This window comes from Pseudoalteromonas sp. Xi13 (genome assembly GCF_003952205.1).
In the GTDB taxonomy this organism is placed as follows: domain Bacteria; phylum Pseudomonadota; class Gammaproteobacteria; order Enterobacterales; family Alteromonadaceae; genus Pseudoalteromonas; species Pseudoalteromonas atlantica.
The window spans coordinates 2,503,426-2,734,111 of sequence record NZ_CP034439.1 but is presented as its reverse complement, the minus strand read 5'-3'; the positions used below and the strand labels follow the sequence as shown (position 1 = coordinate 2,734,111).

General features: G+C 41.2%; 183 protein-coding genes, 5 tRNA genes, 1 other RNA gene and 5 pseudogenes (2 of these 194 running past the window's edge). 137 read left to right on the top strand and 57 right to left on the bottom strand.

Annotation, left to right across the window (positions count from 1 at the left end; all coding sequences use genetic code 11):
* Together EJ103_RS12270 and EJ103_RS12265 are read left to right on the top strand one after the other, a co-directional pair.
* On the top strand, nt 1-149 hold the end of the coding sequence (locus EJ103_RS12270) for a transglutaminase-like cysteine peptidase (protein ID WP_036963734.1). 502 nt of this gene lie to the left of the window's left edge; 149 of the gene's 651 nt are visible here — the last part of the coding sequence; its start codon lies beyond the left edge, outside the window; the stop codon is at nt 147-149.
* The gene (locus EJ103_RS12265; RefSeq protein WP_126007888.1) at nt 149-2,107 is read left to right on the top strand and encodes a LapD/MoxY N-terminal periplasmic domain-containing protein; all 1,959 of its coding nucleotides are present in this window, start codon (nt 149-151) and stop codon (nt 2,105-2,107) included. Before EJ103_RS12270 ends, EJ103_RS12265 begins: the two co-directional genes overlap by 1 nt.
* Before the next feature lie 135 nt (nt 2,108-2,242).
* Here the strand turns inward: EJ103_RS12265 and EJ103_RS12260 are convergent, their stop codons facing one another.
* From EJ103_RS12260 to EJ103_RS12245, 4 genes are read right to left on the bottom strand one after another with little or no spacing between them, the layout of a single operon-like run.
* Nucleotides 2,243-2,830, bottom strand: coding sequence for a response regulator transcription factor (locus EJ103_RS12260; protein ID WP_024033058.1), 588 nt, complete (start codon nt 2,828-2,830; stop codon nt 2,243-2,245).
* Nucleotides 2,831-2,853: 23 nt separating this feature from the next.
* A complete protein-coding gene (locus tag EJ103_RS12255; RefSeq protein ID WP_126007887.1) occupies nt 2,854-4,275 on the bottom strand; it encodes an HlyD family type I secretion periplasmic adaptor subunit in 1,422 nt (473 codons plus the stop codon).
* Entirely contained in the window at nt 4,272-6,410 is a 2,139-nt protein-coding gene (locus tag EJ103_RS12250) for a type I secretion system permease/ATPase (protein WP_024033056.1), read from the bottom strand. Before EJ103_RS12250 ends, EJ103_RS12255 begins: the two co-directional genes overlap by 4 nt.
* A 53-nt stretch (nt 6,411-6,463) precedes the next feature.
* Nucleotides 6,464-8,437: a TolC family outer membrane protein gene (locus tag EJ103_RS12245; RefSeq protein WP_096739239.1), complete on the bottom strand. Its 1,974-nt coding sequence runs from the start codon at nt 8,435-8,437 to the stop codon at nt 6,464-6,466.
* Between the two features lie 224 nt (nt 8,438-8,661).
* On the opposite strand from EJ103_RS12245, the gene EJ103_RS12240 reads away from it, so the two are divergent.
* A complete protein-coding gene (locus EJ103_RS12240) occupies nt 8,662-27,207 on the top strand; it encodes an Ig-like domain-containing protein (protein WP_164521626.1) in 18,546 nt (6,181 codons plus the stop codon).
* Nucleotides 27,208-27,364: 157 nt separating this feature from the next.
* Here the strand turns inward: EJ103_RS12240 and EJ103_RS12235 are convergent, their stop codons facing one another.
* The 3 genes from EJ103_RS12235 to flgA all read right to left on the bottom strand — a co-directional run bounded on the left by EJ103_RS12235 (nt 27,365) and on the right by flgA (nt 28,896).
* The gene (locus EJ103_RS12235) at nt 27,365-27,796 is read right to left on the bottom strand and encodes a flagellar protein FlgN (protein WP_126007883.1); all 432 of its coding nucleotides are present in this window, start codon (nt 27,794-27,796) and stop codon (nt 27,365-27,367) included.
* Nucleotides 27,789-28,112 carry a flagellar biosynthesis anti-sigma factor FlgM gene (flgM, locus tag EJ103_RS12230; protein WP_004588011.1) on the bottom strand — a complete coding sequence of 108 codons (324 nt, stop codon included), beginning with the start codon at nt 28,110-28,112 and terminating at the stop codon, nt 27,789-27,791. The genes EJ103_RS12235 and flgM overlap by 8 nt, the downstream gene beginning before the upstream one ends.
* A 76-nt stretch (nt 28,113-28,188) precedes the next feature.
* Complete coding sequence (gene flgA / locus EJ103_RS12225) at nt 28,189-28,896, bottom strand: flagellar basal body P-ring formation chaperone FlgA (protein WP_126007882.1); 708 nt, start codon at nt 28,894-28,896, stop codon at nt 28,189-28,191.
* A 140-nt stretch (nt 28,897-29,036) separates the two neighbouring features.
* Here flgA and EJ103_RS12220 point away from each other — a divergent pair, with 140 nt between their 5' ends.
* From EJ103_RS12220 to fliD, 17 genes are all read left to right on the top strand, one after another.
* Entirely contained in the window at nt 29,037-29,969 is a 933-nt protein-coding gene (locus tag EJ103_RS12220) for a chemotaxis protein CheV (protein ID WP_004588013.1), read from the top strand.
* A gap of 21 nt (nt 29,970-29,990) precedes the next feature.
* A complete protein-coding gene (locus EJ103_RS12215) occupies nt 29,991-30,821 on the top strand; it encodes a protein-glutamate O-methyltransferase CheR (RefSeq protein WP_126007880.1) in 831 nt (276 codons plus the stop codon).
* Nucleotides 30,822-30,965: 144 nt separating this feature from the next.
* The gene (gene flgB / locus EJ103_RS12210) at nt 30,966-31,373 is read left to right on the top strand and encodes a flagellar basal body rod protein FlgB (RefSeq protein ID WP_029773927.1); all 408 of its coding nucleotides are present in this window, start codon (nt 30,966-30,968) and stop codon (nt 31,371-31,373) included.
* A 5-nt stretch (nt 31,374-31,378) separates the two neighbouring features.
* A complete protein-coding gene (flgC, locus tag EJ103_RS12205) occupies nt 31,379-31,810 on the top strand; it encodes a flagellar basal body rod protein FlgC (protein WP_004588016.1) in 432 nt (143 codons plus the stop codon).
* A gap of 13 nt (nt 31,811-31,823) precedes the next feature.
* Nucleotides 31,824-32,504, top strand: coding sequence for a flagellar hook assembly protein FlgD (locus EJ103_RS12200; protein ID WP_055016786.1), 681 nt, complete (start codon nt 31,824-31,826; stop codon nt 32,502-32,504).
* Nucleotides 32,505-32,563: 59 nt separating this feature from the next.
* On the top strand, nt 32,564-33,934 hold the full coding sequence (flgE, locus tag EJ103_RS12195; protein ID WP_126007878.1) for a flagellar hook protein FlgE: 1,371 nt from the start codon (nt 32,564-32,566) through the stop codon (nt 33,932-33,934).
* Between the two features lie 176 nt (nt 33,935-34,110).
* Nucleotides 34,111-34,854, top strand: a complete 744-nt coding sequence (locus tag EJ103_RS12190; protein ID WP_126007876.1) for a flagellar basal body rod protein FlgF — start codon at nt 34,111-34,113, stop codon at nt 34,852-34,854.
* 21 nt (nt 34,855-34,875) lie between these two features.
* A complete protein-coding gene (gene flgG, locus EJ103_RS12185; RefSeq protein WP_004588020.1) occupies nt 34,876-35,664 on the top strand; it encodes a flagellar basal-body rod protein FlgG in 789 nt (262 codons plus the stop codon).
* Nucleotides 35,665-35,684: 20 nt separating this feature from the next.
* Nucleotides 35,685-36,368: a flagellar basal body L-ring protein FlgH gene (flgH, locus tag EJ103_RS12180; RefSeq protein ID WP_126007875.1), complete on the top strand. Its 684-nt coding sequence runs from the start codon at nt 35,685-35,687 to the stop codon at nt 36,366-36,368.
* A gap of 11 nt (nt 36,369-36,379) precedes the next feature.
* Nucleotides 36,380-37,474, top strand: a complete 1,095-nt coding sequence (locus EJ103_RS12175) for a flagellar basal body P-ring protein FlgI (protein WP_004588022.1) — start codon at nt 36,380-36,382, stop codon at nt 37,472-37,474.
* Between the two features lie 135 nt (nt 37,475-37,609).
* Nucleotides 37,610-38,623, top strand: a complete 1,014-nt coding sequence (gene flgJ / locus EJ103_RS12170; protein WP_126007873.1) for a flagellar assembly peptidoglycan hydrolase FlgJ — start codon at nt 37,610-37,612, stop codon at nt 38,621-38,623.
* A 1-nt stretch (nt 38,624) separates the two neighbouring features.
* Complete coding sequence (flgK, locus tag EJ103_RS12165; RefSeq protein WP_126007871.1) at nt 38,625-40,631, top strand: flagellar hook-associated protein FlgK; 2,007 nt, start codon at nt 38,625-38,627, stop codon at nt 40,629-40,631.
* Nucleotides 40,632-40,633: 2 nt separating this feature from the next.
* Nucleotides 40,634-41,902, top strand: coding sequence for a flagellar hook-associated protein FlgL (gene flgL / locus EJ103_RS12160; RefSeq protein WP_126007870.1), 1,269 nt, complete (start codon nt 40,634-40,636; stop codon nt 41,900-41,902).
* Nucleotides 41,903-42,177: 275 nt separating this feature from the next.
* Nucleotides 42,178-43,668, top strand: coding sequence for a flagellin (locus EJ103_RS12155; RefSeq protein ID WP_126007868.1), 1,491 nt, complete (start codon nt 42,178-42,180; stop codon nt 43,666-43,668).
* 308 nt (nt 43,669-43,976) lie between these two features.
* Nucleotides 43,977-45,470 (top strand): flagellin, encoded by a 1,494-nt coding sequence (locus EJ103_RS20340; RefSeq protein ID WP_206435483.1) that lies wholly within the window; start codon nt 43,977-43,979, stop codon nt 45,468-45,470.
* A 167-nt stretch (nt 45,471-45,637) separates the two neighbouring features.
* On the top strand, nt 45,638-46,072 hold the full coding sequence (locus tag EJ103_RS12145) for a flagellar protein FlaG (protein WP_126007864.1): 435 nt from the start codon (nt 45,638-45,640) through the stop codon (nt 46,070-46,072).
* Nucleotides 46,073-46,128: 56 nt separating this feature from the next.
* Nucleotides 46,129-47,535, top strand: a complete 1,407-nt coding sequence (gene fliD, locus EJ103_RS12140) for a flagellar filament capping protein FliD (protein WP_126007862.1) — start codon at nt 46,129-46,131, stop codon at nt 47,533-47,535.
* A gap of 106 nt (nt 47,536-47,641) precedes the next feature.
* Here the strand turns inward: fliD and EJ103_RS12135 are convergent, their stop codons facing one another.
* Both EJ103_RS12135 and fliS read right to left on the bottom strand, forming a co-directional pair.
* Complete coding sequence (locus EJ103_RS12135) at nt 47,642-47,938, bottom strand: hypothetical protein (protein ID WP_126007860.1); 297 nt, start codon at nt 47,936-47,938, stop codon at nt 47,642-47,644.
* Nucleotides 47,939-47,942: 4 nt separating this feature from the next.
* Nucleotides 47,943-48,344 (bottom strand): flagellar export chaperone FliS, encoded by a 402-nt coding sequence (gene fliS / locus EJ103_RS12130; protein ID WP_024032327.1) that lies wholly within the window; start codon nt 48,342-48,344, stop codon nt 47,943-47,945.
* Nucleotides 48,345-48,711: 367 nt separating this feature from the next.
* On the opposite strand from fliS, the gene EJ103_RS12125 reads away from it, so the two are divergent.
* Complete coding sequence (locus tag EJ103_RS12125; RefSeq protein ID WP_126007858.1) at nt 48,712-50,148, top strand: sigma-54 dependent transcriptional regulator; 1,437 nt, start codon at nt 48,712-48,714, stop codon at nt 50,146-50,148.
* A 130-nt stretch (nt 50,149-50,278) separates the two neighbouring features.
* Here EJ103_RS12125 and EJ103_RS12120 read toward each other — a convergent pair whose 3' ends face one another.
* The gene (locus EJ103_RS12120; RefSeq protein WP_126007856.1) at nt 50,279-50,866 is read right to left on the bottom strand and encodes a DNA-3-methyladenine glycosylase I; all 588 of its coding nucleotides are present in this window, start codon (nt 50,864-50,866) and stop codon (nt 50,279-50,281) included.
* A gap of 132 nt (nt 50,867-50,998) precedes the next feature.
* On the opposite strand from EJ103_RS12120, the gene EJ103_RS12115 reads away from it, so the two are divergent.
* The 31 genes from EJ103_RS12115 (at nt 50,999) to EJ103_RS11965 (ending at nt 81,130) form a co-directional block, all read left to right on the top strand.
* Nucleotides 50,999-52,111: an ATP-binding protein gene (locus EJ103_RS12115; protein ID WP_126007854.1), complete on the top strand. Its 1,113-nt coding sequence runs from the start codon at nt 50,999-51,001 to the stop codon at nt 52,109-52,111.
* The gene (locus EJ103_RS12110; protein WP_126007852.1) at nt 52,108-53,532 is read left to right on the top strand and encodes a sigma-54 dependent transcriptional regulator; all 1,425 of its coding nucleotides are present in this window, start codon (nt 52,108-52,110) and stop codon (nt 53,530-53,532) included. Before EJ103_RS12115 ends, EJ103_RS12110 begins: the two co-directional genes overlap by 4 nt.
* Before the next feature lie 174 nt (nt 53,533-53,706).
* Complete coding sequence (fliE, locus tag EJ103_RS12105) at nt 53,707-54,039, top strand: flagellar hook-basal body complex protein FliE (RefSeq protein WP_004588289.1); 333 nt, start codon at nt 53,707-53,709, stop codon at nt 54,037-54,039.
* A gap of 20 nt (nt 54,040-54,059) precedes the next feature.
* A complete protein-coding gene (gene fliF, locus EJ103_RS12100) occupies nt 54,060-55,775 on the top strand; it encodes a flagellar basal-body MS-ring/collar protein FliF (RefSeq protein WP_004588290.1) in 1,716 nt (571 codons plus the stop codon).
* Complete coding sequence (gene fliG, locus EJ103_RS12095) at nt 55,768-56,808, top strand: flagellar motor switch protein FliG (RefSeq protein ID WP_004588291.1); 1,041 nt, start codon at nt 55,768-55,770, stop codon at nt 56,806-56,808. The genes fliF and fliG overlap by 8 nt, the downstream gene beginning before the upstream one ends.
* 3 nt (nt 56,809-56,811) lie before the next feature.
* The gene (fliH, locus tag EJ103_RS12090; protein WP_004588292.1) at nt 56,812-57,621 is read left to right on the top strand and encodes a flagellar assembly protein FliH; all 810 of its coding nucleotides are present in this window, start codon (nt 56,812-56,814) and stop codon (nt 57,619-57,621) included.
* Between the two features lie 18 nt (nt 57,622-57,639).
* Nucleotides 57,640-58,974 carry a flagellar protein export ATPase FliI gene (gene fliI / locus EJ103_RS12085; protein WP_054982998.1) on the top strand — a complete coding sequence of 445 codons (1,335 nt, stop codon included), beginning with the start codon at nt 57,640-57,642 and terminating at the stop codon, nt 58,972-58,974.
* On the top strand, nt 58,974-59,420 hold the full coding sequence (gene fliJ, locus EJ103_RS12080) for a flagellar export protein FliJ (protein ID WP_126007850.1): 447 nt from the start codon (nt 58,974-58,976) through the stop codon (nt 59,418-59,420). Before fliI ends, fliJ begins: the two co-directional genes overlap by 1 nt.
* Before the next feature lie 89 nt (nt 59,421-59,509).
* Nucleotides 59,510-61,399 carry a flagellar hook-length control protein FliK gene (locus EJ103_RS12075; protein WP_126007847.1) on the top strand — a complete coding sequence of 630 codons (1,890 nt, stop codon included), beginning with the start codon at nt 59,510-59,512 and terminating at the stop codon, nt 61,397-61,399.
* 57 nt (nt 61,400-61,456) lie between these two features.
* On the top strand, nt 61,457-61,990 hold the full coding sequence (gene fliL / locus EJ103_RS12070) for a flagellar basal body-associated protein FliL (RefSeq protein WP_126007846.1): 534 nt from the start codon (nt 61,457-61,459) through the stop codon (nt 61,988-61,990).
* A 9-nt stretch (nt 61,991-61,999) separates the two neighbouring features.
* A complete protein-coding gene (gene fliM / locus EJ103_RS12065) occupies nt 62,000-63,091 on the top strand; it encodes a flagellar motor switch protein FliM (protein ID WP_004588297.1) in 1,092 nt (363 codons plus the stop codon).
* Nucleotides 63,092-63,111: 20 nt separating this feature from the next.
* A complete protein-coding gene (fliN, locus tag EJ103_RS12060; RefSeq protein WP_004588298.1) occupies nt 63,112-63,510 on the top strand; it encodes a flagellar motor switch protein FliN in 399 nt (132 codons plus the stop codon).
* The gene (gene fliO / locus EJ103_RS12055) at nt 63,507-63,890 is read left to right on the top strand and encodes a flagellar biosynthetic protein FliO (protein ID WP_004588299.1); all 384 of its coding nucleotides are present in this window, start codon (nt 63,507-63,509) and stop codon (nt 63,888-63,890) included. The genes fliN and fliO overlap by 4 nt, the downstream gene beginning before the upstream one ends.
* Before the next feature lie 4 nt (nt 63,891-63,894).
* Nucleotides 63,895-64,638 carry a flagellar type III secretion system pore protein FliP gene (fliP, locus tag EJ103_RS12050; RefSeq protein WP_024032315.1) on the top strand — a complete coding sequence of 248 codons (744 nt, stop codon included), beginning with the start codon at nt 63,895-63,897 and terminating at the stop codon, nt 64,636-64,638.
* Between the two features lie 42 nt (nt 64,639-64,680).
* A complete protein-coding gene (gene fliQ, locus EJ103_RS12045) occupies nt 64,681-64,950 on the top strand; it encodes a flagellar biosynthesis protein FliQ (RefSeq protein WP_004588301.1) in 270 nt (89 codons plus the stop codon).
* Nucleotides 64,951-64,952: 2 nt separating this feature from the next.
* On the top strand, nt 64,953-65,732 hold the full coding sequence (gene fliR, locus EJ103_RS12040) for a flagellar biosynthetic protein FliR (protein WP_126007844.1): 780 nt from the start codon (nt 64,953-64,955) through the stop codon (nt 65,730-65,732).
* 8 nt (nt 65,733-65,740) lie between these two features.
* Nucleotides 65,741-66,874 (top strand): flagellar biosynthesis protein FlhB, encoded by a 1,134-nt coding sequence (flhB, locus tag EJ103_RS12035; protein WP_054983002.1) that lies wholly within the window; start codon nt 65,741-65,743, stop codon nt 66,872-66,874.
* Nucleotides 66,875-67,064: 190 nt separating this feature from the next.
* Nucleotides 67,065-69,176, top strand: a complete 2,112-nt coding sequence (flhA, locus tag EJ103_RS12030) for a flagellar biosynthesis protein FlhA (RefSeq protein WP_024032312.1) — start codon at nt 67,065-67,067, stop codon at nt 69,174-69,176.
* Between the two features lie 22 nt (nt 69,177-69,198).
* On the top strand, nt 69,199-70,674 hold the full coding sequence (gene flhF / locus EJ103_RS12025; RefSeq protein ID WP_126007842.1) for a flagellar biosynthesis protein FlhF: 1,476 nt from the start codon (nt 69,199-69,201) through the stop codon (nt 70,672-70,674).
* Nucleotides 70,667-71,527 carry a MinD/ParA family protein gene (locus tag EJ103_RS12020; RefSeq protein WP_054983003.1) on the top strand — a complete coding sequence of 287 codons (861 nt, stop codon included), beginning with the start codon at nt 70,667-70,669 and terminating at the stop codon, nt 71,525-71,527. Before flhF ends, EJ103_RS12020 begins: the two co-directional genes overlap by 8 nt.
* Nucleotides 71,528-71,553: 26 nt before the next feature.
* Entirely contained in the window at nt 71,554-72,264 is a 711-nt protein-coding gene (locus tag EJ103_RS12015) for an RNA polymerase sigma factor FliA (protein WP_024032309.1), read from the top strand.
* 41 nt (nt 72,265-72,305) lie between these two features.
* Nucleotides 72,306-72,689, top strand: a complete 384-nt coding sequence (cheY, locus tag EJ103_RS12010) for a chemotaxis response regulator CheY (protein WP_004588308.1) — start codon at nt 72,306-72,308, stop codon at nt 72,687-72,689.
* A gap of 15 nt (nt 72,690-72,704) precedes the next feature.
* On the top strand, nt 72,705-73,472 hold the full coding sequence (locus EJ103_RS12005; RefSeq protein ID WP_055015934.1) for a protein phosphatase CheZ: 768 nt from the start codon (nt 72,705-72,707) through the stop codon (nt 73,470-73,472).
* Between the two features lie 15 nt (nt 73,473-73,487).
* Nucleotides 73,488-75,695, top strand: coding sequence for a chemotaxis protein CheA (locus tag EJ103_RS12000; RefSeq protein WP_126007840.1), 2,208 nt, complete (start codon nt 73,488-73,490; stop codon nt 75,693-75,695).
* A 51-nt stretch (nt 75,696-75,746) separates the two neighbouring features.
* Nucleotides 75,747-76,892 carry a chemotaxis response regulator protein-glutamate methylesterase gene (locus tag EJ103_RS11995; protein WP_029773813.1) on the top strand — a complete coding sequence of 382 codons (1,146 nt, stop codon included), beginning with the start codon at nt 75,747-75,749 and terminating at the stop codon, nt 76,890-76,892.
* Nucleotides 76,885-77,649 (top strand): flagellar motor protein, encoded by a 765-nt coding sequence (locus EJ103_RS11990; RefSeq protein WP_126007838.1) that lies wholly within the window; start codon nt 76,885-76,887, stop codon nt 77,647-77,649. Before EJ103_RS11995 ends, EJ103_RS11990 begins: the two co-directional genes overlap by 8 nt.
* A 5-nt stretch (nt 77,650-77,654) precedes the next feature.
* Nucleotides 77,655-78,620 (top strand): flagellar motor protein MotB, encoded by a 966-nt coding sequence (locus EJ103_RS11985; RefSeq protein WP_126007836.1) that lies wholly within the window; start codon nt 77,655-77,657, stop codon nt 78,618-78,620.
* A gap of 12 nt (nt 78,621-78,632) precedes the next feature.
* Complete coding sequence (locus EJ103_RS11980; protein WP_126007834.1) at nt 78,633-79,403, top strand: ParA family protein; 771 nt, start codon at nt 78,633-78,635, stop codon at nt 79,401-79,403.
* A 3-nt stretch (nt 79,404-79,406) separates the two neighbouring features.
* Complete coding sequence (locus EJ103_RS11975; protein WP_004588315.1) at nt 79,407-80,189, top strand: chemotaxis protein CheW; 783 nt, start codon at nt 79,407-79,409, stop codon at nt 80,187-80,189.
* Nucleotides 80,190-80,213: 24 nt separating this feature from the next.
* Nucleotides 80,214-80,711 (top strand): chemotaxis protein CheW, encoded by a 498-nt coding sequence (locus EJ103_RS11970; RefSeq protein WP_004588316.1) that lies wholly within the window; start codon nt 80,214-80,216, stop codon nt 80,709-80,711.
* A 17-nt stretch (nt 80,712-80,728) separates the two neighbouring features.
* Nucleotides 80,729-81,130 carry a DUF2802 domain-containing protein gene (locus EJ103_RS11965; protein WP_126007832.1) on the top strand — a complete coding sequence of 134 codons (402 nt, stop codon included), beginning with the start codon at nt 80,729-80,731 and terminating at the stop codon, nt 81,128-81,130.
* An 82-nt stretch (nt 81,131-81,212) separates the two neighbouring features.
* Here EJ103_RS11965 and EJ103_RS11960 read toward each other — a convergent pair whose 3' ends face one another.
* The gene (locus EJ103_RS11960; protein ID WP_004588318.1) at nt 81,213-81,533 is read right to left on the bottom strand and encodes an EscU/YscU/HrcU family type III secretion system export apparatus switch protein; all 321 of its coding nucleotides are present in this window, start codon (nt 81,531-81,533) and stop codon (nt 81,213-81,215) included.
* Nucleotide 81,534: 1 nt separating this feature from the next.
* Nucleotides 81,535-83,847, bottom strand: coding sequence for a flagellar hook-length control protein FliK (locus EJ103_RS11955; protein ID WP_126007830.1), 2,313 nt, complete (start codon nt 83,845-83,847; stop codon nt 81,535-81,537).
* 113 nt (nt 83,848-83,960) lie between these two features.
* On the opposite strand from EJ103_RS11955, the gene ccmA reads away from it, so the two are divergent.
* From ccmA to EJ103_RS11905, 10 genes and pseudogenes are all read left to right on the top strand, one after another.
* Nucleotides 83,961-84,581 (top strand): cytochrome c biogenesis heme-transporting ATPase CcmA, encoded by a 621-nt coding sequence (gene ccmA, locus EJ103_RS11950; protein ID WP_086004334.1) that lies wholly within the window; start codon nt 83,961-83,963, stop codon nt 84,579-84,581.
* A complete protein-coding gene (gene ccmB / locus EJ103_RS11945; protein WP_126007829.1) occupies nt 84,581-85,267 on the top strand; it encodes a heme exporter protein CcmB in 687 nt (228 codons plus the stop codon). Before ccmA ends, ccmB begins: the two co-directional genes overlap by 1 nt.
* A gap of 1 nt (nt 85,268) precedes the next feature.
* Nucleotides 85,269-86,006 (top strand): heme ABC transporter permease, encoded by a 738-nt coding sequence (locus tag EJ103_RS11940; protein WP_004588322.1) that lies wholly within the window; start codon nt 85,269-85,271, stop codon nt 86,004-86,006.
* A gap of 3 nt (nt 86,007-86,009) precedes the next feature.
* A complete protein-coding gene (gene ccmD, locus EJ103_RS11935) occupies nt 86,010-86,213 on the top strand; it encodes a heme exporter protein CcmD (RefSeq protein ID WP_004588323.1) in 204 nt (67 codons plus the stop codon).
* On the top strand, nt 86,210-86,689 hold the full coding sequence (gene ccmE / locus EJ103_RS11930) for a cytochrome c maturation protein CcmE (protein ID WP_126007827.1): 480 nt from the start codon (nt 86,210-86,212) through the stop codon (nt 86,687-86,689). The genes ccmD and ccmE overlap by 4 nt, the downstream gene beginning before the upstream one ends.
* A 1-nt stretch (nt 86,690) precedes the next feature.
* Nucleotides 86,691-88,655 (top strand): heme lyase CcmF/NrfE family subunit, encoded by a 1,965-nt coding sequence (locus EJ103_RS11925; protein ID WP_126007825.1) that lies wholly within the window; start codon nt 86,691-86,693, stop codon nt 88,653-88,655.
* Nucleotides 88,655-89,224, top strand: a complete 570-nt coding sequence (locus tag EJ103_RS11920) for a redoxin family protein (protein WP_029773820.1) — start codon at nt 88,655-88,657, stop codon at nt 89,222-89,224. Before EJ103_RS11925 ends, EJ103_RS11920 begins: the two co-directional genes overlap by 1 nt.
* Nucleotides 89,224-89,685 carry a cytochrome c-type biogenesis protein gene (locus tag EJ103_RS11915; RefSeq protein ID WP_004588327.1) on the top strand — a complete coding sequence of 154 codons (462 nt, stop codon included), beginning with the start codon at nt 89,224-89,226 and terminating at the stop codon, nt 89,683-89,685. The genes EJ103_RS11920 and EJ103_RS11915 overlap by 1 nt, the downstream gene beginning before the upstream one ends.
* Nucleotides 89,685-90,934: pseudogene (ccmI, locus tag EJ103_RS11910) on the top strand (c-type cytochrome biogenesis protein CcmI). Before EJ103_RS11915 ends, ccmI begins: the two are co-directional and overlap by 1 nt.
* 9 nt (nt 90,935-90,943) lie before the next feature.
* Nucleotides 90,944-91,674: pseudogene (locus EJ103_RS11905) on the top strand (VacJ family lipoprotein).
* 78 nt (nt 91,675-91,752) lie between these two features.
* Here the strand turns inward: EJ103_RS11905 and EJ103_RS11900 are convergent.
* Nucleotides 91,753-92,976, bottom strand: coding sequence for an HDOD domain-containing protein (locus EJ103_RS11900; RefSeq protein ID WP_126007824.1), 1,224 nt, complete (start codon nt 92,974-92,976; stop codon nt 91,753-91,755).
* A gap of 346 nt (nt 92,977-93,322) precedes the next feature.
* Here EJ103_RS11900 and putP point away from each other — a divergent pair.
* Nucleotides 93,323-94,785: pseudogene (gene putP / locus EJ103_RS11895) on the top strand (sodium/proline symporter PutP).
* A gap of 253 nt (nt 94,786-95,038) precedes the next feature.
* Here putP and fahA read toward each other — a convergent pair.
* The 10 genes and pseudogenes from fahA to bcsR form a co-directional block, all read right to left on the bottom strand.
* Nucleotides 95,039-96,352: a fumarylacetoacetase gene (gene fahA / locus EJ103_RS11890; RefSeq protein ID WP_126007822.1), complete on the bottom strand. Its 1,314-nt coding sequence runs from the start codon at nt 96,350-96,352 to the stop codon at nt 95,039-95,041.
* Nucleotides 96,353-96,482: 130 nt separating this feature from the next.
* Nucleotides 96,483-97,529 (bottom strand): 4-hydroxyphenylpyruvate dioxygenase, encoded by a 1,047-nt coding sequence (hppD, locus tag EJ103_RS11885; protein ID WP_126007820.1) that lies wholly within the window; start codon nt 97,527-97,529, stop codon nt 96,483-96,485.
* A gap of 308 nt (nt 97,530-97,837) precedes the next feature.
* Nucleotides 97,838-100,584: pseudogene (locus tag EJ103_RS11880) on the bottom strand (metallophosphoesterase).
* Between the two features lie 145 nt (nt 100,585-100,729).
* The gene (locus EJ103_RS11875) at nt 100,730-102,223 is read right to left on the bottom strand and encodes a peptide MFS transporter (protein WP_024032295.1); all 1,494 of its coding nucleotides are present in this window, start codon (nt 102,221-102,223) and stop codon (nt 100,730-100,732) included.
* Between the two features lie 245 nt (nt 102,224-102,468).
* Nucleotides 102,469-106,287, bottom strand: a complete 3,819-nt coding sequence (locus EJ103_RS11870; protein ID WP_126007819.1) for a cellulose synthase subunit BcsC-related outer membrane protein — start codon at nt 106,285-106,287, stop codon at nt 102,469-102,471.
* The gene (gene bcsZ / locus EJ103_RS11865) at nt 106,278-107,405 is read right to left on the bottom strand and encodes a cellulose synthase complex periplasmic endoglucanase BcsZ (protein ID WP_126007817.1); all 1,128 of its coding nucleotides are present in this window, start codon (nt 107,403-107,405) and stop codon (nt 106,278-106,280) included. Before bcsZ ends, EJ103_RS11870 begins: the two co-directional genes overlap by 10 nt.
* A complete protein-coding gene (gene bcsB / locus EJ103_RS11860) occupies nt 107,405-109,651 on the bottom strand; it encodes a cellulose biosynthesis cyclic di-GMP-binding regulatory protein BcsB (protein ID WP_126007815.1) in 2,247 nt (748 codons plus the stop codon). Before bcsB ends, bcsZ begins: the two co-directional genes overlap by 1 nt.
* Nucleotides 109,644-112,313 carry a UDP-forming cellulose synthase catalytic subunit gene (gene bcsA / locus EJ103_RS11855; protein ID WP_126007814.1) on the bottom strand — a complete coding sequence of 890 codons (2,670 nt, stop codon included), beginning with the start codon at nt 112,311-112,313 and terminating at the stop codon, nt 109,644-109,646. Before bcsA ends, bcsB begins: the two co-directional genes overlap by 8 nt.
* Before the next feature lie 2 nt (nt 112,314-112,315).
* Nucleotides 112,316-113,029, bottom strand: coding sequence for a cellulose biosynthesis protein BcsQ (gene bcsQ / locus EJ103_RS11850; protein WP_004588340.1), 714 nt, complete (start codon nt 113,027-113,029; stop codon nt 112,316-112,318).
* A gap of 31 nt (nt 113,030-113,060) precedes the next feature.
* The gene (gene bcsR / locus EJ103_RS11845) at nt 113,061-113,240 is read right to left on the bottom strand and encodes a BcsR/BcsP family cellulose biosynthesis protein (protein ID WP_126007812.1); all 180 of its coding nucleotides are present in this window, start codon (nt 113,238-113,240) and stop codon (nt 113,061-113,063) included.
* Between the two features lie 114 nt (nt 113,241-113,354).
* Here bcsR and bcsE point away from each other — a divergent pair, with 114 nt between their 5' ends.
* From bcsE to tyrR, 3 genes are all read left to right on the top strand, one after another.
* Nucleotides 113,355-114,977, top strand: coding sequence for a cellulose biosynthesis protein BcsE (bcsE, locus tag EJ103_RS11840; protein ID WP_126007810.1), 1,623 nt, complete (start codon nt 113,355-113,357; stop codon nt 114,975-114,977).
* Nucleotides 114,978-115,146: 169 nt separating this feature from the next.
* Nucleotides 115,147-116,727: a cellulose biosynthesis protein BcsG gene (gene bcsG / locus EJ103_RS11835; RefSeq protein WP_024032287.1), complete on the top strand. Its 1,581-nt coding sequence runs from the start codon at nt 115,147-115,149 to the stop codon at nt 116,725-116,727.
* Between the two features lie 209 nt (nt 116,728-116,936).
* A complete protein-coding gene (gene tyrR / locus EJ103_RS11830; RefSeq protein ID WP_004588344.1) occupies nt 116,937-118,493 on the top strand; it encodes a transcriptional regulator TyrR in 1,557 nt (518 codons plus the stop codon).
* Nucleotides 118,494-118,511: 18 nt separating this feature from the next.
* Here the strand turns inward: tyrR and EJ103_RS11825 are convergent, their stop codons facing one another.
* A complete protein-coding gene (locus EJ103_RS11825; RefSeq protein WP_054983023.1) occupies nt 118,512-119,006 on the bottom strand; it encodes a hypothetical protein in 495 nt (164 codons plus the stop codon).
* 103 nt (nt 119,007-119,109) lie between these two features.
* Between EJ103_RS11825 and EJ103_RS11820 the strand changes: the two genes are divergently transcribed.
* Nucleotides 119,110-119,646: a thioesterase family protein gene (locus EJ103_RS11820; protein WP_004588346.1), complete on the top strand. Its 537-nt coding sequence runs from the start codon at nt 119,110-119,112 to the stop codon at nt 119,644-119,646.
* Nucleotides 119,647-119,706: 60 nt separating this feature from the next.
* Here the strand turns inward: EJ103_RS11820 and EJ103_RS11815 are convergent, their stop codons facing one another.
* Nucleotides 119,707-120,360, bottom strand: coding sequence for an OmpW family outer membrane protein (locus EJ103_RS11815; protein WP_126007808.1), 654 nt, complete (start codon nt 120,358-120,360; stop codon nt 119,707-119,709).
* Nucleotides 120,361-120,621: 261 nt separating this feature from the next.
* Between EJ103_RS11815 and dapE the strand changes: the two genes are divergently transcribed.
* Nucleotides 120,622-121,806, top strand: coding sequence for a succinyl-diaminopimelate desuccinylase (dapE, locus tag EJ103_RS11810; RefSeq protein WP_126007806.1), 1,185 nt, complete (start codon nt 120,622-120,624; stop codon nt 121,804-121,806).
* Between the two features lie 316 nt (nt 121,807-122,122).
* On the opposite strand, the gene EJ103_RS11805 is transcribed toward dapE, so the two are convergent.
* Nucleotides 122,123-123,829: a lysophospholipid acyltransferase family protein gene (locus tag EJ103_RS11805; protein WP_029774118.1), complete on the bottom strand. Its 1,707-nt coding sequence runs from the start codon at nt 123,827-123,829 to the stop codon at nt 122,123-122,125.
* A gap of 162 nt (nt 123,830-123,991) precedes the next feature.
* On the opposite strand from EJ103_RS11805, the gene EJ103_RS11800 reads away from it, so the two are divergent.
* Entirely contained in the window at nt 123,992-124,912 is a 921-nt protein-coding gene (locus EJ103_RS11800; RefSeq protein WP_126007805.1) for a glyoxylate/hydroxypyruvate reductase A, read from the top strand.
* 96 nt (nt 124,913-125,008) lie between these two features.
* Complete coding sequence (locus EJ103_RS20160) at nt 125,009-125,149, top strand: hypothetical protein (RefSeq protein WP_164521625.1); 141 nt, start codon at nt 125,009-125,011, stop codon at nt 125,147-125,149.
* 148 nt (nt 125,150-125,297) lie between these two features.
* Here EJ103_RS20160 and smrA read toward each other — a convergent pair whose 3' ends face one another.
* From smrA to EJ103_RS11785, 3 genes are all read right to left on the bottom strand, one after another.
* Nucleotides 125,298-125,879 (bottom strand): DNA endonuclease SmrA, encoded by a 582-nt coding sequence (gene smrA / locus EJ103_RS11795; protein ID WP_024032280.1) that lies wholly within the window; start codon nt 125,877-125,879, stop codon nt 125,298-125,300.
* A gap of 129 nt (nt 125,880-126,008) precedes the next feature.
* On the bottom strand, nt 126,009-126,254 hold the full coding sequence (locus EJ103_RS20235; RefSeq protein WP_083901815.1) for a hypothetical protein: 246 nt from the start codon (nt 126,252-126,254) through the stop codon (nt 126,009-126,011).
* Nucleotides 126,255-126,360: 106 nt separating this feature from the next.
* On the bottom strand, nt 126,361-126,798 hold the full coding sequence (locus EJ103_RS11785) for a hypothetical protein (protein WP_126007803.1): 438 nt from the start codon (nt 126,796-126,798) through the stop codon (nt 126,361-126,363).
* A 102-nt stretch (nt 126,799-126,900) separates the two neighbouring features.
* Here EJ103_RS11785 and EJ103_RS11780 point away from each other — a divergent pair, with 102 nt between their 5' ends.
* Nucleotides 126,901-127,284 (top strand): response regulator, encoded by a 384-nt coding sequence (locus tag EJ103_RS11780; RefSeq protein WP_004588354.1) that lies wholly within the window; start codon nt 126,901-126,903, stop codon nt 127,282-127,284.
* A 111-nt stretch (nt 127,285-127,395) separates the two neighbouring features.
* Here the strand turns inward: EJ103_RS11780 and rpsT are convergent, their stop codons facing one another.
* Entirely contained in the window at nt 127,396-127,656 is a 261-nt protein-coding gene (gene rpsT, locus EJ103_RS11775) for a 30S ribosomal protein S20 (protein ID WP_004588355.1), read from the bottom strand.
* Between the two features lie 252 nt (nt 127,657-127,908).
* Here rpsT and murJ point away from each other — a divergent pair, with 252 nt between their 5' ends.
* From murJ to EJ103_RS11710, 13 genes are all read left to right on the top strand, one after another.
* Nucleotides 127,909-129,489: a murein biosynthesis integral membrane protein MurJ gene (gene murJ, locus EJ103_RS11770; RefSeq protein ID WP_277600522.1), complete on the top strand. Its 1,581-nt coding sequence runs from the start codon at nt 127,909-127,911 to the stop codon at nt 129,487-129,489.
* An 84-nt stretch (nt 129,490-129,573) separates the two neighbouring features.
* Complete coding sequence (ribF, locus tag EJ103_RS11765) at nt 129,574-130,500, top strand: bifunctional riboflavin kinase/FAD synthetase (RefSeq protein ID WP_126007801.1); 927 nt, start codon at nt 129,574-129,576, stop codon at nt 130,498-130,500.
* A gap of 29 nt (nt 130,501-130,529) precedes the next feature.
* The gene (ileS, locus tag EJ103_RS11760; RefSeq protein WP_054983029.1) at nt 130,530-133,358 is read left to right on the top strand and encodes an isoleucine--tRNA ligase; all 2,829 of its coding nucleotides are present in this window, start codon (nt 130,530-130,532) and stop codon (nt 133,356-133,358) included.
* 12 nt (nt 133,359-133,370) lie between these two features.
* On the top strand, nt 133,371-133,871 hold the full coding sequence (gene lspA, locus EJ103_RS11755; protein WP_004588359.1) for a signal peptidase II: 501 nt from the start codon (nt 133,371-133,373) through the stop codon (nt 133,869-133,871).
* Entirely contained in the window at nt 133,868-134,308 is a 441-nt protein-coding gene (gene fkpB, locus EJ103_RS11750) for an FKBP-type peptidyl-prolyl cis-trans isomerase (RefSeq protein WP_126007799.1), read from the top strand. The genes lspA and fkpB overlap by 4 nt, the downstream gene beginning before the upstream one ends.
* Complete coding sequence (gene ispH / locus EJ103_RS11745) at nt 134,308-135,237, top strand: 4-hydroxy-3-methylbut-2-enyl diphosphate reductase (RefSeq protein ID WP_126007797.1); 930 nt, start codon at nt 134,308-134,310, stop codon at nt 135,235-135,237. Before fkpB ends, ispH begins: the two co-directional genes overlap by 1 nt.
* Nucleotides 135,238-135,277: 40 nt before the next feature.
* Nucleotides 135,278-136,312 (top strand): histidine kinase, encoded by a 1,035-nt coding sequence (locus EJ103_RS11740; RefSeq protein WP_126007795.1) that lies wholly within the window; start codon nt 135,278-135,280, stop codon nt 136,310-136,312.
* A complete protein-coding gene (locus EJ103_RS11735; protein ID WP_126007793.1) occupies nt 136,309-137,013 on the top strand; it encodes a LytTR family DNA-binding domain-containing protein in 705 nt (234 codons plus the stop codon). The genes EJ103_RS11740 and EJ103_RS11735 overlap by 4 nt, the downstream gene beginning before the upstream one ends.
* A gap of 263 nt (nt 137,014-137,276) precedes the next feature.
* Nucleotides 137,277-137,837, top strand: a complete 561-nt coding sequence (pilV, locus tag EJ103_RS11730) for a type IV pilus modification protein PilV (RefSeq protein ID WP_064386015.1) — start codon at nt 137,277-137,279, stop codon at nt 137,835-137,837.
* A gap of 1 nt (nt 137,838) precedes the next feature.
* Complete coding sequence (locus EJ103_RS11725; protein WP_126007791.1) at nt 137,839-138,834, top strand: PilW family protein; 996 nt, start codon at nt 137,839-137,841, stop codon at nt 138,832-138,834.
* Nucleotides 138,822-139,325, top strand: a complete 504-nt coding sequence (locus tag EJ103_RS11720) for a pilus assembly protein PilX (protein ID WP_126007789.1) — start codon at nt 138,822-138,824, stop codon at nt 139,323-139,325. Before EJ103_RS11725 ends, EJ103_RS11720 begins: the two co-directional genes overlap by 13 nt.
* Nucleotide 139,326: 1 nt before the next feature.
* Nucleotides 139,327-142,554 carry a PilC/PilY family type IV pilus protein gene (locus tag EJ103_RS11715; RefSeq protein WP_126007787.1) on the top strand — a complete coding sequence of 1,076 codons (3,228 nt, stop codon included), beginning with the start codon at nt 139,327-139,329 and terminating at the stop codon, nt 142,552-142,554.
* Between the two features lie 9 nt (nt 142,555-142,563).
* Nucleotides 142,564-142,986 (top strand): type IV pilin protein, encoded by a 423-nt coding sequence (locus EJ103_RS11710; RefSeq protein ID WP_024032268.1) that lies wholly within the window; start codon nt 142,564-142,566, stop codon nt 142,984-142,986.
* 14 nt (nt 142,987-143,000) lie between these two features.
* Here EJ103_RS11710 and EJ103_RS11705 read toward each other — a convergent pair whose 3' ends face one another.
* A complete protein-coding gene (locus EJ103_RS11705; protein WP_096041389.1) occupies nt 143,001-143,531 on the bottom strand; it encodes a GspH/FimT family pseudopilin in 531 nt (176 codons plus the stop codon).
* A 79-nt stretch (nt 143,532-143,610) separates the two neighbouring features.
* Nucleotides 143,611-144,162, bottom strand: a complete 552-nt coding sequence (locus EJ103_RS11700) for a GspH/FimT family pseudopilin (protein WP_126007785.1) — start codon at nt 144,160-144,162, stop codon at nt 143,611-143,613.
* Between the two features lie 179 nt (nt 144,163-144,341).
* On the opposite strand from EJ103_RS11700, the gene EJ103_RS11695 reads away from it, so the two are divergent.
* On the top strand, nt 144,342-144,680 hold the full coding sequence (locus EJ103_RS11695; RefSeq protein ID WP_004588371.1) for a P-II family nitrogen regulator: 339 nt from the start codon (nt 144,342-144,344) through the stop codon (nt 144,678-144,680).
* 237 nt (nt 144,681-144,917) lie between these two features.
* On the opposite strand, the gene EJ103_RS11690 is transcribed toward EJ103_RS11695, so the two are convergent.
* Complete coding sequence (locus EJ103_RS11690; protein WP_126007783.1) at nt 144,918-145,286, bottom strand: hypothetical protein; 369 nt, start codon at nt 145,284-145,286, stop codon at nt 144,918-144,920.
* A gap of 57 nt (nt 145,287-145,343) precedes the next feature.
* On the opposite strand from EJ103_RS11690, the gene EJ103_RS11685 reads away from it, so the two are divergent.
* Both EJ103_RS11685 and ggt read left to right on the top strand, forming a co-directional pair.
* Nucleotides 145,344-145,880, top strand: a complete 537-nt coding sequence (locus EJ103_RS11685; protein WP_126007782.1) for a GNAT family N-acetyltransferase — start codon at nt 145,344-145,346, stop codon at nt 145,878-145,880.
* Nucleotides 145,881-145,975: 95 nt separating this feature from the next.
* On the top strand, nt 145,976-147,649 hold the full coding sequence (gene ggt, locus EJ103_RS11680) for a gamma-glutamyltransferase (RefSeq protein ID WP_126007780.1): 1,674 nt from the start codon (nt 145,976-145,978) through the stop codon (nt 147,647-147,649).
* A 44-nt stretch (nt 147,650-147,693) separates the two neighbouring features.
* Here ggt and EJ103_RS11675 read toward each other — a convergent pair whose 3' ends face one another.
* The gene (locus EJ103_RS11675) at nt 147,694-148,896 is read right to left on the bottom strand and encodes an aromatic amino acid transport family protein (protein WP_126007778.1); all 1,203 of its coding nucleotides are present in this window, start codon (nt 148,894-148,896) and stop codon (nt 147,694-147,696) included.
* 206 nt (nt 148,897-149,102) lie between these two features.
* On the opposite strand from EJ103_RS11675, the gene EJ103_RS11670 reads away from it, so the two are divergent.
* On the top strand, nt 149,103-149,990 hold the full coding sequence (locus EJ103_RS11670; RefSeq protein WP_126007777.1) for a DMT family transporter: 888 nt from the start codon (nt 149,103-149,105) through the stop codon (nt 149,988-149,990).
* Between the two features lie 13 nt (nt 149,991-150,003).
* Here EJ103_RS11670 and EJ103_RS11665 read toward each other — a convergent pair whose 3' ends face one another.
* A complete protein-coding gene (locus tag EJ103_RS11665) occupies nt 150,004-150,882 on the bottom strand; it encodes an OmpA family protein (protein WP_024032261.1) in 879 nt (292 codons plus the stop codon).
* A 363-nt stretch (nt 150,883-151,245) separates the two neighbouring features.
* On the opposite strand from EJ103_RS11665, the gene rnt reads away from it, so the two are divergent.
* Nucleotides 151,246-151,938, top strand: a complete 693-nt coding sequence (gene rnt / locus EJ103_RS11660; RefSeq protein ID WP_029774102.1) for a ribonuclease T — start codon at nt 151,246-151,248, stop codon at nt 151,936-151,938.
* Here the strand turns inward: rnt and EJ103_RS11655 are convergent.
* On the bottom strand, nt 151,922-153,547 hold the full coding sequence (locus EJ103_RS11655) for a FapA family protein (protein WP_126007775.1): 1,626 nt from the start codon (nt 153,545-153,547) through the stop codon (nt 151,922-151,924). The two genes, rnt and EJ103_RS11655, sit on opposite strands and share 17 nt — an antisense overlap.
* Nucleotides 153,548-153,813: 266 nt before the next feature.
* Here EJ103_RS11655 and ssrA point away from each other — a divergent pair.
* Both ssrA and EJ103_RS11645 read left to right on the top strand, forming a co-directional pair.
* Nucleotides 153,814-154,170: a transfer-messenger RNA gene (gene ssrA / locus EJ103_RS11650) on the top strand.
* 799 nt (nt 154,171-154,969) lie between these two features.
* Nucleotides 154,970-155,761: an HNH endonuclease gene (locus tag EJ103_RS11645; protein ID WP_126007773.1), complete on the top strand. Its 792-nt coding sequence runs from the start codon at nt 154,970-154,972 to the stop codon at nt 155,759-155,761.
* A 218-nt stretch (nt 155,762-155,979) separates the two neighbouring features.
* On the opposite strand, the gene EJ103_RS11640 is transcribed toward EJ103_RS11645, so the two are convergent.
* Entirely contained in the window at nt 155,980-157,131 is a 1,152-nt protein-coding gene (locus EJ103_RS11640; protein ID WP_126007771.1) for a site-specific integrase, read from the bottom strand.
* Nucleotides 157,132-157,962: 831 nt separating this feature from the next.
* Between EJ103_RS11640 and EJ103_RS11630 the strand changes: the two genes are divergently transcribed.
* Together EJ103_RS11630 and EJ103_RS11625 are read left to right on the top strand one after the other, a co-directional pair.
* On the top strand, nt 157,963-158,355 hold the full coding sequence (locus EJ103_RS11630) for a hypothetical protein (RefSeq protein ID WP_126007767.1): 393 nt from the start codon (nt 157,963-157,965) through the stop codon (nt 158,353-158,355).
* 738 nt (nt 158,356-159,093) lie between these two features.
* Nucleotides 159,094-159,327 carry a hypothetical protein gene (locus tag EJ103_RS11625; RefSeq protein ID WP_126007765.1) on the top strand — a complete coding sequence of 78 codons (234 nt, stop codon included), beginning with the start codon at nt 159,094-159,096 and terminating at the stop codon, nt 159,325-159,327.
* Nucleotides 159,328-159,386: 59 nt separating this feature from the next.
* Here the strand turns inward: EJ103_RS11625 and EJ103_RS11620 are convergent, their stop codons facing one another.
* Together EJ103_RS11620 and EJ103_RS11615 are read right to left on the bottom strand one after the other, a co-directional pair.
* Nucleotides 159,387-160,241, bottom strand: a complete 855-nt coding sequence (locus EJ103_RS11620) for a hypothetical protein (RefSeq protein ID WP_126007763.1) — start codon at nt 160,239-160,241, stop codon at nt 159,387-159,389.
* Between the two features lie 61 nt (nt 160,242-160,302).
* Nucleotides 160,303-161,136 (bottom strand): AAA family ATPase, encoded by an 834-nt coding sequence (locus tag EJ103_RS11615; RefSeq protein WP_126007761.1) that lies wholly within the window; start codon nt 161,134-161,136, stop codon nt 160,303-160,305.
* A gap of 953 nt (nt 161,137-162,089) precedes the next feature.
* Here EJ103_RS11615 and EJ103_RS11610 point away from each other — a divergent pair.
* From EJ103_RS11610 to EJ103_RS11565, 9 genes are all read left to right on the top strand, one after another.
* On the top strand, nt 162,090-162,299 hold the full coding sequence (locus tag EJ103_RS11610) for a hypothetical protein (protein WP_126007759.1): 210 nt from the start codon (nt 162,090-162,092) through the stop codon (nt 162,297-162,299).
* Nucleotides 162,300-162,835: 536 nt separating this feature from the next.
* A complete protein-coding gene (locus EJ103_RS11600; protein WP_033016525.1) occupies nt 162,836-163,195 on the top strand; it encodes a hypothetical protein in 360 nt (119 codons plus the stop codon).
* A gap of 31 nt (nt 163,196-163,226) precedes the next feature.
* Complete coding sequence (locus EJ103_RS20155) at nt 163,227-163,970, top strand: hypothetical protein (RefSeq protein ID WP_164521624.1); 744 nt, start codon at nt 163,227-163,229, stop codon at nt 163,968-163,970.
* Between the two features lie 188 nt (nt 163,971-164,158).
* Nucleotides 164,159-166,615, top strand: coding sequence for a DEAD/DEAH box helicase family protein (locus tag EJ103_RS11590; RefSeq protein WP_126007756.1), 2,457 nt, complete (start codon nt 164,159-164,161; stop codon nt 166,613-166,615).
* Nucleotides 166,616-166,732: 117 nt separating this feature from the next.
* Nucleotides 166,733-168,205 carry an N-6 DNA methylase gene (locus tag EJ103_RS11585; RefSeq protein WP_126007754.1) on the top strand — a complete coding sequence of 491 codons (1,473 nt, stop codon included), beginning with the start codon at nt 166,733-166,735 and terminating at the stop codon, nt 168,203-168,205.
* Nucleotides 168,205-169,932 carry a restriction endonuclease subunit S gene (locus tag EJ103_RS11580; protein WP_126007752.1) on the top strand — a complete coding sequence of 576 codons (1,728 nt, stop codon included), beginning with the start codon at nt 168,205-168,207 and terminating at the stop codon, nt 169,930-169,932. Before EJ103_RS11585 ends, EJ103_RS11580 begins: the two co-directional genes overlap by 1 nt.
* A gap of 74 nt (nt 169,933-170,006) precedes the next feature.
* Nucleotides 170,007-171,830: a hypothetical protein gene (locus tag EJ103_RS11575; protein WP_126007750.1), complete on the top strand. Its 1,824-nt coding sequence runs from the start codon at nt 170,007-170,009 to the stop codon at nt 171,828-171,830.
* A 19-nt stretch (nt 171,831-171,849) separates the two neighbouring features.
* Nucleotides 171,850-172,527 carry a DUF4433 domain-containing protein gene (locus EJ103_RS11570; protein WP_126007748.1) on the top strand — a complete coding sequence of 226 codons (678 nt, stop codon included), beginning with the start codon at nt 171,850-171,852 and terminating at the stop codon, nt 172,525-172,527.
* Nucleotides 172,528-172,546: 19 nt separating this feature from the next.
* Nucleotides 172,547-173,581: a macro domain-containing protein gene (locus EJ103_RS11565; protein ID WP_126007746.1), complete on the top strand. Its 1,035-nt coding sequence runs from the start codon at nt 172,547-172,549 to the stop codon at nt 173,579-173,581.
* A 72-nt stretch (nt 173,582-173,653) separates the two neighbouring features.
* Here EJ103_RS11565 and EJ103_RS11560 read toward each other — a convergent pair whose 3' ends face one another.
* On the bottom strand, nt 173,654-174,244 hold the full coding sequence (locus EJ103_RS11560; RefSeq protein ID WP_126007745.1) for a hypothetical protein: 591 nt from the start codon (nt 174,242-174,244) through the stop codon (nt 173,654-173,656).
* Nucleotides 174,241-174,897, bottom strand: a complete 657-nt coding sequence (locus EJ103_RS11555; protein WP_126007743.1) for a hypothetical protein — start codon at nt 174,895-174,897, stop codon at nt 174,241-174,243. Before EJ103_RS11555 ends, EJ103_RS11560 begins: the two co-directional genes overlap by 4 nt.
* Before the next feature lie 237 nt (nt 174,898-175,134).
* Here EJ103_RS11555 and EJ103_RS11550 point away from each other — a divergent pair, with 237 nt between their 5' ends.
* From EJ103_RS11550 to EJ103_RS11520, 7 genes and pseudogenes are all read left to right on the top strand, one after another.
* Entirely contained in the window at nt 175,135-177,153 is a 2,019-nt protein-coding gene (locus EJ103_RS11550) for an ATP-binding protein (protein WP_126007741.1), read from the top strand.
* A gap of 364 nt (nt 177,154-177,517) precedes the next feature.
* Nucleotides 177,518-178,624: a DUF4268 domain-containing protein gene (locus tag EJ103_RS11545; protein ID WP_126007739.1), complete on the top strand. Its 1,107-nt coding sequence runs from the start codon at nt 177,518-177,520 to the stop codon at nt 178,622-178,624.
* A gap of 217 nt (nt 178,625-178,841) precedes the next feature.
* Nucleotides 178,842-179,816 carry a WYL domain-containing protein gene (locus EJ103_RS11540; RefSeq protein WP_126007737.1) on the top strand — a complete coding sequence of 325 codons (975 nt, stop codon included), beginning with the start codon at nt 178,842-178,844 and terminating at the stop codon, nt 179,814-179,816.
* A 73-nt stretch (nt 179,817-179,889) separates the two neighbouring features.
* The gene (locus EJ103_RS11535) at nt 179,890-180,981 is read left to right on the top strand and encodes a cell division protein FtsZ (RefSeq protein ID WP_126007735.1); all 1,092 of its coding nucleotides are present in this window, start codon (nt 179,890-179,892) and stop codon (nt 180,979-180,981) included.
* Between the two features lie 479 nt (nt 180,982-181,460).
* Complete coding sequence (locus EJ103_RS11530) at nt 181,461-182,120, top strand: AHH domain-containing protein (RefSeq protein WP_126007733.1); 660 nt, start codon at nt 181,461-181,463, stop codon at nt 182,118-182,120.
* Nucleotides 182,121-182,125: 5 nt separating this feature from the next.
* On the top strand, nt 182,126-182,695 hold the full coding sequence (locus tag EJ103_RS11525; RefSeq protein WP_126007731.1) for a hypothetical protein: 570 nt from the start codon (nt 182,126-182,128) through the stop codon (nt 182,693-182,695).
* Nucleotides 182,696-182,918: 223 nt separating this feature from the next.
* Nucleotides 182,919-183,265: pseudogene (locus tag EJ103_RS11520) on the top strand (tyrosine-type recombinase/integrase); the annotation flags it as partial.
* Here EJ103_RS11520 and EJ103_RS11515 read toward each other — a convergent pair.
* The 5 genes from EJ103_RS11515 to mnmC all read right to left on the bottom strand — a co-directional run bounded on the left by EJ103_RS11515 (nt 183,262) and on the right by mnmC (nt 189,297).
* On the bottom strand, nt 183,262-184,203 hold the full coding sequence (locus EJ103_RS11515) for a hypothetical protein (protein WP_126007729.1): 942 nt from the start codon (nt 184,201-184,203) through the stop codon (nt 183,262-183,264). The pseudogene EJ103_RS11520 and the gene EJ103_RS11515 overlap by 4 nt on opposite strands.
* A 264-nt stretch (nt 184,204-184,467) precedes the next feature.
* Entirely contained in the window at nt 184,468-185,535 is a 1,068-nt protein-coding gene (locus tag EJ103_RS11510) for a hypothetical protein (RefSeq protein WP_126007727.1), read from the bottom strand.
* Between the two features lie 355 nt (nt 185,536-185,890).
* A complete protein-coding gene (locus EJ103_RS11505) occupies nt 185,891-186,526 on the bottom strand; it encodes an NAD(P)-binding oxidoreductase (RefSeq protein ID WP_054983048.1) in 636 nt (211 codons plus the stop codon).
* A 168-nt stretch (nt 186,527-186,694) separates the two neighbouring features.
* Nucleotides 186,695-187,018 carry a hypothetical protein gene (locus EJ103_RS11500; RefSeq protein WP_029772569.1) on the bottom strand — a complete coding sequence of 108 codons (324 nt, stop codon included), beginning with the start codon at nt 187,016-187,018 and terminating at the stop codon, nt 186,695-186,697.
* A gap of 269 nt (nt 187,019-187,287) precedes the next feature.
* Nucleotides 187,288-189,297: a bifunctional tRNA (5-methylaminomethyl-2-thiouridine)(34)-methyltransferase MnmD/FAD-dependent 5-carboxymethylaminomethyl-2-thiouridine(34) oxidoreductase MnmC gene (gene mnmC, locus EJ103_RS11495; protein ID WP_126007725.1), complete on the bottom strand. Its 2,010-nt coding sequence runs from the start codon at nt 189,295-189,297 to the stop codon at nt 187,288-187,290.
* 181 nt (nt 189,298-189,478) lie between these two features.
* Between mnmC and fabB the strand changes: the two genes are divergently transcribed.
* The 10 genes from fabB to purF all read left to right on the top strand — a co-directional run bounded on the left by fabB (nt 189,479) and on the right by purF (nt 204,047).
* Nucleotides 189,479-190,693: a beta-ketoacyl-ACP synthase I gene (gene fabB, locus EJ103_RS11490; RefSeq protein ID WP_004588393.1), complete on the top strand. Its 1,215-nt coding sequence runs from the start codon at nt 189,479-189,481 to the stop codon at nt 190,691-190,693.
* Between the two features lie 112 nt (nt 190,694-190,805).
* Complete coding sequence (locus EJ103_RS11485; protein WP_126007724.1) at nt 190,806-191,927, top strand: 4-phosphoerythronate dehydrogenase; 1,122 nt, start codon at nt 190,806-190,808, stop codon at nt 191,925-191,927.
* A 45-nt stretch (nt 191,928-191,972) separates the two neighbouring features.
* Entirely contained in the window at nt 191,973-192,989 is a 1,017-nt protein-coding gene (locus EJ103_RS11480; RefSeq protein WP_004588395.1) for an aspartate-semialdehyde dehydrogenase, read from the top strand.
* A gap of 352 nt (nt 192,990-193,341) precedes the next feature.
* Nucleotides 193,342-197,817, top strand: a complete 4,476-nt coding sequence (locus tag EJ103_RS11470; protein WP_126007722.1) for a FimV/HubP family polar landmark protein — start codon at nt 193,342-193,344, stop codon at nt 197,815-197,817.
* 270 nt (nt 197,818-198,087) lie between these two features.
* Nucleotides 198,088-198,882: a tRNA pseudouridine(38-40) synthase TruA gene (truA, locus tag EJ103_RS11465; RefSeq protein ID WP_126007720.1), complete on the top strand. Its 795-nt coding sequence runs from the start codon at nt 198,088-198,090 to the stop codon at nt 198,880-198,882.
* 140 nt (nt 198,883-199,022) lie between these two features.
* Entirely contained in the window at nt 199,023-199,898 is an 876-nt protein-coding gene (gene accD / locus EJ103_RS11460; RefSeq protein WP_024032247.1) for an acetyl-CoA carboxylase, carboxyltransferase subunit beta, read from the top strand.
* Between the two features lie 25 nt (nt 199,899-199,923).
* Nucleotides 199,924-201,189 (top strand): bifunctional tetrahydrofolate synthase/dihydrofolate synthase, encoded by a 1,266-nt coding sequence (gene folC / locus EJ103_RS11455; RefSeq protein WP_126007718.1) that lies wholly within the window; start codon nt 199,924-199,926, stop codon nt 201,187-201,189.
* Nucleotides 201,190-201,200: 11 nt separating this feature from the next.
* On the top strand, nt 201,201-201,836 hold the full coding sequence (locus EJ103_RS11450; RefSeq protein ID WP_126007716.1) for an SPOR domain-containing protein: 636 nt from the start codon (nt 201,201-201,203) through the stop codon (nt 201,834-201,836).
* A gap of 171 nt (nt 201,837-202,007) precedes the next feature.
* Nucleotides 202,008-202,502, top strand: a complete 495-nt coding sequence (locus tag EJ103_RS11445; protein ID WP_004586885.1) for a CvpA family protein — start codon at nt 202,008-202,010, stop codon at nt 202,500-202,502.
* Between the two features lie 18 nt (nt 202,503-202,520).
* Nucleotides 202,521-204,047: an amidophosphoribosyltransferase gene (purF, locus tag EJ103_RS11440; protein WP_004586886.1), complete on the top strand. Its 1,527-nt coding sequence runs from the start codon at nt 202,521-202,523 to the stop codon at nt 204,045-204,047.
* A gap of 99 nt (nt 204,048-204,146) precedes the next feature.
* Here the strand turns inward: purF and EJ103_RS11435 are convergent, their stop codons facing one another.
* A complete protein-coding gene (locus EJ103_RS11435; RefSeq protein WP_004586887.1) occupies nt 204,147-204,746 on the bottom strand; it encodes a Yip1 family protein in 600 nt (199 codons plus the stop codon).
* 215 nt (nt 204,747-204,961) lie between these two features.
* Here EJ103_RS11435 and miaE point away from each other — a divergent pair, with 215 nt between their 5' ends.
* The gene (miaE, locus tag EJ103_RS11430) at nt 204,962-205,732 is read left to right on the top strand and encodes a tRNA isopentenyl-2-thiomethyl-A-37 hydroxylase MiaE (protein WP_004586888.1); all 771 of its coding nucleotides are present in this window, start codon (nt 204,962-204,964) and stop codon (nt 205,730-205,732) included.
* Nucleotides 205,733-205,764: 32 nt separating this feature from the next.
* On the opposite strand, the gene EJ103_RS11425 is transcribed toward miaE, so the two are convergent.
* The 3 genes from EJ103_RS11425 to EJ103_RS11415 form a co-directional block, all read right to left on the bottom strand.
* The gene (locus EJ103_RS11425) at nt 205,765-206,565 is read right to left on the bottom strand and encodes a transporter substrate-binding domain-containing protein (RefSeq protein WP_126007714.1); all 801 of its coding nucleotides are present in this window, start codon (nt 206,563-206,565) and stop codon (nt 205,765-205,767) included.
* Nucleotides 206,566-206,617: 52 nt separating this feature from the next.
* Nucleotides 206,618-207,355 (bottom strand): UDP-2,3-diacylglucosamine diphosphatase, encoded by a 738-nt coding sequence (locus tag EJ103_RS11420; protein ID WP_055253121.1) that lies wholly within the window; start codon nt 207,353-207,355, stop codon nt 206,618-206,620.
* Nucleotides 207,356-207,440: 85 nt separating this feature from the next.
* On the bottom strand, nt 207,441-207,932 hold the full coding sequence (locus EJ103_RS11415; RefSeq protein ID WP_024032242.1) for a peptidylprolyl isomerase: 492 nt from the start codon (nt 207,930-207,932) through the stop codon (nt 207,441-207,443).
* Nucleotides 207,933-208,328: 396 nt separating this feature from the next.
* On the opposite strand from EJ103_RS11415, the gene cysS reads away from it, so the two are divergent.
* Nucleotides 208,329-209,708 (top strand): cysteine--tRNA ligase, encoded by a 1,380-nt coding sequence (gene cysS / locus EJ103_RS11410; RefSeq protein ID WP_096041402.1) that lies wholly within the window; start codon nt 208,329-208,331, stop codon nt 209,706-209,708.
* 72 nt (nt 209,709-209,780) lie between these two features.
* Here cysS and folD read toward each other — a convergent pair whose 3' ends face one another.
* Nucleotides 209,781-210,635: a bifunctional methylenetetrahydrofolate dehydrogenase/methenyltetrahydrofolate cyclohydrolase FolD gene (folD, locus tag EJ103_RS11405; protein ID WP_029772557.1), complete on the bottom strand. Its 855-nt coding sequence runs from the start codon at nt 210,633-210,635 to the stop codon at nt 209,781-209,783.
* Nucleotides 210,636-210,976: 341 nt separating this feature from the next.
* Between folD and EJ103_RS11400 the strand changes: the two genes are divergently transcribed.
* The 11 genes from EJ103_RS11400 (at nt 210,977) to EJ103_RS11350 (ending at nt 220,432) form a co-directional block, all read left to right on the top strand.
* Nucleotides 210,977-211,053, top strand: a tRNA-Pro gene (locus tag EJ103_RS11400).
* A 54-nt stretch (nt 211,054-211,107) separates the two neighbouring features.
* Nucleotides 211,108-211,184: transfer RNA gene (locus EJ103_RS11395), tRNA-Arg, on the top strand.
* Nucleotides 211,185-211,208: 24 nt separating this feature from the next.
* A tRNA-His gene (locus EJ103_RS11390) sits at nt 211,209-211,284 on the top strand.
* A 15-nt stretch (nt 211,285-211,299) separates the two neighbouring features.
* Nucleotides 211,300-211,376 (top strand) — tRNA-Pro (locus EJ103_RS11385).
* 51 nt (nt 211,377-211,427) lie between these two features.
* Nucleotides 211,428-211,504, top strand: a tRNA-Pro gene (locus EJ103_RS11380).
* Nucleotides 211,505-211,859: 355 nt separating this feature from the next.
* Entirely contained in the window at nt 211,860-213,164 is a 1,305-nt protein-coding gene (tig, locus tag EJ103_RS11375; RefSeq protein ID WP_126007712.1) for a trigger factor, read from the top strand.
* Nucleotides 213,165-213,327: 163 nt separating this feature from the next.
* Complete coding sequence (gene clpP, locus EJ103_RS11370; RefSeq protein WP_024033798.1) at nt 213,328-213,945, top strand: ATP-dependent Clp endopeptidase proteolytic subunit ClpP; 618 nt, start codon at nt 213,328-213,330, stop codon at nt 213,943-213,945.
* Between the two features lie 135 nt (nt 213,946-214,080).
* Nucleotides 214,081-215,364 (top strand): ATP-dependent protease ATP-binding subunit ClpX, encoded by a 1,284-nt coding sequence (clpX, locus tag EJ103_RS11365; protein ID WP_004586896.1) that lies wholly within the window; start codon nt 214,081-214,083, stop codon nt 215,362-215,364.
* A 150-nt stretch (nt 215,365-215,514) separates the two neighbouring features.
* Entirely contained in the window at nt 215,515-217,875 is a 2,361-nt protein-coding gene (gene lon / locus EJ103_RS11360) for an endopeptidase La (RefSeq protein WP_004586897.1), read from the top strand.
* Nucleotides 217,876-218,058: 183 nt separating this feature from the next.
* Nucleotides 218,059-218,358, top strand: a complete 300-nt coding sequence (locus EJ103_RS11355; protein WP_286247754.1) for an HU family DNA-binding protein — start codon at nt 218,059-218,061, stop codon at nt 218,356-218,358.
* Between the two features lie 172 nt (nt 218,359-218,530).
* A complete protein-coding gene (locus EJ103_RS11350; RefSeq protein WP_054983058.1) occupies nt 218,531-220,432 on the top strand; it encodes a SurA N-terminal domain-containing protein in 1,902 nt (633 codons plus the stop codon).
* Between the two features lie 112 nt (nt 220,433-220,544).
* Here EJ103_RS11350 and EJ103_RS11345 read toward each other — a convergent pair whose 3' ends face one another.
* Genes EJ103_RS11345 through pspF form a run of 6 tightly spaced genes read right to left on the bottom strand, consistent with a single transcriptional unit; the run spans nt 220,545 to nt 226,900 of the window.
* The gene (locus EJ103_RS11345; RefSeq protein ID WP_004586900.1) at nt 220,545-221,306 is read right to left on the bottom strand and encodes an ATP-binding cassette domain-containing protein; all 762 of its coding nucleotides are present in this window, start codon (nt 221,304-221,306) and stop codon (nt 220,545-220,547) included.
* A complete protein-coding gene (locus EJ103_RS11340) occupies nt 221,306-222,298 on the bottom strand; it encodes an oligopeptide/dipeptide ABC transporter ATP-binding protein (protein WP_004586901.1) in 993 nt (330 codons plus the stop codon). Before EJ103_RS11340 ends, EJ103_RS11345 begins: the two co-directional genes overlap by 1 nt.
* The gene (locus tag EJ103_RS11335) at nt 222,299-223,192 is read right to left on the bottom strand and encodes an ABC transporter permease subunit (protein WP_024033801.1); all 894 of its coding nucleotides are present in this window, start codon (nt 223,190-223,192) and stop codon (nt 222,299-222,301) included.
* Complete coding sequence (locus EJ103_RS11330; RefSeq protein ID WP_126007710.1) at nt 223,179-224,213, bottom strand: ABC transporter permease subunit; 1,035 nt, start codon at nt 224,211-224,213, stop codon at nt 223,179-223,181. Before EJ103_RS11330 ends, EJ103_RS11335 begins: the two co-directional genes overlap by 14 nt.
* Entirely contained in the window at nt 224,213-225,820 is a 1,608-nt protein-coding gene (locus EJ103_RS11325; RefSeq protein WP_126007708.1) for an ABC transporter substrate-binding protein, read from the bottom strand. The genes EJ103_RS11330 and EJ103_RS11325 overlap by 1 nt, the downstream gene beginning before the upstream one ends.
* 15 nt (nt 225,821-225,835) lie before the next feature.
* Nucleotides 225,836-226,900, bottom strand: a complete 1,065-nt coding sequence (pspF, locus tag EJ103_RS11320) for a phage shock protein operon transcriptional activator (RefSeq protein WP_054983061.1) — start codon at nt 226,898-226,900, stop codon at nt 225,836-225,838.
* Nucleotides 226,901-227,086: 186 nt separating this feature from the next.
* On the opposite strand from pspF, the gene pspA reads away from it, so the two are divergent.
* The 5 genes from pspA to EJ103_RS11295 form a co-directional block, all read left to right on the top strand.
* Nucleotides 227,087-227,746 (top strand): phage shock protein PspA, encoded by a 660-nt coding sequence (gene pspA, locus EJ103_RS11315; RefSeq protein WP_004586906.1) that lies wholly within the window; start codon nt 227,087-227,089, stop codon nt 227,744-227,746.
* Between the two features lie 67 nt (nt 227,747-227,813).
* Nucleotides 227,814-228,047, top strand: coding sequence for an envelope stress response membrane protein PspB (gene pspB / locus EJ103_RS11310; protein ID WP_004586907.1), 234 nt, complete (start codon nt 227,814-227,816; stop codon nt 228,045-228,047).
* The gene (pspC, locus tag EJ103_RS11305) at nt 228,044-228,445 is read left to right on the top strand and encodes an envelope stress response membrane protein PspC (protein ID WP_126007707.1); all 402 of its coding nucleotides are present in this window, start codon (nt 228,044-228,046) and stop codon (nt 228,443-228,445) included. The genes pspB and pspC overlap by 4 nt, the downstream gene beginning before the upstream one ends.
* A 57-nt stretch (nt 228,446-228,502) precedes the next feature.
* Nucleotides 228,503-229,927, top strand: coding sequence for a YcjX family protein (locus EJ103_RS11300; RefSeq protein WP_126007705.1), 1,425 nt, complete (start codon nt 228,503-228,505; stop codon nt 229,925-229,927).
* Nucleotides 229,924-230,686 carry the 5' portion of a TIGR01620 family protein gene (locus tag EJ103_RS11295; RefSeq protein ID WP_126007703.1) on the top strand. It continues 266 nt past the right edge of the window, so 763 of the gene's 1,029 nt are visible here — the first part of the coding sequence; it begins with the start codon at nt 229,924-229,926; its stop codon lies beyond the right edge, outside the window. The genes EJ103_RS11300 and EJ103_RS11295 overlap by 4 nt, the downstream gene beginning before the upstream one ends.

The window sequence follows — 230,686 nt, the reverse complement described above, 5'->3', positions numbered from 1 at the left end:
AACGCGTTGATTTAAGCCCGGTATTTAGTTTTAACAGCCAAGGTTTATGGGCAAATAACTCGACCAAAAGTGTAGCCAGCCCGACAGCAAGGCTATCGCGTTGGCGTAAAATTTTGGAGCAGACATCACAAGAAGGGGTTATGTGGTAATGGCGTCATTTTCCTTATTTAAGTTTTTCAAAAAAAGAAAAATCACTCTTAGGCAAGAGCTGTGGATCACCTTGCTGGTGGTGATTTTTGTTGGCTTTATAAGTAGCGTGTTAATTAGTACTAACTCTGCTAGAGACTATTTTTCTACGCAGCTGTATTTAAAAAATGTTGATAATGCTAGCTCTTTGGCGCTGATGATTAGTCAGCTTGAAAAAGACCCTGTAGAGCTTGAGCTGTTAGTATCGGCCACTTTTGATACCGGCCACTACAAACGCATAGAACTGCAAGACCCAAATGGTGAGGTTATTGTAAAGCGCGTATTTACCGACACGTTAGAAAATACCGCACCAGCTTGGTTTAGAGCGGTATATGGGCTTAATGTACAGCCAGGTGTAGGGCAGGTTAACAACGGTTGGCAGCAATTTGGCACCTTATTTGTTGAAAGCCACAGCCAATATGCTGAGCAAGCATTGTGGGAAAGCGCCCTTAAACTGTTTTTTAGCTTTTTAGTGGTGGCCTTTTTTGCCTGTGCCATAAGTGCGTATTTATTACGTAGAATTTTAACGCCACTTGATGATGTGGTGTACCAAGCTAACGCCTTTGGCGATAAGCGCTTTATTAAATCAAAAGTGCCAAAAACCTTTGAGTTTGCACGCCTTGTGCAGTCGATGAATTTATTATCGACACGGTTTAGTCGCATTATAAAAGAAGATAATAAACGCTTAGAGGAGTTGCGTTTTAAAGCCCAGCACGATGAGCTAACAGGGCTTGCCAATCGAGAGTATTTTAGTGCCACATTAGAGGCTCATTTACAAAAAGTGAAAGATCATGCCCATGGTGCTTTGTTTTTATTTAGGGTGGTTAATTTAGATAAAATAAGTGAATCGATTAGCCGTGTAGAAATGGTTAACTTTTTACGCCGTTTTTCTCAGGTGTTAACGCAGTTTTTAGAGTCGAATCAGGCGCACTTTTCAGAAAACTATATTGCGCGTATATCACATACCGACTTTACCGTTTTGTTTAGCGATACTGATGATATTCAGGCGCTTAGCGAGCAAATAACCGCACTGCATAAATCGATTGTTGATGAATACAAAAATATTGATTTGGCCATTGTACACAGTTGTACCTACATAGAGAAAAACGACACCCGCTTTGATTTATTACGCCGTGTAGATGGTTTATTAAAAACAGCAGGTAACAAACCTGGGGTGCAAGCAAAAGTCATTGATAATAAACAAAAGAGTGAAATTTTTGATGACTCAACTGGCTGGCAAAAGGCTATTGAGGATGCACTTGAGCAAAAAACTATACAGTTAAATTGTTTAGAGGTTATGGGTTTTAACGACACCTTGTTGCAGCACCAGCTTAGTTTAAGTTTAGAATTTGGCGGCCAACATTATAAATCAAGCTACTACTATCAATGGGCTAATCGCTTAAACCTATTAGCGCGTTTGGATTGGAGTTTAATCAAGCAAATTGTTAAACAGTACGGTGAAGCGCCGCCAAATGAATTGATTGCTGTAGAGCTTTCGGCGCAAACATTAATGGATGATACCGCGCTTGCCTCGGTATTAACCTATGTGTCTGCCTTTCCTGATTTGGCAAAAAATATATGTTTTGATATACGCGAAAACATTGTCGTAAACGAAAAGGATATATTTAAGGAATTTTGTGAGCAGGTGCGTTGTATGGGCGCTAAAGTGGCACTTAAACGTGTGGGACCTGAATTCACTAAGATTAAGAACATTCAAGAATTTGGCTTAGAAATGCTTAAAATAGACAGCATTTACGCGCATAACATTAGTTACAGCCAAGACAATCAAACCTTCTTACGCGGTGTTTGCACATTAGCACATTCTATTGGAATTAAAGTGGTCGCGCAGGGCGTAACAAGCCAAGACGATATAGATACACTGGTTAATCTAGGTTTTGATGGGGTAATTAAAGAGTCGTAAAGCGACTCTTTAATTAAAAGGGGAGCGGTTTAATAATGGCGGCGAATAGGTAAATGCAATTCAGTATTTAACCTATAAGCCGTTGTTTAGTAAGTTTAACTATAACTGGCGAAGGTTTTATTATTCCAACTCAAGCTAGTTACCTTTAACTGCTAACATAAGTTGTATACGGTCACGCACTTTTAACTTAGTGAAAATTGAGCTCATGTGCTCTTTGATTGTTCGCTCTGTAATATTAAGTGACTCAGCGGCTTGTTTATTGGTCGCCCCTGTTATAACTATATCAACAACTTGGCGCTCGCGTTTAGTTAAGCTTTGAATATCGCACGCTTGGGTGTAATTTATTTGCTGCTGGCTTAGTGCCCCAACAATATTAGATAGCAGCTGCCCAGGTAACCACAGACCGCCTGAGCAAATAGTCTCAAGTACTTGTTGCAATATTACTTTAGATGCAAGTGCCTCTACATAGCCTCTTGCGCCCGCTTGCAGGGCTGCTCTAAGTTCCTCTATTTCTAGATTTGTGGTCATTACAATAACCGGCAAGCGTTTTTGGGCATATTTTTTTACCAGTTCAAGCCATCCCGAAGTGCCCGCCAGAACCCATATAATACTTGATGCATTAATTTGTTTTGGTTCTTTGGTGCATATTACACAACCTGCAAACGCACTTCGCCAGTGGCTCGATTCAAGTTCGGGTTGTGTAATAAATATACTTTGACGCATTAATTTACTCCAATAAATTCAGTTTAGCGTTCTGTCATTGCTTGCGATGTAGCTCTGAGTACGGGTTTAAGTAAATATTCCAAGACGGTTTTTTTACCAGTAATAATATCCACTTGTGTGGTCATTCCTGGAATTATAGTCAACTCTTCTGAAAAGTTATTTTTAGTGGTTTTTAATTGCACTAAATAAAAAGTATTTTCTCTGTCGTCGGTAATTGTATCTGCACTTATATGCAGTACCTCGGCTTCTAGTCCGCCGTATACCGCAAAATCATAGGCGCTAAATTTAATCATGGCGGGCTGCCCAGGGCGTAAAAAGGCAATATCTTTGGGCGGTATTTTTGCCTCAACAATAAGTTGATCGTCTAAAGGGACTATTTCTAAAACGTCACTGCCGGGTTGTAAAATGCCGCCTACGGTATTAACCAATAAACGTTGTACCGTGCCTTTAACCGGTGATTTGATCTCTGTTTGTGTTACTTTGTCGGCAAGCCCTGATTCGGTTTCTTTTATCGACTCTAAACGCAGCAATGCCTCCGAAAGCTCGTTGTTCCAGCGGTTGATCATCGCAAGTTCGACTTCTGTTACTTTGTTTTTAGCTTCGTTGATAGCCGATAAACTGCGGTTAATAACGGCTTTAGTGCGGTTTATTTCGCCGTTTAAATCAACTATTTCACGCTCTAACCTAATGATGTCTATATCAGATACAGCACCGGTTCTTAACAGTGGGCGTGTTACTTGCAGCTCACGATTACTTAGCCTTAGAGCGCTAGTGTGTTGTTGCAAAGCGGCTTTTGCTTCAATGTGATCTTGTCTGCGTTGCTCTAGCTGGCGTTTATGAATTGCCACTTGCTGCTCTAATTCTTGGCGATTACTTAAATATATTGAGCGCTCATGAGCGACCGCCTCGGGTACTTGCTTAACAAGCTCATCAGGAAAAACGAGATCTTCTTTTCTGGTAAGGGCTTGTAACCTTGCTACTTTTGCAGTGAGTGATTGCACTTTAGATTGGTTTTCTCTAAAGCTTGAAATAAACCGAGTAGGATCGATTTTTATTAATACGTCACCTTCTTCAACAATTTGCCCTTCTCGAATGTTTATTTTTTCTACCATACCGCCATCGTAAGATTGCACTAACTGTAATTTATTTGATGGGATAACGCGTCCTTCACCACGGGCAACCTCATCGAGTGGCGCAAAGCCTGCCCAAATTGTAAGCAAAATAAATGCGATGCAAATGAGGTATAACAAAAAACGTGCGCTGGCAGGCTCTTGCTGCATTTTTTCCCATTGCGCATCGACTACCCAATCTTGTGATTCAGGAGGCGAAAGCCAGCCTTTAAATAAGCGATTAAAGATTGAAGGCTTACCTTTTTTACGTGCTTCTATTGCTTTACTTACCGATTCAAAAGAGCGCTGCTCTAGTGGCTTTTTATTGTCACTCATGATGCTTGCTCCACTGTTTGGTTATTCAGTGCGGCAATTACTTTTTGTTTAGGCCCATCGGCAACTATTTTTCCGTTATCGAGCACGATAATGCGATCAACCAACGAAAGTAAAGACGAGCGGTGAGTAACTACGATTAAGGTTTTGTCTTGGGTGGCGGTTTTTAAATTTTGAATAATTTTATTTTCACTATTGTGATCAAGCGATGAGGTAGGCTCATCTAACAGCATAATAGGGGGGTCGTTTATTAGTGCGCGCGCTATACCAATTGCTTGTTTTTGGCCGCCAGATAGCAGGCGACCTTGCTCACCAACTTGTAGGTCAAACCCATCGGGGTGAGAGTTGATTAACTCGAATAACTGACTTTTTTCGCATGCGCTAATTATTTGCTCATCTTTAGCATGCCATGCGCTAATAGTGAGGTTGTCTTTTAAACTACCAAAAAACAACGCTATATTTTGGGGTACGTACCCTATGTTATGACGAAGTTCTGCGGGGTCTATTTGTTGTATATTGTTGTTATCGACCATTACGGAGCCTGCGGTTGGGTCGTAAAGGCCTAAAATAAGTTTTTCGAGGGTGCTTTTACCCGAACCATTGCGCCCCAAAATAGCCACTTTTTCGCCCGCTTTTATTTTAAAGCTAATATTACTAAGCGCATCGGCCGCGTCGTCTTCATACTTAAAGCATACGTCTTTAAATTCTATTTCGCCGTTTAATACGGGGTGGCTTAACCAATGTTTATTTGGCGGGCGCTCAACGTCTTTCTCCATTATTTCGTTAAGCGATTGCATAGCAATAGCAGCATGATGATATTGCGCAAGTACGGCGGCGCATTGCCCAAGCGGCCCCATTGCACGTGATGAAAGTAAGTAAGCGGCTATTAATCCCCCTTGCGTGAGCTCGCCTTCAATAACTAAATGAACACCGATGATCATAATGATCACGCCAACACATTGTTGTATCCACGCTGCGCTATTAGAGATTGAGCTTGAGATTAAGCGACTTTGCGCATTAACCTGAGCAATATAAATAGTTGACTTTTCCCATGTTGATTGGGTTTTGCATTCGCTGTGAAAACTTTTTACATCTTCAATGTTGGTTAAGCTTTCTACAAGTATGGAGTTGCGCATTGAGCTTGCTTTCATGGTTTGCTCTGACAGCGCTTCAAGTTTTCTGTGGGCTGCTATGCCATAACTTAAAAGTATTAGGGCACCTGCGATAATGGGTAGGCTTAGCGGTACACCTATTATTGCAATAACAATTAGGTATATAGCAACAAAGGGTAAATCAACCAGCGCAACCAAGGTTATTGAACTAAAAAAGTTACGTACGGCTTCAAACGATTGTATGTTACTCGCAAATGACCCCGCTGATGAGGGTCTATTTTTAAGCTTCATACCAAGTACGCGCTCCATAATAACCGCAGACACTTTTACATCTATACGACTTGCCGCAAGCTCTACAAAGTAGCTGCGTACTAAGCGCAGTACAAAGTCGGCGGTCAGCGCTATTAAAATACCGATGGCTAAAACCCAGAGGGTTTCTGTTGCATGGTTAGGAACTACGCGGTCATATACATTCATTACAAATAAAGGCATGGCAACAGACAAAACGCCTAATGCAATGGCGGAGATTATGACGTCTTTGTACAGTGCGCGGCATTCTTTTATTACGCCCCAAAACCAGCCGTCTTTAGAGAGCTTTTCAAGCACCGGGGAGCGCTCATCAAACATAAACTCTGGATGAGCATAAATAATTAAACCTGTTGATTTTTCAATTAACTGTTCTAGGTCTTCTTCTACAACAGACTCGGTTAGCTCGGGGTAAGTAACTTGCGCTGTTTGTTTTTGGTTATCAATAGCGGTTACCACGCACGCTTGGTTATTATTTAAAATAATAATGGCGGGTAATAAAGCAGTATTAATTTGATTAAGAGGCTTATTTACAACTTTTGATTTAAAGCCCACACGTTTTGCAGCACGTGCAAATCCTGAAGGCGTTAAGTTTCCATCTGTTAGTGGGAGGCCATTTAATAAGGCCTCCCTTGAAAAATCTTTATCATGAAAGCGGCACAATACTGCAAGGCAATCTACCAGTGCGCCGCCATGATCAAGTACATCATTTAATTCCATATACCATCCAATGTTATGTAAAACATTTTAAATTTATTTGTTTTAAGCACCTCTTAACTATCGGTAATAACCGCCTCAATACGGCGGTTTGCCGCATTAGCACGTACCGAAATTTCATTAACGCGTGGCTGATCAATACCATAACCAAATGATTGAACACGATTAGGCGCTATACCAAATTGCTCAATAAGTAATTGTGCTACGGCAAAGGCGCGTTGCTCTGAAAGTTTACGGTTGTATTTTCTATCGCCATCTAATGAGGCGTGACCTTGGATCTCTACCTTTTTGTCAGGGTTATTTTTTAAAAACTCCGCGAGCTTTTCTACCTCTTGCAAGTACTCTGAGCGCACTTGGCTTGAGTCGGCTGAAAAGGGAATACCTATTTCAACTGAGTCGGTCGCTTGGTCATACAAAGTACACCCAGATAGGTCTACATTTGTTCCCGCTGGGGTGCTTGGGCAGGTGTCTTGCTCGTTTGGTACGCCGTCGTTATCGTCATCTGCAAAACTCGATGCGCTAGGGGTCTCTGGTGGCATTTCTAAATACCTAGGCATTGCTGTAACGCTCATGTAGGCGTTATCTTGCTTGGCTTTTTTTTGTAAAAAAGCTTTGCGTTTAAAGGTGGCAGCTACATCGTAACTTGGGCATATATTTTGTGCGTTATGCACGATTGGGTCATCTGTTAACTCTGTTAATGTTGGGTACTTGTCAGACATAACATTTAGAGCTGGCAATAGTTTACCCATTTCGTTAAGCATAGTTAAAATGGCTGTTTGTCTATCGTATTGAGCAACAATGTACGAGCGGTTAGATTGAAACGCTTCGTTTTCAGCGTCAAGTACATCAAGCAGGGTGCGTTGGCCAATATCAAATTGGTCTCGGTAGGCTATTTTTACTCTGTTTGACGAGTTTTTATAGCTTTCAAGCGTGGGTAGCTTTTGCTCTATATTGTTCACATTATGATAGGCAATTTGTAGGCTTTGACGAATATCAACACAAGCTTGATCGCGTTGATACTTGGCAATATTTACATCTTGGTATGCTTGTTCAAGGTTGGCGCTATCTAGGCCCCCGTTGTACAGGTTATAGGTTATGTCTATACCTACCCGTGCTTCGGTTCTTGTTTCGTTTAAACCTAGCTCGTCTCTGTCTTGTGTGCCGTAACGGGCAGATAAGTCTACGTTTGGATGAAACGCTGCCTTTTGTGCCTGAGCATTGGCTTCTTGCGCCTCTATATTATAAAGCGATGCGTAAAAAGCAGGGCTGTTTTTATAGGCTATATCAAGCGCTTGGTTAATAGAAATGGGCACGTTTTGCTCATCTAATTTGGCTTGTTTTATATCATTAACGGGTAGCTCGCCAACAACTCTTAAATAACGCGCGGTTACATCGTGCAGGTTAGCGTACTCGGTTAGCACATTAGATTGCGCTAGCGATAAGCGCCCGCTAATTTGCTCTAGATCTGCTGCTCGGGCAACACCGGCTCCTACACTTTGTTCAATTTGTTGGTATACAGACTCGTGTTCTTGCAGGTTTTCTTCAGCGAGTGTCACAAGTTCTTTAAATTTTTGCACATCTAAAAATGCAATAGATGCATCTAATGCAGTTTGCTCTGTTTGTGAGAGTAATTCAAAATACCGAATGAGCTGAATACGCTCAAACCTTTCAACGGTGTTAGATGTTCTAAACCCGTCGTAAAGCATTTGAGTAACACTAAGCTCTGCAGTGTTGCGGTTGTATTCGTCTTCTATACCGTAGTTTCGGCGCTCATAACCTGCGCTGGCAGATACATCAACGCTAGGTAAGTAGCCTGAGCGGGCTGCATCTACGCCATAAATTGAGGATTTAAATGTATGCCATGCTTGTTGTACCTCTGGATTATTTTCAATTGCTTTACTGGTGACGTATGTAAGCGGCGCCACAGAGCTGTCATCGGCTTTTACCACGTTAGTTGCGCCAAGCGCACTTAGCGTTAAACCTATAAGCAGCTTTCCTTTTTGCTTTAGTAAAGTATTTTTTGTAATCATTTCTTCCTCTTAGGGTTACTTGGGCTATCAATACCTACCATATGGTTTAGTCAATAAATGCATTTTTCGCAAATAATCGTTTTGGCTAGCATAAAATTTATTATCTACCACTTTTTTATTTTTAATGTTTTTTTAAAAACTGTACTTGAGTACAGTATCTAATGCGTTTTGCTGTTCTACATTTTAATTAATAGTTTTTAATTCTTATGTTTGAGGTAAGTAAAATGGAATCTAATCAATTATTAGTAATAGACTTAAAAGGGTCTGCTGGTGTTGTTTTAGAAGATGGCACAATTAAGCCACTTGAAGTGGGCGATACTATTACTGTGGGCGATTTAGTGGTTACCGCCGATAATTCATCGCTAACAATTGATGTGCAAGGAGAAACACTGTCGATTCCTGCGAATCAAAACGTAAAGATCACCCCTGATTTATTAGCACAAGAAACCCGTGATAACAGCGAAACCACAGTGTTTGACGAAAGCCTAGATGCGGCCATTGCAAGCTTAGAACAAACTGATAATAACGATGGCCAAACGGCGGCTAATTCTGATGTTACTGACTTTTTAGATGCCTTAGAGGGCGATGGTGATATTTTAGATAATTTAGAAGCAACGGCCGCAGGTGGTGCTGGTGGTGCGGGATCTGGTGGAGGAAGCTCATTTGTTCAGCTTACACGTATTGCGGAAGGGGTTAACCCTAATAGCGTTGCTTTTGATTCAAGCTTTGATCCTGATTCTACAGAAGCGCTAAATATTCGCGACACCTCTGATGGGGTAGTTCCTGATGATGGCACTGCATCTATATCATTAAATGAAGTAGGTTTAACTAATTCATCTCAGCCAACAATTAGTGGTACAAGTGAAAACTTAGTGGGTGAAACAGTAAATATTACTGTGACAGATGAAAATGGTAACTCTCAAGTAGTAAGCGCGGTTATTGGCCCAGATGGCACGTTTGAAATTACATTGCCTAACCCGATAGCCGATGGCCCCGTGAGCGTAGTTGTAGAAGCCACCGACCCAGATGGTAATGCGTTTAACGATGCTATTTCTATTGAAATAGATACCACAGCGCCAGTAATTAATATTGACCCTGTTGCAGACTCTGCATCTCAAACAGTAACGGTTACGGGTTCGGTAGCGGGTTTGAATACTGGCGACAACGTCTCTGTAACTCTTACCGATAGCACAGGCACACAACAAACAATTGTTACACAAGTTGATGCACAAGGTAATTGGAGTATTACCACTACATCGCCTTTAGCAGAAGGGGAGTTTAATGTTAACGCAGTAGCAGTTGATGCCGCTGGTAACCAAGCAATTGACCAAGCTGTTGCGAGTATTGATTTAACCGCTCCAGAAATTACAGTTACAGTAGCGGGTGAAACAAATAATGCTACGCCGCCATTAACCGGTACTACAACCGGTGTGCCACAAGGTACTGAAGTAACAATCACAGTAACCGACAGTGCAGGCGAAGTGCAGCTTTTAACTGCCATTACCGGTGAAGATGGTAGTTGGGCTGTTGATGTAGGTGTGGCACTACCAGAAGGTGATTTTACTGTTGATGCGCAGGTGAGTGATAGCGTAGGCAACCAAGCACTTGCAAGTGATGCTGGAGTTATTGACTTAACGGCGCCAATTGTAGAAATTAATGCGATTGCCGATACGCAAGATACAACCCCAATTATTACTGGCTCTGCGCAAGATGTGCCAGCAGGCTCGGTAATTACCGTGGTTATTACCGATATTAATGGGCAAGTTCAAACGCTGTTAACGCAAACAGATGATGATGGCAGCTGGTCTGTAAGTGTTTCTACACCTTTAGCACAAGGTGAGTTTGAAGTTAATGCAACTGTGACCGACACTGCAGGTAATGAAGCACAAGCTGTAGAGCAAGGGTTAGTTGATTTAACTAGCCCTGAGATAACGGTTACGGCCATTGCAGACACTAATGACACTACGCCTACTTTTGTTGGCCGTGTTGAAGGCGCACCAGAGGGCTCTGTAATTACTGTTTTAGTAACCGATAGCGACGGTAATATACAAACCTTAACAACGACACTTGAGGCTGATGGCACGTGGAGTGTTGAATCGCCCAACGCTATTCCTGGCGGAGAGTTTAGCGTTACCGCGACAGTGAGTGACCCGGCGGGTAACGAAGCATCCGCGCAAACAAGTGGTGAAGTTACATTTGCCCCTATTTCTATTCAAATTGACTCTATTGCAGATACAAACGATACCACGCCACTTTTAAGCGGTAATACCGGTAACGTGCCTGCTGGTACCACTATAACCCTAACGATTACCGCAAGTGATGGCAGTACTTTTAATCTTTTAGCGGTCACGCAAGAAGATGGTTCTTGGAGCGCTCAAGTTACAGAGCCTCTGCCTGAAGGGGATTTTACCGTAGTTGCAGCCGTTATAGACGATGCGGGTAATGAGGCACAAGCAAGTACGGTTGGTAATGTAGATTTAACCGTAAGTATTAATTTTATTATTGATACTAACGATACCACTCCAACAATTAGTGGTACTACGCAAGATGTTGACGCAGGTGCGGTTGTTACTGTTACCTTTACAGGCAGCGATGGCGCAACAGAAACTGTGCAAGTAACCACAAATGCTGATGGGTCTTGGTCAATCGAAGCAACCGATGAGTTGGTAGAGGGCCAATTTACGGTGGTTGCAACAGTAACCGATGCTGCTGGCAATACTGCCTCTGCTACTGAAGTCGGGGAAATTGATTTAACTGATCCTGCAATTACTATTAACCCAATTACAGATACAAACGATACAACACCGAGTGTGACAGGTAGCGTAGTAGATGTACCCCAAGGTACTGAGGTTACCTTATTAATAACCGATAGTGACGGTAATCAACAAACTATTACAGCGGTTACTAATGCCGATGGAAGCTATAGCGCCGATATACTTAATGAGCTTAGCGAAGGTGACTTTACAGTTACTGCAAGTGTAAGTGACGAAGCAGGTAATAGCAGTACTGCAACGGTTACTGGCACCATAGATTTAACCGCACCTAGCGTAACTATAGATAATATTGGTGATACAAACGATACAACGCCTACTATAAGCGGCTCTACTCAAGGTTTAGCTGCAGGTAGTGTGGTTACAGTGATTGTGACTGATAATGCTGGCGCTGAGCAGCAATTTGTCACTGCTATAAATGGTGATGGCACATGGAGTATAGATGTCCCACAAGCATTAGCTGAGGGTGAGTTTAGTGTGGTGGCAAATGTAAGTGATAGTGCTGGTAATAGCGCGCAAGACTCACAAACTGGTACTATAGATTTAACCGCTCCAACTATTAGTGTAAATGACTTTACTGACTCTAACGATTCAACACCTGTATTTAGTGGTACCACAACTGATGTAGAGCCAGGTAGCTTGATCACTGTATTAGTAACAGACTCTAATGGTGATTCGCAAACCTTAACGGCAGTTGTTGCAGAAGATGGTTCTTGGCAAGTAGGGGCAACGACTGCAATTGCTGAGGGGGAGTTTACAATAACGGCCACAGCCACTGATGCAGCTGGAAATGAAGCCTCAGCCACAACTACAGGCGTTATAGATACCGCAGCGCCTACAGTAATAATAGATCCGGTGGGTGATACAAACGACACCACACCCACTATTTCAGGGTCTGCAACGGGTGAGCCTGAGGGCACAGTTGTAACGATCACCGTGACGGATGAAGCGGGTAATCCGCAAACCATTACTACCGAAGTGCAAGCCGATGGCACCTTTAGTGTGGATGTACCGAATGAGCTAAGTGAAGGTGAATTTACCGTTGAGGTATCGGTAACCGATAACGCAGGTAATGAAACTACAGCAACGACCACAGGTGAGGTTGATACCGCAGCGCCTACAGTAATAATAGATCCCGTGGGTGATACAAACGACACCACACCCACTATTTCAGGGTCTGCCACGGGCGAGCCAGAGGGCACAGTTGTAACGATCACCGTGACGGATGAAGCGGGTAACTCACAAATCATCACTACTGAAGTGCAAGCCGATGGCACCTTTAGTGTGGATGTACCGAATGAGCTGAGTGAAGGTGAATTTACCGTTGAGGTATCGGTAACCGATAGCGCAGGTAATGAAACCACAGCAACCACCACAGGTGAAGTAGATACCGCAGCGCCCACAGTAGTAATAGATCCCGTGGGTGATACAAACGACACCACCCCCACTATTTCAGGGTCTGCCACGGGCGAGCCAGAGGGCACAGTTGTTACGATCACCGTGACTGATGAAGCGGGTAACCCACAAATCATTACTACCGAAGTGCAAGCCGATGGCACCTTTAGTGTGGATGTACCGAATGAGCTAAGTGAAGGTGAATTTACCGTTGAGGTATCGGTAACCGATAACGCCGGTAATGAAACTACAGCAACGACCACAGGTGAGGTTGATACCGCAGCGCCTACAGTAATAATAGATACCGTGGGTGATACAAACGACACCACACCTACAATTTCAGGCAGTGCAACGGGTGAGCCAGAAGGCACAGCTGTTACGATCACCGTGACGGATGAAGCGGGTAATCTGCAAACAATTACTACCGAAGTACAAGCCGATGGCACCTTTAGTGTGGATGTACCGAATGAGCTAAGTGAAGGTGAATTTACCGTTGAGGTATCGGTAACCGATAACGCAGGTAATGAAACTACAGCAACGACCACTGGTGAGGTTGATACCGCAGCGCCTACAGTAATAATAGATCCCGTGGGTGATACAAACGACACCACACCCACTATTTCAGGGTCTGCGACGGGCGAGCCAGAGGGCACAGTTGTTACGATTACCGTGACTGATGAAGCGGGTAACCCACAAACTATTACCACTGAAGTGCAAGCCGATGGTACCTTTAGTGTGGATGTACCGAATGAATTAAGTGAAGGTGAATTCACCGTTGAGGTATCGGTAACCGATAACGCAGGTAATGAAACCACAGCAACAACCACAGGTGAGGTTGATACAACAGCGCCGGTTGTGACCATAAATGCGCTAGGTGATACAAGTGATACTACACCAACTCTATCAGGTACGGTAAGCGGGGAACCTACAGGCTCAACTGTTACTTTAACTGTAACGGACGCTAATGGTGCAGTGCAAACTATCACTGCACAAGTCATTGCAGATGGAAGTTGGACAGTAGAAGTACCCGTAGCTTTAGCTGAAGGTAGCTATACTGTTGATGCTACTATTAGCGATAACGCTGGCAATGAAGGTACTGCAAGCGCCTCTGGTACTATTGATACAAGTGCGTTAACTATCACTATTGATGTGATTGGTGAAACCAACGATCAAACCCCACAAATAAGCGGTGATACATTTAATGCAGAAGTAGGTTCGTCTGTTGAAGTTCAGATCTCTGACTCTACAGGTGCGACTATTACCTTAACTACGGTTGTTGATGCAAACGGACAGTGGAGTGTTACTCCGCCAGCCGATTTACCTGAGGGAAGTGTATCAATCAGTGCAACAGTGACTGATTTAGGCGGTGGTTCAGCCATAGCAGAACTTGATGCCGTAATTGATATTACGCCGCCAACCATACAAATTAACGATCTAGAAACCAGTAATGATACAACACCAATTATTGCTGGTAATACTACAGGCGTTGTTTCTGGCACTGTAATAAGCTTGACTGTTACAGATTCGCAAGGAGTTGTTCGCTCGTTTAATACGACAACAGATGCACAAGGGAATTGGAGTGTAGAGCTTTCTCAAGAGTTGGCTTCAGGGGATTACACTGTACAGGCAGAGGTTTCTGATGCTGCAGGCAATAGTGCTTTAGATACAGCAACCGGTAATATTGATACTGCGGGGCCAAGTTTAACCGTTGATTTTGATGCTGTAACCAATGATACAACACCGACTATTTCAGGCACGAGTGATGCCGATGTAGGTACAACGATTACTGTAGTGATCACTGATGAAAACGGTGTTGAACAAACACTAACAACCACAGTAGATGCCAATGGAAGTTGGGAAGTAACCCCTCAAACAGACTTGAATGAAGGTGATAACACCATCGAAGTGAGCGTGTCTGATGAAGCAGGAAACACAACAACAGTAACCGATACAATTACTTTAGATACACAAGCACCCACATTAACCATGCAAACCGTGGGTGATGTAAATGACTTAACCCCTACACTGCAAGGCACCAGTAACGAAATTGGCGGCACGGTAACACTCACCGTGACCGACAGTGACGGCGCTGTGCAAACCATTACCACCACCGTTGGTACGGATGGGCATTGGGATACTGAAGTGCCAAGTGCGTTGGCACAAGGTGACTTTACTGTAACGGCCAGTATTACTGATGCCGCAGGCAATGAAAGTACCGCCAACAGCAGTGGCAATGTAGATACTATTACCCCGGTTGTAACCGTGGATGCACTGGGACTTGGTAACGACAGTACTCCACTTATTAGTGGTACTTCAACTGAGCCAGAAGGCACGGTGGTGACGATTGTAATCACCGACAGTAATGGGGATGAAACACCGCTCACCGCCACCGTTGATGTCAACGGCAACTGGCAGGCAATCAGCCCAGAATTACCTGATGGTAGCTACAGTGTACAAGCCAGCATTACGGATGCGGCGGGCAATACAGGAGGCGCTACGCAATCGGGCACCCTTGATAGCCTTGCCCCGACTCTGACACTCGATACTGTAGGCGCTACCAACGACAGCACGCCAACTATTAGTGGTACCACGAATGCACCAGCCGGCACGGTAATTAGCATCAGCGTTAGCGATGGCATTACCACCGAAACCTTTACAGCCACAGTCCAAGCGGGTGGCAGCTGGTCAGCGGATGTACCAAATGCACTGGTTGATGGTGAGCTGACCATTGAAGCCAGTGTGAGCGACAACGCCGGTAACACCACCACGGTTAGTGAAACCGCCACGCTGAACACCACCGCGCCAAGCATTAGCATTAATGCCTTGGTCGATACCAACGACACCACGCCAACCATTAATGGGACAAGCGATGCAGCAGATGGCACCACCATTAGCTTAACGTTTGAAGATAGCGCGGGTAATATTACGACTGTTGATACCACCGTAACCGGTGGCGTGTGGAGCGTTGATGCACCGAGTGAATTAGCTGAAGGCGAATACACAGTGACCGCCGAGGTAGACGATGGTCTGGGTAATATCGGCAGCGCCACAGAAACCGGTATTATTGACACCACTATGCCAGCGATTGAAGTGAATGAGCTAGTTGTTACCAATGATACAACCCCAACGATCACCGGCACCGCGAATGCACCGCAAGGCAGCACCGTAACGGTTGAAATCACCGATAGTAATAATGTGACCCATACGGTTACAACAACCCTAGGAGCTAATGGCACGTGGAGTGTGGCTGCCTCACAAGTAGTTGCTGAAGGCAGTTATACCGTAAGTGCAAGCGTAAGCGATGCAGCGGGTAACACAGCGACCGCCACAGGCGCAGGGGAGGTTGATACCATTGCGCCAACGCTTGATTTAACCAGCCCAGGTTCAAGTAACGATGTTACACCGACCCTAAGCGGCACCAGTGATGCGGTTGAAGGCACCGTGATCACCTTTACGGTTATCGATGATTTAGGGGCAGAGCAAACCTTTACCACTACCGTGGATGCGAGCGGCAACTTTTCAGTGGAAGTACCGACGGCACTTGCAGAAGGGCCTTACAGCATTGAGGCCAGCATTAGCGATGACGCAGGTAACAGCACTGATATCACCGGCAGCGGTAACATTGATACCACCGCGCCAAGTGTGAGTGTGGATGCACCAGCGCTCACCAACGACAGCACACCAATAGTTACGGGCACCAGTGATGCACCAAACAGCACCGTCACGGTAACCTTTACCGATGCAGCCAATGCCGTACAAACGATTGATGTACAAACCGATGCGAATGGTAATTGGAGTGCCACCCCAGCGACTGATTTAGCTGAAGGCAACTACAGTGTTAGCGCCAGCATCACGGATGCAGCGGGTAACACGGGCACAGGGACAGACAGCGGTGAAGTGGATGTAACGCCACCGGCTCTTGCCTTTACGCCAACCTTCGAGCTTGGTTTATTGGTTACCCTAAGTGGTACGTCTGACCTGCCAGCAGGGAGTGAAATCACCATCACCGAGCAACTTATTGGCGGGGGTGTGGGTGTAACTTACACCACCACAACCGATGCCAACGGTAATTGGTCTTTGGTGGGGCTTGATGTATCACTACTGGATGTAGGCTCTGTGATTGCCACAGCCACAGATGCAGCAGGGAACACACGCACAATCAGCTCAGACGACTTTGATAACACACCACCTACGCTCACAGTTGAGGTGGATGCACAAAGCAATAGCAACACGCCTATAATCAGCGGCACAAGTGACGCAGGCGAAGGCGCACAAGTCACGATTGTGGTGACCGACAGTGACGGTAACCCACAAACCATTACCGCCCTTGTTGATGCCAACGGCGAGTGGAGCGCCACCCCAGCGACACCACTCAGTGAAGGTGAAAGCACGATTGAAGTGAGCGTACGCGATAGCGTAGGCAACGAAACTACCGTGAGTGAAACCACGACTATCGACACGCAAGCGCCAACGCTTACGATACAAAATGTAGGCGATATAAACGATTTAACCCCTACATTACAAGGCACCAGTAACGAAATTGGCGGCACGGTAACACTCACCGTGACCGACAGTGATGGCGCTGTGCAAACCATTACCACCACCGTTGGTACGGATGGCCATTGGGATATTGAAGTGCCCAGTGCCCTGGCACAAGGTGACTTTACTGTGACGGCCAGTATTACTGATGCCGCCGGCAATGAGAGCACCGCCAACAGCAGTGGCAATGTAGATACCATTACCCCGGTTGTAACTGTGGATGCACTGGGGCTTGGTAACGACAGTACTCCACTTATTAGTGGTACTTCAACTGAGCCAGAAGGCACAGTTGTAAACATTGTAATCACCGACAGTAATGGCGATGAAACACCGCTCACCGCCACCGTGGATGTCAACGGCAACTGGCAAGCAATCAGTCCAGAATTACCTGATGGCAGCTACAGTGTACAAGCCAGCATTACGGATGCGGCGGGCAATACAGGAGGCGCTACGCAATCGGGCACCCTTGATAGCCTTGCCCCGACACTGACACTCGATACTGTGGGTGCTACCAACGACAGTACGCCAACTATTAGTGGTACCACGAATGCACCAGCCGGCACGGTAATTAGCATCAGCGTCAGCGATGGCATTACCACCGAAACCTTTACAGCCACAGTCCAAGCGGATGGCAGCTGGTCAGCCGATGTACCAAATGCACTGGTTGATGGTGAGCTAACCATTGAAGCCAGTGTGAGTGATAACGCCGGTAACTCTACCACAGTTAGTGAAACAGCCACGCTGAACACCACCGCGCCAAGCATTAGCATTAATACCTTGGTTGATACCAACGACACCACACCAACCATTAATGGGACAAGTGATGCAGCCGATGGCACCACCATTAGCCTAACGTTTGTAGACAGTTCAGGCGCTGAAACCACCACAACCACCACAGTAACCGGTGGCGTGTGGAGCGTTGATGCACCGAGTGAATTAGCACAAGGCGAATATACAGTGACCGCAGAAGTAGACGATGGTCTGGGTAATATTGGCAGCGCGAGCGAAACCGGTGAGATTGATTTAACCCCACCGAGCCTTGTTATTACAGATAGCGGCGTTAGCAACGACACAACACCGACAATCTCCGGCACAAGTGATGCGCCACAAGGCAGTGAAGTGACAATTATTGTGACAGACAATGCCGGTGCACAGCAAACCATTACCGCCACAGTGGGCGCAACTGGCACATGGTCAGTGCCGGTTACAACAGCCCTTGCTGAGGGCAGTTATACCGTAAGTGCAAGCGTAAGCGATGCAGCGGGTAACACAGCGACCGCCACAGGTGCAGGGGAGGTTGATACCATTGCGCCAACGCTTGATTTAACCAGCCCAGGTTCAAGTAACGATGTTACACCGACCCTAAGCGGCACCAGTGATGCGGTTGAAGGCACCGTGATCACCTTTACGGTTATCGATGATTTAGGAGTCGAGCAAACCTTTACCACCACCGTGGATGCGAGCGGCAACTTCTCAGTGGAAGTACCGACGTCACTTGCAGAAGGACCTTACAGCATTGAGGCCAGCATTAGCGATGATGCAGGTAACAGCACTGATATCACCGGCAGCGGTAACATCGATACCACCGCGCCAAGTGTGAGTGTGGATGCACCAGCGCTCACCAACGACAGCTCGCCAACAGTTACGGGCACCAGTGATGCACCAAACAGCACCGTCACGGTAACCTTTACCGATGCAGCCAATGCCGTACAAACTATTGATGTACAAACCGATGCGAATGGTAATTGGAGTGCCACCCCAGCGACTGATTTAGCTGAAGGCAACTACAGTGTTAGCGCGAGCATCACGGATGCAGCGGGTAACACGGGCACAGGGACAGACAGCGGTGAAGTGGATGTAACGCCACCGGCTCTTGCCTTTACGCCAACCTTCGAGCTTGGTTTATTGGTTACCCTAAGTGGTACGTCTGACCTGCCAGCAGGGAGTGAAATCACCATCACCGAGCAACTTATTGGCGGGGGTGTGGGTGTAACTTACACCACCACAACCGATGCCAACGGTAATTGGTCTTTGGTGGGGCTTGATGTATCACTACTGGATGTAGGCTCTGTGATTGCCACAGCCACAGATGCAGCAGGGAACACACGCACAATCAGCTCAGACGACTTTGATAACACACCACCTACGCTCACAGTTGAGGTGGATGCACAAAGCAATAGCAACACGCCTATAATCAGCGGCACAAGTGACGCAGGCGAAGGCGCACAAGTCACGATTGTGGTGACCGACAGTGACGGTAACCCACAAACCATTACCGCCCTTGTTGATGCCAACGGCGAGTGGAGCGCCACCCCAGCGACACCACTCAGTGAAGGTGAAAGCACGATTGAAGTGAGCGTACGCGATAGCGTAGGCAACGAAACTACCGTGAGTGAAACCACGACTATCGACACGCAAGCGCCAACGCTTACGATACAAAATGTAGGCGATATAAACGATTTAACCCCTACATTACAAGGCACCAGTAACGAAATTGGCGGCACGGTAACACTCACCGTGACCGACAGTGATGGCGCTGTGCAAACCATTACCACCACCGTTGGTACGGATGGCCATTGGGATATTGAAGTGCCCAGTGCCCTGGCACAAGGTGACTTTACTGTGACGGCCAGTATTACTGATGCCGCCGGCAATGAGAGCACCGCCAACAGCAGTGGCAATGTAGATACCATTACCCCGGTTGTAACTGTGGATGCACTGGGGCTTGGTAACGACAGTACTCCACTTATTAGTGGTACTTCAACTGAGCCAGAAGGCACAGTTGTAAACATTGTAATCACCGACAGTAATGGCGATGAAACACCGCTCACCGCCACCGTGGATGTCAACGGCAACTGGCAAGCAATCAGTCCAGAATTACCTGATGGCAGCTACAGTGTACAAGCCAGCATTACGGATGCGGCGGGCAATACAGGCGGCGCTACGCAATCGGGCACTCTTGATAGCCTTGCACCGACACTGACACTCGATACTGTGGGTGCCACCAACGACAGCACGCCAACTATTAGTGGTACCACGAATGCACCAGCCGGCACGGTGATTAGCATCAGCGTTAGCGATGGCATTACCACCGAAACCTTCACAGCCACAGTGCAAGCGGGAGGCAGCTGGTCAGCCGATGTACCAAATGCACTGGTTGATGGTGAGCTGACCATTGAAGCCAGCGTGAGCGACAACGCCGGTAACACCACCACAGTTAGTGAAACAGCCACGCTGAACACCACCGCGCCAAGTATTAGCATCAATACCTTGGTTGATACCAACGACACCACACCAACCATTAATGGGACAAGTGATGCAGCCGATGGCACTACCATTAGCTTAACGTTTGAAGACAGTGCAGGTAATATTACGACTGTTGATACGACCGTAACCGGTGGCGTGTGGAGCGTTGCTGCACCGAGTGAATTAGCTGAAGGTGAATACACAGTGACCGCAGAAGTAGACGATGGTCTGGGTAATATCGGCAGCGCGAGCGAAACCGGTGAGATTGATTTAACCCCACCGAGCCTTGTTATTACAGATAGCGGCGTTAGCAACGACACAACACCGACGATCTCCGGCACAAGTGATGCGCCACAAGGCAGTGAAGTGACAATTATTGTGACAGACAATGCCGGTGCACAGCAAACCATTACCGCCACAGTGGGCGCAACTGGCACATGGTCAGTGCCGGTTACAACAGCCCTTGCTGAGGGCAGTTATACCGTAAGTGCAAGCGTAAGCGATGCAGCGGGTAACACAGCGACCGCCACAGGTGCAGGGGAGGTTGATACCATTGCGCCAACGCTTGATTTAACCAGCCCAGGTTCAAGTAACGATGTTACACCGACCCTAAGCGGCACCAGTGATGCGGTTGAAGGCACCGTGATCACCTTTACGGTTATCGATGATTTAGGGGCCCAGCAAACCTTTACCACCACCGTGGATGCGAGCGGCAACTTCTCAGTGGAAGTACCGACGGCACTTGCAGAAGGACCGTACAGTATTGAGGCCAGCATTAGTGATGATGCAGGTAACAGCACTGATATCACCGGCAGCGGTAACATTGATACCACCGCGCCAAGTGTGAGTGTGGATGCACCAGCGCTCACCAACGACAGCACACCAACAGTTACGGGCACCAGTGATGCACCAAACAGCACCGTCACGGTAACCTTTACCGATGCAGCCAATGCCGTACAAACTATTGATGTACAAACCGACGCCAATGGTAATTGGAGTGCCACCCCAGCGACGGATTTAGCTGAAGGCAACTACAGTGTTAGCGCCAGCATTACCGATGCGGCGGGCAACACCGGCACAGGCAGTGATACGGGCGAGGTGGATGTGACCCCACCGACCTTAGAGATCATTCCTTCGTTCTTGTTGGGGAATTTAGTCTCTCTTTCAGGGGATTCTGATTTACCAGAAGGGTCAGTGATCACAATTACCGAGTATCTTGTTGGCGGTGCTGTAGGCGCTACCTACACTGCTACCACGAACGCTGATGGCACATGGGGACTTGCCAACATAACAGTACCTCTGCTTAGTCTTGCGTATGTTACTGCAACTGCAAGTGATGCAGCCGGCAATGTTGCGAGCGTCAACTCACTTAATTTTGATAATGAAGCACCTGCGCTTACTGTTACTGTAGATGCATTATCGAATGATGCAACGCCTGTGATTTCTGGTGTTACTGATATGGTTCAAGGAACCGAGGTAGAACTAACCGTTGTAGATAGTGCAGGTCAAAGCCAGCAGTTTACGGCCATAGTTCAAGCTAATGGAAGTTGGTCTGTTGAAGTGCCAACCGAGTTAGCACAAGGGCAGTACACTGTTACCGCAGAGGTAAGAGACGATGTTGGTAATTTAACCACTGAGCAAGCACAAGGTGAAATAGACAGCATAGCACCTACTCTTAGCGTTAATCCTATCGACACTACAGCAGATACAACGCCAACCCTATCAGGCACCAGTGATGCCATAGGTGCTGATGTAATAATTAGCATTGATGGCCAAACCTTTTTTGCGGTAGTAGATGCTGATGGAAATTGGCAGGTAGAGGTACCAACTGCACTTACCGATGGTAACTATACGGCGCAAATTAATGTTGCTGACGACGCCAATAATATCACTAACACAACAATCGACTTAACAATTGATACTCAGATACCAATAGTCGCATTGGACGACATAACCGTATTTAACACAGATACGCCAGTTATTAGTGGTACATCTGGTGAACCTACTAGCACAAATGTAGATATTGTTATTACAGATAGTAATGGTGATACGCATACGTTAGCTGCTACGGTTGATGCAAATGGTAATTGGCAAACAACAGCGCCTAATTTACCTGAAGGAAATTACAGTGTTGTTGTTAGTATTACCGACGATGCTAATAATACAGGTTCAGCGACTGGAACAGGGCTTGTTGATACTCAAGCACCAACCATTACCATTGACGCATTAGGTACAATTAATAGCAGCACGCCTACTATTTCAGGTACATCTAATGAGGTTGAAGGTACTACAATTAATGTCACAATTACTGATGGTGATAGCACTGATACCTACGCAACGACTGTGGGAGCAGGCGGGGCTTGGAGTGTTGATGTAACCACGCCATTAACTGATGGACAAGTGACAGTTTCAGCAAGCATTACTGATACTGCAGGTAACAGTAGTGAAGCAAATGCTACTGCCACGCTTAATACTAATGCACCTACCATTAATATAAACACTATTGTTGATACAAACGATCAAACACCTACGCTTTCTGGGTCGAGTAGTGCTGCAAATGGTACGCTAGTTACGGTTACAATTACCGATATTAATAATGTCTCGCACACGGTTACAACAACTGTAACTGATAATACATGGAGTGTAGATGCGACAAATATCCTTCCTGAGGGCACGTTTACTGTTTCAGCCAATGTGACTGAAGGTGGCTTAACCAGCAGTGCAACAGATACAGGGCTGATAGATTTAACAGCCCCAGAATTGAATATTACACCGCTACTAACGAGTAATGATACAACGCCTACAATTTCAGGTACAAGTACAGCCCCACAAGGCGCCATAGTCGCTATTTTGATTACAGATAGCTTAGGCGCAGAGCAAACAGTTAATGCCACAGTAGGTGCAAATGGCACATGGTCAGTTGCAGCTCCTTTATCGCTTAGCGAAGGCACATATACTGTTACTGCATCAACAAGTGATACCGCGGGGAACCCTGTAAATACTAGCACTACCGGTGTGGTTGATATAACCGCACCAGTGGTTAGCATTAACGATATTGTAGGTAGTACAGATTTAACACCTAGCGTTTCTGGAAGTGTAACAGGTGCAGCCGTAGGAGATGTGGTTGCTGTGGTATTTACCGACTTCCAAGGAAATGCGCATACTGTCAATACAACGGTGCAAGCCGGTGGAACTTGGTCAGTAGAGGCAAGCAATAGTCTTTCGCAAGGGGCATATTCAGTAGAAGTATTTATTACTGATAATGCCGGAAATACAGGCAGCAATATCACTAACGCTAATATAGATACAATTGCGCCAGAAATTAGTATTGATCAAAGTTCATTAATACTTACCCAAGACAGCACGCCATTAATTAGTGGCACATCAAACGAGCCCAATACAAACGTTTTCGTTACGTTTACTGACTCAGCTGGCGCATCGCATCAAATTACCGTACAAACGGATGCTAATGGGGACTGGCAAGCCGCTGCAGACAACGTATTAGCAGAAGGTGTTTACAGTGTTTCGGCAACGATTACTGATAGCGCAGGAAATACCTCTGTTGATAGTAAAACAGATGGCGAAGTAGATACAGTAGGGCCAGAGCTTACTATTGTGCCTTCGTTCGTATTAGGACAGCTAGTATCTTTATCTGGTACTTCCGATTTAGGTGAAGGTAAAACAGTTACCGTTAATTTAGAATTAGCTGGTGATTTGGCTAACTTAACTTACGATGTAACCACCGATGCCAATGGTGATTGGGAGTTATTAGGCCTAGCGGTTAATATTATTGGCTTATCAGTTGTTGAAGCCTCCGCAACTGATGAAGCGGGTAACACCACCACTATAACGACGGCAGATGTAGATGCTTCAACGCCGTTACTTAATGCGGTGGTTGACTTTGTAGCTGGCGAGGGTGATTTACCAGTAATTAGCGGTACGACCGACCAAGCCCCAGGCACCGAAGTGCTAGTGAGAGTGGTAGATAGCGATAACATAGCACAAGATTTGGTTGCTATAGTGCAGGCAGATAATTCATGGATTGTACAGGTTCCTCAATCACTTGCTGAGGGCGTGTTTACTGTAACTGTAAATGTATTAAGTGAAGTCGGGATCACAGCTACACAGCTGCTAAGCAGTGTAGTAGATACCATCTCGCCAACGCTTAATTTGCAAGTGATTGGTACAACGTCAGATTCTACTCCAATTATTCAAGGGACCAGTGATTTAATTAATGGAGTGGTAGAGATTCAGCTGGACGGAGGCTCAGTACTAACAACAACAGTGAATGCAGCAGGGCTATTTTCACTGGAGGTTGATGCGCTGACTGAAGGGCAGCATGTTGCTAACGTGAGTATCACTGATGATGCCGGCAATGTAGTAACACAAACGCTCGAGTTTGTTGTTGATACGTTAGTGCCTGTGGTAGATATTTTACCGTTGAACATCAGCAATACTGACATTCTAACTATTTCTGGTACTTCAGAGGAGGCTCCGGGCACAGACATTGATGTAACTGTGATAGATAGTAACGGCAACGCAACAGTATTTGATGCTCTTGTTGGTAGCGATGGCACGTGGTCATTAGTAACCACTAGCCTACCTGATGGTATATATAGTGTATTCGCTAGTATTACTGATGCTGCGGGTAATGTAGGCCAGTCTGCTACTGAGCAAGTGACGATTGATACCATACCGCCATCGTTAGAAATAGACGCCTTTGGTGTACTTAATACATTAACGCCTACTATTACTGGCACCAGTGACGAAGAAACCGGTAGCTTAATCACGATTAATATTACCGACTCTACAAACACACTTTATGAAGTTACTACAACAGTATTAGGAGATGGCACGTGGCTTGTTGTTGCACCTTTACTTGCTGAGGGCGATTTAACCGTCGAGGCTATTAGTATTGATAACGCAGGCAATATAGCAACGGTGACGCAAACGGGCGTTGTGAGCACCACTTTACCGAGTCTATTAATTAACCCAATAATAGATACAAGCGATACAACCCCTACTATTAGTGGTACTACCGATGTAATAAACGGTAATGTAGAAGTTGTTATTACAGATAGCAGTGGTAATGTAACAACCTATAACACTCAAGCTATTGCTGGTGTATGGACATTAATTCCGACCACTCCATTAGCTGAAGGTGCATTTACGGTTGATGCGACAGTCGAAAACTTAAACCTTACAAGCTCTACAAGTCTTAATGGCATAGTTGACTTAACTCCGCCTACAATTGAAATTAATGAACTTGCAGTTACGAATAACTCACTGCCAACCATCTCAGGTACAAGTGATGCTCCGGCAGGTACAACCATAAGCGTAGTACTTACTGATGCTAATAGTGATTCGCAAACATTAACTGCGCAAGTGGCAGGTAACGGAACTTGGTCAGTCACAGCTGTTACGCCGCTTAGTGAAGGCAGTTTTAGTGCTACTGCAACAGTGAGTGATGCTGCAGGAAACTCATCAAGCGATACCATGGTTTCAAGTACTGATTACACAGCACCTATTGTATTTATAGACCCTATTGCAGTAGGCCAAGATACCACACCGACTATTACAGGCTCGGTAACCGGAAGTTTTGCTGGAGCTGCAGTTATTGTGATGTTTACTGACGCACTAGGTGAAACACACAATGTTTCAACAACAGTAAACACAGATGGGTCGTGGAGTGTTACAGCTTCGCAGCCTCTTAGTGAAGGGAATTACAGCGTTGATGTAAGCGTACTTGATAATGCAGGTAATATTGGCGAGCAATCAATAAGCAGCATAGTTGATTCAGGCATAGTAATTAACTCCGGTTTAGAATTAACAGCCGATAGCACACCTAAGATCACAGGTACCGCAGGAGCAAACGAAGATATTACCGTAAGCTTTATAGATGAAAGCGGTACTGTGGTAACCAAGGATACAACAGCGGGAGAGACAGGTGTATGGAGCGTATCACCAGACAATGCTTTACTCGATGGAGCATACACTGTAACGGCTACCGCTACTGATGAATCTGGAAATGTTACTTCAAGTGGAAGCTTATCTGGGTTAGTGATTGACTCAACGCCGGTAGACTTCGAAGTGTCTAACTATTACTGGGGCTTACTAGGAATAGGTTTAACTGCAGAAGGCACAGTAGAAGAAGGAAATAGTGTATATGTTGTAGGAGCAAACTTACTTGGCCTTGAGGTGTTAAACCTAAACTTAAATGTGCTAGAAAGCGCTATGGAAATTCAACCTGATGAGAATGGAAATTGGAGTTCATTATTATCAGTTCTTGATTTAGGTTCTTGGTCTGATTATCGCTTTATCACAGTTGATGAAGCCGGTAATTATTTAATTAAGGATATTAATGACAATATTATTGACCAAGGAAACGACCCACAACTTGCTAGCGCAGGAAGCAGTGCAAGTGCCACCGATACAACATTTGGCTTAGAAGGAGCCGCTGAGCCGTTTAGCGAAGAAGCAGCATTAGGCGCTACTATGCCAAATGAAGCAGTAACCAGCGATGCTTTAGGAGAAACGGTTAATTTAAGTAATGTAAGTGCTTTATCGAGTACAGAGCAAACGGTGTCAATGAGCTCTACAGAGCCCCTTAATATCAATGATGTAATTATTGACGAAGACACCGAGCAACTCGTTGCTCTTAATACTTTGATTGACGATGAAGGCTCTGCAATTGCTTATAGCCCAGCACAAAGTGGCGGAAGTACCGATGAAGCTGCGCCAGCAGTTGATGTTCAAAATCAATCAGAGGAAATGATTAAACACTTAATTGAAAATGGTAATAATCAAACAGATATTTAAATCAGTAACCCACTTCAGTTAAATAACTGAAGTGGGTTTCTAAAACTCACTTAATCAAAAGTGTGGTTATTATTTTGTGCTAAGTAGTAAACCTAAAAAAGCCCTTATTGAGACTTCAATAAGGGCTTTTTTAATAAATTAGGATAGATAAAAGCAGTTAAGCTTTTAGGTTACGAACCAGCTTGCTGTCGGTATTAACTACACTACCGCCTTGGTCGTAAGTCATACTGGTTGGGGCGCCAATTAAAATATCTTTTAATTGTTTTACACTTAAGTGTGCTTGGCGGGCAGCATGTGAGTTTACTTTATTTTGTTTTTGGCACTGCGCTAACTGCGCTTTAACTTGCGCTACTCGTTCAGTTACGTCAGGGGCATTTTCATCATTTGCAGCAAAAAGTTTATTCAACTCTTTATCGAGCTGCGTAAGCTTAGTTAAAAAAGACATTTTTTGTTGGGCAAGTTCTTTTAAACCTTCACCTCTACGAGAGGCAATAATACTAAGCTCTTCGTTTAATAACGCATATAATGAATCCAAGCATTTAACTTGTTCATTTAATTTAACGCTAATTAAACTATTGTGATCAGCCATATACGTTAAACTCAAAATCAGCTAAGTTTTTAGTCAGCTTTTCAGCATCAATTTGGTATTTACCTTCGGTAATCGCTTTTTTAAGCTCAGCGACCTTTTCACTATCAAAGCCAGATGATTGCTGTGCTTTATCTTGCAGTGTTTTTAACTGCTGTGCTTGTGGCGTCAGGCTCACTGAATCGCTCGCCGCTTTAGGCGAAGGAGTCTGTGTTGTTTGTGTACTTGCAGCGTTATCTTTTTTGATATCAACTTGTTGCTGTTTAGCGTTTGTAAGCGCATTAGCTTGTTGATTACTGCCATTAACTTGATTAACCATAATAATAAACCTGTATATTACCCAACTTATGCCAAGTTATCGGCATATACATAGGATACTTTAGTATAAATCGAAATTAAATATTTACTTGCACAGACTCTACACCATCTACACGTGCATTCAAAATTTTACCGGATTTTTTATTCTTGATCTGTACTTGCTCACCAAGGGTGCCATCTTCAAGTGCTATCCCCGTAGTTTTTATTCTAAGTCCTTTAATACTCGCATAAATATTAACAGCGTCGCCTTTGCAAACCATACAAATTTGGTTAAGCAAAACCGGCATACCGCTTCTTATATTTCGCTTACTGCGGCTGCCAATAAGCATTAAAGGGTTATCTAAATATTGTACCCTAACAAACTGCGAAGGCTTCATTTGTACGCTTAAATGAGACTTAGTAATAACTTCACCACGGGCTAGATTTGCCGTGGCAACCACAACGGGCGCCATTTTAACTATTCTTACATGGACATATTGAGTCCAGCTTTGCGCATCGTTACATTTTATTTGTACAGTCACCTGGCGTGTAAATGGCGGCTCATTTGGCACGACTAATTCTGGCTCGTTTTCGCATACTCTATCAGGAATGCGGCTATCGAGGGCAAGGGCGGTAATCTCCACATTTTTTTCAAGTGGCACGGTAACTCGCTCTGCAATATGAGAAATTGCTATTTCTTGTAATAAATCTTTACTAAACACTTTTGCATGCAAAGGTGTTGCTAAGCAGAGGCTAGCAAGAAAATAAAAAACACTGTATCTTCTGACTTTTTTTAACAAACTCATAATGTTTCGACTATGCTTATGGTTTCAAACAGGGTATAAATATTTTGCGTCAAAAAGTAGACGCTCCCGCGATGTTATGTAGCTTTATAAACAGAAAGCAATTATCGTTCCGCATTATTTGTTTTCTTTAGGAGATTTGAATGGCAGGCATTTTAGACTCAGTAAACCAACGCACCCAGTTGGTTGGGCAGAACCGCCTAGAATTACTATTATTTAAGCTCAGAGGGCGTCAGCGTTTTGGGATCAATGTATTTAAAGTAAGAGAAGTACTGCAATGTCCTCCTTTAACGAGTATGCCTAAATCAAATGCATACATTCGGGGTGTGGCGCATATTCGTGGTCAAACTATTTCAGTTATCGACTTATCAATGGCCGTAGGCGGCCGACCTATTGAAAATGTTAAAGACAGCTTCATAATAATTGCAGAATACAATCGTTCTGTGCAGGGCTTTTTAGTTGGCGGCGTTGAGCGAATTGTTAACATGAACTGGGAAAAAATAATGCCACCTCCGTCAGGAGCAGGGCGTTACTCTTACTTAACTGCCGTTACCGAGATTGAAAACGAATTGGTCGAAATTCTCGATGTAGAAAAAATCTTAAACGAAATTTGTCCAGTAAATACCGAGGTTAGTGCCGACCTTGCTGCCGATAGTGCAATACAAAAAGATTTAGGCGAGCGCATTGTATTTATTGCCGACGATTCAGCTGTTGCACGTAACCAAGTAAAAAGAGCACTTGAGCCACTTGGCGTGCAAACTGAGCTTGCAAAAAATGGTAAAGAGGCTTTAGTTAGGCTTAAAGAAATAGCCGAGCTTGATTGTAAAAATGATATTACTGAGCGTGTAGGTTTACTTATCTCTGATGTTGAAATGCCTGAAATGGACGGCTATACATTAACAGCAGAAATTAAAGCAGATCCAAAATTAGCGCCTCTACATGTTATTTTACACACTTCTTTGAGTGGGGTGTTTAATCAGGCGATGATCGAAAAAGTAGGCGCGGATGATTTTATAGCAAAATTTAACCCTGATGAATTGGCAACAGCAGTTAAAAAATGGGTTCATTGCGACTAAACAACAATAGGTGTTATTAATTTGAATAATAAAGATTTGCAGCAAAGTGACTACGATCAGTTTCGCTCATTTTTAGAGCAGCAATGTGGTATTGTGCTAGGCGAAAACAAGCAGTATTTAGTAAAAAGTAGGCTTGCGCCGCTTATGGCTCGTTTTAATGTTGAATCTTTATCACAATTAGTGAGTAAAACGCTTGGCCCTCATGAGCGGCAACTTAGAGCCGCTGTAGTTGATGCCATGACCACTAACGAAACCTTGTGGTTTAGGGATCAATACCCATTTGAGCTTTTAAAAAATAAATTGTTTCCAGAGTTTAAAGACGCCCGCCGGCCATTAAAAATTTGGTCAGCGGCCAGCTCTTCAGGCCAAGAACCATACTCTATTGCCATGTCTGTTGCTGAGTTTCAGGCCAAGCAACCGGGCGTGTTGCGTATGGGGGCTCAAATTATTGGTACAGATATTTCTAACACAATGCTCGATATGTGTAAAAACGCTGAATATGATGCGTTGGCATTAGCGCGAGGCCTATCAGCAGAGCGCCGTAAAAAGTACTTTATGGATAGCGGCAACGGCATGGCAAAAGTTATCGACTCAGTTAGAAAACAGGTGAGCTTTAGACATTTAAACTTGCTTGATTCTTACGCCTTAATGGGGAAGTTTGATATTATTTTTTGCCGCAATGTCCTTATATATTTTTCACCAGAGGTTAAAGCAAAAATAATTGGTCAGTTTGCCCAAGCACTAAACCCAAAAGGGTATTTATTTTTAGGTGCGTCGGAGTCGATGACGGGCTTAAGTAACGAGTTTGATATGGTTCGTTGTAACCCTGGAATCATCTACCAAAAAAAATAATCCTATCACTTTGTTATTAAAAAACGACGTTCTTAGCGTCGTTTTTTTATTTAATAACAACCCTCTATAAAAAAATAACGTAACTAAAAACTACTGGCTTATAAATTGCTTTAACTTAAGCAAGTCAATTTTTTGGAGAACGTTATGGCTATCAGTTTTGATAAAGCATTAGGTGTGCACCCGCATGCAATGTTGATCCGCTCACAGCGGGCAGAAGTACTTGCCACAAATATAGCGAATGCTGATACGCCTGGCTATAAAGCAAAAGATATCGACTTTGCCTCAGCATTAAAAGCGGCAAGGTCAACTCAGCAAAGCGGCAATAGCATGGTTACTACCAATGAAAAACACATTGCTGGCGGTACTCGAAGTGTAGGTGGTTCTGAATTATTTCGCACTCCAAATCAAGGAGATACAGGCGATGGTAACTCAGTTGATATACAGGTGGAACGAAACTTGTATACACAGAATGCGATGGAGTATCAGGCAAGCCTGCAATTTTTAAGTAGTAAATTTAAGGGCCTGAATAAAGCGCTCGGTAGTCAAGGGTAATAATTATGAGTTTATATAACGTTTTTGATATTTCAGGTAGTGGTATGAGTGCGCAAAATGTGCGCTTAAATACTACCGCAAGTAATATTTCGAATGCTAATACAATTAGTTCATCCCAAGACAAAACTTACCGAGCACGCCAACCTGTATTTGCTGCAGAGCTGACGAAAGCGTCTGCCTCAGCTAGCAACCCTCAGGGCTCCGCTGTTGGTGTTAAAGTGCTGGGAATTGTTGAGAGTAACAAACCACTACAAATTGAATATAACCCTAATCACCCAAGTGCGGATGAAAATGGCTATATCTATAAACCCAACGTTAATGTTGTTGAGGAGATGGCAAATATGATCTCTGCTTCTCGCTCTTATCAAACAAACGTGCAAGTTGCCGATGCAGCTAAGCAAATGTTAAGCAAAACGCTGTTACTTGGGCAGCGATAACCGAGGGTAGGTTATGAGTAACGATATTAGTACTAGTTCATCTTTTATGGACTCGATAACTTGGCAAGAGACCCAAGTAGCGACATCCACTGAAGAGAGCGATGCCTTAACGCAAGAAGATTTTTTCTCGTTGCTAACTCAGCAGCTATCGTATCAAGACCCGAGTAATCCGGCTGATAACGATCAGATGATTGCGCAAATGACTAATTTTACTATGGCGCAAGGCATCACAGATTTAAACACAAACTTTGAGTCACTTGCCTCGTCAATGACCTCAAACTCTGCCTTACAAGCATCAACGCTGGTTGGTAAGCAAGCGCTTTTAGAATCTAATACGCTTGAGCTTGGCGAAAGCGGAGAGGCAAAAGGGTCTGCGGTTGCTGAAGAAGCCGTTGATAATTTAAAAATTAAAGTCACAGATGCTTCTGGGCAACTGGTTAGAACTATCGATATGGGTTCGCAAGCAGCGGGTGCAGTGCGCTTTAGCTGGGATGGTAATAATGAATCCGGTGAGCGCCTACCAGAGGGTGAATACACTATTACTGCAGAGGGCAGTACCAACGGCGAGTTTTCAAGCTTACCGGTGGCAACATTCAAAAACATTGAAAGCGTTAATATCAACGGCTCTAGTGGCATTATTATTAACACTAAAGAGGGTGCGGTTAGGTTGACAGACGTCGCAGAGATCGCATAACCAATTAAAAAGTATTTCGCCTGCTAGCAGGCTATTAGATCAAAAGTTAGAGGTGAATTATGAGCTTTAATATTGCACTTACAGGCCTAGCAGCCGCACAAAAAGATTTAGACGTGACGGCAAATAACATTGCCAATGTAAATACCACCGGTTTTAAAGAATCGCGTGCTGAATTTGCTGATGTTTACGCTGCATCTGTGTTTAGCGCAGGCAAAACTAAAAATGGAGATGGTGTGCAAACAACCATGGTTGCACAGCAATTTCATCAAGGCTCACTGCAATTTACTAACAACTCGTTAGATTTAGCGATTACTGGCGAAGGGTATTTTGCAATGACCGATGATATTTCGTCGCAAGATTTAACCTATACTCGTGCAGGTGCATTTAAGCTTAATCAAGATAACTTTATGGTTGATGCAAAAGGCAATTATTTACAAGCTTTTCCAGTAGACTCATCTACAGGTGATACCACATCAGTTAGTTTAAGTACTACAAACCCGATTCAAATACCTGATTCATCTGGTTCGCCTCGCGCTACAGAGAACGTATTTTTATCGTTTAACTTAGATGCAACAGCTGATGCAACAGGCCTCGATTTTGACCCTACATCTAACGGTACCTATAACTCGTCAACGTCTACAACAGTTTACGATTCATTGGGTGAACCACATATTCTGCAATACTTTTTTGTAAAAGAAGAAGATGCGGCCTCGGGTGGTACTGATAATAGCTGGGAAGTCTATGCCACACTTGATGGCAAGGTAATAGACGGTACAACTGGTGCAGAGCAAACAACTACGCCATATACACCGATTACTACACTTGGTTTTGATTCTAGCGGTTTACCTGCCACAACGGGCGGTGTAGCAAATACTAACACGACAACATTTGACGAAATTAATTTACCGGCAGGTGCGGGTACTGGTTTATCGTCAATGCTTGATAACGGCGCGACATTTCCAAGCACGGGTATTGAGTTAAACTGGCGCGATGAAAATAACACAGCAGGGCGTATTCCAACTCAGTACTCAAGTGGTTTTGAAGTAAAAGCCCTTGATCAAGATGGCTCTACAGTCGGTCGTTTAGCGGGTATTGATATTGGTACTGACGGTAAAATTGTGGCCTCGTACAGTAATGGTGATTCAACCTACTTAGGCCAAGTGGCTATGGTACGCTTTCCAAACTCACAAGGTTTATCGCAAGTAGGTGATACCAGTTGGAAGCAAAGTATTGACTCTGGTGAGCCAGTAGCCGGTGAAGCAGGCTCGGGTACTTTTGGTAGTATTAACTCATCTGCGCTTGAGCAATCAAATACCAACTTAACAAACGAATTAGTTGATTTGATTACCGCTCAACGCAACTACCAAGCAAACTCTCGAGCGCTTGAAGTTAACTCAACAATTCAGCAAAGTATTTTGCAGATTCGATAAGTTAATCTTATTTTTGGTTAAAATTCTAAGGCTGCATTTTTGCAGCCTTTTTTGTAGCTATGTGGCTAAAATTAGCGGAGCTGAACCGCTCACCACCTTCCTAATATTGCGTCAAATTTAATCTGGCATCTATTTTGCATTTATCAGCTCAGAGATTTTTTATGTGAGTCGATGTTATGGACAAAATGGTCTACATTGCAGCCTCTGGCGCTAAGCAAAGCCTACAAGGGCTTGCACTTAAAGCCAATAATTTGGCAAACGCAAACACCACAGGCTTTAAAGCTGACTTTGCGCAAGCGCGCTCTATGCAAGCATTTGGCGAGGGCTTACCAACTCGCGTGTTTTCAATGCAAGAGCGACCAGGTTCTAACATGACCTCTGGCGGCATAATCGAAACAGGGCGAGATTTAGATATTGCCATGAGCGATAACGCCTGGCTTGCCGTTCAAGATGACTCAGGAAATGAAGCATACACAAAAGTAGGTACGCTGAACATTACTGCTCAAGGCATGTTAGTAACGAGCCACGGTCGTCAAGTTATTGGCGAAGGTGGCCCCGTAATTCTACCTGTTCCTATTGAAAAAATAAGCTTTAGTGAAGATGGTGCCATACAGGTTCGCCCCCAAGGCGCACCAGCCAATTTTTTAGAAGAAGTAGATACGCTACGTGTTGTTGAAGGAAACAGCAGGCAGCTTGAAAAAGGCAACGATGGCTTATTTAGACCAGTACCTGGGCAAGCCGTCGATACTTCTGCAAATGTAAAAGTGTTAAGTGGTGCACTGGAAATGTCTAACGTTAATCCAGTTCACGAAATGGTCGATATGATCAACCACCAACGTCAATTTGAGTTACAAGTAAAACTAATGAAAACAGCTGAAGAGATTGACGAACGTCAAGATCAGTTGATGCGCATAGTTTAACTTTAAAATGAGGGCATACTTATGAATCCTGCATTGTGGATAAGTAAAACAGGGCTAGACGCTCAACAAACTGATATTTCAGTTATTTCAAATAACTTGGCGAATGCCAGTACCGTAGGTTACAAAAAAAGCCGCGCTATTTTTGAAGATTTATTGTATCAAAACATCAACCAGCCTGGCGGGCGCTCATCACAAGATACCGAGCTGCCATCTGGCCTAATGCTAGGTGCGGGTGCAAAAGTGGTTGCTAACCAAAAAGAGTTTACGCAAGGTAATATGCTCACCACTGAAAACTCACTTGATTGGATGATCTCAGGCGAAGGCTTTTTTGAAGTACTGCAACCAGATGGCAATATTGCCTATTCGCGTAATGGGCAATTTACTACCGATGAAGACGGCCGCATTGTTACCTCCGGCGCAGGTTTTGTTGTTCAGCCCGAAATGAATGTACCCGATGATGCGCAATCAATCACTGTTTCTCAAGATGGTGAAGTGTCGGTGCGTGTAGCAGGGCAAGCCGACAACGTAGTAATTGGCCAGCTTACAATTAGTGACTTTATTAATCCATCGGGTCTTGAGCCAATTGGTCAAAACCTTTACACCGAAACCGCTGTTAGTGGTGCGCCTGTACAAGGCAATCCGGGTGTAGAGGGCTTAGGTACTATTATTCAGGGCTCGCTTGAAACATCAAACGTTAATGTAACGGAAGAGTTGGTAAACCTTATCGAAACTCAACGTGTGTACGAAATGAACTCAAAAGTAATCTCGGCCGTTGACGAAATGATGAGCTACATCAATCAACAGTTATAACCGTGCACAAGGGGATAGTTATGCGTAATGTTATTTTATTTGCAGCAGGCAGCTTATTTTTAAGTGGCTGTGTTTCTACGCAAAATAGTGAAGTGGTTCAAGACGACCCCTACTACGCACCCATGTACCCAGAGCCTGTAGCAGAGCCTGTTGTTGCAACGGGTTCGTTGTTTAACACCAATACATTTAATGATTTGTATTCAGACAAAAAAGCACTTAGAACCGGCGATATAATTACCGTTAAGCTTGAAGAGTCAACACAAGCTACAAAAGCCGCTAAAACCGAAACCGATAAAGAAACCGAAGCCAGCCTAGACCCCGTTATTGGGTTAGGTGGATTACCAGTAAATATAGGTGGCGACAGTATTCAGTTTGGCATTGGTAGTGACTCATCATTTACCGGTGACTCTAAATCAAATCAGTCAAACAGCTTAGTGGGCGATATCTCGGTGAATGTTATGCGTGTTTTACCCAATGGTAATTTAGTTATTCGTGGTGAAAAATGGCTAACACTTAACACCGGCGAAGAGTTTATTAGGCTCGAAGGCCTTGTACGTCCGCAAGATGTAAGCGCCGAAAACACGGTTGAGTCGAATAGAATTGCCAATGCCCGAATTCAATATTCAGGTAAAGGACAAACACAAGAAGCGCAAAGCCCAGGGTGGTTAACACGTTTCTTTAGTAGCTCGTTATTTCCGTTTTAGAGGATAGTAGTATGAATAGCATTAAAGCGTTTATTTTGATCATACTGCTAGGCTGGCAATTTTCTGCCAGTGCAGAGCGTATTAAAGATGTATCTATGGTTGAAGGTGTGCGTGCTAACCAACTCGTAGGGTATGGTTTAGTGGTGGGGCTACCTGGTACAGGGGAGCAAAACTCTTACACGCAACAAAGTTTTAGAGGCATGCTAAACAGTTTTGGTATTACGCTGCCTTCAACACAAAGCCCTAAAATTAAAAACGTAGCAGCAGTGGCAGTCCATGCTGAGCTTCCGCCGTTTAGAAAGCCGGGTCAAACAATTGATATTACGGTATCTTCTATTGGCAGTGCAGGCAGTTTACGTGGCGGCACCTTGTTACAAACTTTCTTAAAAGGGGTGGATGGAAACGTATATGCCATAGCACAAGGTAGCCTAATTGTGGGAGGCCTAGGAGCACAAGGGCTAGATGGCAGTAAAGTGGTCATTAACACCCCGACGGTTGGCCGCGTACCTAACGGAGCCACTGTTGAGCGCGAAGTTAAAAGCCCTTTTATGCAAGGCGACTACATTACTTTTAACTTAAACCGCCCTGACTTTACAACGGCAAAACGTTTAGAAGCAACAATTAACAATTTGGTAGGCCCTAATAGTGCACAAGCTATTGACGCTGCCTCAGTACGGGTTATTGCGCCACGTGATGCATCGCAACGAGTGTCTTATTTATCAACGCTTGAAAACCTAGAGTTTAAGCCTGCTGATACCTCAGCCAAGATTATTGTTAATTCACGTACGGGAACGATTGTCATTGGCAAAAATGTGAAGCTACAGCCTGCGGCAATAACCCATGGCGGCCTAACAGTCACAATTGCTGAACAGCAAAATGTAACGCAGCCTAATCCGTTAGCAGAAGGCGAAACTGTTGTTACACAGCAAAGTATTATTGACGTTAATCAAGATGATTCTCGTGCGTTTGTTTTTAACCCCGGCGTTAGCTTAGATGACTTAGTACGTGCAATAAACGAAGTAGGCGCAGCACCTGGCGATTTAATGGCTATTTTAGAAGCGCTTAAAGAAGCGGGTGCAATTAACGGACAGCTTGTTGTTATTTAGTTAGATTTTAGAATATTTACCCTTCCACATAAAGCTTAAGTACTCAAAAGGTACTTAAGCTTTTTACTGTTTACCTTTCTTTGGCTCAATTTTTGCATTTCTTAAAGCATTATTCATTTTTGTGTCAAAAAGCTGATGGAAACAAATCACCTCGATAAGCAAAACTTTTTTGATTTAAGTAATCTTAATACTTTACGTCAAGACGCTTTAAACAGCGGTGATGCATCTACTGATGCGTCTAAAGCGGCGCTAAAAAAAGCAGCGGCACAATTTGAAGCTATTTTTACACAAATGCTTCTAAAAGGGATGCGTAAAGCCAACGAAGCATTTGAAGATGAAGACAGCCCGTTTAACTCTAGCGGCGTAAAATTTTTTGAAGAAATGCACGATCAGCAGCTCTCTTCTGAGCTTTCATCAAATGGGTCTTTGGGTTTGGCTGATTTAATTGTTCAGCAGCTTTCTCCAGAGGCTGAGAACTTTATGCCTGGCTCAGTATTAAGAACTACTAACGACTTTATGAGCGATAAACGCGCAGGCTCTGAGCTGCCGCACGAAAAAGTGCACAGTATAAAGCAAGCAAATAAAGATGACTTAGTAGCCAGCAGTGAAGCAACACAAACTAAAACCACAACACAGCCTACACAGTCGTCATTTAATAATGCTGAAGAGTTTGTGAGTTCCGTGTGGGAGCATGCTAAAACAGCGGCCGAAAAAATTGGTTTAAACCCTGCAGTAATGGTGGCCCAAGCGGCACTTGAGACTGGTTGGGGTAAGCATATTATTAATAAAAGCGACGGGAATAGCTCAAATAACCTGTTCAATATTAAATCAGATAAAAGCTGGGAAGGCGATAAAGCAAGTAAAGTAACGCTTGAATTTGAGCAAGGTACCCCTGTTAAAAAGCAAGCAAGTTTTAGAGCTTACGATTCTATAAAAGAAAGCGTGAACGACTTTGTCGATTTTTTAACGCAAAACCCACGCTACGAAGAAGCATTACAAAAAACAGCACAGCCAAACGAATTTTTAGATTCGCTACAAAAAGCAGGCTATGCAACCGATCCTAATTACGCGAGTAAAATAAAAAAAGTGCTAAATAGCAGTGAGCTTAAAAATATTGCAACAAGCGCGTTTACCCAAGGAGTGAAGTAATATGTCGTTTAGTTTATTAAATATTGCCAGTGCTGGGGTGCGTTCAAGCTCTGAGCTGTTGCAAACGACCAGTAAAAACATCACCAATGTAAATACAGAGGGCTACGTACGTGAGCGAACTGAATTTACCACTATGGTTGATAATCAAGTAGGGCGCGGCGAAACATATAGGCTTTTAAATGAATTTGCCCAGTCGCAATTAAATCGCGATACCTCTAATAAATCATTTTTTGATCAGTTTGTTACTGAGGCAAACCGTGTAGATACCATTTTTTCTGAAGAGTCTAATAATTTATCTACAGGCATTAACTCTTTATTTAACAACGTACAAGAGGCTCTAAATCAGCCTTCTTCATCGGTTGCTCGCTCATTAGTAATGACCGATGCGCAAAGTTTAGTTGATCAAATGGATAGGCTTTCGGGTATCGTGCTTGAGCAACAAGGTATAGTAAATGAGCAGCTTGAGATTTTTTCTGAAGAAGCCAACTCACTTATCCAAAATATAAATACGTTAAACCAAGAAATTGCAGTCGTAAATGGCACAAATAACGCATCAAGCGCAAGCTCTATTTATAACCAGCGCGACTTAGCGATTCGTGAATTATCAGAGCTTGTTGATATAGAAACACTTGACGGCCCTAATGGTGAAAAACTCGTCTTTATGGGGAGCGGTGAATCTTTAGTTATGGAAAACGGTACATTTAACTTGTTTTCACTGTCGGGCGACCCGGATCCTAATTTTAAAGAATTGACGCTTGACGTTAATGGCGGCAAAGCTGTGCCGCTTGAAATAGATGCGAGCAAACTGAAAGGAAAAATTGGCGGCTTATTAGCGTTTAGAGACGACATACTTGTACCGGCACAAAACCAAATAGGCCAAATGGGATTAGCGATTGCTGATGCGTTTAACGAGCAAAATAAACTCGGTATGGATGCTAATGGCGAGCTAGGCGGTGATATATTTAATATACCTACCGTGGGTGGTTATGCGTACCAAGACAATACCGGTAGCGCCAGTTTAACAGCCACGCTTGAAGCAGGTAAAGGCAGTGAGCTACCCGCTAGTGACTTTATTGTCACTTATACCGCTAATGCAAACGAAGTGAGCATTCAACCAATTGATAACAAAGGGGAGCCGATAGGCAGCGCTTCTTTAGCAACGATACCGCCGTCTGGTGTTATAAACTCAGATGACTTTACCACCGGTGAATCGTTTGGTTTGCAAATTGATGTAGCCGGTACTGGTAATACAGGTGATCAGTTTCAAATTAAACTTAACTCTGAGGCGGCAACCAGTATTTCCCTTGCGACAAGCCGCGGTGAAGATTTAGCACTTGCATCGCCTATTCGTACAGCTAACAGCATAGATAATGTAGGTACAGCGACTATTTCAGCCGGAGAAGTAACAAGTGTTACCTCGGGTGGCTTTAACACTACCCCTGGTTTAGCCAATGGCGATATAACGTTAGTTAAAACAGGCACTGCAAACGAATATCAAATTACAGATGCAAATGGCACCACTACGTTTACAGTAACGCCTCCAGCAGAGGGCGTACTGGCTCAGGCTGGCGTACCTTATAGCAACTATGGCTTTGATTTTGACATTGAAGGCACGCCAGCTACCGGAGACACCTTTACCCTTGAATTTAACGAAGGCGGCTTTGACGATAACCGTAATGGTTTAAAACTCGCTGATTTACAAAATGGCGAATTAGTGCGTAAAAATGTAGTGACAACAGCCACTGCCGACAATCACGACACATTTAATCAAGCCTATTCGGGGTTAGTGAGTGATATTGGTGTAGTCACTGGTCAAGCCATTACCAGTGCTAGTGCATTTGATGCGTTAGCAGAGCAATCAGAAGCGTGGTATGAATCGCTCTCGGGTGTAAACCTTGATGAAGAAGCTGCCAATTTACTACGTTTCCAACAATCATATTCGGCATCAGCTCAAGTACTAGCTGCGGCCCAAGAAGTTTTTGACACCTTATTAAGTGCGGCGAGGTAATTATGCGTTTATCAAATAACTTAATGTATCAAAACAACATTAATAAAATACTCGATAACCAACAAAGTGTTGCTAATGCACAAGAGCAAGTAACAACAGGTAAAAAATACTTAACGACCTCAGAAGCGCCTGCTGCTATTTCACAAGGGATGCTGTATTCAAATAAAATACAAACAAATGAGCAATATACTAAAAATATCGACCAATTAACTGGCCGCCTTGAAACTGAAGAAACCATCTTACAAAGTATAAATACCAATATTCAACAAGCTCAAGAGCTAGCTATTCAAGCGGGCAATGGTGTTTATACTCAAGATGATTTAGAGTCAATCGCGGCAGAGCTGAGTGAAATACAAAAAACACTTGTTAATTTAATGAATACCCGCTCAGAAGACGGTAAGTTTATATTTTCAGGCTACCAAGACAGTACCCAACCCTATCAGTTTGACTCTACAGCAGGTGAGTACACCTATAATGGGGATCAAGGCCAGCATGTTATAACTATTGCTGAAGGCGTGAGTATTAAATCAAGCGATAACGGTTTTGATACGTTCGAGAAAAGTGATGCAAGGTTAGATGTTACTGATAATCAAGCTGCTATCCCAGTAACTACGCCTGCAAATAATATTACAGCGGGTACGGTTTACGTCGATGGTCAAACAGAATTCGACCGTTTCCATCAAGAAAATTACAATGCAGATCCAACCGCAGCGGCAACAGTGAACACATATAATGTGGTAATAACACCAGGCGCTACCGCTAACGACCCTGATACTTATGAAATTTTGCGTGACGGCGTGTCGCTAAGCCCTGCACAAGTAGGCGAGATAACGGATGAGCCAATCGATTTTGCAGGCATGAAAATCGAATTTGAAGGCGCAGCACCAGGGCAGCTTGATTTTACCCTCGAAAAGCCGCACAAAGAAAATGTGCTTAATACATTACAATCGCTCATTACGGGGTTAAATGATGGCACACTTGAAAACGATGATTTTCAGCAAGTATTAGCCGATGGTGTAGTACAGCTTCAAAATGCAAGTGAGCAAGTTGTGTATACGCAAGCGAGCTTAGGCGGGCGGATGAATGCGGTTGATAGCGTGAGTGACTCAAATCTTGCGCAAGACATTCAAAACAAAAGTAACCTTTCTGATTTAGTAGAGGTAGACATGGCAGAAGCCATTAGTGAACTCACTAAACAAGAAACCGCACTGCAAGCGTCACAAGCCACGTTTGGCCGTTTAACAAACCTTTCTTTATTTGATTACTTATAAACAGATTATAAGCAGAAATACCTTGCCGCTTTAGTTAGCATAAAGCGGCAAAAACCTCCCTCATTAGCGTGGCAATAATTTGTCACTTTAATACCTAAACATTTAACGCTTCGTTAACTCTATGATGCTTAAAATAAAACTGTTTAAAAACAAAGCTTTAAATATATTTCAAAGTTGGCACAGTAAATGCTTTTCTAATAATTAGAAATTATCGAATAGTGGTTCCTGTTAAAACGTGTTGAACCACACTCTGTTTAAACCTAGGAGATGGTCAAATGGCATTAACAGTAAATACTAATGTGTCGTCATTGAACGCACAGCGAAACTTAACAAAATCTGGCGAAGGCCTAGCAACGTCAATGGAACGTTTATCATCAGGTATGCGTATTAATAGCGCAAAAGATGATGCGGCGGGCTTACAAATTTCAAACCGTTTAACCTCACAAATAAATGGTTTATCAGTGGCTCAACGTAATGCCAACGATGGTATTTCAATGGCGCAAACCGCTGAAGGTGCGATGAGTGAGTCGACCAACATACTTCAACGTATGCGCGAGCTTGCCCTGCAAGCGGCTAATGGTTCAAACTCTGCCGAAGACCGTGAAGCACTACAAAAAGAAGTATCAGCACTTCAGGTTGAGTTAACACGTATTGCAGAAACCACCTCATTCGGTGGTCAACAGTTATTAGATGGTAGTTACGGTAGCAAAGCGTTCCAGGTAGGTGCTAATGCTAACGAAACAATTAACGTATCACTTTCAAGCGTTGCAGCTGAAAAAATTGGCTCAAACCAAGTGAATTTACAAGCAGCTTCCGGTAGTGATGGCTTTGGTCAGGTTTCTGAAATTGGAACTGGTGCTCTTGCTGATAGTGCGACTGTTTACGGTAGTTTTACAATTTCAGGTAGGGTAGATTCGACGGTTAACATAGTCAATGGCTCTACAGCAGAAGAAGCTGCTGCAACTATAAATCAGGTAAGTGGTGCTACAGGTGTAACAGCACAGGCTAGAACCGAAGCTGTTGTCGAAATGGGGGCAACATTAAGTGCAGAGGGTAGTTCAGTAAGTTTTGAATTAAATGGCGAAAAAGTGTCTTTTGTTGCAACGGGTACTATCGCTGGTGATGAACAAGCAATGGCAGAGGCTGTTAATAAGGCAACTGACGAGCACGGAGTTACTGCTACTATAGAGAATGGAGAGCTTTCATTCTCAAACAATAATGGTAAAAGTATAGAAATTGTAGGGTTTGTGGGTGACACAGGTTCAGATATTACTATTACACCACAAGGCTATGATGAAGGTGCGGCCGGTGACGCCCAAACACTAGTTACAGGAGGCCCGGACTCCGCTAGGATTGCTGGCTCAATCCAATTAAATTCATCAGAAACTTTTGCTACAACTGGTACGGTCTTTGTTGATGAAGTAAATACCAAGGTCACGAGTACATTAGAAAATGTAGCTGATATTGATGTTATTACTCAGAAAGCATCACAAGATGCGCTTTCAATCATTGATAATGCCATTGCCAATATTGATGAGCAGCGTGCGGGATTAGGTGCGGTGCAAAACCGTTTTAGCTTTACAATTAACAACCTTGCAAACATTGAAGAAAATGTAACCGCATCGCGTAGCCGTATTCAAGACACCGATTTTGCAACGGAAACAGCAGAGATGACTAAAAACCAAATACTGCAGCAGGCAGGTACATCAATTCTTTCACAGGCAAACCAGGTACCACAGGCTGCTATTAGCTTGTTAGGTGGTTAGTAATAAACGCTATTAATAAAACTTATAAAAAAGCACATCTTGATAGGTGTGCTTTTTTGTTTTTTGTCCATAAATAGCACGCAGTACGTGAATTAAAAACTTTTTAGGGAGAAGTGAATTTATTATTTCCTTTAAAATTAGTTGTTTATATTTATTTTATTAATAACTTTAAAAATAAATCAAAATAACGCTAAAGATAAATTTTCTCCTGCCGTTAACTTAACCAGTACAGAGCTTGAACATACAATTGTGACAGCTCTTGGTTAAATCTAAACAGTCACATTACGAAAGTAATCAGGAGTTTTATTATGATTTCAGTAAATACAAATGTATCTTCACTAAACGCTCAGCGTAACCTTTCTACTTCAGGCTCTGACCTTGCAACGTCAATGGAGCGTTTATCATCAGGTATGCGCATTAACAGCGCAAAAGATGATGCGGCAGGCCTACAAATTTCAAACCGTTTAACATCACAAGTAAATGGTTTAGCAGTAGCACAACGTAACGCTAACGACGGTATCTCAATGGCACAAACCGCTGAAGGTGCAATGAGCGAATCTACAAGCATTTTACAACGTATGCGTGAGCTAGCACTACAATCTGCTAACGGTTCAAACTCAACAGAAGACCGTGAGTCACTACAAAAAGAAGTAAGTGCGCTCCAAACAGAGCTTACACGTATTGCAGAAACAACATCATTTGGTGGGCAACAGCTACTAGATGGTAGCTTTGGTTCTAAGTCTTTTCAAATTGGTGCTAACGCTAACGAGAATATTAATGTTTCATTGTCGAGTGTTGCAGCGAATAAAATAGGCACCAACCAAATTAACTTACAAGGTGATACAGCAGGTTTTGCAGAAGCATTTGCAGGTACTGCGAGCCAAGTTGCAGGTGGTGATTTAGTCATTGATGGCCGAGAATCTGCCTCTGTTGCGATTGCGGCAGGTGCTAGTGCGGCGGATGCAGCAAGTGCTGTAAATAGCTACACAAGCTCTACCGGGGTTACTGCTCAGGCTCGTTCAGAAGCAAAGGTTGATATTACAACAGCTGGCGATGCAGATGAGATTATAAGTTTTGAACTAAACGGTAAAGACTTAGCTTCAGGGGATGAAATAAAAGTTTCATTTGTATCAACAGGCACAGTTGCTGGTGATAAGCAAGCTATGGCTGAAGCTATCAACGCGAAAACTGATGAACACGGTGTAACTGCAAAAATTGAAAACGGAGAACTAACAATTGGCAACGACACGGGTGAAGATATTGTTCTTTCTGCATTAGCAGAAAGTGATGGAACCACTAGCACTGTTGGGATGACGGTTACAGGTAAGTCTTATGACGGAGTAGATGCGACTACAGGTGTGGCTATTGCAGCAGGTGATGATGTTCATGTTTCAGGTTCATTACAGTTAAACTCGTCTGAGGTTTTTACAGCTCAAACGACAGATACTACAATTGCTGCTACTGCTAATACAGAAGTAAGTTCTCTTAAAAGTGTAGATTCTATAGATATTACTGATCAACAGGGGTCACAAGACGCAATAGCTATTATCGATAATGCGATTGCGAATATTGACTCACAGCGTGCAAGTTTAGGTGCGGTTCAAAACCGTTTTGACCACACTATTAGTAACCTTGCGAACATAGAAGAAAACGTATCGGCATCACGTAGCCGTATTCAAGATACAGACTTTGCAACTGAAACAGCAGAGATGACTAAAAACCAAATCTTGCAACAAGCAGGTACGTCAATTTTATCGCAAGCGAATCAGTTACCACAAACAGCACTTAGCTTATTAGGTTAATAAGTTAAACGTTATAGCTTAATGGGTAGCTAGCTAGTACAAAAAGTCAGTATTAGTTTTAAAAAACAAGGAGGTGGCTTTAGCTACCTCCTTTTGTGGTTTAAGGGTATAAATTAAGCTATTGTTAGTCTAATAATTATACAGGTTCGGCAGCTCTAGGAGGCGTTATGAACACCATTACTTCAAACGCAGAAGTTACGATAGCATCAACATCTTTAACTGGTGAAGATAAACAAGTAGGGCAGAGTGGCTCAGTATTGACTCAGCGCGCTGTTGATGACGTAAATAAAACGGATGAACAAAGCCCACAAAACCAGTTAAATAATCAATATGCACAACAAGGAACTGAGACTAATAGTTCGCAAAACCAACAGCTTGCACGTGAGCAGCTTGAAAAAGTGGCGCAGCAATTGCAGGAGTTTATGGGTGAGATGAACCGTACTCTGCAATTTCAAGTTGATGAAGATTCAGGGCGAGATGTAATTAAGATACTTGATAAAACAAGTGGTGATGTAATTAAGCAATACCCTTCGGAAGAAGTATTAAGCTTAGTGTCTAAACTATCTGAGTCTGCAGGTATTTTAATCGACCAAACGGTGTAGCCGCCGTACTGTTGATATATTATTAGTTAAGTTTTTTGGGTTTAAAGAGGTGAAGTATGTCTATTTCGTTTAATGGTTTAGGCTCTGGTTTAGCGGTATCAGATATAGTTGATGCGTTAGTTAATGCTGAGCAGGCTCCAGCTGAGGCTCGTTTAAACACTCAAGAAAGTACACTAACTACTGATATTTCAGCTGTAGGTGCTTTAAAGTCTGCGCTACAGCAAGTGCAAACAGCAATGGAAGAGCTAGGTGACGCTGATAACTATCAAAAACGTAGTACATCAGGAAGTGATACTTTCGTGCAGTTAAGTGCTGATGAAGACGCCCAGCCAGGTGGTTACTCTGTAGAGGTTAATAACCTTGCTACGGAGCATAAAATACTATCAGAAGCATTTGACGCTGACGCTGCAGTGGGTGAAGGTACAATGACATTCAGCTCAGGCGACAACAGCTTTGATATTGAAGTATCAGATACCGCTACTTTAAGTGAAATAAGAGATGCAATTAACGACAGCAGTGATAACGACAGCATAAATGCAACAATAATAACAGATGATACCGGTCAACATTTAGTACTGGCAGCTAAAAATAGCGGACTTGAGAACGAGATTAAAGTAGAGGTAATTGATACTGACGGCAATAACACCGATACTAATGGATTGTCTCGTTTAGCCTTTGATTCTGCTGGTGTTCAAAACGCCTCTGAAATTATTGCTGCAACCGATGCATCAATTACTATCGATGGCTCGCTCACAGTAAGTAGTTCTTCAAATACCTTTACCGATGTAATAGATGGCATCACAATAACGGCAAAAAAAGCACACGCTGAAGATGATGATGTAAGCAATATTACAATTACAGAGAATAATAGTAATATTGAAGCTGGTTTAGCTAGTTTTATTGAAAGCTATAATGAACTTCTGGAGCTGAGTAACAACTTAGGCGCTTCAAGCGAAGATGGCGCTGGTGTAATGGCCGGTGATTCGTTACTACGCGGTGTAATGTCTAAATTGCGAGAGCAGATTACCGACTCTGTAGATTTAGGCAATGGCAACTCATTATCACTTTCGCAATTAGGTGTTGAAGCCGATCGTTATGGAGTATTGACGCTTAATACCGAGACTTTAAATGAAAAAATTGATGAAGATGTCGACTTAGTGCAACAGTTTTTTGTAGGCAGTGACGATGACTTGGGTGGCTTTGCCCAATCGTTTGATGAGTTAATGAGTTTTTATACCGACTCTGACGGCATTATCCAAAATCGTATCGACAGTAAAACAAACCAATTAGAAGATATTGATGAGCAGCGTGAAAGCCTGACAAGTAAAATGGAATCGTTATCGTCTCGATTATATGCTCAATACAACGCCATGGATTTATTGGTAGCGAGCTTAAACTCTACTAGCAGCTATGTACAAGCACAGCTTGAAAATATGCCTGGTGTGGTGAGTAATAATTCTTAATTTTCCATATTAATTATGAACATAAAAAAACCGTTTAAAAACGGTTTTTTTATGTCTAAATATTACCTTTAACATGCTTAGTAAGTTTAAAAGCTGCTAGAGGTAGCTAAACCGATTTATAAGCAGAGATTGCTTTACCTGTTTTTTTTTGCTTAATTATGGCTTCAGATGATTCATTTTTTACAGCATTTGCTTGTTTGCTAATATTGTTGATATTGGCTTGCACAACCATAAGTTGCTCGGCGGTAGGCGGGTTATCGCTTTCGCACCAGCGTTTAAGCTCACTATTTAAAGTATCCATAATAGGAGTGGCGTCATCAGCTTTGTTGCTTTGCACTAATACTTCAATTTTGCTGAGCAATTGATTAATATGCTCAGCTTTGCTTGTTTCCTCTAAAGCCATAAGCTTATACCGCAGGAGTACGCTGATCGACAGGAATGCTATCCCAACCTTCTTTTATTTCTTTAATAATGCCAGCTACTTCAGAAATAATCTCAATGTCATTGTCAACATTTGCTTGCACCAAGCGCCTTTGGCAGTAGTCATAAAGCGCTAATAAATTATTTGATATACTCGGGTCTTGTTCCACTTCTAAATTAAGCGCGTCTTGTAATGCACCCAAGAGTAAAATACAAGCAGAGATGTTTTCGCCTTTTTTTTCTATTTCTTTGCGCTCAATAAACCCTTTAGTAGCAGCTAAGCGGCCAATTATGTTACTAAAAATAAGGTTAATTTGCTCATAGGGTGCCATTTCTGCAATGTTGCTGGCACGCACTTGAGAATATTTTTTTAATGAAACATGAGCCATGGAAAAATCCTAAATAAATATGTGAAATCGTCTATACGAAACAAAAGCAATATTAATGCCAAGCATATTGCGTTTATTTAGTTATCGGCATCGTTGCTTTCAACTTAAGTTAATTATAGTTTATATTTTTGACTAAAGTAATTTTATGCACTAAGTAAAAAACAATGCATGGCATTAGCTTTAAGTATTAAATAACAAAACAACACTTAAGTTTTAATCATTAAGTATTATTGTTTTTAACGTACTGTCTGTTCTGTCTGTTTTTTGGCGTTTATGTCAAAAAACCGCCGCTATTACTTGCATCCATTCAGATCTCGCTTACAATTTAGCTAATATAATAAATTAGTGAAATTATGGCTCGCTAACTATGATCTTGATTTTAGATAATAATAATAACCGTGCAATAGGATTGAATGCATCACTTACCTTTATTGGGGAAGCTGTGAAGTTACTTGACGAAAGTGATTTTGAGCAAGTATCTAGTAAGTATCAACAACAAGAATGCATTGTTATTTTAGGTGCATTGCAAGGCTTAGATCATGAAAGCTTAATTAAGCGTTTTCCAACCCTGCCTTTTTTACTGATTGGTGAAACACTCAAGCCCTTATTAAGTATTGCTAATGTGGTGGGCTTAATTTGTGAGCCGTTTAATCACGAAGTAACCACACAGTTATTACACGACTGCCAACAGTACCAACGTATGTTGCCTGGTAGCCACAAGCAGCATAAACCACACAAAACATTTGATGGTTTAGTTGGCGAAACCGATGCTGTTAAAAACGTACGCTTTTTAATTGAGCAGGTGGCTAAAACCGATGCAAACGTGCTTATTTTAGGTGAGTCGGGTACAGGTAAAGAGGTGGTTGCGCGTAACGTCCATTTATTATCTAAACGCAATACTGGGCCGTTTGTACCAGTAAACTGTGGTGCTATTCCTGGAGAGTTGCTAGAAAGCGAGTTATTCGGCCATGAAAAAGGGGCGTTTACCGGCGCTATTTCTGCACGTAAAGGGCGGTTTGAATTAGCGCAAGGCGGTACGCTGTTTTTAGATGAAATTGGTGATATGCCACTGCAAATGCAAGTTAAGCTACTTCGCGTATTACAAGAGCGTAGCTACGAGCGTGTAGGTGGCACTAAAGCGATTCAAGCAGATGTACGAGTGATTGCAGCTACCCACCGTAACCTTGAGGAAATGATTGAAAAGGGCAGCTTTAGGGAAGATTTATATTACCGTTTAAATGTGTTTCCTATTGAAAACCCGTCTCTTAATGAGCGTGCTGACGACATACCTTTATTACTTAAAGAGTTAATGCGCCGTGTTAATGAGCAAAGCGGTACGTCGGCAAAATTTACGGAGCGCGCGGTTGAGAGCCTCAAAGAACATGCATGGCCTGGTAATATCCGAGAGCTTGCTAATTTAGTGGAACGTATGGTGATTATGTTCCCTGAAAAGGTGGTTGATGTTCCCGATTTACCAAATAAATACCGTTATATTGAGGTAGACGCTTACGAGCCAGAATACCCTGAAGAACTACTTGAAAAAGATGCCTTTAACGATATTTTTAGTACTGGCTTTAGCGATTATGACAACGAGCCAGAACCTGAATTTAACCACGCTGGCTCAGGCGTATTACCAGAAGAGGGCATTGAGCTTAAAGATTATTTAGCCGAACTTGAAATAAGCTTAATTACCCAAGCGTTAGAGCGTTTTGATTACGTTGTTGCTCGCGCTGCAGAAATATTAGGTGTAAGGCGTACAACGCTTGTCGAAAAAATGAAAAAGTACAATCTATCGCGAGATTAGCCAAACGTAGCAAGTGCCGAACCATTATGAATTACCGAGTTTGGCTGTATTAATCTTTTGCTTACAGCTTACAGCTTACAGCTTACAGCTTACAGCTTACAGCTTACAGCTTACAGCTTACAGCTTACAGCTAATAACTTTTAATTATCTCGGCTCTTCTAAAACAATCATTACTATGATCGTTAACCATGCCACAGGCCTGCATATGTGCGTATACCGTTGTAGGGCCCAAAAATTTAAAACCTCGTTTTTTTAAATCTTTTGCAAACGCTTTTGATTCCTCGGTCATTGCAGGGGCGTCTTCAACACTATTTACATTATTAATAATTGGTTTATTGCCCACAAATTGCCATTGGTAATGGCTAAAGCTGCCAAATTCTTTTTGAATCTCAATAAACCGTTGAGCATTATTAACTGTGGCAGTAATTTTTAAGCGATTACGCACTATGCTCTCATCTTGCATTAGTCGCTCAATGTCATCGGCTGTAAAGTTAGCCACTTTTTGCACATTAAAATTAGCAAATGCTTTTTTATAGCCAGCGCGCTTTTTTAAAATAGTGTACCAACTTAAGCCCGCTTGTGCCGATTCTAGCGTGATAAATTCAAATAATTTCGTATCGTCATAAAGGGGCACTCCCCATTCTTCATCATGGTATTTCACGTAATCAGGCTTTGTGGCATCAAGCCATGCACAACGGCATTTATTTTGCTCACTCATTATTATTCCTTTTAGTGTGCGTCATTTTTTTGTTACGCGTTATTGTAAGGTAACTAAATGAAAAATATATAAAATAATATTGGTATAAATTGTGCATTTAGCCCTGTATCTACATCATTAAGAGATTTGATTATGGCCCTTGCAAGTGTACTTAAACCACAGTTTATTACTGCAAAACAGTATAACCCATGTTTACTTCAAGAAGAGTACATTGGCGAATTAAGTGATTTAAGACAGCAAGCAAGTTGGCTGTCGCACTTAGTTGATACCATGCCAGCGGGTGTTGTTGTGCTTGATGGCAAAGGGCTTATTGCAAAAGCCAATCAAATCGCAATTGATATGCTAGGCGAACCGCTAGAAGGGGAGAAGTGGTTTAATATTATTCAACGCTCTTTTCGCCCTCACCAAGATGATGGGCATGAAGTGTCGCTCAAAGATGGTCGTCTTATAAAACTTGATATTACTGCACTTGCGCCAGAGCCAGGACAGTTAATATTAATGACAGATTTAACCGAAACGCGCCGTTTACAAAAGCGCGTTGCCCATATGCAGCGCTTAAGTGCGCTTGGTAAAATGGTGGCATCGCTGGCACACCAAGTGCGCACGCCACTTTCGGCCGCTATGTTATATGCCGCAAATTTAGGCTCAAAAAAACTGCCTGAGTCATCGCGTGATAACTTTCAAACCAAGCTTATGTCGCGTTTAAAAGATTTAGAAACCCAAGTTAACGATATGCTGCTTTTTGCTAAAAGTGGTGAGCAGCAAGTGGTTGAGCAAGTGTCTATGCAGCAGCTTTTAAACGAAGTAAAACTAGGTGCTGATGCAATGGTGGCCTTAAATAACAGTGAACTTGCCGTTGAGCTACCAGAGCCAGATATAGAAATCACCGGTAATAAAACCGCACTGGCCAGCGCTATTCAAAACCTTATTCACAATAGTATTCAAATTATTGGCAGCCAAGCAAAGGTGACATTAAAAGCGCAGCGCGATAGCAGCGAACCTGACACCGTACGTATTAGCGTTTGCGATAATGGCCCTGGGGTAGAGCTGAGCCAAATAGAGAAAATTTTTGAACCGTTTTATACCACAAAAAGCCAAGGTACAGGGCTTGGGCTTGCTGTTGTAAGTTCTGTGGCAAATGCGCATCAAGGACGTGTTGAAGTGGTTAATAATGCCAATGGTGGTGCATGTTTTAGTTTATTGCTGCCCATATGCACGGCCTCAACGCAGGAGAAAACAGCATGAGCAATACTATATTAGTAGTTGAAGATGATGCAGGCTTAAGAGAAGCACTCATAGACACGTTAGAGATGTCGGGTATTGCCTGTGTTGCAGCCGATAGTGCTGAGCAAGCCATGATCCAATTAAAAAAATCTGAGTTTTCATTAGTGGTCAGCGACGTGCAAATGGGCGCGATGAGCGGCCTAGATTTACTTAGAAGCATTAAGCTTAACTACCCAGATCTCCCCGTATTAATGATGACTGCCTATGCAACGATTGATGATGCAGTAGAGGCAATGCGCTTAGGCGCAATTGATTATATGGCTAAACCCTTTGCCCCTGAGGTGCTTTTAAATATGGTTAGTCGCTATTTACCCGAAAAACCTAAAGACACTGATGGCCCAATCGTAGCCGATCCTAGTAGCATTCAACTATTAGAGCTAGCAAGTAAAGTAGCGCGCTCAGATGCAAGCGTTATGGTACTTGGCCCTAGCGGCTCAGGTAAAGAGGTATTAGCGCGATATATTCACGATAAGTCAAACCGATGCGATGCGCCTTTTGTGGCAATAAATTGTGCGGCTATTCCCGAAAATATGCTTGAGGCCACTTTATTTGGCTACGAAAAAGGCGCGTTTACTGGTGCAATACAGGCATGCCCAGGTAAATTTGAGCAAGCCCAGGGCGGCACCATATTACTTGATGAAATAACCGAAATGGATTTAGGGCTTCAAGCTAAGCTATTACGGGTATTGCAAGAGCGTGAAGTTGAGCGTTTAGGTGCCCGTAAAACAATTTCACTCGACGTAAGAGTACTCGCCACCAGTAACCGCGACCTAAAAGAAGCCGTTGCAGATAACCAATTTAGAGAAGACTTATATTATCGCTTAAATGTATTTCCCCTAATGTGGCGACCGCTCTGTGAGCGCCCAGGGGATATAATTGTATTGGCTAAGCATTTAATAGAGCGCCATTTAGTTAAAAGTAAAGAGCCGCTAGCAACGCTTGATAGTGCCGCTGAGCAAAAATTACTAAGCCATGCATGGCCTGGTAATGTACGCGAGCTTGATAATGTAATTCAACGTGCGCTTATTTTGCGAACGGGCAATGTAATTGGCGAACAGGCCATTTTTATTGAAAACTTAATGCAAGCGCCAATTAACAGTACGCCTACACAGGAGATAGCGCCTGAACAAGCGAACACTCCCAGTGGCGCGTATTATGATGACAAAATAACGCCTGCAGAAGCGAGTAGCTCACTGCCTAGTGTTGATACTGGCAGCTATAAAGATGAGCTAAAAGATAAAGAGCATAAAATAATATTAGAGACCCTAGCGCGCTGCCAAGGCAAACGTAAAGATGTTGCACAAACACTTGGGATCAGTCCGCGTACTTTACGTTATAAACTAGCGCAAATGCGCGACTTAGGTATTTCACTTCCCGCTTAAACTTAGCTAGTCCCACCTTAAATAACCCTAAACTAACTTTGCTTAGTTTAGGGTTGTCAAATCTCTGACTCATCTAAATTAAAGTTAACCTGTTGTAATAAAAGGTTTATTTATATGGCACAGTTTGTGCTTTATAACTACTATGAACGTTAACTGCATTTGCCAGAGAAAATTATGAAAATTCAAAACAGCGCGCTATTTCAAGAAATGCAATCAATGGCTTTAGAAGCAGGCCATACAAATCAAATCAATAAGCTACCTACTCAAGCTCAGCCAACATCGTCTGCTCAATTTGGTGACTTACTAAGTGATGCATTAAACACGGTTAATGGCTTACAACAAGATGCCAAACAAAAAGTAGTGGCTGTTGAAATGGGTGATAGAAGTGTATCGCTTGCTGAGGCAATGATTGCCTCACAAAAATCGTCAGTGGCATTTGAGGCTACAGTACAAGTAAGAAATAAACTTGTTGAGTCATACCAAGAAATTATGAACATGCCTGTTTAAGTAGGTAGTGGAGAATTATTGTGGCGCAATCTAATCAATCAACAGATCTTGCTCTTGCTGGTGGCGGTATTGACCAAAGCGAAGATAACGAGCAACAAGAACAAAAGTCGGGCTACTTAAGCGCCTTAAATGGTGTTGATGTGCTTCGCCAAGTTACCCTTATTATTGCGCTGGCTATTTGTTTAGCTATTGCCATATTTGTGATTATTTGGGCACGTCAGCCAGACATGCGTCCGCTGGGTAAAATGCCAACAGAAGAGCTGATCCAAACCCTTGATTTTTTAGATGCACAAAAAATTGACTACGAACTAGACGGCAACGTAATTTCGGTTGATGAAAGCGAGTATCAAAACATTAAATTGCTGATGGCCCGTGAAGGCCTAGAGCAAGGTCCTACTTCAGGCACCGACATCATAATGCAAGATATGGGCTTTGGTGTTAGCCAACGATTAGAGCGTGAACGCTTAAAACACGGCCGCGAACAACAACTTGCCCGCACCATAGAAGAATTAAACAACGTAACACGCGCTAAAGTTTTATTAGCCATTCCAAAAGAAAACGTATTTGCACGTAGAGAGAAAAAGCCATCAGCCACAGTGGTATTGACTCTTAAGCGCGGCAGAATGCTTGATGGCGAAGAAATTGACTCAGTGGTTGATATGATTGCCTCTGCAGTACAAGGGCTTGAGCCTTCACGTGTTACGGTAACAGATCAAAATGGTCGCTTACTTAATTCAGGTTCACAAGATTCATTAGCAGCACGCTCTCGTAAAGAGTACGACATTGAAAGAAAGCGTGAGCAAGAGTATTTAGAGAAAATAGACAGTATTCTTATTCCTGTAGTCGGCTTGGGTAACTACACGGCGCAAGTTGATTTAAACATGGACTTTAGCTCAGTAGAAGAAACACAAAAGCGCTACAATCCAGACTTACCAGCAGTAAGAAGCGAAACCACATTTGAAGAGAACAACATTGGTGGCTTAGCGGTAGGTATTCCTGGGGCACTCACTAATCAACCACCTATGAATTCAACTATTCCAGAAGTGGCAGGTCAAGGTAATGCTGGTACAGCAACGAACCCAAGCCGAGTGCATAAAGAGGCTACACGTAACTTTGAGCTAGACACCACCATTTCGCATAAGCGCCAACAAACAGGGGTTATTCGCAGAATTAGCGTCTCGGTTGCCGTTGATTATGTGCCAAAAGTAGGTGAAAACGGCGAAACAACCATGGCGCCGCGCTCGGTAGAGGCTTTGTCAAATATACGTCGCCTATTACAAGGTGGGGTAGGTTTTGATATGCAACGCGGCGATGCATTAGAGGTGGTAACCGTGCCATTTGTACGCGAAGCAGTTGATTTAGATTTAGAAGTACCGCTGTGGGAGCAGGACTGGTTTATGAAAATCGTCCGCTTAGTACTGGGTGCTTTGGTTATTATTGTGCTTATTATGGCAGTTGTTAAGCCTATGCTTAAACGCTTAATATACCCAGATGATACGCTCGAAGAGTACGATGAAGATGCATTAAGCTCAGGGGTTGATATTGGCGATAGCACGCTAGATATGCTAAATAAAGACTTTGATTCTGCTTCTGTAGGCTTCTCAAGCGATGGTACACTACAGCTGCCAGATTTACATGGCGACGAAGATTTGCTTAAAGCGGTAAGAGCACTTGTAGCGAACGAACCTGAACTATCATCACAAGTAGTGAAAGCGTGGTTAACAGAAGATGACTGATCAAGAACAAAAACAACTCCCGCCAGCGTTTGATGTTGACAAGTTAGATGGCGTAGATAAAGCCGCGATTCTTTTATTGAGCTTATCTGAAGAGGACGCAGCGCAAATACTTAAACACTTAGAGCCTAAGCAAGTGCAAAAAGTGGGTATGGCAATGGCTGCGCTAGATGACTTGTCACAATCTAAAATAAGCGCAGTTCACAATTTATTTATAGAACAAATACAAAGCTTTAGTACAATTGGCTTCCAGTCAGAAGACTTTATTAAAAAGGCGCTTACCGCCGCATTAGGTGAAGATAAAGCAGCTAGTTTAATAGACCAAATTGTAATGGGCTCGGGCGCTAAAGGCTTAGATTCACTTAAATGGATGGACTCAAAGCAAGTTGCCAATATTATTCGTAATGAGCACCCGCAAATTCAAACTATTGTTTTATCGTATTTAGAGCCTGAGCAATCGGCAGAAATCCTAGCGCAATTTCCTGAAAAAGTGCGCCTAGATTTAACTATGCGTATTGCGAACCTTGAAGAAGTGCAACCTGCAGCATTGCAAGAACTTAACGAAATTATGGAAAAACAATTTGCCGGCCAAGCAGGCGCACAAGCCGCTAAAATGGGTGGCTTAAAAGCCGCGGCAGATATAATGAACTACCTAGATACAAATGTAGAAGGGCAGTTGATGGATTCTATTCGTGAACACGATGAAGAAATGTCTCAGCAAATTCAAGATCTTATGTTTGTGTTTGAAAACCTTATGGATGTGGATGACCGCGGTATTCAAGCCATATTGCGTGAAGTACAGCAAGACGTACTAATGAAAGCAATTAAAGGGACTGACGAAGCGCTTAAAGATAAAATTTTGGGTAATATGTCTAAACGTGCTGCCGAAATGCTTGCCGATGACTTAGAAGCAATGGCACCGGTTAGAATAAGTGAAGTAGAAGCTGCCCAAAAAGAAGTGCTTTCAACAGCAAGGCGTCTATCTGACTCGGGTGAGATTCAGTTAGGCGGCGGCGGTGGCGAGGAGTTCCTGTAAGCTATGTCTAAATTAAAAGGTCGCCCTTTACATGCAGATGAAGCTGATGAGCTTTTAAAAAACTGGCCAATACCTGATGTTGCTCCTGATGAGCGTAGTTTTGGCAATCGTTCAACGGCTTTTGGCACACCACTTTCTGATTTGTATAAAAAAGAAGTTGAAGAAGAAGCAGTAGAAGACACTCAGCCGCAAGAGCCTGAACTGCCTTCGTTAACTATGGCTGAGCTTGAGCGCATTAGGCAAGATGCTTATGAGGAAGGCTTAAAGCAAGGGCACGAACAAGGCTACATAGATGGCTTTGAAAAAGGGGTTGGTGAGGGCAAAGAAGCAGGTTACAAAGAAGGCGTAGAGCTTGGTAAAACACAAGGCCAAGAAGACGTTAAGCCGTTAATAGAAGAGCAGTTAACCAGCTTGCGTAGCATAATCAACAACCTCAGCGCTCCGCTTGATAAAGTGGACGAACTGGCAGAAAAGCACTTAGTGCAATTAGCGGTTATGTTGGCAGAAGCTATAACCTATCAAGAAATTAAAACATCGCCCGATGTTATTTTACATACGCTTAAAAAAAGCATAGATGCATTAAATACTGAGCAAGAAAAAGTTCGTGTGCACTTAAACCCAGACGATCTAGAACTGGTAAAGCAAAGCTATGGTGAGCAAACTATTGCAGATAATAATTGGCAACTAATTGCAGAACCCACACTCGAGCGCGGCGGTTGCGAAGTTAAAACGCCACAATCGTCTTTAGATATGACCTTAAAAACCCGTGTCAAAGAAACGTTGGATAGCTTTTTGCATAATAGCGGTATCTAATCTTTTTTGTGGCGTGTTATGGCAGCTCAACGTGCACCTCTAAGCGAACGCTTAAATCAATACCAACAACATATTGCAGCGTTTAAACCTGCTGTAGCGGGTATTTTAACCCGAGTAGTCGGTTTAACCCTTGAGGCGAAAGGGCTACGTGCGCCTGTAGGCAGCCAATGCAAAATAGAAACTATGTCAGGGTTTGTAGATGCTGAGGTGGTGGGCTTTAGTGAGCAAACCCTTTACTTAATGCCTAATGACCACATTTCCGGTGTGTTACCCGGTGCGCGTGTTATTCCACAAGTAAATGATACCGGCTTGCCCGTTGGTATGAGCCTACTGGGCCGTGTTGTAGATGGCTTAGGTCGTCCGCTTGACGGCCTGGGAAAAATTAACGCCGAACACTATTTAAAGTTTGCACAAAACCCCATAAACCCCCTCGCTAGAAGACCAATCAGCCAACCTATGGATGTAGGTGTACGGGCTATTAACTCAGTTATTACTGTAGGGCAAGGCCAGCGTATGGGTTTGTTTGCAGGCTCTGGTGTTGGTAAATCGGTCCTCTTAGGTATGATGACCCGCGGCAGTGAAGCCGATGTTATTGTGGTTGGCCTAGTGGGTGAGCGTGGCCGTGAGGTAAAAGAATTTATTGAAGAGATACTCGGTGTAGAAGGGCGCAAACGCTCTGTTGTGGTAGCTGCTCCTGCTGATGCATCGCCCCTTATGCGCTTAAAAGGCTGTGAAAGCGCGGTGACCATTGCTGAGTACTTTCGTGATCAAGGTTTAAACGTATTGTTATTGCTTGATTCAGTAACCCGTTACGCCATGGCGCAACGCGAAATAGCCCTAGCGGTTGGCGAACCTCCTGCAACAAAAGGGTATCCGCCTTCTGTATTTGCTAAATTACCGGCGCTGGTGGAGCGGGCGGGTAATGGCGGCGAAGGGCAAGGGTCTATCACTGCGTTTTTTACAGTGCTTAGTGAGGGCGATGATATGCAAGACCCAATAGCCGATGCTGCACGTGCTATTTTAGATGGGCATATTGTACTTTCTCGAGATTTAGCCGATAGCGGTCATTATCCCGCGATAGATATCGAAAAATCAATTTCTCGTGTTATGCCGCAAGTGGTGTCTGAGCCTCATATGCAGCAGGCCCGCGTATTAAAACAAGTGTATTCAATGTATCAGCAAAATAAAGATATGATCACCTTAGGTGCGTATCAAAAAGGGGCTGACCAAATGCTTGATCAAGCTATAAATATGATGCCGCGCGTCAATGCGTTTTTACAGCAAGGTATGCGTGATGTAATAAGTTACGACGATGGTTTACACGGCCTAGCCCAATTACTAGGACAAGCATAATGGCAAAAAATAAGCTCGATTTACTGCTTAAGCTCGAAAACGACAAAGAAGAAAATCTGCGCATGAGCTACTTACAAGCCAATCAAAATTTACAATCTAACCAACAAAAGCTGCAAGGGTTAAATAACTTTAGATTAGAATACTCTCAGCAATTACATGTGAAAGGAAAGTCCGGTTTATCAAGCGCGGGCTTTGGCCAGTACCATGCCTTTATAGCAAAAATTGAAGAAGCGATTCGTCAGCAAGCCAGTACGGTAAATACCGCTAAGCAAGTTGTAACACAGCGTAAAGCTTTGTGGTTAAAGCAGCAGGTAAAAGCAAAAGCCGTAGCAAAATTAATTGAAAAACAAAACCTAAAAGCAGCGGCGTTAATGGCAAAGAGTGAGCAAAAAATGCTGGACGAGTTTTCTGCTAATCAATTTTTTCAGCGCCGTAAAAGTTTATAACTTTGGCGCGTTTATTGCTTTGTTGGTAGGTGGTAATTAATTTTGGCAAAGTGCGGTGGCAACTTGCCGCAGTGCTGTGTAGGTGAATTATGGCAATAAACGATATTTCAATGTTGGCAACAGCTGAAAAAGACTCTTTTTTAGCATTTAAAGACAATAACTTACCTGCAGGTAACGAATCTGGTAATGCTTTTTTAAGCCAGCTACAAGATGCAGACAAACCCTTTGTCTTGCCTGCTAATTCTGAGGCTCCTAGCCAAACAGGCTCTTTATTGCCAACAGATGATAAGCAGCTAGCCAATAGCAAAAAACCGACAGCTTCATCAAGTGATGACACGCAAGATACGTTATTATCTGGCGACAGCGTTTTAGCACAAATAAACTCCTCGCAAGTGATTGATGTAAGTGTAAAAACACACGGCAGTAGCGATAATGATTTTAGCGATTTAAGTGCAAAAAAGAGTGATAAAAGTATCAGCTTTTTAGCTTCGCAACTAGGTGAAACTGATGAGGCCGATGCCATAACGACTAAAGCCGATGATACTCTTTTAGCTGATAATAATAGCAACGGCAAAAAAAGCGCGTTTACGAGCGCCGAGCTAGAAGTTAAAGCAGCTAAGCAAAGCACTGGAGAAAATTTAGCCCCTTCTTTAAAAAATGAAGGTAAAGGTGCTGAGAATACAAAAGCGCCAGGCACTGCGTTAAATGCTGAAGGTGCGCTGCCTATAAGCGATGCAGACATAGAGCAATTAGCCAAAGACCTGACTCGTTCATCTACGCAATCAGAGCTTTCAACTACATCTAAAGTACTCAACTCATTAAGCGAAGCGCAACGTGCACAATTAAACGAGCACGTTAAAAGCTCATTTACTGAAACCACGCCAAGTGAAGGTGATGATCGTGCAAGCTCCGTTAAACAATTACTGACAGAATTTGTCGTACAAAACGAAAAAGAGACAAGCACGCGCGGTGAGCTAGTTCAATCTCAGTTAAAAAACTTAAATAGCGATGAAAAGCAGGCGCTACTTAGCCAATTGAAAAGCTATGTGAGTAACGAGCAACCAACAGGTGATACACTCAAAAAAGTAAATGAAACAATAAGCAACTTACAAACTATGCTTGATACGCAGCTTAGTGAGAGCAAAGCGCAAAGTGTGTCGAGCTCTGCAAATATGGCTTTAAATGCGCAGCAAGCCAGTAATGCTGCAATGAATGCGAATACACCGCAAAATAAAGCCATGATTAATGCTGAAGCATCCTCTAGTATTGAGCAAGACGGTGTAAATCCAGAAGAGTTAAACGCCCTAGAGGCCGAGCAGGAAAGCTTACTTAAAGAGCCTAAAAAAAATACTGGTTTATCGCGTGTAGCTCAGGTGTTTACGTTGATAACCGATGGCATTAATAACACGCAGGCACAAATAAATACTCAGTATGACAACGCTCGTTATGAGCAGTCTATTTTAGAGAGCCAAGCTATACAGTCGCAGCAATTACAAAGCAGCACCGCGCAGGTTAAGCAGGTAAATATAGATGCAAGTATGATGCAGGCTATTAATATTGTTAAAAGTGATGCAGCTAAAATGCTTCAAGAGCGTGTATCTTCAATGCTAAGCATTAGCAATAAAGAAGCTGAAATTCGCTTAGATCCGCCAGAAATGGGCAGTATGCAAATTCGTATCAGAAGTGATGCTGAACAAGCACAAATAAATTTTGTAGTGCAAAACCAGCAAGCTAAAGAAGCACTTGAACAATCAATGCCGCGCTTACGTGAAATGTTAGCCGAGCAGGGAATTGATTTAGGTGAAAGTACGATTTCTTACGGGCAATCTGGTAATGAGCAAAGCGATGAAGGCGAGGGGCAATCACAAGGTCAAACGGCTAATAAAAATACACAGCAGGATAAAAATGATGAGCAAGATGGAGCTAACCCACAAAGTTCTCGACAACAAACTTCATCATCAATAGATTACTATGCCTAAGTACTGCTATTATAATAACTAAAACAAGCAAGTACCTTTGCTAAAAAAGGAATCACAATGGCCGAAGAAATAAGTTTAGAAATAGAAGAAACCGGTAAAAGCAAAAAAAAGCTGATCATAATCATAGTGGCAGTACTGCTTGTTGTTGGCGGTGGTGCAGGCTATTTTTTTATGGCGGGCGATGATGCACCCGTTGAAACATTAGATGAAGAAACAACAACTGCAGCGCAAAGCGACTCGGCTACACCTTCAGGCTCTTCAGCCGAAATGGGCAGTGCCTTGTATGTTGCTATGCCAAGACCCTTTGTGTTTAATGTACCTGGGTCAAGCAGAGATAGAATTGTACAAATAAAAGTGCAATTACTTGTGCGTGGCGATGTAAATGAAGAAACCGCTAAAAAGCACATCCCACTGATTGAAGGCACCTTATTAAGCGTGTTTTCAACCACCACAGCTGATGAGCTCAGCACCAGTGCAGGCAAAGAAACATTACGCTTTACTGCGCTTGAAAAAGTGCAAGCTGCGCTAAATGATGTTGAAGGCACTAAAGTAATTGAGCGGGTATTGTTTACCGGCTTTGTGATGCAATAAGGGGCTAGCGTGAGCGATTTATTATCCCAAGACGAAATTGATGCACTCTTACACGGCGTTGATGAAGTCGAAGAGGAAGATATACACGAAGGTGAAGACGGCGAAGGCAGTACATTACAGTATGACTTTTCTTCGCAAGATCGGATCGTGCGTGGTCGCATGCCGACCCTGGAAATTGTTAACGAGCGGTTTGCTCGTCATATGCGAATAAGCTTATTTAACATGATGCGCCGCACCGCAGAGGTGTCGATTAATGGCGTACAAATGATTAAATTTGGCGAATACATTCATACCTTATTTGTACCAACAAGTTTAAATATGGTGCGTTTTAGACCGCTAAAAGGCACTGGCCTTATCACCATGGAAGCACGTTTAGTGTTTATTTTGGTAGATAACTTTTTTGGTGGTGACGGGCGTTACCATGCCAAAATTGAAGGCCGCGAATTTACCCCTACCGAACGTCGAATCGTGCAAATGCTACTAAAAATTATCTTTGAAGATTACAAAGAAGCATGGGCACCGGTTATGGACGTGTCGTTTGAATACCTCGATTCAGAAGTAAACCCAGCAATGGCTAACATTGTGAGCCCTACTGAGGTTGTGGTTATTAGCTCTTTTCATATTGAATTAGATGGCGGTGGCGGCGATTTTCATATTGCTCTGCCGTATTCAATGCTTGAACCCATTAGAGAGCTATTAGATGCGGGTGTACAATCGGATACAGAAGACACCGATTTGCGCTGGAGCAAAGCTTTACGCGATGAAATTATGGACGTTGAGGTTGATATGTCGACTCAACTTCTTGAGGTGGATTTGTCTCTTAAACAAATAATGGAACTCAAAGCGGGCGATATTATACCGGTAGAAATGCCAGAGCATATTACGGTATTTGTTGAGGAGTTACCTACATTTAGAGCTAAAATGGGTCGTTCTCGCGATAACGTTGCGCTACAAATTAGTGAAAAAATTAAACGCCCTGATTCAGTTAAATCTGAGCTGCATGTATTTACCAAAGGCGGCAAGAAAATTGATTCAGATGCAGAATTAGCAGAACTAGAAGATGATTTACACCTTTCTGACGGTGTAGACTTAGACTGGTAATTGATTAAAAGGTTAAAAGTATGAGCGATGATCAAGACACAATGGACGAATGGGCAGCAGCCTTAGCTGAAGCCGAAGGCGGTGATGAGAGCGCCGAAGCGCATGTAGCAGAGCTTGATGAACTAAGTGATGCTAAACATGAACTTAGCGGTGACGAAAAGCGTAAACTCGATACAATTTTAGATATTCCTGTGACCATTTCTATGGAAGTAGGGCGCTCTAAAATAAATATTCGTAACTTACTGCAGCTAAACCAAGGCTCTGTTGTTGAACTAGACCGTGTAGCCGGTGAACCACTGGATGTATTAGTAAATGGTACGCTCATTGCCCATGGCGAAGTGGTTGTAGTGAATGATAAATTTGGTATTCGTTTAACGGATGTTATTAGCCAGGTAGAGCGGATCAAAAAATTACGATGAGCTCCCTTGCTGCTTTAACAAACTCAGTATTTACAAAGGCAGAAACGTTAACACCTACGGCCGACATTTTGTCTATGGTGTTGTCGTTGGTTGCGGTGCTAGTACTGATTGTAGTGCTGGCATTTTTTGTTAAAAAACTTAACCCAAATTTAGCTAATAGCGAAGAATTTAAAGTGGTACGAAGCTTACCGCTTGGCTCTCGAGAGCGCTTAATGGTGGTTGAAATAGATAATGCACAGCATTTATTAGGGGTCACCCCGCACAGTATTAACTACTTACATAAATTAGACACGCCGTTAAGTGAAAAAGAACTGCCAGAACTTGCTAAGCGATTTAGCAAACTACTAAACCCGCAAACGAATCAAAATAAAAAGAATTAACCCTATGATAAAGTGGCTGCTGATTATTTTAGCTGTGTTATTTGTACCTGCTGCAAGCAGTGCAGAGGGCATAGACGCTCTAACCATTACAACCAATGCCGACGGGACGCAAGATTACTCTGTAACCTTGCAAGTACTGGCAATTATGACGGCGCTGAGCTTTATTCCTGCCGCCATAATTATGATGACTTCGTTTACCCGTATTATTGTTGTACTGGCCATTTTGCGCCAAGCCATTGGTTTACAATCAACACCTTCAAACCAAGTTTTATTAGGGATGTCGCTTTTTTTAAGTATTTTTATTATGGCGCCTATTTATCAGCAAGTTAACGAGCGCGCGATAGAACCCTATTTAAATGAACAAGTTACATCGGTACAAGCATTAGAGCTTGCAAAGGAGCCCATGAAGGCCTTTATGCTCTCGCAGGTACGATTAAAAGACTTAGAAACGTTTGCCAAAATAGCAGGTTATGACCAGCTTGACTCGCCAGAGGCCACACCGCTTATTGTGTTAATACCTGCATTTGTGACCAGTGAACTACAAACCGCCTTTATTATTGGTTTTATGTTTTTTATACCGTTTTTAATTGTGGATTTAGTGGTTGCCTCGGTATTAATGGCCATGGGTATGATGATGCTCTCGCCCATGATAGTGTCCTTGCCTTTTAAAATAATGTTATTTGTACTGGTCGATGGCTGGAGCCTAGTAATGGGCACGTTAGCTAAAAGCTTTGGACTAGGTACATAAACCATGTTTTACATTCGCACTTTTAAACATTAGGAGTACAACATGGAACCAGAAATTTTTGTTGATATTCTTAGCGATGCACTGTTTTTAGTTATTAAGCTGGTATCAGCTATTGTGGTACCTGGTTTACTTGTTGGTTTAGTGGTGGCGGTGTTCCAAGCGGCAACCTCAATTAATGAACAAACCCTAAGTTTTTTACCGCGCTTATTAATTACCATTGGGGCACTTATTGTAGGTGGGCATTGGCTTACTCAAGAGCTAATGGACTTTTTTACCCGCCTAGTTTTACTCATTCCTGAAATTGCAGGCTAATTGTGGAATTTCCTTTTTCTGTTGTTATTCAATGGTTAAGTGATTTTTTACTGCCTTTAGTTCGCATCAGCTCTATGATCATGATTATGGCGGGCTTAGGCGCGCAAAACGTACCTACGCGCATTAAAATGGGGTTGGCGGTAGTGGTAACGTTTTTAGTGGTGCCAGCGCTGCCTCCTGCAACATTTACTAATTTATTTTCTTTTGAAATGGTGCTGGTGGTTATTCAGCAAATGTTGATAGGCGTTGCGATAGGGTTTGCTTCTACGCTAATGCTAAATACCTTTGTGCTTGCTGGGCAAATACTGGCAATGCAAACCGGTTTGGGCTTTGCCTCTGTTATAGACCCTTCAAATGGTGCGAGCGTGCCTGCAGTTGGCCAGTTTTACTTAATTTTAGCGACCTTGTTATTTTTTGTTTTTAATGGCCATTTAATGATGATTCAAATGGTGGTGCATAGTTTTTCGGTGTTGCCTATAAACGGCCAGTGGTCGGCTGTTGATCATTACTGGGACATAGTAACGTGGGGCAGCTGGATGTTTACCACTGCATTGGTATTGGCTTTAGCCCCCCTTACGGCCATGCTCATTATTAATATTTCATTTGGTATTATGACCCGCGCAGCACCGCAATTAAACATTTTCTCAATAGGTTTTCCGTTTACATTAGTTGCCGGTTTAATGATTATTTGGGCTACCTTGGGTAATTTTGTAACCCAATTTGAGTTTCAGTGGTTAAAAATGATTGAGCTAATGTGTAGCCTTGTTGGCTGTACGGTGTAGGAGGGGCAATGGCTGAAGATTCAGGACAAGAAAAAACAGAAGAACCCACCTCCAAAAAGCTCGAAGATGCTAAAAAGAAAGGTCAAATAGCACGCTCAAAAGAGCTAGGGACTATGTTTGTACTTATTTTTTCTGCAATTTCGTTGCTGTTGTATGGGCCCGAAATAGGCAAAGGCTTATACAATATTATGGGCAGGATGCTGTCTTTAAATCGCAGTGAAACCTACGACACCACTAAAATGTTTGCGGTGTGGAGTGAGGTGGCCAGTGCGTTGCTGTTTCCTATGGCGATGTTTGTTTTAATTATTGTTATTGCAGCATTTATAGGAAATACCTTACTAGGCGGCTTTAATTTTAGTTGGGAAGCCGCGGCACCTAAACCCAGTAAAATGTCGCCAATGAAGGGCTTTAAACGTATGTTTGGCCCACAAGCAGCGATAGAGCTTGTAAAGTCTATATTAAAGTTTGCGCTGGTGGCTATTTTTGCGGTGTTTTTGATTCAAACTTTTTTTGATGAAATTTTGCATTTAAGTATTGAAAGCGCACCTAGTAATATAATACATGCCCTTGAAATACTCTCGTGGATGTTTTTAGGGTTGTCGTGCACCTTGGTGATTATTGCCGCAATAGATGCGCCTTATCAAAGTTATAACCACAACAAACAACTTAAAATGACCATGCAGGAGATCAAAGACGAGTACAAAAACTCAGAGGGTGATCCGCAAATTAAAGCGCGCATTAGGCAAACACAAAGGCAAATGTCGCAGCGAAGAATGATGCAAGATGTTCCCGATGCCGACGTAATTGTAACCAACCCTACTCACTATTCTGTGGCGCTAAAATACGATACTGAGCGAGCAGGTGCACCGATTGTACTTGCCAAAGGGATAGATGAAATGGCTATGCAAATTCGTAAAATAGCCAAAGGTAACGAAGTACCGATTGTAGAATCTCCTATGCTTACGCGGGCGCTTTATCATACTGCTGAAATAGGCCAACAGATCCCAGATCAGCTATTTACCGCTGTCGCTCAAGTTTTAGCCTATGTATTTCAGCTTAAACGGTTTAAAAAAGGGCGTGGTAAACGACCTATTCCGCTTAAGTCTAAACTGCCCATACCTGATGACTTCAAATACGATTAGAGTGTGTTGAGCTAACCACACTTTATAAATATCAACACGCCGCTGCAAATTCAAACCATAAAGCCCATACGCTCTTGTCTCTCACTTGCTTTAAATTTTGCATCAATACTCAATGAATCTATTGCTGACTCTATACTTGGAATAGTTATTGCAAATTCAGGCTAGTGTCAATTTATTGAATTGTAGAGTTATGGATTTTAAAGCGGTATTACAACAACTTAACAAAGATAAAAAAGAGTATGCCAAAGGTGTTGGCACACCGCTATTAGTACTTGCAGCGCTGGGTATGGTTATTTTACCGCTGCCGCCATTTCTTCTTGATATATTATTTTCATTTAATATTGCCCTTGCCTTAGTTGTTTTACTGGTGACTGTTTACACCATGAAACCCCTCGAATTTGGCATGTTTCCCGCGGTATTGTTAATCGCTACAATTATGCGTTTAGCCCTAAATGTTGCCAGTACACGCGTGGTGCTCCTTGAGGGTCACAACGGGGGCGATGCGGCTGGTAAGGTAATTGAAGCGTTTGGCTCAGTGGTTATTGGCGGAAACTACGCGGTAGGTTTAGTGGTGTTTTTAATTCTGATCATCATAAACTTTGTAGTAATAACCAAAGGTGCTGGGCGTATTTCTGAAGTATCGGCTCGTTTCACGTTAGATGCTATGCCGGGTAAGCAAATGGCGATAGATGCCGACTTAAACGCTGGCTTTATTAGTGCAGAGCAAGCACGTGAGCGCCGCAGTGAAGTAACCCGCGAAGCTGACTTTTACGGCTCTATGGATGGGGCGAGTAAGTTTGTAAAAGGCGATGCCATTGCCGGTATCGTGATATTAATTATTAATATTGTTGGCGGCTTATTTGTGGGCATGATCCAACACGACTTGAGCTTTAGCCGCGCAATGGAAGTATATACTTTACTTACCATTGGTGACGGCCTTGTGGCGCAGCTTCCTTCATTATTACTCTCTATTGGTACTGCTATTGTTGTTACTCGCCAAAACGAATCACATAATATGGGTGAACAATTTAAAGCCCAATTAGGTAACGAAAAATCATTATTTATCGCATCAGGTATTTTAATCATTATGGGGTTAGTTCCGGGTATGCCTCATATTGCTTTTTTAAGTTTAGGCGCACTACTTGGCTACTTAGCTTACTTTACTCAGCAGCAAAAATTAAAAGCCGCTGCTCTAGCAGCCCAAGAGGCTGAAAGTGGTGCCGTTGCCGGTACTGGCGTTGCAAACAAGCAAGAGCAAAAAGAGCTTGGATGGGACGATGTACAACAAATTGACGTTATTGGCTTAGAAGTTGGCTACAGGCTTATTCCGCTTGTTGACCAATCTCAAGGTGGTGAGCTGCTCAACCGAATTAAAGGGGTGCGTAAAAAGCTATCTCAGGAGCTTGGCTTTTTAGTACCGCCTGTACATATTCGCGATAACTTAGAGTTAGACCCTAATGCGTACCGTATTACCATGATGGGGGTTTCAAGTGGTGAAGGCGAACTCAAACATGGCGATGAACTGGCCATCAACCCAGGGCAAGTATTTGGCCCGATTAAAGGGGTTGAAACCAAAGACCCAGCATTTGGCCTAGATGCGGTGTGGATAAAGCCTGATCAAAAAGACGAAGCACAGTCACTAGGTTACACCGTGGTTGACTCAGCCACTGTGGTAGCCACCCATATTAGCCAGTTATTAACTAATAGTGCCGCATTATTACTAGGGCATGAGGAGGTTCAAAACCTGCTTGATATGTTAGCTAAAAGCCATCCACGTTTAGTAGAAGGGTTAGTGCCAGAAGTACTACCACTGACAACCGTTGTAAAAGTACTGCAAAATTTATTAAACGAAGGGGTGGCTATTCGTGATATGCGCTCTATTGTTCAAACCCTTGTAGAGTACGGCCCACGTAGCCAAGATGCCGATGTTTTAACAGCTGCAGTGCGTATTTCGCTGCGCCGTTTAATAGTTCAAGACGCTGTGGGAATGTCATCAGAAATCCCTGTCATAACCTTGGCGCCTGAGTTGGAACAGATGTTGCATCAGTCATTACAAAATGCAGGCGACGAAGGTGCCGGAATAGAACCAAGCCTTGCTGAGCGACTTCAAACATCATTAAACGAAGCGCATCAGAATCAAGAAATGGCCGGAGAACCTTCAATATTGCTAACGTCAGGAATGTTACGCACTGTGTTATCTCGCTTTGTTAAGTACACCATACCGGGTTTAAGGGTGATGTCTTATCAAGAGGTACCAGATGAAAGACAGATCAAGATTGTCAGCTCAGTAGGCCAACAATAAAGATTTTAACAGGGGTTGAACCATGAAGATTAAACGTTTTTTTGCCAAAGATATACGCACCGCACTGAAAGAAGTTAAAGATGAGCTAGGTGTTGATGCCGTTATTATGTCGAACAAAAAACTCGCTAATGGTGTAGAAATTGTTGCCGCAGTAGATTACGACAAAGCAGCCCCTAAAGCCGCAGCACAACCACAGGCAGCGCCTGCTCCGCAAAGAGCCGTGCAACAGCCTACTCATAACTTTGTAAAGCCAGAGCCTAAGCGTGCGCAACCTGAGCCACAAGCAAAAGTAGCTGATAGCTTACAAGCTTTATTAGAGCGTCAGTCGCCACGCCCTCGCTCTCCTGAGCTAGCCTCTATGTTTTCGCAATCAGGTATTGATACGTCTGAGCATTACCAAGAGCCAGCACAGCCACGTACGACAAATATGTTTGCTCGCGAAAATGAAGCGCCAAAACGCATGCAAACCCAAGCAGACAGCCTAGGCTTTGATGATTTAGATCAAGACTTTGACGATTTAGATGCGCCGGTTGCACCACGTAGCCAAACTAATAACAACGAAAGCGCCCAAATGAGCGCGATGCGTGATGAAATGAACGCAATTCGCCAGTTACTAGAACACCAAGTATCGGGTTTAATGCAGCAAGATATGGCACGTCGCGACCCTACACGTGCATGCATGATTGACCGTTTAGTTGGCATGGGAATAGATAAAGACGTTGCAGAGCAAATGGCGTGTTTTATCCCAGATGACGTATCGCGTCAGCAAGGTTGGAAAGCATTATTGCAAATGGTTGAAGATCAAATGCAAACCACCAATAACGAAATTCTTCGCCAAGGGGGTGTGTATGCCCTTGTTGGGCCTACTGGTGTAGGTAAAACAACCACAGTTGCTAAACTTGCCGCATTAGGCGCACAAAAGTATGGCGCCGACAAAGTTGCCCTAATCACAACTGATACATACAGAATTGGTGCGTATGAGCAGCTTGCAACGTATGGTCGTATTATTGGTTGTGGTGTTAAACAAGTAAAAGATGCCAATGAATTAGCTGAAGTTTTATATCATTTACGCAATAAGCGTCTAGTATTAATTGATACAGCGGGTATGAGCCAACGTGATTTACGCCTTACAGAGCAATTAAATACGTTAATGCGCAACCAGCGAGTAGATATACGTAGTTATTTAGTATTAAGTGCCACAGCACAAATAAATGTACTGCAAGAAACCGTAAGACATTTTAAAAAGGTTCAGCTAAGCGGTTGTATTTTCACTAAGTTAGATGAATCATTAAGTTTAGGTGAGATTATTAGTATAGCGATTCAAAATCGTCTTCCAATAGGGTATCTTACTAATGGTCAGCGTGTACCAGAAGATATTCGCGTTGCAAATGCTGAAAAACTAGTAAAAAAAGCTGAGCAATTGTATTTAAAAAGAGCAAAAGCACAACATTCAAGGCACCAAGCAGTGGCGCCAAGCACAGTAGGGATGTATGATTAACACAGTATTAGATCAAGCAAGCGGCCTGCGCAAAATGAGTCAAAACAACAACAACGGCGTAAAAGTTATCGCTGTCACCGGCGGTAAAGGAGGGGTGGGTAAAACCAACGTCTCTTTAAATACTGCTATTGCTTTAGGGCAGCAGGGTAATCGTGTATTAGTATTAGATGCCGATTTAGGCCTAGCTAATTGTGATGTAATGCTAGGACTACGTGTTGAAAAAAACTTATCTCATGTCCTTTCAGGCGAGTGCGAACTTGACGAGATTTTAGTTGAAGGCCCAGGCGGTATTAAAATCGTGCCTGCTACATCAGGCTCGCAAAGTATGGTGGAGCTAACCCCATCTGAGCATGCTGGGTTAATTCGTGCCTTTAGTGAGCTTAATACCGAATTTGATATTTTAATTGTAGATACCGCCGCTGGTATTTCTGACATGGTGCTGAGTTTTTCTCGTGCAGCGCAAGATGTCATGGTGGTGGTGTGTGATGAGCCGACCTCTATTACTGATGCCTACGCGCTTATTAAAGTACTTAGCCGCGAGCATGGCGTTTATAAATTTAAAATTGTTGCAAACATGGTGCGCAGTATGCGCGAGGGCCAAGAGCTTTTTGCAAAGCTCTCTAAAGTAACAGACCGCTTTTTAGATGTGTCTATGGAGCTTGTTGCGACTATTCCATATGATGAAAATATGCGTAAATCTACGCGTAAACAAAAAGTAATTGTCGATCTTTTCCCTAATTCACCAGCAGCAGTCGCGTTTAAAACATTAGCGACAAAAGCAGTAAAATGGCCTATACCTAATCAACCTTCAGGACATTTAGAGTTTTTCATTGAGAAGCTAGTAAACGGCTGATTATGACAACATCGGTGAAAAGAGCTATGGGATATCAATCAACACAAAATTTAAATGTGATTGTTGAAAAGCACGCGTCGCTTGTCAAAAAAGTGGCGTGCCATTTAATAGCTCGTCTTCCTCCTAGCGTTCAGCTTGATGACTTAATCCAATCGGGAATGATTGGCCTTATCGAGGCCTCAAAAAACTTTGACGCCAGTAAAGGGGCAAGCTTTGAAACGTTTGCTGGTATTCGTATTCGCGGCGCTATGCTTGATGAAATGCGCAGAGGGGATTGGGCACCACGTTCGGTACACCGCAAAAGCCGATTAGTAGCCGAAACCATCACAGAATTAGAAAATAGCTTAAATAGAGAACCAAAAGATACTGAAGTAGCTGAAAAACTTGATATTTCGCTAGAAGAATACCATCATATTTTAAATGATGTTAATTCCAGTAAAGTGCTTGGTATAGAAGACCTAGGGGTAGATGAAGATGTTATTAGCCCTGCAGGTCAAGATTTAGCGCTAGACAAACCATTTAATAATGTTAAAAATGAACGGTTTAATAATTCATTGTTAGAGGCAATAAAGTCTTTACCAGAGCGAGATGCAATGGTGCTTTCTTTGTATTACAACGATGAAATGAATTTAAAAGAAATTGGGCATATACTCGATGTAAGTGAATCGCGTGTAAGTCAGATACATGGTCAGGCGATGATTAAGCTCAAAGCAAAAATCAATGACTGGATAAACTAGTAGTAAGTAAATTATAGGTTAAGACCTCACCGGAGGATGTTTTGGATAAAAACATGAAAATTCTTGTTGTTGATGATTTCTCTACAATGAGACGTATTATAAAAAATCTGTTGCGTGACCTAGGGTTCACGAATGTTCAAGAAGCTGACGATGGTTCTACAGCATTACCTATGTTGCAAAATCAGGTTTTTGACTTTGTTGTAACCGATTGGAACATGCCAGGCATGCAGGGTATTGACTTGCTAAGAGCCATTAGAGCTGACGAAAAATTAAAACATATTCCGGTTTTAATGGTGACGGCAGAAGCTAAAAAAGAACAAATAATAGCGGCAGCGCAAGCAGGTGTTAATGGCTATATTGTTAAGCCATTTACTGCTGGTACTTTGAAAACTAAATTAGAAAAAGTGTTTGAACGCTTAGGTTAATGAGAGGAGAGGCTTATGTCAGCACCAGCTGCGCCTCAAATTACTTTAGAACAAGCTCGTCAGCTCGTCGTTTTTTTAGAAAACGGTGAGCAAGATAAAGCAGATCAATTAATTTTAGATACTGCCTCTCAAGAGCAATCGCAGCTTTTTGCTGAAGTAGGTAAGTTAACACGCCAATTACACGAAGCCCTTAAAAGCTTTGAACTTGATACGCGTTTAACCGATTTAACCACTGATGCAATACCGGATGCGAAAAAGCGCTTAAACTATGTCATGGAAATGACAGAAAATGCAGCTAATAAGACAATGGATGCGGTCGAAGCAAGCCTTCCTATTGCGCAGCAGCTAGCAGATGAAATTGCACATATTAAGCCTACTTGGGATAGGCTTATGAACCGCGAAATAGAGCTGGGCGAGTTTAAAACCTTATGCCACAGCATCGACAAGTTTATGAACAGCTCTCATCATAAAACCGATGAGTTGCAAACTTTAATGACCAATGTACTAATGGCGCAGGATTTTCAAGATTTAACCGGCCAGGTTATCCGCCGTGTAATTGAATTAGTCAGAGAAGTAGAAGAAAGTTTAATCCACCTTTTAACAGCATTTGCTGCACAAGATGACAGCATTGTTGAAAGTAAAGAACAACAAGAAACAGAAGAACTGGTTGCCGCACAAACATTAGCAGGTCCTGAAGGCCCTATTATTGATAAAGAGTCGCGAAATGATGTTGTATCTGACCAAGACGAGGTCGATGACCTATTATCAAGTTTGGGCTTCTAAGAGGAGAGTAACTGCATGAGCTTTGAAGTCGATGAAGATATTTTACAAGACTTTCTTGTAGAGGCTGGAGAAATCCTAGAGCTTTTATCTGAACAGTTAGTTGAGCTAGAAAATAACCCAGAAGATACTGAGTTACTAAATGCTATTTTTAGGGGCTTTCATACCGTAAAAGGGGGGGCAGGCTTTTTAGCTATGACTGAGCTTGTTGATGCCTGTCATGGTGCTGAAAACGTATTTGATCTCTTACGCCAAGGGGTTAGAACTGTTAATTCAGAATTAATGGATGTGATTTTACAAGCACTAGATACCATTAATGAAATGTTTGCCACTATTCAAAACCGCGAACAGCCAGACCCAGCAGACCCTCAATTATTAGAAACCCTTCACAAACTTGGTCAACCGCCTACGGATGACGAGCTTACTGAAACAGCCCCCGAAGTTGTTGAACAAGAACCCGCAGCTCCCGTTAGCGCAACAGATGATGAAGACCCATTTGCATTTGATGAACTATTTGATGTGGCAGGTTCAAGCCCTTCAGCAGATAGCACGCAAATTGATGAAATTACAGAAGATGAATTTGAAAGCTTACTCGATGAGCTACACGGCAAAGGGCAAAGCCCAGTGTCGCAACCAAGTGCAGAGCCAGATTCAAGTTCAGATATAACCGATGATGAATTTGACAGTTTATTAGATGAATTACACGGTGTAGGTAGTTTTGGTCCGGTTGCAGGAGATACTTCAAGCAGTGAGCCAGAAGTAAAACACACAGCACCACCAGCGGCTGTTACAAATGATAGCGGTGATGATGAAATCAGCGATGATGAATTTGAAGCATTGCTTGATGAATTGCATGGTAAAGGTGCCGCACCAGAATCAAAAGAAGCTGACACACCTGCACCGCAGCCACCTAAGGCTGCACCTGTAGCACAAACGCCAGCAAAACCTACGCCAGCACCTGCAGTAAAACAAGCTCCGGCGGCAAAAGCCGCTGCGCCTACACCTAAAGTGGCTGAAAAACCAGCGAGTAGCGCTGCACCTAAAAAAGCTACGCCTCCACCTGCTGAAACCACAGTACGTGTTGATACAAAGCGTTTAGATCAAATAATGAATATGGTTGGCGAGTTGGTATTAGTACGAAATAGGTTGGTCAGTTTAGCGACCAATACAGACAGTGAAGCGATGGGTAAGGCGATATCAAATCTTGATGTGGTCACTGCTGATATTCAAGGTGCAGTAATGCAAACGCGAATGCAGCCTATCAAAAAAGTGTTTGGCCGATTCCCTCGCGTAGTACGTGACTTAGCCCGTAGCTTAAATAAAGAAATTGATTTACAGCTTGTAGGTGAAGAAACCGATTTAGATAAAAACTTAGTTGAGGCACTGGCCGATCCGTTGGTGCATTTAGTACGAAACTCAGTTGACCACGGAATTGAAATGCCAGCAGCGCGTGAAGCTGCGGGTAAGCCTAGAACTGGTAACGTTACATTATCGGCTTCGCAAGAAGGCGACCATATTTTGTTAACCATTAAAGATGATGGTGCAGGTATGGATGCGGAAAAACTGAAAAAAATAGCGATCAGTAAAGGCGTTATTGATCATGATCAGGCAAGTCGCTTAACAGATACAGAAGCGTATAACTTAATATTTGCACCAGGCTTTTCGACCAAAGAAGAGATATCTGATATTTCTGGTCGTGGCGTAGGCATGGATGTAGTAAAAACTAAAATTACGCAGCTTAATGGCTCTGTGAGTATACAGTCAGAGTTGGGCGTAGGGACTATTTTAGAGATAAAAGTACCATTAACACTGGCTATTTTACCTACGCTGATGGTTATTGTTGGTGAGCAAACGTTTGCGTTACCACTTGCTGGTGTGAGTGAAATATTCCACTTAGATTTAACCAAAACCAATGTGGTAGATGGTCAGCTTACAATTATTGTCCGTAAAAAAGCGATACCGCTATTTTACTTAGAGCATTGGCTAGTTAAAGGTGCTGATTGTTCTCAGCGAAAAGCGCAAGGTCATGTGGTAATTGTACAAATAGGTACTCAGCAAGTTGGCTTTGTGGTTGATTCATTAATTGGCCAAGAAGAAGTTGTTATTAAGCCTCTTGATGCGTTATTACAAGGTACGCCTGGAATGGCTGGTGCAACAATTACATCTGACGGTGGTATTGCGCTGATTCTGGATGTACCTAATATGCTTAAGCATTACGCAGGATAAAATGTAGGCATACCTGTGTATGCCTACACATAAATTTAATAAGAGAGCGCAATGGCCGTAAAAGTTTTAGTTGTTGACGATTCCAGTTTTTTTCGCCGTCGAGTAAGCGAAATTCTTGAACAAGACAGCGGTATTGAAGTAATAGGTTTTGCTGTTAACGGTAGAGAAGCCGTAGAAAAAACAGCGCAGTTACGTCCAGATATGATCACCATGGATGTAGAAATGCCTGTGCTTGACGGTATTAGCGCAGTAAAAGAAATTATGGCGAGTAACCCAACGCCAATACTTATGTTTTCTTCATTAACCCGCGACGGTGCAACCGCAACTTTAGATGCACTTGATGCCGGAGCTATGGACTTTTTACCGAAAAAGTTTGAAGACATTGCACGAAATAACGAAGATGCAATCAAGTTATTGCAAGCCAAAGTGAAGGAAATTGGTCGCAGGCGTGCCCCACGCCCTGTTAGGCCATTAACATCAAGTAAGACTACTGCTCCACCTGCAAGCAAACTAGCCACAACAAGCTCTTCGCTTAAACAACCTGATAGAAGCTTTCAACGTGCTGCCCCAGTGCAGACAACAACTACACCCAGTATGCCCACGCGTGCCAGCGGTAAACACTATCAAATAGTGGCTATTGGCACTTCAACTGGCGGGCCAGTTGCTTTACAAACCATATTAACCCAATTACCTGCTAACTTTGCACACCCTATTTTGTTAATTCAGCACATGCCGGCGGCATTTACGCCTGCGTTTGCGGCACGTTTAAATAGCCTTTGCAAAATACGCGTTAAAGAAGCGCAACAAGGTGACAGGCTAGAAGCCGGCACAGCCTACTTAGCACCTGGTGGACAGCAAATGATGGTAGAGGGGCGAAGTGGTAACAAAACGTTGCGTGTATTTGAAGATAATAGTGAACGTATAAGCTACAAACCAAGCGTTGATGTGACTTTTGCAAGTGTTGCCAAAAGCTATCAAGGAGATGTACTTGCTATTGTTTTAACCGGCATGGGCGCTGATGGACGTGATGGCGCGCGAATGCTTAAGCAATCTGGCGCAACAATTTGGGCGCAAGATGAAAAAAGCTGTGTGGTATATGGTATGCCTCAAGCCATTGCCAACGCTGGGCTTGCATCTGAGCATTTAGCGTTAAACGACGTAGCAGCAAGAATAAAAAGAGAGACTGGTTGTGGATAAGCTCTCTGTTCTAGGGTTAATCATTGCGCTGGCCGCTATAGCGATTGGTTACTCTTTAGAGGGTGGCGTTGTCACGGCGTTATTTAATGGCCCTGCACTTATTATTGTACTTGGCGGCACCTTAGGGGCTGTTATGTTGCAAACGGCGACAAGCACCTTTAAAAAAACGCTAAGCATGAGCCATTGGGTGTTTTTTTCACCCCAGTACAATATTGAGCAAGCCATAGAGCAAATTAAAACGTGGTCGCATAAAGCTCGCCAGGAAGGGTACTTAGCGCTTGAAAAAGAGGCACTTAGTCACCCAGATCCTTATGCAGCAAAAGGGCTTAGTTTACTAGTAGATGGGTGTTCGGAGCAAAAGCTACGCGACACCTTAGAAATAGATTTAATGCTTGAACGAGACCGCTTACTTGAAGCAAGTAAAGTGTACGAAGCCATGGGCGGATATAGCCCAACTATAGGCATTTTAGGGGCTGTACTTGGTCTTATTCAAGCAATGTCATTTATTACTGACCCTCAAAAGCTAGGTGCAGGGGTCGCCACCGCATTTATTGCAACAATATATGGGGTGGGTTTAGCTAACTTATTATTTTTACCTATGGCCAATAAGCTTAAGCAGCGAGTAGAGCAAAAAATGCTTTACCATGAAATGATGGCCGAAGGGGTGATTGCTATAAGCCTTGGCGAAAGTCCTATAAACATAGAATTAAAGCTTGAAGCTTATCGCACAGAGCGCCCTAATGTCGTGGTAGAGTAACTTTTATGTTACGCCGGCGCTTACGTCAATCAGCTGAAAAAAATCAACATACAGAACGTTGGTTAGTCTCTTATGCTGATTACATGACCATTATGTTTGCCTTTTTTGTGGTTATGTATGCCATTGCCATAAATAAAGAAGAAAGTTTTCAAATCCTCTCAGACTCCCTAGAACAGGTTTTTGACAAATCAGCAAGGCAGCAATCGCAACAAGGTGAGGGCGTGTCAGGCGAAGGGCTACTTACTGACCGTGTTACCCCTGAGCAAGAGTTATTGTACGGTGAGAGCATTCAAAAACAGGAGTCTGGCCCAGAGCTGCTAGATGGACATAGTGATACCAGCAATATAAAACAAAAACATTTAGGTAAACCACTCGATAGTTTGTTAACTAAATTACATTCAGCACTTATTGATGAAATTCGTGATGGAGAAGCAAGTTTAGAGCTCAACCAAGATTGGCTTATTATTGAGCTAAGTTCAGGAATGCTGTTCTCAAGTGGTAGCTCTGTGGCCCATGCGCGAGCTAAGCAAGTCGTAAAAATTGTAAAAGATATTATTGCCCCAGTAGATAACTACATAAGGGTAAGAGGTTACACAGATAACGAAAGTATTCGCAATGAAATGTTTCGCTCTAACTGGGAGTTGTCAGTTGCACGGGCGACCTCTATTTTAGTTGAATTAGAAACGTTAGGAATTAACCCAGCGCGAATGGCAATCGAGGGGTATGGGCAATACTCACCTTTTGCCGATAACGACACCGCAGCGGGTAGAGCAGAGAATCGTAAAGTTGTTATTGCGCTTTCTAAGTATGGCTTAGTACAACAAACCACCGAAAATGAAGCTGAGCCTGATGAGCAAATGCAACAAGCTGCGCCTGAGCCAGAGGTGGAACTTCCCTCTGATGATAACTCTATTAAAATAATTCGTTTACCTCATGGTGGCATCAGAATCACCACGCGCAATGAACAGTAATTAGGACTTAATGTGAAGATTTGGACAGTAGCAAATCAAAAGGGCGGTGTAGGTAAAACCACAACGGCTGTCAGTCTTGCTGGTATTTTGGCCTTGCAAGGTAAACGCGTATTACTCATTGATACCGACCCTCACGCCTCACTAACGTACTATTTTGGTATTGATTCTGAAGATTTAGAAGTCAGTGTGTACGATATTTTTGCCCGCGGCACCTCAATGCAAAGTGAAGAAATACTTCAAGCATTGTGCCCCTCTACCATGGAAAACCTAGATATATTGCCCGCGACGATGGCTATAGCAACCCTTGATAGAAGTATGGGCAATAAAACGGGGATGGGCTTAATTTTAAAAAAAACACTTGCAAAAATTAGTGAACATTACGATTATGCGCTGCTTGATTGCCCGCCCGTTTTAGGTGTTTTAATGGTGAACGCATTAGCCGCCAGCGAACGTATTTTAGTGCCTGTGCAAACTGAATTTTTGGCGCTCAAAGGGCTTGATAGAATGATGCGCACTATGGAATTAATGCAAAGCTCTCAAGCGAAACAGTACCAATATACTATAATCCCTACTATGTATGATAAGCGCACAAAAGCGTCGCTTGAAGCCTACAAAACGTTGCAAAGTACATATAAAGATAAAGTATGGCCAGGGGTGATCCCCGTTGATACAAAGTTTAGAGATGCAAGCCTTGCACAAAAGGTGCCCATAGAGTTTTGTCCACGTTCACGTGGGGTTTACGCTTATAAAGCGTTATTAGATTATTTAATTGGACAAGGTTAATGAATGAGTAAGCAATTATTTGCTAATGAAAAAGTAATGACTCAATACTTAGGGGCGCTATTATGCGAAGACGAACCTGAGGAAAACCTTGAGCCTGTAGCAAAGCTACTTGAGCAAGTACCTAGTGCCTTACAAAACGACGAAGTACTTTTAAAGCCCAAAGCGCAATTAAAAGTAACCGAGCAGCTTTATTCTGAGCAAGTAAAAGAGAGTAATAGCGAGGCTGATGCCACTATTTCGCCACCAGCACCTATTGAGCCTGAGCCAGTAGAGACAGCTGAGGTGCAAACCCAGTTAAGTACAGAACCTGCTCCTTTATTACATAGCCAAGAAGATTACTTTGAAGGTGAATTTCAGGCTCTGTTTTTTGAAGTGGCTGGTTTAACATTGGCTGTTCCTTTGAAAGCGCTTGGAGGAATTCATCAATTAGGTGAAGTAAATCATTTATTTGGTAAGCCAAAATGGTTTAAAGGCGTTATGCTTAATAGAGATGAAAAGCTAAACGTAGTTGATACTGCCCGTTGGGTAATGCCTGAAAAGTACGATGAAAAGTTAGAGGCCTCTCTTAATTATCAGTATTTAATAACCCTAGGCGATAGCAACTGGGGTTTATTGGCCGAAAAGTTAATAAATAACATTACATTGAGTAAAGAAGATGTAAAATGGCGAAAAAACAGTGGCAAACGCCCTTGGCTTGCCGGTGTTATTAAAGAAAAAATGTGTGCTTTAATAGATGTAGATAATTTAAATGCACTATTAGAAAAAGGCTTAGATAGCCGTCAGTAGTAACGACCATAACGGGGTAACAGCATGAGCGAAGATAGACTATTATCAGCGAATAAAAACGCAGATAACAACGATGAAATTTTACAGTGGGTAACGTTTAAGCTTGAAGAAGAAACGTATGGCGTAAACGTAATGCAGGTGCAAGAAATTTTACGTTATACCGAAATTGCCCCAGTACCTGGAGCACCTTCATACGTTATTGGCATTATAAATTTACGTGGTAACGTAGTCACTGTTATTGATACTCGTGCACGCTTTGGTTTGCCTGCTGCAGATGCAACTGATAACTCTCGCATTTTAATTATTGAAGCAGAAGAGCAAGTAATTGGTATTTTAGCTGATAGTGTTTCTGAAGTTGTGTATTTACGCAGCTCTGAAATAGACAGCGCCCCAAATGTTGGTACCGAAGAAAGCGCTAAGTTTATCCAAGGTGTATGTAATCGCGATAACGAATTACTTATTTTAGTCGATTTAAATAAATTACTTAGCGATGACGAATGGGATGAGTTAAGCGATATTTAAGCTTTACCACTAAAATTATGTTGTTACTCAGTATCGCAATAGCAGCGCTAGGGATAGGTTTAATATCGCTGGCGCTTATTATTGCATTAAAAAATAAACAGTCGGCGGAGCTTAATGCGGTATCACAGCAATTAAAAGATACCTCAGAGCAAACACATATATTACGCAGTGAAGTGTCTGAGCTCAGAACAGGGCTTTTAAGTATTGGTAAGCGCGTACTTGAAGTTGAGCAACAAAATCAAGAGTTGATGCAACAACAAGCTGCCCAAAAATATGATGACCCAGACGCAAAAATATATTCTCGTGCTGTTAAAATGGTTGAGCTTGGCGCAGATTTAGATGAGGTGATACGCGAGTGTGAGCTTCCTAGGGCTGAAGCTGAACTATTATTTTCGTTACATAAACAAAAAGACGCCTAGCGTCTTTTTTGCTTTTAACTACACGTAATACCAATGTGCAGTAATACTTAATAAAGGGGGTAGGTATAATTCATCCACCTAGTTAGGCCTTTACATTTAGCTTACCTTGAAAGTCTTGCCAGCCAGGTGGGAACTGCCCACGAAGCACGTACGAAAAAGCAATCAATTCAGCAATAACATAATAAAGCTCTTTAGGTATTTCCTCTCCCAATTCTAAGTGTGAGAGTGTTTTAGCAAGTGCTTCATCTTGGTGGATCATAATGCCTTTTTGTTTCGCTGCTGCGATTATTTCATCGGCCAACTCGCCAAACCCTTTTACACTTACTGCTGGGGTACTTCCTGCTTCATACAACAGGCCAATCGCGGATTTATTATTTGCTGCTAAATTAGAGGTGTCAGTCATGTTAAACTTTAATATTTATAATGGCATGCGATTGATAAAACGCTTGATGACTAACATCTGCGCGTTTTAAGTTTAGCTCGCCTACTTGCAAGCCATGCTGAGCCAACTTAGCCCTGAGGCTATCTAAATGAGGGTGTGCAATTGCACTTACTTCTTGGCTAGAGGCAAGCAGCTGGCAATCGAGCGCTTTGTCCATAAGCTCAGCCACTATTTGTAATTGCCCTTGCTGTGCATAATCAAAATTTAATCTAACAAACCACACGTTTTTTTCGGTTTTATCTACACTGGCTTTTTTATATTGCCCTAAGGTTATCTCTGTTTGTCCCGCTTCAGGCGGAAGTTTCATCGGAAATAAAAACTGTGCTAGCGGGTTTGTGTCGCTTTGTTGGTTTGGCGTAGTTACTTGTACTTGGCTAAGGGTATTTTTAACTTGTAGCAGCTCTGGGGCAAGCTCTTGTATTTGTGTTAGTTGAAGTTGCTCTAATAGTTTTTCCGCGCCATTACCTACTTTAAAAGTAGGTAAAAGCACATTAAGTAGGGCGTCCACGCCTGTGTGGTTATTAAACGTTAGCGAAGTACTTGGTTGGCTTATTATTGGCGCCGCTAAAATAGTAACCGCAAGTTGCTCAAGCCCTTTTGTAAAGCTACTTTGTAGTGTGTCGTTTGGCGTAGTAAGCGGTTGTAAGGTACTTAAAAGCTCTCGTTGTATGGTGGCTGGGTGCACATTAGTACTGGAGACCATTCTATTAAAAGCTTGATTCACTAAACGCGTAAGATCAGGTGTATTTTGTGTAGCTTTACTTGCTATGTCAGTAATTTGGCTACTCAACAATGTCTTAGGGTTGGAAGCACTATTTGGGCGCTCACTCTCTGTTGGCAAATTTAAAAGCGAGGTTAAAAGTTTAGCTTCTGTTGGTTGTAACTGCTGACTTACAGCTGTGTTAAAAAGCGAGTGAGACAAACTGGGTTGATTGGGAGTATTTACCTGTGAAGTTGTGGCATGTAGTGTTTTTAAACTCAGCGGCGCAGAAGCGTTGCCTTGCGTACTTACATTTGTTGGTTGGGCGCTTACTGCTTGGGGCTGGGCTGTATTGTTTGCTGATTGCCATAACGACACACTTGCCTTTAATTGCTGGGTTATTTGCACTAAAGGAGGCAGCTGCGCAAAGTGTTTAGCTAAAGGGCTGTTAGGGGTAAAAGAATGATTAGCAACTTCTGCGGTTATATTTAGCTTGCTTAAATTAGGGTTTGTTAGCGTGTTTATTGGTGTCGGCGTTTTATTTACATCAAGCTTAGCTTGTTGAGCCTGCAAAGGTGGTGTTTTACTCGCAAAGGGTTTGTTTTCAAAGTATTTAACGGCATCGTTAATTCGCGTTTTTAAATCGCTAAAGCTGCTTTGTAACCATGACTTTATAGGGCTTTGTGCACTTAACTGCGGGCTTGTTTTATCAGCGGGGGTACTGACTGCATTTTGCTGCTGTGATAAAACCAAGTCAGTAAAGGGTTTACTAAATGAGTTATTAAGTGCGACCTGCATTTTAGGTAAGTTAGTTTTAATGAGCAACTTATCTGCTTGATTAGTAATATTTACTGCCACGGGCTTGCTAGGCAATTCACTAAGCTGTTTATTGGTTATCGGGGTTGTGAACGAGCCGCTATGCTGAGGGTGCGAAATAATAGCTAATTTAGGCGTTGCTTGTAGTTGCGCGCTGGGCAGTAAGTTAGTTAATAGCTGCGAAATTTTATGCTGGCTGAGAGTTTGAGTATGAACGGTGTCAGCAAAGCGGTTAATAACATTTATTTGTGCGCCTTTATTGGTTGTATTAATAAGTACCTGTAATGGCTGCTCGGTATTTAACAGCTGTGCGGTTTCTTTGTTAATTGCAATACTGGCATTAAGGCTAGGTATCATAAGCTGCGGTGACGGCGAAAGCTGTACATTGACTAGCAAGGGTTTACTTTGTATTTCACTCCCGGTACTAACATAATTTAAAAAACGCTGCAGTTGTGATGCGTTGCTAAGTGTAATATTGGTATTGTTAGGAGTAATATTTAGCTGCTTTCCATCGGCGCTGAGCTGTATGTTAGCACTTGCTATTTTGTCTGTATTTTGAGGGGCATGCGTTATGCCTAAGCGCAGTGTTTGCCAGTGTTTATCTATTAAAACATCGAGAGTAATTGAGCCTTTTGAAAACTGAATATTTTTAGCCGCAAGTACCTGCTCGGGTAATTGTACTAATTCGTGCGAAGTGCTCGGGGCGCTTTGGTTATTAACCAATGAATTAGATAATGTGATTTGCGTTGGATTATTCATTATTTTAAATCAAGTTTTCGCTAATTTTCGTGAATCGATTTTAAAGCAATATTCGTATTACCCTATCATTATGGTAGACTAACGCCTAATTTTTGGCATAGAGAAACGTCATCTTGTTACACATTAAGTCCGTCACCTGCATCAAGCAAGAACGTTGTTTGTTTGCGGATCTTAATTTTAGCCTAAATAGCGGTCAAATCATGCAATTAGCGGGTCCTAACGGGGCTGGCAAAACATCATTATTGCGTATTGTCGCAGGCTTTAGTGTGCCTGATGAAGGCGCTATTTTTTATAACCAGCAAGCTATTACCAAGCATTATGAAGAGTACGCCACAGACCTGCTATTTATAGGCCATAAAACCGGTGTCAATGTGCAGCTCAGCGCACTGGAAAACGTACGCCATTGGTTACACATTAACGGCTATACAAATGAGCCCGACTTATATCCAATTTTAGCTAAGCTTGGCTTAGTGGGCCTTGAAGATGTGCCGGTAAGAATGCTCTCTGCAGGGCAGCAGCGTCGTGTCGCTTTAGTGCGATTATGGTTAAGCGATGCAAAACTATGGGTGCTTGATGAACCCTTTACTGCACTTGATAAAAATGGCGTTGCATTTCTACAACAACGTTTTTCTGAGCACTTAAAAAGTGGTGGCGCTATTTTACTAACAACCCATCAAGATTTAACAACACAGTTTGAAAACCTACAAACGGTGACCTTGGAGTATCGTTACTGATGACTCGTCAACATTCATATTGGCTGCTGTTTAGTGCGGTATTTAGTAAAGATGTAAAGCTTGCGTTTCGCCAGCGTGCTGAAATTATCAATCCTATCTTGTTTTTTCTCATTGTTATTTCTTTATTTCCGTTAGCAATTGGCCCAGAGCCCGGTCTATTAAACAGAATGGCGCCAGGTATTATTTGGGTAGCAGCTTTGCTCTCTACCATGCTTGGACTCGATAAATTATTCAGAGACGACTATAACGATGGCTCGTTGGAGCAGCTAATTGCTTCATCGTACCCGCTATCACTCACCGTGTTGGCTAAAGTCGCGGCGCATTGGGTTGTTACCGGTTTACCATTAGTATTAATGACACCGTTATTTGCTTTATTGCTTAATTTAGAGAGCTCTGCGCTGTTAGCGACCGTATTAACATTATTATTAGGCACGCCATTATTAAGCTTTATTGGTGCAATTGGGGCTGGCCTTACTGTGGGATTACAAAAAGGCGGCATTTTAATGAGCTTATTAGTGTTGCCTTTGTATATTCCTGTTTTAATTTTTGCAACGTCAGCCATTGATACCAGTACTATGTCGCTGGATTATAGCGGGCAGCTTGCCATTCTTGGGGCCATGTTAGTAGTTGCTATTATATGCGCACCCATCGCCATATCGTCAGCATTAAAAGTGAGTGTAAGTTAATATGTGGAAGTGGTTACATCCCTACGCAAAAGCAGAGCGCGCATATCAATTATGTAATACGTTACTGCCTTATTTTGCCGTTGTTACGGTTATAAGTATGCTTGTTGGTTGGATTTGGGGCTTAGGTTTTGCACCGGCTGATTATCAACAAAAAGACAGCTACCGTATTATTTTCATTCATGTTCCATCGGCTATTTTGTCTATGGGCGCATACTCTTCTATGGCTATAGCAGCTATTGTCGCTTTAGTGTGGCAATTACGTAACGCTGAACTTGCTGTGATTGCTATTGCTCCGGTGGGAGCATGTGTTACAGCTATTGCCTTAATTACCGGCGCTGCATGGGGTAAACCTATGTGGGGTGCTTGGTGGGTATGGGATGCACGTTTAACCTCTGAACTTATTTTATTGTTTTTATACTTAGGCGTGTTGTCGCTTTACCATGCCTTTGAAGATAAAAAATCAGCAGGGCGGGCAGCGTCTATTTTAGCCATTGTAGGGGTAATTAATTTACCCGTTATTCACTACTCCGTAGAGTGGTGGAACACCCTACACCAAGGCGCAACAATCACAAAGCTTGATACAAAAGCCATTGACCCAAGTATGTTTTGGCCGCTTATGGTAAATATTTTAGCGTTTGCAGCGTTTGTGGGCACTGTAACGTTAATTCGCCTTAAAAATGAAATATTACAACGTGAAAAGCATCGACCTTGGGTTCGAGCCTTGTTAAGTAAGGGGTAAATTATGCAGTTTGACTCTTTTTCTGATTTTATTGCAATGGGAGGCTACGGGTTTTACGTGTGGCTTTCATTTGGTACATGCGCCTTAATTTTGTTGGGCATTTTATTTAGCTCTTTACGTGATACAAAACGTATTATGGCCTCAGTAGAGCAGCAAGTTGCGCGTGAAGCGCGAATTAAAAAAGCGAAGCAGGAACAAATCTCATGAACCCAAGACGTAAAAAACGCCTATTGGTAATTATTGCAGTACTGTTTGGTATTGGTGCCTCTGTAGGCCTAGTGCTTTATGCACTACAAGAAAACATAAACTTATTTTATACACCAAGCGAGCTAATAGACGGCAAAGGCCCTGATAAAGAAAAACCGCAAATAGGGCAAAAGTTGCGTATTGGCGGTATGGTTGTGCCGGGTTCTGTCGTTCGAAATGAACAAAGTTTACAAGTCAGCTTTAAACTGATTGATACTGGGCCATTGGTAACAATTAAATACCAAGGCATTTTGCCTGACTTATTTCGCGAAGGCCAAGGTATTGTAGCGCAAGGTGTGCTTGTAGAACCAAACGTGATTGAAGCTTTTGAAGTACTGGCTAAGCATGATGAAGAATACATGCCAGCAGAAGTAGCAGAAGCCGTAAAAGGAATTAAACACGAAAAACCAAAATACAACCTAGATAGCGGTAGCTAATATGATCCCAGAACTTGGTTATTTTTCTTTAACGCTTGCTATGGTGCTAAGCGTTTTACTGTGTATTTTTCCGCTATGGGGCGCGCATACCGGTAATCTTCGTTTAATGCGTGCGGCCCCATCTTTAGCCGTTGGGCAGTTTGCTTTTGTACTTCTCTCGTTTGCTGCGCTTATCTATGCCAGCTTAACTGATGACTTTACGGTATCTTATGTGGCGTATCATTCAAGTAGTACGTTGCCTTGGTATTATAAAATCACCTCTACGTGGGGTGGGCACGAAGGCGCTATTTTACTGTGGCTTGTAATGCAAGCAGGGTGGACCGCCGTGGTTGCTATGCGTTCTAAATCGCTACCTTGGGTGTTGCGTGCACGTGTTTTAGGTGTGCTTGGCTTTTTAGGTGTCGGTTTTATGATGTACACACTACTGCTTTCAAGCCCATTTGAACGCTTACTGCCGTATTTCCCTGTTGAAGGGCGTGATTTAAATCCGCTTCTACAAGACCCAGGTATGATCATTCATCCGCCATTACTGTATATGGGATATGTGGGGTTATCGGTTGCGTTTTCATTTGCTATTGCAGCACTTTTAACAGGTAAACTTGATAACACCTGGGCTAAATGGTCTCGCCCATGGACGATGACTGCTTGGGGCTTTTTAAGTTTAGGAATAACCATAGGCAGCTGGTGGGCTTACTCTGAGCTTGGCTGGGGTGGCTGGTGGTTTTGGGATCCGGTAGAAAACGCATCGCTTATGCCCTGGCTAGTCGCTACGGCTTTATTGCACTCTTTGAGCGTGACAGAAAAGCGCGGTGTATTTAAATCGTGGACTGTGCTGCTTGCCATCGCTGCATTTTCCCTAAGCTTATTAGGCACCTTTATTGTTCGCTCAGGCATTATTGTATCGGTGCATGCATTTGCCACTGACCCCGATAGAGGTTTATTCATTCTAGCCTTTTTAGGCATTGTTGTTGGCGGCGGTTTATCGTTGTATGCGCTGCGCGTATCACAAGTTAAAAGCGAAGGCCGTTACAAGTTTGTATCACGCGAAGTGGCCTTATGGCTTAACAACATCTTTTTAGTGGTAGCCACATTAATTGTTCTTTTAGGTACTTTGTTACCTATGGTGCATAAAGAAATGGGCCTAGGCAGTATTTCTATTGGCGAACCGTTCTTTAATAAAATGTTTGCCATTTTATTAGTACCATTTGCCATATTAATGGGAATAGGGCCTTTTCTTCGTTGGAAACAAAACAAGTGGGCTGTACTACAAAATAAAGTATTAATAGGTGTGTTAATAAGTGTTGCTATTACCTGTGCGTGGTTGTTCTCAAGCTACGATGTCGTAAAACCACTTACATTATTAGCAACCACATTAGGTGTATGGGTTGCAGTCTCTACTGCCATAGATTTATACGCCAAGGCGTCGGTTCACGGGACGCTAAAAGAAGGCATTAAACGTTTAGGCATTAGCTACTGGGCTATGGTGCTAGGTCACGTTGGTTTAGCATTTGTTATTGCAGGCGTTACACTTACTTCGGCGTACTCGGTGGAGCGTGATGTTTCTATGAAGCAAGGCGATATTGTCACGCTTAACCAATACGAATACCGATTTGATGGCGTTAAATCAATACGCGGCCCTAACTACAGTGGGCATGCTGGTGTAGTGTCGGTATTCAATAACGATAAGCTAGTGACTGAGTTACATGCAGAAAAACGCAAATACGATATTGGTATGCAATTTATGACCGAAGCGGCAATTGATGCCGGCTTTACTCGCGACCTATATTTAGCGCTCGGTGAGCAATTAAGTAAAGGGGCATGGTCACTGCGTATTTATCACAAACCGTTCGTGCGTTGGATGTGGATAGGCGGTGTACTTATATCGCTTGCAGGGTTTATGATTTTATTCGATAAACGCTACCGTACATCAGCAAGTACACGCAAAAAAGCGTTGGAGAATGCGTAATGAACCGTAAAATTTTAGCTTTAGCACCGTTATTAATATTCATATTTTTATGTGTATTTTTGTATCAAGGTTTGTTTGCCAACCCGCGTGAAATTCAAACCGGACGACTAGGCCAAACGATGCCTGCGTTTAACCTGCCTGATTTAATGCAAGATGATAAGCGCTGGACAGATGAAAGCCTAAAAGGCGAAGTTTATTTACTTAATGTATGGGGGACTTGGTGCCCTACATGTTTAGTTGAACTAGGGTATTTAACTAAGCTACGCGAGCAAGGCGTAAAAATTATTGGTTTGTACTATGTACAAGGGTACGATGCCGATTTTGATGGCCCATTTGATATGCAGGCTTTGCGCACCGATGTGAGCGATATGCTCAGCCGTGCTGGCGACCCATACCAATTTAATATTTTAGACTTGCACCGTACCTTGTCACTTGATTTAGGTGTATCGGGTGCCCCTGAAACATTTTTAGTGGATAAAACGGGTAAAATTTTATTACACCATACAGGGGATCTAAACCCGCGCGTATGGCGTGCTAAATTTGCCCCTGTTATGCAGGAGCTAAATTAATGCGAGTGTTTTTATTAACCCTGAGCTTTTTTATAAGTATGGCAGTGTATGCCGAGCAAGATCGCTACCAGTTTGACAATAACCAACAAGCTGTGCGCTTTGAAGAGTTAACCAAAGAGCTCAGGTGCCCTAAATGTCAAAACCAAAATATTGCAGACTCTGATGCCATTGTTGCAAAAGATTTACGCGACAAGGTACTCGCGTTGGTAAAAGAAGGTAAAACAAAAGACGAAGTAATCGATTACATGATAGACAGATACGGTTATTTTGTTCATTACGATCCGCCTGTAACACCGGCCACATTAGTACTTTGGGTTTTACCTGTACTTATTGTTATTTTGGGTTTTGGTTTTATTGTAATTCGCCAGCGTAAGGCGTCAGTTAAGCAAACCTGGAACAGCGATGATGAAGCAAAACTTGCTAAGTTAATTGCAGAAAATAAACGTCAGGAGCAAAATTAATGATTTTAATGTGGGCGTGTTTTGCTTTACTCACACTAATTGCACTGGCTTTTATTATGTTGCCTTTTTTAAAAAAAGAGCGCGTGCAAACCATTACTCACAATGCTAATGCAGAATTGATCAGCATTTACGAGCAGCGTTTAGTTGAGCTGCAAAACGACTTAGACAATCAACGTATTGATGCGCAAAGCCACAGTGAATCGGTTATTGAGCTAAAACGTCGTTTATTGAACGAGCTTTCACCAGAAAAATCGCTTAATAGCAAAGGTAATAACCGTATTTTTGCTTTAACAGGCGCAGCATTTTTATTAGCCCTCACCGGTGTTTTTTACACCTTTACAGGGAGCCAGCAGCAAATAGCAGCGTGGTATGATGCAATGGATAACCTTGCAGATTATGGCGAGCGTGCGGTAATGCAAAAAGGTGAGCCACTAACTCAAAACGAGTTGCAAGCGTTTGCTTTAGCGCTGCGCACTAAGCTTAGTGAATCAGGCGATGACGAAGTTGCGTGGATGTTGCTTGGACGTGTAGCCATGTCGTTAAACGAATTTGATATGGCGCAGCAATCGTTTGATAAAGCCCTTCGAATGAACCCAGACAACATGCAAGTACTCATTAGCTACAGCCAAGTTTTACTGCTTGAAGGCAGCGAAGAGAACATGACGCGTGCAGCGGGTATGCTATCTAAAGTGCTAAAGGTTGAACCAACAAACCTTGATGCTATTTCTTTATTAGCGCTTATTGCCTATGAGCGCAAGGACTGGCCGCAAGCCAAAGCGGCGTTTGAAGTATTACTGGCAAGCATGGATAAAAGCGATACGCGCTACTCAATGATAGCGCAGCGTATTTCCGATATAGAGCAACAAATGCAAAATGAGGGCTCTGTAATGCCGGTCTCTGCTAATAGTGCTATTAGTGTTACTGTGAGCTTAGCGAATGAGCTTTTCGATAAGCAGCCACAGCAGGGACTTTATTTATTTTTGCCAAGGCTGCTCAAGGCTCTCCTATGCCATTAGCGGTTGTTAAACTAAATGAATACAGCTTTCCGCTAACGGTGCAACTCACTGATGCTAATGCAATGGTTGATGGGTTAAACTTATCAAGTGCTAAAGATATTGTGATCACAGCGCGGATCTCAATCGATGAGTCAGTTATGCCAAGTAGTGGTGAGTTAGAGGGTCACTCTGAGACACTACAACGTGAAAACGTAAGTGACTACCAACTTCAAATTGATACATTAATACCTTAAGGACATTAGATGTTAAAGCATAGTTTTACTTTTTTATGTTTATTGGTGCTAGCCGGATGTGCACAAGTACCAGAAAACAAAGTTGATGAGCGCGACCCGCTACAAAGCATTAACCGTCCATTGTACGACTTTAATATGGATATTCTTGATGCTTATATTTTACGCCCTGTGGCTGTAGGGTATGTAGAAGTGACCCCTGTACCTGTACGCAACGGGATTGTTAACTTTACCGATAATATTAGTGCGCCTGTTGATATGATAAACGCAGGGCTACAAGGTAAAGCGGGCAACGCAGGCGTGAGTTTAGCGCGTTTTTTAGTTAACTCTACGGTAGGTGTATTTGGTATTTTTGATGTTGCAAGTTCACTTGGACTTGAGCTGGTAGATGAAGACTTTGGCCAAACATTGGGCGTGTGGGGCGTTGGCGATGGCGCATATATTATGCTGCCAGCAATGGGGCCGACTACAGCACGTAACTTAACAGGCGATGTAGTTGATAACTTTGTGTTACCAGAAATCGCCTTGACTACGCCTCAAACTATTTTAGTTTTTGCGCTTAAAGCGGTCGAAGCTCGTGCTTCACTTATCCCGCAAGAAGGCCTACTTAATGACTCTCTTGACCCGTATTTATTTGTTAAAGACATATACTTTCAGCGTCAGCTTTATGAGCTATACGACGGCAACCCACCAATCAAGAAGAGCCTGAAGACTTTGATGAAGACTTCTTAGAAAGCCTCTAAATAACAGCTATAAAAAATGCCAGCAATTGCTGGCATTTTTTTATGTGTATTTTGAGCTTAAATAAGCTCTAATGTTTATTATTCTTTAACCATCAGCTGCATTTGCTCATTAACCCAGGTTAAGGCGTCATGGTATGCATTGGCAACTTCTTCGCCTAAATTTAATTGTTTTGCAATTTCGTTGGCGGCTTCCCAATCTGCGTGCTCATAAAACTTAACCAAGTTTAGATACTGAGCAAGCAGGCCTTCGTCATTCAATAGCGCAGCTTTTATCTCTGCAGACAGCGGGAGCTTTTGCATAACGCTTTCCATGGTTTCATCTAAAATAGCGTCCATAAGCGACATCATGCCAGTTAAAAAGGCCATACCGGTATCTTTAAACTGCCCGTGTGAAATAGCAAGTAGTTCGCCAAATCGTGCACGTGTTAGCGAAAGCCTAATTAGCTCAACAGGTTTATCGGCAGAAACTTGCGCTGCAAATAACAAAGATAACAGCTTTTTAATTTCGTTAGCGCCAAGGACGATGAGTGCTTGTTTGATTGTGTTTATTTCGGCTCTGCGCGCAAACGCAGCTGAGTTTGAATAACGCAATAATTTGTATGATAGATTTACGTCACGTTCAAACACATCGGTTATCTTTTTAAGATCCATTTCAACAGATGAGGTTTCGTAAAGCAGCTCTGCTAATGCCATTTCTGATGGCGGCAGTGCTTTACTTTGTACCATTTCAGGCTTTGAAAAAAAGAACCCCTGAAAATATTCAAACCCAAGCTCTAGAGCTAAATTATAGGCTTCATAGGTTTCTACTTTTTCAGCTAAAAGCTTGATGTGTGGATAGGCTTTAATATCGTTAATTATGGTTTTTATTGCACTTTCATCAGTGGTTAAAAAGTCTATTTTTATAATATCGATATATGGGTAAAAATGGCGCCATACTGGTTGGTGAATGTAATCATCAAGCGCTAGGGTGTAGCCTTTTTCTTTTAAATCTTTAACAATAGCCAGTAAGCGCTTACCTGGTTGCACTGTTTCAAGGATTTCTACAACGACCGTCTCTTTCCCTAACATTGTAGGGTAACCTTTAAGTAAGGTTTCTAGAGTAAAGTTAATATAGGCGGGTTTGTTGCCAGTTAAATCTTCTAAGCCAAAATTAAACTGACTCCCTTCGATTAGCTTAGTTGTTGCTTCGTCACCGTCTATGTCTGGAAATACATTATCAACGCCATCACGAAATAATAACTCGTATCCAACAAGCTCCTTTTCGCGGTCTAAAATAGGTTGGCGTGCAGCATAAAAATACATAAATAGTTCCGTACAAAATAATAATTATTAGCAATGGCTATAATATATGGCAAAACGTTCGAAATAGCATTAGGTAATTATTATTGATTTAATGAATTGTTATTAAATATTAGCTATATATGTAAATAAGTTTACCGTATATCGGGTGTTTGAGGGTTAAATAGTCAATGCGACTGTTTTTTGTTCACTTCAGTGTAACAAGTTGGAGTTATCACCTTTAAGCATGGTATAGTCAAGACGGATGGTTTTTACCCCAATAGTGTCTTTATTATAATATTTTAAGAGTCATTATTAGGATTAAAAGCCTGTTTTATACAACTTTGTGGAGGCGAATTTGGAAACAGGAATGATTATTTCACTGGTATTGTATTTTATAGTCATGCTTGGCATTGGACTTTATGCATACAAACAGTCTACAAGTGATGTTTCGGGTTATATGCTAGGTGGACGTAGCTTATCTCCAAGTGTTGCAGCATTCTCTGCTGGCGCATCGGATATGAGCGGTTGGATTTTAATGGGCTTACCTGGCGCTATGTTCGTTACTGGCTTTAGTAGCACATGGATAGCAATAGGCTTGGTTATTGGTGCGTGGTTAAACTACTTTTTAGTTGCGCCTCGTTTGCGTGTTTACACTGAAAAAGCAAACGATTCAATCACAATCCCAGACTACTTCTCTAATCGTTTTAATGATAAATCAAACCTTTTACGTGTAGTTTCTGCGGTAGTAATTATTGTGTTCTTTACGCTTTATACATCATCAGGTGTTGTAGCAGGCGGTAAATTGTTTGAAAGCTCGTTTGGCTTAAGTTACGAAATGGGTTTATACATCACCACTGGTGTTGTTGTTTTATATACCTTATTTGGTGGCTTCTTAGCAGTTAGCTTAACTGACTTTGTGCAAGGCTGTATTATGTTTATTGCCTTGATACTGGTACCGACCGTTGCTTACTCTTTATTAGATCAACCGCTAGAGTCAACACTTCATAGCGTTAACCCGATATGCTTAATTGGATAGGTGCAGGCTCTGCATTAGGGATTATTTCGGCAATGGCATGGGGCTTAGGCTACTTTGGTCAACCTCATATTATTGTACGTTTTATGTCGGTGCGTAGCGTAAAAGATATGCCAACGGCTCGCCGTATTGGTATGACATGGATGATAGTTGCAGCCATTGGTGCTGTGGGTACTGGTTATTTGGTGCCGCGTACACTTACGAAAAAACATTGTTGTTGAAGACCCAGAAACCATTTTCTTAATTCTTTCTGAGTTATTATTCCACCCATTAATTGCTGGTTTTTTAATGGCGGCTATTTTAGCTGCAATCATGAGTACAATTTCTTCGCAGTTACTTGTTAGTTCAAGTTCGTTAACTGAAGATTTTTACAAAACGTTTTTACGCAAAGAAGCAAGCGACACAGAGCTTGTTACTGTAGGGCGTATTAGTGTAGCAGCAGTCGCTTTGTGTGCTATTTACTTAGCGTACGATAGAGATAGCTCAATATTAAGCTTAGTAAGTAATGCATGGCAGGTTTTGGTGCGGCATTTGGCCCACTGGTTTTATTTAGCCTGTACTGGAAACGCATGAACTTTGAAGGTGCACTAGCAGGTATGGTTGTAGGTGCTGGTACGGTTCTGTTTTGGATTTACTCACCATTTATGATTGATGGGCAAAGCTTAAGCAGTTACATGTACGAAATTGTACCAGGCTTTATTTTAGCAAGTATTGCAATTGTCGTTGTAAGCTTAGCGACGAAAGAGCCAACGCAAAATATTACTGCGCTATTTGATGAGGTTGAAAAAGACCTTTAATCAACCCGTACTTTAGATACGAAAAAGCCACCTAGTTTACTAGTGGCTTTATTTTTTGCATGTGTTGCAATGTGTTGTAAGCTTAGCGACGAAAGAGCCAACCAAAATATTACTGCGCTTTTACAGGTAAAAGCCAATCAACCTGGCTTTACACCACGAAAAAGCCACCTAGTTTAACTAGGTGGCTTTTTTATTTGCTATGTGTTGTCCTCAAATGTGTTTGCTTATTTAGGACATATCAATAACCTATAAGTTATTTAGCAGGTAATACTGTGCTTTCTACACTACCAAAGCCAATACGGGCATAGCCTGGCTTTTCACACCAGCCGCGCATAATTACATTATCGCCATCTTCTAAAAAGCTGCGTTGCTCACCATTACTCAGGGTTATTTTTTCTTTACCACCACGAGAAAGCTCTAATAAAGAGCCCGCTTCTTTATGTGTAGGGCCTGACTGCGTGCCAGAGCCGAGCATATCACCTGGCATAAAGTTACAGCCATTTACAGTATGATGGGTCACCATTTGCGCCACAGTCCAATATGAATGTTTGAAGCTTGAGGCAGAGACCTGCTTAGGTTGGTGGTTTTCATCACGCATTTTTTGAGTCTGAATTTTAACATCCATCTGGATATCAAATGCTCCTTGCTCGCGATTAGCGGCAGATTCTAGGTACGGCATTGGCTGTGGATCGTTTTCATCACGTGTCCAGCTAGTTCTAAAAGGTGCAAGTGCTTCAGTGGTGACAATCCAAGGCGATACGGTTGATGCAAAGTTTTTAGCTAAAAACGGGCCTAATGGTTGGTATTCCCATGCTTGTAAATCTCGTGCTGACCAATCATTAAATACACAAAAACCAAATACATGGTTTTCAGCGTTTTCAATGGCGATAGCATCACCCAGCGCATTGCCTTTGCCTAAGTAAATACCAAGCTCTAACTCATAATCTAGGCGCTTACATGGGCCAAATGATGGGGTATCTGCATCGGGCGCTTTAGTTTGCCCTTTAGGGCGGTGAAACGTTTGCCCCGATACATCAATAGATGAAGAGCGACCATGATAGCCAATCGGCACCCATTTATAGTTTGGTAAAAGCGGGTTGTCTGGTCTAAACAAGCTACCAACGGCGGTTGCATGGTAAATTGAGGTATAAAAGTCGGTGTAATCACCAATACGACACGGCAGCGAAAACTCTATATCAGCTTGCGCAATAAGGGTACTTTGCATTTCTTTTTGTTGCTGTGCGCCTTCACGCAATGCTTTTGAAAGCGCTAAGCGCAGTGCTGACCAGTATTGCTTCCCTAAACCCATAAATGTATTTAGTGTTGATTCGCTTGCTGCATCCAGGGCTGTTTTAGCATCACCGGTAAAAATGTTTAAGTGGCTCAATTTTGCTAAATCAATAACCTGATCGCCAATAGCAACCCCGCCTCTAAATTCTTCATTTGTGTTTTTAGTACGAAATTCTGCAAAAGGTAAATTTTGAATCGGGAAGTCACAGCCTTTAATATTGGCCGACTCTACCCAGCTAGTTAAATTAATGTCGTGGGTTTCGTTAATTTGGCTCATTACTTATCCTTTAGGTTTGATGTTGGGTGCATGCATTTATTTAAGCATACTTGTATGTTGCACCCTACTTTTTAAATATTAAAACGACAAAAAGCAGCGAAGATCGCTGCTTTTAATTTACTCAAAAAAGTTATAAAACGCCGCGGCGCTCTTGGTCTCGCTCAATTGACTCAAACAATGCTTGGAAATTACCTTCACCAAAACCACCATCATCTACACGTTGGATCATTTCTATAAAAATAGGTCCAAATAGGTTTTTAGAGAAAATTTGTAATAGGTAGCAGTTTTCACTTTGGCTATCGACTAATATTTGATGCTCGCGAATTTTTTCTTTATCTTCTGCAACCCACGGTACACGGTCAAAAATAGTGTCGTAATACTCAGGAATAATGTCTAAAGTAGCAATGGTCGATTTATCAAGCTTATCTAGCGAGCTAACTAAATCGTCAGTTAAAAACGCGAGATGTTGTACACCAGGGCCATTATATTCGCCTAAATACTCGTCAATTTGGTTGTTGTCATTGCCTTTACCTTCATTAATAGGAATTGAGAAGGTGCCACAGGGTGATTTTAATGCATACGATAGCAACGCTGTTTTTTGACCTTTAATATCGAAATAGCGTACTTCTGTAAAACCAAATACGTCTTTGTAAAAGTTTGCCCATGTTTCCATAGTGCCTTTGTAAACGTTATTAGTTAAGTGATCTATACGTATAAAGCCTTTATCTTCAACTACATTTGGTGATGATAAATCTTCAAAGTCGGACTCATAAATAGACCCTTGATCACCAAATTGCTCAATAAAGTAAATCAGGCTATCGCCAATACCGTAAATGGCGGGATAAGGTAAGTCTTTATGGGCTGAGTCGGTTGCGGGTTTTGCACCACGTGCTACAGCTGTTTCAAATGCATGCTGTGCATCCTCAACGCGCCAACCCATAGAGCAAATTGCTGGGCCATGACTTTTTGCAAATTCAGCAGAAAAACCATCGCGTTCGTTATTTAGTAAAAAGTGAATGTCGTTTTGGTTGTAATAGACAATATCTTTGCCTTTAAATTTTTTTAATTTTGAAAAACCAAAATCAGTAAACACTTTATCCATGTAGTCTGCATCAGGTGTTGCGTATTCAGTAAACTCAATACCAACTAAACCTAGTGGATTATTTGCTTCACTCATTTTTATTACTCCTGCAATAAATATTGCTACTGCGATTATGTGTTGTTGTCGTGTTGAGCTAGATAATCAACTAGATTTTAAGTTTGGGGAAGAGGGGGAGCAGATTTAGCATTTGAGCAAACTGTAAATTTAATAAGACGTTTACTTAGTCAATAGGTTTATACCTTACGCTTTAGGGTAAACGAGCATGTATTAGCTTGATGCTTTTCGTTTATTAAAGTTTAAGATATTGATATAAATAAATAAAAAAGAGGTTTTATAAAAATAAAACCTCTTTTAAAAATGTAGCTACGTAATGTTTTTTGTATTTAATTGTTTACACTTTGTGTGCGATTGTTAAAAAACGTGTTGCGCTGCTCGAGCCAAAGATTAGGTGTTACGGTTGGAGCTGCTTGGTAGTGGCGCTCAATAGCTTGGTTTAATACCCGTGTTGTAGGGGTAAATGTCAGCTTTGATTGTGCACTGCCTATGCTTTTAATTTCGTCTCGAGTCAGGGCGCGCCCAGCATATAAAAGGGCGTTTAAATAACCGGGCACTGTTTCAAAGTTGTTATCTGTAAAGAGTAAAACAGATGACGTTAATGCCCAGGTGTTATTTATTTCACCGTCTTCTTTAACACCAGCAAGCTCGCCGTCTATGTACACTTCAAATACCCCATTACTGGGGGCGGTATAAAATACAAATGCAACTCGGTGCCAGTTTCAGGCTCTGTTTGTCCAAAGTAACCACTATCACTGGTTGATTTACCATAACCGCCGGTTGGGTCGATAAACATATCGGCATCATCAGTGAGGTAATCTTGTGTGTTTGCTTGCATGATAGCGCGATAAATATCTTTGCCTTCTTCTGGCCAATATAAATCCATTACTAAGGTGTAATCAGAAACCATTCCTTCACTTGCATAATCACCATTGGCAGGTGTATTTAAGGTTATTAATAACCCCTCGGTAGGGGCGTGGCGTGAAAACGCCATTACACCTGAGCTGCCATCAGCAAAATCAGCAATACCAAGTGCTTGAGTTGTATCATATTGTGTTTCATCAGGGCCCCAGTTTGTTTGTTCTGGGTCAAAATAGCTCAATACTGAAGGGCCATAATCTGCTGCCAAAGGGCTATTTGCATCGTCAAAATTCCACACTGTGACAGTGCTTTGCTCATTACATGAAAAGAGTTGATTATCGGTATCTAGGTATAAGCACTGGCTTGTTCTAAAACGCGCATATTGATCAAGTAACCACCATGCTTCGTCAATAGCTTCTACATTTGAAAAGGTAACACCGCTAAAAAATAGCTCAGGATTAAGCGCTGCGCCTTTAAACAACGCAACCTGATAAGTGCTCGCAGCTTGTATATCATCTGGTTTGAGTAAAAACCAATCGGGTTGACTGGCAAACATGGTGTTTAAATCGCTACCTGTAACCGTTACGCTATATAACGAATTAAAGCCAGGAGTGTTAGAGGGCTGGCGCTCAACATAGTAGGCTTTATGAAAGTCTTCTTGTGTTAAGGTCCCTGGTGTCCACCTCGTTTGTACTAATTCTGGGTTAAGCAAGGCCGCCGTTATATCACTTGCATGGGCTGCAGCTAAAGCCGTTATTTCTGCAAGTTCTAAACTACTTGGGTAGTTTTCAGAAATAGCAATTTCTGTGTTTGCATCAGGCGCATAGCGGCCCATAATTTCATCAATTGCCAGTTTAGTTGGTTCATCACGTTCGCTGATGCTGTCAGTTTCAATGGTGCTGTAATCTATTACTGGTGATGTTTTATCTTGCAAGTTAAACGTAAGAGTAACATCGGTGATGCCTTTGGCGTAAAAATCTGGCTGAATAACCACAGCGCCGTTCTCGAGCGTATTATAACTTTCACCGCCATGAGTATGACCGCCTAACACTAAATCAATACCGCTTACATCGGTTGCCATATCAATGTCTAAGCCTTCACCTAAATGGCTTAGCATTACCATGTAGTCAACATCGCCTTGGTATTGGTTTACTATACTTTGTGCTATTTGTTGCCACTGCCAGCTCATTTTAAATTGTTTGATAAAGTCAGGTATAGGCTCATCATCTATCGGTTCATCTAGCTCGTTCCAAGGTACTGAGGTCATACCAAATACACCTAAGGTCACACAGCCTACTTGTACTTTAGCAAAGCCTACAGCGGCAAAATCTTGTAATTGTTCGCCTTCATAGCGTGTATTACTGGCAAGTACTATGGCGTTATCATCTTGCGAGTAGCTTAATAACTTTTCTGGCCCCCATGCATAGTCGTGATTTCCTACCACACGTAAATCAAACTGCATGGCTTTAATGGCTTCTTCTGTAGCGCTACCTTGTGATAGTTGCTCAGCAACAGTGCCTTTTTCGTAGTCATCCCCCCCGTTGGTAAAAAGGGTATGCGGCGTTTGTGCAAGTACTTGGTTGTAGTAGGCTTTTATGCGGCTAAAGTATTGCTCCTCATAACCGAATCGCGCATGTAGGTCAGCAACATGAACAAATCTAACCGATTGCTCTGTGGCTGTGGCGTCACACGTTGGGCCTATAGCAGCAAAGGCCTCATTACGCTGCATCATAATAGCGAAGGTTCCTAGTGTTGTTACTTGCGCACTTACAAAACCATCTGCAACAAAAGAGTTATCAATAACTGCCCAGCTATCGCCAGATTGTCTAGCAATAAATAGCTGGCCTCCTAATTGGTAATCATCAGGTATTTTTATGGTAATTGTTATTGGATTACTAAAAGAAAGCGTATTTGGGGTGAGTAGGTGTATATCTGAGATAATATTTAGTAGTGCATTTGCATCATCTAATACTGTTTTTTCGTAAGTAAGCTCAGTATTTTGAGAGACGGCATTGGCAGGTACAGTCAGTAAAAAGCTTCCTTCATCAAGGCTGACATCTAAACCGGTAGTTGTAGATACAGTTAACTCGCTAGGCTCAGGCTCAACGGGATCATTAGGGTTAGTTGTAACTTGATCGTCTGAACCACCACAGGCTGATAAAAAAACAATGCTTAAGGTTAAAAATAGGGTGTGAGATAAAGTTAACAAGCGCATGTACTGCGTCCCTGAGACTAGTTAAAAATTAATCAGCAGATGATACCAGTTTACAGCGAGGTGATATAGAAATTTGAGAAAATTTCCCCCATAGCGGCTATGGGGGAAATTATAATTAGTATTACGCGTAATTAAACGTGCAATATTATGCAGCTTTTTCTTCTAGGCCTTGTTTTTCCCATACTTTCGCTTTAAAGCTCATAAGCACTAAAACAATACCTACGCCAATGCTAAATAAGGCAATTTGTAAGTATAAGTTAGGGATTTCTTCAACGTTATTTGGATCAAAGTTACCAGCCAGTAAGCCAGCAATAATGTTACCAATTGAATAAGTTAATACAAATACACCCATCATTTGGCCTGTGTAACGACGCGGCGAAAGTTTACTTACCGCACTTAATGCTACAGGGCTTAAACAAAGCTCACCCACTGTATGTAAAAAGTAGGTTGTTACTAGCCAGTATGGCGCTACTTTTAAGCCTTCAGCTGCGTAGTGAGCGGCCATAAACATAACTAAAAAGCCAGAAGCCATAATAATTAAGCCCATTGCACATTTTACGCTGTAAGTCGGCGATACCATCTTTTTAGATAAGTTAATCCAAAGCGCGGCAAAAAATGGCGATAAAGCAATAATAAATAGTGAGTTTAAAGATTGAAACCATGTTGTTGGAATTTCAAAAGTGCCTATAAGGCGATCTGTGTAATCACGGGCAAATAGGTTAAGTGATGAACCCGCTTGCTCAAAGCCAGACCAAAAACACGCAGAGGCAACACACACTAAAAATAGTGCCCACATTCTTTGTTTTTCGCCCGCTGTTAATTTACCTGTAAAGTAAATAACCCCGAAATAAATAAAGAATATAATAGTAAACACAACAGCTGTGTAGCCTGCAACAACGGTTGGGTTAATAATAATTGCGCCCGTCATTGCTGCAGCGGTCACACCAGCGGCAATAACAACAAAAGCAGCAATACCAAACCATGCACGAGATGCACCTTTAGCGCTTAATGGGTTAGCAGGCAAAGCGCTGTGCTCTGGTAGATTGTTAAGCGTGCGCTTATATTGGATTAAGCCAATAGCCATACCCACAGCAGCTGCACCAAATGCCCAGTGCCAACCTACGTTTTCCATAAAGTAACCACATACGTAGTAACCAATTAAAGAACCTAAGTTAATACCCATGTAGTATATAGCGTAACCGCCATCACGGCGCTCATCAGCATCGCTGTATAACTGGCCTACCATTGCGCTGATATTTGGTTTTAGCAAACCAGTACCTGTAGCAACAAAGATCAAACCAATAAAAAATGAATACTCATGAGGCACGGCCAAAATAATATGGCCACACATGATGATGATACCGCCGTACCATACAGCCTTTTGACCACCGAATAATCTATCCGCTAGCCAACCACCCGGTAAGCCTAAGAAATAAACGGCACCTGTGTATAAACCGTAAATTGCAGCAGCTGATGCAACAGTAAAGGCAAGGCCTTCTTCTTGTAGGCTTGCTGTCATAAACAATACGAGCATCGCTCGCATGCCGTAGTAACTCATTCGTTCCCACATCTCAGTGAAGAACAATGTCGAAAGTCCTTTAGGGTGGCCAAACCAACCACTATCTGGAGCTGAACTCATATTTACTTCCTAACTTTAAGAATTGTTGTAATGGCCTTATAATTTTTTGCTTTAGCTGTTTTGTGCCATGGGGCACTAAAACGCTCGACCATCTGTATATTATTTGTAGCTAAGATAATGATTTGCTAAATGGTAGTAACACCACAAGGTAAGAGACACACCCTTATCCTAGTTACAATTGCGCTCAAGTATACATATACCTTAGTGCGAGGGGAAGCATTCGCGATGTATCACCTTGCACTGCGTTAAAAGTCTGCATAGGGAATAATTGGGGTGCCAGGAAACTCTAACGTCCCGTACACAGGATTGAAGTAATAGCGAATATAGAGCTGGCCAAAGTTTGGTTCGTAAAAGTCAGCACGATCGATGGCTAAATAACCACCAAAAAACCAATGCGGCGTTATACGGTACTCAAAGCTTCCTTCAAGATTGTATGACACGCCAGAGCTGTCATCACTCTCAAATACAGGGTCCACCCCGGTAATCGCTTCTCTATCGTAGGCTTGTAGCTGCAAGTCAGTGTCGTTAGGATAAAAATCAATGGCTTGGGTTTTTGTTTGCGAATACGAAATCCCCGTTTTTAAGCGATAAACAAAGTCATCGCCCCAGCGCGCATCGTAGCTTAAAGGCACCGACAACCCAACGTAGTTTTGTGGGCTATAGTAACCGCCGTGGCCCCATGTTTCTTCACTTAAATTATACTGGTATGCCCAATGTAATAGACTTGCGCCGACGGTAAACTCACGCTCTTGATTACTAATAACGCGATAATAAGACCCGCCCATTACTCTATAGCGTTGGTTATCTTTAACATTTTGCCCTTTATAGAGCGTAAAGTCGGCGCTTGACCAAAAGCCCCAATCGCCACCTAAGTCATGAGATAGGTTGGCAGTTAGGCCTGTTGAGCGCACGCCGCCCCAAATTTCACCGGTATTTACATCTTCAAGCCCAGCATAAGAGAGCACGGAGCTTGTTACAGGGCGTTTTTCGAGCTCTAGGCTATAACCAAAGTCGCCAATACTGTTGGCGTAATTTACACCCCATACTATGTCTTCAATTAAAAAGCCAAGTGGGGTCGTGCCTACATCAACACGCCAATTTTCATTTTGCCATCCAATACCTATGTCGACCCCATCTTGCTCAGGGCTTACTTCATCAATAGCACAGGTAAATATACAAAGTGCACCTTGGCCGTAGCGGCTACCAGCAAATTGCTCATCAAAGCGAGTTGTTTGTGCGCTAATAGTGGTTGGGTCTATTTTAATAAACCCTTGGCCTTGCCAAAGTGGAAAGTAGGCCTCAATAGGTACTAAGCCTGCGCCAAGAGTTGCCTCGCTTTCGGTGCTTGTTTGGCCACTAAAGTTTACCCCAATAGCAATGTATGCTTGGTTTTTGCTTTGCTCATTTATAAGCTCGCGCTTAGCGCCATTAATATACCACGCATCATTTTCATCTATGTTAGCAATTTGTTTGTAAAACGATTCATCGTTTAGGCGTTGCTCGCTTGATAGCGTTTTTAAATACCATTGCTTAGCTTGGTCTTGTTCATTAAAATTTCGAGCAACTTCAGCGCCCAAATAACTAAGCTCTTTATCATTGGGTGATTTAGCAATTAATTGATTGGCTAAAACTAAAGCATCACCTGCGTAATTAAAGTCATTTAACGAGGCCATTATTTGGCGTTGTAAGTAGGCTTGCTGATCATCTGTTTGCGTTATTGCGCGCTCAGTAACTTCTTTTGCCTGAAAGTCGTTACCTAATTCTCTGTAAGCTTTTGCTATTGCAAGCATTGCTTGAGGTTCAATTGGCTGATTGTTTTTCAGTTTTTGCTGATAAACAATAATTGCTGACTCTTGCTGCCCCAGAGCTAAATTAGCATTTATTAATGCCGTGGTGATGGCGGGTGTACTTTGGTACTTTTGATCAAGCTGGTTAAGCTTTGCTAATAATTCGCCACCTTCGTAATACTGATTAATATACGTGGTGTATAAATTGACGTACTGTTCTACTTCGCCAGCACTTGCATTATTAGGCAAGCTGTAATGAGAAAACCATTGTTCTACAGCAGGGCGCTCGTTTTGTTCTAATAGCCACTGCGCGTAAAGCATATGCCAATAAGGTGATAAAGTAGGCTCGGTATTTAATGCATTATTAATTAACTTTAGAGCGTGTTTTTTCTCATCTATTTGATACCAGCTACGCGATAGCTCGGCTTTCATTACTGGAGTTAAATTTTGCGCTTCTAAATTACTTAAATGAAAAATAGCCGTGGTTCTATTTTTGGTATTTAAGTGTCGCTCGCTTTGTCGAAGAGACTCGTTGAGCCTAAGCTGTTGCTCAAGAGAAATTATGTCGTCATTTCGATCATTAACCGGCACATACTCTAAGGTGTTTAAAGCGCCTTGATAATCATCAATTGAGCGTAAAAATAAAGCATGGCTATAACGTAACTGTGGATTGAGCGGAAACTGCCAAAGCACATTATTAAATAACGTTTTTGCCTTTTGAGTTAACCCGTTTTGTTGATAAATAAACGCTAAATCGTAATAAAGCCAAGGCTGCTCAGGGGCCAGTTCAATAGCCTCTTTTAAGGTTTGCTCAGCAAGCTCTGTATCGCCTGCATCACTATATTGGCGTGCTTTTTCGCGAAGCTGGCTACTTAACGTTGCCGCATACACAGGTTTTAGCTGTGCTTTTTGAGACTGAGATAAAGCATTATAAAACTTGATTAACGACTGCTCATTGTTATCCAATTCAACAATTTCTAATAACCCTGTTAGAGCGCCATTATTAAGCGGATCATTTTTTAACACGGTTTGATAAATAGCGGCCGCTTGTGAATAATTACCTTGAGCAAATTGTAACAATCCGCGGTTATACAAAACGCTAGCAGGGTCTTGCTCAAGTGTGTCGGCTAAATTTAATTTAAGCAACGCCGTTTTAAACTGACTATTATTAATGGCTTCTTTAGCTTGGCGTATGTAAAGCCAAAACTTCGCTGTGGCGGCTAAATCTTTTAGCGTTTCTCGCTCGGCAAAATCGGCGGTATGCGAATACGCCTTAGTAAAATAATTATAAGATGTTTGATTTTTACCCATACGCAAATAAAGGGTGCCAAGGCTGCGCATAATTGCGCCATCGTTAGGGCGCCCTTTGAGCGCTTTTAGTAAAAGCGGCTCTGCGGCAACGAGCTTGTTTTTTTCAAGCAACGCCTCACCTTTAAGCCATAGTTGGTAGGCCGGGTTAGCTAATAATTTTTGTCGCGCTTTTAAATCTTTTTTGAAATCTTGATACTGTAATTCGCCTTTGCTGCTAAACGGATACACGCTAAAGTAGCGCTGAAATTGCTTTTCTGTAGCGCTATTTAATTGCATGTTAGATAAAGCACCTAACCAGATTGCTTCTACTTCATTACTGTAGCGAGAGGTGGCACCATATTTACTTAAAATAGTTAGCGCGGTGCTATCAGTGGGGTTATTTCTGAGTAAGTGGCGCGCATATGCAATATCTACCGCGCCGATGTTTTCGTAACTGCGTAGTAGCCTTTCGTAGCCTTTTTTTACATTTTGCCATTGGCTTTGCTCTTGTGCATACCAACTTAAATGCTCAAGCTCAAACGCTAAGCTTGGATAGGTGTTTTTAAAAAGCCTGCTGTAAATTAATCGCGCTTGTTCGTAACGTCCCGCACGGGCAAGTAATTTAGCTTGTTGTATATCTGCTTTGTCTTCGTTTTCTAATCTAGCAATTAATCGTAATTGTTCTACACAAGGGTGGGTACGTGTGTTGTTACCGTCAATTTTTCTTAAAATTTGATTTGCTTGTATAGCCTTACCATTGGCAAACTCAAAACGAGCAAGCGCACACTGGCTTTCTATTCGATTAGGGGCAATGGCCAATAACTTTTGTAAGCTATCGGCAATTAAATCTTTATTTTCTTGCACTTCACCAATATTGATTTGGCTTAAAAGCCACTCAACAGAGTGTGTATCAATGTCATTATTTGTTTTAGCATGCACACTTGCGCTGACTGCTAACGTACAAACAACAGCCCATTTTAACGACATTCAGTGCTCCACCTTGGCTTGAGCGTCCCGTCTGCTGTTATTAAGAAGCGCTTATTAAGCGCACTACTACCAAACAGATTTAATACACTGTCGTAATAGCGTGTTTGTGTGAATGACTTATCGACCATTAACTTTTGTTGAATGGCCATAACCAAAGAATCATCGCCATTTTCTTTTAGCATGGGCAGTAGGGCAGCATTAAAGCCTAATGGGCCACGCTTTTGGATTTTGCCAGAGCGCGCATAGGTATTTAAAGGAACGTAGCCACGGCTGTTTATAGCCTCTACAAAAGGGGTAAACTGCTCGCTTAGTTGTGCTTTGTATGGCGCATCGTTCGCCATCATGCTGGCCCATAAGTAAACCCTAATGGCGTTAAAACTGCCTAAATCGGTTGCTTTTTTATCGTAATAAAAACCTTTTGCTGGGCTATACATCACCCAGTCAGGGCTCACTCCGTTTTTAGCGGTATCCAAAATAAGCTTTGCAGACGCTTCATGTAATTGCTGCCAAGGTGAGTGCGGGTATAATTTGCTAAATTGCTGATAAATAAATAACGGTGAATAACTAGGGTTGAGTTTATAGGTGTTATTTTCAAATTCAAACCCAGCAGGGGCGGGTAATAAAGTAAGCCCTAAGCCTGAAATATAGGCGGTTTCTTCTCGCATAATACGCTGCGCTAATACAGCAGCTAAAATACTATAGCGGCGGTCGTCCCATAAAATAGCTGCTTGCGATAAACTATATGCTATCCACAAATCAGAATCTGATGCTGGGTTTGAGTCTAAAATCCCATAGGTATCATTGCCTGTTTCACCCCATTGCCAAGCAGGCAAACGTGTACTTAAATCGCCTTCAGAGAGATGGTCTTGCGTCCAATCTAAAATGGTATCAAACGAGGCTTTATCGTTTGCTACTAGCGCAAAAAATAGTGCGTATGATTGCCCCTCTGAGGTGGTAATATTTTGTTTTGAACCTAGGTCTATTACGCGGCCTTCATCACTAATAAAGTGATTTTTAAATACTTGCCACCCCTGCCAAGGCTCGCACTGCTGCGTTTGCGCTGACACAGAAAAACTTAAAAAAGCGGCTACTAATAATGCTCGGTTAAGTAATGTCATTATTCATCTCCTTCAGCTAAACGCTTATGGGTGAGTGCTTGTAGTAATCGCCATAAAATAAATGAAATTAGTAACAGCGTTAATATTGAAAGCAGAGCTAAAATAAATGGATGGTCAGATAAATGGAACCACACCAGCGTATGTACAGGAATATGACCGACAAAGTATTGCTCTTCGGTTTTTATTGTTTTAACGCCTTGTGAGTTTATAACCGCAGCACTGCCTTTTAATTGGCTTAATGTTTGCGAGTCCATAAGGGTTTTATTAATCAAGCCAAAGGCTTTTTCAGTGGTGGCATTAAGTGACACAACAGAGCGCTCAGAATCAAAAGGTGATTGATAAGCTGTAATTACCGCCATATCTCCGCTACTTTTTACACTTACTTGTATTTTATCTGTGGCTTGCTCATCGTATGCACCGTTGTAAATTGCTTGCTTTATTTCACGTTGGTTATTCGTTAAAAGTACGTTTGTATGCGCATCTTCATCTAGTTGCTGAGCTGTGCTGCCAGGCTTTGCAACAACTAAAATATCTTTGTCGTCTAAATCAACATTTTCATTTAAATGGGCCACTGTCATTCTGTGGGTTGGATACCCCGTTATTGCGCCAAAATGACCGGTAAGATTAAACAGCAAAGTTAACGCTTTTGCAGAAGGCTGCGGGTCAATTAGTACAAGTGTTTGCTGTAAATCGGCATATTTGGTGTACGGGAAGCCACTGTTCGCAAATACATTCAAATCAGGCAGCGCAATGTAATGATCAAAGCCACTTACATCAATATTAGAATTACCATCAATAACACCAAACTCACCACCAGGTGGTGCTATTGCACACTCACCTTTTTTCAGCACACCAAATCTAAAATCAAAGTTTAGCTCGTTCCGAGTAGCTAAGTTTATGCCATTAAGTGAAAAGTTTTCTGCGTTTTGTGTAGTATCGGTATTGGCAATAAGCGGCAATAATGTTTTTGTAGTATTGAGTGCCGAGTCGTCGTTATCTAACAAATATCCACTAATAAATTTTTGATTAATCAACATATTTAACCGAGAGTCCAAAGACTCGCTCTCGGGTGTGCTGCGATATTGCAATGTAATGGGGATGCCTTTTTCGCGCCAAGTAAATAAATCTGGAGCAAAACGCACATTTAATTTTACGGGGCCGTTATTTAACCCTTGTGCTTGTAGCTGATTGTCAAAATCAATTAATTCGTCAAAGTGTACAGCTCTATCAGCGCGTAACCAGCGCGGGGCATCGTACGCCTTGCGAAGCGGTAGTTGGTTAATTGCTTCTATGCTAGCTGTTCTGCCGGTCATGACTTTATGGCCAAAGGCCAATCCCGTGACGGCGGTTTTTAAATCGTCTTCATCACGCCCTAAAATAAGCAACATTTTACTGTATCTATGTAGTGGGTTTGAAATAATCTCAACGGTTGGCTTTTCCACATCGGGATAGTCTTTTAAAAAGTCAGGCTTTGAATCGTTGGTAATAAAAACCACGCTGTGCGTATCTAATGATTTGTTAATCACCACCGGAAAATCAGCACCACGCCAGTCAGCTTGCGCGCCAAACCAGCTTGAAAGAGTCGCAGCCGCTTCAATTGTTTTGGTGTTAGGTGTTTTTGCAAACACAAACGGTAAGCTTAACTTATTGTAATCTTTGGCATCAAAAAAGGGCTCTGGTAAATATTCTAAACGGCTATCTATTGCCAGTTGCTTTTGATTGAGCGTGATATTGCTCGATTTATTAATTTCGGTCCAAATAGAGCGACTAAAGTAATCTTGGCAACGTAAATCATAATAACCAACAAGCTCAAACCGTACTTGGTTGTAGTCTTGTACATACTTAGCATTGAGTTTTAGGCTATGGTTAACGGTATTTTTAACCACACTTAGTTGCTCATTTATGGGCAGTACAGTGACTAAGTTTTCATTAAAATACACTTTTAAATGCGACACGTTAGCAATCAATGATGGCGAGTTTGTGTAAGAAAAATTAAGCTGTAAATCGGTGCTTAATTTATCAATGCGGTTGGTAAAATCCACTCTTGAGTTGTTGTTTATGCCATCAAGCTTGTAGCCATTAAAGCCCAAAGCAGCAAAGTCTAATCTTAAACTAGACACGTTGGCGCTTTCTGGGTAGCCATTTATAAACACAGATTTATCGTGCATTGGCTCAATAGCACATGCTTTGTAAGCACTGCATGTTAAAAACAGTATTAGAAATGTATTAAGCAAATTTTTAATCATAATTATTATGCACTATTGGTTTTTTAGGGGTGAAAGAGTTTATATATACAACAATTTTTGTCATTAGTTTTACAAAGGGTTGTAATGGCTTAGGAGCATGAAACAATAAATTGCTAAATCCTCTTAAACTTGTTTTTTGTACTTCTTTAAAGCTATATGAAGGGCGGTCATGACGAAAATTATTTTGCCAGTCCAGCCACGCATCCGCTCTTGAAAAGGTGCACTGTATAAATGCTTTTTGCTTTTCGAGCGAGAGATCTTTTAACGTTAAGCCTATTTGTTTGTTTCGGGTGTTACATACATATGTTGTAAACGAAAACTGTTTATTACCGCGGCTCATTAATAGCTCTATTTTGTCGTTTACTCGGCACAAATGAGCGTGCTCTGTTTCAATACCCACTCCATTATCAGAGTAATCGGTAATTTTAACTTTTAACGTATGCCCATTTGCTAAGCGCACGCCCGCCGGAAAGTTTGCCTTAATACGGTGTGACTGCCTTACTTGCCTAGCTTCTGCAGCAACGGCTACCGCAGCGCCTAAAATAATAATATTATAAATTGCCCAGCCCATGCTGATTAACAAAACGCCCACTTGGCTCGGATCGCCAAAGCCTAAGCGTAAAACACCTACTAGCATGCCAACTAAGTTTATGAGCAAAAGTACCAAGTAGGGTTTAGATATACCCCAATCGTAATGCTCTTTATCATTTAAGCCGCCTTTTTCTGTTACGTTAAACTTACCCTTATTAGGGTTTATTAGCGCAACGGTTGTCGGCTTTAATATGTACCAGGCAAGAACAGACTCATATACTTCACCCCAAAAAGAGTAGCGATATTTACCCTGAATTCGTGAGTTGGTCGCTTTTATTTGTATGAGTGTAGGCACTACATAAATAAAAATAGCTAAAAACGGCGCATAAATAATGTAAGCATTAAAGTATATGAGCGCCAGTGGTGCGGTTAAAAATACAATACGCGGAATGCCCGATAAAAAGTGAAGCATGGCGTTTAAGTAGCACAGGCGCTGTGGTATATCGAGCCCTTTACCTAAAATTGGGTTATCGAGCCTAAATATTTGTGCCATACCCCGAGCCCAACGAATACGCTGGCCAATATGTGCAGAGAGGCTGTCGGTGGCAAGGCCTGCAGCTTGTGGGATATTTATATAAGCAGTTTTATAACCGGCACGTTGCATACGCAGAGCAGTGTGGGCATCTTCGGTTACCGTTTCAAATGCAAAGCCACCAATATTGTCGAGTGCTTCGCGTTTTAAAACAGCGCATGAGCCACAAAAGAAGGTGGCATCCCACATGTCATTACCATCTTGGATCAACCCATAAAAAAGCATGTTTTCATTAGGGATTTGGCTGTGGTTATTTAAATTACGCTCAAACGGGTCTGCTGAGAAAAAGTGATGCGGTGTTTGCACTAAACATACTTTGCTGTCTTTTAAAAATTGCCCCATGGTCATTTGTAAAAATGAGCGGGCAGGTACGTGGTCGCAGTCAAAAATAGCAATGTAGTCGCCGTTAGTGTAGCGCATGGCACTATTCATATTACCAGCTTTAGCGTGGTTATTATCCGGCCGTGTTAAATAACCCACCCCCACTTTTTGAGCAAATTCTTTAAACTCAGGGCGTTTGCCATCATCAAGAATATACACGTTGAGCTTATCAGCAGGCCAATCAATGCTCATCGCCGCAAGCGTGGTAGGTTGTACAACGCTTAATGGTTCATTATAAGTAGGAATGTATACATCGACTGTTGGCCATAAGTCGGTGTTTTCTGGCAACGGAACAGGTTTACGCTCAAGGGGGTTTATAGTTTGAAAAAAGCCTAAAATGAGCACTAGCCACGCATAGGTTTCTGCCAGCAGCAAGCCTGCGCCTAACGTAAGCGCAACAGGGTCATCCCAATTGAGGGTTTCTGTGTAGCGCCACCATAAATAACGCGATGAAGTGGTTACCGATAGGGTGATCATTACAATCGTGGCCATTTGCCCTTTAACGCGTTTAAGCCCGTATGCCACTATCAAAATAAAACTAATAAACACGGCTTGCGCTTCTAGGCTAAACGGAATGGTTATAAAAATAGCCAGTAAAAACAATATAAAGGCTACAACCACATATTTTATTAGTTTATTTTGCCAAATCTTAGCGTCAGCCATGGTTTTAAAAGCACTTTTTTTAGGACCCTTAACGTTTTTTGATAACAAACGCTTTAGTAATCTACCTAGTTTTAAGTCAAACCAACGCAACTGTTTAAGTGAATAACTTATCCCATTATAAAACTGATTTGATAGCCGCTCCCTTACAGAGTTATTTTTAGGTTTGTATTTAAAAAATAACAAATAAGCGCTTTGAATGATAAAGCGCAAAATATTTGAATAAATAAACGTGCGGTACGGCAAGCGAAGATGCGGGTAGTAATCATATAAAATAAGTTCAAAGTTAATTTTGTGGTCTTTTATATTGATAAACAATGAACTAATCAGCGTAATAAAAGGCATTAAAAAGGCTTCTATTACGTTTACTTTGTGCTGGTTAAAATAACTATGAAACTTAAATAAAATATAACGTACAAGTTTTTCAGTAAAAATAATGCTTAACAGTAAATACAAAGTACTGTGTATTGGGCGCTTATAAAATAAAGAAAAGCTCATAACTACAGGGCCGATTTACTTACAAGCCAGCCGGCAAGTGTTTCAAAGTCATCGTTAGCAACACTGTATGGCGCACAGTTAAGCGCTACATTTCTATAGGCTGTAGACTCTTTAATTACTTCATCACTATTTATAAAAAAAGGCGCCATAAGCGGCAAGGTAGATTGCCATAAAGAAAACAGGTCAAACTCAAGTGTTGATGCAGAGTTATAACGATTGACTAAAAAGAAGTGTTTCCACTGGTTGTCAGTGTGTTTTAACGTTTGTAGTTTTTTATAAATTAAGCTGTGGCAAATAGCATCACAATTAACTATTTCAATTACTATGTCGTTTTTATCGAGCGGGTAGTGGGTGATATCAATATGTGCAGGGCAATCAAAAAGAAGCCAAGCATTATTGTTATAATCCAGTTTATTGCAATTGTTAATAAAATCGAATAACGCGGCGGTACTAACACTTTTATCGCCAAAAGGTAAAAACACTATGCCATCACTATCTTGATGAAAGTGCTCAAGTGCTTGTTCAAAGTCCTGTTCGTTACTCCAGCCGTGGTTGTACTGCCAAGGCAGGCCAAAGTGCAGGCCCAAATCGCTTTTAGAATCTAAATCTATAGCAATAACGTCAGAGCCCGACTTTTTTAATACGCAGGCTAAGTTGGCAACCATAGAAGTAGCGCCAGTGCCGCCTTTAATGCCTTTTAGAAAAATTCTTTGCAAAGGGTTGTTTACCTATCGTTTTAATTATTACTTACGTATTTACTGCTCGGTGTATTTCGTTCAGTAATGCGTATTTTTTTATTGTTTGTTTATTTTTTTGTTTATTAACAATTTCAACGTAATCTTCACTTTTGCCGCCAAAACGTCGTGCAAGGTTCTCAATGTCATTTGATGTTAAGGTTTCAGAGCTTTTTGTCGTTAAATTACGCATTGTTGCCTTTATGGTGAAGTTTATTATTTTTATTTAAAGTGGACAATATTTGTCTATTATATATAGAATAGCGGGTAAAACTAGTAAAAAAGTATTTTTTATAGGCTAAATTCAGTGCAAAACTTTAACATTTCAGGCTTGCAGCCCTCTGCTGCAGAGCTAAAACCTGCATCGTTATATGCAATTTTAGCCCCTTTAGACAATTTTGCTACTGAACTGGCATTACATGCAATTAATAAACCCTCAGCCTCTGATATTTATATTGTTTCTTCTCAAATAGAAACATTTTTTGAAGGCCCTTTTAGCGATGCATTAAATCATGCATTTGACCAACACAAAGTGCATCCGTTTAGGTTTTCGGCAGATACACGCGACTGGCCAAAGCAACAAATAATTAACAACACCCTAAAAGAGCTAAATGCTTATAAACAGCTAAATAATGCATTGGTCATTGTCCACTTTAGTACGACTGATTTAGCTTCATTGGATCAAAAGCAACTGATTCAAAGTGTTCAGGCCTATAAAAAATTTAGTACACAATCAGGAGCGACCGTCTTATTTTTAGTTTCTGGCCCTGAGGTGACTAACTATCGCTTTTTATTAAGGCGGTTAAATTCGGACCTCGACGGGTTGGTATATGTTGAAAATGATTCAACAGTGCGCGTACTAGAGTACGATTATTGGCATCACAGTACAGGTATCATCGCCTCTGTACAGTATCCATTAATGATTGAAAATGGCTGCTTTAAAGTGCAGCAAAATAGTATTACGGAACAACAAACCTCAACATCGGGTGTATTTGCAGATGAAGACGACGTGTGGATTGTACAAGGAGCTATTCCTGAAGGGACCAAGCTTCCTGCAAAATATAAAATAATAAAAGACAACAATGCGCTTTTTTCTCAAGGCCCTAAATTAGAGGCGGCAACATTGGTATTTGCAGTTTCGCGCTATACCGATTTAGCCCTGCTTGCCAAGCAATGTTTTGAGCTGAGAAAAAACTGTGGTCGCTGGCTTAAATTAGTGATTCAGAACGTTGATGGGGTGATCCGCCATCAAGATGAATGCTTATTTTTGACCTTAGGTGTTAATCTTATTTTGTATAGTTTTTCAGAGCCTTCTAGGTTGCTCTCACAGGTGCAGTCAATTCAAGGGTTTCAATTTTCAAGACCGTTACCGCCTTCTATTGAGCATGTACTTCAATTTACCGAAAATACCTTTTTTAAAGGTTACTTGCCTTTTATCGAATTTACCAAACAGGTAGAAGTTCACAGCGACTCAGCTGTAAATTTAGGGGTAAGCGGGGTGTTGGTTAAATTAGAGCTTTTGCCTCGGATTGATCCTATCCACCCTTTGCATTTATTTCATATAAAGCGTGAGGGCGACGTATTCAGTTTGGTAGAAAACACCGTGTATTTGTATTTACATGCGTGTCGCGAAAATGATGTAAACAACGCGATAAAGCACTTGTTTAAATTAGAAACAAACGATTTTTTTGCGCAGCAAAATATTATTTCCGATCATTTTTATATTCAGCAAGAATGTAAACAGCTTAGGCGTTATTATGCGGGCCAAGATATAACCGATTACTCTGCCCAATTAACAGAGAATGACAGCTATAAATTTTCGCAAAAAATAGATGCAAGTGTTGCAACTAATTTAGAAACACCAGAGTTTACTAAAAACGAGCGCGCAGATGCCGTGCCGTTCAAAATGGCTATAAAGAGTAATGTATGAGTATTAATCAATTATTGATTACAGCAATTTTAGCGATGCTAGTTGGCGTATTTTTATGTATGTCGGGGTCGTTGATACTGAAAAAAATAAAAAAATACTATGCTCAGCTTACGTTTAAACATGAAGTACTCGAACCTTACAAACCAAATAGAATAAAGAAGGGTAAATAGTGAAATTATCAGGCTTAGGGGTGTGGAACCTCTATTTTTTAGTTAAGTTTGCACTTTTTTATTATGGTGCAATCGACTTTGGCTTATTAGCAAATGCAGCGCTGGCTGCTTTTTTTGCTATTTCTTACACGCATCCTTTACTAAATAAAGCCAAACATTGGTTAGGCGCAGTAATGGCCATTGTTTTACTTTATAAAGATTCGTGGTTGCCCCCTATAGACCGTTTAACACGCCAAGCTGGTAACGTGCAAGACTTTAGCTTTGGCTACTTTTTAGAGCTCATGGCGCGGGTTATTAATGTTGATATGTTATTGGCACTGTTTGTTATTACTGTGTGCTTTTGGTATTGCTCACAGTGGATACGCTTTACCACCGTAACAATAGTTGGGCTTATGTTTGTAGCTTGGCAGGGGACAAACAACGAGGATAATTTAATTACACAGCCTGTGGCGGCTAATAATGTTCAAACAGCAGCGCCTCGTGCACAAGCACAGGTGGTAACACAAGAAGCAAAATCGCCTGATCAGCAATTAAAAGAGTTTTATCAGCAGCAAAGTTTGCTAGCAAGCCAGTTCCCTCAGCAATATAATGGCGAGTTATTTGATGTCATAGTACTAAATATTTGCTCGATGGCCGTGGCTGATCTAGAGGCTATTGGCGTAAGCCTTGATGATTTATATAGCGATTTTGATGTGGTGTTTTCTGATTTTAATTCGGCTACTTCTTACTCTGGGCCTGCTGCAATTCGCCTGCTACGAGCAAGTTGTGGTCAAACAAGCCAAACTGCCTTATTTGAAAATGCGCCAGAGCAGTGTCACTTGTTTAAAAATTTAGAAAACTTAGGTTACAAAAGCAATGTGGTTATGAACCACGACGGCCACTTTGATGAGTTTAAAGGTTTGGTGAAAAAGTTTGGTAAAATAGATGAGCAGCCTTACGATATAACTAACTTACCTGTAGCTCAATACGGGTTTGACAACAAACCTATTTACTCAGACGGGGCAGTACTAAACTCATGGTTAAATGATAAAGGTGAAGACTGCGCGCCATGTGCTATGTATTACAACACCACCAGTTTACATGATGGCAATCAACTAGCGAATCAAGCCCGCATGAGTAGCCTTGAAAGTTATCCAATTAGACATAAAAACTTATTTAACGATATTAACGGGTTTATTAAAAACCTAGAAAAACGTGGCCGTAATGTCATGCTGATGATAGTACCTGAACACGGCGCAGCATTAAAAGGCGATAAAGTGCAATTTGCTGGGCTTCGTGAGATACCAAGCCCAAGTATTGTATCTGTTCCGGTGGCGATTAAGTTTATTGGTAAAAATGTACAAAGTTATTCACAAACGCTTGTTAGCGAATCAACAAGTTACTTTGGTTTATCGGAGCTAATTAGTGGCGTGCTTAGCACAAACTTTTTTGCAGGTAATGGCAATATTGCCGACTTAGTTGATACGCTGCCTCGTGCACCTAAAGTAGCCGAAAACGCCGATACAATAATGATGTATGTTAATAAGCGCCCTTATATTCAATTAGATGGCGGAGACTGGACCCCATATCCGCAAAATTAATAGCATATATGCATGATCCCTTTTAAAACGCAGCTTACACGCTGCGTTTTTTAGTTTTAAGCTGCACGTTATTACAGTTTGATGTTTATAGGCGTGAGTTTACAGCGATAAAGACGGTGGTTTGTCCAAATTTGTTTACAATTTACTGTATTGAATAACGGAGTTAGCGTATTATTCGGCTAATATAGTTTTTCCTTATTCGAGGATGTATGCGTCTAGATATTCATTGTGCCGACCGTGTAGGTATTGCCCAAGAGATCCTAAATATTTTAGTAAACTACGATGTTGACTTAAAAGGGATTGAGGTTGATTCGGTAAATTGCCGTATGTATGTAAGCTTTCCTGAAATTGAATTTGAGCAATTTCAAAAAATTATGCCTTCTATTCGTTTGATTGATGGCGTACATGATGTTCGCACAACCGCCTTTTTACCCTCTGAGCGAGAGCATAACGAATTAAATACACTGCTGCGTGCACTTCCCGATGGCGTTATCTCGATTGACGCAAAAGGGTGGGTACGTTTGTGTAACGACGCTGCCTGTAAAGACCTACAGTTGAGCGAAAAAGAAGTGGTAGGGGCCAATATTAATAACCTACTAAAAGGGTTTAACTTTACGCGTTGGTTAGAAGGCAAAGAAGTACTTGGACAAACAACCCGGGTAGATGTTGCCGGTGAAGACTTTATTGCCGATATTTTACCGATTGCCGTCCCGCAAGGTGGTGAAGGTGACGTGTTAGCTGGTGCGGTTATAAATATAAAATCGCAAAGCCGCCTTGGTCAGCAGGTCAGTGCCTTTAGACGTTACGGGCAAGAAAGCTTTGCAACTATTCACAACTTTAGTACTGCTATGCGCCGGGTAGTGCGCGAAGCACGCAAAATGTCGCAGCTAGAAGCACCCATTTTAATAACCGGAGAAACTGGCACAGGTAAAGAGCTCCTTGCTCGTGCGTGCCACTATGCCTCTAATCGTTCGGTTAAGCCGTTTATTGCACTTTCGTGCGCATCTTTGCCCGATGATGTGGCTGAATCTGAATTATTTGGTTACGCCGGATATGAAGAAAACACCGCACCTAAACGCGGGGTCCTAGAGCAAGCCGATGGCGGTACTGTGTTTTTAGATGAAGTTGGCGAAATGTCTACACAGCTACAAACAAAGCTGCTGCGCTTTTTACAAGACGGCACATTTAGAAAAGTGGGCGACGAAAACGAAGTAAAAGTAAACGTGCGTATAATTGCAGCCACACAAAAAGATTTACCCGCGATGGTGCAAGAGGGTGTATTTAGAGAAGACTTATACTATCGAATTAATGTACTCACATTAGAGATTGCACCACTGAGAGACCGTAAAGCTGATGTAGGCCCATTAGCCGAGCACTTTATTCAAAAGTACGCACAGCAAAACGGTCACGCAATTCCGCTTTTATCACAAGAGTGCTTACGCTTTTTACAAGAGTACCCGTGGCCGGGTAATGTGCGCCAGCTAGAAAATGCAATTTATCGGGCGGTGTCGTTACTTGATGATAGCGAGCTACGTGTAGAGCATTTGCAATTGCCTACCTTTACCCACGATTTAGGCTATTTAGAATCAGACTTTGAAGGGTCGTTAGATCAAGCTGTAAAACGTTTTGAAGCAACTTTGCTACGTAAATTGTATCCGGCTTACCCAAGCTCAAGACAATTAGCTAAGCGTTTAGGGCTTAGCCACACTGCAGTGGCAAATAAACTACGAGATTACGGTATTAATCGCAAAACTGTTAAAGTTTAATAGCCGGCTTACTGGGCACTAGCTCTTAGTGCCCATGTTTTTAGTAACCCCATCAATGGCGATAGTTTCTATGCCATTTTCATCAAAATTAATCACTATGCTTGCGTTATTACGAGTAAAAAAGTAACTGCGGCCATTCAGCTCAATCACGTAATTGCCTTTTACGGGGTCTTTAAATTGCTGTTTTTTTAAACTGACAGTATGTTTACCTATTTGCCAATCAAACGCTTCAATAAAGCCATTATTAAACTCTTGTACCCACACTTGGCTATCGTCTTTAGCTAAAGTGATTGCCACCGAGTATGAGTTAGGTAATTGCGACATATCGTAGCTTTTGCTACCTATCGAAAATTTACCAAGCTGCTGCTGCCATGCAAAGCCAAAATTAAAGGTTTTTTCTATACCTGTTGGGTAAGTTACCGTACCTGGGCCTTTAATAGTAAAATCGGCCAGTGCGCAGGTGCTAATGCATAATAAACTGGTTGTGAAAAGTGTCGCTAATTTATATTTCATACTATGACTTTTTTATATTTATAATTTGAGATTAAAACAGAACATTCGCCTTAACAAGTGGCTATGTTACACTGAGTTAACTTTATACTGGTAAGACCTTCTCGTGAACTTATATATTAGACTTCTTTTATTATTTTTTAAAATTAAGCGCAACCGCGACTACCAACAGTTACTTGATACTGTCGATATTGATTACAAAGCGCTACCAACAGACTGCGATATAAACCTGCATCTAACAAACTCGCGTTATTTGGCTATGATGGACTTGTCGCGCACTTGGATGATTGAGCGAATTGGTCTATTAAAACAAGTAATGAAGCGCCGTTGGTTTCCTATTGTCAATGCTACAGCCATAACTTATATTCGTGATATTAAACCTATGCAGCGTTATACCATTAGTACCAAGCTGGTGGGGTGGGATCATAAATATTTTTACATTGAACAAAAGTTTCATTCTGCACGTGGCCTGCATGCAATAGCGTATGTGCGCGGTGTGTTTAAAAACAAAAAAGGCATTGTCAGTATTGAAGAAATGCTCGAAGTAGCCGAGTTTGATGGTGTAGCGCCTATTTTGCCAAGTGAAATTATGCACTGGAAAGAAATGCTTGAGCAAAAAAAGGTGAATAACCTTCCTAAATAATTTTCATAAAATAAGGCCTTTCGGCCTTAAACACATAGAACATAGGCGCTGTAAACTTATTTAAAAGCTGTACCTAACACCAAACATGGCAACGACAGGGTCAAGCTCAACGGTTGATGTAAGGGCTTTTGCACCGTTTGCATACACTGTGGCATCGGTATCTATATCAATCATTGATACCATGGCATGTAGCCCCCAATGTTGATCGATTTTATAGTTAGCGCCTACTTGTGCAATAAAGCCAAACGAATCATCGAGTTTTACTTCAACATCATCAGTGCCTAGGGTTGCTTTTAGCGCTTGAGAAGGCTGCTCGTCAAAAAAGGTGGTGTAATTTAACCCTACACCAATAAACGGGCGTAGCGCGTAACTTGTATCTAAAAAGTGGTATTGCGCAACCAATGATGGCGGAAGCTGTTTGATGTCGGCAATTTTATTGCCAGCTAACCCACCCGCGCCATTTACATCGTGCGAAAACGGCGTAGCGGCAATAAGCTCTACCACCCACTTATCGTTAAATGCATAATCGATTGTAATACCTAGCTGCGTGTCAGAGTCGCCTTTAAGGCCCAGTGTTGGCGCTTCGTTAATTGCCGAGCTGCTGTTATCTGGATTTACATTAATAGCGCCAACATTAACGCTAAGGTTAGCGTGCGCTGCAGGGGCAATAGCAAGTAAAGAGGTAAGTAATGCAATGCTGATTTGGGTTTTCATGTTGTGCTCCAATAACTACTTTTTGATTGACGCTATTATTACAATCTCCGAGCGTTGAAAACCTGTTCTAGATCAAAGTTTCAAAAATGTTTGAAGTATGTGAACCCTTTTCTTGATTTAGATTAAAGTCAGTGCAAAAAGTATTTTAATTAATTGACACAGTTATATATTTAACGGTCATCGCACTGTATTAACTTTGCCATTATTTGGTCATATTCTCGCGCTTTAATAATCTCTCTTATGGTTATTGAGTGTGTTGTTATGTCTGTTGCAAAAGTATCGCAAAACAGTGTAAGTGAGCCTTTAAGCGCGGTGGTAAAAAATACGCAAACGCTTATTAGGTTTGAGTCTGTAACGCCTAACCAAGGCGGTGCCATAGATTGGCTTAGCAATGAGTTAACTGCGCTTGGTTTTAACTGTGAGCAGTTTATTTGTGAAGGCGTTACCAATTTAATTGCCTACGTTAGTTTTGAGCAAGAAGGACCTTGTGTTGCGTTTTCTGGGCATATTGATGTTGTGCCCGCAGAGTCGGGCAACTGGCTAAGCCCGCCTTTTGCCGGCAATATTATTAATAATGCCGTGTATGGTCGCGGCGCTGCCGATATGAAAGGCGGCGTGGCGGCTATGCTTGGTGCTACTAAGGCACTATTAAAAGAGACTAAAAGTAAAAAAGGGCGTTTTTACTGGCTTATTACCTCCGATGAGGAAGGAGAGGCAGAATTTGGCTCAGAGGTAATAGCCGCGCGTTTAGCAAAAAATAACATACAACTTGATGGCTGTATTGTAGGTGAGCCGACAAGCTCTTCACACGTAGGCGATACAATTAAAAATGGTCGCCGAGGCGCTATTTCTTCTCGTATAAAAGTATACGGCAAGGCCGGACATGTTGCCTACCCACAGAACACTATAAATTCTGCGCATATTGCGGGTAATATTGTAAATTGTTTAAGTAATTTAACATGGCCTGACGATGAGCCAAGCTCTAAAACCACCTTGCAAGTGACCGGCATTAATATAAATAATGTTGTTGATAATTTAGTGCCTAGTGAATGCGAAATTACCTTCAATGTGCGATATAGCCATGGTTATACAAGCAATGCAATAAAGCACTGTATATCAGCGGCGCTGAGTGAATACGCCCAGCACCTGGAGGTTGAATGGGAGCGAGCGTGTGAGCCCTATTATACGCCACCAACAAACGGGTGGAGTTTATTGCAGCAGTTAGAGCACACCATTTATGCGCAAACAGGGAGTTACCCCATGTTAAGTACCAGTGGCGGTACTTCGGATGGCCGATTTTTTGCAAACCAGCATACCCAAGTGATTGAGTGCGGCGTTAAAAATAGTACCATTCATCAGGTAAACGAGCATGTTCCGGTTGATGATTTACTTAAAATTGAGGCCATTTACACAGACTTATTAGCGCGAATTTTTAGCCATAAATAGTAATCACCCAATAAAAATAAACAGCGAGAATCACCTCGCTGTTTGTTTGAGTAGGGCGTGTTGATCTTTAATGATTGAGTTTGCAGCAGTATGTTTGGTTTTTAGGCAAGGCAGAGCCTATGAAGTGTGGTTATTCCCCATAAATAGGCGATAACGCAGCATAAATGCCAAACATGCGCTGCCCTTCGGGTTCTGCCTAGGGGCGATAAACTCTTTGTTGCTCGGTTTTTACTTAGCCCACTAGGTTACAAACCTCGCGCCGCGATTAAATCGCCCCTAGATTGAACAAATTTCAATCCGTAAAGTTCAACACGCCCTAACCTAAATAGCGCTTGGCTTTATTTTCTTTTACGTTTTGTAAATCTACCAGCACTAACCCATCAATACAGTTGTTAAAGTCGGGGTCGATACTAAAGCTTAAAAACTTTACGCCGCCAGGCTTACACAGCTCAGTATATTGCTTAAATAGCGTAGGAACTTGTGCCCCCATATTGGCCAGTACATGTTTTAATTCTACAAAGTCTTCTTTTACATCGTTGCCACTAAAAACAGTTTTACACTGAGTGAGTTGTTGCTCGCTTAATTTAAACTCGTTATTGGGGGTGGCGAGGTGTTGCTCTGATTTATAATAATGTTGATAGTAATGCACGAGCATGGCTTTTGCTTGTTCAGGCAAGGCGTTAGAAACGCTTACCGCGCCAAATAAATAACGATATTGCGGGTAGTTTTTAATAAATGCGCCAATACCGTACCATAAGTAGTCTAAGCTTTTACGCCCCCAATATTTAGGTTGCACAAAGCTGCGGCCAAGCTCTATACCTTGCTCTAAATACGGTTTCATTGCTTGTGTGTAACTAAATAAACTATCGGTGTATAAGCCTTCTCGGCCATGTTTCTCTATTATTTCCTTTGCACAAGCAAGGCGATATGCCCCCACTAATTCTAGCTGCGTAGGATCCCATAGCACTAAGTGTTGGTAATCCATATCATATTTGTCGATGTCGCGGCGTTTCCCGCTGCCTTCACCTACCGCTCTAAAGGCAATTTCTCTCAGTCGTCCAAGCTCTCTAAACACTGGTGAGCTGCCAGTGTACTGATATAAATGAATATGCATGCCATCTTGTGTTTTGCCTAATAACTGACAACTCTCTATGGCTTTTTTAAGCTCTTTGCGGCACTCAGGTATTGCAATAGGGGTTTGGGTTTTAAGGGGGAGGGGCTTTTTAGTGGTAAGGCGATAAAGTTGCTTGCGAATGAGATTAACGATTTCTTTATCTTTTAAGTTTTCGATTAAATATGACTCAGGCGGAATGGAAGCACCAATTTCAAACTCTAATGACTTTTGTCGCTGCTTAAACATTTCTTTTACTAATAATAAGCTCGCAAGTGGTTTGTAAATCATTGAGGTGCCATAAAAAAGCGGGCTGTTTTTAGCTTTTATATAAATAGGTAAAATAGGGCTGTTTGCTTTTTTAGCCATGCGTAAAAAGCCACTGTTCCACTTGCAATCTTTAATACCGGTAGGGCTTAAACGCGAGACCTCTCCCGCAGGAAAAATAAGTAACGCACCTTCATCTTTTAAGTGTTTTTGTATATTACTTAATTCTTGTTTTTTACTGGTTCCCGATAAATTATCTACTGGCAACAGCAATGAATGCATAGGGGTGACCGACATTAGCATGCGATTGGCAACCACTTTTAAATCTTGCCTAACGCTGGAAAGTACTTTTATCAGCGCAAGTGCGTCGAGCGAGCCAATGGGGTGGTTAGCCACAATAACTAACTTACCTTCGCTGGGTATGTTTTCAATTTGTTTTGGTTTGTAGCGGGTATCAAAGTCAAGCTCATCAAGCACTTGTTCAACAAACTCTAGCCCTTGTAAATGGGGGTAAGCATCGCCAAAGGCGACAAATTCTTGTTCATGTAATAAGTAGCCTAGCCCCTTTTTAACTAAACCTTTTACTTTAGGGGAGTTCTCTAATTGTGGTAAGTTTGCTGCTATTACTTTATCAACGCTTATCATATTAACCTCATTTACAATTTGGCCTATTCGCCATCCTGTTTAGAGTAAAAAAAGGGTGTGACATTTACTTTGCAGTTGTGTGACTTTTTAAAGAGCACATAACGAGCTGCTCAGTTGTTTATTAGTGTAGATAAAATTTATTCAATAAAATTAGGAGCTTCTATGTCGGTATTAGTAGCCATTACCGGGCGAGATAATACAAAGCTAATTGCAAAGCTAAAAGAGCTATTACCCAATGAAGAAATAATGCAATGGCCAGAGTGTAAAAAGCTCAACAATGTAGAGTTTGTATTAGCCTGGAATGCACCAGATAATTTGTGGCAGCAATTACCTAACTTAAAAGCGGTGTCATCGTTTGGGGCGGGTGTAGATAGTATTAATATGTCTTTATTGCCTAAAGAGGTAGACGTGGTTCGCATTGTTGATACTGAGCTTGCTCAAGATATGGCAGAGTACGTGCTAGGCCATTTACTTGCGCACAAGCTGCGTTTAAAAGAGTATTTTGTTAAGCAATCACAATGCAATTATAAACCTAAGCGTGCATATAAATATAATCACGTGGGTATTTTAGGGTTTGGTGAGCTAGGTAAAGCGTGCGCCAAAAAACTAACCCTGAATGGCTTTACGGTAAGCGCTTGGTCAAAAACTGAAAAAAGCGATGAGCAGGTGCATCTATATTCTCAGCTGCAAGGCCTTAATGAAATGCTGCCTACAATTGACTACTTGGTATGCCTACTGCCGCTAACTAAAGATACTAAGGGTATTATTAATGCCGATTTATTAGCTAAGTTACCGGCCCATGCCTGTGTTATTAACGTTGCCAGAGGTGAGCACCTAGTAGAGCAAGATTTAATAAACGCACTTAACAGTGAAATGTTAAGGGCTGCCACGCTCGATGTATTTACCCAAGAGCCGCTACCGCACGACCACCCATTTTGGCATAACGCTAAAATAACGATTACACCACACTGCGCCGCGTTATCTGATTTAAATAGCGTAACAGCGCAAATTGCAGAAAATATTAATCGCCTAAAAAGCGGCCTTACATTAAATAATCGGGTTAATAGAACAAAAGGTTATTGATAGATAGCAAAACAGTTTAACAAACAGCTTGTTAACATTTGTAATTTTAATTATTGTGAAGTTTAGTCACTAAAATAAAAATAATAAGAGTAACGTATGAAATCAAGTCAAGGCGGAGTAAAACTAAGTTTAGTAGTGTTTTCTATTATAGTGCTAGGCGTGTCTGCTTGGTTTAACCAAGCAAGTGCCGATCAAGTGCCACAAAGCAAAAGTTCACAAACTTCACAAAGTGAATAAGTGCATTTGCAGGCAAATTATAAAAAGTGGGCTCTGTTAATTTGTTTTTGGCCTAATAAAGCCAGATCATTAAAGAGTACCCACCTTTCATTAGGCCATTTAATTACTAAAGTGCGCTTCGTTACTGGTATTTAGTAAAATAAGTTAATTAGTACCGTTTAGCATGGATCTCTCGGTTTTCATGCTTTTTCTCATCACTTTTTTTAAGCAACACATACGTTGCGCCACTGCCACCATGGTGCTTTAAAGCGGTATGATACGCTAATACCGCGGGTAGAGCCTGTAGCCACTTATTAACATAGCTCTTTAGTATACCGGGCTTAGCTTTATTTTTTATACCAATGCCATGGCGAACTAATACAACGCGAATGTTTCGCTGGTGGCAATCAGTAATAAAGTTAAATAATGTTGTGCGTGCGTTTTTAAGTAATTGGCCATGCAAATCTAATGTGGCATCAACTTGGTATTTAGCTAAGCGTAAGTTTTTAAATACTGCGCTTTGTACGCCATCTTTTTTAAAACTGAGTAATGCATGCGGGTCTAAAAGCTCTACATGCTCAGATTGTAAGTAATTTTCGTCATTCGCAAGGCTAAGCTCGGCAGCTTTGCGTTTTTCTTGTTGGGCAAGAGTGGCACTGGGATTACTTGCAAGGGGAGTTACAGTATCGTGGTTTATAGGTTTTACATCTTCCATAGAAGATAAAAATAAATCGAAATCAGATAAAGACATAGTAAGACCTAAATGAGGATTAATACGAGATAAATTTTATCTTAGTTCAATCTGTTCCCCAAGCCTTTTAATTTTTTCAAATAAAAAAGCCCAGCAAGGCTGGGCTATAAAATATTCTAAGGGGAAATGTTAACTCTGCGTTACATTAAATTGTCCAAACGTATACACTTTGAACAAGTAAAATGTATTGATCAACACTAAACTCATATTCGAAATAACACTCGACGACATTAAATCCAAGCTAAAAGACAAAAATAACAGACCACATGCACTAATCGCTGCAACACGCAGTATTGTTATGTGGTTAATAAAGAATGCACCTAAACCTAGTGCAAGTAATACAGTGTTTAAAAGCCAATCTAGCTCGTTTAGCATGGTCGTTTCAATAGTTCAGTTGTTGAAAAAAGGAGCGCCATTATGTTGATCTTTTGCACACCTTTCAACCAAGTAATTTTAAATTTTCAGATTAGTTTTTTTAATGCTAAATATAGCTAGCTAGTGCTGCAAAAAAGCCATTATTTTTTATTAGTTGGTACTTTTGACAGCTTTGCGGCGCCTTCATATCTGTGCATAAATAAAGGGCATTGCGCTTCTCGTCTAGCTGCGGGTGTAAGTTTGAATCAAGTAATGTACGGCCATACCCAAAGACCCCAGGCCAATAAATACTTTCGCTCACTAACCCTAATTTTTTATAGGTGAGCAAAGTTGGTTTTGGAAAAATAATGGCTACAGCAAAAATGATAGCCAGCGTAATAAGTAACCCTTTTTTAGACTTTACAGGCTGCTCCGCTGGGGTTGATGTTAGGTTAGCTGAAGATTGCGGTGCTGTTTGCGGCCTATTGCGGGGCTTTTTTACAGGGGTTTTTCTTTTTTGTGGTGTTTTACCAAGCAATGATTGTTTTTTTGTGTTGTTTGACATAAAGCAAATCTGGCCTTTTGAGCGTAGGTCTCTATAATAAAATGATTAAATATCTAGTTATATAATAACTTATACAATGCTTTTAGCCTACGAGGAAGATACATGGATACGCAGCTATCAATTTTAATAGTAGATGATGTTAGCACAGTGCGTAGTTTTTTGAGCCAAACGCTCATGCACTTAGGAATAGAAAACGTTAAAGAGGCTTCAACGGCTAAACAATGCATTAGCGAATGCCAAGCGGCTAATTACAATATGATTTTTTTAGATATTGAACTGCCTGACGGCGATGGAAAAGAGTTAATCGCGCAAATTAATGACATTAACCCTGAAACTAATGTGGTGATGGTGTCGGCCCATTCAGCAGTAGAAAATGTTAAAGAAGCCATTGATAAAGGTGCTAAGGGGTTTGTGGTTAAGCCATTTACGCCTAAGAAAATTGCGGCCATGTTGAAAAAGTTTTATCCCGATTTGGAAAATGTTTAACCAGCTTTAATAGTAATGCGTTAAATTAGCTTAAAGTTTAGCGGATTGCTAAATACCAAATTTTAGATATAAAAAAACCGGCCTAGGCCGGTTTTTTAATCATAAAACAAATTATAGCGCTTTAATTTTAGCTGCTAAACGGCTCTTATGACGAGCTGCTTTGTTTTTATGAATTAGACCCTTAGTTGCGTAACGGTCTAGGATAGGTGTAGCAACAGAGAAAGCTTGCTGTGCAGCTTCTTTATCGCCAGCTTCAATAGCAGCGGTTACTTTTTTGAAGTAAGTACGCATCATTGAACGACGGCTTGCGTTGTGCTGACGGTTTTTTTCGCTAGTGATAGCGCGTTTTTTTGCAGACTTGATGTTAGCCAAGGTTTGCTCCTAACAATCTTAAATAAAGCTTAAATTAAAGGCCGTGGAATATGCCTGTTTTTATCATGAATGTCAATTTAAATTTAACAACTCAAGAAAAACTGCTCCTTATAACGAACATCAATTTGCCGCTTTAGCAGTTAATATCGCTATTGTAACAAAGCACAGACGCCCAGCCTAGTGCTTTAAAGCGATTTATAAAAAAGACTGTGGCATAATTGCGCTAACTAAAGGTTTTTAAGTAGGTTTAAGGTGTCAAAAGGATTATTTCGCTCCGGTATGATTGTAAGTTGTATGACAATGATATCGCGTATTTTAGGGTTAGTACGAGACGCTGTCGTTGCAAACTTATTAGGTGCTAGTGCAGCTGCTGATGTTTTTTTGTTTGCTAACCGTATTCCCAATTTTTTACGCCGTCTATTTGCAGAGGGGGCCTTTGCTCAGGCATTTGTGCCTGTACTTAGCGAAATTAAAGAACACCATGGCGATGATAAAGTTAAGTTATTTGTAGCACAGGCTGCCGGTACGCTGGGCACAATTTTGCTTTGCGTGACTATTTTTGGCGTTATTGCCTCGCCTGTTATTGCCGCGTTATTTGGTACTGGCTGGTTTATAGATTGGTGGCAAGGTGGCCCTAATGCAGAAAAGTTTGTGCTGGCAAGCTCCTTATTAAAGTTAACCTTTCCGTATTTGTTATTTGTTAGTTTGGTAGCACTTAGCGGTGCGGTATTGAATGTGTATAACCGCTTTGCAGTGGCTGCTTTTACGCCCGTATTACTTAATATTTCAATTATTACCTGCGCCATTTTATTGCACGACAAATTTAGCGTGGGGGCGTATGCGTTAGCCATTGGTGTATTTGTGGGCGGAGTGGTGCAATTGTTGTTTCAGTTACCATTTTTATACCGAGCAAAAATGCTGGCACGTCCTCGCTGGGCGTGGCAAGACGAGAACGTTAAAAAAGTGCGTAAGCTTATGCTACCGGCATTATTTGGTGTTTCAATAAGCCAAATTAACCTCCTGCTCGACACCATGATTGCCTCGCTATTAATGACGGGCTCTATCGCATGGCTTTATTACTCAGATAGGTTAATTGAGTTTCCACTTGGTTTATTTGGTATTGGTATTGCCACCGTTATTTTACCCGCACTTTCTAAATTACATAGCAGTAAAAAGCTCAGTGATTTTCAGCATACGTTAGATTGGGGGGTGCGTTTTGTGATTTTTTTAGGTATACCCGCCATGGTTGGTTTAATGATTATAAGCCCGCTTATCATTACTGTGTTATTTGATCACGGCGCATTTAAAGACGCTGATGTTGATCATGTTAAAGCGGTAAGCTTAGGGGTGGTTGCCTACTCGGTAGGGTTAGTTAGCTTTATGCTTATTAAAGTGCTAGCGCCGGGTTTTTACTCGCGCCAAGATACCAAAACACCTGTGCGCATTGGTATTATTACGCTGGTGCTTAATATGGTATTTAATATTATGTTAGCCCCGTTTATAGGATATTTAGGGCTTGCTTTAGCAACGTCTATGTCGGCCAGCTGCAATGCTTTTTTACTTTACAGGCAACTTAAAAAAGAAAACGTGTATCAGTTTTCTGCAATGAGCCTGCGCTTTAGCGTAAAGTGCATAGTGGCAAGCTTGGTAATGGGCGCTCTAACGTGGTACGTCAGCAGCCGTTATTATTGGGCTACATGGCACTTTTCTGAGCAAGTAATGTTGTTAATTGCATTGCTAGTAATTGCCGCAATAAGTTACTTTGCGGTGCTGTTTTTACTTGGTGTAAGACTAAATACGATAAAAAGTGTAGCAACTACTGAATCAAACTAAAAAAAAGATTATAATCGGCAGCCCTGTGGTTTTGAACGATTTTAAAGTCGTTAATAATACTCGCTGAAAAAGGCATTAGGTGGCATGGAGTTAATTAGAGGTATACACAATATTCGAGCGCAACATTATGGTTGTGTGTTGACTATTGGTAATTTTGACGGTGTGCATTTAGGCCATGGCGAAGTGTTAAAAGGGCTGTTAGCGGATGCCAAAGCACATAACTTACCCAGTACTGTGATGTTATTTGAGCCGCAGCCGCAAGAGTTTTTTGCTAAAAACAATGCGCCAGCTCGACTTGCTCGGTTACGCGACAAACTCAGATTACTAAGTAACTTAGGTATTGAGCGGGTTATTTGTATTAGCTTTAACCAACAATTTGCCAATATGCATGCTGAGCAATTTGTTAGTGATATTTTAATTAAAAAGCTAGGCGTTAAAGCACTCACAGTAGGTGATGATTTTAAATTTGGTAAACAGCGCCAAGGGAATTTTAATTTACTGCTCAGCATGGGCAAACAAGCGGGCATGGATGTAAAAAGCACCGCGAGTTTTCGCCAATTAAATGCTAGAGTAAGCAGCACACTAATACGTGAAGCATTAGCCGCAGGCGACTTAGAAAATGCTAAGTTAATGCTAGGGCATAATTATGCTATTTCAGGGCGTGTAATACATGGTTGGAAAAAAGGTCGAGAGCTTGGTTTTCGAACTGCAAATATAGCGCTTAAACGCCAAGTTTGCCCTGTAAATGGGGTGTTTGCCGTAAAAGCAAACATTGCCGGAAAACACGTTTATGGGGTAGCCAATATTGGTAACAAGCCCACTTTTAATGGAACTCGTGCTTTGTTAGAAGTTCATCTTTTTGACTTTGCACAAGATATATATGGACAGTTTATGCACGTGGAGTTAATAAAAAAACTTCGCGATGAGAAAAAATTCGAGACATTAACACAGTTAACGGCACAAATTGCAACCGATGTTGCCGCCGCAAAACAGTGTTTTGGTTTAAATTAGGTAGCCGATAGATACGGAAAGTAGGATTAATGAGCGACTACAAACATACTTTGAATTTACCGGAAACACAGTTTCCAATGCGTGGCAATTTGGCACAACGTGAACCAAAAATGCTTAAAGCATGGTATGAAGACGACCTGTACGGTCAAATTCGCAGCGCTAAAAAAGGTAAAAAGACCTTTATTTTGCATGACGGCCCTCCGTATGCAAACGGCGATATCCATTTAGGCCACTCAGTAAATAAAATTTTAAAAGACATAATTGTTAAGTCTAAAACTTTATCTGACTTTGATGCACCTTATGTGCCTGGTTGGGACTGTCATGGTTTGCCAATTGAGTTAATGGTTGAGAAAAAAGTAGGCAAGCCTGGCGTTAAAGTAACCGCGAGCGAGTTTCGTGAAAAATGCCGTGCTTACGCTAAAAAGCAAGTTGAAGGTCAAAAAGTAGACTTTAAACGTTTAGGTGTGTTTGGCGATTGGGACAAACCTTACTTAACAATGAACTATGACTTTGAAGCAAACGCTATTCGCGTGCTTGGTCGTATTATTAAAAATGGCCACCTTCATAAAGGTGCAAAGCCTGTGCATTGGTGTACAGACTGTGGCTCTGCATTAGCAGAGGCCGAAGTAGAGTACCAAGATAAGCAATCTCCAGCGATTGACGTACGTTTTACATTTGCAGATCAAGACGCGGTTGTTAATGCCTTTGATTTAGCCGATGGCCATAAAGGCCAAGGCAGTGTAGGTACTGTTATTTGGACTACAACACCGTGGACCTTACCCGCTAACCGTGCGGTAGCAGTGCATGCAGATTTAGAGTACGCCTTAGTACAAGTAGATGATGAAGGCTCACAGCAACGTTTAATTTTAGGCTCAGAGCTTGTTAAAGATGCAATGGACCGTTATGGCTTTAATCATTTCCACGTACTAGGTTATGTTAAAGGTGCAGCACTTGAAAACTTACACGTTGCTCACCCATTTTACGATTTTGATGTACCGGTAATTGTAGCTGACCACGTTACTACTGACTCAGGTACGGGTGTGGTACATACCGCGCCAGGCCATGGTCAAGAAGATTTCGCGGCAGGCTTAAATTACAATCTTGAAGTAGCAAACCCTGTAGGCGCGAATGGCGTTTACCTACCTGATACAGAATTATTTGCTGGTCAGCATGTATTTAAAGCAAATGCCAGTGTAATTGACGTACTAACAGAGCGCGGTGCTTTAATGCATCATCATGCGCTTACGCATAGCTACCCGCATTGTTGGCGCCACAAAACACCTATTATTTTCCGTGCTACACCGCAGTGGTTTGTAAGCATGGATCAGGCTAACTTACGTCAAGACTCGTTAAGCGAAATTAAAAACACCCAATGGTTGCCAGAGTGGGGCGAAAGCCGCATTGCGAACATGGTTGAAGGTCGCCCAGATTGGTGTATTTCACGCCAACGTACTTGGGGTGTGCCAATTGCTTTATTTGTTGATAAAGACACTGGTGCTTTACACCCAAATACGCAAGCGCTTATTGAGCAAGCTGCAGAGCTGGTAGAAAAATCAGGCATTCAAGCATGGTATGACTTAGAGCCTGCCACCTTGTTAGGCGAAGAAGATGCCAAGCAATACATGAAAGTACAAGATACGTTAGATGTATGGTTTGATTCGGGCGTAACACATGCATGTGTTGTTGATGCACGAGAAGAGTTAGTTGGCCCAGCCGATTTATACCTAGAAGGTTCTGATCAGCACCGTGGTTGGTTTATGTCATCAATGATGACCTCAGTTGCTATTAACGGTCACGCACCTTACAAGCAAGTACTAACGCACGGCTTTACCGTAGATGAAAACGGCCGCAAAATGTCAAAATCGTTAGGCAACGTTATTTCACCACAAAACGTGATGAATAAACTTGGCGCTGACATTTTACGTTTATGGGTAGCTTCTACCGATTACACCGCCGAAATGACGGTATCGGATGAAATATTTAAACGCTCTGCAGATCGCTACCGCCGTATTCGTAACACTAGCCGTTACTTGTTAGCTAACCTAAGTGGTTTTGATCCAAAAACAGACCAAGTTGCTGTTGATGATATGGTTGAGCTTGATAAGTGGATTGTTGGCCGTGCAGCCCAATTACAAGAAGAAATTTTAGCAGCTTACGATAGCTACCAAATGCTATTAGTAACGCAAAAGCTAATGAACTTCTGTACAGGTGAGCTTGGTTCGTTCTACTTAGATGTAATTAAAGACCGCCAGTACACAGCAAAAAGCGACAGTCATGCACGTCGTTCTTGTCAAACTGCGCTTTATCATATTGCTGAAGCAATGACTCGTTGGATGGCGCCAATTATGAGCTTTACAGCTCAAGAAATTTGGGAAGCATTACCGGGCGAGCGTAGCGATTACGTATTTACATCGGTATGGTACGACGGTTTACACGCACCGACAAACAGCCAATTTAGCAACGATGACTGGCAAGCGATTCTAAATGTACGTGACGAAGTAAACCGCGTACTAGAAGCAGCCCGTAAAGAAGAAGTGATTGGCGCAACGTTACAAGCAAGCGTTAACTTATACGCCGAAAAAGCACTGGCTGATAAGTTAGCAGCATTAGGTGATGAGCTACGTTTTGTATTACTAACGTCTGCGGTCACAGTATCTGCAGTGGATAGCCAGCCAAGTGATACACAAACAACTGAAATTGAAGGTTTGTACATCAGCGTAGCAGCCACAGATGCAACTAAATGTGAGCGTTGTTGGCATTACAGCGATGATGTAGGCTCAGAGCCTGCACACCCTGAAATTTGTGGTCGTTGTGTAAGCAATGTTGACGGCGAAGGTGAAAAGCGTCAATTCGCTTAGGAGCTTTACTCAGTGAGCAAACTAGCCCAAAAAAGTGGTTTAGTGTGGCTTTGGTTAAGTCTATTACTGCTTGTAATAGACTTTGCCACTAAAACACTTGTTGTAAATACCATGGCTTATCAAGAGTCGATTAATTTACTGCCTGTTTTTAGTATTACCTACGTACATAACTATGGAGCGGCCTACAGCTTTTTAAGTGAAGCGGGTGGCTGGCAACGTTGGTTTTTAAGTTTTATTGCCATTGCTATTAGTGCGCTATTAGTGTGGTGGTTAAAGCGTTTACCAGCGACAAATAAAATATTATGTAGTGCTTATGCGTTAGTGCTTGCTGGCGCTATTGGTAATTTATATGACCGTGTTGCTTATGGTTATGTAATTGACTTTATACATGTGTTTTATAAAAACTCGCATTTTCCAGTATTTAATATTGCCGACTGTGCAATTTGTATTGGTGCCGCATTATTATTATTTGATGCCTTTACAGGCGAAAGTCCGAAGGAGCATAAAGCATGAGCCAAGCTGTAATTGGTGAAAACTCAGAGGTTATTTTTCACTTTTCTATTAAACTAGAAGATGGCTCTGCCGCAGACTCAACCAAGGTGCATAATAAACCAGCCAAGTTAACGATGGGTGATGGCAGCTTAACGGCTAATTTTGAAAAGTGCTTACTAGGTTTAAGTGCAGGCGAAAGCAAAACGTTTGAGTTAGAACCAGAAGACGCCTTTGGCCAACCTAATCCAGATAATATTTACTATGTAGAACGCAGTAAATTTGGTGTAGAAACGCCAGCTAAAGTCGGCGCAATTATTGCCTTTACTCAGCCAGATGGTACTGAGCTGCCAGGACTGGTACGCGAAGTACAAGGTGAGTCGGTTACTATAGATTTTAATCATCCGTTAGCAGGTCAACGTTTAACGTTTGAAGTAGATATTATTGAGGTGCAAGGCTAATGGATATTTTATTAGCGAACCCGCGAGGCTTTTGTGCAGGGGTAGACCGTGCAATTAGCATAGTAGAGCGCGCTTTAGATATTTTTGAAAAGCCAATTTACGTACGCCACGAGGTCGTTCATAACCGCTACGTAGTAGATGGTTTAAAAAACCGTGGTGCCGTATTTGTTGAAGAGCTAGACCAAGTACCTGATGACAGCATTGTTATTTTTAGCGCCCACGGTGTATCGCAAGCAGTACGCTCAGAAGCTAAACGCCGCGATTTAAAAGTATTTGATGCAACATGCCCATTAGTTACTAAAGTGCATATGGAAGTAACGCGTGCGAGCCGTAAAGGTATTGAGTGTATTTTAATTGGTCACCATGGACACCCAGAAGTAGAGGGTACTATGGGGCAGTATGACAATAACGGCGGTGGTATTTACCTTGTAGAAACCGCAGAAGATGTTGCCAAACTTAACGTTAAAAATGCTGATAACCTATTTTATTGTAGCCAAACAACGCTCTCAGTAGATGACACTGCAGATGTAATTGATGCGCTGCGCGAAAAATTCCCAGCAATTGATGGCCCGCGCAAAGATGACATTTGCTATGCGACACAAAACCGTCAAGATGCTGTGCGTGATTTAGCAGACAAAGTAGATGTGCTATTAGTTGTGGGGGCAAAAAACAGCTCTAACTCTAACCGTTTACGTGAACTTGCAGATAAAATGGGCACAACTGCTTATTTAATCGATGATGCAACAAATGTTGAAGCACAGTGGTTTGGCGAAACTAACGCTGTGGGAGTAACTGCGGGGGCTTCTGCGCCAGAAGTGCTTGTACAACAAGTTATTGCACGCTTAAAAGAGCTAGGCGGCAAGCAGGTAGTTGAAAACCCAGGTGAAGAAGAGAATATCGTATTTGCCGTTCCTGTTGAGCTGCGTTAATCTATATAAATTAATTATTTAGATTACAAGGAGAGCCGTTATGAGCAAGTTGCCGCAAGGTGAAACATTGCTTTTTTCGGCTCTTTTTAATGAGCGAGGGGTACTTGCCACGCTTATTGTTACCCAAGTTGTTGCTACCATCTTAGCGTTTGCTCCTTTTGTTGAAGGGGATAGCTGGCAGAGCCTTGGCGTAATTAGTTTATTTTCTCATATGACCGTTTTGGTCAGTATTTCTGCTTTATACTCTTTTCGGGGTGTTTTACAAAAAAAGCCGCAAACCACCCAACTTTTTGCTTTTTTTATTTCCTTTTTAGTCAGTACCGCTCTATTTAGTGTGCTGTGTGCCCGCTACTTTTTAGATATTACAAATAATGAAACGAGTATTTATTTTGTATTACGAAACTGCTTAATTGTTTTTTTGATCACGGCTTTATTTGTACAGTTTTTACTGATTTACTTTGAAAAAGAGCAGCAAACAAAAGCGCTCTCGCGCGCGGAGCTTGATGCTTTGCAAGCCAGAATTCGCCCTCATTTTTTGTACAATAGCCTTAATACCGCCGCCGAGCTAACACATCATGATGCCGATGCTGCAGAGCAAGCAATACTTGCGCTTGCGGCGCTGTCGCAAGCGGCTATGCGCTCGGGACAGCGCGTTTCTCTCGAAGATGAGCTGACCTTATCAAAACAATATGTTGCGCTGGAAACTTGGCGCTTTGGCAGTCGTTTAAAGCTTAATTGGCAAGTGCCTGCTGATTTACCAGATATTAGTATTCCGTGCTTAACCCTTCAGCCGTTAATAGAAAATGCGGTGTGCCATGGGGTAGAACCCAGTGAAACAGGGGCCGTTATTAGTGTAGAGCTACACGTAACAACAGGGTATTTAACATTGATTGTTTCTAACCCGACCACTCATAATGAGGCGTTAAAAAGACCAAATAACGGCATGGCACTTGAAAATATTCGCCAGCGATTGTTTATATATTACAAAGAAAAAGCACAACTAACGATCACACAAAAAGAGGATGTATTTAGAGTAAAAGTGGTGATCCCTAAGCAGTTTGAGAACCCCCAATGAATGTTGTAATTATTGATGATGAACCGCTAGCTCGCGCTAGAATAAAGCGGCTACTGCAGCACAACGAGCATATTTTAGTTAAAGGCGAAGGTGATAACGGCGCGCAGGGGCTTGCCATTATCAAGCAGGTTCATCCCGATTTGGTTTTTTTAGACATAGATATGCCGGGTATTAATGGCCTAGAGGTAGCGCAGCAACTCAATACGCTGAGCGTGCCACCAGCAATAGTATTTGTAACGGCTTACCCCGAGCATGCACTTGATGCGCTACAGCTCAGTGCCGCAGGGTACTTAGTAAAACCCGTTACTGAACAGGCATTAAATAAAGTGTTAGCGCAAGTAGGGCGTTTAAATAAAGCGCATATGCAAAAGCAGCAATCTACAAAAATTAGTTATCAGCTTGGTGGCACAATAAAAAGTATTGAACTTGATCAAGTGTATTACTTTAATGCCCAAGAAAAATACACCAATATGGTATTTAAAGAGGGCGAGGCCCTAATTGAACAAAGCTTAAAACAACTTGAGCAACGCTTCCCAACGCAATTATTACGTATTCACAGAAACACGCTCATAAACAAACAAAAGCTTGTTGCCTTGCATACCCAAAGCCCTGGTGTACATAGCGTAGAACTAGCCGGATGTAAGGAGCAATTAAGCGTAAGTAGGCGAGAGCTAAAAACAGTAAAAAATGCGCTAAGTTAGAGCCTGTTATATTTTAGGTTGAATTTTTAGTAGGTTGCTTGGCTTTTTAAGCAAGGCAGAGGCCGTTATTGCGCCCACTAAATTAGCAGCATTGCGCTGGAGTTAAATCGCTTCTAGATAGAGTAACTTTAATCCTCAAAGCTCAATTGGCTTGATGCTGTTAACCGTTTATCAACAAATTTAACCGCTTGTCCTAGTATATATTGCATCTACATTTTCAATGCATAAACTTATAATCAGATAAAATTTATTTGGTTTTTACTATGCATTCACCCCACAAAAAACCTCAAAAAGGCTTTACCTTAATTGAAGTGCTGATTGCGTTTATTATTTTAAGCTTTGGCTTATTAGGCGCTGTTGCACTGCAAGCAAAAGCTAAGCAGGCAAGCTTTGACTCTATGCAGCGGGCAGCCGCGGTAGCGTTAGGAAATGATATTATTCAGCGCATTAGAGCAAATGATACCGCACAGCTAGTTACTTTATATACGCAAACTTTCACCAGTAAAACATCAACGTCTACCTCTACGGCTTGTTTTAGTGGGTCATGCACTGCAGCGCAAGTTGCAGCCCTTGATTTACAGCAATGGAAACGCGCCATTCGTGCACGCGAAAACACCGGCTCTCTCGATGATGCCACTGTATGTATAAACCCTACGGCTGCAGCAGGTACGGGTGGGCGTGGGTTTAATATTGAAGTAATAGTGTCTTGGCAAGGCCGCCAAGAGTTTAATGCCAATGATGAAACCAAAGCACTAAAATGCGGTACTGACGATAAAAAACGCCGTTTGGTTGCATTAAATAGCTATATATACCTAAGGAGCTAACATGAGAGAAAAAGGTTTTACACTAATAGAAATGATGATTTCATTATTTATTGGTGGGCTTATTTTAGGTGGGGTGATGTTTACCTATATTGGTATGAAAGTAACCACAAAAGACACAATGACAATAGGCGAGTTACAAGAGTCAGGCCGCTTAGCCATTAATATTATGCAGCGTGATATAGAGCAGATAGGCTTTTGGGGAACTTATTATGATGATTCGTTTACTGCAGCAAACACACAAACGTTAGCTAACCCTGGTGGTGATTGCTTCGAAGGGCTTAATAACGGCAGCTTTCCAGATTTAGCATCCTCTAGCAATTTCAGAACTATTTATGCAAAAGAAGCCAGTTCAACAAGTGAGCTTAACTGTATAAGTAAGCCAATTGCAGGGACTGACATTTTACAAATCAAGTTTTTACAAGGTGAGCAGCTCACGGTAGATGGCGCTACTAATGAAACACAAGCGGATGAAAACTACTTTATAGCTGAGCAAGAAAGCGCAGAATTTACCCGAGGCGTTGTAGCTGCGGGTAGTTTAAACGTTAATGCCACGGTGTGGCCTTATAGCCATCATGTTTATTACCTCGCAGAGCAAACTTATACGGTAAATAATAAAAGCCTTACAGTACCAGCATTAATGCGTAAACGCTTAAATGGCGCCAACATGAAGGCCGAAACCATTATGGAGGGCGTTGAAAACATGCGCTTTGTATTTGGTTTAGATACAGACAGTGATAGTCGTGTTGATTCGTACCGAAGCATTGAGGATATGCAGCACTCTGATTGGGAAAACCGCAAAAGCATTCTAACAGTGCAGGTTTTTTTGTTAGTTAGAGCATTGCAACCAGACCCGGGTCTTAAAATAAAAAATCAGACATATATTTTAGGTGAAGATGAAGACTCCCGAGAGCTCACTTTTACCGATACTTACAGAAGAACAGTATTTACCACTACAATTCGTTTAAATAACGTGGGAGCAAATTTATGGCGTATCTAAGTAAACATGCAAATAAACAACAAGGTGTTGTGCTTATTACAGCCCTTATTATGGTTATTGCTGTAACGGGAATTGCCGTTACATTAATGAGCAGCAGTAGTGTAGATATCAAAATTACCAATGCAGCTCAAGAGCGAGAAGTCGCTGAAAATGAGCTCATTGGAGAAGTACAGCGAATGATTTCTGATGAGGCAAGCAAAGGAGCTGCTAATCAGTTTTTTTTAACGCCAGATGAAGTATCAATTCATGCAGGCGCAGATGATGAAGGGATGGTAATAGCCACGCACGACGATATGCAAAGCAAAATGGTAAACCTAAATCAGGGGGCGCTTGATTTAGAATGCCCACGCCGATTTAATTTTACTGCCGGTATATCGTGTAACATGCTGCAAGTTTCTACCACTATTCAATATGGCTCTAAAGCAAAGCACGAACTTACAATTGTAACCGGTGTAGCTCAAGAAATGGCCAGTATAAGTAAGGGGATTTAGAATGAAATTTAATCTTAATAAGCCATTGGTCTCTTTACTTGGTTTAGCACTGAGCGCTTCAGCAGTTGCTGAAGATATAGAGCTTTATGTAAATCATGATTTAGATTTAGATGAGAAACCAAGGGTTTTACTCATATTTGATACATCAGGCAGTATGGCGTTTTCATCCTCTAATGGTAATAGTTGTGGCTTTAGCAACCAAACTGGTTACTACTTATGTGCAGATAGTCGCCTTGCGGCAGCACAATATGCCATGACAAAAGTGGTATCAGATAACGAAGACTCTATTGATTTTGGTTTGATGCGATTTAAAAGTGATTCTGAGGGCGGCTATGTTGTAAATGGTGTTGGTAGTGACTCATCTATAGTGCGCAGCTCCATCGCAGCTCTCCCAGCCAATGGTGGCACCCCCCTAACAGAGACTCTTTGGGAAGCATATTTATATATTACTGGGCAGAAGCTTGAATATGGTGAAGACGCTTCAACTGTAGAGCGTGATACAAATGTAGAGTTACGTACAGGTAGCCAATGGACAGATGTTGAGTGTGATTGGGTTTACAAAGGGAGAAGAACTGGCTGGGTGTATGAATGTGAAAATATAGTGAGAGACAATTACGAGTATACTTATATATCGCCCTTTGCAGACAGTGAAGCTGAAGCGGCTCGTTGCGATAATTCAATCAACATTATTTATATGACTGATGGCGACCCTTCTAATGATAACGGCAGCGATAGTGATATTAGTGATGAACACGAAAAGTACTTTGGAGAACCATTAAACTGGAATACCGATAGTTATTACAGTAACTACTTACACCAAATGGCTAAAATTATTCATGGTACAAGTGATGTTACCGTTGATTTATACCCTGCCACTGCCGATATCCACGAAACAGGCCGCTTATACACTATAGGTTTTGGTTCAGGTATGAGTGCAAGCGGGCAAGAACTTTTAAGACGTGCTGCCTTATTGGGTGGCGGTGAAAACTTACCAGCAAGCACCCCAGATGAGCTTTCTAACTCGCTAAATAGTGCTATTTCTCGTATTCGTGAAGTAAACGATAGCTTCTCTTCGCCTTCGGTAGCAAGTAACAACGTAGACCAAACACGTAGCCGTGATGCCATTTACTTTGCCATGTTTTACCCAGAAACAAACACCCGATGGGGTGGGAATTTAAAAAAATTAAAAGTATCAGGCAGCGAAATAGTTGACTCTGCAGATAATACAGCGCTTGATTCTGATGGTTTAATCGATACCGATGCTAAAACATTTTGGTTGCCAGATGGCCAGTCTGCCGATGGTAACTTAGTTGCACAAGGGGGTGTAAACTATCATTTAGCTACACTTACGGGGACTCCAGCTGAAGAAAGACGCAACCTCTATACAGATAAGCAAGGCGATATAGTTGAGTTTACTACTAATATTGTGAGCGATATTTTAGATTTAGTCACCAATAACCCGATTAGCCTAGCTAGTTCAGATATAAAATGGGCAATGGGGATAGATGTTGACGATGAAGACAACGATGGCTCAAACACCGATCAACGCAGCGATATTTTTGGCGACCCTTTACATTCTAAGCCCGTAGCAATCGACTATGGCAATGACGACATACGTATATTGATTGGTACTAATGCCGGCTTTTTACATATGTTTAAAGACGATGATACCAATAACCAAGTGACCGAAAGTTGGGCGTTCATTCCCTCTGATCTTTACGATATTATTCAGCCTTTACGCAATGAAGACACCGGTAAACTCTACGGGATGGACGGCCCAATCAGTGTTTACTTTAGTGATAAAAGCTTAAATGACGAAGGCATTAACGATGGTATTGTTGATGCAAGCGATGGTGACGACGTGTGGGCATTTGCAGGTATGCGCCGTGGTGGAAAAAACTATTACGCCTTTGATATTACTAACCCCGATCAGCCTAAAAAACTATGGGATAACCCTATAGAAGGCGGTACTGGCGATTTTAAAGAGCTAGCTCAAACGTGGTCAAAACCCCAAATAGCGTACATAAAAGCATTTGGTGATAAGCCATTACTCGTTTTTGGTGCAGGGTACGATACAAATAAAGATGCCGTGGTTAGAAGTGAAGACTCTGTTGGCCGCGGTATTTATATAGTAGAAGCTGAAACAGGTAAAAAAGTGTGGGCTTTAACGCCAAACGAAAATGGATTTAAAGGTAAGCACTCGATTGCAGCAAATGTTTCTACGCTTGATTCAGATTACGATGGTTACATTGACAGAATTTATGCTGCCGATACCGGGGGCGATATTTGGCGTATAGACATGCCAGGCACAAGCACCAGTAATTTTACGCACTTTAAACTTGCAGAGCTTGGTAGCAGTTTAGCAAGCCAAGACCGTCGCTTTTTTTACCAGCCGTTGGTGGCACGTACACTTTATAGCAAAGTAAGTGAAACAACGATTAATGGTGAAACAGTGATTACACGTTTAGATACGCCGTATGACGCTATTGTAATAGGCAGCGGAAATCGCTCAAAACCAACAGGTACAAATGAAGACGATCAGCTGTTTATGATAAGAGATGAAAATACAGTAACTCAGTCATTCACTAGCGCCCCTTCAGCGATTAAACCAGCAGATTTAATGCTAATGAACAGCGACCCGTTTGGTAATGCACTTGATGATGTAGATGAGTTTGTTGATTTAGAAGTCGATTTAGCTAAATTTAAAGGCTGGCGCTATGAATTAGGCACAGGCGAAAAATCTTTAGCAGCAGCCACAGTGGTGGGCGGTGTCGCTTACTATACAAGCTTTACTCCATCATCAGAAACCTCTACAGAGAACCAATGTTCGTTAAGTGGCGGTGGCGGCTCGTTGTATGCGTTCCATTTACATTATGGCACCAAGGTATATGACGACTTAAAGTTTACCACTAGCTATGATGTACCTGATACACCACAATTGTACTTTGGTGAAGGCCCCTCTTGTGCCGATGGAAATGGCGACGGCTTTTGTGATGATAACCCAACCATTGAAGTGACCGAAGAAAGCCAGTTTTACCTAATTGGGCCGGGAATAAAAGGCGAAGATGCACAAAACCCAATGAAGCCAGTAGAAATAATGGGCCCAGGCTTAACGGTTGTAGATGGTACCGTACAATTAGTGAATGACGATGATAGTGTAGGGTTTGGCTTTAAAACCCAACAAACCTATATTTATAAACGTGAAGAAAATGATGAAATTGATGATTAAGGAATATTAATGAATAAACAAGCACGCGGATTCACGTTGATAGAGTTAATGATAGCCGTAGCTATTGTAGGTATTTTAGCCTCAATAGCACTGCCTAATTATACTGAATATGTAAAACGCTCTTCTCGGGCCGAGGCCGCAGCGGCGCTTTTAGACGCTGCAAACAAACAAGAGCAGTACTTCGTAGATAATCGTGAGTACACAGAGACATTCTCAGACTTAGGTATACAAGAGACCACAGAAAACGGCCATTTTGAGCTGTCGATTGATGTGGATGATGACGATAATACGTTTACAATTACTGCAAAACCTATTGCGGGTGCTGTAAAAGGCGATGGTGACTGCACGCAAATTACAATTACTGACACAGGCTATAAAGGCGCAAAAGGCAGTAAAGGTAATTCAGATGTTGAGTATTGCTGGGGACGTTAACTTAATCGGGTTAACTAGTCGCTCTGACATTTGTCGGTTGATTTAATTCGTATACGGCCTGTTTGACTGACCGATAAAGCCAGCCCCTCAAGGTTGGCTTTATCTTTATTTGGGCAATATATAAATGTTCCATTTTGAAAACCATTTAAAGAGCCATCGGGCCGAAAGGTAATTGCACTTCGGGGGTATTGCATAGAATCTGCATCATGGATTTTTTCAAATGTGCTTATTAATAAGTCGTCGGTGTCTAATGACGTAGACTTGTCGTTATCAATAAACAGCGACATTTGCCCATCCCACTCATCTTTAGTGCATTGATTATCTTTTAAAGCACACAAAGTAACATAAGTGCCATTTTCAATGGCGTAAAGGCGGCCATAATTAATGTTTCTGTGCAGCAAACTAACATGATTGTCAGCTCGGTTTTTCGCTAAAAAGTCAGGAAAAACCGATAGAGAAATTTGGCTAACAATACTCACAATAGCAATAGATGCCATTAATTCTAAAAGCGTATAGCCAGCCTGAGTTTGGGTAGATAACCTCATCCCTGAAGCCTTGAGTCAAAAAATGTATTAACTCAGTGTAGTAAATGATAAAAATATGACAACCTAAATTGTATGTTTTTTAACCGCATTTAAGTGCGCTGTCACCGGCATAAAAAGCAGTACCTGATTGCGATAAAGTAAGCGCTTTATTATTTTCAGTGCCACCATTGGGGCAAAAAACAAAGTCACCTGGGTTTGTGGTAATTCGTCCACTGGTATTAAAACGAAGGCGACGCTCATTTCCTGTAAAGGTTAACTTGTCGTTATCTGATATTTCTTCCATGACTCTAAGCAGCGTATCGGAAGCGCCGTTATAGTGCCCATCGTTATCTACATCGATAAATACAACAATAATTTTATTCTCGTCCCACTTTTTGTTGCAGTTGAAAGTGTCTTCGCTGTTTTTAATTTTACCTTGGCCAGTAGGGCACAAAACAACAATTTCATCTGTACTGGCAGCTTGTGAGCGAGCAAAGCTAATATTGCGCTTTAGTTCAAGCAAGAAATTCTCAGCGCGGTTCTCCTCAAGCATATCGCTACTGTCCCAAAGAGCTATAGAGGCGATAATACCGACTATGGCTACTGCCACCATGAGCTCTAATAAAGTTAAACCGGTTTGGAATTTTTTCATATTATTTATACCTACTACATTTGTTATTATTATAGCTAGTTGAGAAAGATTTATAATTCAGACTTATAAATAATTATACCACGCTTGGTTGTTTTATCATCGAATTCAATTGCTTTGTTTGCTATGAACTCCATGATTGTCTAAAATCGAGGCAACTAAAGCTTTAATAAGTAGTGAGCATGAAAAAAATAGAAGCAATCATCAAACCGTTTAAGTTAGACGACGTACGCGAAGCCCTATCAGATGTAGGTATTACGGGTATGACTGTAAGTGAAGTAAAAGGTTTTGGTCGTCAAAAAGGTCACACAGAACTTTACCGTGGCGCTGAGTACATGGTGGATTTTTTACCTAAGGTAAAACTTGATATTGTGCTAACCGATGAAGATGTAGAACGCGCTATAGAAGTAATAGTAAAAACAGCGCAAACAGGCAAAATTGGTGATGGTAAAATATTTGTCACAGACGTTGAGCGTGTAGTACGTATACGCACCGCAGAAGAAGACGAAGAAGCAATTTAATTATAGTAATAAGCGCATAAATAAAAAGGCTGCAAATAATGTTATTTGCAGCCTTTTTTTGTAAATACTATTTAATACTAATCAGCAATAATAATTAAGTATTTTAAGGGGCTAAGCCCCACGCTAAGTGCGTTAAAAACGCTTGTTAAGAACACCTAAATAGCAATTTTTTACTTACTGAACGATGATTTTACCCCAAAGAAAATTACTTAATTAAATGAATTAGTATCAATAATATTACTGTTTTTCAGAATGTTCTTCACGTGCTTCTTCAATTTCTTCAGCGATTTCTTGCGCTTTTTGCTTTGTTTTTTTGGTTAATTCACCGGCTGCTTCTTTGCTTTTTATCCATGCATCAACGGCAATTTCTTTGCCATCGTCGTACATGTCTAAGCCCATTGCTTTACTTTGTTCAAGCAGCTCATTTAATGACTCATCATTTTTAAGCTCTGTGGCTTTATCTTTTACATCGTTCCATGTATCACCAAGCTGCTCTTGCATTTGCGCGCTTTTATCTTTTGCATCTTCTTGTACTTCCTGAGCATCTTCACAGCCCGTTAGTGTAATTAAAGTGCCTAATAAAGCTAAACCTGCTAATTTGTTCATGTGCTATCTCTCCTTAGAGACAAATAATTAATTCCACTTAATAATAGAACAGCGAAGATGAACACACCTGTAACAACACGCTTAAATTTCAAATTAATGAATGAACACGATTGGCCGCTGCTGCATGAACTAGATCAAGACCCCGCGGTAATGAAATACATAAACCGAGGAACGCCTTCGACATTAAAACAAATTAAAGAAATAGGGATCCCCAGAATGCTTGCCTATAAAAATGCAAACAAAGGCTGGGGGCTGTGGAAAATCACGCTTAAAAAAGAGGACTCTTTTATAGGGTGGGTGCTGATTAGGCCTATGCACTTTTTTACTCAAACTCCCGATTTTACAAATATTGAAATAGGGTGGCGCTTTAAGCAATCTAGTTGGGGACAGGGTTATGCAACGGAAGCGGCTAGTGCATTATGTAACGCCTTAAAAATGCAGCCAGATATAAAAACACTATCAGCAATGGCACTGGCTGATAATAAAGCCTCAATTAGCGTCATGCAAAAGCTGGGATTTACCTGGGTTAAAAACTATATACACACTGATGAACAAGGCGATTTGGATGCCGTTTTATACGCAAAGGCGTTATAGCATACAAAAAATTACTTGTATAAACATTGACCTAACATTCTATGGTATGCATAAATGAGCCAAGCGAGATTCAAATAATAAAGTAAGGATGTTTTATGGGGTTATTTTTTCGACCAAGCCGGCTCATTGTTAAGAGTGTGTTGATTGCACAATTTTGTATATTTAGCGTGCAGGCGGAGCAAGTTACTAAAAGCGCTGTCGCAATGCCGGACTCGTTTAGTGCAGATACAGCACAAGCTATTTTAGAACAAGGTGGAAATGCTGTTGATGCGGCTATTGCTGCGCAATTTGTATTAGCGGTAACGCTTCCCGAAGCCGGAAATATTGGCGGGGGAGGCTTTATGCTTATACAAAAAGAGGGAAAAGGCGATTTTATAGACTATCGCGAAACGGCTCCCCAAGCAGCGCACAGAGATATGTATTTAGATGCCAAGGGCGATGTAATTAAAAACAAGTCAATTTATGGTATTCACGCAAGTGGTGTACCAGGGAGCGTAGCCGGTATGTGGCTGGCGCATCAAAAACACGGCACCTTAAAATGGAAAACATTAGTACAGCCAGCGGTTACCTTAGCAGAGCAAGGCTTTAAAGTGCCGCCCAAATTGGCTCAAGGGGTCGCACAATACATTGCTCATTTAGACAAACAAAATATAAATGTAAATTTTAAACACTATTTTGCAGATATAAAAGCAAATCAGATTTTTAAACAGCCTGAGCTAGCCGCTACTTTAAAACGCATAAGAGATAACGGCCAAGACGGGTTTTATAAAGGCGAAACGGCCCGTATTATTGCCAATTTTATGCACCAGCACGGCGGCATTATTAACGAAACTGATTTGGCTAATTACACGGCTGTGTCGCGCACGCCGATTAAAGCTAACTGGAACGGTTATGAAGTATTAACCTCCCCACCGCCTAGCTCTGGCGGAATAGCTATTTTGCAGTGGCTAAAAATGTTTGAGCTTAAAAAAAGTGAAATGGGGCTGGTACATAACTCTACTCAATACGTACATTTACTTGCTGAAATAGGTAAACGTGTGTTTGCCGATAGAGCAGAGTATTTGGGCGATCCGGACTTTTTTGATGTACCAGTGACTGAACTTACTCATATTGATTACCTAAAAGCGCGCAGTAAAGATATTTCTTTAACAGCTATTTCAACAACCGAAAACATTAAACCAGGCCTCAAAGAAAGTGAACAAACCACGCATTTTTCTATTATTGATAAAATGGGTAATGCGGTGGCCAATACCACAACGATTAATTTAAGCTTTGGTAGTGGCGTTGTGGTTGAAGGTGCAGGCTTTATATTAAATGACGAAATGGACGACTTTAGCGCTAAACCTGGGGTAATGAACGCCTTTGGTGCGCTCGGCGGTAAAGCCAATGAAATTCAGCCACAAAAGCGTATGCTTAGCTCAATGTCGCCAACCATTCTGCTCAAAAACAACCGCGTTAAAATGGTCACAGGCTCGCCTGGGGGTACAACAATTATTAGCTCGGTGTATCAATCTATTTTAAATGCGGTTGAATTTAACATGGGCGCCAACGATATTGTTAATAGCACGCGGTTTCATCATCAGTTATGGCCTAAAAATGTGATCAGAACACACGCAGGGCTCAGTGAAAACACACAAGTTGAACTTATAAAAATGGGCTACACACTGGATGAGCGCCGCTTTGGTGATTTGCAGGTTATTGTAAATAAAGACGGTGAGTTACAAGCAGCTTCTCAGGCTACAGGCCGTGGTGAGTCTCGGGTATTTTAACAGTTTTAACTAACCCCTTTAAGCTAAAGGGGTTAGACTTTTTATTAACCAATAGCGGGTACTAAACCCAGCATTTGCATAAATTGGGCGACAATAATTACAACGCCGCACAGCCCTGCCACCGCTAAACCCATATTACCACTTCGCACTTGGTATCCCGTTTGAGGGCCCGATTTACGCTGCTTATACACCATAGAAACCGGTAAAAATATTGCTAATACCACAAGGGCGATGGCTGCATAGCCTAGCGCCATTATAAATCCCTGAGGGTAAAATAACGCAAACCCTAAAGGGGGAATAAAAGTAATTAGTGCGGTTTTTATTCTTTCTGATTTGGTGTCGCCTTTATTAAATGCATCAGCAAAAAAATCAAATAACCCTAAGCTAACACCTAAAAAAGAGGTGGCCAATGCTAAGTCGGCAAACAGTGTAACAGCGCTTGTTACCTGCGGATTATGCGCAATACTTGCCACACTCTCTACAAAGCCTGTTAAGCCATTACTATTGAGTAAATCACTTTGCTGCATAACCCCTTGGCTAAGCAGTTGCCAAAAAATATAAATCACCAAAGGTAAAGCAGCCCCTGCAATCATTACCTTACGCAATACTTTTGTTTCTAGCCCCACATACTTAACAATTGACGGAATAGAGCCATGAAAACCAAACGAGGTAAAAATAACGGGTAAGGCAGATAAAATCAGCCCTTGCTCAACGGGCATTTCAAGTAAGTGCTTACCTTGTACATAGGGTGTAAGCATATAAAACAAGCTGCCTAGTACTAAAATTTTAATCGTAAATAACACGCGGTTAAGTTTATCTACTTTACTGGTGCCTAAAGTAACCACGCTACCTATTACAATGGCTAAAACAATAGAGGCAATTTGGGGCGCTATGTTTATGCTCAAATCACTATTAATACGCGACTGCAACTGCGCGCCACCCCCGGCTATATAGGCTGCGCACAGGGCGTAAAACAAAAATATCATCGAAAAGTTAGCAATGTACTGGCCGCGTTTTCCTAACCAGCGCTTTGCTAAGGTGTTTAACGTTGCATCTCTAGGGGCGTATTGGTGGAGCTCTAGCATTAATAAAGCGGTGTAGGTCATCAATAACCAGCTGGCTATTATCAGTGCAAGCGCGGTATTAAACCCAAGTCCTGCAGAGGCTATTGGCAATGCCAGCATACCTGCGCCTATGGTGGTGCCTGCAACAATTAACATGCTGCCTATTGTTTTATTTTTAAGCACTTAACTATCCTAAAATGTGTGAGAGGCACTCAAGATATAACTAGTTACTTAAAACATAAATAGTTTTGTAATAAATGCCGGTAAATAATAATGTAACTATGAATTTACAGCTGTATTTAGGCGTTTATATATGTACTGCGTATTACTTTCGCGCGTATAATTTACTTTAATAGGGTTTCTACCTCCTCAGTGCAAAGGAATGGCGTGTGCCAGTTAAATTATCTTATTTACTACTTGTCATTATTTGGTGTACTACGCCTTTAGGTATTGTATGGAGCAGTGAAACTGTAGCACCAACGCTCGCCGTTTTAATGCGCATGATTATAGGCTTATTTGTTGCTGGGTTAATTGTTGCTATAGCCAATATTCGTGTACCTTGGAGCAAAAACGCGTGTACGTTATATGCATACTCCAGTTTGGGTATTTTTGGCGGTATGTCATTAAGTTACATGGCTGCTACCACAGTACCTTCAGGTATTATTTCGTTAGTGTTTGGCCTTGCGCCTATTCTCTCTGGTTTTTTAGCACAAAGGTTACTTAATGAGCCTAAATTTAGCCCTACTAAATTAATAGCGCTGAGCTGTGCATTAATAGGCCTTTATTTTGTAAGTTATAACCAGCTACAAACCTCACAAACTCAGGGCATAGGGCTGATGTATGTGTTTTTGGCCGTTACTTTATTTAGTCTCAGTGGGGTGATGATCAAACGTGTAAAAATTGCTATTCATCCTATGGCAACCACTTTTGGAGCGCTGGTTTTTGTTACTCCTTTATTTGGACTGTTGTGGTGGCTGGTAGATGGGCAAATAAGTATGGATTATTGGAGTGCTCGCTCGTTATGGAGTATTGCGTATTTAGGTATTTTTGGCTCGATTGTAGGGGCTTTAGCGTATTTTCATGTATTACAAAAGTTAAACGCCAGTACTGTAGCCTTAAGTAGTTTAATTACACCAAGTTTTGCATTAGCGCTAGGCGCATTACTTAATAACGAGCCTTTAAGTCAGGAGCTCATTATAGGAGCCATAATTATATTTTTGAGCCTAACGTTTTTTCAGTTTGGCGATAAGCTCATAAAGCGGCGAAGCTTTAGCTAGCAGTTTAGGGCGGTTACATTTTTGCTATTTGAATAATTAAACGACGGTTTTTATTTCGCCCTAAAATATTTTCGTTAGTATCAACAAAACGTTTTTCACCTAGGCCTGTGGTTTGTACTTTGCCCTCATCAACCCCTAAGCTGACCATATAATCTTTTATAGCTTTAGCACGCTTACGCGATAAATCTAAGTTATTCCAACGGCCACCGTAGCTATCGGTATACGAATCAATACTTATAGACTCAATACTGGTATCATTTTTTAAATACTCAGCAATTTTATCTAAGCGCTTTTGCGACTCTTTAGTGAGCTTACTGCTATTTGATTGGTAGTTCATTACAGTAAATGAAATATCTTCAAAGCTGTATGGTAAAAGTTCATCACGGCACTGTAAAAACGCCCAGTAGGCTTGCTTAAAATTAACGCTTGAAATACCAACGGCAATTTTGTCGGCACTATTTTGCCAGTCCTGGTAGTAAAAGGTAGGATGAAACCCTTTTTCAAGTTCAGTTAGCATTTCCCACGCGGTTTTATTACCAAGCTCACCATCAAACTTTTTAAGTAACTTCATCGTGGTTATATCACGCGCGGGCAGGCCTGAACGCCATGCTGGTGGCACCGCCTTTAAACCGGCTATATCGTAATTGTCGGGGCGCACAACCATATCTAGATTAAAAGTTAGGTTTTTGTTTTTACTGGCCGATGCCTTAAATATGGCCTCACCGTAGTAGGGCACTTCGTGGTTTAATTGACACTGTAAGCGCGTTGTTTTTATAACTTCCCAATTGGAGTTATCTTGATTTGCGCTGTATTGGCGCATAGCCGCTTGCGATGAATAACTCATCAAGGCGGTGCCAAGGCTTACGCTAATAAAAAACAACTTACACTTCATAAAACGCTCCGGTTAATCTACTAAGCCAATATTTTGGCGTACGGCTAAAGTAGGGCTCTATACCAACTTAATTAAAAACATAATCTTTGTATCGTATTAAATAGCCCACTCACTGCGTTAAACTTACTGATGTAAAACAAAGCTATAAATAATTTTCGCCTTGTTATTGCGCTATTTTCTAGGCGCCATACTGGTATCCGTAATTTAATGCGATGGGGATTAATAACAGCCAATACAATTAGCAGTTATTTAAAAGCAAATAGCATGCCTACAATATATTAATTAAATAATTTATAAAGCCCTAGCCGAGTAGCCCCCAATTTTGACATAATAGTGAGCTTATCCTCATAAACCAAGAAGACTATGGCAAATACTGAGCAAACACTTTTCGCACAACGCTTTCGCGGCTTTTTTCCTGTTGTTATTGATGTAGAAACCGCCGGCTTTAATAAAGAAACCGACGCCTTACTTGAAATTGCCGTATCAATTTTAAAAATGGATGACGAAGGGTTACTCAGCATAGATCATACCGTTCATTTTCATGTAGAGCCTTTTGAAGGCGCTAATATTGAACAAGCCGCAATTGAATTTAACGGCATAGACCCGTTTAGTCCGTTGCGCGGCGCTGTACCAGAAGACGAAGCAATTAAAGAAATTTGTAAAGCAGTACGTAAAGCGCAAAAAGCTGCTGGGTGTCAACGCTCAGTTGTAGTGGCACACAATGCCGCCTTTGATCATGGCTTTTTAAACGCAGCCATTGAGCGTAACAATATTAAGCGTACGCCATTTCATCCATTTGTGAGTTTCGACACAACCTCGCTTGCAGGGTTAGCTTTAGGCCAAACGGTACTAGCTAAAGCATGTAGAGCCGCGGGGATTGAGTTTGATAACAGCCAAGCACACTCGGCACTTTACGATACAGAACGCACAGCAGAGCTATATTGTTTAATAGTAAATCGTTGGCAAGAACTAGGGGGCTGGCCGTTAGCGCCACTACCTGAAAGTGACGCCCAAGAAACTGAAAACACTGAAGAGGATACTAAAACGACTGAGTGATTTTTCCCTCAGAAAGTTTTACTAAGTGGGGTGGGTAAATACGCGAAAACTGTTTTGTGTCTTTTGCTATTTTAAGCTCCACACCTGGGTGCATTATTTCATTAATTTTAAGTCGGCTAGTTGCCAATAGCTGAGAAATTTTTTGCTTCACCAATCTTTTTTGACGTTGTACGTGCATAGCGCGGGTTTTTATATGCTGCTCATTAGCGGCAATTTTATCTAGTAGCTTTTGGCGTTGAGCAGCAACTGGAATTTTTATCGCTTTTTCTTTAGCTTGTTTAAGTGCAGATGTTTTATTTGCCAACACTTTTTCAAAATCAATTATTTGAGACTGCTTTGAGCGCAGTTCATGCCAGTTTTGAGCTAAAAACACACGGGTCTTAGTCCCTGCCGGCGCACCTAGTTCACCTGTTTCTATACGCATAGCATCAAGAATATTCCCCCCAATTATTTTGCCGCGAGGGTTACCTGCTTTACCTACACGTATTAAGCGCCTTGCACTTAAATTACAATGCAATGCTTGGCGTTCTATAAATAAATCTTGCGCACTTTTAATATTACAGTACTGGGCATAGCCAATAGAAATAGTACGCTGGGCTGAAATTTCACACGTAAATGCTTCTTCATTTTCACGCTTACGGCCAATAGCGCCGAGCATAATAGTTACCGCGCTTTGGCTTTCAATTGTGCCTGATTCAACAAACCCTAATACAGTAATATCGCCATTGGCTTTAACCCGCATACCGTCTTTTACGTCACCAGATATAATTACACTGCCATCAAAATCAACGTGGCCTGTACTTACATCTACGTTATGAAAACACAAAACATCGTCAACCCGCATGCCTCTAGGTAAGGCCACAGGCACACCTTTACAATCGGCAATGAGCATGTTTGGGTTATTAGGATCTATTTTTGTGCCTTCAAACGGCTGTAATTGATGCTCTTTACCAGGCGTTGCCTTGATCATATCGCCAAAAACCGTATAGCCATCTTCACCTGGTGTAGCAGCTACTCGCTGCATTAAAGGGGTGCCGGGTTTTACCGTAATAATCGCGCCAAGGTCTTTCATATCGACCTTGCCACCTTCTTTTGCTTGGGGGCTAAGTACGCGGTCTTGCGCAGTAGAGCAAAGACGAACAAACCTCGCATCACTGCCTTCTTTAGGGTTTCGGCCATGAGCCACAATAGCGCTGTATGATGTACCTGAAGGGTGAGAAAACTGCTGACCTAAAAACGTATCAAGTGCGCGAGGGCTAATGCCTTTTTTTACACCGGCTTTAACTAAAGCTGCTTGAGCTGCCTCCATAGAGAGTAATGCGCCGCCTTTGGCCGTGGTAAGCGTAGCCTCTGCAACCATGTTTTTTTCATCAACGTTAATAACAATGCTCGCGTCCGTGGCTTTGGCAATTACTAATGATTCTTGCTGATAATTTTTACTCGGTGAAAATAACTTACCAATATTGCCAGAGAGTACTTCAAACTCGCAATAATCCGACTGTTCAAGTAGCTCAATAAGTTGAGCACTCGTCACCGGAAATCCATTATCAATAGGATGTGCAGATAACGCCAGCTCACCCGTTTGTTCATTAAATAAAAAAACCGACATTTATAAATTCCCTACGTAATATGCCTGTTATTATGATTATTACTTTTACTACTAAAGCCTTATAGCTAGTGTAAAATTTAACTCCTTATTTGAGCACAACTTGACCGGTATGTTAAGTAAATGTTCAGTATTTGTTTGCTTTTTTACAAACTTGTGCTTGTTTACTGTTCAGTTGATTCAGTTAGCTAAAATAAAAGTGTCACACCCCTTGAGTATCAGTCGTTTACTCAGTTATACTGCCCTCACTGAAAGAAATTCATATTTCAGGGGCTGATTAGGATTCGACGGAATTCAAGAAGCCTGAGGTGCATGTCGAGGTGCGGTTTGCCTCGTAAAAAAGCCGCAATTTAAAGTAATCGCAAACGACGATAACTACTCTCTAGCAGCTTAGGCTGGCTAGCGCTCCTTCCATGTATTCTTGTGGACTGGATTTTGGAGTGTCACCCTAACACCTGATCGCGACGGAAACCCTGGCCGGGGTTGAAGCGTTAAAACTAAGCGGCCTCGCCTTTATCTACCGTGTTTGTCCGGGATTTAAAGGTTAATTAAATGACAATACTAAACATGTAGTACCGACGGTCGAGGCTTTTCGGACGGGGGTTCAAATCCCCCCAGCTCCACCACTTTAAAACCGCTGAAAGCTAGTAAATACGTAGCTTTCAGCGGTTTTTTCACATCTACAACCCTCTATAACACTCTACAAAATACACAAGCTCTACACACCAGTAAATACGGGCTGTTTGGCTTAATTGTATATTTTATGTTTTCAGTGCTTTTTCACAAAAATACACAAAATATACACACAGTTTTTGTGTGATAAACCATTAAATAATTTTATATAACAGCCTTTTACTAGGAGTAGGTAGCACCACTTTAGATAGAATTTCGTACGAGCTAATAGATGGAGGTTTATTGATTGCCACCTCGTCATTAATTTTGATAAGGGTGATTTTTTGAAAATACTTAAAGTAATTAGGCTAAGAATTTAAAACTCTAATTAATAAAGTAGTTAATTTCAAAACCCAAAATTTATCGCTTATAAAGCTTCTTATAATTAAACATTATTAAGATTTGTACAGGAAAGTCATCTCAGCTCACAATTGTTAAGAAGAGAGCAGTTTAAAAAACCTTTACCATGCTTTGAGTGAGATTTTAGCTGCAGCTTAGTAGCTCTTGATGCCACTAAAGCGAACTTCTGCTTGGAGCGATAACCAGTCATTCAGAGTTAATAGCCATTCGCAAAGTAGTATTAATAGAAAAAGTTCCCCTTTTTACATGATGTAATAACCGATCTAAGCATAATATTTATAGCTGGCAATAACTTACACTATTTGCTATTAATGAGTTCATAAAATAAGGACGTTTTCGCGCTAAAATAGGGAAAGTGTCCTTTGATAAAGTTCTTAGGCATAAGGAAAATTGATGCAAGTCTGGAGATTAGTAGCGCACCATGAAGAATCTCAAAAAGCTCTATCAAAAATGATTGATACTGGTCGAATTGCGATCGGTTGGTCAAATATAGGCGACATAAAAAATTTAGCACCTAGAAATAGTAGTGAGATTGCAGCTAAGTTGAAAAGTGTTCAGCCTGATGTTGAAAATGCAAATATGGCAGGGCCAAGTCTTTGGAATCTTTTTTCAGAAGTAGAGATTGGCGACCAAGTCATAGTTACCGCAAATAAAAAACGGGAATGTGTTTTTACTATAACTGGGCCGTATATTTTTGATTCGAAGAATTCTATTCTCGGTTATTCACATCAAAGGCAAGCAGCGCTGACAAACATTGATCCTGATAAGTTATGGCAAGCATCTGAAGGAAATGTTGCTGAAGGAGAAAGTATCAGATGGACATTGGTTAAGTGCCAAGGCACAAAAAAATCTTCTGATATTGTCTACTTTGAAGGGAGAAGGTATTCCGTTACATCTACAGCAATTGAGCGCGACAGATCAGCCCGAGATAAATGTATCAATCACTTCGGCTGTAGTTGCCAGGTATGTGGGATTAATTTTGAAGATGTATATGGAGATATTGGGCGTAACTATATCCATGTGCATCATCGGGTTGATTTAGCACATAGTAATGGGGAGTATATTATAAACCCTGAGACTGATTTAGTTCCTCTATGTCCTAATTGTCATGCAATGATTCATACAGAGAAGCCTGCTATGTCAGTAAAGAAACTAAAGTCAATCTATGCAGCTAATTATGTCTAACAAGCTGTTAAACAAGGACTAAATACAGTTGGCTCATGCTCCTTCGTCGCATATTTTAGCCAACTATATTTAGCCTGTTAACAGGGCGTTACGACCGTCTGCTTGTGGCACTTTCCAGAAGTTTGACTTGGGCTAAATAGCACTAATTAATAGCAGGGGAGGGGTAGCTGAGTAGAATGCGTATCAAGCCCATACACCCCCCCTTCAATAATATTTAACTATGCATTATGCTCTCTTTCATATTCATCGATGAAATTACCATAATGCTGATAGAGTGTATTGGGTGAAGAGTGCCCCATAAGTTTCGATACCTTCCAGTGGTTTGCACCTTCAGAAATCAACTGAGATGCAAACGTATGTCTCATCTGGTAGGGGTAACGGTACTGTACACCACAAGAGTCTAGTAATTTTATCCATCTATTTTTTCTGAACGAATCTTGGTTCCAAACCTTTTTCCGAGAATTTAAAAATAGGTATTCAGAGTTATGTTTTTTCATTTCTATCGCTAATAGATCACAAACATCTTCTGAAATAGGAATTTTTCTTCGGCCGGCTTTTGTTTTGGTTGCCTTAACTATACCGTCAACAATAGCTTCGTAAATTGACACCTGTCTTGTTTTTAAACATACGTCAGCTTTTTTTAATGCAACCCACTCACTAGAGCGAATGCCTGTGTTGAATACAAGGCTTACAATTGCTCTTATTGTCCCAGATGAACCGTTTATTATCCTAGCCTTTTCTTGAGGTGTGAATGGAATTACATTTTTATGTGCACCTCTTAAATCTATGCTGTTTATTTTAGGTAAATATTCCCCTATGCGAATATTTTGAACAGGGTTTGATTTTATTAATTTATCGATCACGGCTCGATCTAGGCAACAACGTAAAAATGAAATCCGGTTTGATAATGTTTTTCTCGATAAAGTTGATGCTTCGATTAGATTAACAATATCAATGCTCTCTAATTCGGAAACTTTACGATCCCATAATGTTTTTAATCCGTTTTTAGCTTTCTTATACCCAGTAATTGTTGATTTTTCTAATCCCCTGACTATTCCCCTTTCAATATATAAGTCCATGTACTCAACAACTTTTGCGTCGTTTGGGGTAGTTGTAAACAACTTTACTTTGTTAGATTTTGGAAAATGTTTGGCATAATCAAAAGTGTTATGCGCTATTTCATTTTTAATTTGGCCCAAAAAAAAACCTGCAGATTTTAGGCCTTGTTTATTAGTGACGAATGGTACTTTTTCTCTGCATAAAATACCTTTGTAGGTAAAGTTTAGTTGGAATGATGTAGCTTCACCTTTTGAGTTATAACGAATTACCACGCCCGCAGGGGGCTTAATTTTTTGAGTTTTTAATAGCATTTTAAATTTATCGTTTTAATGTTTTAATCTTATATATTTTATCCATAAAATACTGTATTTTAAGGGTTCTTTGCTGCAAAGCTCAGCCCAAAACCCTTTTCTATATAATAGAAATACTTAGTTTGTTTTTACCCAACTGATGATATTTTTGATGTTCAACCATCGCTCTCGTGTGTTTTTTACACAGTAAAAATGTATACCTTCTTGCCATATCCCTCGCTGTATTCTGGAATCCACAGCTTTTCTCGTTTCGCCAGTTAACTCACAATATTTTTTGATTGGAAGGACTTCTAACTGCTCAACTATCATTTATATCTACCTTAAAAATTAATTAATTTATTGAACCAAATAAGTACGTATATAAACTTAGAGCTTCACGCGGAAAGCTATTAATAAGCGTGAAATGCAAGTGCTCTATTCCTAAGTAATCATTACTTTTATTCACTTCTTCCTGAGTTACTTCTTAAGATTGTTTTAATAAAAATAACTACGCTATTTTTTCATTAGTAATTTTCTCCGTTTATAAAAATATGGCTCTGAGTTAAGTTTTTTTAACTGCCATATAATAGTAATCGCTAAAATCGACCTTTTTTTTAATTATTTTTTCAATTATTTTCAATTAATTTATTTTATTTAATATTTTCAATTGGTTATGTTTTTTCATGGAACCCTCTTCTTGTGTGTTTTTCACTCGATATTTTCTTGGCTTTGTTAGAAAGTTTTGGGGGATTGTATGAAAAATTAATTTTTTAAGGTATCTAAATTCAGGTTTCTTCAAAATCTCTCACCATGTACCTAGTTAGTTTTAGGACAAATTAACTAGGAAAAATCATGAAAGACCAAAAATCACCGTTTATACGCCAATATGTACGCGCTAGTAAATCGCCTTGGGATGACAGTTCAACTATTTTGCTATTAGCTGATGTTATTGATAAGCAAACACTAGAGCTGGGCTTCACAAACTACATTTATTTACACCGAGGTAGCGTGGGGAGTGTGCTGGGTATTAGTATTTCTCAACAGTTATTAGCTGCTAACCCTGAGTTCTCAGAGCGGTATTTGGAGGGTATTGAAATGTATGCTTTTTTACTTATGCATATTGAAGACATAACAAACTTCTGTAGCTTATTTACTGCAGAATTTGAGCAGTTATTTATGATTAAACCCAGTCTATATTTTGCAGCTGCAGAAGACAGTTGGTTACGGTTAATTGAAAGATCATAAACTCTGGCGAGCCCTGGGCTCGCTTTTTTAGGCTTATAAATGAGCTAAACTTTACTTTTCTTTGTCGTGTTTCATCACGATATATGCAAAGCCAATAGTGAGGACTATCGCTGGAAAAATCATTATTAAAAATTCAGTCATCATTACTCTCCGACTATAAGTTATTATTAATAATAATGTTTGACGTGTACTTTGCAAGTACGGATATTTTTTCTGATTCAATAAAGAAAATATTAGCGAAGATTAAATTAATCTTTTAGGAAGTTGCTTTAGCGCAATAGAAAAGTAGTGGCTTGAAATATATTGAAAATATACAAACTCTAAGTGAACTACTGGGGTACTCTTTGTAATTCCCCTGCAGCGAATGTAATTATTGATGTAAAGCCATAAACATACCTGCATATCCATTACCCCAAAAAATTGCACTCAGCTTGTCGCTATACAAGCTACATAATCTGAAGAGCTAATAGGTGATTCACTGCACATCAAATGAGTCTCGTCATGCTATCTACTCAGTAGATGGTTGTGCAGGGGGAGGGCAATATAGCGATTGACCTGGCGGTAGGGCACGAATGCGTTGCCTTAATTGCATAATGTAACCTGACAAAATAATAAAGAGAGCGAACTTAGTTTGCTCTCTTTTATTTTTGTGATTGGTTTTTAAAGTAAGTTGAAAAGGCTAATAAATCCTCTGATATGTACTTATATAAAGTAACAAGGACAAAAAGGACAATAGCTATGACTAAGAATAAATGGATTGAGTTTATCGCTAACGCTATAGCAGAAATATTTAGGATGTTTGGCTTTATATTTATTGCCTTCGGTTGGCTTTACTATAATGGGCTAATAAATAAAACCTATTTAATATTACTTACTATTCAATCTTATACGCTCCCTGTAGCAGCTTGCTATATAGGGCATTTAACATTTAAAACAATTGCGCTGTATTGTAACCGCAATAAAAAACACTAAAGCATCAGACGATGCTTTTTTTATTAGGTAATCATATTATTTCACGTTCATATTTAGACTTATGAATAAAACAGCGCTGTAATTTCATCACAAAATTTTGTGCGATACACAATCGCAGATTCTAGTAACGCAGCATCTTCGTGAGTCATAAATGGTTGTTGGGTCTTCTTATTTATTCGCTTTGGAAGCTCTGTCATTAACTGGGTGTGTAATCTTTTTATATCATCAAATATTTGCGTAGATTGTGAAAATATAAATACTTGTTGGTAATGGCCCGTTTTTAGTGAAGCTAGGTACTTGAGCAAGATAGTCTGACGCGTCGATTTATTTTTAAATGAGTTTTCAATTTCTATAGCAACGACGGTTCTATCTGGTAATACGGCGATACCGTCTACAATTCGCGCACTGCTTTGGTTATATAGTCGTTTAAATTCTGGCTCAGATAAAAACCCTGTCCATAGCGGCCTGTAAACGCCATCTGAGGTATGGTTATGTAATCCACGCAGAGCAATAAATGCATTCATTAAGTCGTGCATTATGTGGTTGTGGTTAACCTGCAGTGCGGGGTTTGATTTTGAGCGAAAGTAAGAATCGATACTGGTTTGCTCCTGTGCATATTTAGCTCCTGAGTAAGTTGGAATATAAACCCGCCCATCAGGACTTCTATGTGTAGAGACCATTGTTAACAGCTTTTCGTCTACTAACCTATTTAAATGGGCAAGCGCTTGAGGTTGACTAATATTATAGAGCCAGCGAATAATCACTGGCGCGACAATAGAAAACCTGACCGCAATAAGGACTGTTAGAGCAGTACGGTTCATACCCTTTTGGTAGTTGTTAGCACCTACGTTATATCGCATATCAATGTCAAAATGGCGGGCGTATTGGAGAGTATAGTCGTTATCTTTTTGCATTCGTGTTCACTAAATCAGGAGTCATAATTTATATAACTCCCGAGCATGCAAAATTGCTCGCTTATTTAGCGCGAACCATTAAAAACCGTCCTTCGTTATATACATCACCAAACGCGATACTCATAAGCTTTTCACTACTGGCGCCGTTACGTGATTTAGACTGTGCTATATCAACCACAGTTACTGCATTGGTGCTGGCTTTTAAATCTTTTGCTGCGATGAGCACGTTATCAACAGCACGTGCAATTTCAGTATGGCCACGGTAGTTTTTGCCTGTTTTATCTGTGTGGTGCAGTATCAAAATTGCCTTTCCTTCGTTTCGCAATGCGTCAATGCATTTGTTGTAGTAGTTCCAGTCGTTTTGATTGAGCTCCTCTGCGGATGTATACAGTGCGGATAGGTTATCGAAAATCACTACATCGGCCCATTCAATATCACTGGCTAGTGCATCATAACCGTCAGGTGTTGCAAGGTCGGGCATTCCTCCTGGAATACTTTTTCTATGAATTACTCTAAAAAATTGGTCACCAGGCCCAGCGCCTATCGCGCTAAAAATACAAGCAAACCGCTGCTTTATCTGGTGTAAACCTAGTTCAGCATCAATATACAAAACTTTTTTAGCTTCGCACGGTTCATTACCAAAACTAGTAGTGCCAGCAGCAACACACGCTGCGATATACTGAGAAATATAGGTTTTTCCAGAGCCGGCTCCGGCAGCAAGTAGCGTAGCCTCTCCGGCAGTTAATATCGAAGGCACAATGATGCATGGTTGAGGAATATCGGCCTGAACAATACTAAGCACGCTATCGGATCTTCTTAATTGGTGTAATGGCTTAGGTGTGCTTGTTGATTCACTGCTTTGTGTAAATTGTTTGCTATGTTTTTGGTCATTCATATTTATAAACTCCTATCGGATTGTAATATTTCGGAATTTCTAAATAGGATGTCGAAAAACGAACTAATTGTGTTTTAAGTAAAATTATCCAATTTATTTTTTATTTTTATTAAGCGTGTTTTTAAACGTAGAAAATTTGTATGAATTAAACTTATAAAGTAAGGCCTCCTCTTAAAGAGGAGGCCTTACTTTATAAGTTATTCTTTATTTCAATTAGGCAAAAATATTACGGTATTCATTGCAAGACGTTGTGCGTTTGCTCTTTTAATGAAACGAGGGATGAAACCATTGAGAGAAGCCGCTTTCAGCGGATGGCTTCGTCGCTTCGCTACTCAACCATAGGGCCTAAAACGCACGCCAGCTCTGATGTTGCTCCGCAACGAGCTGACTCGACGCGCTATCGCACTAGCGTTGTAGACCCAGCGCGAATGCACCGAGCTACGCTCTGTACTAACCGCCATCCTGCCGCTACAGACAATGCGATGGGTGCCCCATTATCCGCATTTTTCTTCGCTTTTATTTTCTACGAAAATAGATGGTTCGATATCAATTTCTGCCAAATTGATATCGAATTTCGCTGATGCGAAACACTATCGCGGTTAGTACAGACCAGCTGTACATTCGCGCGACTCCATACATTTCCGGCTTCGCCTCCAATGTATTACGCGAGCTATTGGCCTCATTCTGAGGCGCTATTTTTGCAGTTTTTCGTGCCGAAAAATGCGTTTTAAGAGCGTCTTGCAGACATAAAACGCCTTCAAATTAAACTTATTAATGAACTTTTTAGATAAAGAGGAAAGGGTTTTTACTTAAAAAATTAAGTGAAAATAGAAGAAAAGTGAATGCCTTATTCAAACTGTTTGTTGCTGAGCTGCGCAGTCAAACAAGTTTGTTTTTTATCACGAAATCATTAAATTTGAAAGTATAAATTAATGATTGATAAGGTTTAAAAAATGAAAAATAATGACGTTACTGATATTGCTATTAATCCAACAACAGGGCTACCTATCACAAATGCGAGTGCTAATATCGTTGATGTTGGTGGCAATGTGGTGGGCCAACCTAATAGAGTAATGACTACTTATGAGATTGAAGATTCGGTAGTAGATTTAAACAATGATGACTGTTTTGATGCATTTGACACGTTTGATGATAGTTTTTGATGTCCAAATTTTTAAAAGCTATCCGTGGTTATCGAATAGAAATCGTATATTCGACCATTGTATTTGGTGGCTCAGCGGTACTTTCTTTCCTGTACCAATCAACTCAAAATTTTGCCTGGTTTATTACGCTGACCTTATTCTGTACTAAAATGGCTATTGGCATAATTAACTATGAGAAATATTGCCAAAGTAATGGGCGTAGTATGAGAATCATGCTCAAATATTTGCTATTTAAATTTGTATAACCCTTGTTTATTTGTCCTAAACGCAAAGCGCCTAATTCTAGGGCGCTTTTTTAGTTTTATAAGTATTTAAGTACTTTTAAATTGCTCAGATTCACAAACTATGGGTGGTAAAAGGGATCTTAAAAACACAACTTCTTTATCATTCAAATAAAAAGACGTCATCCGGACTAAAAAGTCTGCTGTCTGGTATTAGGTTTATGACAATAATATTCATGAAAGAAGTATGTAGGTTTTTATAACTCTGGTAGTATTTTCAGTTTGACAGCTTTTAGTTTATGAGTGGAATGAGTAATGGATTACAGAAAGATGAAATTGAAGATTGTTGTAAGTGTATTGTGTTTATCTGGGTGCAGTGAGTTTGATGACGAAGCAATGACGTTCTTAAGATGTGGGATTGCAGCCAATGAACTAGATCAGCATCAAGCGATCGATAGAATAAATGATAAGATGGGGTTGTTTTTTAAAGAAGAAAAGTTATATATATCAAGCAGAGATGCAAGTTACATGGGTGCTGAGATTCGTAATGAAGAAATGCAGCTTTATAGAAAAAATGCATTAGCTCAATATGCTACTCTAGTTGAAGTCTATAATTCGTCCGAATGCGTTGACTTACATGAAGGCGAAGAGATTAATATACCGTTTGAATATTAATTAAGTTATTTATAATCAAGCTCTTATTTTTATGGATAGTTATAAAGTTACTTTTAAGGGTCAGCTTACAGAAGGGGTTGAGCGGGATAAAGTAGGACTTTCACTAGCAAAATTTCTTAAATTACCTGAATCTAAAGCAGAATTACTTTTCAATGGAAAGACATATATTATCAAAAAAGGGCTTAATTTAGAGAAAGCTAAATTAATACAAAAGAAGCTTAAGTCGGTAGGTGTAATAACTAACTATTCAAAAGAAGAGAATAAGCAGCCCCCAAATAAGTTACCTGAAAAGACTGAAAAAGTTTCAGATGTTTTGCCTATTGATAAAGACTTTGCAGTTGAACCGATAATGAATGACAAAATCTGCAAATATTGCGGAAGTGAGCTAGTTAAAGCAGATAAGAATAATTTTAATCTAAATTTGATAATTCAAATTTTGTCAAATGGAGGCTATTTAAGGCATCTTGGTATTTGTTTTACGTTATTTCTTTTTCTAGCAATCGTAGGTGTTTTTTCTTCTAATATTTCTCTTGGTTTTTGGGCTTGGCTGTCATTCATTATTGTTATGCCAATAACTGTTTCTATTGGCTCATACATAGGAGGGCTTTTCTTAAAATTTGTAAAGCCAAATTTGTACTTTACTTCAGGTGTGATGGATGCGTTACAGAAAAGAGTTTTTTGGACTGTTGGACCTCAGTTTATAGGTGGCTTTATAGGTTACATGATTGGTAATGGCTTTATTATAAATGTATTAGGATTTACCCAATTTCTATAATTTATCAAGTTCTTACTTCAATGCTCGAGCTTTAAAATATAGACTATTAATTTTTAATAATACTCTGGTTCTAACGCTAATCTTTGCTTATTAACCCTATTTTATATAGCATCACTAAACAGCACGAAACACGTTGAGTCAACGAGTTGTGCGCACTCATAGCGTAGTATTTAGGGATGGTTTAAGTTATGGATAAAAGAAAGCTCAGCGAAACCGATATAATCAGTAAGTTTATTCTGCCCGCAGTTAAAACCGCAGGATGGGACGACATAACCCAGATACGCCAAGAGGTTAAACTACGTGACGGTAAAGTAATCGTCCGTGGGCAACTTGGTGTACGTAAAACGGTTAAATCGGCTGACATAGTGCTTTACCATAAACCCAGCATGCCGCTTGCTGTCATTGAGGCTAAAGCGAATAAGCACGAAGTAGGTAAAGGGCTACAACAAGGGTTAGATTACGCCAGGCTGCTTGATGTGCCGTTTATATTCGCCTCTAATGGTGATGGCTTTATTTTCCACGATAAAACTAAGCTAGGCACGCCAGATGCGTATAACCTCGAAACCGAAATACGCTTAGAAGACTTTCCATCACCACAAGAGCTGTGGGCTAAATATTGTGTCTACAAAGGCTATACAGAATCGCAACTCCCTATAATAAACCAAGCCTATTACGATGATGGCAGTGGCAAACACCCGCGTTACTATCAGCTCCAAGCGATTAATAAAACAGTAGAGGCTATATCGTCAGGTAAAGACCGTGTACTCCTCGTCATGGCAACAGGAACCGGTAAAACTTATACCGCGTTTCAAATCATTTGGCGCTTATGGAAATCACGCGCTAAAAAACGCATATTGTTTTTAGCCGACCGCAACATATTGGTCGATCAAACTCGTATTAACGACTTTCAGCCATTTGGTACTTCAATGACCAAAATTACCGGCAGAAAAATCGACCCCGCCTATGAAATACACCTAGCACTATACCAAGCGCTAACAGGGCCAGAAGAATCTCAAAAAGCGTTTAAGCAAGTAGACCCTGATTTTTTCGACCTTATTATTATTGACGAGTGCCACCGTGGTAGCGCAAGTGAAGATAGCGCATGGCGCGAAATACTTACTTACTTTGAAGGCGCAGCACAGGTCGGTTTAACCGCAACACCTAAAGAAACCGAAGAAGTATCAAACACTGATTATTTTGGTGACCCTGCTTATACCTATTCCCTTAAAGAGGGCATAGAAGATGGCTTTTTAGCACCCTATAAAGTGGTGCGTGTTGATCTTGATGTAGACCTACAAGGCTGGCGGCCAACAAAAGGCCAGGTTGATAACAATGGCGAAGTAATACAAGACCGCATATACAACCAAAAAGACTTTGACCGCACTATGGTAATTGACGAGCGCACACAGCTGGTGGCCGAAACCATCACCAACTACCTTAAGCGTACAGACCCTATGGCTAAAACCATTGTGTTTTGTAACGACATAGACCACGCCGAACGTATGCGCCGTGCCATTGCCAACTTAAACCCAGAGCAAATGGCTAAAAACGATAAGTACGTAATGAAGATCACCGGCGATGACGAACTAGGTAAAGGCCAGCTCGACAACTTTATAAACCCTAAGCGCCCATATCCTGTAATTGCCACTACCTCAGAGCTTATGACCACAGGGGTAGACGCTAAAACCTGTAAGCTAGTGGTACTTGATCAGAACATACAATCAATGACCAAGTTTAAGCAAATCATTGGTCGTGGTACCCGTATTGACGACCGCTACGGTAAGCTTTGGTTCACCATAGTCGACTTTAAAAAAGCCACTGAGTTATTTGCCGATGAACGTTTTGATGGCACGCCAGAAAAAGTAATAAAGGTAACGCCAACCGACATTGAAAACGAAGATGTTGATATTGAATCACAAGATGATGCAACCGGCGCAGAGCAGCCTGATAGCGTATTCGATGATCAATCAACCGGCGATGAAAGCAATGTCAATAACGACACCATAAATGACCCTAAAGGCGATGGCTCGCTTGATGGCGAATGGGACGATGAAACAAACAAAATGGTTAAGTACCGCGTATCAGGTGTTACCGTTAATAAAGTGGCAGAGCGAGTACAGTATTACGATACCGACGGTAAACTCGTTACCGAATCATTTATAGATTACACCCGTAAAACCATGAGCAAGCATTACAGTTCACTGGATGACTTTGTAAAACGCTGGAATGAATCAGAGCGTAAACAAGCAGTCATCGATGAGCTTGCCGAAGAAGGCATTATTTGGTCAGCGCTTGAGGAAGAAGTTGGCAAAGACATGGACCCCTTTGATATGATCTGCCATGTAGTTTACGACCAACCACCCCTTACCCGTAAAGAGCGCGCAGATAACGTACAAAAGCGTAACTATTTCACTAAATATTCGGGAACCGCGCACACCGTACTCGAGAACCTTCTGTTAAAATACGCCGACGTAGGCGTGCAAGAAATAGAATCTATGCAAGCACTTAAAGTGGCGCCATTTAACGAAATTGGCAGCCTAGGTGAAATTATTAAAAAAGGCTTTGGCGGCAAACCACAATACGAGCAAGCACTCAAAGAGCTCGAGGCCGAAATTTACCAAATACCAACGTCTAAAACAGCTTAAATTTATCATTGCTGTCGCTTTGTATGAGCTACAGCAATGTATTAACAAATCATAATAAACAGCTTTCATATTCGCTTTTTACCGCTGTTTATAAAAATAATCAAACAAGAGAATACTATGTCTATCAGTTCAGCTATTAAATCCATTCAAGATATTATGCGTAAAGACGCCGGTGTCGATGGCGACGCCCAACGCCTTGGCCAAATGTCGTGGTTACTATTTTTAAAAGTTTTTGACGCACAAGAAGAAGAGCTAGAGCTTGAATTAGACGATTACCGCGAGCCAGTCCCTGAACAATTTTTATGGCGCAATTGGGCGGCCGATAACGAAGGCATAACCGGCGATGAGCTGTTAGAGTTTGTAAACGATAAGCTATTCCCAGAGCTTAAAAACCTAACCGCACCCATAGATAAAAACCCCCGCGGCTATGTAGTCACCCAAGCCTTTAGCGATGCCTTTAACTACATGAAAAACGGCACGCTACTACGCCAGGTAATCAATAAGCTAAACGAAATAGACTTTACCGACTCAAAAGAGCGCCACTTATTTGGCGACCTTTACGAGCAAATACTAAAAGACTTACAAAGCGCAGGCAACGCGGGCGAATTTTATACCCCGCGCGCTATCACTAAATTTATAGTAGCAGTAACCGACCCAAAACTAGGCGAGTCAATCATGGACCCGGCTTGTGGTACCGGTGGCTTTTTAGCGTGTGCGTTTGACCATGTAAAAGCAAACTATGTTAAATCGGGCGACGACCACCAAGTATTGCAAAAGCAAATACACGGCGTAGAGAAAAAACAACTCCCGCACTTACTGTGTACTACCAACATGATGCTTCACGGTATTGAAGTACCAGTACAAGTTAAACACGGTAATACGCTAAATAAACCGCTTTCAAGCTGGGATGACCAAGTAGATGTAATCATCACCAACCCACCATTTGGCGGCACCGAAGAAGACGGCATAGAAAAAAACTTCCCAAGCGACATGCAAACTCGCGAAACAGCCGACTTGTTCTTACAGCTCATTATAGAAGTGCTCAATACCAAAGGGCGCGCCGCAGTAGTATTGCCAGACGGCACCTTGTTTGGTGAAGGCGTAAAAACCAAAATTAAAAAGCTATTGGTAGAGGAATGTAACTTACATACCATAATACGCTTACCCAATGGCGTGTTTAACCCGTACACCAGTATTAAAACAAATATACTGTTTTTTACCAAAGGCACACCAACAAAAGACGTGTGGTTTTACGAGCACCCATATCCAGCAGGGGTTAAAAATTACAACAAAACCAAGCCAATGAATTTTGAAGAGTTTAAAACGGAGCTCGAATGGTGGGGTAACGAAGCTGACGGCTTTACCAGCCGAACTGAAACCGAACAAGCATGGAAAGTATCAATCGACGATATTATTGCTCGTAACTACAACCTAGACATTAAAAACCCCCATGTAGGCGAGGTAATAAGCCATGACCCGCAAGCGCTATTAGCCGACTACTCAAAGCAGCAAGCCGACATACAAGCACTGCGTGATCAGCTTAAAGGTATATTATCAGCAGCCCTTACAAAAGATAGCGAGGGCAAGTAATGGCTGAGTCAAAAACACCAAACAAAAACGCCCAGCAGTTAATCACCGAACACCTTGATATTTGGACAACGGCTATTGAGCAAAAATCGTCATCAGGGCGAGGCTCATCTAAAAAGTTTTCGCTTCACGGTATTAAAAAGCTCCGTGAGCTTATTTTAGAGCTCGCAGTACGTGGCAAGTTAGTGCCGCAAGATCCAAACGACGAACCAGCTTCAGTATTGCTAGCGCGTATAGCCGCAGAAAAAGCGCAATTGGTGAAAGATAAAAAAATCAAAAAGCCTAAAGCACTGCCGGAAATTAATGAGGATGAAAAACCTTTTGAGTTGCCTGAAGGATGGGAGTGGGCAAGGTTAGGTGAGATAGCAAAAAAGCTGACGGATGGCTCTCATAATCCTTCTAGAAATAACGGGGAAGGATACCCTATGTTAAGTGGGCAAAACGTAAATTATGGCAAAATCGATTTTGTAAACCCTTCGAGGTACGTAGATCAAGAAAATTATGATAAAGAACACTCTAGAACCCTAGTTCAAGAAAATGATGTTCTACTCACTATCGTCGGTTCAATAGGACGCTCGGCAGTTGTACCTCCGATGGCACCTAAGTTTGTATTGCAAAGAAGTGTTGCTGTTATTAGTACAGATTTAATCCCAGAGTTTATATGTAATCAATTTATATCTCCTATTTGTATGAGGTACTTTGATAAACACGCAAAGGGCACTGCTCAAAAGGGGATATACTTAGGGAAACTATCGCTAATGCTACTAGTAATCCCACCATTGGATGAGCAACAACGCATCGTTGCTAAAGTCGATGAGCTAATGAGCTTGTGTGATGAGCTTGAGGCGCAAACTGAAAACAGTATTACCGCACATCAAACTTTAGTTGAAGTGCTGTTAGAGGCCTTGCTAAAAGCACCAGAGCAAGGAACAACACCGGAACAAACCGCTGAACAGTTCCAACAAAACTGGCAACGTTTAAGCGAGCACTTCGACACGCTATTCACCACCACCGCCAGCATCGACACGCTAAAGCAAACCATTCTACAACTGGCAGTAATAGGTAAACTCGTCCCACAAAATCCAAACGACGAACCCGCCGCCAAACTCCTAGAGCGCATAGCAGCAGAAAAAGCCCAACTGATTAAAGACAAAAAAATCAAAAAGCAAAAACCACTGCCAGAAATCACCGACGAAGAAAAACCGTTTGAGTTACCGAATGGCTGGGAGTGGGTTAGGTTTGGTGATATGTACTTATTGGAATATGGAAATAATTTGCCACAGCCGAAGCGTTCAAATACAGGAGAATTTTCTGTATATGGGTCCAATGGAGTTGTAGGTACTCATAATGAAGCATCTATTCAAGGTCAATGTATTGTCGTTGGGCGGAAAGGCTCTGCCGGAGCCTTAAATTTATGTAGTGAGAAAGGGTGTTGGGTAACTGATGTGGCTTATAGTATTTCTCCCCCTATAGGAATTGATATTGATTTTTGTTTTTATCAGTTACACACACTTGGATTGGACTCTTTAGGCAAAGGCATCAAGCCAGGGCTTAACCGGAATGAAGCCAATATACTTTTAGTAGCTGTACCTCCATCAGAAGAGCAACACGGCATCGTAGCTAAAGTCAATGAACTAATGGCATTTTGCGATCAACTCAAAGCCCGTTTAACCGACGCACAAACGACTAAACTTCACCTAACCGACGCCATAGTCGAACAGGCGTTGTAAGTACAATATTTAAAAGTGAGTTTGTATAGACTCACTTACATTATTACGCATTAAATAATGGAAGTTAAAAAGTAATGAATACAAACGTAATTAAAAAAATAGAAACATTAATGACTGAGCACATGCAAAGTGCGACTCGAAAACAGCTCGAAAACCACGCCGAATTGTATGAGCGTAGTGAAAGCTACTTAGACAATAAAAATCATAAAATAGCGTTTATTGGTAATGTTGGTGCTGGTAAAACAACATCAATTTGTCATTTACTTGGATTAGTGAGTAATGACACGCCTGTATTAAGTACTGGCTCAGGTAGAACTACATTGTGTGAAGTTCACTTAAAGCATAGCCAACAAGCTATGATTGATGTTGAGCCTTATACAAACGATGAAGTACAAAGTTTTTTACTGGATTTTGCTTTATATTTAAAATCAGATAACAGTGATGCTGATCAGGAAGGTTTTAAATTAAGCGCTGAGGTTGAGCGTGCTATTCGTAATATGCTTGATCTGAAAATAGAGCGTAAAAAAGTTGATGGTAAACGGATTGCCACTGACTTTGCGAAAGTGTTTGCAAAAGACTTTAGCCGCGATGAGTTAATTAATGAGTTTAATAAAATTATTAAGCTAGAAAAACGTACTCAAACGCGTTTTGAAAATGATGGCTCAGAGCCTAACTTAGAATGGTTAAACAATACATTTAAGCAAATAAATAGTGCGACTCAACCTAATGTTAGTTTGGCTAAAAAAATCACCCTTTACGTACCTGAGCTCAATATTAATAGCGGCGATTTTACACTTACGTTTGTTGATACAAAGGGAGTTGACCAAACAGTTAACAGAGTTGATTTAGATCAATGTTTAACAGATGATCGAACGCTAAGTGTTTTCTGTACTCGCTTTAATGATGCGCCAGATCAAACCTGTTCACGAATGATTGATAGCGCGATTCAAGCGGGTTTAAAATCACGGATAAATTCAGAATCAGCATTACTTGTTTTAGACCGCGCAGGTGAAGCTGAAGATGTTATGGATTATGAAGAAGCGGTAGGTGATAAAGAAGATGGTCGTGATATTAAAGCAGATCAAATTAGTAGTGAGCTTTCACAAAAGTTTGCTGTAAATAAATTAGATATTGAATTTTTTGATGCGAAACAGGATGAGCCGACTGACTTACTTAAGCTGCTAATTGATAAAGTATCAGCGTTACGTGAGGGCCATCAAGCACGTTTAGCCGAAATTAATAATTCAGTTAATGAGATTGAGCTTGAGTTGAAATCAGAGTCAGCAGAGCTTGCTAAACGACAAGTAAAAATGACTTTGGAGCCTTGGTTAAAAAAGTCTCGAGGCTCTACACCTACGCTAAACGAGTTTTTCTTACCTTTGGTAAAAACAATTAGCGCAAAAGGGACCTATGCCGCCAGTGTTAGGGCTAGTGTGAATAGAAGTGGTGATTGGCATAATCTAGATTATTATCAAGAAATAGCATCGGGAGCGCGTGCTCAGTGTGTAAATAAAATTTACCCAGTTAAAAGCGACTTAAACACTTTGATCGAGAATATGCTAGCTCAAAATGAATTACAACCAGCACACTCTTTACTTAAGCAACTTAGAAATACAACAGATATACGTATAGATGAAATAGCACAGCTAGCTTTGTCAAAAGGTCGTTCTGCTTACGAAAGCACGATGAAAACAGATAAGGTGCTTTGGAATGTTTTATACAGAGAGTGGGGGCAGGGAGCTGGCTATAAAGACAGAGTATCTCAAAAAACTCATGATTGGTTTAAAGGGAATGATTATTCTCGCTATGAGTTTGAAGTCACGCGTGCCTTAGTAACCAAGTGGGAAAAGTATTTAGAAGAGATTGAACATTTAATAGGTTCAAATTTAGCTAGCTGAGTAATTAGGGTTAAAAATAATGACGATGCCTAGACCCGTTCGGATATTTCATATTACCGCAATTGATAACTTGCCAATGATCTGTGAACACAGAGAGCTTAGAAGTAAAGAAAAGTCATGTAAGCAGGGCATCGCATACAATAATATTGCGCATGAGGGAGCCCAAGGTGCTCGAGCCTATAAGCAGGTAATTAACCCACCAGGGGGAGGCATACATGAATTTGTGCCTTTTTACTTTGCCCCGCGTTCTCCTATGCTCTCAGCAATCCATCATCGGAAAGTGGCAGACTGCGATTATTTTCAAGAAGATATTATTCATTTTGAGCTAACAATTGAAGGCGCATTAAAAGCGGGTATGAGTGAATACGTTTTTTACGACAGAAACGCTACCAAAGGCTACAGTCATGCCTATACAGACTTAAAGTTATTACAGGATGTAATTGATTGGGAAATATTAACTGAAGCTCCTACGCTTGATGGTTTTTGCAAATTCTTTATGGATAGGCACAATGACCCAAGATATTTAGATAGAAGGGAAAAGCGTATGGCGGAGTTTTTAATAAAAAACCAAGTTCCTTTAGCTTGGGTTAACCGAATAGGTGTGGCAAACGAAGGTAAAGCACAACAAGTTAATGCTATTTTAAGGCGGTTTGAGTTAAACTTGCCGGTAGTTGTTATGCCAGCTTGGTATTTTTAAGGGTGATTTTGGGAGCTGTATGGGTATTAAATCAGTAGAGGGTAATCTTTTAGAACAGCAAAATGTTGATGCCATTGTAAATACGGTTAACTGTGTTGGTGTTATGGGGAAAGGTATTGCGTTACAGTTTAAAAAGAAATGGCCAACCAACTACAAAACCTATGCGGCGGCCTGTAAAGAAGGAGGAGTTACTCTAGGGAAAATGTTCGTTTTTGAACTAGGCGCACTTGCTACTCCGCGTTTTATTATTAACTTCCCTACAAAAGGTCATTGGCGAAGTGACTCTCGCTTTAAAGATATTGAGGCTGGTTTACAAGATTTAGTTGTTCGCATTAAAGAGCTAAATATTCAATCTATTGCTATACCACCCTTAGGTTGTGGTAATGGCGGGCTCGATTGGGCAATAGTAAAACCTTTAATGTTAAGGTATTTGGCTGACATTCCTGAACTTGATGTTTATTTATATGAGCCAACAAGCTCTATAAAAGCACAAGACATGAAAACGAGTACTCCGAAGCCTAGAATGACCCCAGGTAGGGCTGCTATCTTAGCCTTGTTGGAATCGTATCAATCGGTTAGTTATGGTCTATCAAAAATTGAAGTACAAAAGCTTGCCTACTTTTTGCAAGCTGCCGGCGAAGATTTGCGACTTAATTTTGTAAAAGATAAGTTTGGTCCCTACGCCGATGCTTTAAGACATGCTTTAAATACAATGGATGGTCATTATATTCAAGGTGTTGGTGATGGGGTTGTTGAGTCAGAGATTCGTCCAGTTGAAAGTACACTTGAAGATGCTAAGTTGTTTCTAGCCAGTTCTAATCCTGAAATTAATTCTCGAATTAACCGTGTCTCAGATTTGATAGAAGGTTATGAATCACCTTATGGTGTGGAGTTATTGGCAACGGTTCACTGGGTGGTGAAACAAGAGCAAGCAAATACTCCAGAGCAAGCTTTTCAAGCAATTAAAAACTGGAATGACCGTAAAAAAAGTATAATGAGCCAAGATCATGTTACAGCTGCTTGGAAGCAACTTAAGAATCATGGTTGGTTATAACAGATAAAGCTGCGTCTTTTATGGACGCAGTATTTATGAACTAGTAATTTGTACGAGCTTTATAAGAAGATATTAAAGATTAAGGTCTCTGAGTTTATCGAGTTCATCTACACGTAAGTTTAAAGACATCACTAAATTTAAAATTAATTCTTCAGGAGTTAAACTTTCACGATTAAATGCGGAGTCTATTAATTGTTCCGTTATTGGGTGTAAAGTTAAATCTTTTGCTAAGCCATAAACTTCTTCAAGGTCTAAATCATCAGCTTTAGGAGCGGATACTTCCAAGGAGATTTCTTTTTTATTTTTTTGCTTAGCTAAAATCTTTTTAATTTTTTTCTGGTGTTTTAACGATTCTTGCTCTAGCTCTTCCTTCAAGCGGTCCGTTTTATTTTTAACTGTGTTTTTCAGTATTTTTTTGGCTTGCTGTGCAGCATCATGGGAGTCATCAATAATAGTGCCCATTCTAGTTTGTGGTGCATAAGTGTGCTGCAAACTAAAGGAGACATCATAAACGTCATCACCTAAAACTCGATTAGTCCAACTTTTAAGTGTTTCATTTTCATCTATAGGGCCTGGTACATTAGTTTTAGCAATATTCCCTTCAAAGTCGACAATAACGCCGTACACTTCCATAATTCTGCGGCAATAATTATGTTTATTCATTTTAATTCCTTATTTACAACCCAAATATTAGTGAGGTTTTTTGTATCCATCATTTCGTTAATTTCAATTAGCTTGAGATAAGCTTTACTCTTACCCGTTTTATGTTCTGGTTTAGCGAGTTTTGAATTTGCCATAGTAACAGGGGTTACGTTTATGTAGTGAAAGCTATCTAAGCGGGTAAGAACTTTATTTAAAATATCGGTAGAAACTGAAGTTTTAAATAACTTATGTAGCTGCTCAGTAAGCGGAGTGGGGTCTATTTCTCTTTCAAATCCATCGCTAAAAACAATATCTATCCCAAATTCACCATAATTTTCGAGGTCTAACTCTTTTGAGGTACATAGGTAAACTTTCCCTTCTCCACTGTGACGCCATTCAAGTATCTCAAATAAGGCTAAGGCTATTTTAATATCAAGTGGTTGTAAGTTAGGGTTGGAGATAACATTTAAAGCAAAATGTTCATATCCTTCAGGTGCTTTATCAAAAGCAAATACATCGCCATTGTTGTTTTTAGTTGAGCTTTGTAATAGTGGGCGATGAATGTATGTCTCACCACGAGCTCTATATTCTTTTGATAATTTTGAGTTTTGGTGCTTATTTTTAATAACAATAGGATTATCAAATGAGCCCGGGTTTTTATTTATTATTTCCATATAAATCCTAATAAAGTTTAAATTAACGTTATTACCTAATTTATTTGATTTTTTGTTTTTTAAAACAATACCTTACAAGACATTGTAAATTCCCGTTGAAAAAACTAGAAAAGGACACTGTTAAATCATTTAAATTCATAGGGTTATGATTTTTTTCTTTGTTTTTTTTACGTTATAAAATACTACTTTATACCGGTTACTATGTACTTATTGATTACAAACAACTAGGTACATAGCATGAATATAACCCCTCAATTAAAACGTATTGTTGCACACTTTACCACTGAATTATTAGAAGAGTTCGACGTAGAAGAGCTATGGCAAGATAAGCTATTTAAAAAAGCGTTATGTAGCATTTCTGGGTTTAGCTATACAAATTTACAGGGCTTAGATGTTGATGATTTGATAGCCCGATTAGATCATTTAGCAATAACCACAATGCCTAAAACGTTACAAAAAAATGTGCATATATTCTGTAAAGCGTTTGGACTGCCTAAAACGGTCACTCCTTTAGTTATTTTTTCTTGCTGTATGACGCTCAGTAAACCATTACGCGAACTTGTTGAATACTTACGTGACGATTATGCGAGCGTTATTTTAGAAAAAATAGCTTATGCGGTTGGTATTGATGAAGCACAACTCAACAAGCAAATTGGATTAATTATTGAATCTGGTATGTATTCAATGGATATGGAGATATTTGCAGGGGAAGATGAGTTTTTAATACTACCAAACGCAATTGCTAAAAGCCTTCTCGAGGGTAAGTTAAATAGTGAAAGTGATATTTTATCTAACTTGGTTACTCCTTGTGAAGCTTCTGAACTTAGCGCTGCTGATTTATCTCACTTAGATTTAAATACGTTACTAAAAGCTACGCAAAATGCTACTAAGACGGGTGGGCAAGCATTGAGTATTTTATTTTATGGTGTGCCAGGTTCGGGCAAAACTTCATTGGCTAAATATATAGCGCAAGCCTGTGGCTCACAGTTGCTAAAGGTACAAGCTAAAGGTAGTAACTTAATAAACCCAACTAACGAGCTCGATAGCCGAAGCGCAAGTTCTGAGCTGCGTTTAGAGCACTTTAATGTGGTGAGTAAGTTGGTTGGCAAGCGTAAAAAAACAATGCTGTTACTGGATGAGTGTGAAAATATTTTTGAGCGTGACTTATTCTCTAAAAGCTTCTCAAAGGAGTTACTTCATACTTATATTGAAAATCACCCTGTTGTGAGTATTTGGATCACTAATCATCTAGAAGAGTTACCACAGAGCGTTATTAGGCGATTTAATATTGTTTACGAAATTCCTGAGCTAAACAAAACAACTAAAGAAAAAATGATTGGGAAATATGTTAAAGGTTTGAGTGTTGGTAATAGTTTTATAAGTAAATTAGCTACTCAAAAAAACTTACTGCCAGCTCATATTGCTAAAGCTGTACATGTAGCAAAATTATGTGGATTTAAAGCACAGACCGCACGTGAATGCATAGAAGAGAATATTCAAGATACTTTAACTGCATGCGGTTTTTCAGCACACGAATTAATTTATCAAGCAGCGCAAAAATTTAATCCTAAAATGGTGAATATAGAGTCTGAGTATGCATCACTCGAACAGGTTGAAGAGGCTGTAATTGAATATTCGAGTTCACGAACTTTGCTAACGGGCCCGCCTGGCACAGGTAAAACAGCTTTTGTAAATTATTTATGCGAAAAAGCTGGTTTTAAACTTATATCTGTTAAAGCATCTGACTTATTAAGCAAGTGGGTTGGCGAAAGTGAGCAAAATATTGCTCAACTATTTAAACAAGCTACACAAGAAGGAAGTGCAATATTTATCGATGAGGCGGATAGCTTGCTATGCAGCCGCGAACAAGCGAATGCAAATTGGGAGGTGCAAACAGTTAATGAATTACTATGCCATATGGAGCAATTTCAACTCCCACTTTTTGCCGCAACTAACTTTGCTAAAAATTTAGATAAAGCGGTAATGAGGCGATTTGATTTTAATTTAAATTTAACCTATTTGACTCCTGTACAGGCTAAGCAATTATTTAAAGATACATTAGGCCCAGGAGTGTTAAATAAGCACTTAATGCATGAGTTATACAAGCTTACAAAGCTCACACCTGGTGACTTCGCGATTGTAAAAAGGCAAATGAAGTTTTCAAAAAAGCGAATGACTCAAGAGCGAATGTTATCGGTTTTACAAGAGCAAAACGCTCAAAAAGAAGGCGGAAAGCAGAAGATTGGGTTTGTTTAATTGGGCTCACAACATTACGACGCACTTAATTTTTAATAGTTTGATTGAAACAGATATAAACATTAATAATGTTGATGCATTTGAATTTTGTACATTTAAAGGTCGCATGCTATGAGAAAACGGAGCTAAACTTGGGTGGTATGAATGCAACCTCGATAAAGAATCTTGCTATATAACTACTGCCACTGTTGTGATAAAGAGTTAATATAAATGAAGACTATTGAGTTATCACTCTTAAATATCAATCGAACTTCCAAATACTAAATACCATATAATGTGGGTATTTATTGTGACTTAATTTACATTCCAAATAAGAATTTGATTTTAGCAAGTTTAAAAATATATCTAAATTAAAGGGAACATAATGTTTAAGATAGACAGAACGTCAAACAGTATTACACCGATCAAAAATAAAAGTTTTACTGAGCTTGGTTTTACTGAGCGAAACCATTTACAGGAATGGTTGGCAAATCATCCAAATGCATTTGGTGAAGAGCTATTAATTATTCAAAAAGAGTTCGCAGGATTTGAAGATACCCGAGAGCGCTTAGATTTATTGGCGTTGGATAAGGAAGGTAACTTAGTAATTATTGAGAATAAATTAGATGATAGTGGGCGTGATGTTGTATGGCAGGCGATGAAATATGCAGCTTATTGCTCAACGTTAACAACTATACAAATTATTTCTATCTTTAAAGATTATTTGAAAAGTTTAGATGGGGATGCGGATGACGCTTCTAAGGTTATTTATGAATTCTTGGACGAAAGTGAGGAGTCAGAAGTAATTTTAAATGAAGGTATTAAACAGCGCGTTATTTTAGTTGCGGCCAATTTTAGAAAAGAAGTGACTAGCACTGTTTTGTGGTTCAGAGAGCATGGTTTAGATATTACATGTATTGAAGTTAAGCCTTACCAGCTTGGGCAGGAATTAGCGCTTAGTGTAAATAAAATAATCCCACTAAAAGAGACTGAAGATTATTTAATTTCTATGAGAGAAAAAGCCGAAAGTCAGGTGAAAGCAAAACAAAATGGTAATCGACATACTAAACGAATATCATTTTGGAAAAAGCTCATGCCACAACTTTTGGAGAACAACAGTCAATCGTTTGTTAATACAAAAATACAGCCAAAGTCCTTAATACATTCTAAGTCATTAGCTACAGGTCAAAAATTACAGCTAAATTTTAGCCGTGATCATGTAGCTGTAAGGCTTTTAATTAAATTTAATGACTTTAAGACACAAGAAAAAGCCTTTAATCAATTATTTTTAAATAGAAAAAATATTGAAACTCAATTAGGTTTTGACCTTGACTGGGTTATTGGAAAAGATAATAGAGCGGCTGTCATTCAAGTTAAATATGAATGTGATGGATATGATGAGGCCAAGTGGGATGATTATTGCCAATGGCTACTTAAAAAAGTAATTGCTTTTGAAACGGCTTTTACTCCAAAGTTATATTCGAGTAAATAAGAAAGAAGCAGGGTAGGCTAAATATTGTTACCAAACTAAGTCAGGCCAAGTTGCGTTGAGTCTTCTATGTTGCGAAGTAGTCTTGAAATGAGGTGGCTGTTGAGCAAGCTCAGAATAAACCTTATCCTAGAGGGGTTGTTTTTGACGGTATTGATAAATCAATATTGCTAACTAATAAGCTCGTAATTATTTACTTCAGAAGTAGCTAACTATTTTAATGATTTTACACCGCCATTTATCAATTTTAGAGCTTTTGCCGATAGCGCCAAGCTCTATTTCAACTCAAAAATTACAACACAGATTAACTGAGCGGGGCTTTGAAGTTTCAATGCGCATGCTTCAACGTGACTTGCAATCACTTTACGAACAAGGTTGCTTTGGTCTTGAAAAAGATAGCCGCAGTAAGCCCTATGGCTGGTCTATCAATGCGCAGTGGCGAGGTGGGAACGCAAGAGTAATGAGCAGTGAAGTTGCAGAGCACTATTTATTGCTAGAGCAATTACTACCACAATCAGTCCCAAGTGACGTTAAGCAGTTAGTGCATATTAAAGCTGAGCAGGCGCTTAAACGTTTTAATGATCATGTGCCTGACTGGCTTGCAACCCTTCCAAAATCGTCGTTAAAAGTGAATATTGATACTCAGTTAGTTGCGCAAATTGAGCATGCGATTAAGCATAAGCGTGCAGTGAGTGCTGAGCTTTATAGGGTGCTTTATGATGAGGCGCATTGGCTAAAATTTGCTGAATTGAGTTTTTACAACTTAGTTGAGCAAGGTGGCGTGTTGATGGCGCAGTTTATGGTGGGGAAGCTTCATGATAAGTGTTACCAGATGCCGGTTTACCGTATCCGCAATGTACACATTTTGCAAAAAACACGACGAGAGCCAAGCACTGAGCAGTTAAAGTCGTTACGCAGTGCGATTAACAAAGGCATGTCGCAAGAAGCTATAGAATTAGTAATAAAAGTACCTACCCATTCGGCGGTTAATCAAGGGTTTATTGAGCTTGGTGAGCTGACTGACAAGCAACAGATTGACGCTAAATACGTATTATTTACCTACCAAACTATTGATAGCGAGCAATTGACCGATGAGCTATTTAAATTTGCCCATTGGCTCGAGGTTGTTAAACCCGAAAAGCTGCGACAAAGAATTGTTAGCAAGCTTCAAGCGGCCGCAAATATTTATAAATAACTCCTACTAGTTTTGGTGCGTCAAAAATTGACGCACCTGTTTGCTATGCTCCTTTAAAAGTTAAGGAGTAGTTATGTTTCAATTAATTCAGCAAAATGATGGTTTATCAATCGGTGTATTTGGCATTGGCGGGTGTGGCTGTAATACGCTTAACAGTATTTTTGAACAACGCGAGTCTGAGCAGGCGCACTTATACAGCGTTAATACCGACAAAGTGGTGCTTGAACATACGCAAAGTGATGAAGCGGTACTGATAGGTGCAGAGCTTACTCATGGATATGGTGCAGGAGCAGATCCTAAAGTTGGGCTGCAGGCAGCAGAAGAAAGTAAAGATCAGCTTTTAACGCTTATTAATGGTTGCGATATAATACTCTGTGCAACAGGATTGGGTGGCGGTACAGGGACTGGCGCTAGCCCTTACATTGCACAACTTGCTAGTGAGCAAAATAAGCCAGTGATATTTGTAGCTACATTGCCATTTAGTAGTGAAGGGCAGTTTAGAAGCAATATAGCGCAAGCAGGTTTAAATGAGCTTAAAGAGCATGCTAATGCTGTTATTACTCTCCCAAACGATCAACTTATTGAAGTGCTAGGTAATGATATTGGCTTATTTGATGCCTTTAAGCATAGCAACCAAATACTCCACTCACTGATAAAATCATTAATCGATATGCTGTGCTTTCAAGGCTTAATAAACGTGGATTTAAATGATTTTGCGAAAATTATGGATTGCCAGGGTGATGCAGTACTAGGTGTTGGTAAATGCGATGAAGAAAGCGAGCTAACTACTGCACTTGATGGTGCACTCAATAACCCACTGGTTAATCAGGTAGATATGTCATCAAGTACCGGTGTAATAATACAAGTTAATTGCAAAGATGAAATTTCACTGGGCAGTTATAATCTCATTACCGATACAGTACGTCAGCAGGTAAGCCCTAATGCTTTGGTTATTTGTGGTGTTTCAAGAATAGAAAGCCTAGCGACTAACTATGAGTTACTAGTAATTGCTACGGGCGCGAGTTCTAAAATGGTTATTGATGACTTGAGTAAAGACAAACAGCCTGAGGAAAAAGAGCCTAATAAAGCCAAGCCTGAAACAACTGACATTTTTGATATTCCTGCTTTTATTCGCAATCAAGCTCCGGCTCCATGTACAAAATAAAAATTTGCTACTGTTCAATCAGTACAGACTCATCAGCAGTTTTGTATCGACATGATGATTGTAAATATGAGTCATACTAAGAATAGAAATTAAAAAATACACCATTTATACACAAATGATTTTAAGTTGTTGTTTTTAAAGGGTTAGGCGGGGGTTCAAATCCCCCCAGCTCCACCAATTCGCTGTTCGATAACATCCGAACAGATACAGGAAACCCGCTAACCACATAGGTTAGCGGGTTTTTTATTGCCTAAAATATCGCCTTAAAATTAAAGAAGAAAGAGATAGTTTTAAAAATAGTGGAATGAGATTTTAATTACTATCGCGCTTTTGATAGGCAAAATTTATAGCGAAGATGACTGATAGACCTATTTAAATTTCTAGTAGCAAAGTAAGTTTAATACACACTTAAAATTTGCCTAAACAAATGAAAAATGGGAGTATAAAGATCTATACAGATACTTATAAGGAAATATTTAATGTATGCAATGCCAACTCGCCCCGAAAACCCTTCTGCTCAAGATTTACAACTTTACAATTTTGAATTACTAGCTAGGAAACACTATCAAAAGCTTTTAAAAAATAGCCCAAATTGTGGGGACACAAAAAAAGCTATGGCGAAAGATATGGCCCACTTAAACAAAGAAAGAGAAAGAATTTTAAGGCCTGCAGAGGCTCGGGCTATTTTAGCGTCTTACAGATCTAATAGTGAAAGTTCAAGTATTGAGCAAAAAATGGAAGAAAAATATCGCCCTACAAAAGTTCTTCAAAAAAACCTAAGAGCAGCTGGAGAGATGAAGCCCTCAGCAAACCATGAGGCACACCATATAATTTGTTGTAAAGGACGTTGGGATCAAGCTGCAGTGATGAGGGCGAGACTTAACTTACATTTTAATGGAATAGGCATTAATGATGCTAAAAATGGCGTTTGGCTTTTTAATAATCCTAGTAATAAACAGTATGACTGGGGCACACCGGATGCTCCTGCTCATAAGACTATACACACCAAAAAATATGAAACTTGGCTTGGTGACAATTTAGGCCGTAAGGCGCTTAGAGATGATAAAAGCTTATTTATAAACGAGCTAAGAATTGCCAAAATTTTAATTAAAGATGGTAACTTCCCCACTTTAGGATAATGCTCATGAAAGTATATAGAATTAACTGTAAGAATGACCAAGGGGATATACTAGATTTTGACCCTTACTCATTGTATCAATCACTAAAAAGATACGTGGACACTTCTGAAGCAGAGTTTATGGTTAAAATTTTTGATTTACATGCCAATAATGACTCTATTCAAAATATATGGCCAGATGTTATGCCTATAAAGCCGTTGTCTAATGATTATGAAAAAGTTGATATTTATATCCAGGGTGGGTTTTTATTATTATCTAAGAAAGCTTATGAATATTTATACCAGCTTTTAAATGAGTATGGTGAGTTCCTAAAAATAGACGTAAATGGCAGTGAAATGATACTTTTTAACTTGCTTGTTTTTGGCCAAGAAGATCTAGATAAATGCATTGAGGACTACTCTAAAGGAGTAAGAAGTGGCTTTAAAAGCTTTGCATTTATTGATTCAGATATAAATAGCAAATTACTATTTAAATCTAAGTTGTTAGATGGGATAGGGCTATTTTGCGGTGAAGAATTTAAGCAATTAGTTATTCAAAGAAAATTAAATGGCATTGAATTTAATAAAATAAATTAGTTCCTTAATTTATTTCATTGTTTAATCTTAATGTAAACACGATAATTTTAATTGAAACAGTATTTGCTTTGATATTTAACCGTGCATTATCTGTATGCTAATTTATGGTGCATTACCCAAAGCAACAATAAATCCCCTCTAAGACTTTCATTCTGAATAGAAAGCAATTGTTACTTAGCTTATTAATATCTTAAAAGGTTCTCAAGTTATCAAATAAGGCGACAGCTACCGAATCACCTTCATTAATACCAAAGGTAAAAAGAACCGAACTGTACCAATTAGTGAAAGCTGTTTAATGAGATTCCCAAAAAATCAGGGCCACTATTTGCAGATTGTCGAAAGGCGTTTGAAAGGACGGTAAATAAAACCGATATTAATTTACCAAAAGGGCAGTGTAGCCATGTTCTACGGCATACTTTCGCAAGTCATTTTATGATGAACGGAGGTAATATTTTGGTACTACAGCAGATACTTGGTCATGCAAAGATTGAGCAAACCATGGTTTACGCGCACTTTGCACCAAGTCATTTAGAGGATGCTATTAGATTGGGCCCGAGTATATTAATTTAACTAGGTTTCGTTAAGTACCAAATTACTGCACCAGCAGCTAAATTAAGAGTAAACGAGCCGATAGTTGCTAAGATAAGTTTTGTATTACTTTTACTTGAAATAGCAATATAAGCAGACTGTTGGTTATGATCACCCCCAGTTAAAGAAAAGAGACTAAATCGGGTACTAAAATGTGCCCACTTTTCTATTTGGTGGTTAAAAAGTGCCGTAGCATCTCTCAGCAGAAGAAACGAAACAAAGCCAGCTAATGTTAATGCATGCAGTATATCACCTGACTGCGAAGCTAAATAAATTATACATATAGATGCAAAAAGAACTGGTAATATCCAACGATTTATAAACCTTAACTTTTTAATATGTTTGGATATAAATATATTAGAACCTGTTACAGACTTTGGTTGTGTGCATCCCTTGGCCCATCGTCCAACAATTGCAAATACCTCTTCTGAAGATGTTTGAGTAGCTCCATGTATTGAAACAGATATAGAACCATCTTCAAAGTCTAAGCCGTCTGCCTCACTATGATTCTTAGATAGCGCCGCTTGAAGCATAACGAATGGATTCATTGGATTGGAAATTCTAACCGTAATAGACATTTCATTTTCTAAATTATCTATTTCATGAGCTATTATCCAATTAAATATAACTTTATCAGTGCACTTATCAGAACCTTCTACAGCTTGATAAAGTGAATGGATACTATTGTTTTCTAAATGCGTACAATCTGAAAAAGAAATTAAGTATTGGAAACCAGCTTTAGTTGGTTGGTATGATTTAACTTTTTCACCGACCATAGAAAAAAGTCTTTCAAGGTCATTTAAATTACAAACAAAATCTCTTTCTATAACTTTTGTAGTTGAACCTAATTTTGAGCGAGTAATAATATATGGTTTGCACAGATCTTTTGTTAATTGTTCTAATTGTACTGGATTTGACATAATCATCCCTAATAGTTGTTTTGTCCATATCATCCCCAATTACATAAGTTAACACAAGATTTTATGAGATGTCACAAGTAAGTAACTCTATGTTTTCAAAGTAAGTTGTTGTTTTTGATAGCTACATGTAATAATCGAGGCTTTTCGGATGGGGGTTCACCCCCCCAGCTTCACCAATAACGGTTTTTAAATTCGTTTGTTTAAAATCCATAAAAAACCGCCAATTTGAGCAATCAAGTTGGCGGTTTTTTTTATGGCTTTAATTTATTCTGTGCTTGTAGCGGCTAGCTTCATTTTTATCGACCTTACTTTCATTTTAATACTAATAATAATAAGCGTTAAAAACGACATTAAGCTAATTAGTAGAGTTAAATCTAATATCGGTGACTTGGCGAGTTGTGTGTTTGTAGGTGTGACGGGCAAAGCGTCAGGCTTATTTTGTTGTTGCCTAATGTAGCTTTGGCTTATCCAATCAACGGCGTTGATCCATTGAATTTTATCAGGGTTATCATTACCAAGCTTGCTCATTACATGGGCGTCGTTATTAAGCGATTTAGCAAGGTTAATTAATTGCTCCCAAAATACATGTTCAGTGCCTAGCGCATCTATTTCTTGTAGGTGCTGCTTTAACCTTTCTGCGCCCATGCTGTTTATATTTGGTTGCTTTAGAATTTTTGCGTAACTATTTATATGCGTTGAAAAACGAGCAAAATAGCTATCAATTTTTTGCTGCGCCCCTTGGTTAAGCTCATCTGTGTTATGGGTGTTAGGCAAGGTGACTTCTGGGTGCTTTTTTTGATTTGCTAAGTACTGCTTATAATTAACGTAATTTAATGTTGTAGAGGGCGAAGCTATTGAGCTGTCTATCATACTCATTTTAAGTGTGTTAAAGCTTATTACTGCTGAGCAAATAAGGCAGATGAATAATAAGCTATAACAAAAAAATAATGCGCTTTGCAGTGCTAATTTGGGCAAGGCGGTTGGGCTATTTACGCCGGATTTTTTAATGCTGGTTATTGTATTAGCTATGTTTTTTACTGCTGGCTCATTGCGAGCAACAACCAGTTTAGTACCCGCGGCACTTTGGGGTGCCCTTACACTTGCGTGCGGTTCTACTTTGGTGATTAAACCAAAACTTTTTAGTTTAGATTCTGTTTTAACTGCATCAATACTCGATAGGTCTTTGACGAGTGCGTAGGCTCGGCCATCAAATAATTTTACAGCGACATTATGGGGAATTTTTAAAAACTGACAGAGTTGCTCTTGTACGGTACTAATGTCAGCATTTTGGTGTAACTGACCATTAAAAATAATTTTAAATGAGGCGCTCACGCTATGTCCTTATTCGTGCAACTTCCATTGAGGAATTTTTATTATTGTTTTAACACGCTGTTAATTTACCAGATAAAATAAGGGGTTTCTAGTATTTAACCTTATTAAACTAGTAAAAAAGCCTGAACAAAATTTACTCTGTTGGGTTTTTAACGCATTGTTTTGCGGTGATTTTAGTGGAAGTGCTTGTTTTTCATGTTGTTTTATTAGGAACGCGGTGTGTAGGCTTTTATAAAGCGATTTAAACGTGTTGTTTACATTTAATAAATATAGTGAAGCAAGAGAGGGCGCGTGCGATTTAGCATTTAAATACGTTGCCCTTTGCAAGGGGGTTTACAAAGGGCAACCAGAGTGTTTATTTTACGGCTGCTTTAATGGGCGTTTCGCCGTCAAATAGTTCAAAAACGCGGTTACCATTAAATGCGTTAGTAGCAATATGTAATAGGGCATTGGCAACGTTTTCGCGGCTAATTTTAGCTTTAGAACGATCGTTTGGACGCTCGGTGGTTACTTTCATTGAGGCGCTTTCATCGGTCAGCCCACCTGGGCGCACTATGGTGTAGTTTAAGCCACTGTTGATAAGGTGCTCATCGGCCATATGTTTGGCAACTAAGTAAGGTTTTAAGTCACTTTCTATTGAGTCTGGATCGTCAGCGCCAATAGAGCTAATCATAATAAAATGTTTTACGCCATGCTCTTTAGCATACGTTGCTGCTTTGGTGGCTGCCCATAAATCAATAAGCACGGTTTTATCTGTGCCTGTACTTCCGCCCGAGCCAGCAGCAAAAATAACTTGATCGCAATCTTTTAGTGCACCAGAAAAATCGCCTTCGAGATCTTGCTCCACAATGCTTAAAAATGGACTATCTAAATCATCTAACTTACTTTTGTCACGCACTAATGCAGATACATTTTGCTCATTGTTTAAAAGCAACTTGGTTGCCATTTTACCAATTTGTCCGCTAGCGCCAATAATTAGGGTCTTACTCATAATTAATTCCTTCTCAATTTAGTGTAAAGGTATTTAGTACAAATAGACCTTGGGGTAGGCATTCGTTTTTAAAGGGTAAAACATGATTATTCTTCACAAATAATAAATTTGCTGGTGAATAAAGTAGGAGTCTGAACTGAGTATGAAAATTAGTCGCTTTTGCCGTGTTTATTCAATCATTATGCTGACTTCGGTAACATAATTATGATGGTATAAACTGATGCGAACAGCATGGTTTTGGTAGTTATAGTAAAGGGTGCGGTAGTTATTATCGCCTTTGCTGTTAATGGGATCACCAAGGGCCTGCTGATAAAATTTAGAAATAGCATCAATAGAAGCAGCTAAATACCCTGTTCTAACCAGCGGGTATTCGCCAGTTACATCCATGGTGGTGATGAATTCTTCAGGTAAGGGGATGGCGGTTACGTCTTGGCTAAATGTGTTAAACGATATAGCGGCGAGTAATGTTACAGCACAGGTTAAAGCTTTCATTGTGATCCTTTTATTGATACCCATCCGCATTCATACATATGGTGCGCATTGGTTATATAATACCAGTGCGCAATAATACTTAATCATTTTGCGGTGCTAACCGTGTCGTTACCTGTTTTAAAAAATTCTTATTTAGAACAACTAAATAGCGAGTTTTTTACCTAGCCATCAACACGTTTTTTCTGCCTCAAAATTGATCACTTAATTAAGCGGATTGGTATAAATTCCTTTTATAGTTATTATTTTACGCAAAAAATGAATGATGTCATTTAAATTTTATTTCGTATTAAATCACGTACTATAAAACGCGCAGGGTGAATGGCCTGGCTTACACGCTCGCTGAGTGGGCGTGGTTCATTATTTAACGTGCTAATAAAGTGCTCGCTTAATAACGGTGCGCTGCATAATGCGCGCGCTCCAAATCCGGTAAAAATATGTAAGCCTTGTTGTGGCTTGCATAGAGGTGAGTATTGATAGCGTTTACCTAGGCGTAAATTAGCAAAGGCAGTGCTGTAATCGCTTTGCTCACACCATTGTCCTGCCATTGGCAAGTGATCTATAAACGTGCAGCGCACAGCTGCTTTAGCGCAGGTGATGTTACCTAATGTGGTGGCAAAGTCGCTTTGATGGTAAAAGCTAAGTAATTGCTCGTGGTTTAGCTGGTTGTCTTTTTCTGTAACGACGCGACTTTTTGTGTTTTTTTCGAATGTAGCGCCCATACAGTGTTTACCTAAATAGGCGGGGGTAAAATAACCTTTATGGCACAACACGGTTTTAAGCTGCTTAGATTGTTCACTCGCTTGAATATGCGATACTTGACCACGCACCCCTACAATAGGTAATGCGTTTGTTTGTTCAAACGCATCGCTATGCTCACCTGCACATATTATTACATCACTAAAAGGGCCATATTGGGTATGCTTGTGGGTTAAATACCAGCCTGCATCGGTTTTAGTAAGTTGCTGTATATGGCAATTAAAATAGCTATTAATAGGGTTAAGGCTATTGGCTGCTTTTAGCATTGCCTCAACTAGCTGGGGTGGGTTTACCCAACCGCCTTGCTCAAAATAAACGCCGGAGTAGCCGGTTTTTACGCCTGCCAGTTTATCTCCTTGCTCTACAGTTACATTGCGCATTAAGGCTTGAGGCCATAACTGTTTTTGTTCTAAGTTTTGATGTTTATCGGCAAGAGGCTTTTTTACCGCATGTTGCAGTACACCGCACCAGCTATAATCAAAATTAAAGCCGTTTTTTAGTAGTTGCTGGTAACTGCGTTTAGCGTATAAAAAACTGTGCGCAAATAATTCACTATGAGGTGAGTTTTTAGCTTGCAGATGGGGGTAAACCGCGCCTTGTACGTTATGTGAAGCGCCCATAGCTGGTTTTTCATCTTGGCAAAATAGGCTACTTTTAATGCCACGCTTAGCCAAACTGTGCAAAATACAGCTACTCGCAATCCCTCCGCCAATTACAGCAACATGCTCTAGTTTGGCAGGGGGTTGTTCAAAGTACGGGGGTGATGACTGTGCACTATTAGCGTGTGCTAATTGGCCTATCAGCATTTCGCGTTTACGGCCAAAGCCTTTCGCTTTTTGCATGCTAAAGCCTGCAGCTATTAAGCCTCGGCGTACAAAGCCTGCAGCTGTAAATGTGGCAAGTGTTGCATGCTTGCGCGATATATCAACCATGGCATTAAACACACTTTGTTGCCACATGTCAGGGTTTTTACTTGGTGCAAAGCCATCTAAAAACCACGCATCGACCACCCCTGATTGCGGGTAGCTCATTGCATTTATTGAATCAAGCACGTCGCCAAAATACAAATCAAGAATAACTTGGCCTTTATTAAATTCTATGCGATGACAGCCGCCTAAGTTTATAGGGTAGTGCGTTATTAATTCGTCACTAAGCTTGTTTAATGTTGGCCACGCTTGCAGTGCTTTTTTTAGATCATCAGCATTAAGCGGGTATTTTTCAAACGAAATAAAATGCAATCGCTTAACCCGTTTGTCTACTTGATTTTGAACTTGTTGATTGGCAAGGTGGTCATTAAAGTGTTGCCATGCATTTAAAAAGTTTAAACCAGTACCAAAACCGGTTTCGGCAATAACAAAATGCGTTTGGTCATGATTTTGTAACCGCGCCTGTATATTGTTTTGTTGATAAAACACGTAATGCGATTCAGCAAGGCCGTCGTCATTAGAAAAATAAACATCGTCAAAGTTATCGGCTACCGGTGTGCCTACTTCATTAAAGTGTATTTGGGCGTTTTTTATCATGACTTATTAAATTTTTAGACAGTATTTTTTAATTATTTTACGGGTTTTCTTTGAAATAGTCTGGCGTTATTTATAAGCTATTAAATTCAGAGTACAGGTGTACGCTAGAAAGCTGACCACTTAACACCTAAAAACAGCGTAAAATACACAGTAATTTAGTATCAAGCTAAGGGAATTACCCATGAGAAGAGCCGTAATTACGGGTATCGGTGTTGTATCAAGCATCGGTAATAACAAACAAGAAGTATTAGAGTCACTAAAAGCGGGCAAAAGCGGTATTGCTTTTAACCAAGAATTTGCCGATTACAACTTACGTAGTAATGTATCGGGCAAAATTGATATTGATGTTAAAGAACACGTAGACCGTAAAGCAATGCGCTTTATGGGTGATGCTGCTGCTTACTCTTATATTTCTATGAAGCAAGCAATTGAAGATGCTGGCTTATCTGATGAGCAAGTATCTAATGAGCGCACGGGTTTATTAGTTGGCTCTGGTGGTGGCTCTTCAAAGTGGCAAGTAGAAGCGGCCGATATTTTGCGCGAAAAAGGCGTAAAGCGTGTAGGTCCTTATATGGTTCCGCGTACGATGGCAAGTACGACATCGGCTTGTTTAGCAACGCCATTTAAAATTAAAGGCGTTAACTATTCTATAAGCTCTGCGTGTGCAACATCTGCACATTGTATTGGCCACGCTGTTGAGCAAATTCAATTAGGCAAGCAAGATGTTATTTTTGCCGGTGGTGGTGAAGAGCTCCACTGGACCCTTGCAATGGAATTTGACGCAATGGGCGCGTTATCTACCAAATATAATGAAACACCAGAAAAAGCATCTCGTACGTACGATGCAAACCGCGATGGTTTTGTTATTTCTGCTGGTGGCGGTATTGTTGTAGTAGAAGAGCTTGAGCATGCACTTGCTCGTGGCGCACATATTTACGCAGAAATTGTAGGCTACGGTGCTACATCTGATGGCTACGACATGGTAGCACCTTCAGGTGAAGGCGCAGTACGCTGTATGCGCCAAGCAATGCAAGGCGTTGATACACCAATTGATTATTTAAACACGCACGGTACATCTACGCCAGTAGGGGATGTTAAAGAGCTAGGCGCCATTCAAGAAGTATTTGGTGGTAACTCGCCGCTTATTAGTGCGACTAAATCATTAACGGGTCACGCACTAGGTGCTGCGGGTGTTCACGAAGCTATTTTCTCAATTTTAATGATGGAAAACGACTTTGTAGCGCCATCTATTAACGTAGATGAGCTAGATGAGCAAGCACAAGGCCTTAACATTGTAACTGAGCGCCGTGATGCACAGCTTAATACTGTTATGTCTAATAGCTTTGGCTTTGGTGGTACAAACGCCACATTAGTTATGAGCAAATATAAAGGTTAATTCGTTTTCTCTTTATAGTGATTAAAAGCCGAGCATTGCTCGGCTTTTTAGTTTGTGTAATGGCTCGGTTGTTCGTTACAATAGCGCCTTATTTTGCCATACGGACTCCCCAATGAAGATTCTTGCCGATCAAAACATGCCTTTAGTTGAGCAGTATTTTGCAGACTTTGGTGAGGTAACGCGCTTTGATGGACGAAACTTAACACCCGATGCGTTAATTGGTGTTGATGTATTACTTACGCGTTCGGTTACTAAAGTAAACAGTGACTTGCTTGCCCACGCTAATAAATTAAGCTTTGTAGGTACCGCCACTATTGGTGTTGATCATATAGATACACAGTTACTAAACGATAAAGGCATTGCCTTTAGTAGTGCCCCTGGCTGCAATGCAATTGCGGTGGCTGAGTACGTAATAAGTAGCTTGTTTGCCTTAAGCCAAGAAAACGCAGCCCCTTTATGTGGTCAAACAATAGGTATTGTTGGGGTGGGTAACATTGGCAGCTGTTTATCACAAAAACTAAAAGCACTTAATGTTGATGTTTTATTATGTGACCCAATTAAACATGAGCAGGGCTTATTAGCCGAGCATGTTGAGCTTGACGAACTACTTGAGCGCGTAGATGCGGTTACCTTTCATGTACCGCTGATTAAAACCGGTGAGCACAAAACGCATCATCTAATTGATGAAAAACGCCTTAAAGCGTTAAAGCCTGGGTTAGCAGTTATAAATGCGAGCCGTGGAGAAGTAATTGATAATCAAGCTTTGTTATCGGTTATGGAGCAAGGGGCAGACTTAGATTTGGTTTTGGATGTTTGGGAAAACGAGCCTAACATTTTAATTCCATTGCTTGATCATGTGCGCTATGCCAGCGTGCACATTGCCGGTCATACCCTTGAAGGAAAAGCCCGCGGCACACAAATGCTGTACCAAGCATTGTGTAAATTAAAAGGCGTAACCGCAGAAAAATCTCTTGCTGATTTTTTACCACAACCTGCTGTTACAAGCCTAAGTTTGCAAAGCAGCTTTACTGAGGCTGATATTGCGCGTTTAGTGCATTTAATTTACGACGTACGCCGTGATGATGGCATTTTGCTGCGCAACTTAGCAAAAGACGGGTTTGATAGTTTACGTAAAAACTACCCAGTCAGGCGTGAGTTTAGCACTTTAACGGTAAAAGGGAGTGCACAGCATACAGATGCACTCGCTCAGCTTGGCTTTAACACCGCAAACTAATTTAACTAGTAGTGTTGTTTTAACACTGCTTAAAGAGGATAAAATATGTCGCAAAAATATAACGTTGCTGTACTTGGCGCTACAGGCTTAGTAGGTCGTCAAATTATTGAAACCCTGGAAGATCGTAAATTTCCGGTAGACCAACTTTTTTTACTAGCCAGTAGCCGCAGCGCAGGTGAAGACATAAAGTTTCGTGGTGAAACCATTGAAGTGCAAGACGTAGAAGGCTTTGACTTTAGCCAAGCACACATAGGTTTGTTTTCAGCTGGTGGCAGTGTATCAGAAAAATACGCGCCAATTGCAGCCGATGCGGGCTGTGTTGTAATTGATAACACCTCACATTTTAGAAATGACTTTGAAGTACCGCTAGTGGTACCAGAAGTTAATGCAGCCAGCCTTGAAGACTTTAGAAATCGCAATATTATTGCAAACCCTAACTGCTCTACTATTCAAATGATGCTAGCGCTTAAACCAATTTACGACGCCTACGGTATTGACCGCATTAATGTATCTACCTACCAAGCTGTATCTGGTGCAGGCAAAGAAGCCGTAGATGAATTAGCAAAGCAAACAGCTAATTTAATGAATGCTCGCCCAATGGAAAACGAAATTTTTCCTAAGCAAATTGCATTTAACGTTATTCCTCAAATAGATACCTTTGAAGATAACGGCTACACGCGCGAAGAAATGAAAATGGTAAACGAGACGCATAAAATTTTGGGTGATACCACTATTGCTGTTAACCCAACCTGTGTACGTGTACCTGTATTTTTTGGCCACTCTGAGTCAATCAACATTGAAACACGCATGCCGTATGACTTTGAGCACGTTAAACAGCTTTTAAATGATGCCCCAGGAGTCGAGCTTATTGAAGATGAGGGCGATTACCCAACCGCGGTTTCAGATGCCAGTGGTAATGATACAGTTTACGTAGGCCGCTTACGCGCTGATATTTCGCACCCTCATGGTTTAAATATGTGGGTTGTAAGTGATAACACCCGCAAAGGGGCTGCCACTAATAGTGTGCAAATAGCGGAAGAGTTAATCGCTAACTACTTATAAATACCCGCTAACATTGCGTGTAAATTAAGCGGCAAACTTTTATAGTTTGCCGCTTTTGTATTTAAGGGAGCCAAATTATTGCCGCTTAGCGTTGCTACTAAACTAAACGCCTTGATCTATCACGATAAAATAGTATTAAGAATAAAGTTTTAAGGTATTTATTTTCAAAGCGTTGCAATGGATATTAGGCCGCAACTGGTTTATAGTTTGTAACTGGAATAGAGCTTGCAATAAAAATAGATTGTAATAACAAATGTAGATCAGCTATTTGGCTGGTTACGGCAAGAATAATTAATGTTGAGCAGCTAAATAAATAGCAAAGCATTTAACATTTACACATTAAAGGATCAGCATGCGCGGTTTAGCTTCACTTATTATATTAGCGTCTGCATTGGTAGTAACTCCAATTTACTCTCAAGACAGCACCCAATTAAAGGGGCCAAAAGGCGCTGACTATGGTGCGCAAGGGCGATCAATAGGGCCTATAAAGCCAACCGATACACTATGGCGTATTGCTGCCAAAGTACGCCCAGATAACTCAGTTAGTATTTACCAAGTTATGCAAGCCTTGTATAACAAAAACCCTAATTCTTTTTTAGAACAAAACCTAAACCACATGCAAAGTGGTGCATATTTAAAAATACCCACTTTAGCGGAAATTAGACGCGTAAATCCACAGCTTGCTAAACAACGCTCAGAGCAAGATGACGCGCTGTGGGAAAAAAAGAAAAATGGCACACTAACCACCAGTGAAATTAACGCCGCGCAAACTAAAGTAACACAAGCTCGTAAAGCCGATGTTGACGACGCTAAAAAAGAAATCCAAAAAGAATTAAATGAAATAAAAACGCAGCAAGGTAATAAGCTTGTTGAGCTGCAGCAGCAATTTAAAAGCTCGGTTAATAATGTAGAAGAAATATTAGCTGAGAATAATAATCTCAAAAAACAATTGTCGGGTATTTCAAAAGAGCTCGCCAATGTAAAAGAACAGCTAGGTCAAGACAGCGAAATTCAAAAACAGCTAAAAGAGCTAATAGAAAAACAAAACGAAATAATAGCTCAACAAAAAGTGCAAGAAGTACCAAAAGAAGAACCTTTTGACCTAGGCGCTTTAATGTCTAACCCACTTGTGCTTATTTTATTAATGACCATTCCTGCGTTATTAATTATTTTTGCTGTGGTGATGTTTTTACGAAAGCGCGCCAACAAAGACGAAGAAACTCAAGATGACGATGATTTTCTGCCACAAACGCCCAGCTTTACCGAAGACGAGCCGCAAAGTAATGATGCGTTAGACGATCCAATCATTCCTGACCCTCTTGATGATTTAGATATTCAACTAGATGACAATCATAGCAGCGATATTTTGCCAGAAGATGATATTGCATTTGATGATTCTCTCGATGATGCGTTAGACGATGAATTTTCTGATTCAGAAAACTTGCTCGATCAAGACGAATTAGAAAGCCTATTAAGTGATGATATTGTTTTTGATGACGAAGGCAGTGAAGGGGACGAGTTAGACGTTTTCATGCAGCAGGGCTTTGATGAACCTGTAGATGAAAAACAAGATGATGAAATTGACCTTGATTTAGATGATACAAAAGATTCGGACGATATTTTAAGCAGTGACGACCTAGACGATTTATTTGACGAGGACGATAGCCTGCCTGAAATTGACTTGCCTGAGGTTGAGCAACCTACCGAGGATAGCAGCTTAGAAAGTAATGATGAGTTGGCCGCCTTAAGCGAAGAGCTAGCCCAAGAAGAGGATGATGACTTTGATATTGATGAATTATTAGATCAACAAGCTGATAAAGAATCACCAAAAGACGATGACTTTGATTTAGACGACATAGACAGCTTAATTGATGAAGCCGGCGGTACAACCGAAGAAACACCTACCGATGCTGCGCTGGTTGAAGAAAGCGATGACTTTGATTTAGATGACATAGATAGCCTAATTGATGAAGCCGGCGATACAACCGAAGAAACCCCTGCTGATGCTGCGCTAGTTGAAGAAAGCGATGACTTTGATTTAGACGATATAGACAGCTTAATTGATGAAGCGGGCGATACACCTGATGAAGCCCCTGCTGATGCGCTAGTTGAAGAGAGCGATGACTTTGATTTAGACGACATAGACAGCTTAATTGATGACTCAGGCGATACACCTGATGAAACCCCTGCTGATGCGCTAGTTGAAGAAAGCGATGACTTTGATTTAGACGACATAGACAGTCTAATTGATGAAGCAGGCGGTACACCTGATGAAACACCTACGGAAGCGCTGGTTGAAGAAAACGATGACTTTGATTTAGACGACATAGATAGCCTAATTGATGAAGCCGGCGATACAACCGAAGAAGCTCCTGCTGATGCGCTAGTTGAAGAAAGCGATGACTTTGATTTAGACGACATAGATAGCCTAATCGATGAAGCCGGCGATACAACCGAAGAAACCCCTGCTGATGCGCTAGTTGAAGAAAGCGATGACTTTGATTTAGACGACATAGACAGCTTAATTGATGAAGTTGAAGATTCATCTGCCGATCAAGTAGCAACAGATAATAATACTGAGCGAGATATTGATAGCGCACTAGCTGATTCAGTCGAAGATCTAGCTGATGCACAGGAAGATTTTGACGAAGATGATATTGAAACATTAGCGTCTTCACTTATTGATGAGCCAGAGCTTCTCGAGGAACCAGAGCTTGTAGATGAGCCTGAGCTTGAAGAAGAACCAGTGCTTGAAGAGGAGCCTGAGCTTGCAGAAGAGCCTGAGCTTGCAGAAGAGCCTGAGCTTGCAGAAGAGCCTGAGCTTGCAGAAGAGCCTGAGCTTGTCGAAGAACCAGAGCTCAAAGAAGAACCAGAGCTCGAAGAAGAGCCAGAGCTTGTAGAAGACCCCGAGCTTGCAGATGAGCTAGAGCTTGAAGGTGAGCTAGAGCTTGAAGGTGAGCCAGAGCTTGCAGAAGAACCAGAGCTTGTAGAAGAGCCTGAGCTTGTAGAAGAACCAGAGCTTGTAGAAGAGCCAGAGCTTGCAGATGAGCCAGAGCTTGCAGATGAGCCAGAGCTTGAAGAAGAACCCGAGCTTGTAGAAGAACCCGAGCTTGTAGAAGAACCAGAACTTGATGCTGACTTGCTTGAAAACACTGACTTTACAGATAGTTCAGAAACGTTACTCGACCCAGAGGATGCACAGGAAGAGTACACTGACGATACCCTAAAAAGTGTTGATGAATTACTCAACGAGCTACAGCAGGCTACAGACGAAGACTATGTTGAAAACCCTGATTGGGCGTTAGATGATCTTGATGATGACATTGAAGAGGTAGAGGTTGATTTAGGTGATGATCCGCTTGATTCACAAGAAACACCAGCGAGTCCGCTTTTAGATACTCAACCTGAAAATGAGGCTGTAAATGATACGCTTAGTGATGATATAGACTTTTCAGATGATAAGCCCGAGACGTTAGATGTAACAGAGCAACAGCAATATCTTCCTGATGAGTTATTGGGAGATGAGCTTGATGGTGATGCAACAGGCATGCAGCCAAGCCAAGCTGAACAAGACTTAGCAAACGCACTTTCAGGCAGTGAATTAGATAGCTTAGAAGACGACTTTGATGATGAGTTACTCATTGATAACGATTTTTCAGAGCCAGAACTTGAGCCGAAGCATACCGATGGTATAGGTGCAGATGATAACCACGCTCAAGTGCCGTCATCACTAGATGAATTAACTGATGATGAAAGCGAGCTAGATTTATCTGAAAATACGGATGCAGACGAAGGGGTTTTCGATGATGATTTATTGCAAAGCGTTGATGAGCTAGACGACGAGCTCAATGCTTTATTAGATGAGCAAGTAACTCCAAGTGAAGAGCTTGACGAGTACCCTGAGTTAGAGCTTGATAACGATGACGAAATTGATTTAGATGATCAGCAATCATATAGTCCGCAAGAGTTACAAGGTGATGAACTTGATGGACAAGCAAGCGGTATGGCGCCAAGCCAAGCTGAGCAAGACTTAGCAAATGCACTTGCTGGTAACACTGGTGTTGATGCGTTAGAAGCCGACCTAGATGGCGAGCCGCTGATTGACGATGAGCTTGATGCGCCTTTACCGCAAGAGGAACCTCTAGGTGAAGCGCAAGCAACGGATAGTGCACAGGAACAGCCTGATTTTGACGATGCAATTTTAGAACAAGCACTTTCAGAAGACGTTGAAGATGAAATAACAAATTCGCAATTAGAAGCCGAGCTAACACAGGCTGCTGATGATCAAACTAATGAAGACGTTATTCCTGACGAGCAGCTAGACGATGAATTTATGGCTGACTTAACGCAAACCGATTTTGATGCGTTGCTTAGTGAGTTAGGTGAACCGGATGAGTTAAATTTAGAAGATAGCAGCGAATTTGATGTCGACTTTGATAGCCTATTAAACGAAGACTTAGACACTGAAGTTGAAGCGAAAGCGGTGCAAGAAGAGCCTTCGCAAAGTGATCAGCAGGCTACAACCGATGACTTTGTTGATATTGATGCGCTACTTGAGCAAAGCGATGACTCAGTACTTGAGCACGAACCCTATGACGAGGTTAATATGGACGTAGGCTTAAGTGACTTTGATTCGTTACTTGCAGGCGATAACCCAACAGATGTTGACTTAGAAAGCGGTGGTTATTCTGCCAAGCTTGATTTGGCAAGAGCATACATTGAAATTGACGACTTTGACTCAGCCCTTAAAGTGATTGAAGATGTTATTGAAAGTGGCCCTGAAGATGTGCAAGAAGAAGCGCAAAGTTTAAAAGCTAAACTTAACTAGAGCATTCATGATTATAAAAACCGCATTAGCTTTGTTAATGCGGTTTTTTTATAGGTACGAATAACTCTAACCTATAAAAGCACTTAATTAGTTTTAGACGTTTATTAAACCCAGGACGTTAAAAGCTCACTAACTTATCGCTGTGTTTTATTGGGGTAAAATAAATTACTTAATTTTGCGAATAACTATAAATAGACGAGGTTACTTTTATTGCACCGCGAGATAGCATAAAATGCCCCGTTCATTAGCACAGTAGGTAAAGCAGTAATTATGCGAGTAGCACTTGGAGTTGAATACAACGGCGCACGTTACAGTGGGTGGCAACGTCAGTCTCATGTAAATAGCGTACAACAAGAAGTAGAAAAAGCGTTGTCGAGCATTTGTAATCATCCGGTTGAAATAGTGTGTGCGGGCCGCACAGATGCAGGTGTACATGGCACTGGTCAAGTTGTACACTTTGAAACCCATGCTCCCCGTGAGATGGTTGCATTTACTATGGGAATGAACACGTTACTCCCTAAAGATATAGCGATTCGTTTTGCACAACCTGTTAGTGAAGACTTTCATGCACGCTTTAGCGCAACAGCGCGTCGTTATCGTTATGTTATTTATAATTACGCTTATAGAGGCGCAGTTATGAATGAAGGCGTTACGCACTTTCATCACCCACTTGATGAAACAAAAATGCAAGAGGCGTGTCAGTACTTAATTGGCGAGCACGACTTTACCTCTTTTAGAGCGCTGCATTGCCAAGCTAATACAGCAAACAGAACTATTCATCATTTATCGGTACAACGCCAGAGCGATTACGTTATTATTGATATTAAAGCGAACGCTTTTTTACACCATATGGTGCGTAATATTACCGGCTGTTTAATGGATATAGGCCTACACAAGCACCAACCTGTATGGTTAAAAGAGCTATTAGATTTAAAAGAGCGTGCTAAAGCCAGTGCCACGGCTAAAGCCGCGGGTCTTTATTTAGTAGATGTAGATTACCCAGAACACTTTAATATTCCTAAAACCCCACTAGGGCCATTATTTTTACCTGACTCGGAATGTTAGTGTTGAATTTATAAGCGTTTATCTAACTACTAAGACCAGTTTTTTATACCGTGTTTGTGTAATTCATGTTTTAATTGAAAAAATCTGTCTGCTACTTATTAGCAGACTCGCGACACAGAACAGCATTAAGAGAGTTGCAAATGAGTTGGTTAGAAAAAATCTTACCTAAAACGACTAAGTCGTCAGGTCGTAAAGAAATTCCAGAAGGCGTTTGGGCTAAATGTACAGCTTGCGATTCAATTTTATATAAAGCTGAACTAGAAAAATCATTAAACGTATGTCCTAAATGCGACCATCACATGCGTGTGAGCGGCCGAAAACGTTTAGAGCACTTTTTAGATGAAGGTGACCGCACGGAGCTTGGCACTGAGCACGAGCCTAAGGATGTATTAAAGTTTAAAGACTCTAAAAAATACTCAGACCGCATTAGCGCAGCCCAAAAATCAAGTGGCGAAAAAGACGCGTTAGTAGCAATGAAGGGCCGCTTAAAAGGTATTCCTGTTGCTGCGGTTGCTTTTGAATTCTCATTTATGGGTGGTTCAATGGCTTCGGTAGTAGGCGCACGTTTTGTTGATGCCGTAGACCAATGTTTAGAGCACAACATGCCATTAGTGTGTTTTTCTGCCTCAGGTGGTGCACGTATGCAAGAAGCGCTTATGTCGCTAATGCAAATGGCTAAAACCAGCGCTGCGCTTGCTAAAATGAGTGAAAAAGGCCTGCCGTTTATATCAGTAATGACCGACCCAACCATGGGTGGCGTATCTGCATCATTAGCGATGTTAGGTGATATTAACGTAGCTGAACCAAAAGCTTTAATTGGCTTTGCGGGTCCGCGCGTAATTGAGCAAACAGTACGTGAAACCTTGCCAGAAGGTTTTCAACGCAGTGAGTTCTTATTAGAGCACGGTGCAATTGATATGATTATTGACCGTCGTGAAATGCGCGACACATTAGCACGCGTACTTGCTAAATTTATGAACTTGCCTTCTACCGAACAAGAGCATAGAGTAGCGTAAATTTCAGCTTTACTGATTACACGCTATGACAAATACAATTCCTAGCCAATCATCAAGCCTTGATGATTGGCTTTGTTATTTAGAGAGTGTTCACCCTGCAAATATTGAAATGGGACTCGAACGCGTTGCTACTGTTGCAAATAACATTGGCTTATTAAACACTTCCAGCAAAATTATTCTTATTGGCGGCACAAACGGCAAAGGCACAACTGCACGCTGTTTAGAATCGCTATTACTTGCGCAAGGTTACAGCGTAGGTACGTATGCCTCTCCTCATTTAATTAGATACAACGAGCGTGTGCGCATAAATGGCCAAGAGCTCGATGATCAATACCATGTTGATGCCTTTAACACGCTAGAGCAAGGTCGCGCTAGCACGGCGCTTACGTATTTCGAATATGGCACCCTAGGTGCGCTGGCTATTTTTAAACGCTTTGAAGTTGATTATGTGCTGCTTGAGGTTGGTTTGGGCGGGCGCTTTGATGCCACCAATATTGTTACACCTTATGCAAGCGTGATCACCACCATAGATTTAGATCATAAAGAATACCTAGGCGATACAAGAGAGTTAGTTGCTTATGATAAAGCAGGTATATTTCGTCAAAACACGCCAGCTATTATTGGTGATTTAAACATACCACATACAATGACCGATTACGGTGCTGAGATTAAAGCAGGCATGGTTATATCCGGTACTGATTTTATATTCAAAGAGCACGAAGCGCATTTTACATGGCAATATAAAAATTATAATTTGCTGTTAGATAAGCCAGCGATCCCAGCACAAAATGCAGCAACGGCCTTAACAACCTTAGCTGTGCTAAATCTATTGCCAAGTGATGAGGTAATTAAGCATTGTTTAGCTAACTTAGTTGTTGAGGGGCGCTTTGAGCAGTTAAGCACTTCACCTTTAGTGTTTACCGATGTGGCTCACAACCCCGAATCTGCTCGTTATTTAGCACTAAAGCTTGCAAGCTATAAAGATAAAGGCTTTAAAATTCATGCATTAGTCGCTATGCTTGCTGATAAAGATAAAGCGGGTGTACTTAAAGAGGTAAGCCATGTAATTGATCACTGGTCTCTTACTAGCTTGCACATACCTCGTGGCGATAACGTTGAAAATATGGCCGCGGCGTTGCAAACTATACCTCATACAGGCACGCATAAACGCTATAATAGTGTGCACGAAGCACTTAATGTAATTATGCCTACACAGCAAAGTGATACGCTTTTAATTGTGTTTGGGTCATTTTTTACTGTTGCAGATGCTATAAACTACTTTAAAAAATAGAGAGAAAGTCGGTGAACTCAGGTTTTATAAATCGTTTAGTCGGAACCAGTATTGTGGTGATCGCAGCAATTGTGTTTATTCCTAATATACTCGATGGCGAAAAGGTCCACTACAAAGAGGGCTTTAAAGCTATCCCTGAACGCTCTGAGTTTAAAACTATTGACCTTCAAGAGTCTATAGATGAAAAAGTAGCGCAGGCTGAGCCTTTAAAACAAGAGCAAATTGAAGACATAGCTGCCGATGACGATGTGCTAACAAGCAAAGAAAGCCAATACGCAGCAGAGCCTGAAATAGTCGAAGCAAGCATAGAGCCTCAGACTGCGCCAGAGCCTGTAGCGAAAGCGCCAGAGCCGGTAAAAGCAAAACCTATTGCGCCACGTAAAAGTGAAGAAAACCTCACTGACATGGCCTATGTAATTCAGCTAGGTAGTTTTTCCCATGCCGCCAATGTTAAGGCCTTACAAGCTAAGCTTAAAGCGAAAGGCTTTAAAACGTTTACAAAACCAATTAAAACGCCAAATGGCACATTGACTAAAGTGTTTGTTGGTCCCTCGCTTGATAAGGCGGAGCTGACCAAAAAGTTACCCGAGCTTAAAGCGCTTACTAAGTTAAACGGCAAAGTCACTCAATACAGCGTCTCTAATTGATTTTAAAAGGCCTTACTATAGTAAGGCTTTTTTTGTTTTTAAGGGCTAAAAATAGCCGTTAAAGTGATAAGTTTTTGTACGTGCTAGTTGCTGGTTATCTCCCGCTTTAACTTGCATATTAACGAGGTTTGGGTATAGAATGCGCCCCAAAATAGCGACTAATTGGTTAATATGATCTGGGTTGATTACGCCATTCTTGGCATCATTGCACTGTCTACCATCATCGGTTTAATACGCGGCTTTGTTAAAGAAGCTATGTCATTAGCAGTATGGGCTTGCGCATTTATCATCTCTAGTTTGTTTTACCAATATTTAGCTTCCTTCCTAACAAGTATTTCTGAACCCCTTTTAAGAAATGCGGCGGCCATTGCCATACTCTTCTTTGCGACGCTACTGTTAGGCGGTTTACTAAACTACATTTTAGGTGAGCTTGTACAACGTACTGGTTTATCTGGCACCGATCGTGTTTTCGGCATTGTTTTTGGTGCGTTACGAGGCGTGTTGGTCGTGAGCGCGTTACTCTTCTTTCTTGATGCTTTTACTGGTGCACCAAACACGCACTGGTGGGGCAATTCTATTTTGATTCCAGAATTTGGCTTTGTTGTTGAATGGTTCTTTTCGTACCTAGAAAACAACTCGAGCTTTTTAAATTCAGTAAACCGTTAATCGGCGAGGATAAATTACATGTGTGGTATCGTTGGGATAGTCGGAACATCTCCTGTTAATCAGGCGATTTATGATGGCTTAACTGTTTTGCAGCACCGAGGTCAAGATGCCGCGGGCATCATTACCATTGAAAACAATACGTTTAGCTTGCGCAAAGCAAATGGCCTAGTAAAGGATGTGTTTCACACCCGCCATATGAAACGACTACAAGGCACAATTGGTATTGGCCACGTACGTTACCCTACTGCTGGCTCGTCAAGTTCATCTGAAGCGCAGCCGTTTTATGTTAATTCACCATTTGGTATTGCGCTTGCGCACAATGGTAATTTAACCAATGCTGAAACTCTAAAGCAGCAACTGTTCTCAGAAGCGCGTCGTCACGTTAATACAACGTCTGACTCAGAAATACTACTTAATATCATGGCGCATGAGCTAAGTAAGTCTGACAAATTGCATTTAGACGCTGAAGACATCTTCACTGCAGTAACCGAAGTAAACAACAAAGTAACCGGTGGCTACGCCGCTATTGCGATGATTATTGGCCACGGTGTTTTAGCATTTCGTGACCCTAATGGTATCCGTCCTTTGGTATTTGGTAAGCGTGAAACCCCTAAAGGCACTGAGTACATGTTTGCCTCAGAAAGCGTCGCTTTAAAGCCCGACGGCTTTGAATTTGTGCGTGACGTTGCACCAGGTGAAGCGATTTACGTAACTGAAGATGGCCAATTTCATTCACAAAGTTGTGCTGAAAAAGCCTCTTATGCGCCGTGTATTTTTGAGTTTGTTTATTTTGCTCGCCCTGATTCAACCATCGATCGTATGTCGGTTTACGCAACGCGTGTAAACATGGGTACTAAACTGGGTGAAAAAATTGCGCGTGAGTGGAGCGATAAAGACATTGATGTTGTTATCCCAATTCCTGAAACCTCATGCGATGTGGCGTTAGAAATTGCCCGCATGCTTGATTTACCTTACCGCCAAGGCTTTGTTAAAAACCGTTATATTGGTCGTACATTTATCATGCCTGGCCAAGAAATGCGTAAAAAGTCAGTGCGTCAAAAGCTAAATGCGATTGACCGTGAGTTTAAAGGTAAAAACGTTTTACTGGTTGATGATTCAATTGTACGCGGTACAACCTCGGCGCAAATTGTAGAAATGGCCCGTGAAGCCGGAGCAAAAAATGTGTATTTTGCCTCAGCAGCACCAGAAATTCGTTTTCCTAATGTGTATGGTATTGATATGCCATCTGCCGCAGAGCTTATTGCGCATGGCCGCGAAGTTGAAGACATTAACCAAAGCATCAGTGCTGATGGCTTAATTTTTCAATCGCTAAACGATTTAATTGCCGCTGTAAGCCAAGAAAACCCAGAAATTACTAAGTTTGAAACCTCTGTATTTGATGGGCAATACATTACCGGTGATATCGATCAAGATTACTTAAACCATATTGATCAATTGCGTAACGACTCGGCTAAAAGTAACCGCGAAAACGCCATGTCATCAGGCCTTGAAATACACAATCAAGATGCCAACGAAGCTGATTAATGTGTGATTAAACATAATCAGACATAAAAAAAGGAGCTAATTAGCTCCTTTTTTGCGAAGGAAAGAAAGGGAACACTTCATATCAAACAACGTGGTTGATTAGGTAAACATTGGACTCACAATGCCGTTAGTCCAAAGTATTGCGGTTACAGCTAAAATTATTACCAATAAAATTAGCCCGCAGGTGACAACAGAGCTGGCATAAATAAAGCCGCGCTCTTGTGGAATATGCATTAGTATTGGCACGCCTGTATAAAGCAAGTACACCGAGTAGGCTAGGGCAATCATACCTACGCAAACAACAAACCACAGCTCAGGTAAAAAAGCGGCTAAGGCCGACATAAACACGGGTGTAGCAGTATAAGCGGCAAGTTCAAGCGTTTGTGTAAAGGTAGGTTTAGCACCAAATGTAACGGCCATCCAATGGGCTAAATAGGCCAGTGCAAACACACCGGCTATTAACGCACCATACATAGCCACGGCAATTAGCAGTGCGCTTTCATGTGTTAAAAATACTGGGTTGCCCGCACCAATACTCCAGCCTAGATACACCGATGAGTAATACCCCATAATCGATGGAAATAATGCAATAAGTAAAATATGCGACAGGCTATAAGTCAGGCTTTCGTGGCGGTTATCTATTGTTTGCCATTCTTCGAGTGGATGAGCATAAATGCCCCACAGGTGGTTCAGTATCATAGCGGTACTCCATAAAAGGAACGTATTACTGTTGGTTATAATTTAGTTTTAGTTAGTTTGTTTTTTATACAGTATCTATATTTATGGTGTAGTTCATATACAAAGTCAAGTTAACTGCTTATTAACATTTTAAAGAGGTTGTTTTAGCTCGTTTTATTCTTCGTTATTTTTCGTGTTAAAATGGCTTTTTATTATTTGAAGTAACGAGCAGCCCTGTGCCACATAGCGAACTTTTAGCCCCTATTAATAATTTTTTATTGTGCGAAACCCCAAATGAATGGGTTATTGAGGCAGTAAAAAAAGAAAATTTATCGATTATTTTAATCGATCACTTAATTTGTGAGTTAAAAGCAGCGCAAAGTGCAATGTTTTTAATTCGTAAGTACGCGGTAGATAAAGACAGCAGCGATGCATTACTCGAATGGCTAAAGCCCTTTGAAACACTTATTTATAAACGTGAAGGTAATTGGCGTGATTTAGCGGCTAAAAATAAACTTACAAAATCTATTATCCCAAAGTCTAACTCACCTTACGGGCAAGATTTAATAGATAAAATGGTGATGCTAATAAAAGAAGAATTACATCACTTTTATCAAGTGCTCGAAATAATGGACGAGTATGGGGTAGAGTACAGAAGCATTACACCGTGTCGTTACGCTAAAGGGATGCTACGTAACGTTAAAACGTTTGAGCCTAATGCATTAGTCGATAAACTAATTGTAGGTGCTTATATTGAGGCTCGCTCATGTGAGCGTTTTGCTGCACTTGCTCCACATGTTGATAAACGCTTAGGCGATTTTTATATTTCATTGCTTCGCTCTGAGGCGCGCCATTATCAAGATTACTTAACACTGGCACAAGAAATTGCTGATTTTGATATTACTGAGCGAGTCGACTTTTTTGGTAAAATTGAGGCTGATTTGATCACTAGCCCTGATGAAGACTTTAAATTTCACAGTGGCGCACCTGCACTCGTTACTAACTAAAGTGGTGCTATTTAGCTCTTCAAGCACACCGGCTAGTTAGGTGTGCTACTTCTTTCTATAAAGTCTATGAGCTCAAGCGCCGTGCTTTGAGAAAAGCCATGTTTTACTAATAGCTCTTTTGCGGTGCCATTGTATAAAATAGTAGAAAAGCCTTGTTCAAGCGCGTCTCTTTTTTGTTTTGCATCAGGGTCAGACTTTGGAAACATAACATGCAGTTGATGATGCTCTAAATCGGGCGAAATATATTCAACTTGTGGCGCGCCGGGTTCATTAAGCTTTTCGGTGTTTTTTAACCAGTATTCACCCACTTCTTTAGTGCCTGCTACTAAGTCTATTCGTCCTTTTTGAAGCATATATAAACTGTTAATTAACCCGCGAGTGGAGGTTACGGCAAGGCCATTACTTTCAGAAAAAACTTCACTTACTGCGTAGCCAATGCCTTTACAAATACTGTATGGCTGTAAAGAGTCCATACTGCCGTCATAGTTTATTTGTCTGTCTTTGAGCTTAAATAGTCCAACGTATACGTTAGCAAGTGGGCGCGAATAATAAAAAAGATCAGTACGCGACTTTGTATAAAAAGCGCCTAAAATTGCATCTTTTTTATTTATTTTGGTAAGCTCCAGCGCTCTGTTCCAGCTGGTAAACTCAATGTCGTTATTAATATTTTGATTAGCTAAGGCCGCTTTAGTTAAGGCAGTAACCCAGCCGTTATCAGTTAAGCGCTCACCAATATAGGGTGGGGAGTTTTCGGCGACGAGTTGCCAATTTTCTGAGGCATACCCTTTGGAAAAAATGCAACAAAGCACCAAACAATAAATAGCTTTATACATATATCCTTATCCTATTACCAAAAAGTACTTAAATAATAGTCAGGATTTGAAATTATGCGAAGGGCGTATTAATGAGTTTTTGACCTTGTGGAGTAACCACTAAATATGAGCCTTGAGTATACCAATCACCAAGCACAGTGCGTGTTAGTGTTTGCTTACCTACAGTGTAAGTGTGTACGTTAGGGCGGTGGGTGTGGCCGTGTATCATGTTGCTTACATTATACTTGGCAAACATCGCTAGTACGGCGTCATCTACTACGTCTAAAATTTCTATGGGTTTGTCGGCTTGGCTTAATTTGCTTTTTTCTCTGGCATTGCGAGCAATTTTTTTTCTGTACCATAGTGGCATTGCTAACATTAATTTAGGCCACCACCAACCGCGACTTTTTTTACGAAACTTTTGATACTCAATATCTTGAGTACACATTTCATCACCGTGCAAAATAACAGTGGGAGTGCCATATAAATCAATAACCGTTTGCTCGTTTAGCAATACCATACCTGCGCGTTTAGCGTATTGCTCACGCATAATAAAATCGCGATTACCGTGTATAAAGTACACTGGTGTTCCGCCATCTTTAACGGCTTTTAAATGCTTTGCTACCTCACTAGCCAATTCTGTTACGTAGTCATCCCCAACCCATACTTCAAAAAAATCACCTAAAATATACAGTGCATCTACTGGCTTACCAATAATGTGCGTATTTATAAAGCGATAAAAAGCCTCGCTAATATCTGGGCGGTTTTCACTTAGGTGTAAGTCTGCAATAAAGTAGGTTTGAGAAGTCATAGAGGCATCTAGTTAGGTTAAATAAAAAGCGGGCGCATACATAATGTACCATGCCCGCTTAATTACTCAGTATATGAGTAAACGTTTAGCTTACAGTAACGTTTTCGATGATTACATTTTCAAGCGGTACGTCTTGGTGAAAACCAGCGCTGCCTGTTGCTACACCTTTAATTTTATTTACTACGTCCATGCCTTCAACTACTTCAGCAAATACACAGTAACCCCAGCCTTGCGAAGTTTCGCTGCTGTGGTTTAAAAAGTCGTTGTCGTTAACGTTAATAAAAAATTGGGCTGTTGCTGAATGTGGATCAGGTGTACGCGCCATTGCTAATGTACCTACTTTATTAGATAAGCCATTATTTGCTTCGTTTTGAATTGGGTCGTTAACGTCTTTTTGTTCCATACCAGGTACAAACCCACCGCCTTGCACCATAAAGCCGTCAATTACGCGGTGAAAAATAGTGCCGTTGTAAAAACCTGAGTTTGCGTACTCTAAAAAGTTTTTAACTGTGTTTGGAGCTTCTTGCTCAAACATTTTAATGGTGATGTCACCAAAATTAGTGTGTAGAACAACCATGTGGTTTCCTATATCTGGTTTAATTAGTCGCGCTATTTTATCTTAGTTAACTAAGATAAACAAAGTGCTTGTTCAATATATCCAAAGCTGCCCAAGGTATATACTTGTGCGTTTTACAGGGGGTTGATATCGAGGTGGTATTTTCTCTCAATATATAACCATGCACAGAACAAGAGCCTATTAAGCAATGAACAGGGGGGTTAAAACTGATTTTTACAGTGTTATTAATTTTAACAACAGAACCTCTATTACATACAATCAAGGCCTTGCCTAAATTGGTTTTAATTCCAGCTTAAACATGCGTATTGAAGAGGTTTGGGTATAAAAAGCGCTAGAGCGGGGGCTTTTCAAGTGTTAACATAGCCAACTCAGCAAACAGTCAAGGACTAAAAGTAAATGGTACAAATATACAACACACTCACGCGACAAAAAGAGCAGTTTAAACCTATGGTCGAAGGCAAAATCGACATGTACGTGTGTGGTATCACCATTTATGATTTTTGTCATATCGGTCATGCGCGTACATTTGTCGGGTTTGATGTTATTGTCCGCTACCTTCGCCACCTTGGTTACGACTTAAAATACGTACGTAATATTACCGACGTAGATGATAAAATAATTAAACGCGCAAACGAAAATGGCGAGTCAATTAATGACCTAACTTTGCGTATGACCCAAGCCATGCACGAAGACTTTGATAGCCTAAACATGTTGCGCCCAGATATTGAACCTACGGTTACAAACCATATGGATGAAATTATCGAAATGGTTGAGCGCTTAATTGCAAAAGGCCATGCGTACGTAGCAAACGACGGCGACGTGCTTTTTGATGTTTCTACGTTTGAGCAGTACGGCGCACTATCGCAGCAAGATTTAAGTATGCTCCAAGCAGGCTCTCGCGTAGAGGTTGCACAAGACAAAGACGATCCGCTTGATTTTGTATTGTGGAAAAAAGCAAAAGCAGGCGAACCTTCATGGTCATCTCCTTGGGGAGAAGGGCGTCCAGGTTGGCATATAGAATGTTCAGCAATGAGCTCAAAGCATTTAGGTGAGCATTTTGATATTCACGGTGGCGGCTCTGATTTACAGTTCCCGCATCACGAAAACGAAATTGCGCAATCATGCTGTGCAAACAATGGCAAGTATGTAAATACGTGGATCCACACAGGCATGGTACAAGTAAATAAAGAAAAAATGTCTAAATCATTAGACAACTTTTTTACTGTGCGTGAGGTATTAAAAACATATGACGCTGAATCAGTTCGTTACTTTTTAATATCAGGGCATTACCGTAGCCAGCTAAATTACTCGCAAGAGAATTTAGATCAAGCACGTTCATCGCTTGAACGTATTTACACAGCACTTCGCGGTGTTGAGCCAATTACGTGCGATATTGAAAATAATGAGTACGTGGCTAAATTTAGAAAAGCCATGAATGATGATTTTAATACACCAGAGGCGTTACCGGTTTTATTTGAACTGGCTAAAGAGCTAAACCGTGTTAAAGACACCGATACACAGCAAGCAGGGCAATTAGCATTTGTGCTACGCAGCATAGGCGAAGTGCTTGGTGTTGCCCAGCAAGCACCTGAATCGTTTTTGCAAGGCGGACAAGATGATGATGAAGTGGCCACTATCGAAGCGCTGATTGTAAAACGTAATGAAGCGCGCGCAAACAAAGATTGGGCCGCTGCTGATGAAGCACGTGATGCACTTAATGCACTCGGTGTTGTGCTTGAAGACTCAGCAGGTAAAACAACGTGGCGTAAAGCGTAAATGCGTTAAAGTAGCTTTTAAACTAAAAAGGGTTGCCAGTTGGCAACCCTTTTTTAATGCTAAGGCATTAAATTAACTGTGGTATTTTTCACATGCTTCGAGGGTGTTTTCAATTAAACTTGCTACAGTCATTGGGCCAACGCCACCCGGTACAGGGGTAATAAAATCAGCTTTTTGCTCTGCAACACTGTACTGAACATCGCCCACTAACTTGCCTGTATCTAAACGGTTAATACCTACATCAATCACAATTGCACCTTCTTTTACCCACTCACCTGGTATAAATTCAGGTTTACCTACGGCCACGACTAATAAGTCTGCGCGGCGCACATGGGTTTCTAAGTCTTGTGTAAATTTGTGACATACCGTTGTAGTACAACCGGCAAGTAATAACTCAAGCGACATAGGGCGACCAACAATATTAGAAGCACCAACAACTACCGCATGCATCCCTTTGTAACGCACGCCCGTTGAATCTAATAAGGTAATAATCCCTTTGGGTGTACATGGGCGCAGCGCCGGCATACGTTGCGCTAAGCGGCCAATATTGTAAGGGTGAAAACCGTCTACATCTTTATGTGGTGTAATACGTTCTAAAATCTTTTCTGCATCTAGGCCTTCAGGTAGCGGTAGTTGCACCAAAATACCATCTACTTCGCCATCATTATTTAGCTCATCAATTAATGCTAGTAGTTCTTCTTCGCTGGTTTGCGCAGGTAAATCAAATGACTTTGAAATAAATCCTACTTCTTCACACGCTTTACGCTTAGAGCCAACGTAAACTTGGCTTGCAGGGTCAAGCCCTACCAGTACTACTGCTAAACCGGGTGCACGTAAACCGTTTGCAACGCGTTCGCTTACGCGCTCAGCCACTGCACTACGTACTTGTTTTGCGATTGCCTTACCATCAATGATGTTTGCCGTCATGGGGGACCTTTAATTGGGGTTAAATAAACTTCGATACTTATATTTTAAAAGCATCTGCATATAAAGAGGGGTATATGCAAAAAATTAATTTTATTAATGCTTTTTTAATATGCAGGCTATTTTCGCAGAAAAGGCCCGAAGCGCCAAGTTGCTTTTAGGTTATAAACAGGTGTTTTCAAAAAAAGCGTCTAAATTTCAGCTTAGTTTTGCAATATTTAACCATTATGAACTAAAAATGACCGATTGATTTATTTTATGCAAAAAACGTTTGACCTCTCCCAGGCAAATCACTATTATGCACCCCGTTGTCAACGAGGTCACTCGCAGGCAATCGTAAGCATCGGCGATTAGCGCAGTTTGGTAGCGCACTTGGTTTGGGTCCAAGGGGTCGCAGGTTCAAATCCTGCATCGCCGACCACTTCTTTTATTTTTATAATAGAATAGCTTACAGGCAAACTATGAAGTTTTCGATGCGCCCGTAGCTCAGCTGGATAGAGCAACGCCCTTCTAAGGCGTTGGTCGAAGGTTCGAATCCTTCCGGGTGCGCCATTTGAAAACAAAGTAAATACCGTGGTGATTGTAGCTCAGTTGGTAGAGCCCCGGATTGTGATTCCGGTTGTCGTGGGTTCGAGCCCCATCAGTCACCCCAATTTACTTCGAGTATCGGCGATTAGCGCAGTTTGGTAGCGCACTTGGTTTGGGTCCAAGGGGTCGCAGGTTCAAATCCTGCATCGCCGACCACTTTCTCATAAGTGGTCTTAAATTCAACATTTAAGTATTCAACACGATTATCGGCGATTAGCGCAGTTTGGTAGCGCACTTGGTTTGGGTCCAAGGGGTCGCAGGTTCAAATCCTGCATCGCCGACCACTTTCTTAACCTTAAAGAAAGTAAACGAGTAATCACTCAGCAATAACTTCTATTTACTTCCTACTAAAATATCGCTTTAACGTACCAGTTAGTCTGTTTTTTACGCAGTTGGTCTCGATCGTAGCTAAACTAGTCCAAATAATTGCCCCCTACACTCGACTATCATAATTATTAGGTTATAATGCCGCGTCTATTGTTTAACATAGTGCCCGAAGGGCAGAGCAGCAATGGGATCTCATGGTAGTGACGGATGCTTTTTAGTGAAAAATCGCTTTAAAATTTATCAAGACTCATGAAGATTACTTTGTTTGTAAGGAAGGCGAACAGTCGCCAAAATTGAATATTGAGGTAAATCATGCAAGTTTCTGTTGAGACGACTCAAGGCCTTGAGCGCCGTCTGACCATCACCGTTCCTGCAGAGAACGTTGAGACCGAAGTAAAAAAACGCTTACAACAACTGTCAAAAACGCAGCGTATCGATGGCTTCCGTGCTGGTAAAGTACCAGTTTCAGTAATTAACAAGCGTTTTGGACCTGCGGTTCGTCAAGAAGTAGCTGGCGAAGTAATGCAGCGTAACTACATTGAAGCAATTGTTGCTGAAAAAATTAACCCTGCTGGCGCACCATCATTTGCACCTAAATCACTTGAAGCAGGTAAAGATTTAGAGTTTACTGCAACGTTTGAAGTATACCCTGAAGTTGAAGTTCAAGGTTTAGACAAAATTGCAGTAGAAAAACCAGCGGTAACAGTAACTGACGAAGATTTAGCAAACATGCTAGAAACACTTCGTAAGCAACACGCTTCTTGGTCTGATGTTGACGCAGCTGCTGGCGAAAACGACCGTGTAACAGTTGATTTCGTAGGTACTATCGACGGTGAAGAGTTTGAAGGCGGCAAAGCTGAAGACTTCCCACTTGAGCTTGGCCAAGGTCGTATGATCCCAGGTTTTGAAGACAACATCGTTGGTAAAAAAGCAGGCGAAGAAGTAGTTGCTGATGTAACTTTCCCTGAAGATTACCACGCTGAAAACCTAAAAGGTAAAGCGGCTCAATTCACTATCACAGTGAAAAAAGTTGAAGCACAAGAGCTACCTGAATTAAGCGAAGAGTTTGCAACTAAGTTCGGTGTTACCGAAGGCGGCGTAGACGCGCTTAAAGAAGAAGTTAAAAAGAACATGACACGTGAGCTAGACCAAGCGGTTAAAGCTAACGTGAAAGACCAAGCGATTAAAGGTCTTTTAGAAAACAACGAAATCGAAGTGCCTAAAGCACTTATTGATCAAGAAGTTGACGCATTACGTCAGCAAGCAGCTCAACGTTTTGGTGGCGACGCTAAAAACATGCCTGAGCTTCCAGCTGAATTGTTCCACGAGCAAGCTGTAACTCGCGTTAAAACTGGCCTATTACTAGGTGAAGTGATCAAAGCAAACGATATCAAAGTTGATGATGAAAAAGTTGAAGCATTAATTGCTACAGTTGCATCTGCTTACGAAGATCCAACTGAAGTAGTAGAATACTACAAAGCAAATGATCAACTTATGCAGCAAATGCGTAATGTTGCAATGGAAGAGCAAGCTGTTGAAGCTATTTTAGCTAAAGCAAACGTGTCTGACGTTGAAAAAGCATTTGATGACATCATGAATCCTCAGCAAGGTGCTTAATAAGTCATTGACTTAAGCGCTCGCTAACGATTAAATGGCTCGTGTTACTCTGTTTATGCAGTGTGCCCGGGCCATTTTAGTTTGTGCCCCATAATTTGCGAAAAATGATAACTATGCTTCCTTTAGTAAGAAAAAGCATAAGCGCATAAGGAATTAAAAAAGTATGAACACTGGTATGACAGATCCCCTAAATGCATTAGTCCCTATGGTTGTTGAACAAACAGCTAAAGGTGAGCGCTCGTATGACATTTATTCGCGTCTATTAAAAGAGCGAATTATCTTTTTAACGGGCCAAGTTGAAGACAACATGGCAAATCTAATTTTAGCGCAAATGCTATTTTTAGAATCAGAGAACCCTGAAAAAGATATCTTTTTATATATTAATTCACCAGGTGGTTCGGTAACCGCTGGTATGGCAATTTACGATACAATGAACTTCATCAAACCAGATGTAAGTACTATTTGTGTTGGCCAAGCGGCAAGCATGGGCGCATTTTTGCTTACTGCTGGCGCTAAAGGTAAGCGTTTTTGTTTACCAAACTCACGTGTAATGATTCACCAACCGTTAGGTGGTTTCCAAGGTCAAGCATCTGACTTTGAAATACACGCAAAAGAAATTCTGTCTATTAAAGACAAACTTAACCGCTTAATGGCAGAGCATACAGGCCAGCCATTAGATGTTATTTCACGCGATACTGACCGTGATAACTTTATGAGTGCATCACAAGCTGTAGATTACGGCCTGGTTGACTCAGTGTTTACAAATCGCGAAAGCAAGTAAGCGTGTAGGCAAGCAAATAATTGCTTGCCACTTTGAGTTACTATGCGAAAACCAGTAAATTTTGGTATAGTTAAAAGCGAATTTGAAATAGTTGCCAACCTTATTTGGCAGCCAACGTATAAAAGAGGTAGCTGAATGTCTGACACTCCTACAGACGGCGACAAAAGTAATAAATTGTTATACTGCTCTTTTTGTGGCAAAAGCCAACACGAAGTGCGTAAATTAATTGCAGGTCCTTCAGTATACATTTGTGATGAATGTGTAGAGCTGTGTAACGATATTATCAGGGAAGAAATCAAAGACATTGCTCCTAAGCATAATTCGTCTGATAAACTACCTGTGCCAAAAGAAATTCGTAATCACTTAGATGACTACGTAATTGGTCAAGACCATGCTAAAAAAGTATTGTCTGTAGCGGTATACAATCACTACAAGCGCCTACGCAACCAATCTACAAAGCAAGAAGTAGAACTAGGTAAAAGTAACATTTTGCTTATTGGCCCTACAGGCAGTGGTAAAACATTACTGGCAGAAACACTTGCGCGTTTACTTGATGTACCGTTTACTATGGCAGATGCAACTACACTAACCGAAGCCGGTTATGTAGGTGAAGATGTAGAAAACATCATTCAAAAACTGCTACAAAAATGTGACTACGACGTAGAAAAAGCGCAACGTGGTATTGTTTACATTGATGAAATTGACAAAATTTCGCGTAAATCAGATAACCCATCTATTACACGTGACGTGTCGGGTGAGGGCGTACAACAAGCGCTGCTTAAACTAATTGAAGGCACGGTTGCCTCAGTACCACCACAAGGTGGTCGTAAGCACCCGCAGCAAGAGTTTTTACAGGTTGATACCTCTAAGATTTTATTTATCTGTGGTGGTGCCTTTGCAGGCCTAGATAAAGTAATCGAACAGCGTAGCCATAAAAATACCGGAATTGGCTTTGGTGTTAACGTTAAAGAGTCAGCGTCGAGCCGCTCTTTAAGCGAAACATTTAAAGACGTAGAGCCAGAAGATTTAGTTAAGTACGGCTTAATTCCTGAGTTTATTGGTCGTTTACCTGTTGTTGCTACATTAACTGAGCTTGATGAAGCGGCACTTGTACAAATATTAAGTGAACCTAAAAACGCCATTACTAAACAGTTCTCTGTATTGTTTGGTATGGAAGACGTTGAATTAGAGTTCCGTGATGATGCACTAAGCGCTATTGCTCACAAAGCAATGGAGCGTAAAACAGGTGCTCGCGGACTTCGCTCAATAGTTGAAGGTGTACTCCTTGATACTATGTATGAGCTGCCATCAATGGATGATGTAAGCAAAGTGGTTATAGATGAAACCGTGATTAAAGGTGAATCTGACCCAATCTTGATTTATGAAAACAATAATCAAGATAAAGCTGCATCAGAGTAGTTTTTAAGCTATTTGTATAAAAAAGGAGCCTTAGGCTCCTTTTTTTATAATTAATTTGAACGAGTTGGGGGAAATTGTTGAACTTTAATTAGATTATCCCCATATACTTGAGTAATCTTTTAAATAAATGAAGTGCGAAGAGAAACTATAATGACGCTTGAGAGAACCGATCGAGTCGAAATCCCAGTGTTAGCACTGCGCGATGTTGTGGTATATCCGCACATGGTGATCCCGCTTTTTGTAGGCCGTGAAAAATCAATAAAATGCCTCGAAGCGGCAATGGATAAAGACAAACAAATTTTCTTGGTTGCACAAAAAGATGCAACTGTAGACGAACCTGAGCAAGACGATATTTACCGTATCGGTACTATTGCTACTGTACTTCAGTTATTAAAGTTACCAGACGGTACAGTTAAAGTTTTAGTTGAAGGTACGCAGCGCGCACAAATTGAAGAATTTGTAGATAACGATGAGTTTTTTGTAGCGAATGCTCAGTTCATCGAATCTGATTCAGTGGATGAGCAAGAGCAAGATATTTTCATCCGCAGCGCTGTTAGCCAGTTTGAAGGCTATGTAAAACTTAATAAAAAAATTCCACCTGAGGTATTAACCTCTGTTTCAGGTATTGATGAGCCAGCACGCCTTGCCGATACAATGGCAGCGCATATGCCATTAAAAGTGCCTGAAAAACAAAAAGTGTTAGAAATTTCAAGCGTTACAGAGCGCTTAGAATACTTAATGGCACTGATGGAAGGTGAAATAGACTTATTGCAGGTTGAGAAAAAAATTCGTACCCGCGTGAAAAAGCAGATGGAAAAATCTCAGCGCGAGTACTACCTCAACGAGCAAATGAAAGCCATTCAAAAAGAACTTGGTGAGCTTGATGATGTACCTGACGAATTTGAAGCGCTTAAAAAGCGTATTGAAGAATCAGGTATGCCAGAAGAAGCGAAAGAAAAAGCATCAGCTGAGCTTAATAAGCTTAAAATGATGTCGCCAATGTCTGCAGAGGCCACTGTAGTGCGTTCATACATTGATACGTTAATTAACGTACCATGGAAAAAACGCTCGAAAGTGAAAAAAGACTTAGCAGGCGCGCAAAAAATTCTTGATAGCGATCACCACGGCTTAGATAAAGTTAAAGAACGCATAATTGAATACCTCGCGGTGCAACAACGTACTAATAAGCTTAAAGGGCCTATTTTATGTTTAGTAGGGCCACCGGGTGTAGGTAAAACGTCACTAGGGCAGTCTATTGCACGCTCTACGGGTCGTAAATATGTTCGTATGGCATTAGGTGGCGTACGTGATGAAGCTGAAATTCGTGGTCATCGTCGTACTTACATTGGCTCTATGCCAGGTAAGCTGATTCAAAACATGACAAAAGTGGGCGTTAAAAACCCATTATTCTTGTTAGATGAAATCGACAAAATGTCATCAGATATGCGCGGCGACCCGGCATCAGCATTATTAGAGGTGCTCGATCCGGAGCAAAACAGCCACTTTGCTGATCACTACTTAGAAGTAGACTACGATTTATCGGATGTAATGTTTGTAGCAACATCAAACAGCTTTAATATTCCTGGTCCATTATTGGACAGAATGGAAGTTATTCGCTTATCGGGTTACACCGAAGATGAAAAGCTAAACATTGCAAAAGAGCACTTAATTACTAAGCAAGTTAAACGCAATGGTTTAAAACCTTCTGAGCTAGTAATAGAAGACAGTGCAATTATTGGCATTATTCGTTACTACACGCGTGAAGCGGGCGTACGTAATTTAGAGCGCGAAGTATCTAAACTATGTCGTAAAGCCGTTAAAAATATCTTACTTGATAAAGAGACTAAAACAGTCACTATCAATCAAGATAACCTAGAAGAGTTTTTAGGTGTACAGCGCTACGACTACGGTAAAGCTGAAGACGGCGATCGCATTGGCCAGGTAACAGGCTTAGCGTGGACCGAAGTAGGCGGCGATTTACTGACCATTGAATGTGCGGCTGTGCCAGGTAAAGGCAAACTAAGCTACACAGGCTCACTGGGCGATGTAATGCAAGAGTCAATACAAGCGGCCATGACGGTAGTTCGTAATCGTGCTGATACGTTCCGTATTAATAACGATTTTTACGAAAAACGCGACATTCATGTGCATGTACCTGAGGGCGCGACCCCTAAAGATGGCCCAAGTGCCGGTGCAGCAATGGTAACGGGTTTAGTATCGAGCTTAACAGGTAACCCCGTTAAAGCCGATGTAGCAATGACAGGTGAAATAACACTGCGCGGTGAAGTACTGCCTATTGGTGGTTTAAAAGAGAAACTACTTGCTGCACACCGTGGTGGAATTAAAACAGTCATTATTCCTAAAATTAACGAACGTGACTTAAAAGAGATCCCAGATAACGTACTGGCAGGCTTAGATGTTCACCCAGTTACATGGATTGATGAAGTATTAAAGTTAGCTTTAGTGCATCCTGTTGAGAGTTTTTCAGTCGAAACACCGAAAAACCAATAAAAAACCCAAAAAAAGTGCTTTAAAGGGCTTTTCAAATCTAATCGGTATGATAAGTTAAGCACTGGTTTTCGAGCCTAGCCCTTATGGGGCCTAGGCTTAAGAAAAATATAATCATGTGAGCATTAAAAGTTTGCTCTAAAATTTTCAAAAAAGTGATGTTAGTTTAAAAAACAATCGCTCTTGATAATAACAATGAAAGAGGATGATATTGTGAATAAATCTCAATTAATCGATCAAATCGCAGCTGACGCTGACATTTCTAAAGCGGCTGCAGGTCGTGCACTAGATTCATTCATCGAGTCTGTATCTGGAGCGCTTAAAGATGGCGATTCAGTTGCACTTGTAGGTTTTGGTACTTTCTCAGTACGCGAGCGTGCTGCTCGTTCAGGCCGTAACCCACAAACTGGTGAAACTATCCAAATCGCTGCGGCAAATATTCCTTCTTTCAAAGCCGGTAAAGCGCTGAAAGACGCAGTAAACTAATCACTGTTTAAATACAGATTAGTTATGGCGAGTGTATATAAACTTAATTATCCTAATCGATGAATTAAGTAACTTCACCGCCAGTTACTTCAAGTGAAAAAGCGTATCTGGTAAGATACGCTTTTTTTACATATGACAAGGTAAAATACCTTGATCAATAAGAGATAAACAAATGCTTGAGAAAATCAGAGAGGGCTCACAGGGTCCTGTAGCCAAAATAATTTTAGGCGCGGTGATTTTATCTTTTGCCTTAGCAGGGATCGGTAGTTACTTAGGTCAAACCCCAGAACAACCCGTTGCTGAAGTAAATGGAATTAAAATTAGCCAAACCGAATTTAATCGTGCTTATCAAAACGAACGTAGCCGTTTAGAGCAACAATTTGGCGAATACTTTGCACAAATCAGTGCAGATCCAAATTACATGGCGCAAATTCGTCAAGGTGTAATTGACCGCTTAGTACAACAAGAATTGCAATCACAATTAGCGGCAGATTTAGGCCTTCGCGTAAGCGACGACAGCGTACGTAAAACAATTTTAGAACTACCGTACTTTCAAATTGGTGAAAAATTTAATAACGACCGTTACCTACAAGTAATTCGTCAAATGAACTTTCAACCAGATGCTTTTCGTGAATACTTACGTAAAGACATGACACGCAGCCAATTAGTGTCTGCGGTTGCTGGTACTGAGTTTGCACTTGAAAACGAGCTTAAACGCGCTGCAGCCCTGCAGCAGCAAACGCGTAGCATAGACTACCTTGTGTTAAGCAAAGAAGCGTTACAAGCAAACGTAGACGTATCTGAGCAAGAAATTGCTGATTACTACGAGCTAAACGCATCACAATTTTTATCGCCAGAGCGTGTATCGGTTGATTACATTGAGCTTAAAGCACAAGATATCACCGTAGAGTCGGTAACAGAAGATGACGTAAAAGCGTATTATGAGCAAAATAAAGCACAATACATCGAGCCTGAAAAACGCCGTGTATCGCACATTTTAATTGATAACAGCGAAGATGATGATGCCGCGCTTGAAAAAGCCAACGCATTACATGAGCAGTTAGAGCAAGGTGCTGATTTTGCACAGCTTGCAGAGTCATCATCTGATGATGTTGTGAGTGGCGAAATGGGCGGCGACCTAGAGTGGATTGAACGCGATGTAATGGACCCAGCTTTTGAAGATGCTGCATTTGCGCTTCAAAGCAAAGGTGATATTTCAGAGGTTGTAGCATCAGAGTTTGGTTATCACATCATTAAACTTACTGACTTACAGCCAGAGCAAGTGAAAGCGTATGACGACGTAAAAGCCGACTTACGTGCAGAGCTTGAGCAAACTGAAAAAGTAGATGCGTTTTACGAAAAGCAAACAGAAATGGGTGCCTTAGCATTTGAGATTTCTGACCGTTTAGACGATGCAGCAGAAGTGGCAGACGTTGAAGTTAAAACCACGCCACTTGTTGCACGTAATGCATTGCCAGAGCCACTTAATACACCTGCGGTAATTTCACAGTTGTTCTCAGTAGAATTACTTGAAGATAAAGTAAACTCAGAAGTGATTGAGCTAGGTGATGAGCACGTTATTGTAGTACGTGTAAATAAATACGAGCCATCTGCAACTAAACCGCTTGCGCAAGTGAGTGAGCAAATCAAAACACGTTTAGTTAATGAAAAAGCATCAACACTTGCTAAAGAAAAAGCACGTGAGTTATTTGCACAAGTTCAAGCAGGTAAAACGCTAAGCGATGTGGCCAGTGAGCAAAACCTAACGGTACGTGAAGAAGCGAGCTTAACGCGTCAAAGCTACACGGTTTCGCCTGCTATTGTAACGCAAGCGTTTAAAATGCCTCGTCCTAATGATGCACCAAGCACAGACGTGGTTGATTTAAACAACGGTGATGCGGCAATTGTTGCACTTAAATCGGTAAGCGATGCGCAAGTAACCGCAAATATCGACCCGCAAGTACAGCAAAACATTACTATGGCGCAAGCTAACAAAAACTATTTAGCGTTTATTGAGTCTTTAAAGGCTAAAGCTGAGCTAAATCTACCTGTGGTAGAGCAAGCAGCAGAATAATCGCGACACATTAAAAAAGGCGCGTTTACTTTATAAGTAACGCGCCTTTTTATAACTTCAATGTGCTTAGTAAAATGATTAGGCAGTATTGCTTATAAATATAAGCTTTGAATTAACAGCATATGAGGCGCTGTGTTACTTTTGATTGCGGATTTTGAAACACCTCTTCGGTACGCCCATATTCTACTACCTCACCTTTTTCAAGCACCACTAGCTGATCGCTGATATGGCGCACTAAACTTAAATGGTGCGTAATGAGTACATAAGTTAAACCGGTTTCTTTTTGCAGCTTAAGTAATAAGTTAACTGTTTGCGCACGAACGGAGGGATCTAAAGCCGATAGCGCTTCATCAAGCACCACCACTTTAGGGTCTAAAATGAGCGCCCGCGCCAACGCTACACGCTGCAATTGGCCTACACTAAACATGTGAGGGTAATAATGTTGATGATCGATTAGCAGCCCCACTTTAGAAAGCGTGGCATCTATTTTTTCTTGGCGAGCGAGTTGGTCTGAATCGGTATTATACTGCAAGCAATCATCTAGCATATCACCTATGGTGAGACCCGGATTGAGCGAGGCAGCGGAGTCTTGGAATATCATGCGGATATGTCGACATTGATCATCGCGCACACCATCATCTTCAATAATATTACTTTCTAATAAAATTTGCCCACTGTCAGCGCTATCGGCCCCTGCGAGTAATTTAGCGAGTGTACTTTTACCCGCACCGGTTTCACCGATTACTGCGATTGTTTCGCCTTTGCCCACACAAAAAGAGATATTTTTTAGTACCTCAAATTTTTTGCGGCTAAATAAACCGGCACGTATGTTAAAGGTTTTACAAAGCGCTTGTACTTTTAATACCGGTTGCATTACTTCATCTCCTTAATAAGCGGAAAATGACACGCATAGCTGTGCCCATGGTGCTTAGTAAGTGCAGGGGTAATTACACATTCTTTTTGTGCTTGAGGGCAGCGTGGGCCTAATCGGCAACCTATAGGTAAATGTTGCAAAGTAGGGATAGTGCCTTTAAGTGCATAAAAGGGTTCTTTGTGTGCTAAGCCTTGCTCATAATTGGGTAAGCTTTTTAATAACGCTTGCGTGTAAGGATGGCGAGGCTGGCGAAAAATACGTTGCGTAGGGCCGGCTTCAACCATTTGCCCACAATATAAAACATGAATACCGTGCGACCAGTCGGCTATTTCTTCAAGCTCATGAGAAATCATCAAAATAGACATGTTTTTTAATTGATTTAAGCTTTTTAGCAACCTAAATACCTGTGCGCGGGTGGTGCTTTCAAGCGCTGTAGTCGGCTCATCAGCAATTAGTAGCTTAGGAGTGCGCGCTATGGCCATGGCAATCATGACTTTTTGGCACACGCCTTCTGAGAGCTCGTGCGGGTAACTATCAAGCACAGCGTCGTGGTTTTTAATACCCACTTTATGAATAAGTGCTTTTACGCGGTCTTTACGTTCTCTATTGCGCTTTAAAAAAAAGCCTTTAGTGGATGTTTCAGGCAGTGTTTCGGCTATTTGGTCAAATATTTTAGCGGTCGGGTCAAGGCAGCGGCTAGGGTCTTGGTAAATCATCGCAATGTCTTGGCTGACTGTTTTTCTGCGTTGCTCTGGGGTTAAGCGCATTAAATCAACACCGCGCCAATGCATTCTATCGGCTGTTATATGCCAGCGTTCGTTAAGTACCCCAACAATGGCTTTGGCTATTAAGCTTTTACCTGAGCCCGACTCACCCACCAAGCCATGTACTTCACCTTCTTTTAGGCTAAAGCTGACTCTGTCTACAGCGCGAATCACCGTTTCTGAGGTACGCAGCTCTATGGTTAAATTTCTAACGTCGAGTAATTGCATTTAATCAGCCTTACGTGCTTTAAGCACTTTTCGTAGGCCATCACCTACTAAATTGGTAGACAAAACAGCTAAAAATAATAATACACCCGGTAGCGCAACGGTCCAAGGTGCTAAATATATAAGGCCTAAATTCTCAGCCAGTATGGCGCCCCATTCGGTAGTAGGGGGCTGTGCCCCTAGTTTTAAAAAGCCTAAGGCGGCAATATCTAAAATAGCAGTAGAAAGCGCGGTGGTAAAAATAACCACAATGTGTTCATAAATATTAGGAAAAATACCCCGCGACAAAATATGCCAGTTAGAGGCACCATCAAGCCTAAAAGCGGTAATGTAGTCTTTGCTTAGCTCATCAACAATTAAATTACGAATAGAGTGAATAAATTGCGGTAATAACGCCAATATAATAGCCCACACTGTATTCATTAAGCCCGGCCCAAGCACTGCGATAATAATAATCGCCAATAGCAAAGACGGAATAGAGAGCGTGATATCAAGCAAGTGATTTAAAAAGCTTGAACGAAGGCCGCGGCTAATGCCGGCAAAAGTGCCAACAAGCACACCAATAATGGTAGTAATAAAGGCAGCCACCACCGATAAGCCAAACGTGTAGGTTGCGCCATTCATTAAGCGCGAGAGTACATCGCGTCCTAAATCATCGGTGCCCAAAATAAAGCGCACATCGCCCATTTCTCGCCATGATGGCGGTATAAGTAAAGCATCGCTATGTTGCTGGTTAACTCCATACGGCGCTAAAAAGGGCGCACTGGCGGCCAATAACGCAAACGCCATAAAAATCCATAATCCCACCAAGGCGGGGTGATTGTTTTTAAATTTGCGCCAAAAACGCGCCAGCGGCGATTTATTCGACTCTTCAGAAAATAATTTAAACTTTACCATGTGCCTGATTCCGCGAAATTGGGTCGAACAGAGTATATGTAAGCTCGGCAACAATAGTGGCAATAATAACAAACATAGACACCGCCATTAAACCGCCTTGAATAGCAGGGTAGTCTCGTTGGTAAATACTATCGATTAGCCAACGGCCAATACCCGGCCAAGAAAAAATAACTTCGGTTATCATTGCAAGCGTAATGAGCGTACTAAATTGCAGCCCTATTTGTTTTATTACCGGCAATAGCGCATTGCGCAGCGCATGATGCATGATTAATTGGCGGCGATTAAGGCCTTTTGCCCTGGCTGTTTTTATAAAGCTTTGATCCATTACTTTAAGCATAGAGTCGCGGGTAAAGCGCACTAAAACAGTGGTAGGAAACATGGCCAGTACTATGGTTGGCAGTGTTAAGTGATGCAGTGCATCTATAAATGCTTCACCTTTATAGGGGAAGCCTGCGAGCATAATATCGATTAATATAAACCCGGTATTAGGCGGTATTTCAAATAGTAACCCCATTCTACCCGACATAGGAAACCAGCCCAGCTTGAGCGAAAAAATCATAATAAGTAACAGCGCTAACCAAAAAACCGGAATAGAGTAACCAATCATGGTGGTAGAGCTAATTAATTTATCTGGCCAAAGACGTGTATATGCTGAGGCCAAAATTCCTGCTGGTACACCTACCACAACCGATACAATAAGCGCATAAACACACAGCTCTAAAGTTGCTGGGATTAAATCTAAAATGTGCTGAAAAACGTTATCTCCCGAGGCAAACGACACACCCCAATCACCTTGAAATATCCGCCCTAAAAATGCTAAATACTGCATAACGTAGTTGCTGTCATACATGTATTTATCTTCAAGCTCACTGTGCTGAGAAAAATTACCGCTAGGAATACCACTTAGGTTGCTAAGCGGATCCCCTGGGAACAAGTAGCTAAGCGAAAAGGTAAATATGCTTAGCATTAAGATCATGAACAAAAACAAGCCAAGGCGGCGTAATATATAATCAAGTATCATTATTTTTTCCTCGCATTTGCGAGTGAAATAGCCCCAAATGGGCCAAGGGTTATCCCTTCTACATCGGCACTATTTGCTTGAAAACGCATACCATGAGCAATAGGGACCAACGGGAGCTGATCAATAATGAGCGCTTGAACCTGATCGTAATACTGTTTGCGTAAGCTTAAATCGGTGGTGTCGAGCGCTTGGGTAAGCAATAAGTCAAACTGCGGGTTACACCAATTGGCTGGGTTTTTACCGCTAAAAGTGGCGGTACAGCTTAGCAATGGGCTAAAAAAGTTATCTGGATCGGGGGTATCGGCAGCCCAGCCGAGTAATACGCTATCGTGGCGGTGCTCACCTATACGCTGAATAAAAGTATTCCACTCGTATTCAACAATACTTACATTAACACCTATTTTGCGTAAATCGCTTTGCATCAGCTCAGCCATTTTGCGGGCATTAGGATTGTATATTCGACTCACCGGCATTGCCCAAATGGTCATATCAAAGCCATTCGGTAACCCCGCTTCTATGAGTAGTTTTTTAGCCAGCTCTGGGTCAAACATAGGCATGTTTTCTTGTGGTTCAAAGCCCCACGAAGTCGGCGGTAAAATAGATTGCGCGCGTATACCATTACCGTAATAAACGGCTTGCATTATTTTGTCTATATCAATTGCATGCGCAAGGGCTCTGCGCACTCTAATGTCATCAAAAGGGGCGCGCTCAGTATTAAAGGCCCAATAACCAATATTTAAATTGGTTTCTTTTTCAACGTTTATATCGTCTCGTTGCGCTAAAATACTCAGTTGTGCGCTACTTGGGTGTGCGGTTACATCGCACTCTTTAGTGAGCATTTTTGCTATGCGCGTAGTGCCGTTTGTCGTAATGTCGTATACCAGCTGTTCAAGGGCAACATCGTGCTTCCAATAAAGGGGGTTGCGGTAAAAGCGCACTAAGTGATCGCGTCGGTACTCTTTATAAATGTAGGGGCCTGTGCCAATAGGGTACTGATCGAATAAATTAGTTTGATCTCGCGCTTTTAATTGCATTGCGTATTCTTGCGACAGCACCACGGCAAAGTCGGTGGCCATGTTCGTTAAAAAACTGCTTTCTGGGTGAAATAGCTCAAAGCGCACTTGATAGTCAGACACGCGTACAATTTTACGAATAAGCTGATCGAGCCCCACACTTTGAAAATACGGGTAGTTTGCATCGCCTACAAAATGGTACGGGTTGTAAACGTCAAATAATCGGCTAAAGGTAAAAATAACATCATCAGCGTTAAAATCGCGAGTAGGGGTAAAGTACGAGGTAGAATGAAATTTTACGCCTTTACGCAGCGTAAAGGTGACCGACTTTCCATCGTTGCTAATTTTCCAATCGGTTGCCAGCTCACTTTTAAAATCTGCAGTAACGGGGTCAATACTAATTAAACGGTCAAATAACTGATTAGCAATAATATCAATAGTTGAGCCAGTGGTTGTTACTTGCGGATTAAACGACACAGGGTTCGCTTCGGCGCAATAAACGAGGCCTTGGTTTTTCTCTTCTATTATTTCTTCTCTACTATCAAAGCAGCCTGTTAAGGTGCTGGCTAGTAAAACAAGTAGTATTTTATGCACTCGCATAACCTCTAACTATTTATCTTCTAATAAATTGTATTTTTTAAGATAACCACGTAATTGATGATACGTTAAACCGAGTACTTCTGCAGTTTTCTTTTGATTAAATTGGCTATGCTCAAGGGCTTTATTAATCATATTTATTTCAAATTCGTTAGAGCGCTCTTTTAAGCTACACGGAAATTCAATTGGGGCGCTAAGCTCGTTACTAAGCTCGCTAATAGGTGTGGCTAGTGTTGTAGGCTCAGCTGGGGCAAGCGGTGTTGCAATAGGAGCTTTAATGCGTGCTTTGGGTCTAAAACGGCTTTCAAATGGGTCTAAAATAATCTGGTGAACGGGAATATGTTCATTACCATGACGATACAAACTTCGCTCAACTACATTTTTAAGCTCGCGTATATTACCCGGCCAATCGTAATTTAGCAGGGTTTCGGTGGCGCTGCGGGTAAAGCCACTAAATAACTCCCACTCTAAATCGCGTGCCATATTCATGGCAAATTGCTCAGCGAGTAGCATAATATCGTCTTGACGTTCGCGCAGTGGTGGCAGGGTAATTACATCAAAGGCTAAGCGGTCAAGTAAGTCACTTCTAAATTCGCCCTGTTCAGCAAGGTGGGGTAAATCTTCGTTGGTGGCACACACTAAACGAGTATCTACCTTTACGGTGTGTTTACCACCAACCCGCTCAAATTCACCATATTCTATAACGCGCAGAAGCTTTTCTTGTACCATGGCCGATGTATTAGCCAGCTCATCTAAAAATAAGGTACCGCTGTTAGCGCGCTCAAAGCGACCTTCATGACGTTTACTTGCCCCGGTAAAAGCACCGCTTTCATGACCAAATAATTCGCTTTCGAGGAGGTTTTCGTTAAGGGCTGCACAGTTAAGCTTTACGTAGTTTTGATCCCAACGCTTTGATAAAAAGTGTAAACGGGCGGCTATAAGCTCTTTACCGGTTCCTCGCTCGCCAATAATAAGCACTGGCTTATCTAAATTAGCTAACTGCGATACCTGATCAAGTACAGCTAAAAAGCTATCAGATTGGCCGAGTAAATTATCCTGTTGGCGATATTGGCTCATTTTTCCTAACTCTTGGTCATTTTTGCTAACAGTTAGTGTATTTCATAATCAGGGATAACTAAAGGAATTTGTATATTTAGTTTAACTTAATGAAAATAAAGTGTATTTTAGATTTTAAAAAGTTGGCAAGCATATTGATACTAGTTACAGCAGACCAACTAAGTTTATATTACAGAGGTAAATGTTATGGGAATTTTTTCACGTTTTGCAGACATTGTTAATTCTAATATCAATGCCATTTTAGATAAAGCAGAAGACCCAGAAAAAATGGTTCGTCTTATTATCCAAGAGATGGAAGACACATTGGTAGAGGTGCGCTCTACTTCAGCTAAAACACTGGCTGAGAAAAAAGAATTAGTACGTCGTGTAGACACACTAAAAGCACAAGTAAGTGATTGGCAAGACAAAGCAGAGCTTGCACTAAGTAAAGACCGCGACGATTTAGCGCGTTCAGCATTACTAGAAAAGCAAAAATCGGCAGAAGCAGTCGCAGCAGTAGAGTCTGAGCTTGAGCATGTAGAGTCTCATATTGAGAAACTTCAGCAAGAAGTCACCACTCTACAAGAAAAGCTAGCCGATGCTAAAGCACGTCAAAAGGCAATTATTTTACGTCAACGTTCGGCTGAGTCGCGCCTTGAAGTGAAAAAAGCCCTCGATAGCTCTAAAGTAGAAGATGCACTTAATCGCTTTGAGCGCTACGAAACTAAAATTGATGGACTAGAATCTCAAATAGAGTCTTACGATTTAGGTAAAAAGTCGCTTGCAGATGAAATTGCCGACCTACAAAAAAATGAAAAGATAGATGATGAGCTTGCCGAACTTAAAAAGAAGCTAGCTGATAAATAACTTATAAAGGGGTACTTAAAGTGCCCCACTGCTTAAAACATCGATTACGGATTGTCAGGAGAGGATTATGTTTGATCCAGAGATACTAATTGCACCATTTATCTTGTTCATGATTTTTGTTGCGCCACTGTGGTTAATTTTGCACTACCGTAGCAAAAAGCAAGTGAGCCAAGGGTTAAGTGAGCATGAACATCGCCAGTTATTGGAACTTGCCCACAAGGCCGAAAAAATGGCTGATAGAGTAGAAACCCTTGAAGCATTACTCGATCAAGAGTCACCACAATGGAGACGCAAAGTATGAGTGCCAAACGCGAATTATTAAGAGACCCACAGCGCGGCAAAATCGCCGGTGTATGTGCGGGATTAAGTGACTACTTTAATATGGAGTTATGGTTAGTTCGCATTATTTTTGTTAGTGCGGTACTGCTAACGGGTGGCCCATTATTTGTGGTAGCGTATATTGCAGCGTGGTTTATTTTAGATAAAAAAGACCCCATAACTATACATGCTAGTAGCTCAACTAAAACTGACGATCCGCTAGAAGTTAAATTTAAAGTATGGCAAAAAGGCGAGCCACCGCGTCGCGCATTGCAAGACTTAAAAGAGCGTTTAACGCGAATAGACACGCGTCTTCAAGATATGGAGCGCCATGTTACTTCAAGCGAGTTTACGGTTAGCCGTGAAATCAACAAACTTTAAAGGATTTAATAGCACTTTGTTCGGTGATTAACAGCATCAACGAAGTGCTAGCCCATTATGAGTAGCACTTCATTTGCCAAAAAAACCTTTAAAAGTATTAAAGGTTCAGCCCAAAAAGCCCTTCATCGCAGTTTAGATCAACACGTAAAATTGGCCGTAACCGGCCTAAGTGGCAGTGGTAAAACCGCGTTTATTACCGCACTTGTTAAGCACCTTACAACACAAAGCGATGATAAAAACTTACCGTTTTTTGATGTAATGCGAGAGCACCGCCATATAGCCACTAAAGTGGTGCCGCAAGAGGCGTTAAAAGTCCCTACGTTTGACTATCCGCGTGCACTTAATGCCTTGCTCCCAACTGATGGGATGCCTACATGGCCTGCATCAACCGAGCGCATTAATACCCTGCGTTTAGCGATTAAATACCAAAGCGCATCAGGGTTACGTGGGCATTTTTCGCCGCAATCTACGCTGTATTTAGACATTATTGACTACCCTGGTGAATGGCTACTTGATTTACCTATGCTTGAGCAAAGCTATAGTCAATGGTGCGAGCAACAATACCCGCTGTTACTACAGCACCCACGTGTGAATACCTCTACTGAATTTTTAAACGCGCTTGAACAGCTTGATTTAAATGCGCCTGTAGATGAAGGCTTACTTGCACACATTGCAGCGCTTTATCAAAGTATGCTGGTAGGGCTTAAAAAAGATACTAAGCTTGCCATGTTACAACCTGGGCGCATGCTAATGCCTGGCGACTTACAAGGTGCGCCGCTTTTGTTGTTTTTTCCGGTAAATGCGCAGCATATAAAAAGTGATGAGGTAGTGCCTGGCTCTAACTTAGCGCATTTAATTAAGCGCTTTAACGCCTATGTAAAAGAGGTGGTTAAGCCATTTTATAATGAGCACTTTAAACACTTTGACCGCCAAATTGTGTTGGTAGATGTACTCAGCGCATTAAACGAAGGCCACGAAACACTCCAAGAGCAAAGTAGTGTAATAAACCAATTACTCGCACATTTTAATTATGGCGAGTCGGGCTTTTTTAAGCGTTTATTTAAACCCAACATAGATAAAATACTGTTTGCTGCAAATAAGTCAGATCATATAAGTGCTAAGCACCATAAAGACTTAGCACTACTACTTGATTCACTAGTGCATGAGCAAAGTAATCACTTAAAGTTTGATGGCGTACAAATAGAAACCATGGCAATGTCGTCAATTGCAGCAACGCAGCCGCGCCAAGTGGCCGATAAAGGCCAAACGCTTGATTGTATTTATGGTAAACCATTAAACGAGCAAGATTGGCTTACTTATTTACCCCCACAGCCACCAAAGCGCATGCTTAATAAAAATGAGTGGCCAGCGCCGGGCTTTGAGTTTTTATCGTTTGCGCCTATGCCAAACCCCGATAAGCAACTTAAGCATATTCGCCTTGATCATGTGATGCAGTACTTGTTAGGAGACAAATTATTATGAACGACTCACAGCAAACTTTTCAAGCAGGTAGGCGAATTGATAGCCAACCTGATGAGCAGGTTGAGGCGACGCTTGCTCCTGCAAAAATAATTACTCAAGGTCAAAGTGAATACATTGAAGAGCCTGAAGATGAACTACTTGATGAAGAAATAGACCTAGAGCCGGTATATAAAAAGTCTAAATGGCAAACGCTTAAAGGGGTGTTTGCTGTAAGCTTTTTAGTGTTAGTGCTACTTGAGTTTGCTTATTCGTTAGTGTTTGCGTTTCAGCAGTCAGTCATTTTAGGCGGCGTGTATTTAACGGCGGTGGTAAGCGGTGTGTTGCTAATTGGGCGCATGCTATGGCGCGAATACAGAATGCTGCGCAGTTTAAAGCGTAATCAGTTACACCGCCAAGAAGCCGACAGACTCTTAAATAGTGAGCAAGTAGGCGGCGCATTACCCTGGCTTGAAAAACTAAACAAGCACCAACAACTAGATAACTTCGAAGCGTTTAAAAACCAAGTGGCTACCCATCATAGCGATAAGGAAATAATGACCCTTTACGCAAATAGCTTGCTTATAACGCAAGACACGCAAGCTAAAAAGCTTATAAACCGCTTTGCGACAGAGTCAGCGTTGCTTGTTGCCCTAAGCCCCCTTGCGCTGGTGGACATGATGGCGGTGCTTTGGCGCGGTACTAAGTTAATAGAGCAAATTGGTAAAATTTATGGCATTGGTTTTGGTTACGCAAGCCGCATTAAGCTCTACCGTATGCTAA

Excerpts from the sequence above, each read along its gene's own strand:
- EJ103_RS12265 (WP_126007888.1), top strand. The coding sequence starts at position 149 with ATGGCGTCATTTTCCTTATTTAAGTTTTTCAAAAAAAGAAAAATCACT.
- EJ103_RS12260 (WP_024033058.1), bottom strand. The coding sequence starts at position 2,830 with ATGCGTCAAAGTATATTTATTACACAACCCGAACTTGAATCGAGCCAC.
- EJ103_RS12255 (WP_126007887.1), bottom strand. The coding sequence starts at position 4,275 with ATGAGTGACAATAAAAAGCCACTAGAGCAGCGCTCTTTTGAATCGGTA.
- EJ103_RS12250 (WP_024033056.1), bottom strand. The coding sequence starts at position 6,410 with ATGGAATTAAATGATGTACTTGATCATGGCGGCGCACTGGTAGATTGC.
- EJ103_RS12245 (WP_096739239.1), bottom strand. The coding sequence starts at position 8,437 with ATGATTACAAAAAATACTTTACTAAAGCAAAAAGGAAAGCTGCTTATA.
- EJ103_RS12240 (WP_164521626.1), top strand. The coding sequence starts at position 8,662 with ATGGAATCTAATCAATTATTAGTAATAGACTTAAAAGGGTCTGCTGGT.
- EJ103_RS12235 (WP_126007883.1), bottom strand. The coding sequence starts at position 27,796 with ATGGCTGATCACAATAGTTTAATTAGCGTTAAATTAAATGAACAAGTT.
- flgM (WP_004588011.1), bottom strand. The coding sequence starts at position 28,112 with ATGGTTAATCAAGTTAATGGCAGTAATCAACAAGCTAATGCGCTTACA.
- flgA (WP_126007882.1), bottom strand. The coding sequence starts at position 28,896 with ATGAGTTTGTTAAAAAAAGTCAGAAGATACAGTGTTTTTTATTTTCTT.
- EJ103_RS12220 (WP_004588013.1), top strand. The coding sequence starts at position 29,037 with ATGGCAGGCATTTTAGACTCAGTAAACCAACGCACCCAGTTGGTTGGG.
- flgB (WP_029773927.1), top strand. The coding sequence starts at position 30,966 with ATGGCTATCAGTTTTGATAAAGCATTAGGTGTGCACCCGCATGCAATG.
- flgC (WP_004588016.1), top strand. The coding sequence starts at position 31,379 with ATGAGTTTATATAACGTTTTTGATATTTCAGGTAGTGGTATGAGTGCG.
- EJ103_RS12200 (WP_055016786.1), top strand. The coding sequence starts at position 31,824 with ATGAGTAACGATATTAGTACTAGTTCATCTTTTATGGACTCGATAACT.
- flgE (WP_126007878.1), top strand. The coding sequence starts at position 32,564 with ATGAGCTTTAATATTGCACTTACAGGCCTAGCAGCCGCACAAAAAGAT.
- EJ103_RS12190 (WP_126007876.1), top strand. The coding sequence starts at position 34,111 with ATGGACAAAATGGTCTACATTGCAGCCTCTGGCGCTAAGCAAAGCCTA.
- flgG (WP_004588020.1), top strand. The coding sequence starts at position 34,876 with ATGAATCCTGCATTGTGGATAAGTAAAACAGGGCTAGACGCTCAACAA.
- flgH (WP_126007875.1), top strand. The coding sequence starts at position 35,685 with ATGCGTAATGTTATTTTATTTGCAGCAGGCAGCTTATTTTTAAGTGGC.
- EJ103_RS12175 (WP_004588022.1), top strand. The coding sequence starts at position 36,380 with ATGAATAGCATTAAAGCGTTTATTTTGATCATACTGCTAGGCTGGCAA.
- flgJ (WP_126007873.1), top strand. The coding sequence starts at position 37,610 with ATGGAAACAAATCACCTCGATAAGCAAAACTTTTTTGATTTAAGTAAT.
- flgK (WP_126007871.1), top strand. The coding sequence starts at position 38,625 with ATGTCGTTTAGTTTATTAAATATTGCCAGTGCTGGGGTGCGTTCAAGC.
- flgL (WP_126007870.1), top strand. The coding sequence starts at position 40,634 with ATGCGTTTATCAAATAACTTAATGTATCAAAACAACATTAATAAAATA.
- EJ103_RS12155 (WP_126007868.1), top strand. The coding sequence starts at position 42,178 with ATGGCATTAACAGTAAATACTAATGTGTCGTCATTGAACGCACAGCGA.
- EJ103_RS20340 (WP_206435483.1), top strand. The coding sequence starts at position 43,977 with ATGATTTCAGTAAATACAAATGTATCTTCACTAAACGCTCAGCGTAAC.
- EJ103_RS12145 (WP_126007864.1), top strand. The coding sequence starts at position 45,638 with ATGAACACCATTACTTCAAACGCAGAAGTTACGATAGCATCAACATCT.
- fliD (WP_126007862.1), top strand. The coding sequence starts at position 46,129 with ATGTCTATTTCGTTTAATGGTTTAGGCTCTGGTTTAGCGGTATCAGAT.
- EJ103_RS12135 (WP_126007860.1), bottom strand. The coding sequence starts at position 47,938 with ATGGCTTTAGAGGAAACAAGCAAAGCTGAGCATATTAATCAATTGCTC.
- fliS (WP_024032327.1), bottom strand. The coding sequence starts at position 48,344 with ATGGCTCATGTTTCATTAAAAAAATATTCTCAAGTGCGTGCCAGCAAC.
- EJ103_RS12125 (WP_126007858.1), top strand. The coding sequence starts at position 48,712 with ATGATCTTGATTTTAGATAATAATAATAACCGTGCAATAGGATTGAAT.
- EJ103_RS12120 (WP_126007856.1), bottom strand. The coding sequence starts at position 50,866 with ATGAGTGAGCAAAATAAATGCCGTTGTGCATGGCTTGATGCCACAAAG.
- EJ103_RS12115 (WP_126007854.1), top strand. The coding sequence starts at position 50,999 with ATGGCCCTTGCAAGTGTACTTAAACCACAGTTTATTACTGCAAAACAG.
- EJ103_RS12110 (WP_126007852.1), top strand. The coding sequence starts at position 52,108 with ATGAGCAATACTATATTAGTAGTTGAAGATGATGCAGGCTTAAGAGAA.
- fliE (WP_004588289.1), top strand. The coding sequence starts at position 53,707 with ATGAAAATTCAAAACAGCGCGCTATTTCAAGAAATGCAATCAATGGCT.
- fliG (WP_004588291.1), top strand. The coding sequence starts at position 55,768 with ATGACTGATCAAGAACAAAAACAACTCCCGCCAGCGTTTGATGTTGAC.
- fliH (WP_004588292.1), top strand. The coding sequence starts at position 56,812 with ATGTCTAAATTAAAAGGTCGCCCTTTACATGCAGATGAAGCTGATGAG.
- fliI (WP_054982998.1), top strand. The coding sequence starts at position 57,640 with ATGGCAGCTCAACGTGCACCTCTAAGCGAACGCTTAAATCAATACCAA.
- fliJ (WP_126007850.1), top strand. The coding sequence starts at position 58,974 with ATGGCAAAAAATAAGCTCGATTTACTGCTTAAGCTCGAAAACGACAAA.
- EJ103_RS12075 (WP_126007847.1), top strand. The coding sequence starts at position 59,510 with ATGGCAATAAACGATATTTCAATGTTGGCAACAGCTGAAAAAGACTCT.
- fliL (WP_126007846.1), top strand. The coding sequence starts at position 61,457 with ATGGCCGAAGAAATAAGTTTAGAAATAGAAGAAACCGGTAAAAGCAAA.
- fliN (WP_004588298.1), top strand. The coding sequence starts at position 63,112 with ATGAGCGATGATCAAGACACAATGGACGAATGGGCAGCAGCCTTAGCT.
- fliO (WP_004588299.1), top strand. The coding sequence starts at position 63,507 with ATGAGCTCCCTTGCTGCTTTAACAAACTCAGTATTTACAAAGGCAGAA.
- fliP (WP_024032315.1), top strand. The coding sequence starts at position 63,895 with ATGATAAAGTGGCTGCTGATTATTTTAGCTGTGTTATTTGTACCTGCT.
- fliQ (WP_004588301.1), top strand. The coding sequence starts at position 64,681 with ATGGAACCAGAAATTTTTGTTGATATTCTTAGCGATGCACTGTTTTTA.
- flhB (WP_054983002.1), top strand. The coding sequence starts at position 65,741 with ATGGCTGAAGATTCAGGACAAGAAAAAACAGAAGAACCCACCTCCAAA.
- flhA (WP_024032312.1), top strand. The coding sequence starts at position 67,065 with ATGGATTTTAAAGCGGTATTACAACAACTTAACAAAGATAAAAAAGAG.
- flhF (WP_126007842.1), top strand. The coding sequence starts at position 69,199 with ATGAAGATTAAACGTTTTTTTGCCAAAGATATACGCACCGCACTGAAA.
- EJ103_RS12020 (WP_054983003.1), top strand. The coding sequence starts at position 70,667 with ATGATTAACACAGTATTAGATCAAGCAAGCGGCCTGCGCAAAATGAGT.
- EJ103_RS12015 (WP_024032309.1), top strand. The coding sequence starts at position 71,554 with ATGGGATATCAATCAACACAAAATTTAAATGTGATTGTTGAAAAGCAC.
- EJ103_RS12005 (WP_055015934.1), top strand. The coding sequence starts at position 72,705 with ATGTCAGCACCAGCTGCGCCTCAAATTACTTTAGAACAAGCTCGTCAG.
- EJ103_RS12000 (WP_126007840.1), top strand. The coding sequence starts at position 73,488 with ATGAGCTTTGAAGTCGATGAAGATATTTTACAAGACTTTCTTGTAGAG.
- EJ103_RS11995 (WP_029773813.1), top strand. The coding sequence starts at position 75,747 with ATGGCCGTAAAAGTTTTAGTTGTTGACGATTCCAGTTTTTTTCGCCGT.
- EJ103_RS11985 (WP_126007836.1), top strand. The coding sequence starts at position 77,655 with ATGTTACGCCGGCGCTTACGTCAATCAGCTGAAAAAAATCAACATACA.
- EJ103_RS11975 (WP_004588315.1), top strand. The coding sequence starts at position 79,407 with ATGAGTAAGCAATTATTTGCTAATGAAAAAGTAATGACTCAATACTTA.
- EJ103_RS11970 (WP_004588316.1), top strand. The coding sequence starts at position 80,214 with ATGAGCGAAGATAGACTATTATCAGCGAATAAAAACGCAGATAACAAC.
- EJ103_RS11965 (WP_126007832.1), top strand. The coding sequence starts at position 80,729 with ATGTTGTTACTCAGTATCGCAATAGCAGCGCTAGGGATAGGTTTAATA.
- EJ103_RS11960 (WP_004588318.1), bottom strand. The coding sequence starts at position 81,533 with ATGACTGACACCTCTAATTTAGCAGCAAATAATAAATCCGCGATTGGC.
- EJ103_RS11955 (WP_126007830.1), bottom strand. The coding sequence starts at position 83,847 with ATGAATAATCCAACGCAAATCACATTATCTAATTCATTGGTTAATAAC.
- ccmB (WP_126007829.1), top strand. The coding sequence starts at position 84,581 with ATGACTCGTCAACATTCATATTGGCTGCTGTTTAGTGCGGTATTTAGT.
- EJ103_RS11940 (WP_004588322.1), top strand. The coding sequence starts at position 85,269 with ATGTGGAAGTGGTTACATCCCTACGCAAAAGCAGAGCGCGCATATCAA.
- ccmD (WP_004588323.1), top strand. The coding sequence starts at position 86,010 with ATGCAGTTTGACTCTTTTTCTGATTTTATTGCAATGGGAGGCTACGGG.
- ccmE (WP_126007827.1), top strand. The coding sequence starts at position 86,210 with ATGAACCCAAGACGTAAAAAACGCCTATTGGTAATTATTGCAGTACTG.
- EJ103_RS11925 (WP_126007825.1), top strand. The coding sequence starts at position 86,691 with ATGATCCCAGAACTTGGTTATTTTTCTTTAACGCTTGCTATGGTGCTA.
- EJ103_RS11920 (WP_029773820.1), top strand. The coding sequence starts at position 88,655 with ATGAACCGTAAAATTTTAGCTTTAGCACCGTTATTAATATTCATATTT.
- EJ103_RS11915 (WP_004588327.1), top strand. The coding sequence starts at position 89,224 with ATGCGAGTGTTTTTATTAACCCTGAGCTTTTTTATAAGTATGGCAGTG.
- EJ103_RS11900 (WP_126007824.1), bottom strand. The coding sequence starts at position 92,976 with ATGTATTTTTATGCTGCACGCCAACCTATTTTAGACCGCGAAAAGGAG.
- fahA (WP_126007822.1), bottom strand. The coding sequence starts at position 96,352 with ATGAGCCAAATTAACGAAACCCACGACATTAATTTAACTAGCTGGGTA.
- hppD (WP_126007820.1), bottom strand. The coding sequence starts at position 97,529 with ATGAGTGAAGCAAATAATCCACTAGGTTTAGTTGGTATTGAGTTTACT.
- EJ103_RS11875 (WP_024032295.1), bottom strand. The coding sequence starts at position 102,223 with ATGAGTTCAGCTCCAGATAGTGGTTGGTTTGGCCACCCTAAAGGACTT.
- EJ103_RS11870 (WP_126007819.1), bottom strand. The coding sequence starts at position 106,287 with ATGTCGTTAAAATGGGCTGTTGTTTGTACGTTAGCAGTCAGCGCAAGT.
- bcsZ (WP_126007817.1), bottom strand. The coding sequence starts at position 107,405 with ATGACATTACTTAACCGAGCATTATTAGTAGCCGCTTTTTTAAGTTTT.
- bcsB (WP_126007815.1), bottom strand. The coding sequence starts at position 109,651 with ATGATTAAAAATTTGCTTAATACATTTCTAATACTGTTTTTAACATGC.
- bcsA (WP_126007814.1), bottom strand. The coding sequence starts at position 112,313 with ATGAGCTTTTCTTTATTTTATAAGCGCCCAATACACAGTACTTTGTAT.
- bcsR (WP_126007812.1), bottom strand. The coding sequence starts at position 113,240 with ATGCGTAATTTAACGACAAAAAGCTCTGAAACCTTAACATCAAATGAC.
- tyrR (WP_004588344.1), top strand. The coding sequence starts at position 116,937 with ATGCGTCTAGATATTCATTGTGCCGACCGTGTAGGTATTGCCCAAGAG.
- EJ103_RS11825 (WP_054983023.1), bottom strand. The coding sequence starts at position 119,006 with ATGAAATATAAATTAGCGACACTTTTCACAACCAGTTTATTATGCATT.
- EJ103_RS11815 (WP_126007808.1), bottom strand. The coding sequence starts at position 120,360 with ATGAAAACCCAAATCAGCATTGCATTACTTACCTCTTTACTTGCTATT.
- dapE (WP_126007806.1), top strand. The coding sequence starts at position 120,622 with ATGTCTGTTGCAAAAGTATCGCAAAACAGTGTAAGTGAGCCTTTAAGC.
- EJ103_RS11805 (WP_029774118.1), bottom strand. The coding sequence starts at position 123,829 with ATGATAAGCGTTGATAAAGTAATAGCAGCAAACTTACCACAATTAGAG.
- EJ103_RS11800 (WP_126007805.1), top strand. The coding sequence starts at position 123,992 with ATGTCGGTATTAGTAGCCATTACCGGGCGAGATAATACAAAGCTAATT.
- EJ103_RS20160 (WP_164521625.1), top strand. The coding sequence starts at position 125,009 with ATGAAATCAAGTCAAGGCGGAGTAAAACTAAGTTTAGTAGTGTTTTCT.
- smrA (WP_024032280.1), bottom strand. The coding sequence starts at position 125,879 with ATGTCTTTATCTGATTTCGATTTATTTTTATCTTCTATGGAAGATGTA.
- EJ103_RS20235 (WP_083901815.1), bottom strand. The coding sequence starts at position 126,254 with ATGCTAAACGAGCTAGATTGGCTTTTAAACACTGTATTACTTGCACTA.
- EJ103_RS11785 (WP_126007803.1), bottom strand. The coding sequence starts at position 126,798 with ATGTCAAACAACACAAAAAAACAATCATTGCTTGGTAAAACACCACAA.
- EJ103_RS11780 (WP_004588354.1), top strand. The coding sequence starts at position 126,901 with ATGGATACGCAGCTATCAATTTTAATAGTAGATGATGTTAGCACAGTG.
- ribF (WP_126007801.1), top strand. The coding sequence starts at position 129,574 with ATGGAGTTAATTAGAGGTATACACAATATTCGAGCGCAACATTATGGT.
- ileS (WP_054983029.1), top strand. The coding sequence starts at position 130,530 with ATGAGCGACTACAAACATACTTTGAATTTACCGGAAACACAGTTTCCA.
- fkpB (WP_126007799.1), top strand. The coding sequence starts at position 133,868 with ATGAGCCAAGCTGTAATTGGTGAAAACTCAGAGGTTATTTTTCACTTT.
- ispH (WP_126007797.1), top strand. The coding sequence starts at position 134,308 with ATGGATATTTTATTAGCGAACCCGCGAGGCTTTTGTGCAGGGGTAGAC.
- EJ103_RS11740 (WP_126007795.1), top strand. The coding sequence starts at position 135,278 with ATGAGCAAGTTGCCGCAAGGTGAAACATTGCTTTTTTCGGCTCTTTTT.
- EJ103_RS11735 (WP_126007793.1), top strand. The coding sequence starts at position 136,309 with ATGAATGTTGTAATTATTGATGATGAACCGCTAGCTCGCGCTAGAATA.
- pilV (WP_064386015.1), top strand. The coding sequence starts at position 137,277 with ATGCATTCACCCCACAAAAAACCTCAAAAAGGCTTTACCTTAATTGAA.
- EJ103_RS11725 (WP_126007791.1), top strand. The coding sequence starts at position 137,839 with ATGAGAGAAAAAGGTTTTACACTAATAGAAATGATGATTTCATTATTT.
- EJ103_RS11720 (WP_126007789.1), top strand. The coding sequence starts at position 138,822 with ATGGCGTATCTAAGTAAACATGCAAATAAACAACAAGGTGTTGTGCTT.
- EJ103_RS11715 (WP_126007787.1), top strand. The coding sequence starts at position 139,327 with ATGAAATTTAATCTTAATAAGCCATTGGTCTCTTTACTTGGTTTAGCA.
- EJ103_RS11710 (WP_024032268.1), top strand. The coding sequence starts at position 142,564 with ATGAATAAACAAGCACGCGGATTCACGTTGATAGAGTTAATGATAGCC.
- EJ103_RS11705 (WP_096041389.1), bottom strand. The coding sequence starts at position 143,531 with ATGAGGTTATCTACCCAAACTCAGGCTGGCTATACGCTTTTAGAATTA.
- EJ103_RS11700 (WP_126007785.1), bottom strand. The coding sequence starts at position 144,162 with ATGAAAAAATTCCAAACCGGTTTAACTTTATTAGAGCTCATGGTGGCA.
- EJ103_RS11695 (WP_004588371.1), top strand. The coding sequence starts at position 144,342 with ATGAAAAAAATAGAAGCAATCATCAAACCGTTTAAGTTAGACGACGTA.
- EJ103_RS11690 (WP_126007783.1), bottom strand. The coding sequence starts at position 145,286 with ATGAACAAATTAGCAGGTTTAGCTTTATTAGGCACTTTAATTACACTA.
- EJ103_RS11685 (WP_126007782.1), top strand. The coding sequence starts at position 145,344 with ATGAACACACCTGTAACAACACGCTTAAATTTCAAATTAATGAATGAA.
- ggt (WP_126007780.1), top strand. The coding sequence starts at position 145,976 with ATGGGGTTATTTTTTCGACCAAGCCGGCTCATTGTTAAGAGTGTGTTG.
- EJ103_RS11665 (WP_024032261.1), bottom strand. The coding sequence starts at position 150,882 with ATGAAGTGTAAGTTGTTTTTTATTAGCGTAAGCCTTGGCACCGCCTTG.
- rnt (WP_029774102.1), top strand. The coding sequence starts at position 151,246 with ATGGCAAATACTGAGCAAACACTTTTCGCACAACGCTTTCGCGGCTTT.
- EJ103_RS11655 (WP_126007775.1), bottom strand. The coding sequence starts at position 153,547 with ATGTCGGTTTTTTTATTTAATGAACAAACGGGTGAGCTGGCGTTATCT.
- EJ103_RS11645 (WP_126007773.1), top strand. The coding sequence starts at position 154,970 with ATGCAAGTCTGGAGATTAGTAGCGCACCATGAAGAATCTCAAAAAGCT.
- EJ103_RS11640 (WP_126007771.1), bottom strand. The coding sequence starts at position 157,131 with ATGCTATTAAAAACTCAAAAAATTAAGCCCCCTGCGGGCGTGGTAATT.
- EJ103_RS11630 (WP_126007767.1), top strand. The coding sequence starts at position 157,963 with ATGAAAGACCAAAAATCACCGTTTATACGCCAATATGTACGCGCTAGT.
- EJ103_RS11625 (WP_126007765.1), top strand. The coding sequence starts at position 159,094 with ATGACTAAGAATAAATGGATTGAGTTTATCGCTAACGCTATAGCAGAA.
- EJ103_RS11620 (WP_126007763.1), bottom strand. The coding sequence starts at position 160,241 with ATGCAAAAAGATAACGACTATACTCTCCAATACGCCCGCCATTTTGAC.
- EJ103_RS11615 (WP_126007761.1), bottom strand. The coding sequence starts at position 161,136 with ATGAATGACCAAAAACATAGCAAACAATTTACACAAAGCAGTGAATCA.
- EJ103_RS11610 (WP_126007759.1), top strand. The coding sequence starts at position 162,090 with ATGAAAAATAATGACGTTACTGATATTGCTATTAATCCAACAACAGGG.
- EJ103_RS11600 (WP_033016525.1), top strand. The coding sequence starts at position 162,836 with ATGGATTACAGAAAGATGAAATTGAAGATTGTTGTAAGTGTATTGTGT.
- EJ103_RS20155 (WP_164521624.1), top strand. The coding sequence starts at position 163,227 with ATGGATAGTTATAAAGTTACTTTTAAGGGTCAGCTTACAGAAGGGGTT.
- EJ103_RS11590 (WP_126007756.1), top strand. The coding sequence starts at position 164,159 with ATGGATAAAAGAAAGCTCAGCGAAACCGATATAATCAGTAAGTTTATT.
- EJ103_RS11585 (WP_126007754.1), top strand. The coding sequence starts at position 166,733 with ATGTCTATCAGTTCAGCTATTAAATCCATTCAAGATATTATGCGTAAA.
- EJ103_RS11580 (WP_126007752.1), top strand. The coding sequence starts at position 168,205 with ATGGCTGAGTCAAAAACACCAAACAAAAACGCCCAGCAGTTAATCACC.
- EJ103_RS11575 (WP_126007750.1), top strand. The coding sequence starts at position 170,007 with ATGAATACAAACGTAATTAAAAAAATAGAAACATTAATGACTGAGCAC.
- EJ103_RS11570 (WP_126007748.1), top strand. The coding sequence starts at position 171,850 with ATGACGATGCCTAGACCCGTTCGGATATTTCATATTACCGCAATTGAT.
- EJ103_RS11565 (WP_126007746.1), top strand. The coding sequence starts at position 172,547 with ATGGGTATTAAATCAGTAGAGGGTAATCTTTTAGAACAGCAAAATGTT.
- EJ103_RS11560 (WP_126007745.1), bottom strand. The coding sequence starts at position 174,244 with ATGAATAAACATAATTATTGCCGCAGAATTATGGAAGTGTACGGCGTT.
- EJ103_RS11555 (WP_126007743.1), bottom strand. The coding sequence starts at position 174,897 with ATGGAAATAATAAATAAAAACCCGGGCTCATTTGATAATCCTATTGTT.
- EJ103_RS11550 (WP_126007741.1), top strand. The coding sequence starts at position 175,135 with ATGAATATAACCCCTCAATTAAAACGTATTGTTGCACACTTTACCACT.
- EJ103_RS11545 (WP_126007739.1), top strand. The coding sequence starts at position 177,518 with ATGTTTAAGATAGACAGAACGTCAAACAGTATTACACCGATCAAAAAT.
- EJ103_RS11540 (WP_126007737.1), top strand. The coding sequence starts at position 178,842 with ATGATTTTACACCGCCATTTATCAATTTTAGAGCTTTTGCCGATAGCG.
- EJ103_RS11535 (WP_126007735.1), top strand. The coding sequence starts at position 179,890 with ATGTTTCAATTAATTCAGCAAAATGATGGTTTATCAATCGGTGTATTT.
- EJ103_RS11530 (WP_126007733.1), top strand. The coding sequence starts at position 181,461 with ATGTATGCAATGCCAACTCGCCCCGAAAACCCTTCTGCTCAAGATTTA.
- EJ103_RS11525 (WP_126007731.1), top strand. The coding sequence starts at position 182,126 with ATGAAAGTATATAGAATTAACTGTAAGAATGACCAAGGGGATATACTA.
- EJ103_RS11515 (WP_126007729.1), bottom strand. The coding sequence starts at position 184,203 with ATGTCAAATCCAGTACAATTAGAACAATTAACAAAAGATCTGTGCAAA.
- EJ103_RS11505 (WP_054983048.1), bottom strand. The coding sequence starts at position 186,526 with ATGAGTAAGACCCTAATTATTGGCGCTAGCGGACAAATTGGTAAAATG.
- EJ103_RS11500 (WP_029772569.1), bottom strand. The coding sequence starts at position 187,018 with ATGAAAGCTTTAACCTGTGCTGTAACATTACTCGCCGCTATATCGTTT.
- mnmC (WP_126007725.1), bottom strand. The coding sequence starts at position 189,297 with ATGATAAAAAACGCCCAAATACACTTTAATGAAGTAGGCACACCGGTA.
- fabB (WP_004588393.1), top strand. The coding sequence starts at position 189,479 with ATGAGAAGAGCCGTAATTACGGGTATCGGTGTTGTATCAAGCATCGGT.
- EJ103_RS11485 (WP_126007724.1), top strand. The coding sequence starts at position 190,806 with ATGAAGATTCTTGCCGATCAAAACATGCCTTTAGTTGAGCAGTATTTT.
- EJ103_RS11480 (WP_004588395.1), top strand. The coding sequence starts at position 191,973 with ATGTCGCAAAAATATAACGTTGCTGTACTTGGCGCTACAGGCTTAGTA.
- EJ103_RS11470 (WP_126007722.1), top strand. The coding sequence starts at position 193,342 with ATGCGCGGTTTAGCTTCACTTATTATATTAGCGTCTGCATTGGTAGTA.
- truA (WP_126007720.1), top strand. The coding sequence starts at position 198,088 with ATGCGAGTAGCACTTGGAGTTGAATACAACGGCGCACGTTACAGTGGG.
- accD (WP_024032247.1), top strand. The coding sequence starts at position 199,023 with ATGAGTTGGTTAGAAAAAATCTTACCTAAAACGACTAAGTCGTCAGGT.
- folC (WP_126007718.1), top strand. The coding sequence starts at position 199,924 with ATGACAAATACAATTCCTAGCCAATCATCAAGCCTTGATGATTGGCTT.
- EJ103_RS11445 (WP_004586885.1), top strand. The coding sequence starts at position 202,008 with ATGATCTGGGTTGATTACGCCATTCTTGGCATCATTGCACTGTCTACC.
- purF (WP_004586886.1), top strand. The coding sequence starts at position 202,521 with ATGTGTGGTATCGTTGGGATAGTCGGAACATCTCCTGTTAATCAGGCG.
- EJ103_RS11435 (WP_004586887.1), bottom strand. The coding sequence starts at position 204,746 with ATGATACTGAACCACCTGTGGGGCATTTATGCTCATCCACTCGAAGAA.
- EJ103_RS11425 (WP_126007714.1), bottom strand. The coding sequence starts at position 206,565 with ATGTATAAAGCTATTTATTGTTTGGTGCTTTGTTGCATTTTTTCCAAA.
- EJ103_RS11420 (WP_055253121.1), bottom strand. The coding sequence starts at position 207,355 with ATGACTTCTCAAACCTACTTTATTGCAGACTTACACCTAAGTGAAAAC.
- EJ103_RS11415 (WP_024032242.1), bottom strand. The coding sequence starts at position 207,932 with ATGGTTGTTCTACACACTAATTTTGGTGACATCACCATTAAAATGTTT.
- cysS (WP_096041402.1), top strand. The coding sequence starts at position 208,329 with ATGGTACAAATATACAACACACTCACGCGACAAAAAGAGCAGTTTAAA.
- folD (WP_029772557.1), bottom strand. The coding sequence starts at position 210,635 with ATGACGGCAAACATCATTGATGGTAAGGCAATCGCAAAACAAGTACGT.
- tig (WP_126007712.1), top strand. The coding sequence starts at position 211,860 with ATGCAAGTTTCTGTTGAGACGACTCAAGGCCTTGAGCGCCGTCTGACC.
- clpP (WP_024033798.1), top strand. The coding sequence starts at position 213,328 with ATGAACACTGGTATGACAGATCCCCTAAATGCATTAGTCCCTATGGTT.
- clpX (WP_004586896.1), top strand. The coding sequence starts at position 214,081 with ATGTCTGACACTCCTACAGACGGCGACAAAAGTAATAAATTGTTATAC.
- lon (WP_004586897.1), top strand. The coding sequence starts at position 215,515 with ATGACGCTTGAGAGAACCGATCGAGTCGAAATCCCAGTGTTAGCACTG.
- EJ103_RS11350 (WP_054983058.1), top strand. The coding sequence starts at position 218,531 with ATGCTTGAGAAAATCAGAGAGGGCTCACAGGGTCCTGTAGCCAAAATA.
- EJ103_RS11345 (WP_004586900.1), bottom strand. The coding sequence starts at position 221,306 with ATGCAACCGGTATTAAAAGTACAAGCGCTTTGTAAAACCTTTAACATA.
- EJ103_RS11340 (WP_004586901.1), bottom strand. The coding sequence starts at position 222,298 with ATGCAATTACTCGACGTTAGAAATTTAACCATAGAGCTGCGTACCTCA.
- EJ103_RS11335 (WP_024033801.1), bottom strand. The coding sequence starts at position 223,192 with ATGGTAAAGTTTAAATTATTTTCTGAAGAGTCGAATAAATCGCCGCTG.
- EJ103_RS11330 (WP_126007710.1), bottom strand. The coding sequence starts at position 224,213 with ATGATACTTGATTATATATTACGCCGCCTTGGCTTGTTTTTGTTCATG.
- pspF (WP_054983061.1), bottom strand. The coding sequence starts at position 226,900 with ATGAGCCAATATCGCCAACAGGATAATTTACTCGGCCAATCTGATAGC.
- pspA (WP_004586906.1), top strand. The coding sequence starts at position 227,087 with ATGGGAATTTTTTCACGTTTTGCAGACATTGTTAATTCTAATATCAAT.
- pspB (WP_004586907.1), top strand. The coding sequence starts at position 227,814 with ATGTTTGATCCAGAGATACTAATTGCACCATTTATCTTGTTCATGATT.
- pspC (WP_126007707.1), top strand. The coding sequence starts at position 228,044 with ATGAGTGCCAAACGCGAATTATTAAGAGACCCACAGCGCGGCAAAATC.
- EJ103_RS11300 (WP_126007705.1), top strand. The coding sequence starts at position 228,503 with ATGAGTAGCACTTCATTTGCCAAAAAAACCTTTAAAAGTATTAAAGGT.